This window comes from Bradyrhizobium sp. HKCCYLRH3073, assembly GCF_051167995.1.
Lineage (GTDB): Bacteria > Pseudomonadota > Alphaproteobacteria > Rhizobiales > Xanthobacteraceae > Bradyrhizobium.
Genome location: NZ_JBNPUD010000003.1, coordinates 55,310 through 279,904 on the forward strand (window position 1 = coordinate 55,310; position 224,595 = coordinate 279,904).

Below are 224,595 nucleotides of genomic sequence, written 5' to 3' on the forward strand. Positions count from 1 at the left end.
ATGTGCTCGGGAAAGCTAACGCGGTTGATGGCGCCGCTCCCGACGCTGATGCTCTGCACCTCCGCGGCGAAGCCGATGCCGCGCGCCGGCTCCGGCGTCAAATTCATGAAGGCCTGGCAGATCGCCTCGCGGTAATACGAGAACTGCTCCTCCGGCCGCACCGCTGCCGTATTCCAGCTCCGCTGCCGTTCCGGCTCGGCGCCCATCGGTTCACTCCGAGACCAATCGGGTTCAGTTGCAGCCAAGCGCCGCGGGCGCGGTCCGGCCCATAGTCCTTGCACCGCCTTCCATCGTGCAAAGGAACGTGATCATGTCAACCTACGTCCTGGTCCATGGCGCCTGGCATACCGGCGCCGAGCTCGAGCCGGTCGCCGCGCCTATCCGCTCCGCCGGCCACACGGTCCATCTGCCGACCATCCGCGGCAACCGCCCCGGCGACGCAAAGACCATCGGACTCGACGAGGCGATCGCCTCGATCTGCGACTACTTCACCCAGCACGACATCACCGACGCCGTGCTGATGGGGCACTCCTATGGCGGCATGGTCATCACCGGCGTCGCCGACCGCATCGCTCAGCGCATCCGCCGCCTGGTCTACTGGAACGCGTTCGTGCCCAACGACGGCGAGTGCCTCAACGACATGGTGCCACCGCACTATGTTGCGCTGTTCGACGCGGTCGCGGCGGAGCGCGGCGACGGCTCGGTGGTGCTGCCGTTCCCGGTCTGGCGCGAGGCCTTCATCAACGACGCCGATCTCGCCACCGCGACGCGCACCTATGAGATGCTCAATCCGCATCCCAACAAGACCTTCACCGACAAGATCACGCTGCGCACCAATCCCGCCGAGATGGCCATCGCGAAATCCTACATCAACTGCACCGAGGACACGGCGCTGCCGCACAGCCTGCCATGGCATCCGCGCCTGTCCGGCAAGCTCGGCCTGTTCCGGCTGGTCCAGGTGCCCGGCAGCCATGAGCTGTGCTTCTCCGATCCCGGCCGGCTCGCGCAAGCGATCATGGATGCGGGCCGGGACTGACGGCGCGCCGTCACGCTCTCGGTGTGACGCCACACGGTGATGATTCCAGGTTGTGATCGGCGTCACATTCGCCGGGAGCGCGATCGGCCAGACTGATCTCCGATGATTGCAGCTCGGCGGGGCATCCATCCTCGCCGCACCATCGGAGAACGCGTCATGGCCCAGCTCCATCTGACGTCCCCTCGGGGTCTTGCATCCAAGACATCAGCCGCGAAAGCGCCCGCGCGGCCGGCCGCGACCCGGGCCGGCTGGCTCGCGATGGCCGCCGGCGTGATCACGACCGTGTTCGCCGCGATCGGCGCGGTGAACAGCGTCATTCCCGCGGCGTCGAACGTCGGCGCGGCCGTGCTCGACGCGTTGAACCTACCGGCCTGCCTGTCCTATGCCGATCGCTATGACGGCACGCAGAGCAGCTTCCGCAAGGAAGGCCAGCTCTGGCGCGAATATCCGCGCGGCTCGGAGACCTTCAGCTACGAGTTCAGGGAGATCCGGCGCACGCGCCAGGAGATCATGCTGTGGAACGTGACGCCGCGCCCGAACGTGCCCGACGCCGCGAGCCTCGTCGTGCACCTGCCGGTGTGCGGCGGCATGGCGGTGCTGACCGAGGGCCTGCCGGAGCGCGCGACCAACCTGCAGCAGACCTGGCCGGACCGCGGCTGAGGCTCCGGCGCGCGCGACCTTCGGACTATCTCAGCACGATCCAGGCCGGCGCGTGATCGCTGGCGCCGTCCTCGCCGCGGATGGCGCGGTCGACGCCGGCCTTGGCAAGGCGCGGCGCGAGTTGCGGGCTCAGCAGCAGATGATCGAGCCGCAGTCCGGCATCGCGCGGCCAGCGGTTGCGCTTGTAGTCCCAGAACGTGAACATCGGCGCATTCGGATGCAGCGTGCGGATCGCGTCGCACCAGCCTTGATCGACCAGCGCGTGAAAGGCGGCGCGGCTCTTCGGCTGGATCAGCGCGTCCTTGTCCCAGGATTTTGTCGGGTAGATGTCGAGCGTATCAGGCGCCACATTGTAGTCGCCGGCGAGCACGACCGGCAGGTCGTCCTTGATGAACTTGGCCGCGTGCCTGTGCAGCCGCTTGAACCAGGCGAGCTTGTGGTCGAATTTCGGCCCCGGCTGCGGATTGCCGTTCGGCAGATACAGACAGCCGACGACGATGCCACGCACCGCGGCCTCGATGTAGCGGGCGTCGCGATCCCTGGGATCGCCGGGCAGGGTGGTGCGCGTCAGCACTGGCTCGGCCTTCCGCGCCAGGATCGCGACCCCGTTCCAGGTCTTCTGCCCCTGCCACACCGCGCCATAGCCGGCCTTGGCGATCGCATCGACGGGGAAATCGACCTCGGTGCATTTCAGCTCCTGCAGGCAGACGATGTCGGGCCTGGCGGCGCGCAGCCAGCGCAGCAGATTGGGGAGCCGCCGCCGGACATTGTTGATGTTGAAGGTCGCGATCTTCATGATGCCCGTTGCGGTGGGGATGGTCCGGATGACCAAGCTCGCAATCGCCTTTTGGTTCACGCTGCAGCATCGATGCAGCCAAGGCTGCCTATGAAAGCCCGGCCCATCAGGCAGCCACGCGCTTCTCGGCGGCGCGAGTCGAGAGGGCGCACGTGTCTATTTAGGTCGCGACGTCACCAGCGCGCGGATCTTGTCCGCATCCTCCGGCGTCGCGGGATTGTAGATCACCATGGTGAGGTCGGGCCGGCCATCGACGGCGAAGCCCGAGAATTCCAGCGAGAGCGGCCCGGCGAAGGGATGGTGCAGGACCTTCACGCCATCGCCATGCCGCCCTTGCACATCATTGTCGCGCCACATCGCCGCGAAGTCCGGGCTGGTCGCGCAGAGCTCGTCGACCAGCGATTGGACATTGCGGGCCGCGCCGGCGCGCGCCACGTCGGCGCGGAAGGACGCGACCACATAGCGCGCCACGGCCTGCCAGTTGGACTGTGCGGCGCGGACGCGGCTGTCGTGGAACATCATGCGCAGAACGTTGCGCTGGCCCTCGGGCAGGGTGCTGTAGTCGGTGAGAACGACCGTGGCGGCCCTGTTCCAGGCGACGATGTCCCATGTCGCCGTGCGAACGAAGGCGGGGCTGTAGTCCAGCGTGTCGAGCACGCGTTGCAGGCGGGGTGAGATGCCGTCGATGGCGTGATAGCGGGCTTCGGGCGGCCGGCCGAGACCGAGCAGGAACAGATGCTCGCGCTCGACGTCGGTCAGCATCATGGCGCGCGCGATGCGGTCCAGCACGTCGGCGGAGGGCGCGCCGCCGCGCCCTTGCTCCAGCCAGGTGTACCAGGTGGCGCTCACATTGGCGCGTTGCGCCACCTCTTCGCGCCGCAGCCCCGGCGTTCGCCGCCGCTGCAGCGGCAGGCCGAACGCGGTCGGATCGAGCTTGGCGCGGCGATCCCGGAGATAAGTCCCGAGCGAGTTGCTGTCCGTCATCCTGTTAGCGATTATACCCGTATAATGTCACGACTTTACCCGCATGAGCAGCGTAGCAATATCCCGGCGATCTGAACAGGGAGTGTGTCTCATGCGTGTCTTCGTCACCGGCGCCGCCGGCTTCATCGGCTCCGAAACCACCAAAGAGCTGATCGCTGCCGGGCATCAGGTCATCGGCCTCGCGCGCTCCGAAGAGAACGTCCGCACGCTCGAGCAACTGGGCGCGCAGGTTCATCGCGGATCGCTGCAGGACCTCGACAGCCTCAAGCGCGGCGCGAAGGACGCCGACGGCGTGATCCATCTGGCCTTCATCCATGACTTCGCGAAGTTCGCGGAGAACGGTGCGATCGACAAGGCTGCCATCGAAGCCATGGGCGAGGTGCTGGTGGGCTCGAACAAGCCGTTCATCGTCACCTCCGGAACGGGGCTCGTGGCGGCCAATGTGGTGGTCACCGAAGACATGCGGCGCGAGTCCAGCGCGCATGTCCCGCGCGTGTCCGAGCAGACGGGTCTCGCCTATGCGTCGCGTGGCGTGCGCGCGATGGTGATCCGCCTGCCGCAGGTGCACGGCGCACCAGGAAAAGCCGGGCTGATTTCCTATCTGGTCGAGCTCGCACGGCAGAAGGGCCGCGCCGCCTATGTCGGCGCGGGCGCCGAGCGCTGGGCCGCGGCGCATCGATCGGATGTCGTCCGCCTCTACCGGCTCGCCCTGGAGAAAGGTACGGCCGACGCGATCTACCACGCCGTCGGCGAGGAGGGCGTCCCCATGCGCGAGGTCATCGAGGCGGTCGGCCGCGCGCTGAACGTGCCGGTCGTCTCGATCAGAAAGGAGGAGGCTGGTGACTACTACGGGCCGCTGGCGATGTTCGCGGGCCTGGACATGCCGGCCTCCAGCACCCTGACACAGCAGCGCCTGGGCTGGACGCCCGAGGGCATCGGCCTGATCGCCGACATCGGCCAGCCGGACTACTTCAAGCCGAGCTCTCGGAGTTGAAGGATTGCCTGGAGCGGATCGTCTCAAATTTCATGCTTGTCACCGGAGTTGCGCAGTCGAGTTCAATCCGTTGCAAGCGCCGCCGTCGCGGCCGCGATGACTTCGTCCTGTAGCGGCGAGGCGCCGAGGGCGCGGGCCATGACGACAGTACCGATCAGCATCGTCAGTGTGCGGATCGCTTCCGCGCGCGCGTCATGCTCTGCAACGCCGCGCGCAATCAGGCCGGCTGCAACGCGCGTGATCAACTGCTCGGCGCCGACGGTGAATTCCGTGCCGAGCACGTCCGGCATCCGCCCGGCGTCGGCACCGAAGCCCGCCGCGGGACAGCCCATCCCGGGATGGGCGATGTGCTCGCGCGACAGGTAGCGCGCCACGTAGGCGGCGAGCGCCGCTTCGGCGCCGCCTGTGTCCATGTCGCGGTCGATGCCGCCGGCCATCGCGGCGAAGGCGTGCCGCGTGGCGGCAGCGAGCATGTCGTTCTTCGACGCGAAGTGCCGGTAGAAGCCGCCCTGCGTCATGCCGGCGGCGGCCATCACGTCAGCGATGCTGGCCCCCGCGACTCCGCGCTCGCGCAGCAGGCGCGCCGCCGTATCGACGATTTTCGCTTTGCTCTCAGCGGTTTGTTCCCTGGTCTTGCGCATGTGATCGAACCTGTCTCGTGTCGCTTGACAATTTAGCGGTCGTTCGACATCTTTGCAATTAGAGTTCGATCGAAATCTAAATAGGAGCTGACCATGACCAGCCCATCCCTGCGTCCGCTGACCGAGGCCGAGCGCCTCCGCCGGGCCTATGGCACCTATGCGGTCGTGACCGGCGCCTCCGATGGGATCGGCCGCGCGGTGGCTATGCGGCTGGCGGAGGCCGGCTTCGGCCTCGTACTGGTCGCGCGGCGCCGCGCCGTGCTGGAGGCGCTCGCCGCCGAGCTCGAACCGCGCACGCCCATCCGCCCGGTCGTGATCACAGCCGATCTCTCGGTGCCGGACGATGTCGACCGGATCGCGCAAGAGACCGCTGATATCGATGTCGGCCTGCTGGTCGCGGCCGCCGGCTTCGGCACTTCGGGGCCGTTCGTCGACGGCGATCTCGCAGCCGAGCTGAACATGATCGACGTCAATTGCCGCGCGCTGGCGCAGCTCACGCATCTGTTCGGGCGCCGCTTCGCCGCGCGCCGCCGCGGCGGCATCGTGCTGATGAGCTCGCTCGTCGCCTTCCAGGGCGTCCCGCGGGCCGCCAACTACGCCGCAACCAAGGCCTTCGTGCAGAGTCTCGCCGAAGGTCTCGCGCCGGAGCTCAAGCCGTTCGGCGTCGACGTGCTGGCCTCGGCGCCGGGGCCGGTGATGAGCGGCTTCGGGCAGCGCGCCCACATGACGATCCGCAGCGGCCAGACACCGGACGAGGTCGCCGTCGGCACGCTCAACATGCTCGGACGGCGCACCACGGTGCGGCCCGGCTTCCTCGCCAAGGCCCTGGAGGCGAGCCTGATGCTGCTGCCGCGCTCGGCCCGTGCCGCGATGCTGGCACGCGTGATGGCCGGCATGACGCAGGCGGCGTGAGCCGATCCTTCCCGAAGCCCGGAGTGCGCTGCCATGATGACCGACACGCCGTCCCCCGTCGCCGTCCCATCGCCTCCGCCGTCGCGGCTTTCGGCATCGGAACTGCTCGATCTTGCGCGCACCTGCGGCGCCGATGATTGCGGCCTTGCCTCGATCGACGATCCCAGCCTTGCCGAGGATCGGCCGCATATTCTCGCAGCCTTTCCCAAGACGCGCACGCTCTTGGTGCTGGTCGGACGGATGCATCGCGAGCCGGTCCGCTCGCCGGCGCGCTCGGTCGCCAATCTCGAATTTCACCGTTCGGGCGACCACATCGACGAGGTCGCGCGCGGCATCGTCCGCGTGCTGGAGGATCGCGGCATCCGCGCGCTCAATCCGGCGATGGCGTTTCCGATGGAGATGGACCGTTTTCCGGAGCGCGGCTGGATCGTGTCGCACAAGCGCGCCGCCGAGGCCGCCGGGCTCGGCCGCATGGGTATCCATCGCAGCGTCATCCATCCGCGCTTCGGCAGCTTCATCCTGCTCGGCACGGTGTTGATCGCTGCCGAGGTCGATGCGGTCGCTGCTCCGCTCGACCACAATCCATGCCTCGAATGCAAGCTGTGCGTCGCCGCCTGTCCGGTCGGGGCGATCAAGCCCGACGGAGCCTTCGACTTCTCCGCCTGCCTCACCCACAATTATCAGCAATTCATGGGCGGCTTCGTCAACTTCGTCGAGGACATCGCCGAGTCGCGCTCGGCCAACGATCTCCGCAGCCGCGTGAGCTACGCCGAGACGGTGACGCGCTGGCAGAGCCTGTCCTACGGGCCGAACTACAACGCCGCCTATTGCCTCGCCGTCTGCCCCGCCGGCCACGACGTCATCGGCCCCTATCTCGCCGACCGCAAGCAGCACGTCGCAGACGTGCTGGAGCCGCTGACGCGCAGGACCGAGCCGGTCTATGTCGTGCCCGGCAGCGACGCCGCCGACTACGTCGCGCGGCGCTTTCAGCACAAGACGATCCGCTTCGTGCGGGCGAGCGTCCGTGCGACCTCGATCCGCGGCTTCCTAGACGGCATGCGCCTTACCTTCCAGCCGGGCAAGTCCAAGGGCCTGGATGCGATCTATCACTTCACCTTCACGGGCGCAGAGCCGGCCGAGGCCACCGTCACCATCCGCGACCGCCGCCTGACCGTACAGCCCGGCCATATCGGCAAGGCCGATCTCCGTATCATCGCCGATAGCAAGGCCTGGCTGCGCTTCCTCGCCAGGGAGATCTCGGTGGCGCGACTGATCCTCACCCGCTCGCTGAAGCTGAAGGGGCCGGTCCGCCTGATGGCGGCGTTCGGGAAATGCTTTCCGTCGTAGCGTGAGCCGGGACTCAGGCCGTTTTGGCGCAGGGGGAGTTTTACGCGCTGTCACTAAACTCTCGAGTCAAACCCTCGTCGGCTCGACCTTGCCTGCGAAGGGCGGACTATGAAGCGGCTATTAACCAATAGGTCGGCTCTGTATACATTCGATAAACTCGTCGAGATTCATAAGGCAGAGTTGAAGCGTCCGCACATTGTTTTCCCAGATCGGAACGCCCGCCTCGGCTTTACTTTGAATGGGCACTCCCTCGATGGTGGCAGCTTTCTGATATCTCCGAGTTTGAGCAGCGACAGCGTTGATCATTCCAATCGCTTGAAGGAGAATAGCTCCCGCGTCTTCCAACAGATACAGCTGATCTGTCTTACTCATAAGTGTGGCGGACACCTCAACTGCAACGTCATAGATCGAGCCGTGCTCGATAATTGTCTCGATTTCACCCTTAAGAACAAGAACGTCTGCAAACAGCAGAAGTGCGAGTCCATCGCCGCGCAACTTCTTCTCCGCGGCACGTTCAGCTGCTTCGGTGCGCGCCGGTATCGTTGCCGAGTAGTAGACCACCAAGAGGGCGATACCCGCAACCAAAGCTTGGGCCCAACCCGCGAGACCCGTGCTGTCATTCCAGCTATCAATCTTGATGCTGAAGAGCGGGCCCCACAGGCCTAGCCAAACAGTTATCATGGCGCTCAAAACGAGCGCCGCCACCGTTGGCAATCCCGGGAGACGAGGTGCCATAAGTGTAGATTGCAAACAGAACACTTTTTTTGTCCAGGACATTGTTACAAGAAATTTTAGCAAGAAATGGCGAAAACCACAGGTTGCCGACGATCCTGAGCCGTTAGGCGGCGATCTTCATCGTGATCCTAAGGCAGACAATCGAGCCGCCTGCGCCGAAGCACGAAATATTCCTGCGATCTCAACGCGACTCATCCTGTCCAGTCCTCCCGCGAAAAATATTCGACTTCCGTTTATCAGAAAATCATGATTGTATGTTGTCGTCCCGCCTCGACACGAGGGGCGTATCGCGATCGTCATGACACGCGGGGTGGGATGTGGTGGGCGCTTCGGGTCGCAGCATGGCTTGGCCGTGCGGACGAACGGCACGAGGCGCACGTCGAAAACGTATGGTCCTGGCATCTCGACGCTGATGCTACGCTGGCGGTGATGATCCGCCGGTCACGGGGGCAAGACAGCCGATCCCCGGGGAGAGTACGCATAAGGCGTAAAGCCATCGCGCAGGGAATGCCGGTTGACCGGCTGGACCTGTGGTTCCTGCCGCCTGCATTTTTTTCGCAGGCGGGCCATGGGTTGCGGCCAGCACCCGGCATTCCCTGCGCCCTCGTTGTTGAAGAGGGTGAAATCGAGATGCAAGCCTCGGGCGTTATAGGCCGCGAGAACGAAAGCTCATGTCAGGACGCCGCTGCAAGTGCCCCGAGCTGGATCAGCGCGCGCGATCGCAATTTTGCGTGCGTTATCCATCAGCCCGTCATTGCGAGCGCAGCGACGCAATCCAGAGTCCCGCACACCACCCTGGATTGCTTCGCTGCGCTCGCAATGACGGCGTGGAGGCAGCAGTGCGTCCTACTACTGTATCCGGTGGCTGCTGCGTCCGACGATCAGCTTTCCGCGGCCGCCGCACCGCCCTTGTAGATCCGATGATAGCGCCGGCCGAGATTGGTCAGGACCTCGTAGCCAATGGTGCCGAAATGATGCGCCAGCTCGTCGACGGTGATGCCTTCGCCGAGCAAAGTGGCGAAGTGGCCGCGGCGGGCGGCCTTCGGCGGCAGGTCGGTCACGTCGACCGCGATCAGGTCCATCGAGATACGCCCCGCGATCGGGCAGCGCTGGCCGGCGATGATGACGTCGGCGCCGCGGGTGCCGTCATTCGAAGAGGCAGCGCGGAAGTAGCCGTCGGCATAGCCGGCCGAGAGGATCGCAAGCTTGGTCGGCCGGCGCGCGCTCCAGGTGCCGCCATAGCCGACCGTGTCGCCGCGCGCGAGGTCGCGCAGCTGCACAATGCGGGCCTTGATCTCGGCGACCGGCTGCATCGGGTTGTCGGCCTCCGGCGTCGGGTTGACGCCATAGAGTGCCGCGCCGGGGCGCACCATGTCGAACTGGAAAGAGGCGCCGAGGAAGATGCCGGAGGAGGCGGCAAGCGCGGCGGGTACGCCGGTGAAGACGCCGGCGACCTCGCGGAACGCCGCGAGCTGGCGCGCGTTCGACGGGCTGTTGATCTGCTCGGCGGAGGCGAGATGGCTCATCACCAAGGTGATGCCATGGTCGCCGCTCTGGATGCGCGGGATCATGCTCTGCGCATCGATCAGGCTGAGGCCGAGCCGGTTCATGCCGGTGTCGACATGGATGGCCGCGCCGCCCTTCCAGCCGGTGCGGCGGCAGAACATGTCCCATTCGGCGAGCTCGTTGAGATCGCCGATGACAGGCCGGCAGTTGATCGCGGCGTAGTCGTCGCCGGTGTTCTGGAAGAAGCCGTCGAGCACGTAGAGCGCGGCCGAGTCGGGCAGGGCGGCGCGGGCGACCCTGGCCTCGGCGAGCGTGGCGACGAAGAAGGTCTTGCAGCCGGCGGCGGCGAGCGTGCGCGCCACCTGGGGAATGCCGCAGCCATAGGCGTCGGCCTTGATCACGCCGGCGCATTCGGCCGGCACCGCGGTCTTTTCCAGCTTGCGCCAATTGGCGGCGAGCGCGTCGAGATCGATGGTCAGCACGCCGGTGGCGCTGGCCGGGACAGCGTCATCGACCGCCGAGACAGGCTGTTCGGCGGGTTTCTGTTCGGGAACACTCATGGGGCGCTTTTACGCGCCACGGCGTCACGGTTCAACCGCGTCAGGTCAATAGTCGTGATGCTGCGGCGGCAGACCGTCATGCGCGAGATCGCCGAACCGGGTGACCGAGGCGTCGAAGTGCAGCTCGACCGTGCCGGTCGGGCCGTGACGCTGCTTGCCGATGATCACCTCGGCCTTGCCGAGCGCCAGATCCATTTCCATCTGCCACTTCTGGTGCTCCTCGGTGCCGGGGCGCGGCTCCTTGGCGGCGAGGTAGTACTCGCCGCGATACACAAACAGCACCACGTCGGCGTCCTGCTCGATCGAGCCGGATTCACGCAGGTCCGACAGTTGCGGCCGCTTGTCCTCGCGGTTCTCGACCTGGCGCGACAGCTGCGACAGCGCGATGATGGGAACGCTGAGCTCCTTGGCCAGCGCCTTCAGGCTGGTGGTGATCTCGGTGATTTCCTGGACGCGGTTGTCGTTGCCGCGCTTGCCCGAGCCCGACAGCAGCTGGATGTAGTCGATCACCAGGAGGTCGAGGCCCTTCTGGCGCTTGAGGCGGCGGGCGCGCGCCATCACCTGCGCGATCGAGATGCCGCCGGTTTCGTCGACATAGAACGGCAGCGACTGCAGCTCGATCGAGCACTCGCGCAGCTTCTCGAAATCGGCCTCGGTAATGCCGCCGCGGCGGATGTGGCTCGAGGGAATGCCGGAGCGCTCGGCGATGATACGGGTGGCGAGCTGCTCGCCGCTCATTTCGCACGAGAAGAACCCGACGACGCCGCCCTGGGCGGCGCGATAGGTGCCGTCGGGCTGCAATTCGGGAACATAGGCCTGGGCGACGTTATAGGCGATGTTGGTCGCGAGCGAGGTCTTGCCCATGCCGGGACGGCCGGCGAGGATGATCAAGTCCGAATGCTGCAGGCCGCCCATCTTGGCGTCGAGATCGCGCAGGCCGGTGGAGATGCCGGACAGCTTGCCGTCGCGCTGAAACGCCTTGGCGGCCATGTCGAGCGCGGTCGTCAGCGCCTGCGAGAATTTCTGGAAGCCACCGTCATAGCGGCCGGACTCGGCGAGCTCGTACAGCCTTCGCTCGGCGTCCTCGATCTGGTTGCGCGGCGCGAAGTCGACCGGCGCGTCATAGGCGACGTTGACCATGTCCTCGCCGATGCCGATCAGGTCGCGGCGCAACGACAGGTCGTAGATGGTGCGGCCATAGTCCTGGGCGTTGATGATCGTGGTCGCCTCGGCCGCGAGCCGCGCCAGATATTGCCCGACCGTCATGCCGCCGATGTCAACGTCGGCCGGCAGGAATGTCTTCAAGGTCACGGGCGTCGCGATCTTGCCCATGCGGATCAGGCTCGACGCGGTCTCGAAGATCGTCTGATGCAGCGGCTCGAAGAAATGCTTCGGCTCCAGGAAGTCAGACACGCGATAGAACGCGTCGTTGTTGACCAGGATCGCGCCGAGCAGACCCTGTTCCGCCTCGATGTTGTGAGGAGCGCTGCGATAGGCCGGCGTCGCTGCGTCAGCCGGCGCCAGCTTGTGAACGTTCGAATCGGTGAGTGCCATGACCGCGTGTTTAGCAGCTTTGAAGGGGAGGGGATAAAGCGCCAGTCGCGCGCGAAGCGGAAGCGAAAGCTGAGCGCAATTCACCGTCTGGTAAATCTGGTGGATGAATCCGGACTCGCCAGATGCCGTGCTTGACGGAACCGACAGGACTCAAGGCCGCGCGAGCGCGAGCGACATGCCGGTGCACTCAACCGGCGCGATCGTTCGACATGTCCGCGAGGCGGGAACGAGAGTCGGTACGGCAGGGCGTGCGAGGGCCGCGCGTGGATCCGCGCCCGGCGTCAGACCAGCAGCAGATAGAGGAGGGCGATCAGGGATGCCCCTACGCCCGCGGCGATCAGCGCGTAGTCGGTGCTGAAGTCGGTCTGGGGTTCCAACATGGCTCTGGCGGGGCTCTGGGACACGCCGGGACAATACGGCCGGGCTTACCCGGGGTCTGTGAGCCAGTTCACAGACCGCACGATTTGTTTGAAAATTTGAGTCGGATGGGCATGATCTCACGCTTGGGACGCGATCCGTTATCTACGCATCTCAAGATTGAAGTCGGGCCCGCGGCGCGGCCGCGCGAATCCGGGCGTCCGTCTCTGCAGGACCATTGCACTGACGCCGCCTTCCGCCTTCGTCACGGGCCGCGCGCGCTACTCACCCGCCATCTGCAGCGCCGGGCGGCTGCCGCGCTCGCGCGCCCGCAGCCGCGTCTCCTCGCGGTGGACGTAGTCACGCGTCATCGGCACGACGCCCTGGCGCTTCGTCAGCTGGATCTGGACATTCATCAGGTTCTGCTTGCGGAACCCCATTTCCGCGGCCGCCAGGTAGAACTCCCACATCCGCGCGAAGCGCTCGTCATAGAGCTGCACGGCCTCGTCGCGCCGGGCCATGAAGCGTTCGCGCCACGCCTTCAGGGTCTCCGCGTAGTGCAGGCGCAGGATCTCGATGTCGCAGACGAGGAGCCCGGCGCGCTCGATCGCCGGCAGAACCTCCGAGAGGGCTGGGACGTAGCCGCCGGGGAAGATGTATTTGGCGATCCAGGGGTTGGTCGCATCAGGGCCCTCGGAGCGTCCGATCGAATGCAGCAGCATGACGCCGTCGTCCGCGAGCAGCTCGGCGCAGCGGCGAAAGAAGGTGTCGTAGAAGGCGACCCCGACATGCTCGAACATGCCGACCGAGACGATGCGCTCGAACGTACCTGGCACGTCGCGGTAATCCTGCAGCAGGAAGCGGGCGGCATGGGACAGGTGCCGTTCGGCCGCGCGGGCCTCGGCGACCTGCAACTGCTCGGCCGACAAGGTCACGCCGGTGACGTCGGCATCACACATCTCAGCCAGGTAGAGTCCGAGCCCGCCCCAGCCGCAGCCGATGTCGAGGATGCGATGGCGGCGGCGGATCAGCAGCTTGGCCGCCAGATGACGTTTCTTGGCGAGCTGGGCATCGTCCAGCGTCGCATCCGGCGTCTCGAAATAGGCGCAGGAATATTGCCGGTCGGCATCGAGGAACAGCGAATACAGCCGCCCGTCGAGATCGTAATGATGGGCGACGTTGCGGCGCGCGCGTGCCCGGATGTTGAGCTGGTGCAGGTGCCGGACGAGGTAGCGCAGCCACCATTGCGTCTTGGCCCAGTCGGGCACCGCGGCCGGCTGGCTCATCACGATCGACAGCAGATCCGCGATCGATCCTCGTTCGACGACGAACGAGCCGTCCATATAGACCTCGCCGAGCGCGAGCTCGGGATTGGCCAGAATCCGGCGCTCGGCTTCACGAGTCAGAAATCGTGCCGCCACGGGGACACCGGTTCCATCCCCGCAGCTGAACGACGTGCCGCTGGCCGTCGTAAAGCTGATCGACCCACGGCAAATGAAGCCACTCAACAGACTTCGCAGCAAACGGTCCATCCACACCACCCAACGAGCTATTCCCGTGAGTTGCTGACTTTCCCGGCCGTCGCACTCGACGCGTTGAGAACCGATTGGTTCCCAATCATCACGTTGTTATGTTACCCAGCGGGCACACGCCGATGCCACTGCCATGAACACAAAGCCGATATTCAGAACTGTCATTGTCATTGATCGATGGACATCTCGGCGCAGGAACATCTGTGCGCTTTCATTCGCTCCGCAATCCGTTAAAAAGGCCGCGGCCGCCGGCCTTTTGGCCGGTGTCCGGCATCTGACCGCCGGACGAGGTCTGAAGGGATCGCCGTCGACGGCGTGGAGCGACCGCAATGTCCGCTGTCACGTTCGGCTGATAGCGAGAGGAAACACGGCAGCGGATGTCGCGCGGGGCGGCGCCGTGTGGGCGAAACCATAGCTGGAGAATGAGAATGGTGGGCCGAGCGCTCAATTTGGCGGCGGTGGTGGCGGTGTTCTGCATGGGCTTTGCGGGGGCCGCCGTTGCGCAGGAAAATCTCGATGCGGGCAAGAGTCCTGCGCAGATCTTCAACGGGACCTGCGTGGTCTGCCACAAGTCGCCGCGCGGTCTGGCCAAGAACACCTCGGCCGGCTCGCTGCCCGGGTTTCTGCGCCAGCATTACACGACGAGCCCCGAGATGGCCGGCGTGCTCGCCAATTACCTGATTGCGAACGGCGCCGCTGATGCGCGATCCACGGGCCATTCCGGCAAGGAGACGCGGTCCGAGCGTCGCGCCCGGTCGGCCACCACCGAGCCGTCCGAGGCGAAGCCGGCCACCGCTGACGATGCGGCCGAGCCGCGCCGTCGGGGTCATCATTCCAGGCGCTCCGCGCCGGCCGAGGCCAAGCCCGATGCGGCAGCGGAGCCCGCGGCTGCACCGGCCGACGGCGAGGGCAGTGCGCCCGCAAAGAAGGGCCGGCTCGGCAAGCGCAAGAAGCCGGCCCAGGAGGGCGCGGCCGCGGATGAGACGCGCAGCGAGCCGACCGGTGCGACCCAGCCGTCACCGTCGCGCGAGGACAGCGCCGCCGGCTCCGAGCCGCCGCGGGTTGAGCCGGCAAGATCGAGCGACGCCGCCCCGGCGCTGCGCGCCGATCCGGTCCCGCCGGTGACGCCGGCGCCGGCCACGACCCAGTCGGTGCCGTCGGATCCCTCGGTTCCGTCCTCGCCCTCGCGGTGAGACGGCAATGAAAAAGCCCGGCTCGTTGAGCCGGGCTTTTCCGCAGATGGGCTGGCGCGCTTACTGCTGCGCAGGCTCGCCGGCAGCGCCCTCGTCCTGGGCCTCCGGATCGAAGAACTCGCCGGCGGCGGCGATCGCTTCGGCGGCGGCGTCGCGGTCCTCCTGGCGGGTCGAGATGTCCTCGCCGCGCTTGATGCGCTCGGCCTCGTCGGCGCTGCGGGCGACCGTCACGGTCACCGAGGTCTCGACCTCCGGATGGATCGCGATGGTGATCGTCTGCTTGCCGATCGTCTTGATCGGGGCGTCGAGCCAGACCTGCGGCCGGCTGACGGTGATGCCGTCGGCGGCGAGGGCGGCGACGATGTCGCGCACCGAGACCGAGCCGAACAGCTGGCCGGATTCGGAGGCCTGGCGGATGATGACGATGTCGCGGCCGTCGATCTTCTCGGCGACCTTGGACGCCTCGCCCTTGGCCTTGATGTTGTTGGCCTCGAGCTCGGCCTTCATGCCCTCATACTTGGCCTTGTTCTCGGCGGTGGCCCGCAGCGCCTTCTTGCGCTTGAGCAGGAAGTTGCGGGCGAACCCGTCCTTGACCTTCACGATCTCGCCCATCTGGCCGAGCTTGGCGACACGTTCCAGCAGAATGACTTCCATCGATGTTCTCCTTTAAGATGTTCGAAGCGGTTGGTTGAGGTGAAGCTTCTACGGCACCGGCAACGGCGGCGGCTGCCGCGGGCCGAAGCGGTGGCGGAGGTCGAAGGCGGCGTCGGCGAGGCCGAGGACGATCATCGCCAGCATCGGGATCGGCCAGATGAAGGTCAGCATCAGCGCGTAGGCGAGGCCGAGCCAGAGCGGCCGGGTGCGCAGCGGCAGGGTCAGCGTATGCAGGACCGCGAAGCCGGTGAGCGCATAGGCGGTCAGCAGCGCTGCGGCGGCGATTCGCGCGAGCATGCCGATCAGCCCGCCCGGGAAGCAGAAGGCGATGATCGCAAACAGCGCCGGCAGCGTCATCAGCGGCAGCTTGGTGTCGCGCAGGCGTGGCCATGGGCGCATCAGCCGGCCGGAGATCGCCGTGATCTTTGCAGCCGCCAGGACGTTGAGCGACAGGATCGTGGTCATGATCACCGCGGCCATGGGCGGCGCCATGAAGACCAGGAGCTCGACCAGCTGGGGAATGTCGACCGCGTCGGTCGACGCGACGGTATTGCCGAGCACGCGCGACAGCAGCCGCCTGAGACCCTGATTGGTGGCCGTCATGTCGGTGCCGAAGGAGAATGCGGCAATCAGCGCGGCGATCACCGCGATCCACAGCAGGATGTTGCCGGGCGGATACCATTCGATGCCATCCTGGCCGGATGGGCTGGTCGTCGGCCGGCCGAGCAGGACGAGGTGGCCGAGCCACCAGGCCGGCAGCGTCACAGAGACTGCAAAGGCGAGCGCGCGATCGAAGCCGAAGATGGCCAGCACGCAAGCGGTTGCCACAAGACCGCCGATGACAGCGCAAAGCCGGCCCCAGGCGATTGCGGCGACCAGCAGCGGCACGGGCGCGAGCAGCGCAAGCACGAGCGCCGTCATTACGCCCGCCGCCGTCGAGGCGAACATGACGGCGGAGGCAGCGCCTGCTGCGAGCGCGATGAGAAGCGTTCCGATCATCAGCTGTCCCGCTCCCTTCGAGCGGTTAGAGGCGCCTTCGCCCCAACCATCGGCGACCGGACGACCCGGAAGCCTTATGAGAATTCAACGGAAGGAGCCGGCGGCGCGGGGCCGCCGGTCCGAGGTCCGCAATCAGCGGATGACGTAGGGCAGCAGGCCGAGGAAGCGGGCGCGCTTGATGGCGCGCGCGAGCTCGCGCTGCTTCTTGGCGGACACGGCGGTGATGCGGCTAGGCACGATCTTGCCGCGCTCGGACACGTAGCGCATCAGCAGCTTGGAGTCCTTGTAATCGATCTTCGGCGCGTTCGGCCCGGAGAACGGGCAGGTCTTGCGGCGGCGGAAGAACGGGCGACGTGCGGGGGCTTCAGCCATTGATCTTACTCCTCGTCCGTCGTTTCTTCGTCACGGGGCCGGCGCGGGCCACGATCGCCACGGTCTCCGCGATCGCCACGGAAGCCGCCGCCATCGCGCTCACCACGGAAGCCGCCGCCGCGGTCGTCGCGCTCACGGTCGCGATCGGCCTTGCGCATCATCGCCGACGGGCCTTCCTCGAGCTCCTCGACGCGGACGCTGAGGTAGCGGATCACGTCCTCGCTGATCCGCTCCTGGCGCTCGATCTCGGCGATCGCCGCGGACGGCGCGTCGATGTTGAGCAGCACGAAGTGCGCCTTGCGATTCTTGTTCATGCGGTAGGTGAGGGAGCGAACGCCCCAATTCTCGGTCTTCGTGACCTTACCGCCGAGACCCTCGACGATACCGGTCATCTGAGCCGTCAGTTCTTCCACCTGCTGGGTGCTCGCGTCCTGACGCGCGAGGAATACATGCTCGTAAAGCGGCATGGCTGTCCTTTCCAAGTTGGCGCAAATCCCGGCGTCAAGCCCTTCGAGACCTTGTGGAAAGGACTCGCAGACGTCAGCTCAGAAGGCGGGAACACGGGACGACGGGCCGACTGGCCCTGCCACATCAAAGTCGCCTGGACAGCTTGGAGAGGGTACATCCCCAAGGTTGAGCAAGGTGAATTTGCTGGGACCGTCCGTTCAGCTCCCGGCTCGGGATCCACGGATGGCGGGCCTTATACCGATTTTCGGCGCCAAGGCAAGGGAAAGTGGTCGAATTGAGCCGGTCATGCGCTTGACATCCCGGCCTTTGCCAGTGTCTTTCCGGCCAAAGTTACTCAATTCCAGGGATTTTGGAACGTTCAGGGGGCGGCCATGACGGCAGCATTCACTTTTCCGGGGCAGGGGTCCCAGGCCGTCGGCATGGGCAAGGCGCTCGCGGACGCCTTCCCGGTAGCCCGCGCCGTGTTCGATGAGGTCGACGCCGCCCTCGGCGAGAAGCTGACCGCCATTATCTGGGAAGGCCCGGCCGAAACCCTGCAACTGACCGAGAACGCCCAGCCCGCCCTGATGGCGGTATCGATGGCGACCTTGCGGGTTCTGGAGGCCGAGGCAGGGGTCTCGGTCGCGCGCGACGCGGCCTTCGTCGCGGGGCACTCGCTGGGCGAGTATTCGGCGCTGGCGGCCGCCGGCAGCCTGACCATCGCCGACACCGCCCGCCTGCTGCGGACGCGCGGGCTCGCCATGCAGAAGGCCGTTCCGGTGGGCGTCGGCGCCATGGCCGCGCTGCTCGGGATGGATTACGAGGCGGCCGTGGCGGTCGCCGAAGAGGCGGCTCAGGGCGAGGTCTGCCAGGCCGCCAACGACAATGGCGGCGGCCAAGTGGTGGTGTCCGGCAACAAGACTGCCGTCGATCGCGCCGTCGAGATCGCACGCGCCAAGGGCGCCAAGCGCGCCATGCTGCTGCCGGTCTCCGCGCCGTTCCACTGCAAGCTGATGCAGCCGGCGGCCGACGTCATGGCGGAGGCGCTGTCCAAGGTCACCATCAAGGCGCCGGCCTCGCCGCTGGTCTCGAACGTGCTCGCGGCCCCGATCAGTGATCCCGACGAGATTCGCCGTCGCCTGGTCGAGCAGGTCACGGGTACGGTGCGCTGGCGCGAATCGATCGCCTACATGGCGAGCCAGGGCGTGACGCGCTTCCTGGAGATCGGCGCGGGCAAGGTGCTCAGCGGCCTGGTCAAGCGGATCGCGGATGGTGCAGTCGGTGTCGCCGTCGGCGGACCGGCGGACATTGCGGCCGCCAAGGATGCGCTGGCCGCGGTCAAAACGTCGTAGAGCGTCGCGTATAGCGGCATTGAGGAGAGTTTGATGTTCGATCTGAGTGGCAGGACCGCGCTGGTCACCGGCGCGACCGGCGGCATCGGCAATGCGATCGCCAAGGCCTTGCATTCCCAGGGAGCGACCGTGGCCGTTTCCGGCACCCGGCGCGAGGTGCTCGAGACCCTCGCGGGCGAGCTGGGCAGCCGTGTGCATGTGCTGCCTTGCAATCTGTCTGACGCGGCCGAGGTCGAGGCGCTGGTGCCGGCCGCCGAGCAGGCGATGGGGCAGGTCGACATTCTCGTCGCCAACGCCGGCATCACCCGCGACAACCTGTTCGTGCAGCTCCGCGACGAGGATTGGGACGAGGTAATCAAGGTCAACCTGACCGCGACATTCCGCCTCTCGCGTGCCGCCACCAAGCTGATGATGCGCAAGCGCTTCGGCCGCATCATCGCGATCACCTCGATCGTCGGCGTCACCGGCAATCCGGGGCAGGGCAATTACACGGCGTCCAAGGCCGGCATCATCGGCATGATCAAGACGCTCGGCGCCGAGTACGCCAAGCGCGGCGTGACCGCCAACTGCATCGCACCGGGCTTCATCAAGACACCGATGACCGACGCTCTGAACGAGAAGCAGCGCGAGTCGATCCTCGCCAAGGTGCCGGCGGCGCGGCTGGGCACGCCAGAGGACATTGCTGCAGCTGCGGTGTACCTCGCCTCCAACGAGGCGGCGTATGTCACGGGCCAGACCATCCACGTCAACGGCGGCATGGCGATGATCTAGGCCCTGCCGCGGCTCGGAATGCGGCGAAAAGACGTCGCGACCAGCATACCGGGCCGTGTGGTCAACGATTCGCGTGTATGGTAACCGGGCAGCTGATGGGGGCACGAAGAACGCCATTGCAGGATTTCCAAACCCTGTATATTGGCGGGGCGAGCTGCCATCGTTCGCCGGGCCTCCGTCGGCTGGCGCTGCTGATCCGGGTTCCTGTTTGAGCGCTCTGGATCGGAGGCGTACCGGCCTCATGGAGAGTGTGGATTGGAGTTTGTGAGTGGCCCCGTTTCCGAAGTTTTCGGACCGCAAGTCGTCCGCCAAATTTCGGTAAAGGGGCGCTGCGGGGCAAATCTGGTTTTGCGCGATCGCGAAGGAAGTTTAGCGGCCGGGGTGATGCGGATCATCCGGGGGTCGGGTCTTAAAGGAACAAGCACGAGGTTGAACGATGAGTGAGATTGGCGAGCGGGTTAAGAAGATCGTGGTCGAACACCTTGGTGTCGAGCCCGAGAAAGTGGTCGACAACGCGAGCTTCATTGACGACCTCGGTGCTGACAGCCTCGACACGGTCGAGCTCGTCATGGCCTTCGAGGAAGAGTTTGGTTGCGAGATTCCGGACGACGCCGCCGAGACGATCCTGACCGTCGGCGACGCCACCAAGTTCCTCGAGAAGAACGCCAAGAGCTGACGCTCCGGCGAAGTTGCGCGAAACCGGCCGATCCGTCTTGTGCGGTCGACCGGTTTCTTGCTGTTGGCGGCGTCGTGATGAGCCGTCATCTGGCGGCCGGCGACAGACGATTCGGTCGCGCTGCCTGGCCAGACCGTGTTACTCGAACAATTGACCCGAGATGCGGCGACGGCCGTCAGCCGATCCACAAGCGCTCAAAATCGGGTCTGGAGAAACGAACATGAGGCGGGTTGTCGTCACTGGCCTTGGCATGGTTTCGCCGCTTGGCTGTGGTGTGGAAACGACCTGGCAGCGCATCCTTCAGGGCAAGAGCGGTGCGCGCTTGATCGAGTCGTTCGAGGTCTCCGATCTTCCCGCCAAGGTGGCCTGTCAGGTGCCGCGCGGCGATGGCTCCGACGGCACCTTCAATGCCGACCAGTGGATGGAGCCCAAGGACCAGCGCAAGGTCGACGATTTCATCATTTTCGCGATGGCTGCGGCGCGTCAGGCGCTCGATGACGCCAACTGGCATCCCGCGACGGAAGAGGACCGCTGCGCCACCGGCACGCTGATCGGGTCCGGCATCGGTGGCCTCTCGGGCATTGCCGACACGGCGATCCTGCTGAAGGAGCGCGGTCCGCGCAAAGTGTCGCCCTTCTTCATTCCCGGACGTCTGATCAATCTCGCCTCGGGCTATGTCTCGATCGAGCACGGGCTCAAGGGCCCCAATCATTCGGTCGTCACCGCCTGCTCGACCGGCGCGCATGCGATCGGCGACGCCAGCCGCCTGATCGCGCTCGGCGATGCCGATGTCATGGTCGCCGGCGGCACCGAATCGCCGATTTGCCGAATCGGCATGGCCGGGTTCTGCGCGGCCCGCGCACTGTCGACCGGATTCAACGAGACGCCCGAGCGCGCGTCGCGTCCTTACGACAAGGACCGCGATGGCTTCGTGATGGGCGAGGGCGCCGGCGTGGTCGTGCTCGAGGAGTATGAGCACGCCAAGGCACGCGGCGCGCGGATCTACGCCGAGGTCTGCGGCTACGGACTGTCCGGCGACGCCTATCACATCACATCGCCATCGCCGGATGGCGACGGCGGCTTTCGCAGCATGAGTGCGGCGCTGAAGCGCGCCGGCATCACGGCCGCCGACCTCGACTACATCAACGCGCACGGCACCTCGACTCAAGTCGGCGACGAGATCGAACTCGGCGCGGTCGAGCGCCTGCTTGGCAATGCCGCTTCGAAGATCTCGATGTCGTCGACCAAATCGTCGATCGGCCATTTGCTCGGCGCGGCCGGCGCCGTCGAAGCCATCTTCAGCATTCTCGCGATTCGGGATAACATCGCGCCGCCGACGATCAATCTGGAGAATCCGTCGGTGGAAACCGCGATCGATCTCGTGCCGCATGCACCTCGCAAACGCGAGATCAACGTGGCGCTGTCGAACTCCTTTGGTTTCGGCGGCACCAACGCGTCGGTGGTTTTGCGGCGCGTGGTGACCTAGTGCGGAAGGACGGAATGCCGCTCGGGCCGATTGTCGCTTGGTCACGCGGATATCCGACTGCAGCCACACTAGAACCCAAGACTTCGCGTGTCTTTAACTTCGCGTGTCTTTCGCAGGTCGGCCTTCGGCGCCGATGCGGTAAGTGGATGCGCATGGCGGTGAGGCCCGGCGAAAACACCTTTTCGCCGTATTCGATGACGAGATGACGAATCGTTAAATTGGGCGTGGACTTCAGGTCGCTTGCGTTGGGGAGCGCACGGCCACGACGAGAGCGACAGGACTGAAGGTTGCATCGATGAGTGAACGGCCGCCCATCTCGCCCCGCAGCCCGCGCGCAGCGCTGGAGCCGGAACGCGTGCCGCCGCCGCCGCGCCGCTCCGACCGCGCCCGTAATCCGTTCGTGGTGGTCGGCAATGCGATCATCACCTTGCTCATCCTGGCCATGCTCGGCGTGGGCGCGGCCTACTATTATGGACGGCAGATCCTCGAAGCGGCAGGACCGCTGCAGGAGGACAAGGTCGTCAACATCCCGCAGCGCGCGGGCAAACGCGATATTGCCGACGTGCTCGCGCGTGAAGGTGTGATCGACGTCAATCCGTGGATCTTCATCGGTGGGGTCTATGCGCTGAAGGCCAGTTCCGACCTCAAGCCGGGCGAGTATGCGTTCCAGAAGAATGCATCGTTGCGCGACGTGATCGGCGTCATCGTCGAAGGCAAGGTCGTGCAGCATTCGGTGACCGTGCCCGAAGGCCTGACGTCAGAGCAGATCGTGGCGCGCCTGTCCGAGAACGAGATCTTCACCGGCAGCGTCCGCGAGATTCCGCGCGAAGGCACGTTGTTGCCGGAGACCTACAAGTTCCCGCGCGGGACCAGCCGCGATCAGGTCGTGCAGCGCATGCAGCAGGCGCAGAAGCGCGTGTTGGCCGAGATCTGGGAACGGCGCAGTCCGGATCTGCCGGTCAGGACGCCGGAGCAGCTGGTGACGCTGGCTTCGATCGTCGAGAAGGAGACCGGCAAGCCCGACGAGCGCAGCCGGGTGGCCGCGGTGTTCGTCAACCGGCTGAAGCAGAGGATCAAGCTGCAGTCCGATCCGACCATCATCTATGGTCTGGTCGGCGGCAAGGGCACGCTGGGCCGTCCGATCAAGCGCAGCGAGATCACCCAACCGTCGCCCTACAACACCTATGTGATCGAGGGCCTGCCGCCGGGACCGATCTCCAACCCCGGCCGCGCCTCGCTGGAGGCGACGGCCAATCCGGCGCGCACGCGCGATCTCTATTTCGTCGCCGACGGCACCGGCGGCCACGCGTTCACCGAAACCTACGACCTTCACCAGAAGAACGTCGCCAAGCTCAGGGCGATGGAGCGCCAGACCCAGAACGACACCGTCGAGCCCGACGAGGCGCCGCCCGCCGTTGCCGGCGGAGCGGCGGATCCGGCGGCCGGGGCAGCAGCCGCGCCACGGGCGCCGGCCGGTGCGAAGAGGCCGCCCGCCAACCGCGCCAACGGCGGTGTTGCACCCGGCAACGGGGCGCGGCAGGGCGCTGCGCAGCCGACCCCGCCGGTCGTTCAGCAATAATTTCCCACGCATGTCGGCCGCGCAGAACCGGGCTTAACATTTGCCCAAAAGGCCGTAAGGTTCGCGCACTTTTGGCGGAGCGAGTCTGTCCCGCCATTCCCGATATGCCGGAGACATGGACGAAATGGCGCTGTCGAGCATGACCGGCTTTGCCCGTAGCCACGGGGCAAGCGGTCCCTACTCGTTCGAGTGGGAGTTGAAATCGGTCAATGCCAAGGGATTGGACGTCCGGGTGCGGCTGCCGCAGGGCTGGGACGAGGTCGAGGCCTTCGCCAAGAAGCGCGCCACCGAGGTGCTGTCGCGCGGCACCGTCTACGCCAATCTCACCGTCAAGCGCACCGAGACCGGGTCGACGGTACGAATCAACGAGGATGTGCTGGCGGCCGTCGTGAAGGTGGCGAGCCAGCTCGCGGGCCGGATCGACGCGGTCGCGCCCAGCATCGATGGGCTGCTGTCGATCAAGGGCGTGATCGAGGTGGCGGAGCCGGAGACCGACGAGGCCGAGGACAAGGCCGCCAAGGAGGCGGCGATCGCGGCGTTCGAGACCGCGCTGAAACATCTCGTGGAGATGCGTCGGCGTGAGGGCGACACGCTCGGACAGATCCTCAACCAGCGCGTCGACGAGATCGAGGCACTGGCGAAGAGGGCCGAAACATCGCCGGGCCGCAAGCCAGAGGCCATCAAGGCGCGACTCGCCGAGCAGGTCGCGGCCCTGCTCGACACGTCGGACCGCTTCGATCCTGACCGCCTGGCGCAGGAGGCGCTGCTGATCGCGGCCAAGGCCGACGTGCGCGAGGAACTCGATCGCATCGCCTCCCACATCGCGCAGGCGCGCGAAATGCTCGGCAAGGGCGGGCCCGTCGGCCGCCGGCTCGACTTCCTCGCCCAGGAATTCCATCGCGAGGTCAACACCACCTGCTCGAAGTCGAACGACATCGAGCTGACGAACATCGGCCTGGAGCTGAAGACCGTGGTCGAGCAGTTCCGCGAACAGGTTCAGAATCTGGAGTGATCCATGGCGGCTCACGACGGAAGCTTCGATGGGGTCGAGCGGCGCGGCCTGATGTTCGTGCTGTCATCCCCTTCGGGGGCGGGCAAGACGACGCTGTCGCGCCTGCTGATCGAGCGCATGTCGGGCCTGCGGATGTCGGTCTCGGCGACGACGCGCTCGATGCGGCCAGGTGAGGTCGACGGCCGCGACTATCACTTCGTCGACCGCGCGCGCTTCGAGGACATGGCCAAGCGCAACGAGCTGCTCGAATGGGCGACCGTGTTCGACAACCGCTATGGCACGCCGCGCGCGCCGGTCGAAGCGGCGTTGTCGGCGGGCCAGGACGTGCTGTTCGACATCGACTGGCAGGGCACGCAGCAACTGCGCGAGAAGGCGCGGCAGGACGTCGTCAGCGTGTTCATCCTGCCGCCGTCCGCCGCCGATCTGGAGAAGCGTCTCCACACCCGCGCGCAGGACTCCGATGAGGTCATCCGCGGGCGCATGAGCCGCGCCAGCCACGAGATGAGCCACTGGGCGGAGTACGACTACATCGTCATCAACCGCAACGTCGACGACGCGTTTGCCGAGGTGCAGTCGATCCTCAAGGCCGAGCGCCTGAAGCGCGAGCGCCGCACCGGCCTGACGACCTTCGTGCGCGAGTTGCAGCGCCAGCTCGAGGGCTGAAACGCCTTCCGTCTACGCCCGCCGGCCGAGGCGCGCCAGGATGTCCTGGATGCCGTCGAGCTCATCATCGTGCTGAATGTTGCGCGGCCGCGGGCGCAGCGCCGGAGGCCGCGGAATAAAGTCGAGCGGCGGGGTCGCCGGGTCCTCGAACTGGCTCGGCACGAACAGGGGTCGCTGCTGCGGCGGCCGCTGCGGTTGCTGCGGCGCCTGCGGCCTGTCGATGATCGGTGGCGCGGCGGGGATCGACGACCGCGATTCCAAGAGACTCATCAGTCGGGCCGCGGGATCATCATGCATATGCGCGACGTCCTGCGGAGCCTCGACGGAGAACTCCTCCTGCTGCGGCTCCGCCTCCAGCTCGTCTTCGGGCAATGAAAAGCGCGACTGCAGAAGGTTGATCAGCGCCGCCGCAGGATCGTCGAGCTCGTCGTCTTCGGCGGCAGGGGCCTCCGACATCATCCCGGGTCCGGCCCTCGCGATGTCATCGTCAGGCTGAGGGGCCGGCTGTCGTGCCGCATGCGCGCGAAGCGTCTCGATCAGCGCGGCCGCTGGATCGGCTGGTGCCGTTGACGGCGCGCGCGGGGGCGCGGGCTGATCGGGCATCGCGGGAACGGGCTGAGCGGCCGGCTGGCCGCCACGCAATTGGTTCGTCAGGGGTTGCGACGCCTGCGTGGTCCGGTGTGCAGCGTCCGCCTGCGCTGGCGGAGCCGTCTCAGCGAGGGCCGCTGCAGCCGGACCGTCGCCAGCCTCGCCGGGTTGCGGGGTACGCCGCTTGGCCGCGCGCGACACCAGCAGCGCGGCAATCACCTTGGCGGCGTCGATCGGCGCGCCGGCAGCGGGGGACGTGGCATCGCTGTTGCGGGCCCTGCGCAGCGCCGACACGATTTCGCTGACGTCGACAGGGGCGGGTGGGGCGGCGGTCGCGGCAGCCTGCGTCGGTGGCGGGGCCGATGGCGGCATTGGTGCGCCCACCTGGATACGGGCGGGATTCGCTGGTTCAACCCGCTGCGCCGCCGGCCAGGGCTCGGCGGGTGCCGTCGGTGCCGCATAGGTCGGCGAGCGCGGCGAGGCGTCTGCAGCAGCAGCGCTCGCCTGGGCTGCTGCAATCTTGGCGGCAGCGGCCTGCGCCGCGGCCATCTGGGCAGCCGTCAGTTGTGCCTGCGCCGGAGCAGTAGGCGATGGGGCAGTTGCGGCAACCGGCATTGGCTGCGCGTTGGTCGCAGCGGTCTGTGCCCCGGAAGGCTCGGCCCGGCGTACTGCTGCGCGATCGACCAGCTCATCGACCGCCTGCCATACCGCGTCGGTGGACTGCGATCGTTGCATCGCCGCAGCCGCGTCCCGGTCGCGTCGGCGTGCGGCTACGGCCGGGTGATCCTGCTGCTGGGGAGACGGCGCCGGCCGCTGCGGACGGGGCTCGACCTGGTCCGGCGAAGCCGCCAGCCGCGCGCTCGCGAGGTCGAGCGCCGAAGCCGGCTGAGAGCCGCGGCTGCCGCCTGAATGGGAGGGTGCTGCCGGCATGCTGCCGCGGCCCGCACGCATCCCGCCCTGCGGCGCCTTGGACCGTGGTTTGATGCGACTACGGCGCATCCGGACTGCGTCCGCGTGCCAGCTGCCGTTGCGCCGTTGCCGCCGTCCCATCCGGCTGAGCCGATAGAGCGCGCTCGCCAGCAGTCCTGAAATCGCGAGGGCGCCGATGACCACGAGCATGAGCACGTGGATGGGCGCTTCGGGCTTGCTTGGCTTCGGTGCGATGATCGGCCCGTCGGCAGCCGGCGCCGCATTCGTGTCCGGCTCCGCATTGCCGTCGTCGGCCATTGCCGGCGGTGGCGCATCGGCAGCGATCGGCTCCGCCTGTTGTGGCGGGGCAGAGGGCCAGGGCGAGGTATCGAGGCTGCGGGGCAGGCTGGTGTCGGATGCGGTCAGCGTCGTCGGTGTGGCAAGAGTCTGCGGCTTCGGGGTGCCCCGCACGGCGAGATCGGCACGCAGCCGCGGCTGCGGCGCTTCTGCGAGGGCGTCGCTGGTGCGAGCGACCGGGCCATCGGTGCGTCTTGGCGTCAGTTTGGGTGGAGCGGGCTGGGCGAAGTCCCACGGAGCCGGCTGCTGCGTCGCCCGTATCGGTGCCGCGGCGTCACGGGTGTTGCCGTTGGCGTCTTTCAGATACCAGCAACGCCGATTGGTGCCACGATCGAAACGATAGTACCAGCGTTGCGCGTCGGACTTCTCTCCCGTCGGCTCGGTCAGACATTCCTCCGCCGCCAACACGACGCGCGGCAGCACGAGCACGACGGTGCCAAGGATTCCGGCTGCAATGGCAAACGCAACTCCTGCCGTTCGGCTTGCCATTGAAGACTCCGGATACGCTTACGCAACGGCGCGTTCTCGGAGAGAAGTTGGGTGGCAATGAGCCGCAATTCCGGATTAATTCTGTCGCGATCCTTTCGTGCCCGAGTGCGGCTTTTTTCCCACAAGAAGCTCCCCATCACGCCGCGATTTTGGCCGCGCTATCGCGCCAAATCGGTCACATCGGTGACGATGGACCTGGCTTTTCACCCTCAGGGGGCAGAGGCGTCGCGCCGACAACCTCTACGTTTGTGGACAAATGATTGGCCGCAGTGGCGGCGAGCGGCGGCGGTGCAGCACCGCCGCCGCGTGCGATGTCGCAACGGCGAGGGATCAGTTCGTCAGCACCACGCGTCCGACCACATGGCCGGCGCGCAGCGCATCGATCCACTTCTGTACGTCAGCCATCGGCTCCTCGCGCATCGGCGGCGGCTTGATCTTGCCGGCGCGCGCGAGCGCCATCAGTTCGTGCGCCTCGGCCAGCGTGCCGACCATGAAACCCTCGATGGTCATGCGCTTGTACACCCATTGAACCATCGGCAGGGTGAACTGGCCGCCCATCAGTCCGGACACGACGATCTTGCCGCCGCGCGCTGCGACGGAAACCGCAAAGGCCATCGACTTCTCGTTGCCGGCGAAATCGACGATTTCGTCGAAGCCGCCCTCGGTCTCCTTGAGGATGCGCTTGATCACATCCGGCTCGGCCGGATCGTAGGCCGTCGCGGCGCCATTCTGCAGCGCGGTTTCGCGCGCGGCCGCCGAGAGGTCGGCCACCGAGATCGGCTGCTTGAACATAGCCTGCGCGAACGACAGGCCCATCATGCCGACGCCGCCGAGTCCGATCAGCAGCAGATTGCGCTGGCGAGGCCGATCCACGAGGCGCTTGAGCGCGCCATAGGCCGTTACGCCGGAGCACATCAGCGTCGCGGCCTGGTTGACCGGCAGCGGATCGTATTCCAGCAGATACTTCGCATCTGGCACCAGCACGTGGGTGGCGAAGCCGCCGTCGATCGAGACGCCGAGGAAGCGCTGCTTGGCGCACAAATTCTCGTCGCCATTGGCGCAGTCGCGGCACTGGCCGCAGCCGATCCACGGAAACACCGCGCGCCGGGCGCCGATCAGCTCCTTCGGCACGTCGGGGCCGACCTCGTCGACGACGCCGGCGATCTCATGGCCGAGCGTGAAGGGCAGGGTCATGCCGCGCGTGGTGTCCAGGCGCTTGCCGCCGCCGAGATCGGCATAGCCGTCCTGGATATGCAGGTCGGAGTGGCACAGGCCGCAGCGCTCGATGCGAACCAGAACTTCCCGGCCTTGCGGCTTCGGCGTCTCGACGATGGTTTCGCACAGCGGTGCGTCGAACTTGACGAGCGACTGACGGCGCATCAACGCCATGATGAAACTCCCTGAAATGCTTGTTGATTACGACTTGTTCTCGTCGCGACTATTGGTCAATTCGCGGGCCATGGCAACAAAGCCCGACACCGGAATGGTCTCGGCGCGGCGGGTGGGATCGACGCCTGCGGCGGCTGCAAGCCGCGCGGGATCCGCCGGCAGCGACTTCAGGCTCTGCCGCAGCATCTTGCGGCGCTGGCCGAAGGCGGCGGCGGCGACCTGCTCGAGCGCGCGGCGGTCGCAGGGTTCGGGCGACGGGCGCGGCACCAGCCGCACCACGGACGACGTGACCTTCGGCGGCGGCACGAAGGCGGATGGCGAGATGTCGAACAGGATCTTGGTCTCGCAGCGCCAGTTGGCGAGCACGCCGAGCCGCCCATAGGCGTCCTCGTTCTCGCGCGCGACGATGCGCTCGGCGACCTCGCGCTGAAACATCAGCACCATCATGTCGTACCAGGGCGGCCACGGCTCTGTAGAGAGCCAGCCGATCAGGAGATGCGTCGCGATGTTGTAGGGCAGGTTGGCGACGATCTTCGCCTTGGTGGTCCCGAGATAGGGCGCGACGTCGAAGGTCCGCGCATCGCCGCAGACGATTTCGAGGCGGCCGGGATAATGCTCGGCGATCGCCTGCAGCGCCGGGATTGCGCGCTCGTCGTGCTCGACCGCGATCACGTGGCGTGCGCCGAGCGCGAGCAGCGCCCGCGTCAGGCCGCCCGGGCCGGGGCCGATCTCCACCACGGTGGCGTCTTCGAGCGGCCCCGCGGCGCGCGCGATCCGGGCGGTGAGATTGAGATCGAGCAGGAAGTTCTGGCCGAGCGCCTTGCGCGCCGACAACTGATGATCGCGGATGACCTCGCGCAGCGGCGGGAGGTCGTCGATCGCGCTCATGATGATTGCTGGACCATGCGTGCGGCGAGTCGCAACGCTGCAATCAGGCTTGCCGGATTGGCGGTGCCTTTGCCGGCGATGCCGAACGCCGTGCCGTGGTCCGGCGAGGTGCGGATGAACGGCAGGCCGAGCGTCACGTTGACGCCGTCGTCGAACGCCAGCGTCTTGATCGGGATCAGCGCCTGGTCGTGATACATGCAGATGGCGCAGTCGTAGGTCTTGCGCGCGGCGTCATGAAACATCGTGTCGGCGGGCAGCGGTCCCTGCACGTCGAGGCCGGCATTGCGCAAGGTTGCGATCGCGGGCGCGATGATCGTGTCCTCTTCGGTGCCGAGCGTACCGTCCTCGCCCGCATGCGGATTGAGTCCCGACATCGCAATGCGCGGCCGCGACACGCCGAAATAGCGGCGCAGGCTCGCCGCGACGATGCGCGTCGTCGAGGTGATCAGCGGGCTCGTGAGCTGCTCGATCGCGTCGCGCAGCGCGACGTGGATCGTCACCGGCACGACGGCGAGCATCGGTGACCACAGCATCATGACAGGCTGCGGGACCGCGCCGCTATCGGCGGCGAGCTCGGCGAGAAATTCGGTATGGCCGGGATGCGAGAAGCCGGCACGGTAGAGCACGGCCTTGGCGATCGGGTTGGTCACGACGGCGCTGGCGCGTCCGGCCCTCACGTCGGCCACGGCCTCACGGATCGAGCCGATGGCCGCCGCGGCACTCGTCGTGTCGGGCCGGCCCGGCAGGGCCGTCACGGCGTGTCCGGTGGAGACCACGGGCAGCACGGTCCCAAACGCCTGTGCCGCCTGTTCGGGACGAACTTCGTCCACGGTGACGGGAAGGTCGAGCAGCCTGGCGCGCTGCGCGAGAAAGGCAGGATCGCCGCGCACGTAGAAGGGGGGAAGCCCGAACTCGGTACGGCGCAGCCACGCCTGCAGGGTGATGTCGGGTCCGATGCCTGCCGGTTCCCCCAGGGTCAGCGCGAGCGGCTTCGTCATCAGCGATATTCGATCATCGCCGCCTTGCGGACTTCCTGCAGATAGGCCTTGGAGGTGGCCTCGTATTTCTTGGTGTACATCTGCTCCTTGATCTCCCGCTTCTTCGGCGTGTCGATCGTGGTCGGAGTCCGCGAGCAGAGGGCCACCATCTGGATGCCCTGCCGCGTCGCTTCCGGCGGAGTCAGGTGGCCGATCGGCGTGTCATCGAGCAGCTTGCGCAGATTCGGCGGGATGTCGGCGGACGTCTTGACGACGATCTCCTTGATGACCGCATTCGCCGTCGTCTTGAAGATGTTATTGGCTTCGGCGCAGGTCTGCACCCGTGCGCGCAAGGCCTCGGCCTCCTTGTGCCGCGCTTCCATCAGACCCTGGTTCGAGGAGTTCGACACGATCAGCACGATCGGCTGCATCTTGTACTCGAACGCCTGGCCCTGCTGATCGCCATCGCCGCCCGCGGCGGCGACAGCCGCGGCCACGTCCTTGTCGGAGACGATCAGGCGTTCCTTGTAGCGGCCGCGCACCAGGCTGCTCCAGACGATCTCGGCCTTGATGCGCGCCTTCAGCGTCTCCGGCCGCACACCCTGGCTCTCCAGCGATTTGGTCAACTGTTCCGGGTTGAGCCGCATGCGAGAGCCCATGCCGGCAAACGACTGGTCGACGTCGGAGGCGGTCGGCTCGACGCCAAACTTCTTGCCTTCCTTGATCTTCACCTTGTCGTCGATCAGCTCGTTGATGATCTCCTGACGAGTCTGATGCTTGCGAGTGCTCAGGAAGTTCAGCTTGGTGCGCTGCTCGATGTCATAGTCGGTGATGGGATCGCCATTGACCATGACGACGATGCTCTGGGCGCGAGCCGACATCGTTCCGATGCCGCAGACGAGTGCGGCAAGAGTGCAGATGGCCAGGGCCCGAAGGCGAGGAGAGAACGCGATCGTCATGACCAAGCTTCGTTGTCGCTATTGATCCAACTGGAAGCGGCGCCACGGCTCCCAACGAGGGACTTTCGACCCCCACGGAGCGGCCCGTCGGAGACTGGCGCGCGCTACTGCAGGCCCCCAGCCCCGGTTCCCGTGGACGAGGAATTGGCCAGCGTCCGGAGTCCGATCTGGAGCATATAGGCATGGCTCAGAACGGGGGGAGTGGTGCCCGCCGTATAATTATACGACGTTACATAGTTGGCGGCCAGCACGAAACAATCGTCCACATAGCCGGCGCCGATCACATACTGGTTGATCTTGTTGGCTGCCAGATCCCAGCGCGCCGCACCCGTGACGACCCAGTTCGGCGCCACCTTGACCGAGCCGCTGCCGAGGATGCCCTCGCGACGGTCGAGGTAGCCGAGCGCCGGATCGGCGGCATAGTTGCCGTAGGTCAGGGCCACCGACCAACGATCGAAGTTCGCCTTGGCTTCCGCCTCGAAGCGCTGGATGTTCAGGGTCTGCTGGTCGAACCGGCTGCGCATGCTGAACGTGTAGGTGCGGTTCGGCGAATAGTCGACGCGCGCCACGTAGTCCGAGGCGTTCTTGTCCAGGCCGGAACCGATGGCGGTGTTGTTGGCGTCCTGCACCGCGAACGAATTCAGCCCGAACAGGTGGTAGGACTGGCCGAACAGCACGTTGATGGTGCCGCCGCGGTCGAACTGCGTCGTCGCCTGGACGCCGACATTGGCGCGGCCGCCGCCCTCGACCCGGCCGTACCCGGAGAACTTGTCGACGCTGAACAGGTTGCTGGCGTCGAACACCATGCTCTGTGCGTCCTCGTTCGGCAGCCGCCCGGCATAGGTCTCGTTCGGCCGGATGATCACTTGCGCGATCGGCTCGATCGTCGTCGTGCCCCACGGCTGAACGTTGATGAACGGATAGCGATATTCCAGGCCGACCGTCGGCATCAGGCGCAGTGCCTGGGTGTCGCCGGTTTGCAGGAAGTTGCCCACGCCCGGCTGGTTCGAGACGTTGGCGTTGATCGCGTCTGCGCGCAGGATCGCGAACGGCGTCCAGATCTGGCCGTAGGGATCCGTGAACGACCGCCGCCACTCCGCCTGCGCGGTCAGGCGGGTGTAGGTGCCGGGCGTGGCGCGCAGCAGGCACTGGGTGGGCAGGCGCGCCCGCGGATCGGCAGACACCGTCGTGCACAGCCCGGCGGTGTTGGCCGTGGTCGTGATCGGGTCGAACACGGCCGTCTGGCGGCTCAGATTAACGAAGTTGGTCTTGTAGCTGAACTCGCCGCCGAACACGGGATAGTTCAGCACGTTCGAGTAATCCAGCACCGGATAGACCACCGGCACAGTCTGCTGGTTGCCCGAGAAGCTCAGATAGTGGATCGCCCGGACGTCGAAGAAGCTGCGGCTGCCGACGCCGGTCAAGTAAAGCTGCGAGATCGCCTCGGTCGGGAGGCTCATGAACGAGTTGAACGGATCGCGATACTGCGCCAGCCGGTAATCCGACAGGAACATGTAGTCGGACAGCAGGATGCCGTCCCAGCCCCAGACCCATTTGTCGTTGAGCGCGAACTGGCCCTTGGTGTCGACGCCGCCGCGGAACTGGCGGTCGCCCGGCTGGCCGGCGAAGGCGTTGCGGTCGAGCTGATCGATACCGTACAGGCGCACCTGATAGCCGCCATTGCTGAGGCGCTGGCGGAACTCGGTCTGCAGCAGCACGCCCTGCTTGGAGGTGATACGCGGCGTGAACGTCGCGTCGTAATCCGGCGCGATCGCCCAGTAATAGGGGATGTCGACGCCGAAGCCGTAGCCGCCGGTCTGGGTGACGCCCGGCATCAGGAAGCCGCTCTTGCGCTTCACCGTCGGATCGGGCGTCGAGAAATAGGGGATGTAGGCCAGGGGAACGCCGAAGAATTCGAGCTGGGCGTTCTCGAAATACAGCATCTTCTCGGTCTGGTCGTGGATGATGCGCGCACCCTTGACCTGCCACAGCGGCGGCTTCTTCGGATCGTCCTTGCACGGCGCGCAGGCGGTGTATACGCCGTTCTCGAAGACGGTGTAATTGCCCTTGGAGCGGTCGGCGCGGGTCGCCGCCATCCGCGTCTGGTCCTCGGTCTCGACGCGCAGCGAATCGACGAAGCCGTCGCGATAGTCGTCCGACAGATCGAGGCTGTTGGCGTAGGTGATCTTGCCGTCGGCGTCGGTCATGCGGATGTTGCCTTCCGCATGCAGGCGCTTGGTCTTCTGGTCGTAGATCACCCGGTCGGCCTCGACCGAGGTGCCGTTGTAGAACAGCTGCACGTTGCCGACCGCCGACACGCGCGAGTTGTTGTAGTCGTAATCGACCTCGGTCGCCTGCACCAGCATCTGGTTGTCGTTGGCGACGCGCGGCGGCGGCGCCTTGGGCGGGCGCGGATTGTAGGTGAAGCCCTGCGCGACGGCAGGGGTCGGCGCCACGACCGCGGTCGCAGCAGCAACCATCAGGCCGAGCCCGCAGGCCAGAACGAATCCAAGTACGCCAGACCCGGCGCGACGCACGCGCGCGCAACCGGCGCGCGCAACGGCATGCTGCCGGAGCGCGGCGAGCGCTGTCTGACGGACGGCAACGAACGACACTAGCCGTCCTCCTGGTAGAGCAAAGCCATGAAACCGGTGAGGCCGCCGACGAACACCGGCAGCCACGCCGCAGCGATCGGATTCATCAACTCAGCCTTGCTCAAATCTTCAGTTACTTTCGACAGAACGTAGAGCAGAAACCCGGCGCCCACGCCACTCAAAACCATTTTCTGTACGCCACCCATTCGGAAGAACCTGAGCGACACGGACGCAGCCAGCATGACCATCGCAGCCAGCAAAAACGGCTGCGCGATCAGCTTATGATACTGCAGTCGGTACCCCGCGGTCGCGAAGCCTGAGCTCTCCGACGAACGGATGTATGTCGGCAGTTGCCAAAACGACACAGTTTCGGGGGTGGAGAAGCTGTTTCGGACCTGCGCCGGCGTCAGGCTGGTCGGAAGAATGTACGTCGGTTCGTCGACCGGTGGGGCATCGAGGGAGAATCGGCGCACGGACCGGAAGACCCACCGGCCTTCTTCCAGGGTCGCCTCGCGCGCTTCGATTCGCTCCTTGAAGTGCTTGTCCGTATCAAAACGGAACAGGGTCAGTCCGGTCAGGCGGACGCCCTGCTGCTCGCTGCGCGCGGCATTGATGATGACCGAGCCGTCGGGGTTGATCTGGTTGAGCCAGAAGCCGGCCGCATCCTGCACGCCGCCGCCGGGCGCTGCGCCGAACAGCTCGGCCTCCATCCGCTTGGAGAGCTCGCGCAGATTGGCCGACATCGGATTGTAGAGGGTCGTGGCCATCAGCCCGAGCACGATGGCGCTTGCCAGCGCCGGCGCGATGAACTGCCAGGCGGAGACCCCGGCTGCGCGCGCCACCACCAGCTCGAGCCGCCGCGACAGCGCGAGATAGCAGGTCATGGCGCCGATCAGGACGCAGAACGGCATCATCTTCTCGAGCAGCTGCGGCACCCGGAACAGCGACGTCTCCGCCACCATCAGCGCCGAAGCGGAGGCAAGTCCGGAGGTCTTGCGCACCATCTCGATGTAGTCGACGAGCACGAGCAGGATGAAGATGCTCGCGAACACGCCGACCGCCGAGACCAGGAAGCGGCCGGCGAAATAGCGCCCGAGCGTGTTGGTGACCATGCTCATGCGGTGGCCGGCCTCCCGAACAGCCGTGCGATCCGCGCGTTCGAGCGGTTGATGGCTTCCATCAGCCGCGCCGGCGGCTCGACCACCACGCCGCCGATGATGATCCAGATGCTGAGGCCGAGCACGCCGAACAGCATGAGGTACTGCACCAGCGCCGCCATCGGCGTCTTCACGGTCATGACCGAGCAGGCGAAGCCCGCCATGCGCACGCCGAACACGGCGAGAATGGCGCTGCCGAACGAGAAGTTGCGGCTCTGGCGTGTCGTCCGCGGCGCGCCCAGGAATGCGAAGGTGAGGGCCGCGAAGGCGAACGGATAGATCGGCGCCAGGAAGCGGTCGTGCAATTCCTGGCGGAACTGTCCGGGGATCTGCTTGTAGATCGGATCGTTCTCGGCGGGCGCCATCAGCTCCCACAGATAGCGCTCGCGGATGCCGAGCGTGACATCGCGGCCCTGGTTCGAAAACTTCGACATGTCGAAGGCGTAGCGGGCGAACGCGACCATCGCCGGCTCGCGCTTGCCGAGCTCGAAGCGTTCCAGATTGCCGTCCTCGAGCACCAGGAACGAGCCGTCGGCATTCTTCACGACGGTGCCCTTCTCGGCGATGATCGTGATTCGCTCCTTGGGGTCGCGGCGGTCGTCGATCAGGATGCCGGACAGCTCGCCGCCGGGTTGGCGCTCGCGGATCCGGATGGTCAGGTTCTGGTCGAGCTGCGCGAACCGCCCGGGCTGCAGGATGTTGGCGAGCACGTCGGCGGTGATCTCGGCATCCCACTGCTTGATCCGGCGCAGGCCGTCGGGGGCGAAGAAGGCGGCGATCAGCGTCACCAGCACGGCCACCGCGCAGGTGGCATAGGCGAACGGCACGAACAGCCGGATCGGCGACATGCCGGCCGCGTTCATGACGATGATCTCCGAATCGGTCGCAAGCTTGTTCAGCGTGTGCGAGACCGCGATCATCAGCGCGATCGGCGCGATGACGCCGAGCAGGGAGGGAATCACGAGGCCGGTGATGCCAAGGAAGGTCAGGATCGTCTGGCCCTGGCTGGTCATCAGGTCGATGCCGCGCAGCGCCTGCGTAATCCAGATCACGCCGGTGAGGCTGACCAGCACCAGCGCGAACGACGCCAGCGTCGTGCGAAAGATGTACCTGTCGATGGACCCCATCGTCTGCGCTCGATCCCCAGTCATCTGTGCCGGAACGCGCGCTGCAGCCAACCCTCGCAACGGGCCCCCCAAGGCTGCAGTCGCCGTCACGTTCCGAAGGCGGTGAATATCTGTACCATCCCTTTGATCCGTCGACAAAATGGCTGTGGCATGGCGCCACGAAAATACGGTTAAAATTTCATCATTGTGACCGGTCCGCAACGCGGCGCTTGGCAGCCCCGGTCCGGGCAGGCCATACTGCTGCCAAGTTGGGTTCCGAACTGCCGCCATCCTGGTCTGGCCCTTGAGGTTTTCGGTCGGACGTGGCGGCTCATCACGTCGAAATTTGGAGGATTGCTTGATGTCCGACGCCGTCAAGGTCGGCTTCGTCCCGCTGTCGACCGCCCCGCGTGGCATCGTGGTGGCGTTCTGCGATGACACCCTGCGACTTGGAGTCGCGACCGAGAAGGCGCTCGGGGGAGCCTCGGACCTGATCAAGCGCGCGGCCGGGGCAGCCCGGTTCAAGGGCAAGGATGGTGCGGTGTTGGATCTGCTGGCTCCTGAGGGAATCAAGATTCAGCGCTTGATCGTCATCGGCATCGGCAAGGGCTCGGACCTCAAGGACAAGGATTTCCTCAAATACGGCGGGACTTTAGCCGGAAAGCTGAACGCCGGAACTGAAGCGGTGACGGTGCTCGCCGAGCTGCCTTCGGGACCGCTGTTGCCAGATCAGGTCAGCTCGCTGGCCGCCGGCATTCGGCTGCGGGCCTATCGGTTCGACCGTTACAAGACCAAGAAGAAGGACGAGGAAGGCGCCGTCAGCGCCAATGTCTCGATCGCCGTGGCCGACGTCGCGGCGGCCAAGAAGGCCTTCGCGCCACGGTCCCATGTCACCGACGGCGTGATCCTGGCGCGCGATCTGGTCAACGAGCCGCCGAACGTCCTTTACCCGGAGGAGTTCGCCAAGCGCGCTGCCGCCTTGCGCAAGCTCGGCGTCACCGTCGAGATCCTCGACGTGCCCGCGATGAAGAAGCTCGGCATGGGCGCGCTGCTCGGCGTCGGCCAGGGCTCGGCACGGCCGAGCCGCACCGTCGTGATGCACTACAATGGCGGCAAGCGCGGCGAGCAGCCGGTCGCGTTCATCGGCAAGGGCGTGTGCTTCGACACCGGCGGCATCTCGATCAAGCCGGCCGGCTCGATGGAGGACATGAAGGGCGACATGGGCGGCGCGGCCTGCGTGGTCGGCCTGATGCATGCGCTCGCCGCCCGCAAGGCCAAGGCCAACGTGATCGGCGCGATCGGCCTCGTCGAGAACATGCCGGACGGCAACGCCCAGCGTCCGGGCGACATCGTGACCTCGATGTCGGGTCAGACCATCGAGATCATCAACACCGATGCGGAGGGCCGCCTCGTGCTCGCGGACGTGCTCTGGTACGTCGCGACCAAGTTCAAGCCGAAATTCATGATCGACCTGGCGACCCTGACCGGCGCGATCATGGTCGCGCTGGGCACCGAGCATGCCGGTCTCTTCACCAACAATGATGATCTCGCCGACAAGCTGCTCAAGGCGGGGCAGGAGACGGGTGAGAAGGTGTGGCGGATGCCGCTCGGCCACGAATACGACAAGCTGATCGATTCGCAGTTCGCCGACATGAAGAATACCGGCGGACGCCATGGCGGCTCGATCACCGCCGCGCAATTCCTGCAGCGCTTCGTCAACGACACGCCGTGGGCGCATCTCGATATCGCCGGCACCGCGATGGGCGCGCCGAAATCGGAGATCAACCAGAGCTGGGGATCGGGCTACGGCGTCCGGCTGCTCGATCGGCTGGTGTGGGATTCCTACGAATCCAAATCCGACTCCAAGGCTGAAAAGGCTGAAGCCAAATCCGGCGCCAAGGCGTGACGTCGGGCGATGACTGAAGTCCTGTTCTACCATCTGCAGAACATGACCCTGGAAGGCGTGCTGCCGCCGCTGCTCGAGAAGTCGCTCGAGCGCGGTTGGCGCGTCGTGGTGCAGTCGACGTCCGAAGAGCGTGCGGATGCGCTCGATGCGCATCTGTGGACCTATCGCGACGATTCGTTTCTGCCGCACGCCACCTGGCGGGTGGCCGATGTGGCCGACCAGCCGATCGTGCTCGCGGTGGAAGAAGGCAATCCCAACCGCGCGAACGTACGATTCCTGGTGGATAACGCGCCGCTGCCAGCGGACTCGCACAGCTACGAGCGCATGGTGCTCGTGTTCAACGGCGATGATGCGGACGCGCTCGCGGCTGCGAGATCGGCGTGGACCGATTGCAAATCGCGGGGATTCGAGGTCACCTACTGGCAGGCGGATGAACGGGGACGCTGGCAGCGCCGACAATGATACGGAAGCCCGTGAAGCGCCGATGATGGCAGCGCCGCGTGATTAATGATAATCTGCCGATTTGCCGGCAGAGCGTTGGCAAAGCCACGAACGTGCCGCAAAGTGATGTTGGGACAACACGTTAGAGTGTCCACAGGTTGCAATTCAGCAAGGTTCATCGTGCGAGACCACACCAAACAGCTGACGCGCGCTCTGGCGTTCCTTGTGCTTGCCCCGGTCGTCGCCGGATGCTCGAGCACGCCCGATTTCCTGTCCAAGGACGCCGAGTGGTTCAACCGGCCGCAGCGCCTGTTCATCAAAAACATCTCGATCGACGCGCCGCCGCTGACGCCGGACAAGCCGGTCTCCGCTGAGGATCTTGTGAGCGCCGAAGGCGCATGCCCGGGCATGGCGCCTGCGGCCGGTGCTGCGGGCGCGAACGCGCTGGCGAATGATCCCGCCACGGCCGCGCCGGCTGTCGGCGGCACCGTTGCGCTCGGTCATACCGAATGCGACGTGGTGCGCGGCATCGGTGCACCCGACAACGTCAACATCTCGAGCAATGGCGGCGAGCGCGTGGCCACCGTGACCTGGCTGCGCGGCGCGCGCGCCGGCGTCTACACGTTCAGCTCCGGCCGCCTGACCTCGGTCGAGCGGGCGCCCGATCCGGGACCGGCGCCGAAGGTGGCGAAGCCCAAGGCGAAGAAGCGGGCGACCTGACGGAGGAGGCGGCCATGCAAATCACCGGCCTCCGTCGCGAGTTGGAGGAGGCCGGGTATGCGGTGCGCCGTGGTTTTCTTCCTCGCGAGTTGCTCGAGGCCGGCGATCGAATCAAGTCGCGAGCCGGTCGTGAGGCGATCGCGGAGCCTCATCTCGGATCCGTTGTCTCAGTCGGCTCGTCGGCCGATTTCGCGCCGATCATTCTGTTCGATGCACAGTATGAACTGTTGGAGCGCGCCGGATACCGGGATGCACGCTTTTTTGCCGGCTTCCTGATCTCCAAGCCGGCCGGATGTCCGAGGCTGCACTGGCACCAGGATTGGTGGGGCTGGTCGAGCGCTGCGAGCTACGCCGCCACGCCTCCAATTCTCTACTTCATGTACTACTTGACCGATACGAGCGCCGCGAACGGATGCTTGCGCGTGCTTCCTGGCAGCCATCGGCGCAAGAACGATCTCCATGCCTTGATCAAGGACCGGCCGACGCATCCCGATCGGATTCTGCCTGTCGACGACGTGCTGGTTTCCACACGACGCGACGAAGTCGATGTGACCGTTCGGAGGGGGGATCTGATCGTTCGCGACGGCAGGCTTCTGCATGCATCCCATGCCAACAATTCGAGCGAAGACCGCGCCTTGATCGTGTTGTCCTTCGTGCCCTTCTGGTCCGACCTGCCGGGGGAGCTGCAATGCGCCTTCGACAGGAAACGACCCAAGATCGAAAAATCCTGGCCGTCCCTAGAGGCCGAGCGCGTGCTGGCTCGAGCGACGGTCTACAACGGAGCGTCCTCGCCGATCCGTCTGCAGCGAACCCCGGACTTGAGCGACTGATCAGGCCGCTGCGTCCTCCGCATCCAACTCCATGACGACATCGGTCGCGCTCAACGTCTCGCCCGCACCGCGCCGGACCTGACTGATTGTCCCGGAATAGGGAGCTTTCACCGACAGCTGTGATTTGGCCGCCTCGATGACGTAGAGGACCTCACCGGTCTGCACCTTCTGACCCGCCTTGACGCAGACGTCGTAGAGCAGGCCGTCAAGTCGAGCGTAGAGCTGCTTGTTCATGTTTCGTCCTCCTGAAATCGCTTCAATCGAACCTCAAACATCAACGTTGTGTACCGAAAGTAGAGCAATTTTGAACCTGCCACAATGGCGCTTTCCAGCTTATGGATGTATGTAGTCATGATTGCTACCTCCAGCTCCGGGCATAGCGAGGCGCGCCATGAAGTGGTTCTTCAGCAAGTATCTTTTTGCAGCGATGATTGTCGTAGTTTCGTCGATTGCTGCGCGTGCCGACGTTCTGCCGGCGCCGTCGAGATGGACAAATCAACGAGGCTCGGTGCTCGAGATCTGGTCAGTCACCGATGGACAGGTGCGAGGACAATTCACCAACAACGCGCCAGGATTTGCGTGCCAGGGCATTCCCTATCCGGTATCCGGCAGATCGGCCGGCAGCGCCGTCATGCTGGTCGTGACGTTTGCTCAGTGCAATTCGATCACGCGGTGGAGAGGCCAGGTCGGCGGCAATCTACTCCGGACGAATTGGAATCTCTTCTACATTCAGCCCAACGGCGATCTCGGCAACCTGCCGGGTGCGGACCTGTTTCAGCGGACCAACTGATCCGGCCGCTCGCGCCGACCACGCATTCATCCGCGCGGGCCGCTGAGCGCGAGGGCATTCCGCGAAAGCCGAGTTGTCTGCGACTTTCCGCCGAATGCCCGATCCGAGGCTCGGGGCGCTTCAGCTCCCCGCCTCGTCATACAGCGTGCTGGCCTCCAGCCATTGCTCCTCGGCGCGCGCCAGCGCGTCGGCGGCATTGGCGCGCGCCTTCGACAGTTGCGCCGCCTGCTTCGGGTCGCGCGTGAAGATGTCGGGCAGCGACAGCGCGCCGTCGATCTTGGCGATGATCTCGGTGATCCGCGCGATCTCGGCCTCGGCCGCGGTGATCCTCTGCTTCAGCCCGCTCCGCCGGTTGTCGCTGCGGGGCCGCTCGGTCTTCTCGGCGGTCCCCTGCGGACGTTCGGTGTCTCGCGTGCCGGCACCGCTGCGCGACGACAGCACCATGCGCCTGTAGTCATCGAGGTCGCCATCATAGGTCTTCACGGTGCGGTCGGCGACGACCCAGAGACGGTCGGCGCAGGCCTCGATCAGATAGCGGTCGTGCGACACCATGATCACGGCGCCGGGAAAGTCGTTGATGGCCTCGGCGAGCGCGGCGCGGCTGTCGATGTCGAGATGGTTGGTCGGCTCGTCCAGGATGATCATGTTCGGGCCGAAGAAGGTCGCGAGCCCGAGCAGCAGCCGCGCCTTCTCGCCGCCCGACAGGCTCTTCACCAGCGTGTCCGCCGCCTTGCCGGAAAACCCGATCGCGCCGGCGCGCGCGCGCACTTTCGATTCCGGCGCATCGCCCATCAGCTTGCGCACGTGACTATACGGCGATCCGGTCTCGTCCAGCTCATCGAGCTGGTGCTGGGCGAAATAGGCGATCGACAGCTTGTCGGCGCGCGTGACCTTGCCGGAGAATGGCGCGAGCCGGCCGGCGAGCAGCTTCACCAGCGTGGACTTGCCGTTGCCGTTGGCGCCGAGCAATGCGACGCGGTCGTCATTGTCGATGCGTAGGGTGACGCGGTTGAGCACCGGTTGCGCGGGGTCGTAGCCGACGGAAGCGTTGTCGACCGCGATGATCGGCGGCGACAGCAGTCGCTCCGGTGCGGGGAATGTGATCTCGTGCACGTCCTGGGTGACGAGCGCGGTGATCGGCTTCATCCGCTCCAGCATCTTGACGCGGGACTGCGCCTGGCGCGCCTTCGAGGCCTTGGCCTTGAAGCGCTCGACAAAGGCCTGCAGCCGCGCACGCTCCGCTTCCTGGCGCTTGACCGCCTTGGCATCGAGCATCTCGCGCGTGGCGCGCTGTTCTTCGTAGGAGGAGTAGCTGCCGCGATATAGCGTCAGCTTGCAACGGTCGAGATGCAGGATCTGGTCGACGGAGGTCTCCAGGAGATCGCGGTCATGGCTGATCACGATCACCGTGCGCGGATAGTGCGCCAGGTGATCCTCGAGCCACAGCGTGCCCTCGAGGTCGAGATAGTTGGTCGGCTCGTCCAGCAGGAGCAGGTCTGGCGCGGCGAACAGCGTGGCCGCCAGCGCAACCCGCATGCGCCAGCCGCCGGAGAATTCGGCGCAGGCCCGCGCCTGGTCCGTGGCGGAAAATCCGAGGCCGCTGAGAATCGCGGCCGCGCGCGCTGGCGCCGAATGCGCGTCGATGTCGACGAGGCGGGTCTGGATCTCGGCGATACGGTCTGCGTCATGGGCCGTCTCGGCCTCGTGCAGCAGCGCGTGCCGCTCGAGGTCGGCCCGGAGAACCACCTCGATCAGGCTTTCGGGCCCGCTCGGGGCTTCCTGGGCCAGGCTGCCGATGCGCCACCGCGGTGGCACGCTGATGCTGCCGGTCTCCAGCGACAGTTCGCCGCGGATCGCCTTGAACAGGGTCGACTTGCCGGTGCCGTTGCGGCCGACCAGTCCGACGCGGGCGCCGGGCGGAATCTGCACCGAGCTCTGGTCGATGAGAAGCCGTCCGGCGAGGCGGATGGAGATGTCGGTGATGGAAAGCATGCGCGCCTTGTCACCGCGCGCGCGGCCAAAGGCAACCGCTTTGTCGCGTCTCAGCGGCCGGATCGGCTCGTCCCGGCCTCGTCGCGCTTGCGCAATTCGTTCATCAGCTCCGCGAGGGGAGCTGGCAGGTGAGAGCCGTCCGGCGGCAGGCTGCGTTGCAGGCGCTCGCCGACCGCCTCGCAGATCGACCGGCTGGTCTTGCGATCGAGCGCGTCGCTGAAATCGGCGGTGCGGCCAGACATGACGGTATTCCACGGGCAGTTGCAGGACGATGCTGTAACAAGTCGTGGCCGCTCGATTTGTTTCCGGCTCCCGACCGGAATACCCCGAAATGAGGTTGAAAGTGCACAAAAAAAGCCCCGGCGTGGGGGAGACGCCGGGGCAATGCGAGTTCGGTGCGGCGGGGGGCGGGTGCCGCGCCGAGGCTCGTATCAATAGCAGCGGTTGATCAACCGCCAGCGCGGTCCCCACGGGGTCGGAACCACGCGGCGCACGTAGCAGCCGCCATAGCCGTAGCTGTAGACCGGGCCGCCGACGAAGAAGCGCGGGCCGTAGAACGGACGGTGCCATCCGCCATAGCCGCCGTGCCAACCGCCCCCATGCCAGCCGCCGTGCCAATGAGCCGAGGCGGCGGTCGGGGCGAGGGCGGCTGCGCCGAGGGCAATTGCGGCCGCCGCGATGAGGGAGAGTTTGCGCAACATGATCGTCTCCTGGATGACAGCGCTGGTGGCGCCGAAATTGTCCGACGGATGAGGCTGGGAGAGGGCGGCCACCGGTCGTGCTGCTGGCTCGTCCCCGCCCGATAGCCACGACCTTAAGGCCCCTGAGCTGAACACGGGTGGCACGGACCCTTCAGACTATGTTCAGAATCGTGAAATTGTCGTAAGGCGTCCCGCCTCCGGCAGGGTCCCGGTCGCTTGCCGTCGGCCGATCGCGTCGATATAAGCCCGCAACTCACCCAAATCCCGCACCTCCAAGGACGACATCATGGCGATTGAGCGCACCTTTTCGATCATCAAGCCCGACGCGACCGAGCGTAATCTCACCGGCGCGATCAACGCGCTGATCGAGAAGGCCGGCCTGCGCATCGTGGCCCAGAAGCGCATCCGCATGACGCGCGATCAGGCCGAGACCTTCTATGCCGTGCACAAGGCGCGGCCGTTCTTCGGCGAACTGGTCGATTTCATGATCTCCGGGCCGGTCGTGGTCCAGGTGCTCGAGGGCGAGGGCGCCATCCTGAAGTACCGCGACGTGATGGGCGCCACCGATCCGTCGAAGGCGGCCGACGGCACCATCCGCAAGCTGCATGCGAAGTCGATCGGCGAGAACTCGGTGCACGGTTCCGACGCGGCGGAAACGGCTGCGATCGAGATCGCGCAGTTCTTCTCCGGCAACGAGATCGTCGGTTGATCGATCCTCGTGCGGCGGAGGGCGCCCTCCGCCGCACGACCTTCGTGTTCTACGCTGAACTTGTCTGAAAGGCCCGGCCGTGAACTGGCTATCGCAACTCGCCGATTCCGCCAGCTTCGGCCACATGCTCGCTCAATTCGAGGCCGACCTGCAGAGCCCGGGCTTCTGGCTCGCGCTCGGCAAGATCGTCTGGATCAACGTGCTGTTGTCGGGCGACAATGCGCTGGTCATCGCGCTCGCCTGCCGCGGCCTGCACGGCAAGCATCGCTTCTGGGGCATGGTCGCCGGCTCCGGCATTGCCGTCGCGCTGCGCATCGCCTTTACCGGCATCGTCGCCACCCTGATGGCGTTGCCGTACCTGAAGCTGGTCGGTGGGCTGGCGCTGCTCGTGATCGCTGCCAAGCTGCTGGTGCCCGAAGACGAGAACGACGAGATCGCCGCCGGCACGACGCTGTGGCATGCGGTCCGCATCGTCGCGCTCGCCGACCTCGTGATGAGCCTCGACAACGTGATCGCGGTGGCTGCGGCCGCGAACGGCCAGGCGTCGCTGCTGATCATCGGCCTCGCCATGAGCATCCCGCTGATCATCGCGGGTGCCGCGCTGATCATGCTGGTGCTCGATCGCTTCCCGCTGCTGGTCTGGCTCGGCGCGATGCTGCTCGGCTGGGTGGCCGGCGAGGTGATCGCGACCGATCCCGCGATCGAGCCGATGCTGCACCATCTGCTCGACGGCACCGTCGTCATCAACATCGAGGCGACCTCGGCGCTGCTCGCCGGCAAGACCACTCTCGCGAGCCATGTCGATGTCATGGAGACGCTGATGTCGCTGATCGGCGCCGGCGTGGTGCTGCTCGCCGGCTCGATCTGGCGTGGCCGCGCGCTGCAGCGTCAGGGCCAGCTGGAGCCGGTGCCGGCGCGGGGCGTCGATCTGCCGTAGCGGTCGTCTGCGCCAGCGGATCCGACCGCACGCGCCGTCAGGCTTCGGCGTCGAGCCGATCGAGGAACTCGCGCACGGTGTGAACCGAGCCCGTGTCGGCCGGCTGATAGCCGGGCAGGGCGGCGATGGCGCAATGGAAGTCGTCGCCCTTCATCACATCGAGGATGCGCCGCATCGGATCGCTCTCGAGAAACGACTGATGGCAGGCGAAGAAGTAGTCCTCGGTCAGGATACGGATGAAGTCCAGCCCGAACTGCCGCGCAGCCGCCTCGACGCCGAAGCAGGCGTCGGCCATGTCGCTCGCGACATAGGCCGCGACGGCAGCGTGGGTGAACTCGATCTGCTGCGCGCCATTGATGCGCGCCTCGTCCAATCCGTGCGAAGCGAGCAATTGATCGAACAGCAGGCGGGTGCCTGAATCATGATCGCGGTTGACGAAGCGAATCTTGCCATCCGCGATGTCCGCCAATGATCGGATCGACAGCGGATTGCCGCGCTTGACCATCAATCCCATCTCGCGGGTCACGAAGCTGATGACGCAGTCCTGCCGGGGATCGAGCCAATCCCGGCAAGCCTGGATGCTCTGTGCGCGCAGTTCGCCGCGCGGCAGATGCAGACCGGACAGGTCGCAGGCGCCTTGCGCGAGCGACACCAGCGAATGCTGGCTGCTGACATAGCGCAGATCGACGCCGACGCCCGGCTCGCGATCGAGCAGCTCGCGCAACTTGGCGACGGCGAAGCCGTGGCTTGCATGCACGCGGACTACGGTGGGATGCGGCTGCAGGAACGGCTTGATCTCGGTCACCAGCTCCTGCGCCAGATTGTCGAGCTGCGGGCCGAGACGGGCCTGCATGCGCTCGCCGGCCCAGACCAGCTTGTCGCCGAACGCCGTGAGCTTCGATCCTTTGCCGCGCTGGGTCTCCACCAGCGGCACGCCGAAGAATGCGGACCATTGCTCGATCAGATTCCAGACATGACGATAGGAGAGGTGCGCGTCATGGGCCGCGCTGGTGATCTTGCCGGTTTTCCTGATTTCGCTGAGCACGCTGAGCATCACGACGATGCTCTGCGGTCCGTCATCCCAGTGGAAGCGCCAGACGGGTTCGATCGCGATGCGCAGCATCGGACCTGCTTGTGAAGTCGGCTTCATATGATGGCCCGCCATAGGCAACAGATATCATATTTACGAACTCATATTTGCTCCTACGCTGGCATACAAGAAGCGGAGGAAATATGATGTCCATTGCATATGACTACGAACGCGGCTCCAGCGCGTCGCGCTATCTGGCGAAGCCGCTGCAGCTCCTGGTCGACGGCCGGCACGTTCCCTCCGTCTCGGGGCGCTCGTTCGTGTCGTTCAATCCTGCCACCGAGCAGCCGATCGCGACGATCGCCGAGGGCAACGCCGAGGATGTCGACCGTGCCGTCGCAGCGGCGCGGCGTGCTTTCGAAGGGCCGTGGCGCACGATGCGCGCAGCGGAGCGTGGCGCGATCCTGCTGAGATGGGCGCAGCTGCTGCGTGATCATGCCGACGAGATCGTCGAGCTAGAAAGCCTCGATGCCGGCAAGCCGGTTGCGGCCGTGCTGCGCCAGGATCTGCCCGCAGCGATCGATACACTCACATATTACGCCGGCTGGGCCGACAAGATCAGCGGTGAGGTCGTGTCCACGCGCGACGATGCCCTGACCTACACGGTGCTCGAGCCCGTCGGCGTCGTCGCTGCGATCGTGCCGTGGAACTTCCCGCTGATGATCGGGATGTGGAAGCTCGCGCCGGCGCTGGCCTGCGGCTGCACCGTCGTGATGAAGCCCGCCGAGCTGACCTCGCTGTCGGCGCTGCGGATCGGCGATCTCGCGCTCGAAGCCGGTCTGCCGCCCGGCGTTCTCAACATCGTGACCGGTCCCGGGCGCACGGTCGGCGAGGCGCTGGTCAATCATCCCGATGTCGACAAGGTTACGTTCACCGGCTCGCCCGGCGTCGGCCGCGGCATCATGAAGGGCGCGGCCGGCAACTTCAAACGGGTGTCGCTTGAGCTCGGCGGCAAGTCTGCCAACGTCATCTTCGATGATGCGAACATCGAGGCGGCTGCGAAGGCCGCGGCCAGCGGCATCTTCTTCAACACGGGGCAGGTGTGCTCGGCCGGCTCGCGCGTGCTGGTGCAGGAGCGTGTCTATGACGAGGTTGTCGAGCGCCTGACCGAGCGGGCGAGGGGCTTACGGATCGGCGATCCGCTCGATCGTGCCACCTCGCTCGGACCCGTCATCTCCGAGCGGCAGATGAAGACGATCCTCGATTATGTCGAGATCGGCCGCAACGAGGGCGCTTCGCTGGTGACCGGCGGGGCGCGTGCCGCACCGCGTGGCTACTTCGTCAGCCCCGCCGTATTCGCCGGCGTCACGCACGAGATGCGGATCTCCCAGGAGGAGATTTTCGGACCGGTCGTCAGCGTGATCAAGTTCAGGGACGAGGCCGACGCGCTGCGCATGGCCAACGGCACCGCCTACAGCCTGGCCGCCGGCGTCTGGAGCCGCGACATCGGCCGCGTCCAGCGCCTCGCCAAGCGGCTGCGCGCGGGCACGGTGTGGATCAACACCTATGGCTACACCGATGTGCGGTTGCCGTGGGGTGGCGATCGCGACTCGGGACTGGGCCGCGAGCATGGCACGGCCGCTCTGGACAATTTCACAGAGCCGAAGGCCGTCTGGATGAATCTTGCGGTGTGAGCCAGGCGTCGGTTGACGCGGACGGCCGCCATTCGCATCGGCGGTCGTCTGCGCGATCCAACGGATCAGTCGGCCTTGGCGCCGGTCGTGATGATCGAGCCGACGTGGTGGCCACGCAGCGCCGCCGTCAGCCGTCCCGGCACTAGGCCGTTGACGACCTGGACCTGCGAGATGTGGCGTGCGTTGGCCATCACCTCGAGCAGCGTGCGGTCGAACGGCAGCGTGCCGTCCTGCCTGGCCAACGCATCGAAGCTGGTCTGACCCAGCAGTCTTGCTTTTGCCGCGTCCGGCCCGTTCGGGTCGACCGTGTAGACGCCATCGACGTCCTCGACGATCGTCAGTCCCGCGGCGCCGAGCGCATCGGCGATCAGGAAGGCGCCGGTGTCGGCCCGATGCGTCGGAATGCGCGAGGTCGGGAATTCGTGGTGGTGATAGGGCGGGAAGGCACTGCCGACCACTGCGCGTGCCGCGGTGAGATGAATCGCGAGCTGGTTGGCGATCGTCGGATGCTCGATGTAGGACACGCCTTCGCAGGCCAGCAGCGCCGCCAGGATGTGGCCGTTCTGGCCGGCCTCGCTGGCGGCGAGCGGTGCGAGCGAGCCGACCGGCAGGCCGAGATCGAGGCCGACGCCGTAGAGATGTCGGGCGCGGATACCTGCGCCGGTGAGGATCAGCAGGCGGTGCTCCGGCAGCAGCTTCCTGATCTCCGCGACCAGCGGCAGGATTGCCTCGGCGCCGCGGTCCATGATCGCGCGGCCGCCGATCTTGACGACCTGCAGCCAGGGCAGCAGCGCGATCGGGCGTTTGCCGGCGACAGGACGGGTGAGCTTGTCGTCGAGCAGCGTCTGGCGCGCGAGCGGCGAGGCGACGTGCTTGATGGTGTTGGTGTCAGCCATGGCGGTGGGGCCCTCAGCTCGCGGTGATGATGGTGCCGACATGCTCGCCGGCGAGCGCACGGGTCAGATTGCCGGGCACGAGTCCGTTGACGATCTGGACCTCGCGGACGTGTCGCGAGGCTTCGAGCAGGTCGAGCATCGGGAACTCCAGGATGGAGTCCGCCAGACCCTTGGCCTTCATCTCGGGCACCGAGATCTTGGGAATGAAGGTGGCATTCTTTTCGGTCTTCGGATTGGCGGTGTAGAGGCCGTTCTCGTCCTTCACGTAGATCATCGCCTTGCAGCCGAACTGCTCGGCGACCAGGAAGCAGCCGGCGTCGGTGCGGTAGGGCGGGATGACACCATCGGCCGAAGGGCGCATCCACAGGCCGTAGGGCGGCATGCCGCTGAAGACGACCGCGGCGACCTCGGCGAGATAGAGCGGCACGGCGGAAAGACCCGCGCCTTCCACCGCCGAGATGCCGTGCTTGGCGAGCAACTGGCCCAGCATTGCCGCGTTCTGGTCGGCAACGGAGGCGCCGAGCTGCGACAGCACGCCGGCCGGCAGATTCAGTCCGGCGGCGATCGAATAGAGGTGGCGCGCGCGGGTGCCGGCACCGGTCCCGATCAGCATCTTGTGCGCCTTGCGGGCGGCGACGATCTCCTCGACCAGCGGATAGACGGCGGCACGGCCGCGATCGATCATGCTCTGGCCGCCGATCTTGATCACGGTGGCGTCGGGAAGGATGCGGAAGTCAGCCGCCGTTTCCGCCGCCGCAATCAACTGGGCGTCGGTGAGCGAGCGCTGCATCAGAAGCTGCTCGAGCCCGGCCGTCGTGGTTGCCATTGAAAAACGTTCCTTTCCTCGTGGATGTCCGGCCGGCGTGCCGGATTGGCTGCGCCGTCCACCCGCTCCTGACCGTTTCCCTGAGATGTCCTGGCAGCCGGCTCAATGGCCGGCTATCGATCGCATATTGCCCGTGGAATACACGACCGTTCGTGGCCCCGACAATCGTCTGCGGAGCAGGTTGGCCCACGCTGTCATGCGCGAATATCGATCGCGCCGATCCCGCGGGTCCATCCAGTCAGAGAAAATCCCTTGGTATTTCAATTAGCTATATCGAGAATCATATAGCTTCACCCGAGCGGTTTGCAGGGTTTCCGACAATGCACAAAGTTTCGGCATAATCGCGCCGACTGCGGCCTGGCCCGATTGATCGCAGCGCCAGGTTGCCGGTGAACGGCAGCCGCGATCATTTGAGAAGCTCGCAGATCGTGGGTCGATTCTTGTCGAATACGGCGCAGCGCCGCGACACGCTCCACCACCACTGGTCCAGCGCGCGACGCGTGCAGGGCAGCCTCACGCTCATGCCCTGCGCGAAATTGATCCACTCGGCGAACCTGAAGCAGGGGACGGCGATCAGGACAGGGACATCCGCGGCCAGTGCCTGCTCGATCAGATAGGTCAGGCCTCCGCCTTCGCTTTCCTGGCGGCCGAAGCGGTTGATGATGAGAAGATCGGCGCCCTCGCTCAGCGCCCCCGCCACTGCTGAGCCCGCCTGCAGCAATTGGCCGACGTCGAGGCGGCAGCCGCCGGCTTGGCGCCCAAGCCGCTGCAGCAGAGAAATCTCGACACCGCTGTGCACCAGCGTCGCCGCGATCTCGTGCGCGTCGAGAGAGCGCTGGACACGCTGCACCAGTCCGACGGCACGAACGCCGCGAGCCCGAAGACGGTCTGCGAACTCTCGTAACAGCTGATCCGGCTCGTCGCCCTGATCATACACCAGGGCAGCGAGGTCGCATTCGGCGTCGAACATCACGCGCTCCGGAGTGAAAATGACGGTGGACCCGTTTGCGGGAAGGCCGCGGACAACTGTCCGCGGCCTTCATGTGGCTCAGGCCGTGAGGCCCGGTCCGTTGATGATCTGCAGCTGGGTGAACTCGGCGAGGCCTTCCTCAGCGAACTCGGTGCCGATGCCCGACTGCTTGGCGCCGCCGAACGGGATGTGCGGCGCCATGTCCAGGTGCTTGTTGATCCACACCGTGCCGGCCTCGATCTGGGTGGCGATCTCATGCGCGCGTTTCGGATCGGACGACCAGACCGATGCGCCCAGGCCGTAGCTGGTGCCGTTGGCGCGGCGGATGACGTCGCTCGGGTCGGAGTATTTGATCACCGGCAGCACCGGTCCGAACTGCTCCTCGTCGACCAGCTTCGAGCCTTCCTTGATGTCGCGCACGATCGTCGGCTCGATGAAGTAGCCGGGACGATCCATCGCAGCACCTCCGGCGATGACCTTGCCGTTCTTGTGCGCGTCGTCGAGGAACGCCTTCACTTTCTCGTATTGCATCCTGTTCTGCAGCGGCCCGAGCTTGGTGCCCTGTTTGGAGCCGTCGTCGACCACGGTGTTCTTGGCGATCGCGACCAGCTCGTTGCAGATGTCATCATAGACGCTCTCGTGCACGTAGAGCCGCTTGATCGCTAGGCAGACCTGCCCGGAGTTCTGGAAGGCGCCCTCGAAGATACCGGGCGCGACGGTCTTCGGATCGACGTCGTCGAGCACGATGCCGGCGTCGTTGCCGCCGAGTTCGAGCGTGATCCGCTTCAAGGTCTGCGCGGCGCTGGCCATCACCTTCTGTCCCGTCGCGGTCGAGCCGGTGAACGAGATCTTGCGGATGTCCGGATGCCCGGTCATGCGGTCGCCGAGATCGTTGGCGTCGGTGATCACGTTGAGCACGCCGGCCGGCAGCACGTCCTTGACCAGCTCGGCGAATTTCAGGGTCGAGAGCGGCGTGGTCGGGGCCGGCTTGACCACCAGCGTGTTGCCGGCGAGCAGGGCAGGCGGCAGCTTGAAGCCCAGGATCAGCAGGGGATAGTTCCAGGGAATGATGGCGCCGACCACCCCGAGTGGACGGCGATAGGCTTCGACCTGGCGGTCGCCCGAACTCTCGATCACGCGCATCGGCAGCTCGAGCGTCGCGAGATAGCGGAAGAACGCGGCCATGCCGAGCACCTCGCCGCTGGCGTCGGTGAGCGGCTTGCCCTGTTCGCTGGTCAGGATCCGGGCCAACTCGCCCGAATTGGCTTCGATGATGTCGGCCATCTTGCCAATGAGCCGGCGACGCTCCTCGATCGCAGTCGCGGCCCAGGCGGGGAAGGCCGCCTTGGCGGCGGCGACCGCCTGGTCGAGCTGGGTTTCGGAGGCCCGCGGACACTGCGCGAGCACCTCCTCGGTCGCCGGATTGATCACCGGCATGGTCGCGGCGCCCGGCACCAGCGTGCCGCCGATCAAAAGATGATAGTCGCTCATCGGCATGACTCTCCCTGCAAGATGTGGCACTTCGGCCACGTTATATCTGAAGCTATATCACGATGAATACAGCAACGCCACCGCGGCATTTCCGCTGCCGCGCTGGACGCGATGGCATTTTTCGCTATAGTCATACGGAAATAACGGTGAATTGATGTGGAGCCATCATGGAGCTGCGGGCCAAGGCGCTGACGGTCTGTGAGGTCGTCGACGACGGTGAGACGATCTCGCTCGGGTTCGAGGACGCGGCCGGCAATGCGGCGGCGCTCAGCCTCTCGGTCAGCCAGGCCGGCGCGTTGGTCATGACGCTGCCCGGCCTCCTCGAGCTGGCGCTGCGTACGCGTTATGGCGACCAGGCACTGCGCTACGCCTATCCGCTGGCGTCCTGGACCATCGAGCAGTCGACGGATTCGACGAAGCGCATCATCACGCTCGCAACGCCCGACGGCTTCAGCGTCCGGTTCGCGATTCCCGACGATCAGCAGAACGTGCTCGGCGAGGCGCTGCTGATGCGATACCCGTCGGCACCGGCGATCCGGCCGAACTGATCGCGCGGGGACCGATCCGAACGTTGGTCAGGCCAGGGATTTCCTGCCTGTTTCGAGGGCGGCGGCCGGCGCGTCGGCGTCCTCCGATGCCCTGCGAGAAGCACGATGGCCGTCATATGTGTTGCCGTTACCGTCTCCGATCACTGGGTCGGTCAGCAACCGTCGCGGCCGGATCACAAGCCGCTCCACAATGCTGCGGCACGGTGCCGCGCCTTTGACAAGTAACTCAGGGCGCGATCGTCTGTTTCTTATAATCTTGAACCCGTTCGCGCCGCCGCGACACCACCACGTCGAGCTCCACTGGTCGGGCCCTGATTGGAATTGTTTCGAATTGGACTTGCGCATGTTGACTGCTGATGAGATCGTGCACGTCAGGTCGTCGTTCGACTTGGTATTTGCCAATGCTACACAGATGACGACGACGTTCTATGACCGCATCTTCGAGCTTGCGCCGGAATGTCGGACGATGTTTCCCGCCGACATGGACGTGCTGAAACGGGACTTCATCGCGACCCTGGCGGTCCTCGTCGGCAGCCTCGATCAGACGACTGGTCTGTTGTCCAGCACCGACATCCTCGGCCGCAATCATGCGCGCTATGGGGTCAGGCCGGAGCACTATCCGGTGGTCGGCGAAGCGCTGCTGTGGACCCTCGCCAAGGGACTTGGTCCGCAATGGAATGATGAGGTCGAGCAGGCCTGGCGCAAGGTCTACGGCATCATCGCCCAGCGCATGATCGCCATCTCGGCCCGCGCGCGGCGGCCCTGATCATGATCTAGCTGCGCACGATCGAGCCGGAGCGGCCGACGAGACGCGCGAGCTGCTTGAAGCGTCCGCCGACGCGGTCGGCGACGAGGTCGACCATCTGGTGCTCGAACACCAGCATCAGCTTGCGGTCCTGGGTGCGGAAATGCGTCGCAGGCAGCACGCCGGGCCGCGCCGCCGAGATCAGATGCGCGACGCGAAACGCGGTGCCGAGCAGGCGCGCACGATCGATCTGAGCCGGGCTCAGCTGCTCGGTGAGAGCAGGCGGCTTCGCCTCGTTGCCCAATCCCTCGTAGCGGAAGAACACCGACAGCGCGGCGAAGATGCGGCCCTCATGGCTGATCGAGCCGAAATTGCCGTTGAGAATGATGCCGTAGGTCTGCTCGCCGCGATGGTCCGGATGCATGCGCCAGCCGATGTCGGACAACAGGCAGGCCGCGTGCCGCAGCCTGCGATCGTCCTCGGTCTCGCGGATGTGCATCACGCGGAACAGGCGGTCGGTCCAGTCGATCAGCTCGCGGGCATGCTGGGCCGAGCGCGACAACAGCTCGTTGAGGCCCTGCGCCGCGCAGAGCAGCCCGTCCTTGGCGCGCTCGGCGTCGGGAAGCTTGGAGTAGAGCAGGCCCTCGCGCACGCCGAAGGTCGAGAACACGACGGTCGTCGGCCTGGCGACGCGGATGATGTGCTCGAGCACCAGCGCGGCATAGGCAAGCAGCGGGCGCCGCGCCTCGGCGATCGCTTCGATGTCGGCCAGCATGTCGGCGGCGACGAGACGGCGCAGCCGGCGCACGAAGGCCAGCCCGTCGGCCGCCGGGATCGCATAGCCGTGCATCACCCCGAGCGGATAACCGCTCTGGATGATGTGGATGCGCGCCAGCGCGCGCCAGGTGCCGCCGACCGCGTAGAAGGTGCGGCCCTCGCCGGCCAGCAGCTGCGGCAGGTCGGTCAGCGCCTCGCTCGCGATACGCTGCGCCTTCTTCAGCGATTTCTCGGCAAGATCCTGCAGCGCAAGGCTGCCGAGCGGCAGGGTGACGCCGCTGCGGACCTGGTGCCCGCGCACGTCGATCAGCTCGAGTGAGCCGCCGCCGAGATCACCGACGATGCCGTCGGGCTTGTGAATGCCGGAGATGACGCCGAGCGCCGAATAGCGCGCCTCTTCGGCGCCGGTGAGGATCTGGATCGGGGCGCCGCAGATCTTCTCGGCCTTGGCGATGAAATCGGGGCCGTTCGAAGCATCCCGGCAGGCGGCGGTCGCGATGGCATGAACCTGCCCCACCCGCTGCACCTTGCACAGCGCACGGAAGCGCTTCAGCGCGGTCAGCGCCTTGTCGACGGCATCAGATGCGAGAAGGCCGGTGGTCTGGACCTCGCGACCGAGCCCACACAGCGCCTTCTCGTTGAACACGGTGACGAGACTGCGTTCCATCGCCTGGTAGACGACGAGACGGACCGAATTCGAGCCGATGTCGATGACACCGACGCTCGTGGCCCTCGTGCGGGGCGGCTTCACCACGGCATATCCCGGCGCAGAAGGCCCCGGTGCAGACAGCCCCTATGAAGGAGAGCGTTCATTCCGGCGCGTGAGCCGGCGCGGCGATGATTCCTTGAGCGACTTTCCACGGCCGGACAGACTCGGATTCGTCATGAAGTAATTGTGCAGGTTGAACGGCTCCTCGCCCTTCGCGGCCTTCATACGCGTTGACGACCCATCCGGCAACAATTGCCAGCTCTGCTCGGTATCCTTCAGGTTCGCGACCATGATCTGTTCCAGGACCTGCTGATGCACGGTGGGGTTCTGAAGCGGGCACAGCACCTCGACGCGGCGGTCGAGATTGCGCGGCATCATGTCGGCCGAGGAGATGTAGACGGCGGCCTTGGCGCTCGGCAGGCCCTGACCCATACCAAAGCAGTAGATGCGGCCATGCTCGAGGAAGCGGCCGATCACCGATTTGACGCGAATGTTCTCCGACAGTCCGGGGAGGCCGGGACGCAGGCAGCAGATGCCGCGCACGATCAGCTCGATCGACACGCCGGCCTGCGAGGCCTCGTACAGCGCGTCGATGATGTCGGGATCGACCAGCGAGTTCATCTTCATCCAGATCACGGCCGGCTTGCCCTGGCGGGCGAAGCTGGTCTCGCCGTGGATGTGCTCGATGATGCGCTTGCGAAGCGTGAGCGGCGACACCGCCATCTTCTCGATGTCGATCGGCTCGGCATAGCCGGTGATGTAGTTGAACACCCGCGTGACGTCGCGGCCGATCACCGGGTCCGACGTGAAGTAGGACAGGTCGGTGTAGATGCGCGCCGTCACCGGATGATAGTTGCCGGTGCCGGTGTGGACATAGGTGGTGAGGCTGCCGCCCTCGCGGCGCACGACCATCGACAGCTTGGCATGCGTCTTCAGCTCCAGGAAGCCGTACACCACCTGTACGCCCGCGCGCTCCAGGTCGCGGGCCCAGCGGATGTTGGCCTCCTCGTCGAAACGCGCCTTGAGCTCGACCAGGGCCGTCACCGACTTGCCGGCCTCGGCGGCCTCCACCAGCGTGCGCACGATCGGCGAATTGTTGGAGGTCCGGTACAGCGTCTGCTTGATCGCAACGACGTCGGGATCGCGCGCCGCCTGCTGCAGGAACTGCACGACGACGTCGAACGACTCGTAAGGGTGATGGACGATCAGGTCCTTCTGCCGGATGGCGGCGAAGATGTCGCCGCCATGGTCGCGGACACGCTCGGGATGGCGCGGCACGTAGGGCGCGAATTCGAGGTCGGGCCGGTCGACCCGCGTCAGTTGCGACAGCTCGTTCATCGCCAGCACGCCGTCGACGACGAACACCTCGTCATCCGTCGTGGACAGCGCATTCTGCACGAAGCGGCGCAGCTCCTCCGGCATGTTGGCCTCGATCTCGAGCCGGATCACCGAGCCGCGGCGCCGCCGCTTCAGCGCCGTCTCGAACAGCCGCACCAGGTCTTCGGCCTCTTCCTCGATCTCGATCTCGCTGTCGCGGATGATCCGGAAGGCGCCCTGGCCCTTCACGGTGTAGCCCGGAAACAGCCGGCCGATGAACAGTCCGGTCGCCTGCTCGAGGGTGATCAGGCGGATCACGCCATCCTTGGAGCCGGGGAAGCGGATGAAGCGATCGATCTTGCCGGGCATGCGAATGAGGGCGTTCATCGGACGCCCGTCGGCGGAGCGGATCAGCTGCAGCGCCACGGTGAAGCCGAGGCTCGGGATGAACGGGAATGGATGCGCCGGATCGATCGCGAGTGGCGTCAGCAGCGGGAAGATGTTGGCGAGGAAATGGTCCTCGATCCAGGCGCGCTCGCTCCTGGTGACGTCCTGACCGTCGACCAGCACGATGCCGAGCTCGCCGAGAAACTTGCGCAGGTCGCGCCAGATCGCCTGCTGGTCGATGGCGAGCTGCGACACCGTCTCGTTGATCAGCTTCAGCTGCTCGGTCGGCGTCAGCCCGTCGGGGCTGCGCTCGGCGATGCCCTCGCGGACCTGGGCGCGGATGCCGGCGACGCGCACCATGAAGAATTCATCAAGGTTGTTGGCGGAAATCGACAGGAAGCGCACCCGCTCCAGGGCGGGATGGCGCGGATTGACCGATTCCTCCAGAACGCGGCGGTTGAAGTGAAGCCAGGACAGCTCCCGATTGATGAATCGCTCGGGGCTCGAGGCAATCTCGATGGACGGCGCCGAGACCGGTGCTTTCTCTGAAATTTCAGTAACTTGCTCGGTATCCATAGGGAATTCGATCCATATCCGTCCAGTCGCGAATGGTCGACCGTAGCCCAATCTGGGTGACCAGGGGATGACGTTGCCGGCACCATTGAGGTTCCGTCATCAACCGCCGTCAAGATGGCCGTCGGTCACGCCGGGCGGAGCAGCTCCGCCGCCAGCGCCCGGGTGACGGGGCGTCCGAGCCGCAGCGACTCGTTGTCCAGCAGCGCGATGGTCTGGCGTGCCGCCGCATAGGACCGCTCGATGTGGCTGGCGAGATAGCTGACCACGGTTTCGTCGATCGCCATTTGCCGGTCGGCGGCCAGCTTGACGATCAGGGCCCGGAACAGCTGGTCGTCGGGCGGCAGCAGCGTGACCACCGGGACGGCACGCAGCCGCGACCTCAGATCGGCCAGGGCGATCGGCAGGGCCGCCGGGGCCTCGCGCGCCGTGATCAGCACGAAGGCCTCGTCCTGGCGGGCCAGGTTCAGCAGGTGAAACAGCGCCCGCTCGTCGAGACCGGTTGCGGTCAGATCCTCCAGCACCAGCGCGCCGGTGGCGAGCGCCCCGGGGACCACGCCTGCCTCAAGGGCATGCGCGGACAGCGATCGGGCGCCTGCCTGCTCGGCCCAGATCGCGGCGAGGTGGCTCTTGCCGGAGCCGTCGGGGCCGACCAGGAACATGGTCCGCGCCGGCCATTCCGGCCAAGCGTCGACCAGAGCGAGCCCGGCCGCGTTGCCTGGACCTTCGAAGAAATTGTCCCGCGTCAGGCTCTCCGCATGCGGCAGCGCGAAGGCCAGCTGACGAGGGGGGATATGGCCGGCCAAGATCGAATTGCTCCGTATCGTGTGGTGCGTGAGGTCAGGACGGGCCCTCCGCGGAGGATCACCGGACCTCGATGGTGCTCATGTGGCGCACCCAGTCGACGAGATACAGCCCGACCGACACGAGGGTAAAGACGGTGACCAGCACCATCAGCACCACATCGTAGGGCCTGGGCTCGAAGCCGAAGCTGAGCGAGGCCAGCACAAGCGCCGCGAATCCCACCTGGGCGACCGTGTTCAGCTTGGAGACCATCAATGGCTTCATCGCGACCGGCCTGTCGAACAGCCAGGACACGATCACCGCCGAGACGATCATGATGTCGCGCGAGACCACCAGGATGACGATCCAGCGCGGGATCGCGCCCCAGATGCCAAGCGTGACGAAGATCGAGACCAGCAGCGCCTTGTCGGCGAGAGGATCGAGCAGCGCTCCCAGCTCGGACCGCAGGTTGAAGCGCTTGGCCAGGAAGCCGTCCACGGCGTCGCTCACCCCCGCGACCACGAAGACCAGAAACGCGATCTCCATCTGGCCGGCCGCAATGGCCCAGACGACGATCGGAACCAGCAGGATTCGACCCAGCGTGATCAGATTGGGGATACTGTGGGGAATGGTCACGCAGCGGGTCCCGACGACGACTCGATCAAAAGACAACCCGATTCCGAAACAGGGCGAACCGGTACGGTTCCTAGATAGTGTGGGGACGAGCCCCTTGCGAGCCATTGCGCGCGGCCGGATTCCGACGTAACCAGCGGCCAGATTAGGGGTTTTTACCATGACCGAGCGCAAGAACGGGCTCACTTATGCAGATTCGGGCGTCGATATCGATGCCGGAAATCGTCTGGTCGATCTGATCAAGCCCATGGTGCGCGCAACCGCCCGCGCCGGCGCGGATGCCGAGATCGGCGGCTTTGGCGGCCTGTTCGACCTCAAGGCCGCTGGATTCAAGGATCCGGTGCTGGTCGCGGCGACCGACGGCGTCGGCACCAAGGTGAAGATCGCGATCGAGACCGGGCTGCATGGCGGCATCGGCATCGACCTGGTCGCCATGTCGGTCAACGATCTCGTCGTGCAGGGCGCCGAGCCGCTGTTTTTCCTCGACTACTTTGCGTGCGGCAAGCTCGACCCGGAGGCGACGGCGTCGATCGTGGCCGGTATCGCCGAAGGCTGCCGGGAATCCGGCTGCGCGCTGATCGGCGGTGAGACCGCGGAAATGCCGGGCCTCTACAAGGACGGCGACTACGATCTTGCCGGTTTCGCGGTCGGCGCGGCGGAGCGTGGCACGCTGCTGCCGTCTCCCGACATCGCGGCCGGTGACGTGGTGCTGGGGCTCGCATCCTCCGGCGTCCACTCCAACGGCTATTCGCTGGTGCGCAAGATCGTCGCCCAGTCCGGCCTCGGCTTCGATGCGCCGGCGCCGTTCGCGCCGGTCCTGACTCTCGGCGCGGCGCTGCTGACGCCGACCCGCCTCTATGTGAAATCATGCCTTCGCGCCATCCGCGAGACCGGTGCGGTGAAGGGGCTCGCACACATCACGGGCGGCGGCTTCACCGACAACATTCCACGCGTGCTGCCGAAGCATCTCGGCGTCTCGATCGACCTGACGGGCCTGCCGGTGCTGCCGGTCTTCAAATGGCTGGCGGAGCAGGGCGGCATTGCCGAGCGCGAGCTCTTGCGCACCTTCAATTGCGGGATCGGCATGATCGCGATCGTCAAGGCCGAGGCCGTCGATGCCGTCATCGAGGTGTTCACCGCGAATGGCGAGCACGTCGCGCGGCTCGGCGAGGTCGTTGCTGCGACAGGCGACGAGCGGGTGATCTACACCGGCGCCCTCGATCTGGCTCTGTGAGACGAGTGTGCCGATGAAGCGCCGCGTCGCCATCCTGATCTCGGGCCGTGGGTCGAACATGGCCGCGCTGATCCACGCGGCGGCGCAGCCGGAATTTCCGGCCGAGATCGCCGTCGTGATCTCCAACCGGGCCGATGCGGCCGGGCTGCAGAAAGCGCAGGAGAGCGGCGTCGCGATCGAAATCATCGAGAGCAAGCCGTTCGGCAAGGACCGCGCAGGGTTCGAGGCCAGACTGCAGCAGGCGCTCGATGCACGCGGCATCGAGATCATCTGCCTGGCCGGTTTCATGCGCCTGTTCACGGCGGAGTTCGTGCAGCGCTGGTACGGCAGGATGCTGAACATTCACCCGTCGCTGCTGCCATCATTCCCCGGCCTCGATCCGCATGGCCAGGCGCTGCGCGCCGGCGTCAAGCTGTCAGGCGCCACCGTGCATTTCGTCATCCCGGAGACGGATGCAGGTCCGATCGTGATGCAGGGCGCGGTCGTGGTCAGGGACGACGACACGCCGGACACGCTGTCGACGCGCATTCTCGGCGTCGAGCATCGGATCTATCCGGAAGCGCTGAAGCTGTTGGCCAAGGGCTTGGTGCGGCTCGAAGGCGATCTCTGCCGGACGTCGTCCGTGGAGCAAGGCGATCATACGCTGATCTGGCCGGTCGTCCGCTAGCTGTCGCGGACAAAAAAATCCCCGGCGGGGCCGGGGGCACATCAAGGCTGACGAAGTCTGATCATCGGCGGCGAGCGAACCTGACGCGGAGCTCGTGAGTTGGTTTACGAACCCGCGCTGTGGCGCTCTCCGCAGGGACGATGCTCACGAGAGCTTCAGGTTCTCTGCCGACGTCTTGCCGCGGCTCTCCACCAGATCATATTCGATCGTCTGGTTCTCGTTGAGCGTGGTCAGTCCAGCACGCTCCACGGCTGAGATGTGGACGAACACGTCCTTGTCTCCGCCAGTCGGTTTGATGAAGCCATATCCCTTGGTCGGGTTGAACCACTTCACGCTGCCCTTGTAGGTCGGCATCGCTGTCTCCTCGTCTAGACGAAAAAAAGACGCGGCCACGCTCACGCGTGCCACGCCACAAACGGGCTTCCCGGGATCTGCTCAATTTCCAAAGTCGCGAAACGCACAGTCGAACGGCCAATCCGATTGTACGGGAGATTGCAACACGATTTTCCGCCGATATCAAGGTTGGCGGACTGATGAGAACGCGTCGCGACGTCGCGTCGCCGGCTGTTGCTGCAATTGCGAGGCTTGTGGTGCTGGAACCACAAATCCCTGCAGGGAAGCCGCGGCACGGGCAATCCTCATTGACCGCGATCGGGAACTGCGGGCAAATCATCGCGGCAATATTGAAGCGAATTTGAGCGGCGGTGAAACGGGGCATCGATGCGCGGGGCATCTCAAGCCAGGCCGGATCGGCGAATGCGTAGTGGTGCGTCGGGCGCGATGCTGCTCATCGTCGCGCTCGGCACGGCCGCCGCGTCTTCGCCGTGCGTCGCGCAGGCCAGCCTGCCGAGCATCGCCGCCAGCCCGACGCCGACACCAACGCCGAGCCCACTGCCCAGCCCTGCGCCAGGCGCGATCAGTTCCGAACGTTCGGCCGGCCGAGCCGTGCTCGATCTCGGCTCGAGCTTCCTCGAACGGCTCGGGACTCAGGCCACGCAGGGCGTCACCCGGCTGCAGCGGAGCAATCCCGGGGGCGGCGGCGCGCCGGAGGCTTCGGAACAGCCTCGGTTCCGGACCTGGGGCGAGATGTATGGCGTCACCGTCCGTAGCGATGCGCAACGCGACTTCGTCGGCGACAAGAGGACGACTGGGGGCGGCGTCGCCGGTATCGGCATGCGCCTCGTGCCGGGCGTGAATGTCGGACTATCCGTCGACCAGAGCCGGACCTGGGTCGATGTGCCGCTGGCGCTGCAAGCGGCGACGCTCGATCTCACGCAGTTTGGCTTCAACGCCTCGGTCGACCAGGGACCCTGGACCTGGGCGATCGCGGTCGTCCATGGCGTCGGCGGGATCAGTGCGCGGCGCGACACCAGCCTCGGTGCGGCGACGTCGGTCTACGGCGCCCACATCACGGGCGTGCTGAGCGAGCTCGACTACTACTGGAGCATCGGGGAGAGCCGGATCGTTCCGAAGCTCGCCTTCGAATACACGCGCGCCACGACGGCGGCATTCCAGGAAGCGGGCGGGCTCGACCCGCTGTCGGTCAGCGGCACCTCGCTGGAGCGCGCCCGCGTTCTCGTCGGCGCCGAGTTCGGCCGCTACTTCATCGTCGACGGCAAGATCCTCGACGTCTCGGCCTATGGCAAGCTGTTCGACAATTTCAGTCAGAATCTCGGCGCGCTGACCGTCAGCCTCGGTCCGCAAAGCATCACGCTGCAGGGCCTTGGCGAGGGCCGCTACGGCGCCGACGCCGGCGCGGCACTGTCGCTATCCCTGAACCGAACGGCACGCCTCTATCTCAACTACGATGCAAAGCTTCGCTCGGTGCTGCAATCGCATCAGGGCACGCTCGGCGTCGAGCTCAAATGGTAGCCCGTCATACGGGTTTCGGCGCGACGTAGCCGTTGAAGCCGACGACATCCCGCGCGGGCGCCATCAGAGGCACGAGATTCAGCGGATGGATGAACTCGTCCCGGAAGCAGGCATGGACCTTCGGATCGAAGATGCGCTTCAACCAGTCGATGACGACCTTGTGCCGGTCGGAGTTGCGAAACTCCTTGTGATAGGTCAGCCACAGATCCATGTGGTAGTTGATGCCGAGATCGACAGGAACGAGCGGCGCCCCGAGCGCGACCGCCGATGTCGGCAGAAAGCCGATGCCGGCGCCGCGCTCGACCGCGTAGAGCACGGCAACGCTCGAATTGGTTGAGATGCCGACGATGCCTTCGAGGGACTCCAGGCCGAGGATGCGCGCATAGCCGGTCTCGTCGAGTTGCACGCCGTGCTGCTTGATGATGCGGTGGTTCTTGAGATCCGCCAGCGAAGTCGGCAGTCCATGCGCGTCGCGATAGGCCTCCGACACGAAGCCGTAGATGTGCAGACGGCCGAGCTTTGCAACGATCACGTCGGGGTTGGTCGGCCGTTCGAACTGGATCGAGATGTCGGCCTCCAGCCGCGACACGTCGGCCTGCTGCATCGCGCAGCTCAGATCGACGGTGATCCTGCGATAGGTCTTCTGGAAATCGATCAGTCGCGGCAGGATCCAGAAATTGCCAGGGCCTTCGGTCACGGCGACGCGCACCGACCCCTGAGTGTCGGTCGACAGCGAGGCACGCCGGAAGATGTTGAAGCTCAGCCGCTCCATCTGCTCGACGTCGAACAGCAACGATCGTCCCTCGTCGCTGAGCGACAGGCCGGATTGATCACGGATGAAGAGCTTGCATCCGAGCTCGTCCTCGAGCCGGTCGATCTTGCGCATCAGGGTTGTGCCGGTCAGTCCGAGCACATCCGCCGCGTTGCGGAAGCTGCGGTGACGCGTACAGAGCAGAAATGCTCTCAAATCCTCCCACGAAGGGTTAAGCGTTTCGTCAGACTTCCTGCGCTGCGTAGATGCAGCACCCCGATGCAAATGTTGCCGCATACACTCCAGCCCCGACAAGTATGATGACGTCATCAAAGCCAAGCTGGAAACATAGATGCAGAACCCCTACCGCGGAAGCACAGAATTCACGCCGCGACATCAGCTCGACGCGCTGCCGCGGACGGATCGGGTCGCGGCGCGGGCGGTCACGCTCGATCGGCTCGGTGAGCTCGCGGCGCTCGCACGCCGGGAAATACCGGGCGTTCGTGCCTCAGAACACGAGCTTGCGGAGTTCTTGCGGCACGATCCGGACTCGATCTTCGCGCTCTACCGCGGCAGGAACCTGCTCGGCGGCATCGCCTTCCTCTATCTCAACTGCTCAGGCCTCGATGCTTTGCTCCTGGATGAGTTCAATTTGAATGATCCGCCGCGCAGATTTCTGGCGCGGCCGGACGAAGACGTAGCCGCCATCTATGTCTGGGCGCTCGTCGCGCAAGGGCGGGGAGCGATCGGTCTCGGCAACGTCGCGCAGGCGCTGCAAGGCGCCAGATTTCGCGCCGCCGATTACTACGCGCAACCATCGAGTCCGGAAGGGCGCGCCTTTCTCGGCGCGCTCGGCTTCACGCCGGTGCCGAGCTTTCAGCCCGATCTCTGGTGGTATCAGCGGCCGTGGAACCGGATGCCCGAGATGATCGCGCCTTCGATCCAGTCGATGAAGGGTTTCGAACAAGGGAGCATTGCGGATGCACAGCATTAGTTCGGCCAGGACAGCAAAGACGAATCCCCGCGCGATCACCGTGCGCATCGCGCGCGATCCGAATGACCTCATGCTCGTCACCGCGATCCGCTCGGCGGTCTACCTGACCGAGCAGGATTGTCCCATGGAGGAGGAGTTCGACGGCAACGATCTGGTTGCAGCCCACTTCCTCGGTTTCGTCGGCAAGGAGCCGGCTGGATGCGTTCGTGTGCGCTTCTTCGGCGACTTCGCCAAGGTCGAGCGGCTCGCGGTGCGCCATCAGTACCGGCGCTCGCGGCTGTCGTTCAAGCTGGTTCGCGAGGCGCTCGACTATTGCAGGCGCAAGGGCTTCAAGAAGGCCTATGGCCACGCGCAGGATCGTCTCGTCGATTTCTGGGCGCATTTCGGCGCCAAGCCGCTCGGCCATAATCGCAAGCTCACATTCTCCGATTTCTCCTACACGGAGATGGTGCTGGACCTCGAGCCGTGCGACGATGCGATCACGCTCGACAGCGATCCCTACATGATCATTCGTCCGGAAGGCGACTGGGATCGGCCGGGCGTGCTCGATCTCTCGGCTGGCCGGCCGGCATCCTCGCCCTTGCACGACTTCTCCGCAGCGAGACCATGATGCCGGGCCGAGATCTGTTCGGTGCCACCGAGGCGGATCCGCCTGTTCTCGTCTGCGCCGATCTGCAGTGCGAATATCTCGCCGAGGGACGCAGGCATCTGATCGCCGATGGCGACGTCGTCATGGCGCGCTGCCGGCAGTTGATCGCGCTCTGGCGTGACAACCTGTGGCCGGTCGTCCATCTCAAGCGGATCGCACAGGCAGCCTGGTTCAACCCGGCTTCCAACCTGACGAACTGGCTTCCGGACTTCAAGCCGACCCCGGGGGAGCTCGCGTTCGAGCATCCGCTGCCGTCCGCCTACAGTTCGGCCCGGTTCGCCGAGTACATGGCGAACATGCGCAGCATGCGCTGCGTGCTGCTCGGCTTCTCGCTGGACGAGACGATCCTCTCGACGGTGGTGGACGGCTTTCACCGCAGTCACCGCTATCAGGTGATCGGAGACGCCGTCGCCTGCCGGCAGGCCTGCGCCGGCGACGCCGCCTTGTACAAGTTGGTTGTAACCAAGGTGATCGGCAATTTTGCCGGTGTCCTCGACGGCGCCGAGCTTATCGGCGCTGGCGGCCGGCTCGCGGTGTGACCGCGGCGGCTATTGGCGGTATCATCCTGAGGCGAGTCGTTCGGCCAGATCGATAATCATACGACGATCGGCCGGATCACTGATCTTGTTGAACGCGACGACGAGGCGAAGGGCCTCGACGACGTGCAGGTCGACCGGATTCTCGCTGAGCAGCCGCAGCAGCTTCTGTTCCGGCGGTTCGCAATTGTCTTTGCTCACGCGGCAGCTCCAGGACCGAGACCACGACATGACCCGAGAGGAAGAGCTCAAAGAGCTGGCGAGCAGCCTCCGGGCAGCCATCGCGAAGGCGCGCCAGCTCAATCTGCCGACCAGCGTCTACATTCTCTCGATGGCTCTGGTTGAGGTGTCCCAGACAATCGAGGCGGAGTTGAGGGGGCAGACCAGCGCCGAATGATTGGCGAGATCATGGACACCCGTGCCGCCTGCTGCAATCAACTCGGCAGACTCGGGGAAGACGCGGCCGGCCATAGCCGCTGCGACGCCCATCAGGCCCGGTCGACCCGGACGACGCGGCCCTTCTCGATGGCGAGCGCGAGCTTGCCGTGCTTCAGCGCCAGCGCGGCCTCGCCGAACAGTTCGCGGCGCCATCCCTGCAGCGCAGCGACGTCGGCATTGTCATCGCCGGCGATCTGCTCGAGATCATCGACGGTGGCGATGACCTTGCTCGCCACGGCGTGCCGTTCCGAGGTCATGCGCAGGAGGACCTTGAGCAGCTCGACGATCGCAGCGCCATTGGAGTTGTTGCGCGGCTTTTCCAGCTTGGGCAGGGCGGCGAGATCGCGCGCCAGTCCGCGCTGCACGGCGGCAACGATGTCGGAGCCCCATTTGGAGCGCTCGAAGCCCTTGGGCAGCGAGCGCAGATTGCCGAGCTTCTCGATCGTTGTCGGGGCATGGGTGGCGATGTCGCCGACGGCGTCGTCCTTCATCACGCGGCTGCGCGGCACGTCGCGGCTCTGCGCCTCCTGCTCGCGCCAGGCCGCGACCTCGATCAACACGGCCAATTCCTTCGGCTTGCGGACGCGGGTCTTCAGCCGCTCCCAGGCGCGCTCGGGGTGGAAGTCGTAGGTCTTCGGCGAGGTCAGGACCTCCATCTCCTCGCTGACCCAGTCGCTGCGTCCGCGCTTCTTCAGGTCGGCATCGAGCGCGGCGAACACGTCGCGGAGATGGGTGACGTCGGCCTCGGCGTAATGCGCCTGCTCCTTGGTCAGCGGCCGGCGCGACCAGTCGGTGAAGCGGTGGGTCTTGTCGGGGCGGTGGCCGGTGATGCGCTCGACCAGTTGGTCGTAGGCGATGCTGTCACCGTATCCCAGCACCATCGCAGCGACCTGGGTGTCGAAGATCGGGTGCGGCACGATGCCGGCGCGGTGCCAGATGATCTCGATGTCCTGGCGGGCGGCATGAAAGACCTTCAGGACCTTCTCGTTCGCCATCAGCTCGAAGAAGGCTTTGAGATCGATGCCCTCGGCCAGCGCATCGATCACCACGGCCTCGTCCGGGCTCGCCATCTGCACGACGCAGAGCAGGGGATAGTAGGTGGTTTCCCGGAGGAACTCGGTATCGACGGTGACGACCGGGTGGCGGGCGAGGCGGGCGCAGGCGGCTGCGAGGTCCGCGGTGGTGGTGATCAAGTCCATGAACGATCCATGACGAGGCTCTTACGCCGTCGTCCGAAAACGCTGACAAGTCAAGGGTGTCGGCAAAGGGTAAGGGACGAAATTCGTCTCCGCTTGTCGGCCCAATCCGCCCCGAACGCAAGCGCCAGTGTCTCGGCCGATCGCTCTATGGTTGATGATGGGCGGGCAGGGGGCCGGTCAGTGATGCCGGACGCGGCCCGCGGGCCGGCGCGCCGAGGGCACAGCGAGCACGATCAGGCACAAGGCGATCATCGCCAAACCCATGAATTCGAACACCAGCGCGTCCACGTCTCAGACCTCCCCGACTTGTTGGTTCAACTTGTCGGGGCTGCGTTGATCGTTTCTTAAGGACCCGGGGCGCTGTCAGGGCGATGGTGGACGCGAGGTTAAGACTGCGTGTCAGGTGCCGCAGAACGTCTGCAACACCTGCTCCTCCGGCTGCGGCGGATCGGCATAATCAGCCCGGTCCGGCTGGTCGTCATAGGGCCGGGCCAGCACCGCATGCAGCTCCTCGAACGGCGCGTAGTCGTCGTTCTCGACCGCCGCCGTGATCACCGCCTCGATGCGGTGGTTGCGCGGGATGAAGGCCGGATTGACCTTGCGCATGGCCGCGCGCCGCTCGGCCGGGCTCTGCGGTTCCTCGGTCAGGCGCTGCTGCCAGCGCGCCGCCCATTCGTCGAACCCGGCGGGATCCTCGAACAGCGAACGGACCTCGCCGAGATCGCCGTTGCCGGCGGCGTCGCTGAGACGGCGGAACGTCAGCGTGAAGTCGGCCTTGGCCGCGGCCATCGCGTCGAACAGCGCCTGCGCCAGCGGCTGGTCGCCCTCGGCTCGCGTGAACAGGCCGAGCTTGCGCCGCAGTCCCGCCTGGTGGGCGTCGGTGAACTCCGCGGCGAAGCCGTCGAGTGCAGCCTCGGCTTCCTTGATCGCCTGGTCCTTGTCGTCCCCGAACAGCGGCAGCAGGCATTCGGCCAGCCGGGTCAGGTTCCACAGCGCGATGCGCGGCTGGTTGGCGAAGGCGTAGCGGCCGAACTCGTCGATCGAGGAAAACACCTGCTTGGGGTCGTAGGCGTCCATGAAGGCGCAGGGGCCGTAATCGATGGTCTCGCCGGACACCGAGGTGTTGTCGGTGTTCATGACGCCATGGATGAAGCCGATCAGGAGCCAGTCGGCGATCAGCTTGGCCTGCCGCGCGATCACGGCGTCGAGCAGGGCGTGGTAGGGCCGCTCGGTGCCGGCGAGATCCGGATAGTGCCGGTGGATGACGTGGTCGGCGAGCCGGCGCACGGCGTCCACGTCCTGGCGGGCTGCGAAGTACTGGAACGTGCCGACCCGGATGTGGCTGGTGGCGACCCGGGTCAGCACCGCGCCGGGCAGGGCCGTGCCGCGATAGACCTGCTCGCCGGTGACGACCGCCGCCAGCGACCGGGTGGTCGGGATTCCCAGCGCCGCCATCGCCTCGCTGACGATGTATTCGCGCAAGACCGGCCCCAGCGCCGCACGGCCGTCGCCGCGGCGCGAAAATGGCGTCGGGCCGGAGCCCTTGAGCTGGATGTCGCGGCGGACGCCGTTGCGGTCGACGACCTCGCCGAGCAGGACTGCCCGGCCATCGCCGAGCTGCGGCACGAAGTGCCCGAACTGGTGGCCGGCATAGGCCATCGCAATCGGCTCGGCGCCCTCGGGCACGGTCTTGCCGGCCAGGATCGCGGCGCCCTCCGGCGTCTCCAGCTCCGTCGGGTTGAGGCCGAGCTCCTCGGCCAGCGGCCGGCTCAGCTTGATCAGGCGGGGCGCCGCGACGGGGGTCGGCGCCACCCGGGCAAAGAAATTGTCCGGCAGCGCGGCGTAGGAATTCTGGAAGGGGAAATGCACGGTCATGGCTCCAAGATAGGCCCGCTGAGGCCGCTTTTCGAGCCCAAACGGCTGCCAGATGAGCGTTTCAGCGCCAGCTCAATTCGGCGGCAGCGCGGCCGGTTGCTCCGGTGCGCCGTGGAGGCGGCCTTTTCCGCAACGAGGCGGAAAAGGGGCCGCGCATGCGGTTGCCGCGCCGGGGCGGCTCGGCTAAACCCTGCGCGCATTCGGCAACGCGCCCTTGCGGCTGCGCCGATTCCCTTTTCCTCACGACGACCATTCAGGACGACCATGCATCGCTACCGGACCCACACCTGCGGCGCGCTCCGCGAGAGCAACATCGGAGAGACGGTCCGGCTGTCCGGCTGGTGCCATCGCATCCGCGACCATGGCGGCGTGCTGTTCGTCGATCTGCGCGACCATTACGGCATCACCCAATGCGTCGTCGATCCGGACTCGCCGGCGTTCAGCCTCGCCGAGAAGCTGCGCTCGGAGTGGGTCGTGCGCATGGAGGGCAAGGTGCGCCGCCGCCCGGCCGGCGCCGACAACAAGAGCACCGACAATGACGATCTGCCGACCGGCAAGATCGAGCTCTACGTCTCCGACATCGAGGTGCTCGGCCCCGCGGACGAGCTGCCGCTGCCGGTGTTCGGCGAGCAGGACTACCCCGAGGACATCCGGCTGAAGTACCGTTTCCTCGATCTGCGCCGCGAGAAGCTGCACCAGAACATCATGACGCGCGGCGCGATCATCGACTCGATGCGCCGGCGCATGAAGGAGCAGGGCTTCTTCGAATTCCAGACCCCGATCCTGACCGCGTCGTCGCCGGAGGGCGCGCGCGACTTCCTGGTGCCGTCGCGCATCCATCCCGGCAAGTTCTACGCGCTGCCGCAGGCGCCGCAGCAGTACAAGCAGCTGCTGATGATGTCGGGCTTCGACCGCTACTTCCAGATCGCGCCGTGCTTCCGCGACGAGGACCCGCGCGCCGACCGTCTGCCGGGCGAGTTCTATCAGCTCGACGTCGAGATGAGCTTCGTCGAGCAGGAGGACGTGTTCGCGGCGATGGAGCCGGTGATCACGGGCGTGTTCGAGGATTTCGCCAAGGGCAAGCCGGTGACCAAAGGCTGGCCGCGCATCCCATTCGCGGAAGCGATCCGCAAATACGGCTCCGACAAGCCCGACCTGCGCAACCCGATCGAGATGGCCGACGTCTCCGAGCACTTCCGCGGCTCAGGCTTCAAGGTGTTCGCGCGCATGCTCGAGGACCCCAAGAACCAGGTGTGGGCGATTCCCGCACCGGGTGGCGGCAGCCGCGCGTTCTGCGACCGGATGAACTCGTGGGCGCAGGGCGAAGGCCAGCCAGGCCTCGGCTACATCATGTGGCGGGAGGGCGGCGAGGGCGCGGGTCCCTTGGCGAACAACATCGGTCCGGAGCGCACCGCTGCGATCCGCAGCCAGATCGGCACCAAGGAAGGCGACGCCGCCTTCTTCGTCGCCGGCGATCCCGACAAGTTCTGGAAGTTCGCAGGCCTCGCCCGCAACAAGGTCTCCGACGAGCTGAACCTCGCCGACAAGGATCAGTTCAAGCTGGCCTGGATCGTCGACTTCCCGATGTACGAGTACAACGAGGACGACAAGAAGGTCGACTTCTCGCACAATCCGTTCTCGATGCCGCAGGGCGGCCTGGAGGCGCTGCAGACCCAGGATCCGCTGACGATCAAGGCGTTCCAGTACGACATCACCTGCAACGGCTACGAGATCGCCTCCGGCGGCATCCGCAACCACAAGCCGGCGGCGATGGTGAAGGCGTTCGAGATCGCAGGTTACGGCGAGCAGGAGGTGGTCGACCGCTTCGGCGGCATGTACCGCGCCTTCCAGTACGGCGCCCCGCCGCATGGCGGCATGGCCGCCGGCGTCGACCGCATCGTGATGCTGCTGTGTGGCACTACGAACCTGCGCGAGATCTCGCTGTTCCCGATGAACCAGCAGGCCATGGACCTGCTGATGGGTGCCCCGTCCGAGGCTTCGACGAAGCAGCTCCGCGAGCTGCACATCAGGACCAACCTGCCGAACAAATAGGTCGGCAGGGCTCGATGTAGGGTGGGCAAAGCGGCCGCCACCAGGCGGCAGCGTGCCCACCATCCATCGGCGCATCCGCCGCGAGATGGAGGGCACGGCGCTCCAGCAGATTGCCGTGAGGAGAGAGCAGGGCAGCGCCTTTGCCCACCCGACGGCAGTGTTCTCCCTTATGCCACCGAACGGCCCGGCGGCATCCGCGTCAGGACGTCGTCGCGGCGTACGGCGTGATGAAACAGTGCGGCGGCGACGTGCAGGGCTACCACGACCCACGCGATCCATTTGCCGACAAAATGGTGGATCGCGTCGACCGGCGGCTCGAACGCCTCTCAGGCGATCCCCGAGCGCGTCTCGATCCAGCTGAACAGCGCAATCCGTCTCGGCTCGTCGCTATCGGCCCCGAGCTGCGGCATGTCGTCGCCGGTTAGGACGTCACGCCGGTGCAAGATGACCCAGCCTTGAAGGCGTCGCTCCGTATTTGATGTTCTCGCGTTAATGCTGGTTAACACTGCGAACAACTTCGTCCGGGCCTTCGATTGCGTCGAGGCGGCTCCGGATGCGCTCTCGCGCATCGCGCCGAGCTCTTCGAACGGCCACAGGATCGGGCCGTCGTGCCCCGCGGCAAAGTGTTGATTCTGAGAACTAATCGATGGCGCCGGCTGTTAGTTCGGCGCGTTGCGAGACCCAACGCAGAACGCGATCGAGCAGTGCGGCTCGCTATGAGTTCCAGGCGACAGCGATCAGTCGAATGGCGGTTGCGGTGTTATGCAACCTGTCCTTAATAGAAGCCTGTCTGACTCATGTAGTGAACATAGCCAACCAATCACAAGAAGACGGATAGTTCAAAATGACCGTTCGCTGGTGTGCGCTCCTTCTCGGAACCTGCTTCTTCGTCCCTGCCGCCTCTGCTGTTCCCATTTCCCCCGATGTCGTTCGTGATCTCGCCGCCCGCGTCGGTCCGGTCGTCGGTCAGGCCGCGACGTGCCGCGAGATCGCCCAGGGACGCGTCCAGACCATCATCGATCAATTCAGCGAAGTGATCCGCCAGGGCTCTTCGAACGGCGGCGAGCGCGATGGGCTCATCCGCACCTTCAACAGCTACATCGCCGAGGGCCGCGGCCGGGTCGCGTCCTCGCAGGTGAACTGTCAGACCGCAGAGCGCCAATTGGCAGAGCTGGAGCGGTCGCTCAGCCAGCAGCAGTCGGCGGCTCCCTCGCTGTCCTTCGCGCTGGCTCCCTCGACCGCGGCCGCTTCGACGCAGCCCACGGCCAACCTGCCGCCTCCGCTTCCGCACGGCGTCAGCGATACTGAGATCCGGTTCGGCACCGTCATCCCGTTCTCTGGAGTCCGCAAGGAGTCCGCGCGCCAGATGAAGCTCGGCATCGAGACCGCGTTCGCGCGCGCCAACGATGCCGGCGGCATCAACGGCCGCAAGCTGCGGCTGATCGCTGCCGACGACGGCTATGATCCGACGCGGACGCTCGGCGCCATGACGCAATTGTACGAGAAGGACCAGGTGTTCGGCTATATCGGCAACATGGGCACTGCGAACAACGCGGTGGCGATTCCCTACGCGCTGGAGCGCCGCGCGCTGTTCTTCGCGCCCTATAGCGGCTCCGCCGTCGTCCGCCGCGATCCGCCGGACCGCTACGTCTTCAACTATCGTGCGAGCTACGCCGAAGAGACCGCGGCGATCGTGCGCTACCTGATGAAGGTCAAACGCATCCCGGCGAAGCAGATCGCCGTGTTCGCGCAGAACGACGCCTATGGCGACGACGGTGCCAACGGTGTCGCCAAGGCGTTCCGCGCGAACGGCATCAACGATCCGATCATCCGCTACGGCTTTCCGCGCGGCACGCTGGACGTCGACGAGGCCGTCGGCAAGCTGAAGGCGCAGACCAAGCCGCCGATCAAGGCCGTGATCATGATCGCGACCGACCGCGCGGCGGCGAAATTCATCGAGAAGACCCACGAGGCGGTTCCAGGGCTGATCTACGCCAATATCTCGGCGGTCGGATCGTCATCGCTCGCGGCCGAGCTGAAGCTGCTCGGCTCGAAATACACCAACGGCGTCATCGTCACGCAGGGCGTTCCCTCGGTCGCAGGCTATTCGAGCCTGGTGCTCGACTACAAGACCGCGCTGGAGAAGTACTTCCCGGGCGAAGCGCCGGACTACACCTCGCTCGAGGGCTTCATCTCGGCGAGCATCCTGATCCAGGCGCTGAAGCAGACCACGCCGCTCGAGACCGAGCGGCTGGTCGATACGCTGGAGTCGATGCAGAGCATCGACCTCGGGCTCGGCAGCAAGCTCTCCTTCGGACGCGCCGAGCATCAGGCCTCTCACAAGATCTGGGGCACCGCGCTCGACGAGACCGGCACCTATCAGGCGATCGAGCTCGAATGAGGCGCGGAGCGGGGCGCGGCAAGACGGCCATCGCCGGGCCTTGCCGCGTCGCCCACGCTTCCCGCTGACTTCCGGTGCCGCTGCGATGAGTTCGGGCGGACACGGCTGCGGCCTGCCGTCCTGGGCTCATGGTGAGGCGGAACAGTTGGCCGGATTTCGGGTTGGATTGCATGCGCAACAACTGTGGGCGACTGCAATGTCCGTGCGAACACAGATTTCGGCGATGATCTTCATGATGGTTCAGGCTGTGCTGTTCGGCGCGGGAGTCCTGACCATTCTCCTCACACCGCTGAGCGACCACGCGATGATCGCGATGCCGGTCATGATCGCATCGAGCGTGGCGCTGGCCGCCATTCTCTCCTGGCAGATCGCACCGCGGCTACGTGCGAGATACTGGCGGCGGCGTGGAACCACCCACGACCTGATCTCGGGTTGACGCGGGACGCCGGGCTCCGGACGGCAGCTACAACGCTGCTTTCGGACTGCTGTGCCTGGCCTTCGCCGCGGCCACGGCAACAAAGAACGGCTGCGGAATACTCAAACCGGCGTCGTTCCATCTCCCCGCCCACGATTTCACTCCGCCGCATAGGGCGACACAGCGGCGCCGCGACGGTCGTTGCGGCGCAATATCGAAAGCCGGCAATCCGTTAGAACCAACCCTGAGCCGCACGGTTAGAGAGCATTCTCATGGAGGATGAACCATGCGCGTTTCAGCAGCAGCGACCGTTCTGTTCCTGTCCTCTTGTTTCGTGTCCGCCGCAGCTCTGGCTGAGCAGGCCGACACCACGCCTCGAACGGGCCAGTCCCAAGCCGTTCCTGTGCAGCCCGAACGCACGCCCCAGCAGGCGGACCAGGCCCGGGAGCGCGAGCGGCAGAGCGCCGAAGATACCAAGGTGAACCGCGATTGGACCACGCAACAGCGCGACGACGATCGGATGGGCATGGATCGCATGCGCCAGCACCGCATGGGCCGCATGATGGACCAGGACATGGACCATCGCACCACGGGAAGGAGTTCGCGCATGCAGCGCGACGACGACATGGATCGCCGTTCAAGCAGCTTCGACGAGGACCGGCCGTATCGCCGTATCAAGATCTGCTACGAGTACGAAAATGGCGACGAGTTCTGTCGCTACCGTGACTAGGTGAGGGCGGTTGCGACAGCATCGGCTGATGAGGCACCGACCGCACCGCTGCCCGCGGGCTCGCTTCCTGACAGCGAACGAGCTGCTGGTTTGCGTCAGCTTGCGCGGCGTGCAAACAGCAGCGCGCCGCCGAGGCCGCACATGACGGCGCCCGACGCCTGCCGCATCCGCGTCACGAGGCTCGGGCGCGTGACGAGACCGTGCCGTGCTCTGGCGGCCCAGAACGTCACGACCAGGTCGACGCTGGTGTTGAATGCGACCGAGATCAGCCCGAGCACGATGAACTGCGCGGCGACGTGGCCCGTGGGATCGACGAACTGCGGAATGAAGGCGAGGAAGAACGCCGCCGTCTTCGGGTTGAGCGCCTCGACGACGATGCCCTCGCGGAAGGCGCGCCGGCTGCCGGTCGTCGTCACCTCGGCCGGCACTGCGACCCGCGCCTCACGCCAGGTCTTGATGCCCAGCCAGATCAGGTAGAACGCGCCCGCGATCTTCAACACCGCAAAGGCCTCAGCGCTCGCCATCACCAGCGCCGACAGCCCGACGGCGCCGGCGGTCACGTGCACGAGCCCTCCGAGCCCAAGCCCGACGCTGGACGCCAGCCCCTCGCTCCGCCCGCCGGCCAGCGTCCGCGCCACGATATAGAAGATGCCGGGGCCGGGCGTCAGCGCGACGATGAGTGCGGCGGAGAGGAACAGGAGGAAGGTGGGGAGGTCGGGCATGACGTTCGTATTATCACCGCAGGCGGCCCTTTTCAGCAGAAGGCCGATGCGATCGATCATCCTTCGGTGCGAGTGGCGCGCGTAGCCGGCAATCAAGGCCGCGGTCGAGCGCCAAACACAACTGTCGTCCCGGCGAACGCCGGGACCCATACCGCGTGATCTGTCGAGGAACCTGACTGATAGTTGCCGACAGGGCCGAGACCAGCCCGACGGGCAATCCCCGCAATCCCGCCATGCGCAATCTGCCCGTCGTGTTAGTTTGACGCAATCATTCCGCTTGCGCCGTCGGGCAAATCACCTTCACATTTCCGGCCATCCCGCCTCGATGAAGAGGGACGGTTCGCGGTCGTCACGAGGCGTGAGGCGGGGAGGCGGTGGCTGCATCGTGCTCGCAACGTGCCGATAGCGCGCGTGGACGAACGGCACGGTGCAGACGGTCAAGTCGTGTGGTCCTGACACCCCGATGCTGGTGTCAAGTTCGCGGAAGATGCCTTGCGGCATCTCGCGGATGACGGGGGCAAACAAGCCGGTCCCCGAGGAGAGCGCGAAGCAGCCGAAAAGCCCACCGCGCAGGGAATGCCGGATGTTCGGCTGAACCTGTGGTACCTGCCGCCTGCATTTTTTTCGCAGGCGGGCCATGGGTTGCGGCCAGCACCCGGCATTCCCTGCGCCCTCTTCATCTGAGAGAGGGCCGAACGACCGGACAACTCGGGCGCTCGCGCCGCGGGATCGGGGACGCGCGTGGCTCGCGAGTTGACTTGAATGAGGGATGCGAAGAACGCGGACGTTCATGGGACAAAGGCCGTCCTCGCCATCGTACCGGTGTCAGCCCCGTGCACAAATCCCATCGTTGTCATTCCGGGCTCGCGCTGCGCGCGCCCCGGAATGCGTAATGACGGAGGAGAGAGGCTGGGACTCACTCTCCCCTCACATCGCGGCTCAAGTCACGGCGCGGTCTGGGCCTCGATCTTGAACTGCGCCAGCGCGCTCGGCGGGTCGATGGCGATGAGCTGGGCGAGCTGCAGGGCTGGGACCTTGGCGCGCGGCGAGAGCTTCAAGGTGAAGGTCTGGCGCGGGATCTGGACGAAACGGCTGATGGCCTCGACGGCGCTGGCGACATCGATGTTGTCGGCGGCGACCTGGGCACCGATCGCCTTGATGCTGTCGACCAGCGCCTTGCGCGCGGCATCGCGCGTGATCGCATGACCGCGCGCGTAGTTGGCGACGAGCACGTCCACCGCGCCGAGATCGCGCAGGGTCAATTCCAGCCCGCTGGCTTCGATCTGCGCCGCCGCCGTGGTCGCCTGCTGCAGGTCGATGGTGAAGACGTCGCGCGGCACCTGCGACAGCGACACGTTGGCGGAGGCCGCGATGAGGTTGCTGACCTCGAGCTTGAACGGCTGGAGCGCGAACGCACCCGAGCTCTCGGTCCAGCCGAGGCCGAGATCGGCGTCGAACGCGGCGGTGTCGATGCCGGCGACGAGGAGCGGCAGCAGCGCCGGATTGGACGCATCCAGAGGTCCGGCCATCTTGGCCACCAGGTGCGCCTGGGTCGGGATGGGGCCGACGAACTGGCCCCAGTCGAGGCTGAAATTGTCGATCTGCACCGGCTTGGTGCTCGCCTTGTAGGAGGTCGTCAGCCCCTTCAGCTCGATGCCGCCGATCAGCTTGAACAGCGCCAGGGCTTCGGCCGCACCGGGCTTGGCGCCGGGCACGGCGAATTTGGCGGTCTGGCGCAGCATACCGCCCATGTCGAAGCGCTTGACCGCGAAGCGGCCGAGCTTGACCGGTCCGTTCGGGGTCCGTCCGTCGAAGCCCTCGAACGCGACGTCGCCCTTGCCGTCGTCGAGGTCGAACCGCGTCAGCGCGACCTTGACCGGGCCGTCGGGAGTCTCGACCGCCAGACCTCGGACCTCGACGTTCTTGAACAGGACGCCGTCATAGATGCTGGCCACCTTGTCGATGAGGTCGGGCGTCATGGCGCTCGTTCGCGGCGAGGTCGGCGTCAGGGCAGCGACCAGCGCGGGCAGTTGGATGCGCGACGGCCGCACGCCGAACTCGTCCATCGTCAGGGCGTCGATGTGCATGCGCATGCCGAGATCGGACGTGATCTCGTAGAGGCCCATCCCGGCGGAGCCGCTCAGGCGGATGGCACGATCGTCCTTGGCGGACTCGGTCGCGAACAGGGCGACGATGGCGTTGACGTCGATGTCCTTGGTCACGATGTCGAGCATGCGGCCGCGCACCGTCTCGACCTTGCCGTTCGGCGGCTGCGCCGCCGTGCTGAAGGTGACTTCCTGGATCTTGTAGTTGTCGATGCGGCCGCCCTTGATGCCGTCCACCACCAGCCCGGAATAGCCGAATTCGGTCGGCCCGACCGCGGCGCCGCCTTCCATCGTGCCGGTGACCCGCGGCACCGTGGCCGAGGTGGCGCTGACGGTGGCGAGCTGTTGGGCGAGGGCGCGGGTGGTCTCGAGCGCACCCGCCCCGGCCGGGATCGCCGCGAACCGCGCCGGGCCGGCGTAATCCTTCACCACCAGTTGCGGCAGCTTGTAGCTCAGGCGCAGCGGCGAGGGGCCGGGGATCTGGCCGGCCATGGCGATGTCGCCGATCTCGATGCTGGCGGCCGTGACATGCTCGGAATCAGGCTGGCTCAGGCCGGTCGCGGTGACGGTGCCAAGCGTGACGCTGGCCGGCGGCTGGGTCGCCGATTCCAGCTTGACGTCGGCGATTGTCAATTTGCGGCTCCACAGGTCGAAGGCGACCTTGCCATGGGTTGCCGTGGCGCCACTCTGCCGGATCTGGGCAAAGCTCGCCTCGACCTCGCGCTCGGCGCGGCTCTGGGCGTACCAGGGCACGCCGACGAGGCCAGCGACGGCCAGCGCGACAGCCGTGAGAATTCCGATCACGATACGGGTCATTTGATGTGCTCCGCCCAAGGCTTAGGCAGCAAGTGGTGATGGTCTCAATGAAATCGATGGAGTAGGGATGTGCTTCTGCGAATTGGGGAATCGCTGGCCCGGGATGCCGGCGAGCATGGTTTCGGATGTTGCATGAAAGCCGCCCAGCGTGCATCACATGCGCTTCCACCGGCCGGAAAAACCGACGTCTGACCGAGACTCAAGAGACCAAAAATCCGGGTCGGAAACGCTGGAGCACGTATGTCGTCGTCCTATTCTGAAGATCTTCGTTCCGCAGCCCTGGCCTATCACCGCCTGCCGCGGCCCGGCAAGCTGGAGATCCAGGCCTCCAAGCCGCTCGCCAATCAGCGCGACCTGGCGCTGGCCTATTCGCCGGGCGTCGCCGCTGCGTGCACCGAGATCGCCAACAACCCGGCCGAGGCGGCATCGCTGACCGCGCGGGCCAACCTGGTGGCCGTCGTCTCCAACGGGACCGCTGTGCTCGGCCTCGGCAATATTGGCCCCCTGGCCTCCAAGCCGGTGATGGAGGGCAAGGCGGTCCTGTTCAAGAAATTCGCCGGCATCGACGTATTCGACATCGAGATCGCGGCCGATACCATCGACCGGGTGGTCGAGACGGTCGCGGCGCTGGAGCCGACCTTCGGCGGCATCAACCTCGAGGACATCAAGGGACCGGAGTGCTTCGAGATCGAGGCGCGGCTCAAGGAGCGGATGAAGATCCCGGTCTTCCATGACGACCAGCACGGCACCGCAATCATCGTCGGCGCCGCGATCAAGAACGCGCTGTCGCTGTCCGGCAAGCAGCTCTCCGACGTCAAGATCGTGACGTCGGGCGCAGGCGCCGCCGCGATCGCCTGCCTCAATCTGCTGGTGTCGATGGGCGCGCAGCGCAAGAACATCTGGGTCTGCGACATCGACGGCGTCGTCCATGAGGGCCGCAACACGCTGATGGACCCGTGGAAGGCGGTCTATGCGCAGAAGACCGACAAGCGGACGCTCGCCGATGTGATCGGTGGCGCGGACATCTTCCTCGGGCTGTCCGCCGGCGGCGTGCTGAAGCCGGAGCTGCTCAAGCAGATGGCCGAGAAGCCGCTGATCATGGCGCTCGCCAATCCAAATCCGGAGATCATGCCGGAGGAGGCGCGCGCCGCACGGCCCGACGCGATGATCTGCACCGGGCGTTCGGACTTCCCGAACCAAGTCAACAACGTGCTGTGCTTCCCGTTCATCTTCCGCGGCGCGCTCGACGTCGGCGCTACCGCGATCAACGAGGCGATGAAGCAGGCCGCGGTCGATGCGATCGCGCAGCTCGCCCAGGATCCGCCCTCGGACGCGGTGAGCCGCGGCTTCGATAGCGGCGAGACGCAGGGCTTCGGCCCGGGGTCGCTGATCCCGTCGCCGTTCGATCCGCGCCTGATCCTGCGCATCGCGCCGGCGGTGGCGAAGGCGGCGATGGAGTCCGGCGTAGCGATGCGGCCGATCACCAATTTCGACGAGTACACCGCGCTGCTGGAGCGTTTCGCGTTCCGCTCCGGCCTGGTGATGAAGCCTGTGTTCGCCAAGGCAAAGACGCAGCCGGTCCGCGTGATCTATGCCGAGGGCGAGGACGAGCGCGTGCTGCGCGCCACCCAGGTGGTGCTGGAGGAGAAGCTGGCGCGGCCGATCCTGGTCGGTCGCCCCAGCGTTGTCGAGGCCCGCATCAAGCGCTTCGGCCTGTCGATCAAGGCCGGGCGTGATTTCGACCTCGTCAATCCCGAGGACGATCCGCGCTACCGTTCTTACGTGCAGAGCTACATCGAGATCGCCGGCCGCCGTGGTGTCACGCCGGATGCGGCGCGCACGGTGGTGCGGACCAACGCCACGGTCATCGCGGCGCTCGCCGTCGTCAGAGGCGAGGCGGACGCCATGATCTGCGGCGTCGAGGGCCGCTACATGAGCCATCTGCGTCATGTCCGCGAGATCATCGGCTTCATGCCGGGGGTCAGCGACTACGCGGCGCTGGCGCTCACCATCACCAGCAAGGGCGCCTATTTCATCGGCGACACCCAGGTGCGGCCGGATCCGACCGCTGAGGAGCTCGCCGAGATGGCCTCGCTCGCGGCCAACCACGTCACGCGCTTCAACATCAAGCCGAAGATCGCGTTCGTGTCGCACTCCGATTTCGGCGGCTATGACACGGAGTCCTCGCGCAAGATGCGGCAGGCGACGGCATTGCTGAAACAGCATCGTCCCGACCTCGAGGCCGACGGCGAGATGCAGGGTGACACCGCGCTGTCGGCGACCGCGCGCAAGGCGATCCTGCCGCATTCCAATCTCGAGGGCTCGGCCAACGTGCTGATCATGCCGAATCTCGATGCCGCCAACGTCGCCTATCAGATGATCAAGGTGCTGGCGGATGCGGTCCCGGTGGGGCCGATCCTGATCGGCCCTGCCAGGCCGGCGCATATCCTCACGCCATCGGTGACGGCGCGCGGCATTCTCAACATGACGGCGGTGGCTGCCGTCGAGGCCCAGGAGCGGGCGGGGAGGGCGCAGCCGACGCTGTTCGCGTAAAGCGGGTTGGCGTGATCGAAGTGTGGCGGAATTCGTCCGGTTTCGGTCGTATTCCGCCCGCCTTTATTGTTGAAAAGCGTTCGCGACGTCACATATCCGGCCCTGTAGGCCGGCGACACATCGTTTGAAGTTGATCCGTGAGGGCGAGAATGCCGGGTTTCATTACGTTCGGGCGCGTTCTGTTCGCCGTGATCTTCATCTACACGGGCGCGACCAAGCTGTTCGGCATTGCCGCCACCGCCGATCTGATCGCCGCCAAGGTCACGATTCCCACGATGCTCGCGCCCTATGCGGCGCAGCTCGAGGCCGCCGCCAAGATGCCGATGCCGCAGATCCTGGCGATCGCGGCCGGCGCGTTCGAGGTGCTCGCCGGTGTGATGATCGCGCTCAACTTTCTCGGGCGTTTCTTCGCGGCTCTGATGATCCTGTTCGTCGGCGCGACCATCTTCTACTTCCATGACTTCTGGAACCAGACCCCGCCCGACAACGCCAAGACCCTGATCGACGCGCTGAAGAACCTGTCGATCATCGGCGCGCTGTTCATGATCTTCGGCTACGGCAAGGGCCCGAAGGCACCGGAGCAGAGCGCCTACGGAGATATCTAGGAGGGAGCCTTAAGCGGATCGCTTCCAGGCGGTCACGCTGACGTCGTCGGCGGGATCGAGCATCAGCTGATTGGACGGCGTGTAGCCGTGGGCCGTCAGCACCTGCTGCGGCGATCGGTCGGGACCGACGCCTGGAAAGCACGGCGCGCCGCCGGGCAGGGAGACGTGGGGCGCCAGCGACAGGAAGAAGCTGTCGTAGCTGTCCATGAACATCTCGAACACGACCGGACCGCCGATCACGGCCACCGTGCCAGAGCTGACGCCCGCGGCTTCACAGGCGGCTTCGAAGGAGGCGCCCGCCGGATTCCAAAGGGTAGAGAGCGGCTTCTCCGGATCCGGCGCCAGCCCCGCGACCTTGCGGGTCACGACGATGCGCCGGCGCTTCGGCGAGTTCGGCTGGTCCTCATAGGAGTTGCGGCCATGGACGATCAGATCGGCGCCATCGAGGGCCTGGGAAAAGAATGCGGCGTCGCCGGGGAATTTCAGGGCGGGCGGCATCGCATTGTGCGCGTCGGCCAACATCCCGTCGGCCGACACGATCACGTAACCTTCGATACGAAGCTTGGTCACTGACGAAAGGAATCCTGTCTCATTCGGACACTGTCGTCACAACGCTCGAGACCGGCCTTTGGCTCACCGTCGGCAGCTTCGCGACCTTGGCGAGCTGCTCGTCATATTGCGGCAGCGACTGCACCGGCGCCTTGGCGCGCATCGCGACCACCTTGTAGCCGCCGGCCTTCAGGCGGCGCAGCATCTCGGGCAGGGCCTCGGCGGTATGCTTGTGGAAGTCGTGCATCAGGATGATGCCCTTGCCGAGCTTGTCGAGCTTCTTGAAGGTGACGTCGAGCACCGCCTGCGCATTGCGCGCCTTGAAGTCGAACGAGTCGAGATCGCAGGAGAAGATTCCGATGTTGCGGGTGCCGAGATAGGTCACCATCTCCGGCGGGTGCTGCAGGGCCGGGAAGCGGAAGAACGGCGCCGGCGAGTTGCCGCCGAGCGCCCACTTCACGGCGCTGATGCCGAGCTCGATCTCTTCCTTGCGCTGATCCTCGGTCAGCTTCTTGTTGGTCAGCGCCGCATGCGACCAGGTGTGCGTGCCGACCGTATGGCCGGCATTGTAGACCTGCTTCAGGATCTCCGGATAATAGGTCGCATGCTTGCCGATGATGAAGAAGATGCCGGTGGTGCACTGGTCGGCGAGCGCCTTGAGCACGCTGGGCGTGTTCTCCGGCCACGGGCCGTCGTCGAAGGTCAGCACGACCTCGTGATCCTTCAGGAAGTCAAGGTCCTTGAAGTGCTCGAAGCCGAAGCCTGGACCGCCGGTCGTGTCGATTTCGACGGTGCGGCCGACGCCGAGCGCCTCGGGGTTCATGCAGGGCGCGCGCGGCGGCTGGGTCTGCACCGCAGCGGCCGGAGCGGGTACGGGTGCGGCAGCAGCCGGGGTCGGTGCCGCCGCCGTGCGCTGCGCCTGCGACCACGCCACGCCAGACGTCAACAGCGAAGCCGCCAAAGAGCTCGCGAACACCAATCCTGCTGCAATCCGCATCGTGTTTCCTCGGGGTTGTTGCAACGGGAGCGCCAGTGCCGACAGTCGCTCCGTCATCCGGCCGGGATATTAGCCCAGCAGCCGGAGTGGCGCCAAAAGGAAACAAGGCAAAAACACGGGGAAGTTGCCGGCTTCCGCCGCATTCCTGCCGAGTGTTGCTCAGCCGTTCGCCAGCAGCCGGGCGACCGCGGTCTTGACCCGCGTCTCCGTCGGCTCGACCGAGGAGGCGAACACGTCGGCGATATAGCCGTCACGGCCGATCAGATATTTGTGAAAGTTCCAGCGCGGCGTCTCCTTGGGCCGCGCCTCGGCGGCCCAGCGGTAGAACGGGTGGGCGTTGGAACCGGTGACCACCGCCTTGGCGGTCATCGGGAAGGTCACGCCATAGTCCTTGTTGGCCAGCTCGGCGATGTCGCCGGCGATTCCGGGCTCCTGGTTGAAGTCGTTGGACGGCACGGCAATGATCGTCAGCCCGCGCTCATGGAACTCGCTCCACAGCTTCTGGAGGCCGGTGTATTGCGGGGTGTAGCCGCACTGCGAGGCCGTGTTGACGACCAGCACCGGCTTGCCGGCGAAATCGGCGAGCCGAATCGGCTCACCGGCCAGCGCCGGGAAGGAGAAGCGGTAGGCGGTCATCTTGCTCACCGCATTGTCGGCATGAGCCGCCTGCGACGTGAGCGCCGCGCCCGACAACGAGGCGCCGATACCGAGAACAACCATCCTGCGATTGATCATGTGAATCTCCCTGAGCAGAGCCAGCCCCGTCAGCATGAATGTGCCCGCGCTCGACCTGCCGATGCGTGAACGGCTTCGGCGTTGCGCTGGATCAGACTGCGTTGCGGCACGGGATACCCTTGCCGTAGGGCGGAAAGAGGGACGGCGTCGGTCTTCAGCGCAGCGAAAGGATGAAGTCCGTGCCCTCGCCGGTTTCGCCCTGGTTGATGCCTTGATCGGAGACGATCAGCGAACTTCCGGTCGACAGGGCTTCGCCGAGCCACGCCATCACGTCGGCGGGAATGGTGATGCGATCGAGCGCCTCGGCTGCGCTGCTCAGCTGAACGACCTGTTTCAGCTCGGCATCGGCGCCCGCGGACTTCTTGCCGCGCCGGACCGCCTTGGCGGCGCCATCGTTCGCCGCGGTGCTCCGCGCCGAGGAGGGCAGCGAGACGACCGACCAGCGCATCGTCGCCGGATCGGCCTTGTCAGCCGTCGCGGTGAACACGTGGGTGCCGAGCGGCTTGTCGCCCGGTGCGATGGTGACCGGGATGTTGAACACCGGAGCGAAGTTCTGCCGCACGTACAGCTTCGAATCCTTGCGGCTGATGAAGATCGCGATCTGGCTGTTGCGCTTCAATTCGGGCTTGGGCGCAATCGGCTTGTCCGGCGCGGCAACACGCGACTGATCCTTGGCGAGATCGTTGGGATCGACCGCCTTCGCCGGTGCCTCTGCCGCCGGTGTGGACGGCGACGCAGGCTGGTCCGCGATCGGGGCGTCGGCGGGCTTGGACTCTACCGACTTGGACTCAGCCGGCTTGGACTCGGCAGGCTTGAGTTCGGTCGAACCGGTGGCTTCGGCATTCGATGCCTCAGCCGGCTTCTCGACAGCCGGAGCGGCCACCTGCGCAGCATTCGTTGGCTCGTTCGCCGGAGCGACGTCGCCGGGGGCAGACTTGGCCTCTGCGTCGGCGGTCGCAGGCTCAATCTTGGTCTCGGCGACACTGGGCTTCAGATCGGCAGTGTTGCTTTGAACCTCCACCGGTGGCGAGCGCGATGGTTCGACGCTTGGGGAAGCATCCGAGACCATCGGTGGGAGTCCGTTGGCGTTGGCGGCGTCGGCGGTCTGCACCTGGCGCGACGCGGCGGGCGATCCTTCGCCGGAGCGCGGGCTCTCGGCATGGCCGATCGTGGCGCGCAGATCCGTCGTCGCGACTGTGATCGCGGTGGTGACGGCGGCGCCCTTGTCCGACTTGATCGCCGCCGGCGCAGTCGCATCGGGTTGCACCGATGCGCTCGGCTGCGGCGCCTTCAGTACAGCGAGCATCGGATGCGAGAAACTCGCAGGAGCCACCTCGTTCGGCGTGACCAGGACCCGGGATCCCATCCGCGTCCAGCCATAGAATCGGGTTGCAAAGCTTGGCGGCATGCGGATGCAGCCATGCGAGGCCGGGTAGCCGGGCAGTACGCCCGCATGGAGCGCGACGCCCGACCAGGTGATGCGCTGCATGAACGGCATCGGGGCGCCGCTATAGATGTTGGAGCGATGGAATTTCTGCTTCTGAATGACGCTGAACACGCCCATCGGGGTGGAATGTCCCTTCATGCCGGTCGAGACCGGCGCTTCCGCGAACAGACCGTTTGCGTCGTAGACCTTGAGCTGCTGCTTGTTGATCGACACCGCGATCGTGACCGGCCCTTGCGGCTTGGCAGCCTCCTTCTCGGTCTTCAGCTTGTCGAGGTGGCGCGCCTTGGCCTTGCGCGGCGCGGCCGGGCGTAAGGTCGGAGCAATGGTGACGGGCTGAGAGTCGTTCCAGTAGTAATAAGACGCTGCGTCAGCCTGTGAAGTCGCTGCGAGGGCAAGCGGAACTGAAACGATTGCTGCACAATAGAACCGCCCCCTGGCGGCCGCACGAACGCAGAGCATTCCGGCAAATCCTCAAGAACCATCTGGTCTTTAGTGTCGCAGACGGAGTCTGCGTTCACCAGCTTGGGGCTTCTGCCCTGCGTGATTTCGTTCCAATCGTAGCAGAAAAGCCTCACATCCCGTTAAACGGGTAGTGGAAGGTCACGGGCTGGAGCGCCTTCCTTGCAGGCATTTGTGTCCCTACATGGGCGGTATGCCGAGCATCGGCGGTATAACGGAGACCGACATGTCGTTCAGAGCCACCAAACGGTTTGATCTGTGGCTGAAAACCCTCGCTTGCCTACTGCTTATCGGATTGTCCTCGCCTGTCATCTCAGCATACGCCGCAGACGAGCCGGATCTGATCTTCCGTCGGTCGACCGTGTTCAAATTGCTCAGCCCGAATGACAAGCTCGCGACCTATGGCGTTGATGATCCAGAGGTCGAGGGCGTCGCCTGCCACTTCACGGTGCCGCAAAAGGGCGGATATGCCGGCTGGCTGGGCCTGGCCGAGGAGGTCTCCGACATCTCGCTCGCATGCCGGCAGATCGGCCCGATCAGGTTCAAGCGCAAGCTCGAACAGGCCGACGACATGTTCCGGCAGCGGCGGTCGCTGTTCTTCAAGAAGATGCAGATCGTTCGCGGCTGCGACGCCAAGCGCAACGTGCTGGTCTACATGGTCTACTCGGACAGGCTGATCGAGGGCTCGCCGAAGAACTCGACCTCCTCCGTCCCGATCATGCCTTGGGGCAAAGCCGATGACGGCGCAGTCCAGAAGTGCGGCGATTTCATTCAATAAGGGATGTGCCAAGAGACGATCGGCTGCCGAAAGCCTCGCTGGGCAATTTGTGCTTGGCGGGATCGTGGCAGCCGATCAGCCGCACCAAGCTCTGTGGGGCCGAGGCGGCGTAGCTCTCGGTCCGCTGCTGCGCCATCGGCGTAGCCAGGGAGCTGCGGCGAGATACCTTCGGCTTGGGTGTGTGCAAGCGCTTGTCCATGGTGACCCTGAGGGAGCAACGTCGTCTCCCAACGCGCCGCGCTGCTAGGTTGCCGTGGTGAGCTGGGAGGTTCGCCCTGCCGGCCACGATTAACGCAAGGTCGTTAAGAAGCTCTCCGTCGGCAGATTGACGGTTGCCTTGGATGGCGCTGGCGCGGTCAAAGCGGGTGGTGCTTTAGGTCACTCTCGTTTTGATTGTATTCTGTGTCGTCGGGTGGTCGCGATGAAACGAAGCGGAGGGGCCATGAAACCATTTTGTGCCCGTGCCGCAGACCGCTTGAAACGTGAAGCGGGTATGAAAGCATGAGCGAGATGCGAATCGTGTCGTCCCGGCCCGCGTGGATGACATGACAAAAAACAAGAACCAGCGGTCCACCATGTGTTTTCGACTGGATGCTGCGGCGCTTGCCGCGCTGTCGTGCCTCTTCTGGTCCTCCGTCGAGGCGCGGACGACGACCCGATTGCCAGATCTGCGCGGCGAGTTCGTACGGCTGTGTGCGCCTCATATGCTCGACCGGTGGACGCATCCCGAAGCTGTCTGCTCCTGCCTGCATGATCATGCGGCCGCGATGGTGGAGGATGCCGACTTGCGTGAGGCGCTGCTGCGCGGGATCAGTGAGACCGGCGTGCCGACCATAGAGACCGATTGGGTGCCCGCACCGAAGCGAGCGGAGATCGGTCCCACGTTCACCAAGATCGCGAAACCCGCGCTGCAGTGCATGTTCGATCCGGCCAACTGATCAGCCGCTGGGCCTGATCTCGATCAGCGTCCATCGTCTGGCGGTGCTCGTTGTCAGTCCAGGCCATATTGCGACATCAAGGACTGCACGTCCGGCCGGCGCATGATGCGCGAGATCCGGGTACTGATGGCAACCTCGTCGCTGTGTCTCGACGATCTCGCAGCAGGCTTGGGCGCAGGGCGGGCCGCTGCCGCGCTGGCGCGGGTTGGCTGATGCCGCGCAGGAGCAGGCTTTTCGGCGGACGACGAGGCGGCCGGTTGCGTCCCCGTGGCCTGTGTGGCCGCCGCGGCCGGCAGGCCGGACTGGGGCGGCGCGGCGACAGGAGCGGCCGCGTGGACGAGGGCCGGTGAAGCCGCGGCCGTGACCGGCGGCGTCGCGGCTGGTGCCATCGGGCGTGTTTCGGTGGTGGCGGCCGCGGGCGGTGTCGCGAGCGCTGCATTCGACGTCTTGGTAGCTTCAGCAACGGGCGCGGCGGCCGTGAGCGAGTTGGTACGCGTCTGCGACGAAGCTGCCTCAGGCGCCGGGACGGGCGCAGCCAGTGCGGTGAGCGCCGGGGCTGGCGGCGAGATCGCCGCCGGCGGCTCGATGACCGGAAGCGGGGCGGCGATGGCGGCATTGCCTGCGGAGGCGGCCTCGCTGGTGATCTTTTCGCTGCGGTCCAACTCGGGCTTCCTGATATCGCTGGGGACATTGAGGGCCTGGGTTTGCGCGTGAGCCAGCATCTGCCGCGCGGTCATTGGTGTCTCCGCCGAAGCCGAGATCGGCAGCAGGACGGCGGTCGCGAAGGCCAGCTGCAGGGTCCTCGTTGACGATGTGAACTTGATCATGACCGGCTCCTTGCGATGTGCGATCTGCACTGGGTTCGTTCAGGCCGCTGCGCTGGCGGTCGCCCGGTCGTGGGCGATGACGACACGCTGGCCGCGCATCTTGGCGATCACCTCGTCGCGCGGGCCGAATGCCAGCGTCTTGCCGAAGGCCATCACCATGATGCGGTCAACATGCGCCAACAGCTGCGGACGGTGAGTGACGACGATCACGGTGCGACCGGCGGTCTTCGCCTGGGCCAGGGCGTGCGCCAGCGCCCGCTCGCCGTCCTCGTCGAGGTTCGAGTTCGGCTCGTCGAGGATCAAGAGCCGCGGGTTGCCGTAGAGCGCGCGGGCGAGGCCGACGCGCTGCCGCATGCCGCCGGACAATGCCACGCCGCCTTCGCCGATCGGCGTGTCGTAGCCGTTGGGCAGGCGCAGGATGACCTCATGCGCGCCGGCGGCCTTGGCGGCAGCGACAACGGCCGCTTCGTCGACCTTCGCAAGCCGGGCGATGTTGTCGGCGACGGTGCCTGAGAACAGCTCGATGTCCTGCGGCAGGTAGCCGATGTGCTTGCCAAGCCGGTTTGGGTCCCATTGGCTGTAGGCGGCGCCGTCGATGCGGATCACGCCTTCGCGTAGCGGCCAGACCCCAGCCATGGCGCGCGCCATGCTCGACTTGCCGCTGGCGGAGGCGCCGACGATAGCGAGGCTCTCGCCGGCCTTGAGCGAAAAGCTGACGCCCTTGACCGAGGGGCGGCCGGCCGCCGGCGGCCACACCACGGCGTTCTCGACGTCGATGTCGCCGCGCGGCGTCGGCAGCGCCGTCGGCGCAGCCGTGACTGGCAGGGCCTGGAACAGCTCCTCCAGCCGGCGATAGGCGGAGCGGAATGCGATGATGCGCTTCCACTGCCCGACGACCTGCTCGACCGGCGCCAGCGCGCGGCCCATGATGATCGACGTAGCCATCATCGCGCCGGGCGAGATCTGCTGCTCGATCGCGAGCCAGGCGCCGATGCACAGCAGCGAGGTCTGCACCGCCATGCGCGCGAACTTGGTCACGGAATGCATCGCCGCGCCCCGCTCGACGAGGGTGCTGTGGGCATCGACCATCGCCGACTGACGGCAACTCCAGCGGTCCATGACGATGTCGCCCATGCCGAGGCCGCGCACGACCTCGCCATTGCGCAGCGCCGCCGCGACGAAGCGCGAGGCCTCGTTGGCCAGCGCGTTGGTGCGCTCGACGCTGGCGCGGGTGTAGAATTCGGTGAGCAGCGCCAGCGAGAACAGCACCGTCGCGCCGAGCAAAGAGAGGATTCCGAGATAGGCGTGCTGCAGAAAGCACAGCGCGACGAACACCGGCGTCCACGGCAGATCGCAGGCGATGGCGGCGGTGCCGCTGGAGATGCAGTCGCGGATGGTCTCGGCGTCACGGATGATCTGCTGGCCGAAGCGATGCCGCGGCGACAGCTCCGCCTTCATCATCGTCTCGAACAGCGGGTGGCGCAGCGTGCCTTCGAACTGCACGCCGGCACGGGCCAGAACGCCGGAACGGGCGAATTCGAGGACGCCATACAGCACGAGGAAAACACCGACGATGAGCGTCAGCATGACCAGCGTGCCGAGATTGCGGCTGGTGAGCACGCGGTCATAGACCTGCATGGAGTAGAGTGGCGAGGCGAGCATGCTCGCATTGATGAAGAGGCTGAGCACGAAGGTCGCGGTGAGCGCGGGAAAGCAGGCGCGGAGCGCGGTTCCCAGCGGGCTTCGGGTGGTGCTCGTCATGTCGGATCCCCTTGCGATGGTGCTGGGGAGCTTGGCCTGGGCAGCCGTCGTCGACCGTGACTGACCTCACATAGCTCGAGGCGGATCTGCCGGCGCTTGAGTTGGCCGGTTGCAGCCGCTACCGGATGGATCAGCCGTGCCCAGATTTCGCACTTGCCTGAATCACAGTGACCTCATGCCTGCCGTAACCTCCCAGAACATCCGGCTCGTGTCGGGCCTCGTCCTGTTTGCCTTCGCTGCGACGCATTTTCTCAACCATGCGGTTGGTCTGTTCAGCCTCGAGGCGATGGACGAGGTGCAGGAATGGCGATTGGTCGTCACCCGATCGTGGCCGGGAATGATCGTGCTGGCGGCGGCGCTGCTCGCCCATGCCGTGCTTGCGTTCACCAAGACGGTTCAGCGCGGCACGTGGCGGCTGTCCTCGTGGGAGCTTGTTCAGATCGCCACCGGATTTGCGATCCCAGTGTTGTTGCTGCCGCACGTCATCGAGACCCACATGGCTCATGCTCTGTTCGGCGTTCAGGACGGCTACCTCTATGCGCTGGCGCTGCTGTGGCCCAAGGCGGCGTGGATTCAGACTGCGCTGCTGCTGCTGGTCTGGATCCACGGCTGCGTCGGCCTGCATCATTGGCTGAAATTCCGGGGCTGGTATCGCGTGATGCAGCCGCTGCTGTTCGTCCTCGCCGTCGCGCTGCCGTTGGCGGCGCTGATGGGCTTCGTGGTGTCCGGACGCGCCGTCGCCGCGCTGCTCGGCAATCCCGGCATGGCCGAGCAGATGCGCGAGGTCACCCATTGGCCGAGCGAACTCGACGCCAAGTGGATTGCCCTGCTGCAGGTTTCGGCGCAGATCGCGGCCGTCGCGCTGCTCGTTGCAGGCGTGACGATCATCGTGTTCCGCCACGTCGCATCGCTCGCAGCGCCGAAGATTGCCGTTGCCGTCACGGGCGGCGCTACGGTGCAGGCCGCGGTCGGTCCGACGCTGCTGGAGATCGTCGGCAGTCATGGGCTGTCGCTCCAGGCCGAATGCGGCGGCCGCGCCCGCTGCGGTCTCTGCCGCGTCCGGGTCGATGAAGGAGCGGAGACGTTGGCGCCGCCCGGCCACGCGGAGCGTGTCATGCTCGCCGAATTGGCGGCACCGGCGAATGTGCGCCTGGCCTGTCAGGTCCGACCGGTGGCGCCGCTGACGATCACGCGTCTCGTCGGCGGCCAACGAGAGGAGAGGGTGCCCGCCGTCGACGGCCTCCAGGCTGAGCGCCGCGCGGTGTGTCTGGTTCATGTTCGGGTCCGCGCGGTGGCGACCATCGCGCGCGACCGGTTGCCCTCCGACCTCGGCTTCATGATGAACGAGATCTTCGGCGCCATTGGCGGAGCCATCGAAGCCCGGTCCGGGCGCATCGATCGTTTCCTCGGCGACGGCGTGCTCGCCGTCTTCGGCGAGGAGCAGGGAGCAGAACAAGGCTGCCGCGATGCGCTGCAGGCGATCGGCGCCATGGACGTGGTTATGGACCGCGTCAACGAAAAGATCGCCGCGGAGATCGGTCGGCCCGTGGAGCTGGCGATTGGTGCTCACCTTGGCGACATCGTTGTCGGGCAACTGACCCTTGGACGCACCTCGCAGGTGGCTGTACTCGGACTTGGGACGGAGTGGCCGGCGCTTCTGGCTGAATTGGCGGAGACCAGAGGCTGGCAGCTCGCAATGTCCGGGGGCGTGGCGACAGCTGCCGGCCTTGCTGATCTGGATGGAGCGATGCGTGAGAGGCTTGCCGATCCCGAACAGGGTCGCGAACTGGACGCCATCGGCGTGCGGCGTGCCCGCGACCTTGCAGTCGTTGCGGGCACGCCACCGGCGCGGTCGGCATAGGTGCTCTCGGCTCATTTCTCACGGAACGTCTTGGCGAGCGTGTTGAGCAGCGGGCCGACCAGATATTCGAGCACGGTGCGCTCTCCCGTGGAGATGATGACGTCGGCCTGCATGCCCGGCAGGATTTTCTCGGCGATCTCGGGCGGGATGGTCGAATAGTCGATCACCACGCGCGCCGAATAGTAGCTCTGTTTGCTCGCCTCGTCGGACATCGCGTCCGCCGAGACGCTCGTGACCTTGCCGAAGATCGTCGGCGTGGTGCGCGAGGAGAAATTGGAGAAGCGCACCTCGGCCCTCTGGCCGATCGCGACGCTCTCGATGTCGCGCGGCGAGACGTGCGCCATCACGTCGACGCCTTCGCCGACCGGAACGATCTCGGCGAGCGTATCGCCGGGCTTCACGACGGCGCCGACGGTGTGGACTTTCATGTTCATGACGATGCCGTCGCGCTCGGCGCGGATGTCGACCCGGCGCAGCACGTCCTCGGCGATGACCAGCTTCTCGCGCAGGTCCGACAGCTTGGCCCGGGTGCCGTCGAGCTGCTGGCCGACCTCGGTCAGATATTTCTGCAGCGTCTGATCGATCTGCAGGCGCGTCTGCGCGGCCGTCTGCGTCAGCCGCGCGACGTCGGCCTGCGCCTGGCCGAGATCGCCTTCGACGCGGGCGCGCTCGCGTTCCAGCTCAAGGAACTTGTTGCGTGGATAATAGCCTGCGGCGACGGCCGGGCGCACATTGTTCATCTGCGTCTCGAAGCTCGCGAGCTGCGCGGAGAGCGCTGCGCGCTGGCGGTCGCGGCCGGCGAGCTCCTGCTGCTGCTGGGCGATCTGCGAGTTGAGGATGTTGATCTGGCTGATCAGGCCATTGCGACGCTCGACGAACAACCGCTGCTGGTCGGCGATGGCAAGCGCCGCCTCCGGCACGTTCTGGCGGTTGAGCAGCGCGTCGGGAAACGTGATCATCCGCGCATTGCCGCGCTCGGCGAGGAGGCGCGCCTCCTCGGCCAGCGCCGCGTCCATCTGCTTGCGCAGGAGGTCGGTGTTGGCCTGGGCCTCCGTCGGCTGCAGCCGAAACAGCAGGTCGCCGCGATGCACGGCGTGAGTTTCCTTGGCCAGAATCTCCCTGATGATTCCGCCCTCACGGTGCTGAACCACCTTGTGATCGCCGGAGACGGACACGGTGCCCGGTGCGATCGCCGCACGATCGAGCGGCGCATAGGCCGCCCACACGCCGAAGCCGCCGAACACCAGCGCAATCGACAGATAGCCGAGCAGGGCGTAGCGGCTGAAATCGGCCTTGACCGGCTGCGGCCGGTCGGCCGCTTCGAAGAAGCCGTGATCCTGCACCGCTGACATCGACATGCTGCGTCCCCGAGATTGTCCGTGGGGCAGGAGCATCGTCGATGCACAGATTCAGGACTGTGCGGAAGGTCACGTGCCGGAGGCCGGCTATGTATGACGGCCCAATCGAACGAGATCAGCTACTTCCTTTTCGGCCCGAACCGCGGCACGCATTTCGTGGTGCGGACAATGCCGGTTTCGGCCATCTTGGAGCCCAAGACCTCCTTCACCTGGCCGGCGGGGCAGGTGCCGTCATCGACCAGCACCCGCTGGCCGAGCCGGAGATCCGTGATGTCCTGCTCGCGCCCGACATATTGCGCCTGTGCAGGTGCGGCGACCAAGAGCAAGATACCGAGGACGCCGAGAGGGCGGGCTGCGACGTCCGCGAACGCGAAGATTTGAGAACGCATCACTTCCCTTCGATCTTCAGGCCTTTGGGCCCGAGATTGATCTGGACACCCTCGGGCTGCTTCTTGGCCTGATATAAATTGTAGCCGAGCACGATGATCGCCGCGCTGAGAATGCCGAGGAGGAAATAGAGGATATTGCGGTGGTCCGACATGCCAAAATCCAAAGTATGTTACCGTCGTTCGTATGCGCGAATGTACGAGCGGCCTTGCGATTCTGAAAGCAGCGGCGAATCCGGTGCAACTATGCATCAGATTGTGATTTGGTGCGGTCATCGGCAATTGGAACCGCGACAGGCATGATCACCCAGGACACTACGCAGCGCATCGTCGACGCCGTCGATGCCCACTTCGACCGGCAGCTTGCGACCACGAGCGACTTCGTCGCCATCCCCTCGACCCGCGGCGCCGAAGGGCCGTGCCAGGACATGTTCGGCGATCTCCTGCGTGTGCGCGGCTACGAGGTCGACGACTGGCACATCGATCTCGACGATCTGAAGGACATGCGCGGCTACGGCCCGATCGAGCACGACTTCTCGAAGGCGCGCAGCGTGGTTGGAACCTACCGGCCGGCCACGTCGGCCGGGCGATCGCTGATCTTGCAGGGGCATTGCGACGTGGTACCCGCCGGCCCGCTCGAGATGTGGGAGACGCCGCCGTTCTCGCCGGTGATCCGCGACGGACGAATGTATGGCCGCGGCGCCTGCGACATGAAGTCCGGGACGATCGGCGCACTCTATGCGCTCGATGCCATCAAGGCGGCCGGCTTCAAGCCGACGGCGCGCATTCATGTCCAGTCCGTGATCGAGGAGGAGAGCACCGGCGTCGGCGCACTGTCGACCTTGCAGCGCGGCTACCGCGCGGATGCCTGCTTCATCCCCGAGCCGACCAGCGGCAAGATGGTGCGCTCTCAGGTTGGCGTGATCTGGTTCCGCCTCAAGGTGCGCGGCTTTCCCGCGCATGTGTTCGAAGCCGGCGTCGGCGCCAATGCGATCCAGGCGAGCTATCATCTGATCCATGCGCTGGAGAAGCTCGAAGCGGACTGGAACGAGCGCGCCAAGAGCGACCATCATTTCAAGACGCTCAATCATCCGATCAACTTCAATCCGGGCATCATCAAAGGCGGCGACTGGGCCTCGAGCGTGCCGGCCTGGTGCGACGTCGATTGCCGCATCGCCATCCTGCCGGGCTGGTCGGTCAAGGACTGCCAGAACGAGATTCTCGCCTGCGTCGCCGCGGCTTCGCGCGATCACCGCTTCCTCTCCAACAATCCGCCGGTGGTCGAGTGGTCCGGCTTCCTGTCCGAGGGCTACGAATTGACCAATTCGGCCGAGCCGGAGGCGGCGTTCGGCAAGGCCTTCACCGCCGTCTACGGCGGCGAGGTGCAGGACCTCGTCTTCACGGCGCTCACGGATACCCGCTTCTACGGGCTCAACTACAACATCCCCAGCCTCTGCTTCGGCGCGACCGGCGCGGCGATGCACGGCTTCAACGAATATGTCGATCTCGACTCGCTACGCCAGGCGACCAAGACCATGGCCTTGTTCATCGCCGAGTGGTGCGGAGTCGAGAAGGCGTGAGCGCAAGGCCGTCGCGGCAATGACCTCGGAGGTCATTGCCGCGCGGTCTGGGCTTGGCGCATCCAGGGTGCGGTGAAGGCACGGGGAGACGTGTCGTCCGTGCGCAAGGAGAGGAACGGTATGACGCCGCTGGACAAGATCAATGCGCTGAAGATGCCGTTCGCGGACTTGAAGGGCGTCACCTTCACCGAGGCCAGCGCCGATCGCGTTGTGGCGCAGATGCAGGTTCGGCCGGATCTCTGCACCCTGCATCACACCATCCATGGCGGCGCCATCATGGCGCTGGCGGACTCGGTCGGCGCAGCCGCAACCGTGATCAACCTTCCCAAGGAAGCCAAGGGCACCACGACGATCGAGAGCAAGACCAACTTCATCGGCGGCGCCAAGGAGGGGACCGTGGTGACCGCAACCGCCACGCCCGTGCACCGCGGCCGCCGCACTCAGGTATGGCAGACGCGGGTGGAGACCGAGGACGGGCGCCTAGTCGCGATCGTGACCCAGACTCAGCTCGTGCTGTGATGATTCGTACACAAACGAATTGTTAACGCACGCGATCCTTGCATGGCCGCATGCTCTCTCCGTAGAGCGCGGGGCTTGCAATGAATGTTGCGATGCACAATATAGATTCTGTCTAGGGAAAGACGTCTGTGTGCGAGGGCTCTCGAGAGGAGTCTCAGGCAGTGTCACAGGTAGATACTTTTCGTCCCCGGCCGGGCTTCGGCTATGTGCGGACGCTCAGCCAGCACGAAGAACTGCCGTTGCTGCGCGATCATCTGTTGCGGCTCGATGCGGAAAGCCGGCACGATCGATTCAACGGCTTCCTCGATGACAGTTTCATCGAACGCTATGCGGCCCGCTGTGCGGCCGATGGCACGATCGTCGTCGCCTACATGGAAAACGGCATGGTGCGCGGCGCCGCCGAGTTGCATCCGCCGGAGCAGTCCGAGGACGGGCTTCCGGAGATTGCGTTCAGCGTGGAGGCTTGCGTGCGCCGCCGCGGGGTCGGCAGCCTGCTGTTCCAGCGCGTGATCTCGGAGGCGCGGTGGAAGGGCTATCGCAAGCTTCGCGTCACGACCGGATCGCAGAACCATGCGATGCGGGCGCTCGCGGCCAAATTCGGCGCGCATCTGGCGTTCCGTCACGGCGAATCGACCGGCACGATCGATCTGAGCGAGCGGCCTCAGGATGAACTGGCGAAGCTCGTGATCGATGCGCCGATCGCGGCCGCGCGTGCGTTCTTCACCCTCAACCGAGCCTGCTGGAAGCTCGTGACCCGGATGTACGGCGACAAGCGCGCGGCCTGAGCGGAGCCGTTGCTGCGATGACAAAGGCGCGACAGCGATCACCGCTGCCGCGCCTTTTCGTTTGATTGCATTGGCCGATGCGCCCCGGAAGGCGTTCAGGTGCCGGTGCGCTTGTCGAAATTGAAGCGGCGCACGGTGCGGCGCTCGACCACGACGGCGCGCTGCTGCGTGCCCTGGTCGGCCGTGATGACGCGCGTGTTGGTGCGCGCGGCAACGCGGACTGCCTTCTTCACCTCGGGCAGCACCTGCTCGAGCGGCAGACCCATCAGCGCCGACGCGATCTCGGCCTGGGCCTGCACGTCGTCGGTGATGCCTGACGCGGCGAAGATCGCTTCCTCCAGAGTCGGGGGATCACGCCTGACGCGACGCGGACCGTACTTGGTGTTCCAATCTTCGCTCATGGGGGCCTCGTGAATCGTCCGGGATACCTAGAAGCAGGATTGTTGCATTGCAATATATATTCCGCGGGGCAGCCCAGCTATGCGTTCACCATGTCGCGATTGGGCAACGGTACCTGCGTCATGTGGATATCCTGGGGCCAGCGGCGCAAGGCCGCGAGGCCGGCTTTTGTGAGGACATAGACACCGCGCTCGGCGCGGTCGAACCAGCCGTAGACGTTACGCTGCAGAATCTTCGGCGCATCCGGAATCTCCGCGCGGAGGTCGCGGACGCGCTTCGGCCCGCCCGAGAGCGCCGAGGCGCAGGCCAGCGCCTGCTGCCGATAGGCCGTCATGATGGGAGCCCGGGTCGAGCCGCCAGCGACGGGGTCGCCCTTGCGCCGCTGATGCTCGATCACGAGACGCGAACGCTTCTTGGGGTTCTTGCGCGGCGCGGTGGTAGGCGGCCGCACCAGCACTTCGATGTCTCCGGCTGAGGTCACGGCCAGCATGCCGAAGCCGAGCCGGCGGCACAGATTGCGGTAGCGGGAGTCGCTTTCACGACCCTTGCCACGTGCTGACAGATTTGCTGCGACCCAGACCTCATCGCAGGCCCCAGCCCGATCGACCGCCTGCAGCAGCAGTTCCAGGTTGAAGACCTGCTTCAGCTCGCAGACGACGACCACCGGCGGGTCGTCGCCCTTGAGCGCCACCACGTCGCAACCGCCGATTTCCCCCTTGACCGAGAAGCCAAGGTTTTCGAGGAAGCGTTTGACGGGAAGGTAGAGCGCGGTTTCCAAGGGGCCGTCCGATGTGTGCGACTCAGAGCGCGCGCGAGTCTAGCCCGCCGAGTCCGGTGATGTCAGCGCCAAGTCGGGGTGACCGGCTGGCTTCGCTACACCCGGCCGACAACCGGTATCAGTGCGCCGGTCACGCCGCTCGCGGCGTCGCTGGCGAGAAACAGAATGACCTCCGCGAGTTCCTGCGGCGTCACCCATTTGTCGAAATCGGCCTTGGGCATGCTGGCGCGGTTGGCCGGCGTATCGATCGTCGACGGCAAAACGGCGTTGACGGTGATCTTGCCCTTCCATTCTGCCGCGAGCGCTTCCGTCAGGCGATGCACGCCCGATTTGGACGCAGCATAGGGGCCCATGCCGGCACCGGCCTGGAGCGCGCCCATGGCGCCGATGTTGACGATGCGGCCCGTGCTGGAGCGGACGAGATGCGGGATCGCCGCGCGCGAGGCGTGCAGCGCGGTCATCAGGTTTCGCGCATGCATCGTCTCCCAGACGGAATCGTCGCCGTCGGCCGTGGTCTCGAACGCGAACGCGCCGGCGATGTTGATCAGCGCATCCAGAGTGCCGAAGTGGGCGGCGACGGAGTCGATCGCGACCTTTGCCTGCCCGGGGTCGGAGAGGTCGACGCCTCCGAGCTCAATGCGGTCGTCACTCGCCGGGATCTCGGCCTGGGCATGATCGATCCCGGCCACATGCGCGCCCCGTGCGAGCGCGAGATCGGCCACGCTGCGTCCGAGCGCCCCTTGCGCACCCGTAATGACAATCACTGCTCCGTTCATTCCGTCCCTGGTCTCCGTTGACGCGCCCCACAGCGCCGCTTGTTATACTATGGCCCTGCCGATGAGTTGCAATGGCCGGACGGCCGGGGCATGCAATTGCAATCAGAAAGCGTGGTTCGTCAGAGGTGACCATGACGGCGACAGACTCTCTCGAATTTCCCGACGTCGCCACCGGTTTTGTCCGTCCGATCAGACAGTTCAGGCAGAGTCTGGATGCGCAGCGCAAGACCCGGATCGTGGCGCTTGGCTCATCTTCCACCGCCGGCACCAACGGAATTGTCGCTTTCCCGGCCCGGATCGAGCAGGCGCTGCGCAAGACCAATTTCGGCTGCCTGATCGACGTCCTCAATCGGGGTGTGGGCGGACAGGAATCCCCGGAGGAGCTCTCGCGCTTCGAATGCGACGTGATTGCGGAGCAGCCCTCGCTGGTCATCTGGCAGGTCGGCACCAACGCCGCCTACAGGCCTGAGGTCTATAGTCCCGATGAGGTCGAGGCTGCGCTGCGCGTCGGCCTTCGATGGCTGGCGGGGCTGGCCATCGACGCCATCGTGATGGACCTGCAATATACGGCGGCGATCGTGACGGTGCCAAACAGGCTGGCGCGTGCCGAGGACATTCAGCGACGGATCGAGAAGGTCACGTCTGCGGCCAACGTCAATCTCTTCAGGCGCTGGAATTTGATGAAGAGCTGGCATGAGGCTGGCCAGATTCCGTTGTCGGCGCTCGACGACGGGCACGGTGACCGCTTGCATGTGAGCGAGGCCGCCACCGCGAAGATCAGCGACGTTTTGGCCAGCGCCATCATGACGGCGCCTGCCGCGCTGGCCTGATCGATAAAATTAGCCGGACTTTCGTAAGTGGATTGCCAGCGCGGGCCGCTAGCCTGTCGCTATGCCGCTTGAGGGGCGTTGGAGCTTTGACATGATGAGACATCTGCCGGACCACGGTTTGCCGCTGGTGCAACTGAAGGAGCAGCGGCGGGATCTGGTGGTCGCCTTGCAGAACCGTGCAGGTCCGGTGACGGGCTGGGAATTGATGCAGATCGCGGCGGTTCAACAGGCGATTTCCGCATTCGAGGAGGTGATTGCCGATCTCGACGCGATGGAAGCCGCCGAGACAGCCGATATCGAAGCGGCCTGATCGGGCTCAAGCGTATTCGTGCCGCCCTGGCTTACAGTGTGAGATAGCGCGCCTGTAACGTCTTTCGTGCAGCGCCGTCGATGCCGAGACCGTCGCGCAGGTAGGTGTCGACGTCGCCGAAATCATCACGCATGGCGTCGAACGCAGCGGCGAGGAACGAGGCCTGGACCGTCCCGATCGCCTGGACGACATCAGCGGGAAGATCCGCGTGAGCTGCAGTCTCGCGACGATGGAGCTGGTTCGTGAGCAGGTAGTCTTCCAGGATCACGTCATCCGGAACGTCGAGCGCGTGCAGGACCAGTGCACAGGCGACACCGGTGCGATCCTTGCCGGCCGTACAATGGATCACCAACGGCGCATTCCCGTTGAGAACATGTTCGAACAGCGCGCGGAAGCGCGGCGTGTAGCTGCGGATGTAGTTGCGGTAGGACTCGCGCATCAGCTCCAAGGCATGGTCGGTCGTGAGCTGCCCTCGCGCCGCCAGGGCCCGCAGCGCCGGCACGACGCTCGGCTCGATCGGCACGGAATGCACGGTGATCTCGGCGATCGTGCAGAGGCCGGCCGCGCGCTCGTCGCGACCGCGGAAATCGAACGCTGCGCGAATGCCGAGCTCCCGCACGGCCGCGACATCGGGCTCCGTCAACTGACCAAGATGGTTCGACCGAAACAGCTGCCGCCATCGCACGTGCCGGCCATCCCTGCTGGGATATCCGCCGAGATCTCTGAAGTTGCTGGCACCGTGAAGTCCGAGATGGCGGAGCGGATGGGCGGGCATGAACGCATTCTAGGGAATGCGGGCTTGATGTGAAGCATCGTTTCGCCTGCGCGACGGCAAGGCAGGGGAGAGCATGAAGCGGCTCAGGACGGCGGAACGTATGCACCCGCCACGTCGAGCCCGTCGGTGACCGCCAGCAGTAGACATGGTTGACAGCGGGCAAGAAAAAGGGCCGGAACCTTGTCGGTCCGACCCTTCTAGCAAAGGCGCGTGAGCGGCACGGTACAGTCGGACATCAGCGGTCCCACGCCGGCTTGGCTTCCTGGATCGCCTCGTCGTGATACCAGCTGCCGCTGTAGATCGTCGGCTGGATCGAGGGCGCGATCGGCCGCGCCGGCGATGCCGCGGATTGGCGAGGCGCAAGACCTGCCCGCCCTCCGCGCGGAAATTGATAGATCCTTGCGGACCCCTCGTGCACGTTAGTGTCCATTCCTCAGTCTCCTTCCATCGGGCCACACGTCATGCTGCGCCCGACTCGTTCTCTTGTGGTTAGCGGTCTCGATATCGGCTCTGCCCGGAGGGAATGCAACGTGACCAAAATCAAATCACATGTTGCGCGTTTTGCGGGCATTTCTGTCTTTGCTTCCTCCGCAGCAACGTGCAGCTGACCAACACTTGGGCTGGACCAAAGGTTGCGGAAAGAGGCTCAGGTCTTTTCAAAAATGTCCCGGACTTGCTGAGAGCTTGTTCGGACGTTTTTGCGCATCGCCGCAAATGCCACGGAATCAAGCGGGTTTTGACCAGCTTCTGATTTCCGCCATGCGTTCCGTGCAATCCCGGTCGCGCTGCTTTGCCGCACCCCTGACGTGCAAAAACCAGCGCCAGCTCCGCCCTGATTGGCCTTCGTCCATGCGACGGGACGTCGCGGGACTTGGCACGTTCCATGCTTAAGAGTGCGCTGGCCGATCGTGGCCGGGTAAGCGGGGAGCCTTCGATTGCTGGGCTCCCACCTTTCGATAAGACAGAGAGGCTCAATGACGAAGTACAAGCTCGAGTACATCTGGCTCGACGGCTACAAGCCGGTGCCGAATTTGCGCGGCAAGACACAGATCAAGGAATTTTCCTCGTTTCCGACCCTGGAACAGCTGCCCCTTTGGGGCTTCGACGGCTCGTCGACGATGCAGGCCGAAGGCCATAGCTCCGACTGCGTGTTGAAGCCGGTCGCCGTGTATCCCGATGCCGCCCGCACCAATGGTGTGCTGGTGATGTGCGAAGTGATGATGCCGGACGGCAAGACCCCGCATCCGTCGAACGCCCGCGCCACCATCCTGGACGATCCGGACGCGTGGTTCGGTTTCGAGCAGGAGTACTTCTTCTACAAGGATGGCCGTCCGCTCGGCTTCCCGGAATACGGCTATCCGGCTCCGCAGGGTCCGTATTACACCGGCGTCGGCTTCAAGAACGTCGGCGACGTCGCCCGCAAGATCGTCGAAGAGCATCTCGACCTCTGCCTCGCGGCCGGCATCAACCACGAAGGCATCAACGCCGAGGTGGCGAAGGGCCAGTGGGAATTCCAGGTGTTCGGCAAGGGCTCGCGCACGGCGGCTGACCAGATGTGGATGGCCCGCTACCTCATGCTGCGTCTGACCGAGAAGTACGGCATCGACATCGAGTTCCACTGCAAGCCGCTCGGCGACACCGATTGGAACGGTTCGGGCATGCACTGCAACTTCTCGACCAAGTATATGCGCGAGGTCGGCGGCAAGGAGTACTTCGAGAAGCTGATGGACGCCTTCAAGGAGGCGCGCGCCGACCACATCGCCGTGTATGGTCCGGACAACCACATGCGCCTGACCGGCAAGCACGAGACCGCTTCGATCGACACCTTCAGCTGGGGTGTGGCCGACCGTGGCGCCTCGATCCGCGTGCCGCACTCGTTCGTGAACAACGCCTATAAGGGCTATCTGGAAGACCGCCGTCCGAACTCGCAGGGCGACCCCTACCAGATCGCGTCTCAGGTCCTGAAGACGATCGCGATGGTTCCGACCGGCGCGAAAGCCGCAGCCTAAGACGCCGAACACATTACCCCGGGGCCGGGGCTGACATGATGATCCGCCGGAGCAGCCGCTTCGGCGGATCATTCGTTTGGCGGGCTGGCGTGATCGCGGAGGCGCCGCCTTGATCAATCGCAAGTCCGTCTCCGATCGCAGCGGTATGTCTTTCTGGAAGCGGTTTATGGAAGCGGGGCGTCGAATGAATTATCGCAAGTGGGTTTCAGGCGTTCTGATCGCCTGTTCGGCCATCTCCCTGGCGGCGGCACAGTCGCAGTCCAATGCAGAACAATATCTGCCGCGGCTCGGCGACATCATGAATCTGATCCAAGTCAGGCATGCGAAACTGTGGTTCGCGGGACAGGCCAAGAACTGGGATCTCGCGTCCTATGAGCTCGCGCAACTGAGGCAGAGCCTGACCGACGCCGCGGTGTTCTATTCGGGACTGCCGGTGGACAACGTCACCACGCTGGGCCAGCCGATTCAGTCGATCTCGGACGCCATCGCCGCCAAGGATGGCAAGCGCTTCGCCTCCGCCGTGACCGAGCTGACGTCGGGATGCAACGCCTGCCACGCGACCATGGATCGCGGCTACGTCGCGATCCGCATTCCGACCGACAAGCCGTTCGGCAACCAGGATTTTCGGCCTCAGGGCCGCTGACCGCGGCGGGGCGGACAGAGCAGCGGAGGGCGCCTAAATTGCGCCTTCCACCGGCGGCGCGCATCGACTAAGAGCGGCGGCAACCTGTCCATGTCCTGAGACCTCATGATCCGCCTCGATAACGTCAGCAAGCAAGTCGGCCACCAGATTCTCTTCATCGAAGCCTCCGCCGCCCTCCAGCGTGGCGAGAAGATCGGCCTGGTCGGTCCGAACGGGGCCGGCAAGACGACGCTGTTCCGGATGATCTCGGGCCGCGAGCAGCCCGACGAGGGGCAGGTCTCGATCGATCGCGGCGTCTCGATCGGCTATTTCAACCAGGATGTCGGTGAGATGTCCGGCCGCAGTGCCGTGGCTGAGGTCATGGATGGGGCTGGGCCGGTGTCGTCGGTCGCCGCCGAGCTCAAGGAGCTCGAGGCCGCGATGGCCGATCCGGACCGCGCCGACGAGATGGACGACATCATCGTGCGCTATGGCGAGGTGCTGGCGCGGTTCGAGGAGCTGGACGGCTATGCGCTCGACAGCCGGGCCCGCGAGGCACTGGCCGGCCTCGGCTTCTCCGAGGAGATGATGGACAAGGATGTCGGCCTGTTGTCCGGCGGCTGGAAGATGCGCGTCGCTCTGGCGCGCATCCTCCTGATGCGTCCCGACGTGATGCTGCTCGACGAGCCGTCCAACCACCTCGATCTCGAGAGCCTGATCTGGCTGGAGCATTTCCTGAAAGGTTACGAGGGCGCGCTGCTGATGACCTCGCACGACCGCGAATTCATCAACCGCATCATCAACAAGGTGATCGAGATCGACGCCGGCCAGCTCACGACCTATTCCGGCGACTACGATTTCTACGAGCAGCAGCGGGCGCTGAACGAGAAGCAGCAGCAGGCGCAATATGAGCGCCAGCAGGCGATGCTCGCCAAGGAGATCAAGTTCATCGAGCGTTTCAAGGCGCGGGCCTCGCATGCGGCGCAGGTGCAGAGCCGGGTCAAGAAGCTCGACAAGATCGAGCGGGTCGAGCCGCCGAAGCGGCGCCAGACCGTCGCGTTCGACTTCCTGCCGGCGCCGCGCTCGGGCGAGGACGTGGTGGCGCTAAAGAAGGTGTCGAAGAGCTATGGCAGCCGCCGCATCTACGACGGGCTGGACTTCATGATCCGGCGCCGCGAGCGCTGGTGCGTGATGGGCGTCAATGGCGCCGGCAAGTCGACCCTGTTGAAGCTCGTCGCCGGTAGCGCGGAGCCCGATGACGGCTCGGTGACGATCGGCGGCAGCGTCAAGATGGGCTACTTCGCGCAGCATGCGATGGACCTGCTCGACGGCGACGAGACGGTGTTCGAGTCGCTCGAGCATTCGTTTCCGCAAGCCGGTCAAGGCTCGTTGCGGGCACTGGCGGGCTGCTTCGGCTTCTCCGGCGACGACGTCGAGAAAAGATGTCGGGTGCTGTCGGGGGGCGAGAAGGCACGGCTCGTGATGGCCAAGATGCTCTACGATCCGCCGAACTTCCTGGTGCTGGACGAGCCGACCAACCATCTGGACATGGCGACCAAGGAAATGCTGATCGCGGCCCTGTCGAACTTCGAGGGGACCATGCTGTTCGTCTCGCACGATCGTCATTTCCTCGCCGCGCTCTCCAACCGCGTGCTGGAGCTGACACCCGACGGCCTGCACCAGTATGGCGGCGGCTACACCGAGTATGTCGCGCGCAGCGGCCACGAAGCGCCGGGCCTGCGCGGCTGATCGAGGGCAAGACGGCGGCGATCACGCGCTCAGCTCTCCACCATCTCGCCGACGCGGGCGGCGAGCGCCTCGACGTCGAACGGCTTGGTCAGCACCTGCATCCCCGGCGCGAGCTGGCCGCTGCTCAGGATCGCGTTCTCGGCGTAGCCGGTGATGAACAGCACCTTGAGATCCGGCCGCGTCGCGCGCGCCGCATCGGCCAGCTGGCGGCCATTCATGCCGCCGGGCAGACCGACATCGGTGATCAGGAGATCGATGCGCGCGTCTGATTGCAGCGCCGCAAGGCCGGTCGGTCCGTCCTTGGCTTCGACCACCGCGTAGCCGCACTCGTCGAGCACCTCCATTACCACCATGCGCACCGTCGGCTCGTCGTCGACAACGAGGATGGTCTGGCCGGTGCGGGAAGACGGCGCCGCGCCGGCGCGCGCGGGATCGGCGGCCTCAACGGCGCCGGCATAATGCCGCGGGAAATAGAGACACATCGTGGTGCCCTGACCGAGCTCGGAATAGATCCGCACCTGTCCGCCGGACTGCCGGACGAAGCCGTAGACCATCGATAGGCCGAGGCCGGTGCCCTGGCCGATCGGCTTGGTGGTGAAGAACGGATCGAAGGCGTGCTCGATCACGTCGGGTGTCATGCCGGTGCCGGTATCGGTCACGCACAGCGAGATATATTGGCCGGGCGGCAGGTCGCGCTCGCGCGCGGCGCGGTCGTCCAGCCATTTGTTGGCGGTCTCGATCGTGATCCGGCCGCCCTCGGGCATCGCGTCGCGGGCATTGATGCAGAGGTTGAGCAGTGCGCTTTCGAGCTGCGACGAATCGATCAGTGCCGGCCAGAGCCCTCCGGCCGTCACGACCTCGAGCGCGATCTGCGGGCCGACGGTGCGGCGAACCAGCTCCTCCATGCCCATGACGAGCCGGTTGACATCGGTCGGCTTGGGATCGAGCGTCTGCCGGCGCGAGAAGGCGAGCAGGCGATGGGTCAGCGCGGCGGCGCGCTTCGAGGCGCCCTGGGCGGCCGCGACGTAACGGTCCACATCGGCAAAGCGGCCCTGGCGCAGGCGGGTCTGCAGCATCTCGAGCGAGCCCAGGATGCCGGTCAGCAGATTGTTGAAATCATGGGCGATGCCGCCGGTGAGCTGTCCGACGGCTTCCATCTTCTGCGACTGCCGCAACGCCTCCTCGGCCTCGTGCAGCCGGGTCTGTTCGCGCAGCCGGTCGGTGACGTCATAGGCGAACTGATAGGCGCCGATCTGTCGGCCCGCGGCGTCGCGCAGCACCGAGAAGCGCATTTCGTAGAAGCGGCGGTCGCGGCCGGGATCGCCGAATTCCTCGACCGCGACGAACTCCTCGCCAGCCAGCGCGCGGGACCATACCGCGCGAACCGCCGCCCGATGCTCCGGTAGATCCTTGAACAGCTCCAGCATGTCGTCGCCGATCTTGGGCTGGAGGCCGAAGACACGTCCAAACTCCTGCACGGCTGCGCCGTTGATCGCGATCAGGCGGTATTGCGTATCGACCACCTGCACGAAGGCGTTGGTGCCTTCGACGATGTCGGCGAGCAGCTTGCGCTCGGCGAGCGCGGCGACCACGCGGGCCTCCAGCGTGTCGTTGATCTCCTGTAGTGCGGCCTCGGCGCGCTTGCGCGCGGTGATGTCCTGGAACAGCACCGCGACCTGTCGACGTTCGGCCGGCTCCACCCGGAACGCCGCGAGCTCGAGATAACGTCCGGTGGCGACCAGCTCGCGCTCGAACCGGATCGGCTCGCCGGTGCGCAGCACGCCGCCATAGAGCTCGACCCAGCCGTCGGCCTCGCCCGGCACCATCTCCCGCACCTTCTGTCCGACCACGTTCGGAATGCCCGCATGCAGCGCGTAGGCCGGGTTGGCCTCGACATGGACGTAGTCGCTCAGCGGGCCGTGCGGGCCGTCGAAGAACTCGATGATGCAGAAGCCTTCATCGATCGAGTTGAACAGCGTCCGGTACCGCTCCTCGCTCTCCGCCAGGGCTGTCTCGGCGCGCGCGCGCTTGCCGGCATCGGCGGCGAACAGGGCCTGAAGACGGGCATTTTCGCTTTCGAGCTCCCGCAGCCGCTGCCGGAGCGCATCGATCTCTGAGAGACTCACGCCGCCTCGCGCAGATGAGGAGGCGGGGCAGGCAAAGCGGAGAACATTGAAGGGCCTATGCAGCTCGATGTGGAGATCGCTTGACGTCATAACATGTCAACGATCGTCCGTCAGGCCGCTGCCGATGGAACCCGACGATCATCGAGCGGCCCCGCCTACCCATGGCGGGGCCCAGATGTCGTCCAGCCCGGCGTCCGGTCAGCCGCCGGCCTCGCATTTCTTCATGAAGCTGGTCTTGGCGGCGCCGGCGAGCTTCTTGCCGTCGGAGCCGACCGCCTTGGTCTCGCACGTCTCGGCCATGCACTTCTTCATGAACGAGGTCTTGGCGGCACCGGCCAGTGCCTTGCCGTCCTTGCCGACGGCCTTGGTCTCGCAGCTATCCTCGGCGAAGGCGGAGCCGGCGGCGAAGGTCGCGAGCGCGGCAATCAGGAACAACTTCTTCATGAGTGTGTCTCCTTGGGACAAACAATGCGGCGGATGGGAGCCGCAAATCTTGGCGTGATCAAGTTTCCTGTTCGGCCTATCACCCGAAATCCGGCCGGGTCGGCCGGCGAACTCATCAGCATGCTACCGATGACGCGGACGCGACGCGCTTTGCAGCGAGTGGTCATCCCATGCCGCGCTGCAGAAACGCCAACGTCTGGCGATCCCGCACCCCGTCGCAATAGCGATCGAGCGCCTGCGCGAAGATCCCATTCGGGCTGATCGAATCGAACAGCGTCATGCATGAGCGGAATTTGGCATCGTCCGGCACTCCCAGAATGTCGCGCAGCGACTTGCCTTGCACCGCGAGCACCAGTCGGGTGCATTCGACGAGTCGCGGGCCGAGCAGGGGATGCGCCAGATAGGCCTCGGCCTCGGCGCGGGAGCGGATCGCGTAGCGCTGCGCCATGGCGGAGCTGCCGAGCCCCTCGACCTGGGGAAAGATGAACCACATCCAGTGGCTTTGCTTGGCGCCGGCCGCAAGTTCGGCGGTCACCCGTGAATAAATCGAACTTTGTGCGTCGGCAAATCGGCCGAGATCATCCCATTCGGCGTTCATCCATTCCTCCAACCGGCTGATTCATCGATGTAATCGGCTTTCTGGGACGGTCGCGGCGCGGCCCTGCGAGGCTTGGACCCCGGTCCATTCCCCATCACTCCGGGCTGGCGTTTGTCTAGATTATGCCGCACTCTTGCCATCCTATGTCATGACGGGTCGAATCGTACCCCTTGGGGTCGGGCACCTTTCCCGGGTGGTCCGAAAAGGGGGGTATATCGGGGACGTGATGGCTTCCAGTGAAGCAAGCGTAGACGTTCTGTTGTCGCAAGGCCGCTTCGGGCGCTCCGAAGCGATCGCACTCGTGCTTGCAGCACTTGCGGTCGCAGCGGGCGCGGCCGCATGGGTCGGAGCCAACAGCGATGAGACGCCCCTTGCGAGCGCGGCGATTCCGGCCGCCGCGCCGTCCATGACCTTCGAAACACGTTTCGCGCCGGCCTCCGCCTCGGCCACGGCGTATTCGGAAAAAGACGCGGTTCGCGCGCTCGACCGTTTCGCCCTTCGCGGCGCGATCGACCGCCAACTGCTCGATGCCCGGGCCGCGCTGGTGAAGGGCATGGAAGCGCGCGATTCGGGCGCACGCGACCCCAGCAACAGCGATTGGCGGCCGATGTTGACGGAGGGCAATACCGTCACGATGCCCGCACCGGGCGTGCCGCTGCCGCGACCGCGGCCGTCCGTCGCCAACCTGCCGACCAGTCTGGTTTCGGCCAGTGCGCCTGAAGCCGTCGGACGCGTCGACGATCGCTCCATCCTGCAGAAGCTGTCCGACCTGTTGCCGAGCCCGACCAAGTTCGCCTCGCTTGGTCCGGATAGCGGCATCGTGCGCTCCGGGATCGATCTCGGCGCGCTCGGCTACGACAAGACCGCCGTCTACGACATCAAGGCCAAGATGGTGTATCTGCCGTCGGGCATCGGGCTCGAGGCCCATTCCGGCATGGGCAGCCTGCGCGACGACCCCGAGCACGTCAATCAGCGCATGGTCGGCGCGACCCCGCCCGCCACCTATGACCTGAAGCCGCGCGAAAAGCCGTTTCACGGCGTGCGCGCCCTGCGCATGAACGTGGTGGAGGGATCGACCCTCGGCCGGAGCGGATTGCTGACCCACCCCTATATGCTGGGGCCGGAGGGTGATTCGAACGGCTGCGTCTCGATCAAGAATTACGATCGCTTCCTGAAGGCGTATGATGATGGCGAGTTCAACCGACTCGTTGTCGTCGTCGGGCTCGAGGCTGGCACCCCGACGCGGACCGCGCAAAAGACCGAGTGACGTTTTGTTGCCGGGCCTCGGCGCGACCTCGGCGGTGACGCCCGTCGCATCTTCCGGAAGGTCCCCATGATTGATCCCGCAAACTCGGAAACGCGTCTGCGTACCACCTTCAACATCAAGGTGAACGGCAAGCCGGTCGTGATTTCGACGGTCGGGCAGGCCCATCAGTTCCTCACCAGCCTCAACGCCGTCGAGTGGATGGAGTTCAAGTCGCTGCACGACCAGGCCATGGCCGCGCTGCAGGCCGCGGCCGACAACGCGATCATGACGGTCCAGGCCACCACGGCGGTGCGCACGCTGTTCGTGAGCGCGAAGCTGTTGTGAGAAACCTGGTCCGAGACGGCTGCCGTGTCGGGCCATGCCGCGCGTGTTGCTCGCGTCACTGTCCGCCCCTTCACACTTGGTGTCATCGCCCGGCTTGCCGCCTCCGTTAAAGCTGCGGCGCGCCCTGGCGCTCGTTGCCGCGTCGAAGCCGACAGGCGAAGACGGGACCGGGCGATCCAGCACGCCGAGGCCGTCGCGATTGCGCGAGCGGCCGCGGCGCACCGGATGCCCCGCCGGAGCCTGTCCTCGGGCTCGCCGAAGGCGAGACGCGGGGGCGGGGCATGACAGCGGTGGGAGGAGCACCATCTCGCCTCATCGTCATGCAGGGGCGCGTGCAGCGCGAGCCCGGCATCCATAACCACGAGCGGCCGTGTGAGGCATGTTGGCCGCTCCATCTCGCTCAATCATTCCTGCCTGTGAGTATGGATTCCAGGCTCGCGCTGCGCGCGCCCAGGAATGACGGTGAGTCTGTGGAAGCGCTGCTCCGCTCATGACCTCACCTTTTCGCAGACTTCGAGATGTTCACGCATGCGCTCGCGCTCTCGCGACGCTCCGCGCCCGAGGGATCCGTCCGTCTTGCCCTCTCCATAAAAAGAGGGCGCGGGGAATGCCGGGATGCTGGCCGCAACCCATGGCCCGCCTGCAGAAAAAAAGCAGGCGGCAGTCACCACAGGTTCAGCCGGGCAACCGGCATTCCCCGCGCGATGATCTTAACGGCTGCTTCGCGCGCTCCCCGGTGCGCCGGGCGTTCTGGTCACCGTGCACGATGACGCGCTTTGGGCGCGCCACCGCGGAGGCATCAGCGTCGGGATGCCAGGACCACGCGACTTGACCGTACGCGACACCAGCGTTCGTCGGCGCAAAGATGCGCTGCGCTGCCATCGCGTTCACCGCTCCTCCCGCTCCACGTCCGTGACGACCGCGAACCGCCCCTCCTGCGAGCGGGAGATGGCGCGACAAAAGCACTGAATCCGATTTAGGAAAAGCAGAATATTTTCGACGGAGGGACTGGACAGGCCAAATCAGCTTGATGGGCCTGCGGAAAATCGTTTCCGCGTGCACCGCCGTTGTTGCCGATTCAAGCCCCGGAGGTGACGCCACCAGATGGACATGCGCCTTGATTTGCCCGGCGGGCAGGCGTTCGCGTCGTTCCGATGATCGTTGTTCGGCCGAGAGCCGCGGCGTGAACATGTTTGTTAGTTGCCCGGCGCACGCTGATCGCGCGAGGAAGCGAAGGCAGGCTGAAGCACGCTCGATGCGCGCCACGCGAAGCGACCGGGGATGGCCTTCGCGTGCATGCCGCGATGCACGCGTGGGGCCGTCCAACGCCATTGCGCGGGAGTGCATCGGCAGGGCCAAGGCCCAGATCGAGCTGCCGCTGGAGGGGTTCTACGACGGCGGCGACTGAAGCCCGCCGATGTTGCGGCGCGGCGGCCGTATCAGTTGGCCATCTCGGCGGCGTCGAGCGCGATCTCCTCGCGCTCGGCCTTCTCGGCCGCCGGAGCGTTGGCGGTCTCGGCCGTTTCGAAATCGTCCTCGGCGATCTCCTGGACCGCAGTATCCTGGGCCTCGGCCGTCTCGACCTCGGCGGTCTCGACCTGCTCGGCGGCGAGCGCGGCCGCCACGACGGCCTCCGGCTCGGCGTCATCATTGGCCGGCGTCGCGAACAGGTTGGGGGCGGGGATGGTGGTGGGCACCACCGGCCGCTGCTTGGCCTTGTACCAGGACGAAAATTTCTGCGACAGGCCGGCTTCGAACTCGGCGAGCGGCAGGCTGTTGCCGTCCTCGTCGGTGATGACGACCTGCCAGCCTTCAGCCTCCATCACCTGTGCGTTGGCGAGAACGATGAGGGCGCTTTCGCGCTGCTTGCGGATCGTCTGCTGCTCCCGCTCAGCCACCATCGTGTACGCCATGAACCTGACTCCCACACCTGAACTCGGGACACGTGATGGTCCGAAGCACCATCAGGACGCCGCCACTACGCCGTGAGAGTGTGAGCGCGGCTGGGCCGGATTGCGTTCGCCTAATGACAATTTGGCGGCGTCTCACAGGTTCCGGCCGGCCAAGGGGAGTCGAAGATGCAACAGGCCGCAAAATTGTGGTGCAGGACCGAGAGCGCTTGTTGAAGGCGCGCCGCGACGTGTCATCATTTGATTCTGCGGCGGCAACTGCTTCGCGACATCAGCGAAGGCAGCGGGTGAACCGGACAAACAGCGGGCGAATTGGGGACGGCGATGCGAACTCATCTGTTCAGGATGCGGAATTGGAATGTGGCAATGGCGGGGCTTGCGCTGGCGATGGTCGCCAGCCCGCGCGCGGGCCATGCCTTCACGGAGGACGACCAGCGGCGGCTGTGCACGGGCGACGTCTTCCGGCTGTGCTCGTCGGAGATTCCCGATCGCGACCGCATCATTGCCTGCATGATGAAGCAGCGCGCCAGCCTCAGCGACGGTTGCCGCAGCGTGTTCGGCCGGCCATCGGAACGCTCCGCTTCGGCCACCGTGACGCGCTGAGCGTGCCACGCCTCGTTTCCGCCAGCCACGCGCCGCCGGTCCTTCGATCTGCGGCGTGACCAGAACTACCTCGATGACATGACGGCGTGTTAGCTTGGCGCGGATTGTACGGCCAGGAGTTGACCCGCCATGAGCTTCCGCATCCTCGTCCTCTACGGCTCCTATCGCTCCGACCGGATGGGCATCCGGCTCGCGCAATTCGTCGTGGACGGGTTGCGCGCCAGGGATCAGGTCGTCGAGCTGATCGACGCCAAGGCGGTCGGCCTGCCGATGCTCGACCGCATGTACAAGGAATATCCGCCCGGCCAGGCGCCAGCAGCCATGGCCGAGCTTGCGGCCAAGATCCGTGCCGCCGACGGCTTCGTGTTCGTCACTGGCGAATACAACTGGGGCATGCAGCCGGGACTGAAGAACCTCACCGACCACTTTCTCGAGGAATGGTTCTGGCGTCCGGCGGCGATCGCGAGCTATTCCGCCGGCCGCCTCTCCGGGGCACGGGCCGCCACGGCGTGGCACGGCACGTTGTCGGAGATGGGCATGGTGGTGGTGTCGAGCACGCTTGCCGTCGGCCCGATCGGTCAGGCGCTGTCCGCCGACGGCAAGCCGACCGGCGATTCCGGCCAATCGCTCGAGCACGCGTTTCCGCGCTTTGCCGACGATCTCTTGTGGTGGGTCGAGGCGGGCAGGGAGCAGCGGGCGCGCAGGGCGCCACCTTACTGAGTGCGGGCATCAGCGCAGGCCGGAGCGCAAGCGCTCCAGCTCTTGCGCCAAGTCCGCTCCAAGTCCGCTAACGTTGTTCCGCGCTGCCGGTCCCGTTGGTGACCGCGCGCTGACGCGCCGGGGCGCTTGCGCTCTGCCCCTGACAGGGCCGCTCCATCCAGCTCCCGTCCGGGGCCTGCTGGTAGGCGCGGCACGGCAGGGACGACGTGGCCTGATCATCCGGCTTGGATGCCTGGGAGCTTTTCGCCAGTGCGGGGGCGGCCGTCGCGACGAGGGCTGCCAGCGAACCGACGTAGATCATTTGGCTGATCCGCATCTTGGGGGTTCTCCTGCTCGAAGCACCCCCGATTCAAAGTCGAATTGTGGAAACTTTGAGGCAAATCCCGCCTGTCGTCGCAGGACGCTTAAGGATCGCTTGCGACGTCGCCTGCGGCGTTAAGGCAAATGCGCGGTCCGGCGAGCGTGGCTTTCTCAAGGCTGGCGTTGCGCCCATGCTGACGGTAAGAGCGGCATGACGCGCGAAAGCGCCCTCGTGATCCGCGATGCGGGTGCTCCGCCCGGAGCGTCCTGTGCGGTCAACGGACGCCGGCATGGCCGCCGGCGCTCCCGACATCAGCCGCGCGACCGACGGATCGTGGCGGTTCCGCTTCAGGGCGGGGAGGGAGACCGCGCAGGCTGAGAACTGTGCGAGCATGACGAGACCCCGGTTGCCCTCCCTGATCGCGCTGCGTGCCTTCGAGGCCGTCGGCCGCAAGGGCAGCGTGCGCGCCGCCGGCGACGAGCTCGCGGTCAGCCACACCGTGGTCTCGCGCCATCTGCAGAATCTGCAGCGCAGCCTGGGCGTGGCGCTGGTGCGCGCCGAGGGACGGGGCCTCGCGCTGACCGATGCCGGACGTCAGTTCCATGCCGAGGTCAGCCAGGCCTTCGACATCATCGCCCGCGCGACGATGTCGGTGCGGCCCGTGGCGCGTCCGACCCTGAACATCTGGTGCATTCCGGGCCTCGCCAATCGCCGCCTGCTGGCGCGGCTGCCCGAGCTGAGCGGCCCGCCACGCAACTGGGACATCAACCTGCAGCCGACGCTGGCGCACCCCGACCTGCAGCGCGGCGAAGCGGATGCGGAGATCGTCTATGCCGAAGCGATCGACCGGAGCGGCGGCGTGGTCGCCGAGGAGCTGGTGTGCCCACGCGTATTCCCGGTCGCAAGCCCGGCCTATCTGGCAAGGTTTCCGGCGATCGCGACACTCCCGGGCCTCGCCAGGGCCTCGCTGATCCACGAGGAGTCCACCGCGCAATGGGAGCAATGGTTCGAGCTGGCGGGGTATCGCGAGCCGGTCACGTTGCGCGGGCAGCGGCTGTGGCACGCGCATCTCGCCATTGAAGCCGCCCGCTTCGGCCAGGGCGTCGCGCTCGCCAACGAGGTGCTGGTCGCCGATGATCTGCGCAGCGGTGCGCTGGTCGAGGTGATCCCATCGGCACTCCACATGGGAGCCTATCAGCTCGTCGCGCTCCGGGAGCGCTGGGACGAGCCCGCGATCGTGGCGCTGCGGGCGTGGCTGAAGAATGTGCTCGCCGCGTAGCTGCGCGCTCATCCTGCTGGGTCTGGTGCATTGCAGGCACCTGTCGTCAGGAACAAGCTGATTGATCGCGACGGCTCGCGGCTTAGCCTTCTGCTCGATTTTCCGACGAGGAGTTGAGCCATGGTTGCGAATTTGGCTGCGAACGAAGAACTGCTGGCGCGACGTCATGAGGCCGTCGTCCGGGGCGTGAGCTATGCGACGCCGCTGTTTGCCGACCGCGCCCTCAACAGCGAGGTGTGGGACGTCGAGGGCAAGCGCTACGTCGACTTCGCCGGCGGCATCGCGGTGCTCAACACCGGCCACTGCCATCCGCATGTCGTTGCCGCGATCCGGGCACAGCTCGACCGCTTCACCCACACCTGCTTCCAGGTGCTGCAATACGAGCCCTATGTGCGGCTGAGCGAGCGGCTCAACGCGCTGGCGCCGATTTCGGGGCCGGCCAAGTCGATCCTGCTGACGACCGGCGCGGAGGCGACCGAGAACGCCATCAAGATCGCACGCGCCGCCACCGGCCGCAGCGGCATCATCGCCTTCACCGGCGCCTTCCACGGCCGTACCGCGCTCGCCAATGCGATGACCGGCAAGGTGATGCCGTACAAGAAGCATTTCGGGCCGCCGCTGCCCGGCGTCTGGCACGCGCCGTTTCCGATCGCCGGCAGCAACGTGACGGTCGAGGACACGCTGTCCTACATCAACTTCATCTTCAAGGCCGACATCGACGCCTCGCAGGTCGCGGCCATCATCATCGAGCCCGTGCAGGGCGAGGGCGGTTTCCACCAGGCGCCGCCGGAGCTGATGCGGGGCCTGCGCCGGATCTGCGACAGCCATGGCATCGTGCTGATCGCCGACGAGGTGCAGACCGGCTTCGGCCGCACCGGCAAGATGTTCGCGATGGAGCACTACGACGTGCAGCCGGACCTGATCTGCGTCGCCAAGAGTCTCGCCGGCGGCATGCCGCTGTCCGGCGTGATCGGCCGCGCTGCGATCATGGACGCCGCCGAGCCGGGCGGTCTCGGCGGCACCTATGGCGGCAATCCGCTGGCCTGCGCCGCGGCGCTTGCCGTGCTCGATGTGTTCGAGCAGGAGAAGCTGCTCGACCGCGCCAATGCGATCGGCGAGCGGCTGCGTGCGGCGATCGCGCGCTTCTCGCGCGCCAACGCGCTGGTTCCGGTTTCCGGTCCGCGCGGTCCTGGCGCAATGGTTGCATTCGATATCCTGAAGCAGCGCGGCAGCGACGAGCCGGATGCGGAAATGACCAAGCGCGTGACGCGCGTGGCGCACGAGAACGGCCTGATCCTGTTGTCGTGCGGCGTCACCGCGAGCACCATTCGCATCCTGGTGCCGCTGACGGCATCGGACGAGATCGTGGACGAAGGGCTCGCGATCCTGGAGAAGTGCCTGGCCGCCTGACGTGCGGCCGAGGTGAACGGGAAGGCTGGAGGTTTGCAACGTGACTGAAGCTGCGGCGGCTGTGCCGAATGACGTGATGGAGCGGCTCGCCGCCGCCGTCGATGCCAACTTCGCCAAGCAGGTCGCCTTCCTGCAGCAGCTCGTGCAGTTCCGCAGCCTGCGCGGCGAGGAAGCGCCGGTGCAGGACTGGCTGGCGCGCGAGCTCGCGAGCCGCGGCTATCAGGTCGACCGCTTCAGCCTGGGCGATGTCGACCTGATGCGCCATCCCAAGGCGGCGCCGATGGACGGCATCGCGCTCGACGGCTCGCGGCAGGTGGTGGCGACGCTCGACGGAGCGGGCAAGGGCCGCAGCCTGATCCTGCAGGGCCACGTCGACGTCGTGCCGGAAGGGCCGACCGATCTCTGGAACGACCCGCCCTATGAGGCGATCGTGCGCGACGGCTGGATGATCGGGCGCGGCGCCCAGGACATGAAGGCCGGCGTCTCCGCGATGATCTTCGCGCTCGATGCGATCAAGGCGGCCGGCTTCGTGCCGGACGGACGCATTCACCTGGAGACGGTGACCGAGGAGGAGAGCACCGGCAACGGCGCGCTCTCGACTCTGTTGCGCGGCTACACGGCTGATGCTTGCCTGATCCCGGAGCCGACCGGCCACACGCTGACCCGCGCCCAGGTCGGCGCGATCTGGTTTCGCTTGCGCGTGCGCGGCACGCCGGTGCACGTCGCCTACGCCGAGACCGGCACCAATGCGATCCTGTCGGCGATGCACCTGATCCGCGCGTTTCAGGAGCACACCCGGGAGATCAACGCGCGCGCCAAGTCGAACGCGTGGTTCGCCGCGGTCAAGGATCCGATCAAGTTCAACGTCGGCATCATCAAGGGCGGCGACTGGGCCAGCTCGACGCCGGCGTGGTGCGACCTCGATTGCCGGCTCGGCGTGCTGCCCGGCGAGACGCCGGCGCAGGCCATGGCCGGCATCGAGCAATGTCTCGCCATAGCGCAGGCCGCAGACAGCTTCCTGTCGGAGAATCCGGTCGAGCTGGTGTGGAGCGGCTTCCAGGCCGATCCCGCCGTGTGCGAGCCCGGCAGCGCCGCGGAGGCCGCGCTCGCCGACGTGCATGCGCGCGTGTTCGAGCAGCCGCTGGACGTGCGGCTGTCCACGGCGGTCAACGACACCCGCTACTATCAGGTCGACTACGGCATCCCGGCGCTGTGCTACGGGCCCTACGGCATCGGTCCGCACGCGTTCGACGAGCGCGTCGATCTCGACAGCGTGCGCAAGACCACGCTGTCGATCGCGATGTTCGTCGCGCAATGGTGCGGACTGCGGCCGGCATGATCACGGTCGCGCTTCTCAGCCGTCCCGGGCTGATGGATCCGATGCGGGCGCTGCTCGCGCGCGAGCTGCCGGGCGTGGCCGTCGCGTCATGGCCGGAAGCCGCGGCGCGCGACGCCGAGCTAGCGGTATGCTGGAAGCCGGAGCCCGGTGCGCTGGCGGCGATGCCGAAGCTGAAGCTGATCCATTCGATCGCGGCCGGCGTCGACAACATCCTGTCCGATTCCACCGTGCCGGATGTGCCGCTGTGCCGGATCGTCGATCCCGACATCTCGGCGGCCATGACCGAGTTCGTGCTGTGGGGGACGCTGTATTTCCACCGCGATTTCGATCGCGCCGTCGGCAACGCGCGGAACGGCGTGTGGCGGCGCTACGAGCAGCGTGCCGCCAGGGACCGTCGGGTCGGCATTCTCGGGCTCGGCGAGCTCGGCTCCGCGGCCGCGATCCGTCTGGTCGAGCTGGGCTTCGCGGTGAGCGCGTGGTCGCGCTCGCCCAAGGCGCTCGCCGGCGTGCGGACCCATTGCGGCGCCGCTGCGCTCGACGACTTCCTGGGCGAGACGGAGATCCTGGTCTCGCTGCTGCCGCTGACGGCCTCGACCGTGGGGCTGCTCGATGCCGAGCGTCTGGGCCGGCTGCCCAAGGGCGCCGCGCTGATCCTGTGCAGCCGCGGCGAGCACCTGGTGACGGAGGATCTGGTCGCGCTGCTGCGCAGCGGCCATCTGCGCGGCGCCGTGCTCGATGTCTTCGCGCATGAGCCGTTGCCCGCGGACCATGCGCTGTGGCGCGAGCCGGGCGTGCTGGTGACGCCGCACATGGCGGCGATCGCATCCTGGGAGGTGATCGCGCAGCAGGTCGCGGAGAATGCCCGGCGGCTGCTGCGCGGCGAGCCGTTGCTGAACGTCGTCGATCGCGCCCGCGGCTACTGATTAGTCAGCTACTCAAGCGTCTGCACCGGCGGCGCCACCGGACCGCGCGGCGCCGGCGGAGCGACAGCGATGGTCCGTGCAGGCGGTGGTGCGCTGCGCGGCGCGGCCTGCGGTTGCTGCTGAGACTCGGTCATCGCAGCCTGGCTGTCCCTGACCGGACGCCGGACCTGCTGTGACCGCGCCGCGCGCGAGCGGCGGAAGCCCCAGGAGCGCGCGATCGAGGGACCTGCCGTGTAGCCGACGACCGCGCCGGCAACCGCTCCAACCGGTCCGAACACGACGGCGCCCGACAAGGCGCCCAGCGCAGCATCGCCGCCGCGGTGCTCGTCGGCCATCGCCGCCGATGCCGTCAATGTCAGCGCCAAGGCCGCGGTCGCCAGCAGTCTGGTCATGAGATGTCCCCTCCGTCGCAACAGCGCCGAAATGGCGGACAAATGTGGCGAGAAGAATGCGGGGAGTGGAACCTGTCAGGGAACCGGTAACCCTAATGCGGACACAATGTCTCAGCGCCGCGGCATGGCGCCCAGCGTCGTTCAATGCATCGCGCCGAGCACCGACGTGAACGGCATGGCGATGATTTCCTCGCCGAGATCATCGGAAATGTGGAGTACCCAGTCGCGCCAATCCTCGTCGCTTTCGGAGGAAATCAGCGAATGCATGACGCGCTCGGCGTGATCGCAGGCCTCGGCGAGATCGACGACCGCGGTTCCACGCCGATCGACGAGAAACTCCTCGGGATTGGAGCAGTGGAAGAAGACCTGCGTCATGTCCGTCTCCTCAATCGCCATCCGGCGAATCTCAGCCAGGAGTAACAGCGTGGCGGCGCACGCGAAATCGGATTGATCACGTAAGGTAAATTACGGGGAGAAGTCTAAGCCTGGGGAACCGGGCCCGCAGTGATCCATCTCACGGAACGCATCGGTGTGGAGAAAGTTGACTTGGGTTATTCGATCCGGCGACAGGAGCTCGACATGATGTCTGAAGTCCAGATCCACGCGATCGCCCGGCAGATGCTCGAGATGCACGGCGCCTCGGCCGTCGCGCAGGCTGCGCAGAAGGCGCAGCAATGCGAAGCCAGCGGCGAGGCCGAGGAGGCCCGCGAATGGCGTCACATCTCGGACGCCATGAGGATGATGCGCGGTCCGCACCAGAGCTGACACGGATTCCATTTTACCGAATATTGCCGCGCGTTCCGCCGGATCGACCAAACTGCTCCGCAGCAGCCGGCGGTGGATACGTTCCGCCAAGGGAAACGTGTGCCGCATCTCATCCTGGTTTCCGACCCATTTTCCCCGCAAGAATCGGGCAACATGATTCGGCGGTGGATTCGCCGACCAACGTTTGCCGGCGCGCCCGCCGTCCAGGGATTATTGCCATGGTCTTCTTCAAGCGTGAGCTGAGCCCCGTCGAGATCTTCGAGCGTGCGCTGAAGGACAAGCAGGCCGCGCGGCAACGGCTGACGGATCGCCTCCGCGTGGCCGAGGCGGCGCTGGACGAAAAGAAGGTTGCCGCGGAGCGGCTCGCCAAGGCCGGCGCCAGCAACGGGCAGCTCGATCGCGCCGAATCCAAGATGCAGGCCGTCGAGCAGAAGGCCAAGGCGCTGCGCGCAGCAGTCGCCGAATGCGATGAGCAGATCATCCTGGCCGAACGCGCCTTCGCCGACGCGGTGGCGCAGCGCGACCGCGACCGCGCCGCCAACGACATCGAGGCCGTCGCCACCGCGATCGAGCAGGCGGTTCCGCGCTTCGAGATCGGTGCGGCGGCGCTCGTCGATGCGGTGACGCGCGGCCGCGCGGCGCTGAGCGAGGCCAGCCGCTTCGCGTCCGATGTTGACGACATCCGGCGCGAGGTGATGTCCGCCGCGGAGCTGATCTGCTGGGAGCTGCGCGCGGCCGCGAGCCGCACGCGGGCCGGCAACATCAACGTGGCCCTGCTGGCGCCGCCCGAGATGCGGCAACTGCCGGCGCCCGAGACCGACCGCCAGATGATCTATACGCTGAGCCCGCTGACCTGGCGTGAGGGCGAGGAGGTGAAGCGCGTCGCCGCCTTTACCATGACCGCGCTGCCCAAGGCCCTGCTGCCGCTGGCGCTGGCGCATCAGCACGTCGACTATCTCAACGCGCGCCGGGTGCAGACGCTGATGCACGTCCATGGCGGCGGACAGCAGCAGAGCGAGCCGATGCCCGACGATCCGGCGCTGGTCGATCTCGATGCGCTGGGTGCGCAGGCCGAGGAAAGCCCGCAGGCTGATGTCGCCTGAGCGCGTCCCTGCGCGCAGGCGCGCCGGAGCGCAGCTGGGGCTTGTTGGATCGGCCGTGCTGCTGCTGATTGTCATCAGCGGTGCACGGGCGGAAAATCTCGATGCCGGTAAATCCGGCGCGCGGCTGTTTGCGGACAGCTGCGCCACCTGTCATCGCTCGGCACGTGGGCTCGCCAAGGGACGCTTCCGCCTGACGCTCTATTTGTTCCTGCAGAAGCACTACACCAGCAGCGACGACGCCGCGTCGGCCTTGAGCACCTATCTGCAGTCGGTCGATGCGCCGGCAGCCGCGCCGGCCCGTCGTCCTGCTGCGCGGCGACGGGATTATCGCGGTGAGACGCGACCGCCGCGGCCGCCGCTGCCGGTCCGGGGACGCTAGTCCGGCGGGCCGCACGACGATCTCCGCTCGCTTCGTCCTGCGAGGGGAACGGGCCGCGGCGAGTGAACGTGAGCTGCTCAGGTTCAGCCGCTCGGCCCGCAGTTTTCCGGTGTGCGCTCGTCCGGGTGTGGCTGATATCCGCAACCTGGGCTATGCTCGTCGGCCAAGGTGCTCGACGCCCCGGGGGTGCCGATCTCGTGCGTGTCCGTGCGAAGCTGGCCGCCCCGAGCCGTATCGTGACGTCTCAGTCGTTCCACGAGCCGCGTTATCGTGATTGTGTTTTCGGGCGTTATGTCTTTTGACGTTGTGTTAGGGCTGTCTGAGGCAGGGCAGCGGCGATGATGACCTTACCGGAGCTCGCGGCAGCGGCGTTGGAGCGTTTCCTCAGCTCCTATATGCGACGCCGTTTCGGATCGTCTCATACCCAGTTGACGGAGATGCTTCCGGCGGCTGCGCGCATTGCGCTGGAATGCATCGGCAACAGCGATGCGCTGTATCACAACGTCGAGCACACCTTGCTGGTGACGCTGGCCGGCCACGAGATCCTGCGCGGCCGTGCGCTGCACAGCCACATGACGGCGGACGACTACGTCCACGTCATCCTGGCCTGCCTGCTTCACGACATCGGCTATGTCCGCGGCCTGTTCAGGGAAGACGATGTCAACGGCTTCGTCGTCGATCGCGGCGGCCGCAAGATCTGCCTGCCGCGCGGCTCCTCCGATGCCAGCCTGATGCCGTATCACGTCGACCGCTCGAAGCTGTACGTGATCAACCGCATCGAAGGCATGGCGCCGCTGGACAAGGACCGCATCGCCCGCGCCATCGAAGGCACGCGCTTTCCGCCGCTCGCCGGCCAGCACTTCGACGAAGAGCAGTCGATCGTGCGCGCCGCCGACCTGATCGGACAGCTCGGCGACCCCAACTACATCCGCAAGGCCAACGCGCTGTATCACGAGTTCGAGGAGGTCGGCATCAACCGGCAGCTCGGCTATGAGTCGCCGGCCGACATCGTCAACCGCTATCCGCAGTTCTATTGGAACAGCGTCGCGCCGCACATCCAGACCGAGATCCGCTATCTCAACATGACCTCGACCGGGCGCCAGTGGATCGCAAACCTCTACGCCAACGTGTTCCGCGCCGAACGCGACATCTCGCTGTCGGGCCCGCAGAGTTGACTGGCGGGAGTTAGCGCCGGCCGCCGACCTCGTCGATGTGGTCGAGCAGGTCGGCCGGGTCCTCGTAGACTCGGATGGCGCCGGACTGGCGCAATTCCTCCGAGCCATAGCCGCCGCTCAACAGGCCGACGCCGAGCGCCCGGCAGCGGGTTGCGGCGAGCATATCCCAGATGCTGTCGCCGACCACGACCGCGCGCTCGATCGGCATGTCGAGGCGGGCGGCTGCGGCGAGAAACAGATCGGGATCCGGCTTGGCGTAGCGGACCTCGTCACGGGTCACGACGGCGCTGGTCTTGGGATCGACGCCGAGCGCGGCGAGATTGACGGCCGCCGTTTCCATTCTGCCGCTGGTCGCGATCGCCCAGGGGATGCCGGCATCGGTCAGGAAGCCGAGCAGCTCGCGGGCGCCGGGCAGGGGGCGGACCTGGCCTCCGAGCTTCTGATAGGCCGCCGCATGCGCCTTCCGCAGCCGCTCGATCCGCTCGGGCTCGATGGCATAGCCGGTCTCACGCAGCAGCTGGTTGGTGAACAGGCCGCCGCTCATCCCGATCTTGCGGTGGATGCGCCAGACCGAGAGCTCGATGCTCTCGGCATCCAGCGCCGTCTTCCAGGCCAGCACATGCTGGTAGACGCTGTCGACCAGCGTGCCGTCGAGGTCGAACAGGAAGGCGGTTTCGATGCGCATGGCTCGCTCCGGGCTGGACATCTGCTACGCAGCAGCCGCTACGGCCAAGCGGCAGCGGCCATTCTGGTTCCCGGCCGCTGCGAGAGCTGTGCTGTGCCTGCGCCGCGAGCCCGGCTCAGCCCTTGGGACGGATGAAGCCGGCCAGCGTCTTCTTCTGCTCCTCGCACCAGTTCGTCATGCCGAGGCGGCGCTGATCCATGTCGATGGCCTGCGTGGCGACGGCGACCTCCGCCATCAGATCGTCGTCCTGCTTCTCGCCCATCTTGCCGCCGGTGTGCATATAGGCGATCGCCTTGCGCACCTTCTCGGTCGTTCCGTCAGGCATCTTCATGTCCTGCGCCTTCTGGACCAGATCCTGATAGACGACATCGACGCCGGGACATTCGACCTTGGTGGCGAACGCCTCCAGCACCATGGTCGTATACATGTGGCGTGGCTCGGCGCTGCCCGGTGTCAGGGCCGCCAGCAATGCCGCAATGGTCAATGTCGCAAGGGTTGACGTGTAGAGCAGACCGTTTCGCATCCTCTGGCTACCTCCCGCTTGTTTTCGGCGAGGCTAGCCTGTGGCCAAAGCCCGGGCAACAACGAGCGCAGTGCAGCACGCGCGAATTGATCGAAGGGGCCGCCGGCTACTTGTTCAGCCGCCGCTCCTGCTCCTTGAGCAGAACGTCGAGCTCCTCGCTCTGCTGCGCGAGGCGGTCGGCGTTGCGCTCCTCGTCGGCGGCACCCGACTGCGAGGCGGCCTGCTCGGTGATCTGGCGGATGTTGTCGCGCAGGATCGCGATGCGGTCTGCGAGCTCGGAGGCGGACAGGATGGTCGGATCGGTCAGGCTCATGAACCCCTCGGGATGCGCATTGTCAGGCGCAGCTCCTTAGCTCGGAAAGCCGCGTCGCGACAAGTGGATCGACGGCATCGATCACCCCCGCGCCAATCGGCGCGGACCGGCGCGGGCGCCTGTGCGGATCCCTCAGCGCACCGGCATTGGCGGACGCACCACGGGCTGGTCCGGATCGACCGGCGCCGACGGCAGCGGCATCGGAGCAGGCGGCGGGGGTACCATGTTGGCTGCAGCCGGCGGCGGCATGCGCGGCCGGTGCGGCACCGCTGCTCCGGGCTGTGCCGGGGTCACGGCCGCCGTCGCAGGGCGCGGGGCCGGGCGCGGCCGGATCGTCTGCTCGATGGCGCGCGGATCGAACGACCGTGCTTCCGCGGTCCGCTCGCTCGGCCGCTCGGCGGGCCTGTCGCTGGACTTGGCCTCGGCGACCCGCGCCATGTCGCGGACCATCTGCTCCTGCCCGGCCTTCAACTGTGCGAGGCTCGTCTTCAGCTCGCCGATCTGCTGGTTCAAGGCAGCCAGGTCGTGGGCCATCGATTGCAGCAACTGCGCCTGCTCCTGCGACGCGGTCGCGCCAGCCGCGCTCGTTGCGTGCTCCTGCGCCTCAGCCGGCGCTTCTGCGGCCGTCTGCTGGGGCGCGGTCGCGGCCGGCTGTGCCGCGGCATCCTTGTCGGTGTTCGATGCCAGCGAGATCCGCGGCATCCAATGCGCGATCATCTCCTGGGCCTGGTCTCCATAGCTCTGCCAAGCGGCTGCGGCGACCGCGCTGCCGACCGCGAACAGCACCGCCAGAATGGTGCGCACGGCCCAGGTGGCGAACGTGCTGCGCTCTCCGGTGACCGCGAAGTCGCTCGTCGCCTGCGTCCTGTAGTCAGGGTCGATCTTTGGCGAGGGCACATCCGGTGGCCGTTGCGAGCTGCGCCTGTCCGCTTCGGCGGCGGTGCGATCGGCGCGGGCCGCCAGCACGATCTCGGGATCGATCACGGCATGAGGCTGCTGATCGCCGTCTTTGGTCGTCGTTGCAAGCATTGACGCTCCGTCCTCCGTTGTCGTCCGCCTCGCAGGCGGCGCTCGGCTCTGTTCCGATGCGTCGTCCTACCAACGCCTCGTGCACCAACGCTTCGCGTACTCACGCTGCATCGTACTGACGCCTCGTGACGCCAACGTCGGATGACGACTGCGCCACAAGACGCTCGGCCTCTCCAGCCGCATCAGCACAGAACCTGGATACCGGTTGTCCCTCGTGCCCACGCGTCTGCATGTTCACGGTGATCCATCTTGGCCAGAGCCGCATGCTCAGGAACGTCCCATCATCGTTCCGTCGCGTCGACGCTCGGCTGATTCCCAATCTCATCGACCCTTGGTCATATCCGCCTAAACCAAGGCGAAGGCATGGCGGTTGCGCGACCCCTGCGACCTCCACCTCAGGCCGCACGCGGAGCATATCCCGAATGCACCGCGAAGGCTATGCCGACGGCGGTTCGCCGTGCCGGCGAGATCCTCGGCCATCGTGACCGACCGGTGCTGCGGAACGACGCTTCGATCGGCCCGTCAACGCTTGAGAATGTCGCCGGTGGGCAGCCGGATTTCGCAGCAGAGGCCGCTCGGCTCGAAGCGCCGGACGACGCGGGCACCGACCTCGTACGGCAGCATCTGTTCCAGCAGCACGGTTCCAAAGCCCTGGCGCTGCGCAGCCAGCGGACGGCCGGACATGCCGGTCTCGGTCCAGTCGATGACCAGCCAGTCGGCCGCGTCGCGCTCATCGAGCCGCCATTCGATCCTGATGAAGCCCCGCGGCACGGTCAGCGCGCCGTATTTCAGCGCATTGGTCGCGAGCTCGTGCATGGCAAGCCCGATGCTCTCGGCCGCCTTCGGCCTCAACCGCACCTGGGGGCCCGACAGCGAGAATTGCCTGTCCTCGCGCGCGGCTCCGGCGCGCAGCTCATCGGCGATCAGCTCCGCCAGATCGAAACCGGCGAGGGGATCGCGCGTGACGACCGCCTGGATGCGCGACAGCGCCGTGATGCGGCCTTCGAGGTGACTGGCGAAATCCTCGACGCTGTCGCTCGAGTCGCCCGTGCGGCGGATGATCGAGCGGATCACGGCGAGCATGTTGCGGACGCGGTGCTGCAGCTCGGCGAGCAGCAGCTTCTGGTGCTCGGAGGCCGAGACCAGCGCCGTGATGTCTTGGGTGATGCCGCCGATGCGCTGCACCCGTCCCAGCTCGTCGACCATGGGAAAACTACGGATGCGCAGCCAGCGCGCGACGTCGTCCGGCTGCGTGACGATACGGACATCCAGGCTGTCGCGCTGGCCGCGCCGGGCGCGCTCGAGGCTCTCGACGGCGCGGGGCCGGTCCTCCGGCAGCATGAGCTCGGTCCACGATGCGAGATGGTCGCCGCGGAGCACAGCGGTGCGCGGCACGCCATAGATGGTCTCGAATGCGGGGCTGAGATATTCCCAGTGCAGGGTCTCGGCATCGCGGATCCACACCACGTCGGAGGATGCTTCGCCGAACTGGCGGAAACGCGCCTCGCTGTCGCGTAGCGCGGCCTCGGTGCGCTTGCGGTCGTCGATGTTCATCGCGAGCTCGACCAGGGTGCCGTCGCCGAGGTCCCGGCCGGCGAACATCATCCAGGCGCGTTCGCCGTCCTTGCGAAAATACTGCTTCTCATAGGGACCGATCCGGCCGGTCTGCCGCAGCAGCTCGATCTGGTCGCTCGATGTACCCATCCATTCCGGGGGGGTCAGGCTCTTCCAGGTCAGCTGGCCGCTGTCGATGTCCTGACGCGAATAGCCTGTCATCGCCAAGAAGGCCTCGTTGGCGTCGACCAGGGTGCCGGCTGCATGATCGAAGAACAGCACGCCGACCGAATCGATCTCGAGGAGGCGGCGCAGCCGATGATCGCTGGCATCGCTGCCGTTCGAATGCGGCTGCGGTGCGGACGGCCCGGCCTCCGGCAGCTCGCTGCAGCCGAGGCAGACGGCGAGCTCGGGATCGGTCCGTGCGAGGGCAAGCACGTCCGAATCGATCGCGAGCAGGTGTGCATCGGCCCAGAAGTGGGCTGTGCGCAGATAGGCGAGGAAGGCCGCCAGCAGATCGAACCTGGTGTCGCCGAAGGCATGTCGGATTGCGCGCCGCGAGCGGTCGAAATCAGCACGCTGCATGAACAGCACCGACGCCGCCTCGAACAGGTCCGCCTCACCGTCGCTGCCCGGCTCCGGGATGTCGAGCGGGGGCTGGATGAGTTCGAGCCGGTCGAGCGCCGCCGCGGTGCGCGCGGGATCCGCGAGCGGCCGCGCGAGCAGGTGACGCGCCCGATCGATCGGCTCCGGGCGGGACGTCGAGTCACCCGCGGGCTTGCCAGATCCAACCAGAAATCCGAAATGCCGGGTCAGACAATAAGGCGAACGGTTGAGGCGCGACAGATGGACGGCGAGCCGCTCCTTGAAAAGGGCCGGAAGCGGGGTGTCGAGATAGGCGCATTTGGCGAACTGCCAGAGCTGTCGGGTCGCCTCAGGCGCAGACGGCGCCGACCTGAACAGGTTGGGCATCAGCCCGAGGCGCTGCACGATCTCCTGCTCGAAGGGTCCGTCCACCATGCGCTGTTCGACCATCGCCGTTTCCCCGGCAGAGTGCCGAGACAGTCAGCATAGCGCAAGCGCCAGCGCTCCGAACCTCTCACTCATTCGCATCGAGCTGACGGCCTTCGCGGTCCAAATGCAAGTAATTCGCGTTGAACAGGCCGGCGCTCATCAAGCGCTCGAGGTCCGGAAGTACCAGCATCTTGCCCTTGAGCACGATCAGGTTGCTGGCGCGCAGTTCCTGCAGCGTGCGGTTGACGTGGACCTTCGACAGGCCTGTCGCCTCGGCGAGATCGGCCTGAGTGAGCGGGAAGCTGCAGCTGCTGTCGTCGGCCAGGCCCGCCAGGCGTAGCCGGAAGAACAGTTCGCACAACAGGTGAGCCATGCGTTCGGACGCCGTGCGTTGCCCGAGATTCATGGTCCATTCGCGCTGGATTGCGGCGTTGACCAGTGTCTCCCACCAGAACGCCGTTGCAATGCGCGGATAGCCGGCGCTGATCTCGTCGAAGAACTCGCGCGGCAGATCGGCGATCGACACCGGCGTGATGGTGCCGATCGAATGGTCCATCTCGCGCAGGATGAAGATGTTGAGATCACAGATATCGCCGGGCAGGAAGAACGAGACGATCTGGCGGCGGCCGTCCTCGAGCTGCTTGTAGCGGCAGGCCCAGCCGTTCAGGATCAGATGCACGTCCTTGGGCTTCTCGCCTTCGCGCGCGATGTCGGTGCGTGGCGCGAAGGTCCTTACCCGTTGAGCCGCAGCGCGGTTGAGCATCAGGCGGTCGGCCGCAGAAAGGCGGACGAAATTCTCAAGCTTGCGGACCAGATGACTCAAAGAGTGGTTCCCCCGAATTAGTTTATTGGGGTTCCAAGCGGCGCGACTTCAATAACTTATGTTAGCATGATACCGCGTTGACCGCTGATCTTTCTGCACCTGCGCAAGGAACCAACGCGTTGTCGATGTGCGTGGGTCTGCTGCCGCAATCTCGGTGATGATTTCGCCATCGCGCGATGGTCGGAGCATGAGCGACATCGCGCGAGTCAGACCTGCACTGCGCGCTTCTGTCGTCGAACTCTCATGAAAGTCGATGATGAATCACTGTCGAGGCCCGTGAAAATACGGGAATCGACGTGCGGCCGCGACGATTTGCCCTCGGCAGCGTGCCTGCGCAAGTTAATAGCCTCTTAGACTGCGCTTCCTAAGTTGACCGAAACAATCAACTGGAAATGCACGATGCGAGTCGGTCAGCTCTTTGCGGTATCGATGCTCTCGGTCACGGCGCTTGCCTGTGTTCTCGGGGGCGAGGTGCTGGTATCTCACTATCGCGCCTACGCGAGCAGAACCGAAGCGATCAAGTCAGTCGACGCGTTCGCTGCCGTGCTCCTTGCAGGCCAGGCCGTCGCGGGATTGCGGGCGCCGTTCGTCACGCCGATGTTCCAGGACGTTCCGGCCACTCCTGTGCAGCTGGACGCCGTCGACAAGGCCGGGCAGCAGGCCGACGCCGCCTTCGCCAAGGCGAAAGCGGCCGTTGAGACGCTCTCCGACAGCCAAGCCATCTTCGACGGACTGAACGCCGCCAAGGCAAAGCTCACCGCGACGTGCGCACGATGGTCGACCGCGCCGTGAGATTGCCGCTGAATGCGCGCGACCCGGCTGCGATGAAGGGATTCCTGCCCGGCTTGACCGACGTGCTGAAATCGGTCGAGCCGCTGCTCAACCGCCTCGAGAACCGCGTCGCGACCGCCGATGCATCGCTGACGCCGCTGCTGTCGATTGCGCGCATCACGCAGGATCTGCGGATCACGGCCGGCGGCCGCGCCGCGATGCTGGCCCCGGCGCTCGGCGCCAAGCGTCCGCTGGCTCCGGCCGAGTACTCCAACATCGATCGTGCGCAAGGCCGGATCGAGGTCGATCGCGAACGGATCGAGTCGAGCATCGATCAACTCGGCAATCCTCCGAAGGTCGCGCAGGCGATGTCGGAGGCGGTCGAAGCATATTTCAACAACGCTGCGGGACTGATCGAAAAGGAGATCGCGGCGTCGCGCAGCAATGCCGGCTACACGCTGTCACCGGAGCAGTTGGGCGGCACCGTCGTGCCGCCGATCGGAAAATTCCTGACCGTTCGCGACAATGCGCTGGCCGAGGCACGGACGCGCGCCGAGACGGCGCGGGACGATGCACTGGTGATGTTCGGGATCGGCAGCGGCGCGGTGCTCGCGCTGCTCGGCATGCTCGGCGTCGTGACCTTCATGCTGCGCCGTCGCGTGATCGCGCCGCTGGCTGCGCTGACCGGCGTGGTCGGCGACCTCGCGGCTGGCCGTGACGACGTCGTCGTTCCGGCCAGCGATCGGCAGGACGAGATCGGCACGCTCGCCGCCTCGCTGCAGGTCTTCAAGGATGCGCTGCTGGCGAAGAAGGCGGCTGACCGGGCCGCAGCGAGCGAGGCGGAGGCCAAGATCCAGCGTGGACAGCGGGTGGATACGATCACCCGCGAGTTCGAGGCCGTCATCAGCGAGATCGTCGATGTCGTGTCCTCGGCGTCGACGGCGCTCGAGAGTTCGGCAGGAACGCTCACGACCACGGCCGAGCAGTCCGAGCGGCTCGCCACCACCGTCGCTTCGGCGTCCGAGGAGGCCTCGACCAACGTGCAGTCGGTGGCATCAGCGACGGAGGAAATGTCATCGTCGGTGACGGAGATCGGCCGCCAGGTTCAGGATTCGGCGCGCGTCGCCAACGAGGCCGTGCAGCAGGCGCAGCGCACCAACGATCGTGTCGGCGAGCTTGCCAAGGCCGCGGCCCGCATCGGCGACGTTGTGGAGCTCATCAACTCGATCGCCGGCCAGACCAACCTGCTGGCGCTCAACGCCACCATCGAGGCGGCACGCGCTGGCGAGGCGGGGCGCGGCTTCGCCGTCGTGGCCTCCGAGGTGAAGGCGCTGGCCGAGCAGACCGCGAAGGCGACCGACGAGATCAGCCAGCAGATCAACGGCATCCAGGCGGCCACGCAGGAGTCGGCGAACGCGATCCGCGATATCGGCGAAACCATCGAGAAGATGTCGGAGATCGCCTCGACGATCGCATCCGCGGTGGAAGAGCAGGGCGCGGCGACGCAGGAGATCTCGCGCAGCATCCAGCAGGCGGCCCGTGGCACGCAGGAGGTCTCGGCCAACATCACGGATGTGCAGCGCGGCTCCAGCGCCACCGGTCAGGCGTCGGCACAGGTGCTGAATGCGGCGCAATCGCTGGCCGGTGAAAGCACACGCCTGAAGCGCGAGGTCGCGCGCTTCCTGGGCTCCGTGCGCGCCGCGTGACGACGGGACTGCACGGCACTGCATTCCAACATCATGAGCGCCGGCTCGGACCGGCGCTCATATCATTCGCTCACTTGCTCCTGTCGAGGGTCTGCGCCATGTCGAGATGATGCTGCAGGGCCGGCAGGGTCTTGCCGCCCAGTCCTCGGTGGCGGATCGTCGCCGCCCTTCGCATAGCGCTCGAACAGCGACACCGGGTCGCAAACCTAAACCGAGAGATGTGCACGATGTCCCGACGAACTGGCGCGCGCGGCGCGGCGTGCCTGGTGAGAAGATGCCGCGAGCAGCCGGCGTAGCCGCAGAGCGTCGGCGGGCGCCGCGCTCTTCTGGTCGTTGTCGAAATAGACGTAGACGTCGATGCCGTGCGACGCCCAGGCGCGAATGCGCTTGGCCCAGGCTTCGAGTGTCGCGTCCGGATAGTTGTCCTTGTAGCGGCCGCCCGGGCCATGGCCGCGCACATAGACGAAATCGGCCGTCCGCCTCCACGGCGCCGGCGCGTCGTGATGGTCCGACAGGCATAGCGAGATGTTCGCGTCCCTCAGCAGGCGCATGATCGCCGGTGTGTACCAGCTCGGGTGACGGAATTCGAAGCTGTAGCGCCGGTGCGTCGGCAGCAGCGGGAGAAACGACTCGAGCCGTTCTCGATTCGCTTCGAATTGCGGCGGCAGCTGGAACAGCACGGGGCCAGCCTTGTCGCCGAGCAGCGACAGCCGGCTCTCCATCAGCGCGATGCTGTTGACCGAGCGCGCAGAGAGGCGCTTCCAATGCGTGATGAACTTGGAGGCCTTCCAGGCGAAAACGAAATCGGGCCCGGTCTGATCGCGCCAGCCACGGACGGCAGCTTCCGTCGGCGTCCTGTAGAACACGCCATTCAGCTCCGTGGTCTCGAACTGGCTGGCGTAGTAGGGCAGCTGATGTCTGATCAGCAGTCCCGGCGGAAAGAACGCGCCGCGCCAGGACCCGTAGTGCCATCCCGATGTGCCGATCACGACCCGGGCCATCATCGTCCTCTCGCCGAGACCAGACCTCGAAAGCAAAGCGTCGTGAGGGCGTTCGGGTTCCTTTCAAAGCCGCAGCAGACGATACGGCGCGCGCTCTAGCGCTCGGCGGCGTGCAGCACCGGGGCGCTCAACAGCTCGTTGATATGCGCCGCCGTCTCCGCCTGCATCGCCTTCTTCAGCATGATGTCGCGCTCGGGGCCTACGGGAAGACGTGCTGCCGCTTCGCGGGCAGCTGTTGCAGCCTGCTGCAGCCGCTGGCCGAACGACACTGTCTGCTTACGCCGGTTCCGGGTGACGCTCATGGCGAACTCCTGTTGCTTCAAACAGGAGTCTGCGAGCCTGCCGGCCTTGTGTCGCTAACACACGTTAGCGTGCAGTTCACTATCCCTGGAGGTCCTGTTGGAACAAGACGACAGCGTCGCGGTGCTGATTAGTTGTTCGATCGATCTGGGTCATTGCCCGGAACGCTGAGATGCACCTCGTGGCCTTGCTTGATGGCCAGCGTCGCGGCTGATGCAGCGGATTCGAACGCAGCCTCCTTGGTCGCGTAGTCGCCATGGGCGTTGCCGTCATGCAGAACGCTCCAATGATCGTCGACCGCGACGATGGCGTATTGAGCCAGTCCCATGTCCTCCTCCATTCTTCGCGTCATTGGGTCGAAACGCTCGGGGACGCCCGATGCCGTGCCGCGGGCGCGGCTCGTCTCGGCGGGCACGAGACCAACCAGAGCAGGTTGCATCCGTTCCTGCGCATGCGGACCAACCCGGCCGGATGCGCCCGCTTCCCGATGCCGGCGAACCGCGGGGCAGCCGGCCCGTTCTCAGCCCTTGCGTTGGGTCTACCCCGCGGGCCGATAGCCTGTTAAGCAACGGCGCAGGACGGGGCGGTCCCCGCGGAAGAGACTGAGAGGAAACGGCAATGATTCAGACGGTCGGCATCATCGGAGCAGGCACCATGGGCAACGGCATCGCGCAGGTTTGCGCGGCCGCGGGCGTGCCGGTCGTCATGGTCGACATCTCCGAGCAGGCGGTGGCGCGCGGGCTCGCCACGGTGGGCTCCAGCCTCGATCGCCTGGTCAAGAAGGAGAAAATGACGGCCGCCGACAAGGACAAGGCGCTGTCGCTGATCACCGGCACTGCCGACAAGGCGAAGCTGTCGAGCTGCGACCTCGTCATCGAGGCCGCCACGGAGAACGAGGAGCTGAAGCTCAAGATCCTCAAGGACCTCTGTGCCGGCCTGAAGCCCGAGGCGCTGATCGCGACCAACACCTCCTCGATCTCGATCACCAAGCTGGCCACCGCCACCGATCGGCCCGACCGGTTCATCGGCATGCACTTCTTCAATCCGGTGCCGATGATGGCGCTGCTCGAGCTGATCCGCGGCCTGCAGACCTCGGATGCGACCCATGCGGCCGCCGCCGATTTCGCCAAGCGGATCGGCAAGGTCGCGATCACCGCGAAGAACAGCCCGGGCTTTGCCGTCAACCGCATCCTGTGCCCGATGATCAACGAGGCGATCTTCGCGTATTCGGAAGGCATTGCGACCGCTGAAGACATCGACGAGGGCATGAAGCTCGGCTGCAATCACCCCATCGGTCCGCTGGCGCTGGCCGATCTGATCGGCCTCGACACGATGCTGTCGGTGATGGAGGTGTTCTACAATGGCTTCAACGATCCGAAGTATCGGCCGGCGCCGTTGCTGAAGGAAATGGTGGCCGCAGGCCAGCTCGGCCGCAAGACCGGCAAGGGCTTCTACGACTACGGCAAGTAGCTGCGGCCAAGTAGCTACAGCCAAGTAGCTACGGCCAAGTAGCTACGGCATTGTGCGACGCGAGCGGCGGGTGGCCCATGCGCCCGCCGTGCCTCGGTTGACGATCGACTACGCGGACGACGGATTGGCTGACGACGGATTGCGTTGACGATGGATTGCGTTTCGAGGCGCGTGGGAGGACTACAGAACCACAGCTCCCCAAATGAGAGCTGCCGAGTTCGCACTGATCCGATGATCCAGATTCACGGCACAGCGCCGGGTGGGCAAGGGGCCATGCCTCGCTGATGCAGCCCACAAAGCCGCGACCCGGCGTGCCGTTCGTGATTTGCCGCTATGCGATGGTCCGAGCGATTACCGTCGCACTCAGCGGGCCCGGTACGGAGGTGGAGTCATTGAACCTCCCTGCAATCAGATGGATCGTCGTCGTTCCAACATCATCGGCACCATGAACGGCTACCGCAATGGACGACGGCAACGATCGTCCTCCCGGCGGCCGGCGCTGTCAAGGCGCAACATGACGCATTGATGAATTCGGCGTGACGGGTCCGGTCGATCCTGCGCGCGCGGAGAGACTGTGGTTCGCCTTGGAGTGATGACAAACCCGTGCAAATCATTACATGAGGGCAGCCGGTCGATGAGGCTATGCGGTTACGCCTTGCTTGAGCTCGTGTAGGCCGCATCGGCCGACATAAGGATCTGCAGCGGCGATTCACAGAGTGTGGCTCGGGTTGCGGCCTTTCGGGGAACCAAAGAATTCGTGGTGTTTTGTTTGCCGCGAAAAGCAAGGCAGGAGAACAGCGATGAGAGCAGTTGGCATCATTCTGACGACGGTCGCCATGTTTGTGGGAACTCTGCCCGCCCTGGCAGCGGAGCAGGGGACGGCGGGCATGGTCACGGGGATCAACCGTCTCAACGGCACGATCGCGATCAAGCGCATTCCCGATGGAACCGTCGGCGCCAACACGGCCGGAGCAGCCCAGGAGTTCAAGATCAAGGACAACGCCATGATCGAGAACATCCACGCCGGCGATCGCGTGACGTTCTCGACGTCTGATGCCGCCACACCCACGATCGTCAAGCTCGATCGGCAGAAATAGCCGTCATAGCCGGACCGAGGGGCGCGATGAGACAGTGCGGTGCTCTCCGCGGACGGGGCGTATGGCGTCTCGGGCTCTGGATGATGATGGTCGTCGGGAACTGCACTATTGCGACTGCGGCCCCGACCGACCTGTACCAGGCGCAGACGGTCGTGACCGGTCAGGGCGAGGACAATCGTCGGGCGGCCTTTGCAGCATGTCTGGAAGACGTGCTGATCAAGGTGTCCGGTGCATTTCAGCTCAGAAACGATGCAAGGCTCGCACCACTCGAGGCGCGGGCCGCGGAGTTCGTCACCGGCTTCGATTATCACGATCAGATGTCGGGCAAGCCGAAGCATGACGAGCAGGGCACGCGCGACCGTCCATATGACCTGACCGTGTCATTCGATCGCGCGCGGATCGATCAGTTGCTTGCGAGCTTGAACATCAAGCCGTGGCTGGGGCCGCGCCCGTCGATTGGCGTGATTGTGACGATGACGTCGGGCGGTCGTACTTTCTTCGTTGCATCCGACGACCGGAGGTCCGATCTGCAGCGCGACGCGCTGCGCGCGGCGGCCGTCAAGCGTGGGCTCGAGATCGCTCTGCCAAGCGCCTCCGAGGTCTCGAAGGCCGCTATTGAGCGCACCAAGTTGAACGATGTCCAGCCCGCGGCGGTCGCGTCGTGGTTTCCCGGAGCTGATGTCATGCTCTTTGGCGATCTCACCTGGGACGATGCCGAACTGGGCTGGGTCACGCAATGGCGCCTCGATCGCGCTGGCAAGCAGGACCGGTGGCAATTCCGTGGCGTGACGTTCGACGAAGCATTTCGCCGCGGTCTCGGTGGAGCAGCGCAACTCCTCTCCGACAACGGAGCGCCGTGAGGTTGCCGCGATAGTCTGCGACCATCCCTGTAAAGTGGATGCCTGAGCCGCGCATGCGGGCACGAGAGTCTCGCGCCCGAGCTCGCTCCGGCAAACAGACAGGAGGGTGCCCGTGGTGAAACTCAGAACGTTTCTCGTTGCTGCGCTGTTGATTGCCACGTCCGCCTCGCTGGCCGTGGCTGCGCCGGGCCTGGTGCGCACCGCGGCCACCATGCGCGCAGGGCCGGGCCCAGGTTTTCCCGTCGTCGAGCGCATTCCGGCCGGTGCCAGGATCACCATCCATGGCTGCATTCAAGGCGGCGCGTGGTGCGATGTCAGCTTCGGAGGCGAACGTGGCTGGGTCGCGGCGCGGACGCTCGCCTATCTGTATCGTGAGCAGTACGTTGAGCTGCCCGAATATGTCGAGTACGTGCCGACTGTCGGCTTCACGCTGACCACCTATTGGAGCAGCTTCTATTTCGGCCGGCCTTGGTATCATCGGCATGCGTTCTGGAACCGCTACTGGCATCGCCATCCGCCGGTCATGGCGCAAAATCCGCCTCAGCCTGGCATGACCCCGGGGATGCCGGGGCGCGGTCCCGGCGGGGTGATCCAGCCGGGCGCGGTCGCCGGCACAGGCCAACGATCCGGACCGCCTTCGGGCATGCAAGGTCGTGTGCCGCCTGCGACGGCCGCCGGCCCCGCCGCACCTCCGGTCGTGGCTGGTGGTCCCGCGCGAGTTGCAACGCCACCCATGGTGCAGCCGTTGATGAGCCGAAGCAGCGGTGCGCCGCAGAGCGCCCGCGCGCAGATGGGCGGCATGCGCATGATCGGGACTTCGCCGCAAATCGGTTTGGCGCATATTGGGGGCGGCCCCGCCATGGGTGCTGCGCGTGTGGGCGTCAGCGGCCCTCGCGGTGGCGGGCGTTCCGGCCCGGGCGGTGGTTTCCGCCGGCACTGAGTCTTCAGCACTGGCGTGGTGTCCGGATTGTGAAGGCGGCGTGCAGGCCGGCGCTGGCGACGGCGGGTGCGATGACTACATGGATGTGATTCCTCGATGCCTCCCCATTGTTCTCGCCTATCGTGAAAAAGCCCGTGCTCGCTTTCCTGCTGCTCATCTTCGTGCCCATCTCGCTGTCGGCCGCGAACTATCTGCGCGGCGATCGCCGCGGCAGCTGGCAGACCGCGGACCGTTCGAGCGCGGGCCTGCTGCCATCGCCAGCTCAGCATGCCGACGCGGTGGTCCGCGTATTCGCTGCGCGCACGGTGCGTTGGCGTGGCATCTTCGCGGTCCACACTTGGATCGTCGTGAAGGAGAAGGGCGGCCCGCGCTATACCCGCTACGACTACACCGCGTGGGGTGAGCCGATCCGGGTCGATGGCTTCGCGCCCGATGGTCGCTGGTTCGGTGCGTTGCCGGAGACAGTGCTGGCCGTCGACGGCGAAGAAGCCGAGCGGGTGATTCCGAGGATCCGCAGCGTGATCGAGAACTACCGCTTCCGCGCCTATGGCGACTACAATGCCTGGCCGGGACCGAATTCGAACACCTTCGTGCAGGCGGCGCTGCACGCGGTTCCTGAGCTGAACGCCGTGCTGCCGCCGACCGCAATCGGCAAGGACTTCCCTTTTGACGGCTGGTGGGGGCGCACGGCCTCCGGGACCGGTCTGTTCGTATCGCTCGGTGGCTATCTCGGTGTCACCGTCGGCTGGATCGAGGGCGTCGAGCTGAACTTCTTCGGGGGAGTTCTCGGCGTCGATCTGCGCCGGCCGGCGCTGAAATTTCCCGGGATCGGCCGCCTCGGCATGCCACCGGCCTGAGGCCCACGATCTGCCTGTCAGGCACTGGCTGGCATGCTGCTTGCTGCGAGCCTCTTCAGCGCGCCTGCGATGTCGCGGATGCGCCAAAACGCCAAGCGAGGCGAGAAGAGGCGGACGATGAGCACGCTGTTTGCGATCTGCGCGACCTATGAGGTGGACGATGGCGCGGCGCGTGGCTTTGTTCTCCAGCGCCGCGAGCCCGACGGCAGCGCCAAGCCTTGGCCGATCCTGGTCACGCGCAAGGGCAACAACTTCTACGGCTTCGAGAATGCCTGCCCGCATCAGGGCGCCCGCCTCGACAAGCATCCGGGCGAGTTCATGGACGAGGAAGGTAATTTCCTCGTTTGTGGCGAGCATGGTGCCCAGTTCGACCTCGATACCGGACAATGCTTCATTGGGCCCTGTCAGGGCCGGACGTTGTCTGTGGTCGAGCTTGTGATCGACGACGGTGACATCTGCCTCTCCGGGATCGATCTGGACGAGGAGGACGGCCTCGACATCGACGATCCCGAGGATGACGTGCCGGAGGTGCAGATCACATCGGATTGAGGCTGAGCGCCGGCCCCCCGACCGGGTCAGCGTTTCTTCCGTTCAGCGCGGCTGTAGTTGCTGAAGTGCCCCTCGCGTGCTGCCTGGCTGCGAGCGGCCTTGATCAGGCCGGGGCTGCGCGCCGGCGGCGCCGGCAGCGAGGGAAGGCGGGTCAGCTTGCGACTGCCGCAGGTCGGACAGACAGGCTTTTCAGACATCCCGATCAGCAACTCGACATCCTCTGCGCAGGCAGCGCAATGGAAGCTGTAGAATGGCATGACGTCATCCCTCATTGTCGCGAGGGTGCATTGCACGAAGCGGGCCAGCGCAATTGCGCATCGAATTCGCCGCTTCGGGGCTCGTTTGCATGCGAGCGGCAGCAGTTTTTTGCTGCGGTGTCCCGAATGCGACGCGGCTGGGGTCGAACATTCGACAGCCGTGCAGAGCTCCTCCGTCCGGCCGGCCCCGGATATCCGGTCGCCGGCCGGACGGACAAAGCGGATCAGGCGCTGGTTTTCGGCACGTACTTGCCGGCGACACACTTGTAACTCTGCAGATGCCACTCGTGATAGGGACCCTTGGACATCCAGTCTGCGATTCCGATCTGCGCGCTGACGGCGCAGGATGTCATCGTGATGCCGGACATCTCGCTGTTGGTGACGACCTTCTCCATGCAGAGCTGGCCGTTGCATAGCATTGCGACGAGAGTGACGAGCACGTTGATTCTGCCTCCAAAGAGTGGGACCCGGTCAGGATCGAGAAAGCAGAGTTCATGCCAAGTTATGAATCCAGGTCGTGCTGCTACGGGACGGATTGCTACGGGTGTCACTTCATGGCGACAGAAGCGTGATGGATTCACTGCTTGGATCACGCAGCGTTCGGCAACTGGCCCGTGTTTGCTGCTCGATCATTTGGCGATTTGCTCGTGTTGCGTGGTTCGGCCTGAGTGCCGAGGCTGAGCGGGGCCTATTGCGTCAAATAACAGGCAGCGCCTGCGCAGTCCTGCGGCGCTCGCGGACATTGGCTTCGGGGGCTTCGGGCGGAGTATCGCCGTTCATTGGCTGAATTAGAGTTCGGTTCGCACGGGCGTCCGCAGACGAACCGTCGATCCCCAGGATGATATCCGGCCTGATGCCAGACTTCCGGTGGCGCTGATATAGACGCCCCGACGCCCGGTGCTGGGAGCCTCCGCGTCGTCAGGCCTCGTTCAATCCGGCACCTCGATCGGTCAGGATCTTCTGCCCCTTCGCCGTCAGCTCGTAGATGTCGCCGTCCTTGGCGACATAACCCTCGCGGATCAGTCCATCGAGTTCGTCCTGCCGGTCGGGTGAGAAGGCGATTGCCTGGCCGATATCCGAAAGCGTCGCGATCTGGTCGTCCGTCAGCATGGCCATCCTCCCGTTGTTGATCCGAACGCCATGGCGTCGCGAATGTTCCGGGAGCACGAGGCCCTACGCCTTGCGCACGAACTCCGACTTCAGGTTCATCTGGCCGATGCCGTCGATCTTGCAGGCGATGTTGTGGCCGTCGCTCGCCTCCTGCAGGCGGATGTTGCGCACCTTGGTGCCGCCCTTCACGACGGACGACGATCCCTTCACTTTCAGGTCCTTGATGACGATGACGCTGTCACCGTCGGCCAGAACGTTGCCGTTGGCGTCGCGGATGCTGGCGTCGTCGCCGGCCGCCGCCGCAAGGGCGGCGTCGCCGCTCCATTCATGGCCGCATTCGGGACAGACCCACAGCGCGCCGTCCTGATAGGCGTGCTCGGAGCGGCATTGCGGGCAGGTCATTGCGTCGGTCATCTCATCCTCGGGCGCGGCAGAAGCGTAGCGCAGCGTTAGAGGCTCGGATGGAACCGGGCAAGAAAAATCCCGGGGGAGGGCAGCGCGCGGCGCAGATCGGCTGCGCGCCGCCTTCGTCGGTCGGCAGCGTCACGCCGCCTTGCGCTCGGGGGTCTTGCTGGCCGGCCCGGTCTCGGCCGCTTCCATCGCCCGGAGATAGGTGTCGAGCAGCGTCTCGTGCTCGTCGCGCTCGTCCTGGTCCTGCTTCCTGAGCTTGATGATCTCCTTCAGGATCTTGACGTCGAAGCCTTCGCCCTTGGCCTCGGCGAACACTTCCTTCTTCTGCTCGTTCAGCTCCGCCAATTCGCCGTCGAGGTGCTCGATCCGCTCGATGAAGGACCGGATGCGCGCGCCGGGAATGCCGATCTCTGACATGGTGACTCCTGTACTAATGGGACGGAGAAAATGCGCGGCAGTTCGTTGCCAATGTCTTAACGGGCGCGCTTTGCCCACATCAGTGAATCCGACGTGCTTAACGCGGAACCGGGCGGGCTCTCGATGTCGCCGAGCGGGCGCCATGCGCTAGCTCCGCTCCGCCGCCGAGAGCTTCTGAAACTGCTTCTTCATCGCATTGACGCGGCCGAGATAGCCCGCGACCGAATGGTCGCCGCAGCGCTCGCCATCGGCCGGCTTGAAGCCGCGCCGCGCGAATCCGGCCGCCGGCCCGGCGCCGCACAGATGAATGACGGCTGCGAGATCCTGCCGCTGCTGCGCGCTCGGCTTGGCGCCAGGCTGCCGTGCGAGCACGGCGGCGACCTGGCGGTCGAGCGAGATCACCGTCAGCGCCACCGCATGCGCCGGCCATGCGCGGACGTACAGGCTCGGCGACCCGCAGCCGTCGCTGACCACCTCGTGATCCCGGATGCAGAACCGTGCGGCGTCGGCAAAGGCGCCGTCGGTCATCTGGAACAAGCCGACGGCGCTGGAAGCCGGCTGATACAGCGCGAACGGATTCCACGCGAGGCGCCAGCGCCAATAGGTGCGCGCCACCGGATTGCCCGAGCTCTCGGTCTGCGCCAGGGCGGCGAGCAACTCCGGCGTGATCGATCCTGTCGAGCTCTCACGGAACAGCGCGCCATATTGGCGCCACGTCTCCTCCGGCTCCTTGTCGAGCGAATGACCGGTCACCACGAACAGCTCGGTCGGCTTGCGCAGGACGTGATAGGCCAGATTGACCAGCGCGAAGGTCAGGAGCAGCACCAAGGCGCCGCAGGTGATCTTGATCCACCGCGGCGCCGCGCCCACCGTCCGGCCCAGCCGCTGCGCACCGCGCCCTGCGATTCGCTTCGCATCGCGCCGCAGCGCGCGCCAACGTCTGCCGCGTTGCGGCTTGCGCATTTTTTGTTGGCGTGGAGCAGGGGATTTCGGCAACTGATTACCTCGGGCGCCGGTGTGCCGGTCCATGGTTAAGGAAGAATTTGTGCAATCGCGTCATCCTGCCACTTTCTGGTGTGGGGCGGCGCGTGATGAAGAAATCGGTCAGTACTCTGCTGATGGTGCTGTTGTCGGTGCTGGCGGCGGGCATCCTGGTGTCCACGGCGATCCTGATGAGCGGCGCCGCGGGCCGCTATCGCGAGAGCGTCGCGACGGAGCATTTGACCGCGGCCGACAAGGCGATCTTCCAGAACGTCCTGGTCATGCGCGCCCACCGCGGCGACATCCAGAGCGTGCTGCTGAGCGAGGACGATCCGCGCGCCAAGCTCACCGAATATCAGGGCATCGAGGCCAAGGGCTATGACGGCATCGTCGCCGCGCTCGCCGGCGTCGACATGCCCGAGCGCGACGACCTCCTGGCCGGGTTGAAATCGAGCTGGGACGCCACGGTTCCGCAGTTCAAGCTGCTGTTCGACGAAGCCGCGAAGCCGCGCGCCGAACGCGTGCTGGCGCGTACGCAGGCCTGGTACCAGGCAATGACCAAGACGCTGGACGTCGCCAACGCCGCCTCGCTCGCCGTCTCGAACCGCGCCTGGATGACCGATCCGGTGATCGCCAAGATGGTGCAGGCGCGGCGGCTGGCCTGGCAGGTCCGCGACCGCTACGGCCTGCAATGCTCGGCGCTGCGTCCCAACATCAACGCCTCCAAGCCGCTCGACGACACCCAGAAGGGCGCGGTCGCGCAATGGCGCGGCACCGTCGCGGCCGGCTGGTCCGGGCTTGACGACCTCCTGGCGGGGGGCGGCAGCACCGCGCTCGCCGGGGCCGTGAAGACCTCGCACGCCGAGGTCGAGGCCGCCCATCAGCGCATGGACCAGCTCACCAAGGGGTTTGACGGCAGCGGCAAGCCGGCGATGCCGGCGCCGGAATGGAACGCGTTCTGCCAGGGCCCGTTCGCCGGCATCATCGCCGTCGGCATGACCGCGCTCGACGGCTCGATCGCGCGCGCCGAGGAGATCAGGACCGCCGCGTTGAGCAGCCTGGTCGTCCAGTCGCTCGCCTTCCTGGCCGCGCTCGTGGTGGCCGGCCTGGCGCTGCGCGCGGTGCGCGTCCGCCTGATGCGCCCGGTCGGCGGCCTGATGCAGGCGATCCAGCGCATCGGCCAGCGCGACTACCAGACCCCGGTGCCGCAATTCGCTCATGCCGACGAGTTCGGCGCCATGGCTGCCGCCCTCGAGGGCCTGCGCGAGAGCGCCGCCACCGCCGACCGGCTGTCGCGCGAGCGCGAGCTCGACCAGGGCCGGCGGCTGGAGCGCTCGCAGGCGATCGACAGCGCCTGCAAGAGCTTCGACGACACCGTGCAGGCGGTCATCGTCAGCATGGGCAACTCGACCGGCCAGCTCGATTCCAGCGCCGGCGAGGTCCGCAAGCTGGTCGACGAGTCCACCGAGCAGACCGCCGCGGTCGCCAGCGCCGCGGAGACCGCGACCAGCAATCTCGAGACCATCGCCGCCGCCACCGAGGAGCTGACCGCGTCGGTCTCCGAGATCGCCGCGCAAGTGCAGGCCTCCGCGGCCGATGCGCGCCAGGCGGTGGAGAAGGCGGCGCAGACCAACGCCACCGTCGAGATGCTCGACCGCGCCGCCAACCGCATCGGCGAGGTGGTCAAGATGATCACCGCGATCGCCGCGCAGACCAACCTGCTGGCGCTCAACGCCACCATCGAAGCGGCGCGCGCCGGCGAAGCCGGCCGCGGCTTCGCCGTGGTCGCCGGCGAGGTCAAGAACCTCGCGGCGCAGACCGCGACCGCGACCGACGACATCACCCGCCAGATCGCCGAGATCCAGGCCGCCACCGGCGAGTCGGTCGAGGCGATCCGCGCCATCAGCCACAACATCTCCAGCATCGACGAGAAGATGACGGCGATCGCCGCGGCGGTCGAAGAGCAACGCGCCGCCACGACCGAGATCTCGCGCAACTTCCAGCATGCCGCCCAGGGCACCCGCGCCGTGACCGACACGATCGGCTCGGTCGCAGCGCTCAACCGCCAGACCGGCAATGCGGGCGCGGCAATGGTCGACTCCGTCCGCCGCATGTCGACCGATGCCGATCGTTTCCGCGTCGCGGTGGAGGGCTTCCTCGGCACCGTGCGCAAGGCCTAGCATCGCCAAGCGGGCGCGATCCCGCGGCGCAGATGGCGCCCGGGCCTTGCCGGTCGTCGGCCCTCTGAAGGGAGAGGGCGCGGGGAATGCCGGGCGCTGGCCGCACCCATGGCCCGCCTGCGAAAGAAGTGCAGGCGGCAGTCACCACAGGTTCAGCCGAGGCATCCCGGCATTCCCCGCGCGATGGTTTTCACGCTTATAACGCGATCTCCCCGGTGTCCGGCTTGTAGCCACCGTCGCACGGCGGGATCATCATCACCGCCGCATTTGGCGCCAGCTTCGGGGCGCCAGGACCACGCGTCTTCACGTCCGCAAGCGTGCCGTTCGTCGGCGGGCCTCGAGCCCGCTGCGGCACGCCTGCGGCCACCGCATCTCCGGCCCACGTCTCGTGACGATCGCGATACGCCCCTCTCGGCGGGCCGGGATGGGCGTAGACAATCATGATTTTTGAAAAAACGAAAGTGATTTATTTTTCGCGGAAGGTCTGGACACGGTCGATCAGCCTGATGGCGTTGGCGAAATCAGCCGCGAGGCGCAGCAGGATTTCGCCGCGCATGACGCTGTCGGAGGGTGGGCTGGCGGGGCGTGCCGACGAGATCGAGCCGGGCGGGCCTTTGCCCACCCTGCGGCTGCGTCTGCGGGAAGGCGCGTCGCGGAACACATCTCCCATCCGCCGGTTGAAGCTGCTTCCACATCAGCCACGGAGCACTCCCCCAATGCAGGACATCAGGGAACACATGGAAGTCATCGGCGCCGACGGCGCGCATGTCGGCACCGTCGACCGCGTCGACGGCAACCGCATCAAGCTGACCAAAAAGGACAGCGGCGAGGGCAGCCACAAGGGGCATCATCACTTCATCGACAAGGGCCTCGTCGCCGGCGTCGAAGGCGACAAGGTGCGGCTGTCGGCCATCGGCGCCGTCGCGGTGACGATGGAGGAGGAGAAGTAGGGGCGGGGATACTCCTGTCTCCGTCCTCCGCTCGCAGTGATGCGCCCTTGCTCTCCTACGCGACCGGCCCGTGACGTGTAGGGTGGGCAAAGCGGCGCCGTCAGGCGGCGCGTGCCCACCATCGACGGCAGGCACGGTGGCGTGCGCATTTGCTCCAAAGCTTGTCATTGCGCGGTGGCGTCGAACCAATCATCGGATGCCGACGACACATGAAGATGTGATCGACGCGTGACCACGCGGAACTTGTGATGGCCAGGCGAGACAGCTACTCCCTGCGGAGCACATCAGCGCGAACGCACAGAATGGACGAACGTCGACGTCATGGACGGTGCAGACCTTATCGGCTTGCTGATTGCGTTCCTGCTGCCGCAACCGATGTCCCACGCCGAGCTGGCGCCCACCGGCATCTTCAAGTCGCCCTTGTACTACACCTATAACGGCCTTCTGCTGGCGCTGTTCGCGCTGATCTTCACGCCCATGTTCGTCCGCTTTCCGTCCGCTGCGCTCAAGGCCGATTTGATCGCTTTGGCCATCGTCGCGGTGGCCGCCTTCTTCGCCCGTCGCGCGCTGAAATGGCGCTATCCAATCTGACCTAACGGCTGCGCTCGCATGACAGTGAACCGTAAGGTGGGCAAAGCGGCGCCGTCAGGCGGCGCGTGCCCACCATCGACGCTGGCGGGTGCGAGCGGTGGGCACGGCGCGTGCAAAATGGTGCCCGACAAAACCGACGCTGGCGCGCCTTTGCCCGCCCTACGTTTCGGCTACTCCGCGTAGCCCAGAATCGTCTTCAACAATTTCGGGAACCGGGCATTGAGGTCGGCCTCGCGCACGACGTTGCGATGCTCGACGCCCTGCTTGGTGGTGTGGATCAGGCCAGCCTCGCGCAACACCCGGAAATGGTTCGACAGCGTCGATTTGGCGATGCCGGGGCAGGGCGCGGCCTCGGTGCAGGACATGCAGTCCTTCCGTTCCATCAGGCTCTTGACGATGCGCAGCCGCAAGGGATCGGCGAGTGCGGCCAGCACTCCCGCTAATGTGATGTCCTCGCGCGACGGGTGAAACAGCTGCGCCATGAAAAACATATAGCGACGGCCTTGCGCGCGTTCAATAGTTCACTAGTTCTGAACGATTGAACCGAACGCCGCAGGCGGCGCAATGTGGAGAGCAAGATGAGCAAGCGACTTGAGGGCAAGGTGGCGCTGGTGACCGGCGCGTCCAAGGGGATCGGCGCCGCGATCGCGGCCCGGCTGGCCGAGGAAGGCGCCGCGGTCGCCGTCAACTACAGCTCCAGCCGGGAGGGCGCCGACCGCGTCGTGGCGGGGATCACCGGCAAGGGCGGCAAGGCGGTGGCCGTGCGCGGCAACCTCGCCAATCCCGGCGACGTCAAGACCATCGTCGCCGAGACGGTGAAGGCGCTCGGCCCGATCGACATCCTCGTCAACAACGCCGGCGTCTACGCCTTCGCGCCGCTCGACGGCATCACGCCGGAGCACTTCCACAGCCAGTTCGACGTCAACGTGCTCGGCCTGCTGCTGGTGTCGCAGGAGGCCGCGCGGCATTTCAATCCGGCCGGCGGCAGCATCGTCAACATCTCCTCCGGCGTGTCCACCCTGACGCCGCCGAACACCGCCGTCTACACCGCGACCAAGGCCGCCGTCGACGCCATCTCCTCGGTGCTGTCGAAGGAGCTGGCGCCGCGCAAGATCCGCGTCAACACCATCAATCCCGGCATGATCGTCACCGAGGGCGTCGTCGCCGCCGGCCTGCACGAGGGCGACATGCGCAACTGGATCGAGACGGCCACGCCGCTCGCGCGCGTCGGCAAGGCCGAGGAGATCGCCGCCGCGGTGGCATTCTTCGCCTCGGACGATGCGTCCTACGTGACCGGCGAGACGCTGCACGTGACCGGCGGGCTGCGCTGAGCGATCACGTCACTTCGGTCGCAGTCGCGAGCGGTGAACCGTAGGGTGGGCAAAGCGCCGCCGCAAGGCGGCGCGTGCCCACCGTTCCGGTGTTTGGACGAAGCCAAATTCCCGTCTCGCCCCCCGGCGCCTATCGCGCTATGATGACAGCCGCGGGAAAGGAAGGCAGCCATGACCATCAAGGTCGCCGTCAGGTCAGAGGTCGTTCGTGATCCGACGGTCATGAGCGGCGATCCGGTGGTTCGCGGGACACGGGTGCCCGCCGAAACCATCCTGGCCTACCTGCGCGCCGGCTATCCGGCGCAGGAGATCTTCGCCGACTATCCGAGCCTGCCGATCGATGGCATCGACGCGGTGATCCGCTGGGCCGAGGTCACCTATGGTGCCGATTGGCGATCGGCGGAGAACGCGGCAGCCACCCGTTGAGCGAACGATTCCTGATCGACGAGTGCCTGAGCGGCGCCTTGGTGGGAGTGGCAAGCGCGGCTATCAGGCGGACTACGTCACCCATCTGGGCAAGAGCGGCTCGCAGGACTGGAATCTGGTGCGGTTCGCAAGCGCGAACGACTACATCATCGTCACCGACAATCGCAGAGATTTCCTGAAGGAATATGCCAAGCTCGACGTACATGCCGGGCTGGTGATCCTGATCCCGAAGGGCACGCGGGATGAGCAGATGAGTCTGTTTCAGAAGGCGCTCGATCTCTATTCCGTCCGCAACGCCGATCTCGTGAACAAGCTCATCGAAGTCGCGCGCGACGGCTCGGTCCATATCCGCGAGTGGACCGCCGACGATCACGACATCAACCATATCAACGATCCGAAGTGGCGGTGACCGTAGCCCGGATGAGCGAAGCGATATCCGGGGTCTGCCGCAGCGCCAGCGATGAACCCGGATGTCGCTTCGCTCATTCGGGCTACGCGGCAACGGTGATTTTTGGCAACTATAGGTTGATGAATCGTCCGATATAGGATCAAATCGGGCTTGCCGAATCCGTGATGCGCGCATCGCGGACGAGCTGCGTTTCAACCCACCGGTCGGGCGCATGGCGTTTTGCCATGGCGCAGTCCTGGCCGGCTGAATTTCAAATCACCAAAGGAGTTTCTCATGCGCATCGGTTTTGCATTGTCGACCATGTCTGTCGTCGCCGCATCGGTGGCCCTCGGTTGGGGCCTGACCGCGCCGCGCCCCGCGCACGCGTTCCTGGAGGACATTTGCATCCCGCGCGTGAAGGACGGGCTGAAGAATTGTCTCGCGCCGGCGAGCGCCTGCAAGGATCCGGCGGAGGCGCTGAACCGCGGCTGCCTGCTCGAGGCGGTGCAGTTCGCCGTCATTCCGCCCGGCCGCAGCATGATCCATGCGGACTCGACCTATTTCATCGCCCAGGCGCTCGGCTACCGCGCCGACGTCGCCTATTGGATCGCCGCCTACAACGAGAACTCCGACTACGCGCAATATGCGCCGATCGACCAGTGCGGCGGGCAGGCGACCTCGACCAATTCCGGCGCCAGCTACATCACCGCCAAGTTCAACGGCTTCCAGCGCACCAACAACACCACCGACGGGCCGCTGTATCACTATCTGCTGAACTTCTCGCCGAACGGGCAGGGCACCGATGTGCACGGCGCCAGCGGCGTGCAGGCGGTGTATCCGTTCCATTATCCGCCGCCCGGCTATCCCATCACCATCGACAGCGTCTATCAGGGCACGCTGTACGACCTCAGGCAATGGGCGATGAAGGGCGACGAGGCGCCGGGCCTGCTGTGCACCGCCGGATACACCGTGCCGAACGGCTCGTCGAACTTCAGCGGCCCGAAATGTCTGTCGAACGTCCCGATCAGCGGCAACGTGCCGCTGCTGGAGAACTACGCGATCGGGCCGGCGATCAACGTGACCTCCGGGCCAAAGATTCTCGACAACAGCAACGGCAATGTCGACTACACCCAGCTGAAGTCCTGGCTGGACGACAAGAGCCGGACCACCGGGGTGCTGTTCGATGATCCCCGGAAGCCGCCGGTGCCGGTGCAGATCGCCCGGATCGGGCTCTATCTGCACTCCCTGCAGGATGCCTCCTCGCACGGCACCTTCTGCGGCGACGACGCGCCGTCGCCCCCGGGCGGCTCGGATGTCGGCAGCTACATGTTCATGAGCTCGGGCAGCATCAAGCTCAGCTTCGGCACCTATTGCGCGACGGGGCCGCATCTGGCGAGTCACGTCCAGGAGACCGGCACCGGCGACACCAGCCTGCCGCTGCGCGACTATGTGGCGCTGAACAACACGGTGGACGAGCTGATCCTGTTCGGTAACAACGTCGCCAAACAGCGCGGCTGGATCGTCAACCCCAGCCTGCTGCCGCCTGATGTCGTCGGGCGCAAGAGCGCGGCCGGCGACAGCGCCGCCGATTTGAAGTCGCGTCTCGTCGGCCGCATCGTCTCGGGCCAGCAATGGTCCCGCGCCGAGGTCTACAACTCCGGCGTCATCACCTTTCCGCTGCAACGCACCGATGCGCAGGACCGGCTGAACACGATGAACGCCGCGCTCGGCGCGTACTCGAAGCGGCTGCTGAACGCCAACCCCAAGCTGACTCCGTTGAAGCCGATGCCGGGGAATTCGTTCGACCCGACCGACAAGTCGGTGTGTTTCAAGTAGCTGCTGAAGCAGCTTGGTCGCTCGTTACTGCAGTGTTTGGATGTGGCGAACTGAGCGACGTACGACGAATGCGCCCCCCTCCCATCATGGCGAAGCTTCGTCTCGCCTTGCGGGAGGGGACGCGGTCCGGTTAGCACCACCCCTTCTTCCAGTGACCGGGCGGGCAGTGATGGCCGCGCCAGCCCACCTTGCGGCCGCGGCTCCAGCCGAAGGCCCGATGACCACCGCCGCGGCCCCAGCCGTGACCATGGCCGCCGTGGCCATGACCGCCTCTGACCGCGATGACATCAGACGCGCCGCGATCGGCGTGATCGACCTGGATGGGCGCGAGCGGCATGGCGCTGACAGGTGTGATCAGTGCGGTCGAGATCGATGCAGCCAGGATGAAGAGCGCTTTGCGCATGGGCCTCCTCGGATGTTGCGACAATGAAATGATGGATGGAGCGGCTTTGCGGCTTGTCTGTGTCGTCAAGCGAAGGGGGGCCGAGCTCGTCGATCTCGCACCCCCCGCGCGCGAACTACTTCCTGGTCGTGCTGGAGCCGGTCGTCGTCATGCGCTGGCCGGGAGCGCTCTCGGAATGCCCCGGGCCGGCGGCCGTGTTGCGCTGATGACCAGGCGCATACTCGGACGCGCCGGGCGCCGTCGAGGTCCTGCTGGTCTGCATGCGATGGCCGGGCGCCGTCTTCGACACGCCGTGCAAACTCCCTGCGGTCTCTGCGGCGAACGCTGGTGAAGCCGCGAACAGCGCCGCGGCCAGAACGACTGCCATCCTCATGAACGAACCTCCTCCTTGTTGAGACCGGAGCAACATGGAGTTCCTGGCGATCGTTCCGGCTCCCGTACTATCCCGGTGTTCCCGGCGGGGACGCCGCTGGCGTCAATGTCGGCGTCGCACACTCCGGCACCCGCGCCGCAGCGGGGCACGGTGCGACGCGGCATTGCCGCGGGCCTCCTGATGTGTCCTGCGCCGTTTCAGGGGGATGGCGTCGCCGAAAGCGTCTTCCAGAGCAGATATCCGCCCAGCACGATCAGGATCATCGGCATGAGCGGCAACGGCAAGGCAAGAAGATCCCACAGGCCGGCCGCAAGAATGATGACCCCGATGACTACGCCGAACCGGTCGACCTTGAGGCTCCGTTGCGTCCGCACCATCTGTGCACCCAGGATGAGGACGCCGACGCCCACCAGGAACCAGCCCCAGGGAAGCCCGGCGAGCATGACCACGCCGAGCCAGATGAAGAAGACGGCCCAAGCGCCTGCATCGATTTGACGGTGCGGATCGGGCGTGTCGTGGGATGGGACGAGAGACGCTTGCGTATCGGCCATGATGCTGCCTCCGCTTCTCTGACGACGACAGCTTGGTGCGGATTCACGTCGGCGCTGTTGATGCAAGTCAACCAAAGCGCGGGGGAAGCGCTAGGTCGTGGCGGACGCAACGACCTTCGATCCAGCACAAGCGAGCCAGTTGAATGCGCCGGCAGGCAGCGTCGGCCAATTCGGATAGCGCGCGTAGCCCGGATGAGCGATAGCGACATCCGGGGCCTCACACGTCACCTGTGATGAACCCGGATGTCGCTTCGCTCATCCGGGCTACGCGACCTCGACCACCAGCGCCGGATCGAAATCCGGGTTCTCGCGGCCATAGCCGTGCGGGTTGCAGATCACGCGGGTGGCGCCGACCATGTAGTCCGAGGGCGTGTGGATGTGGCCGTGGACCCAGAGTGCGGGTTGCGTCGCGAGGATCAGCGCTGACAGGTCGGAGGCGTAGGCGGCGGTGACGCGGTCATTCCGATATTTGTCGGCGACCGAGCCCCAGCCGGGGGCGTGGTGGGTGACGACGACGGTCGGGGCCTTCGAACGGCGTCTCCAGCAGGCCCGTGAGCCAGGTGCGGGATTTCAGGTGCAGGCCGAGCGCCTCCTGCGGCCGGAAGCGCAGCCAGGGCTGTTTGCGCCAGGTGATGCGGCGATGGTCGTTCATGCGGTCGCGGCAGACCGCCATGGTGTGGACCTCGGAGCCGGGGCCAAAGATCGCATAGTCGGTCCACAGCGTGGCGCCGGCAAAGCGCACGCCCGCGAGCACGACCGCCTCGTTCTCCAGGAGATGCACCCCGAACCGCGCCGCCTCGGCGCGCGCCTGCGTCAGCTCCTCGGGATAGGTGCGGTGATAGAACTCATGGTTGCCCATCACCATGACGATCGGCGCGTCGTTCGCGACGATCTCGCGCAGCCGCGCAAACCCGTTCACCGCCCCCTCACAGACATCGCCGGCGACCACGACCACATCGACCCCGGGCAGCGCCGCGATCGGCTTGATGTCGGCCATGTCGGCGTGGAGATCGGAGAAGATGTGCAGGTGCATGGGGGGAGAGAGGTGGAGCCCCGAGCTCATTTCGTAAGACGCGTTAACGAAGCGTAACGCGCTGAACAGGTCAAGCGGCGGATTACGCTCAATCTGCTGTCGGCCGCCTATATGTGAACTAAGTCGTAAATCCCTTCAACGATACCATTTGTGAAATCTATGGTTGAATTCAAATCAGCGATAGTGATGGGCCAGCGAGCATTCGGATAGGTCGGGTCAACGTCAGCCTCGTGAGCTATCTTGTTGCGGCGATCAACGACGAGCCTCAGTGCATCTTTCAAGTCCTTGGCCGGCCGGCCAAGTTTGTCCCCGAGAGCATCCCAGAGCTTGATTTCAGTAACGAGGCGAAATGCATCAGCCAAGCGGTCTGGATGTTGAAAGGACTGGAATGAATGTTGACTCCGAATTTCGTCTTCAAAGTTCGCACGAGTGATTGCGGCGTTGGCTGAAAGTGCATCTAAAGGCACACGAAAGCGAGCATAGGCAGGAGTCATTGCCCGCTTCCCGTCGAAAACTTCTAACATTCCGATGCGAACAGCCTCGTGAACAAAGTGGTCCAGAGCGCTAACCGCGAGGACGTGTCCTGCCCGCAATATGTCCGACAAATCAATTGCGTCAGTCACCATCGTGCCTAGAGCTGCGTTCAATCCACCGAGCGACTGAACTCTTGCTATGTTTGCTCGATAAGATGAAATAGCATCAAGCATTGTCGATGAGCTTAATTACACGGTCTGCTGCAGCCGAGAATAATTTGGCGAACTGCTTCATTGATTTTTTGGTTCGTTCCAAGACGATTCCGGTTTGCTCCAATTGTGTGTCAGTTAGTGCGAACACTGGAGCGCTGTGTTTTTGAGATTGAGCGATCAAGCCATTAAAATCCGACATTTGTAAAACGGGTTGTCCAGCCTTGAACCCGGCAGCTTTGTATGTTGCGTCTGGAAGGAGCATGTCGCAAGACGACAATGCCGGAAGCAACCTCTCGTCAACTTTCTTTTGGATTTCGTTGATCCATTTCTGGAATGCCGTCGAGGGGGTGTTGCCATGCCGGAGTCGATATTTTTGGATTATTGTGCCCATGAACTTTGGGTGGCAAGGCGGAAGCGGGTAAGTCGCTTCCTGCAGAATTTTGATTGATGAAGCTTTATCTGCCCACGCCTTCCACTTTGGAAGCACAGAGGCTAGTGACTCAACTGCCATCATGGAAAAATAGTCGGGTGCCATCGGGACAAGGAAAAAGTCGCTCGTCGCGACAAGGTTTTGATTAATCGGGCCAAGACTGGGGCTCATATCGATCAGAACAATATCGATCTCGTATTCTTTCGCAGTGAGATCCAGCAGGTGCGGAATGGCGCCGGGCAGGTTCTGGAGAGTGACCAATGAGCCGGACAGCTCTTGGGCAATTCCAAGAGTTGTTTCGTATTCGGCTATACCGATATGACCTGGCAGCAGCAGTAGATTCTTTTGTTGCTTCATGACCTCGCAGGTCACAGCTGAAAGAGGTGTCGGCTTAGATTCGAATGCTGGGGCGAGTCCGTCCCGAAGGTTCCTCACGCCGCCTTTGTTGTAAATTTCTTCGAGATCGTCGATGCCCTCAAAGCCGAGGAACATGCCCGTGAGATTGCATTGGGGGTCGCAGTCGACAAGCAGTACCCGTTTTCCCTTCTTAGCCAGCATCCAGCCCAGATTGAATGAGGTTGTTGTTTTGCTGACGCCGCCCTTGTGGTTGAAAAGTGCGATACGCTTAGCCATTACATTGGTCTCCCGGCAATATCTAATTAGTTAGCTTGAAATCGCGAGCATGCCCGGGGAAGCCCGGGCATGCCAATAAATGCTTGCTGCCTACACTCGAAATTACGAACACCCCGTCGTGCTGCCGCACGTATCGCACTTCATGCAGGTGCCGTTCCGGACCAGGGTGAAGTTGCCGCACTCCGAGCACATCTCGCCTTCGTAGCCCTTGGCCTTGGCTTCGGCGCGGCGTTCGGCCTTGGAGGCGACTTGCGCGTTGGCGGTGCCGGCCTTGCTCCATTGCAGGGCCTCGAGCTTCTCGGTGGGCGAGAGGTCGTGCTGCGGCTCCTGCTTCAGCGCGACGGCGCCTTCGATGGCGTCGCCGGTGCGGGAGCCGGAGAGGGCGGTGACGCGGCCCGACGGGCCGGCGTCATGCGGGGCGGAGACGGCGGTCGTGGCCGTGCCGCCGCGCATCACCACCAGGTTGTCGGTGCGGGAGCGGGTCAGGCCGCGAGAGACGTACTTTGCGGCCTGCTGGCTCGGGCCGTCCTCCGCCATCTTGCCTTCGTCGACGCCGCGGCCGAGCGCGTCGAAATTGCTCTCGGAGGGATCGACATGGGCGAGGTCGAAGCGCGACATGTAGCTGACGGCGAGCTCGCGGAAGACGTAGTCGAGGATCGACGTCGCGTATTTGATCGAGTCGTTGCCCTGGACGGGGCCGGCCGGCTCGAAGCGGGTGAAGGTGAAGGCGTCGACATACTCCTCCAGCGGCACGCCGTACTGGAGGCCCAGCGACACCGCGATGGCGAAGTTGTTGATGAAGGAGCGCAGCGCCGCGCCCTCCTTGTGCATGTCGATGAAGATCTCGCCGAGACGGCCGTCGTCATACTCGCCGGTGCGCAAGTACACCTTGTGGCCGCCGACGACCGCTTTCTGGGTGTAGCCCTTGCGGCGATCCGGCATCTTCTCGCGCTCGCGCATCACCACGATGCGCTCGACCAGCTTCTCGACGATCTTCTCCGAGACCTGGGTGGCACGCGCGGCCATCGGCTTCTCGTAGAAGGACTCGACCGCATCGTCCTCGTCCTCATCGTCGGAGATGAGCTGCGAGTTGAGCGGCTGCGACAGCTTCGAGCCGTCGCGATACAGCGCGTTGGCCTTCAGCGCGAGCTTCCAGGACAGCAGATACGCCGCCTTGCAGTCCTCGACCGTGGCGTCGTTCGGCATGTTGATGGTCTTGGAGATCGCGCCCGAGATGAACGGCTGCGCCGCCGCCATCATGCGGATGTGGCTCTCGACCGAGAGATAGCGCTTGCCGATCTTGCCGCAGGGATTGGCGCAATCGAACACCGCATAGTGCTCCGCCTTCAGATGCGGGGCACCCTCGACCGTCATCGCGCCGCAGATGTGGACGTTGGCGGCCTCGATCTCGCGCTTGGTGAAGCCGATCGCGGCGAGCAGCTCGAAGGTCGGCTGCGCCAGCGCTTCCGCCGAGACGCCGAGCTGCTTGGTGATGAACTCCTCGCCGAGCGTCCACTTGTTGAACACGAACTTGATGTCGAACGCGGTCGGCAGCGCCTTCTCGACCTTGGCGATGGCCTCATCGGTGAAGCCCTTGGCCTTCAGGGTCGAGGCGTTGATGCCGGGCGCGTTGGACAGCGAGCCGTGACCGACAGCATAGGCCTCGATCTCGGCGATCTCGCTCTCGCGATAGCCGAGCGCGCGCAGCGCCTCGGGCACGGCGCGGTTGATGATCTTGAAGTAGCCGCCGCCGGCCAGCTTCTTGAACTTCACCAACGCGAAATCGGGCTCGATGCCGGTGGTGTCGCAATCCATCACGAGGCCGATGGTGCCGGTCGGGGCAACCACGGTGACCTGGGCATTGCGATAGCCGTGGGTCTCGCCGAGCGCGAGCGCGTCGTCCCAGGCCTGGATGGCGTGGCTGACGAGCGAGACCTGCGGGCAGTGGGCGTGGTCGAGCGGCACCGGGGCGACCGATAGCGCCTCATAGCCGGTCGCTTCGCCCCTCGCGGCGCGGCGATGATTGCGGATGACGCGCAGCATGTGCGCGGCGTTCTTCTTGTAGCCGGGGAAGGAGCCGAGCTCGCCGGCCATCTCGGCCGAGGTCTTGTAGGCGATGCCGGTCATGATCGCCGACAGCGCGCCGCACAGCGCGCGGCCTTCCTTGGAGTCGTAGGACAGGCCCATGGTCATCAAGAGACCGCCGATATTGGCGTAGCCGAGGCCGAGCGTGCGGAACTCGTAGGACAGCTCGGCGATCGCCTTCGACGGGAACTGCGCCATCAGCACGGAGATCTCGAGCACGACCGTCCAGAGCCGGCACAGATGCTCGTAGGCGCCGACGTCGAAGTGCTTGGTCTGCGTGTTGTAGAACGTCAGCAGGTTGGCGGAAGCCAGGTTGCACGCCGTGTCGTCCAGGAACATGTATTCCGAGCACGGATTGGACGCGCGGATGTCGCCGGACGCCTTGCAGGTGTGCCAATCGTTCATCGTGGTGTTGAAGTGCAGGCCGGGATCGGCCGAGGCCCAGGCGGCGTGGCCAATCTTTTCCCAGAGGTCGCGCGCCTTCAGCGTCTTGACGACCTTCTTGTTGGTGCGGCCGATCAGATTCCAGTCGCTGTCGGTCTCGACGGCGCGCAGGAAGTCATCCTTCAGCGACACCGAGTTGTTGGAATTCTGGCCGGAGACGGTGAGGTAGGCCTCCGAATCCCAATCGGTGTCGTAGATCGGGAAGTCGATGTCCTTGTAGCCCTGCCTGGCGAACTGGATGACCCGCTTGATGTAGTTGTCGGGCACCAGCGCGCGGCGCGCGAGCTTGATCTCGCGGCGCAGGGCAGGGTTCTTCTCGGGGTCGAAGCAGTCGTCGCCGGAGCCCTCGCAATTGACGCAGGCCTTCATCACGGCCTTGAGGTGCTTCTGGTTGATCTTGGAGCCGGTGACGAGAGCGGCGACCTTCTGCTCCTCCTTCACCTTCCAGTCGATATAGGCCTCGATGTCCGGATGGTCGGCGTCGACCACCACCATCTTGGCGGCGCGGCGGGTGGTGCCGCCCGACTTGATGGCGCCCGCAGCGCGGTCACCGATCTTGAGGAAGCTCATCAGGCCGGACGAGCGGCCGCCGCCCGACAGCCGCTCGCCTTCGCCGCGCAGCCGCGAGAAGTTGGAGCCGGTGCCGGAGCCGTATTTGAACAGGCGCGCCTCGCGCACCCACAGGTCCATGATGCCGCCGTCGTTGACGAGGTCGTCCTCGACGCCCTGGATGAAGCAGGCGTGCGGCTGCGGATGCTCGTAGGACGATTTCGACTTGGTCAGCTTGCCGGTCTTGTAGTCGACGTAATAATGGCCCTGGCCGGGGCCGTCGATGCCATAGGCCCAGTGCAGACCGGTGTTGAACCATTGCGGCGAATTCGGCGCGACCATCTGCTTGGCGAGCATGAAGCGCAGCTCGTCGTAGAACGCGACCGCGTCCTCTTCGCTCGAGAAGTAGTTGCCCTTCCAGCCCCAATAGGTCCAGCAGCCGGCGAGGCGGTCGAACACCTGCTTGGCGGAGCGCTCGCTGCCATAGCGCTCATTCTCGGGCAGCGCGGCCAGCGCCTCGGTGTCCGGCACCGAGCGCCACAGCCAGGACGGCACGGTCTCTTCCTCGACCTTCTTCAGCCTGATGGCGACGCCCGCCTTGCGGAAATACTTCTGCGCCAGCACGTCGGAGGCGACCTGCGACCAGAACTCGGGCACCTCGACATTCTCGAGCCGGAACACCACGGAGCCGTCCGGATTCTTGATCTCGGACGTGGTCAGGCGGAAGTCGATCCCCTGATAGGGTGACTGTCCTTCGGTGGTGTTGCGCCGTTCAATCCGCATCGCGAGCCCCAATAGTTCTTGCCGGACCGCGTCGTTGGCGGCCGGGATCATTGCATCCAAGGGCGGCGGCTGGAAGTCCCCGGACGCTGCCGGGAAACTCGTCTGCCGCCGCAGTTCAACCGGTTGCCCGGTCCGCATCTGTTCAGCCTCGAAGGCGAAGGCCTTGCGCCGTTGTCCGGCGTCTCGCCCCGTCTTCCTGCGCGGCGCGTGCAGCCCGTCCGCTGCCCGCACCGTCCGTTCTCAACGCGTCACTTCCGCCGCTCTGCTCCGTCGTGCCTGCAGGGGAGACCCCACATCTAGTGGGTTCCCCGCCGGGGCGCGGCGGCGCAGCGATTGGTACACAGGGCAGACGGCGACCCTCGCCCGCAGCCGTACGGACGGCGGCGTGGTCGTCTTCGAACCCTCTCGAGGGAAGCGGCCGGCCAGACCCGAAACATGACTGTGCGCCGAACCGGGCCGGAAGCTAGGACGACTCCGCTTCCCCCGTCAAGGACTAGTGGGGGTTCCCTAACCAAACACTAAATATGGGGGAAAGTACGGGATAACCAGGGCGTGTGCCGGTATCGTGATGGCCGTAACTATCGGCGAGTCCTCGCGGATTCGAAACCGGAAAAATTTGTTCGGAGCGCTGTCCACAGGGCTTCGTCCCGCTGTTCACAGGGGCAGATTTATTCGCGTGCAAACGGCGTGTTTTGCTTGCATCAGCGGGACTCACGGGCGCCTACGGAGCGTTCGCGGGGCAGGCATGCCCCACAATCCCTGGTGTGGCCGGGAAAACGCCGGCAAGGTCGTCGTCCCACGGACGGCGCCGGTGATTCCATGACAGACAAGCCAGTGGCCAGCGGGCGGATCACGCCCGCCGGGCTGATGTTCCTCGCCATCACCTCGCTCGGCTGGGGCTTCAACTGGCCCGTCACCAAGCACCTGGTGGGCGTGCTGCCGCCCTTGACCCTGCGCGGCACCACCGGGGTGGTCGGCGCGCTTCTCCTGGCTCTGCTGGCCGTCATCCGCAGCCAGAGTCTTTACGTGCCGCGCGAGGTCTGGCCGCGGCTGATCCTGGCCGGGATGCTCAACGTCACCGCCTGGATGGTGCTGATGGGACTGGCGCTGCTGTGGCTGCCGGCGGGCGAGGCGGCGCTGATCGCCTACACCATGCCGGTGTGGGCCTCGCTGCTGGCCTGGCCGATCCTCGGCGAGCGGCCGACGCTCCTGCGCGTGCTGGCGCTGGTGCTGGCGTTCGCGGGGCTGGCCGCGATCATGGGCAGCAACGGACTCAACGCCAGTCGCGACAAGCTGCCGGGCATCCTGATGGTGCTCGGCGGCGCGTTCGGCTTCGCGCTCGGCACGGTGATGGCCAAGAAGCTCCCGATCAGGCTGCCGCCTTTGTCGGCCGCGGCCTGGCAGATCGGCATCGGCTGCGTGCCGATCGTGATCGTGGGCTTCGCGGTCGAGCATTCCGACTGGACGAAGCTCGACCGACTCGACTGGGCGCTGATGTTCTATTCCACCGTGATCCAGTTCTGCGTCGCCTATGTCGCCTGGTTCGCGGCGCTGTCGCGGCTGCCGGCCTCGGTGGCGGCGATCGGCACCATGGCGGTGCCGGTGATCGGCGTCGTGGCCTCCGCGATCGCGCTGCGCGAGCCGCTCGGGGCAGGGCAGGTGGCCGCGTTGGCCTTCACGCTGGCCGCGGTGGCGATGGCGACCCGCGGCTAGCGCCAGCCGGCTTGCCGTCCAGCGCGCGTCGCACCATCTGCGCAAGCTCGGCGCGGCGATAGGGCTTGGTCAGCAGCAGCGCGTCCGGCACGAGCTGCTGGTTCTCGACCATCTCATCGCCGGTATAGCCGGAGGTGTAGAGCACGGGGAGCGCCGGGCGCGTCGTCATGATGGTTTCGGCCAACTGCGGGCCGCTGATGCCGCCGGGCATGATGACGTCGGTGAACAAGAGGTCGAAGGGCTGGTTCTGCGCGGCGATGGCCAGCGCCTCCGAGGCCTGCGAGGCGACGAGGGTGGCGTAGCCGAGGCCTTGCAGCTGGGCGAGCACGAAGTCGCGCACCAGCGGATCGTCCTCGACCACCAGGATCGTCTCACGGCCATGCGGCAGCGCCTGCTCGTGCTCTGGCTCGGTCTGTTGCGCCGCCTGCGCCGCCGGCAGATAGAGCCGGATCGTCGTGCCGCGGTTCTGCTCGCTCTGAAGCTTGACGTGGCCGCCGGACTGCCTGACGAAGCCATAGACCATGCTGAGGCCGAGTCCGGAGCCCTTGCCGGCGTCCTTCGTGGTGAAGAACGGCTCGAAGGCGCGGTCCGTCACCTCCCGCGGCATGCCGCTGCCGGTGTCGCTGACCGCGACCATGACGTAGGAGCCCGGGACGATGCCGGGATTGGCCGCCGCATAGGCCGCGTCGAGCGTGGTCTTCGCCGTCTCCAGCAGCAGCCTGCCGCCATCGGGCATCGCATCGCGCGCGTTGATCGCCATATTGACCAGCGCGTTGGCAAGCTGCGCGGAATCGACATGGGCGATGAGATCCCCCTCGGCGAGAACGGTCCTGATCTCGACCTGCTCGCCCAGCGTCGGCCGCAGCAGCTTGGCGATGTCCTCCACCGTGGCGTTGACGTCGATGTCGCGCGGACGCAGCGGCTGCTTGCGGGCGAAGGCGAGCAGATGCCGGATCAGCTCGGTGCAGCGATCGGTGGCCCTGCCGATCAGGGCCGCGAACTCGGCCGCCGCCGGCCGGTCCCGGACCGCGTCGATCAGGACCTCGATCGACCCGGTGATGATCGTCAGCATGTTGTTGAAGTCGTGCGCGACGCCGCCGGTGAGCTTGCCGATGGCATCGAGCTTCTGCGCCTGCTGCAGCAGGCGCTCGGTCTCGTGCACGTCGGTGACGTCGTGATACACAAGCGCGGCGCCGCTGATCGCGCCTGCGGAATTGCGCAGCGGCCGGCCGCTGACCATCAGGCGAAACTGCGGCCGGCCGTCGGTCGGCTTGACCACGACCTCGCGGCGGTCGAACGACAGCCCGCGCAGGGCGCGCGCGATCGGGAGCTCCTCGTCGACGATGCGGGTGACGGCGTCGCTCTCGTAGAACTGGTTGGCGGCCAGCATCTCGGCGAAGGTCTTGCCCACATTCGTTCCCAGGAAACGTCCCATCGCCTGGTTCGACAGCATGATGGTCCCTTCGGGATCGACGACGAGGACGCCCTCGGCCATGCTGTTGAAGGTGTTCGTGAGAATGGCGGAGAAGCGGCGCAGCTCGTCATAGGCGGCGGCGAGATCGCTGCGCTGCTGCACGGCCTGGGCTTCCAGCGAGGTCGCAGTCTCCCGTGACAGGGTGAGGGACGAGCGCAGCGCCCGGTCGGAAAGACGAGCGCGCCGGACGAGATAGCCCGACATCAGGAGCAGCAGGCCGACGCCGGCGAGGTCGACCGCCAGCAGCCAGGACCCGGTTCGTCGCGAGATCGTGGCGCGGTCCGCCAGCAGCCGGCGCTCGTCGTCGGTAAAGGCGTCGAGCGCCTGGTTGATCGTCGTCATCGCCGCCGGACCGGCCGCGCTCGCCGCCAGCGCCTGCAGGCCGTCGCGATCGTTCGCCGCGTGGCGACGGATCAGCTCGCCGGCAAGCTGGATGCGCCGCTGCACGATGCCATAAATTGCTCGCAGCCGCTCGCTCTGCGAGGAATTGTCCCGGACGAGCCCTCGCAGGTCGGCCCAGGCCGCAGGGATGAGTCCGCTTGTCTCCTGAAACTCTGCGATGAACCGGTCGGCTCCGGACAAGGCGAAGCCGCGCGAGGCCGCTTCTGACTGACGCAGCAGGACGCGGAGCTCGGAGGATTTCTCCAGCACCTCCATCGTGTGCTCGACGAGGGCGGTATCGTTGCGCGCCTTGATGTCCAGTGCCGTCGACGCGGCGCCGATCGCGAGCAGAGTTCCAAGGCCGAGCCCCAGCACCACGCGCCGGCGGATCATCGGTGGCCTCCAATGGCGCGGGATGCCGTCGTGTCCTGCCAACTGCATGGGGAGGTTTCCATCGGAATTTTTTGGCGCCGAACTCCGGGACGATCGCAGTTCCGATCCGCGCGATGGTCGAGTCAGGAGGAGTGAGCGCGCGTCGGCACGTCCTCGGAAAAGGCATTCTCGGCCAACGCATCATCGGCCAGGGCGTCATCGGCGGGGTCTGCCAGCGCGAGCCGCACCATCTTGGCGAGTTCCGACTTGCGATAGGGCTTGGTGAGCAGGAGCGCCGCCTGGTCGAGGCGGCCGTGCTCGACCATCGCGTTGTCGGTATAGCCGGACGTGTACAGCACCTTGGTGCCGGGCCGCTGCCGCAGCGCCTCCTCGGCGAGCTCCTTGCCGTTGACGCCGCCGGGCATGATGACGTCGGTGAACAGGAGATCGAAGCTTTGGCCGGAGTCGATCTTGGCCAGCGCCTCGACCCCGGTCGATGCGGTGATGGTCTTGTAGCCGAGGCTCTGCAACTGTGACACGACGAAATCCTGCACCAGGGGATCGTCCTCGACGATAAAGATCGTCTCCTCGCCGCGCGGCGGCGGCGGCTCGGGCGGCGCAGGGCTCGTCGCCTGTCCCTTGGGCACGGGGATGTAGAGCCGGATCGTGGTGCCCCGTCCTTCCTCGCTGTAGATCTTGATGTGGCCGCCGGATTGCTTGACGAAGCCGTAGACCATGCTGAGGCCGAGGCCGGAGCCCTTGCCGGCTTCCTTGGTCGTGAAGAACGGCTCGAAGGCGCGGTCGCGGACCTCCGGCAACATGCCAGTGCCCGTGTCGCTGACGGCGACCATGACATAGGGCCCGGGCGTCACGCCGGCGTTGGCCGAGGCATAGGCCTCATCGAGGTCCACCCGGCGCGATTCCAGCAGCAGCTTGCCGCCATTGGGCATCGCGTCGCGGGCGTTGATCGCCATGTTGACCAGCGAGTTGGCGAGCTGCGCCGAATCGATGTGCGTGATCAGCGTCTCCTCTTCGAGGATCGAGTTGATCTCGATCTGCTCGCCGAGCGTCGGACGCAGCAGCTTTGCGATGTCGAGAATCGTGCTGTTGACGTCGCTGTCGCGCGGATGCAGCGGCTGCTTGCGGGCAAAGGCGAGCAGATGCCGGATCAGCTCGGTGCAGCGGTCTGCCGCCTGTCCGATCAGCGCTGCGGTCGCCGCGGCGGCGGGGCGGTCCTTCACCTCGTCGGCCAGCGTCTCGATGGTGCCGGTAATGATCGTCAGCATGTTGTTGAAGTCGTGTGCGACGCCGCCGGTGAGCTTGCCGATCGCATCCAGCTTCTGCGCCTGCTGCAGCAGCCGCTCGGTCTCGTGCGCCGTGGTGATGTCGTGATAGACCATCGCCGCGCCGGTAATGCCGCCCGCGGCGTCGCGCAGCGGGCGGCCGGAGATCATCAGTCGCAGCGTCTCGTCCCGGTCGGGCCGGTAGACGATCAGCTCGCGGCGGTCGAAGCTCTCGCCCCGCAAGGCTCGCGGCGTCGGCAGGTCGTGGGCTGCGACAGGCGTCACGCCGTCGCTTTCGTAGACGCGGAGGCGCGCGCGGACGTCGGCCAGATTCTTTTCCGGGCTGTAGCCAAGCAGATGTTCGACCGCGGGGTTCGAGAATACCACGGTGTCCGCGGCATCGATGACGAGCACGCCCTCTGCCATGCTGTTGAACGTGTTCTGCAGGATCTCGGCGGAATGGCGCAGCTTCTCATGGGCGGCGATCAGGTCGAGATGCTGCTGCTCGGCCTTTTCCGCCAGCGAGATGGCCTCGGCTTCGGACCGGACCAGCGACGCGCGCAGCGCACGATCGTGGAGATAGGTCCGCCGGATGAGGTAGAAGGCGATGATCAGCAGCAGCGCGAGGCCGCACAGGTCGATCGTGAGCAGCAGCGATCCGGTGGCCTTCGACGTCATCGAACGCTGCGTCAGCAGCTCGCGCTGATCGGCAACGAAACGGTCGAGATGGGCCGTGATCTCGCTCATGGTCGCCGGGCCTTCGGCGCGGCTTCTGAGCGCTTCGAGCCCCGCACGATCGGAGGCGGCGCGCAACCGGATCAGCTCCGCGGCGAGCTCGACCCTGCGGGCAACCAGGGCTTCGGTCTCGGTCAGAAGCTTCAGCGGTTCGGGATTGTCGGCCACGGCGCGCCGCAGCTCGGCCATGGCGACCGGAATTTTCGTGCTGACATCGGCAAACTCCGTCCTGAATTGATCTTCACCGACGAGTGCGTAGCCGCGAGAGGCCGCTTCCGCTTCGCGTAGCAGCAGGCGCAGATCGGAGGTCTTCTGCAGGATGTCGAGCGATGAATTCACCCAGGCCGCGTCGTGGCGCGACTTGATGTCGAGCGCCGTGGACGCGGCGCCGATCGCCAGCAGCGTTCCAAGACCGAGCCCCAATGCGAGGCGCTGATAGGTCATCTGCGTTTCTCAATCATCGACATGTCCGCCAGCCGGGCCGGGGACAATCGCGGCCAGCCACATGCTCCGAGCTTCGATGCAGCTGCGTCCAAGCAGTGAAGATATGTCGGCAAGGCGCGCCTCCTTGTTCGAAGTTCTTGGCGCGTTCGCGGGCGGCAGGCCCAAGCCGCTCACCCGCGGCGTTTGCACTGCGCGAGTCCCGCGAAAATCCATGTGTCCATCGACTGATATCAACCAAGCCTGCGAAGCGCCCAAACGGGCAGAATCACGAGCTCAAACGATATTGGACCGGAACGGGCCGATCATCTGCACGTCGCGAGGCACATTTTGAAATATGGGCGAAAATCAGCCTGCAACGTGGCGCATTAGACACAGAACAAACAACAATACGGCACGAAAAAGGCGGCGAGCGTAGCCCTCGCCGCCTGCTGTTGTCGCAGCTACGATGTCAGACTCTTACGGGCATGGATGGCGAATGCCATCATAGCCGAGATAAGTTCCCGAAGCCGGATCATACGAGCGGTACCTGCGTGCGCAGTAGCTCGGGTCGACGCCTTCGGTTCCGACGACGGCAACAGGCGCGGAGTCGTCATAGTACGAGTAGTCGGAGTAATAGTCGGGCCCGTAATAATACGGATCATTGTAGTAGGCATAGCTGCTGCCCAACCCGATTCCGACGCCAACGCCGACACCCGGCCAGAAGCCGCCGCCGCGGTGATGCCAGCCGCCACGGTGGCCGCCCTGCCAGCCGCCGCCACCCCAATTGCCGCCGCTCCAGTTGCCGCGGCCGCCACCGGTGTTGACGGCGACGTTGGCGCCGGCCGCCGGACCGCGACCCGCGAGCGCTGCGCCGCCAACGGCTGCGCGTCCGGCAAAGCTGCCGCCGCTCATGCCGCCGCCACCCGGGCCGGCCGCAAAGCCGCCGCGTCCGCCGCCGCCGATCGCTCCGCCGCCGCCGATAGCCGCGCCACCGCCCCCGCCGATGGCGGCACCACCACCGCCGCCCGGACCACGACCGCCGCCGCCGGGACCCTGGGCAAAGCTCGTCGTCGCTGCCGCCAGCGGCAGAATCAGCGCCACTGCCGCCGCAGTGCTCCATGTCTTCAGTCTGGTCATCGCTATCGCTCCATCAGGGGGAAAATGACCTAACCGCAGGCCGCGGATGTCGTTCCCCGCCGTGAACCGATACATCGTCGCGGGCGGAGGCGGTGCAACACTGGACAAGATGCGGGCGGGGTGGCATCAGAACCGGGACCTTCACAGAACCGGCCCCAAGCCCATGAAACAGTTCTTTCTCAAGCTCTTCACGTGGTGGAACGGCCAGACTTTCGGCACCCAATTGTGGACCTGGCGCTTCGGCGAGCTCGTGGGGCAGGATGCACAGGGCAACCGCTATTATCGGACCGCCGGCGGCAAGATCGATCCGGTGCTGCATTTCGAGCGGCGCTGGGTGATCTATAACGGCCTGGCCGAAGCGAGCCGTATTCCGCCCGAATGGCACGGCTGGATGCATCACATGGTCGACGTGCCGCCGACTCAGGACGGCTACAAGCCGCGCGAGTGGGAAAAGCCGCATCAGCCGAATCTGACGGGGACTGCGCTGGCGTATCGCCCGGCCGGCTCGACCTTGGGCAGCGGTCGCAGGCCAAAGGCCACCGGTGATTATCAGCCCTGGACTCCTGGCGGCTGATTCGATTTCGCGCGAGATGACCCGATCGGAAGAGGCCGCCCGAACTCCGGGCGGCCGCTTTGCTTTCGGGAGCCTGGCAAGCCTGCGCTACGACGGGTTGGTCCGGAGGGCGGCCGCCGCATGCTCCGCCGCCTCGATTCGCCGCTTCCGGAACGGCGCGATCCGCTCCAGCATGCGTGACACCACCTCCGGCGGCGCCGTGTCAGGGGAACCAGCGTTGAAAGGGGGCGCCGGATTGTATTCGAGCCTGAGCTGGATGGCCTCCGCCGTCTGACGATCGACCAACTGCGCCACCAGGGTCAGCGCGAAGTCGATGCCGGCCGTGACACCGCCGCCGGTGATCCGGTTACGGTCGATGCAGACGCGCTCGGTGCTGACGGTGGCGCCGAACAGCGGCAGGCATTCGCGCGCGCTCCAATGAGTCGCTGCGCGATAGCCGTTCAGCAGGCCGGCGGCGCCGAGCGCCAGCGAGCCCGTGCACACCGACGTGATGTACTTCGCGCCTTCCGCCTGGCGGCGGATGAGGCCGATCACCTCGGCGTCGCCGAGGATGGCATCGACGCCGAAGCCGCCGGGAATGCAGATCACGTCCGCCTGCGGACAGTCGGCAAAGGTCGTCGTCGGCAGGAGTGTGAGAACTGAGTCGGTCGGGATCGGCTCGATCTTCTTCCAGACCAGGTGCAGCGTCGCACCGGGCACGCTCGAGAACACCTGTACCGGTCCGGTGAGATCGAGCTGGGTCACCTGGGGAAACAGAACGAGAGCGATCGAAATCGGTTGGTGCATGGCGGTGCTCGCAGGTCTGGTGCTTGACGGCGGTCATTCTGCATGGTCCGTTGGATGGCTCATATGTCAAAGTTCCCTCGTTTCCGGACATACTTGGGATTCCATGCTTGGGGTCTCAAACTTAGGATCACGGACTTGGGATCACCGACTTGGGATCACGGAGCCATCCACCATGATCGGCGTGCTCATCTATCCCGATTTTCAGTTGCTCGACGCTGCCGGGCCGATCTCGGTGTTCGAGATCGCTTCGCGCTATGCGCGCGCCGCGCCATCGATCAGGGTCGTCGCCGCCACGCCCGGAGCCGTGCGGTCGTCATCGGGGGCTGAGATGCTGGCGCGCAAATTCGGTCCGGTGTCGGCGCTGACCACGCTGCTGATCGCCGGCGGCGAGGGTGTGGAAGCCGCGAGCCGCAACACATGCACGCTGAACTTCGTTCGCAAGGTCGCGCAGCGCGGCACCCGGCTTGCCAGCATCTGTTCCGGCGCCTTCGTGCTGGCCGAAGCGGGCCTGCTGGACGGGCGGCGCGCGACCACACATTGGCAGCGCACGCGGCAGTTCCTGCGCGCCTACCCCCATGTGAAGCTCGAGCCTGACAGCATCTATGTCCGCGACGGCAACGTCTGGAGCTCGGCTGGGATCACTGCCGGCATCGATCTCGCACTCGCCATGGTCGCCGACGATCACGGCGAGGAGATCGCGCAGAAGACCGCACGTCAGCTCGTGCTGTACCATCGCCGCAGCGGCGGGCAGTCGCAGTTCTCCTCGCTGCTGGAGCTGAAGGCGCCGAGCGGCCGCTTCGCCGAACTCCTGATCTGGGCGCGCGAGCATCTCGATGCGCCGCTGACGGTCGACGACCTTGCCGAGCGTGCCGGCATGAGCACGCGGCATTTCACCCGCGCCTTCGTGGCCGAGACCGGCACGACGCCGTCAAAGGCGATCGAGCGTCTCAGGCTGGAGGTTGCGCGCGATCGCGTGCAGGCTTCGCATCAGCCGATCGAGCTGGTGGCCGAGGCGACCGGCTTTCGCGATCCTGAGCGGATGCGTCGCGCCTTCATTCGCGCCTTCGGCCAGCCGCCGCAGGCCCTGCGGCGCGCGGCACGTCTCACCGCCTGACCTGCATCAGTGGATTGGAGGCGCGAGCCTCGATCGTCGATGGCAATTGAAACAATTTAAAGTTGTATCTCGTGCGCAGAGCGCGCATACTGAATGTATTGCCATTGTTCATGGAGGATACGATGCGCGTATTTCTGTCCCTGATTTTGTTTGCTGCTGCCGCGCTCGGCAGTGTCGACAGCGCTTTTGCCGCAAAAGCCGAAGTCACCGGAATGTGCGTCTGCAAGAAAGGCGGCAGCACGATCGAGACCTATAGCGAGACGATCTGCGTGAAGAACGATCATGCGGGCTGCACATCCGCGAAGGTCGCCTGCGTGAATGCCTATGCCGCCACCTGCCAGGGCAAGGGCGGCACGATTTCACAGTCGACCAACAAGTGCAGTGTCGGCGCCAAATGCTGAACAGCTGATCAGCTAGACGTTTCCGAACATCTGTGACACGCAGACCCGCGCGGCGGACATCGGTGCATGTCCGCCCGCGTGTTGGCATCGGCAGGTGTGAGACCTATAGTCCGCCCCGCGAAACCGAGGGGTAGACGAGGCACGATGCGTGTCACCATCATCACCGGCAGCGGAGCCGGCATCGGCGCGGCCGTGGCGCGCCGCCTCTCCGCGCCGGGACAGGCCGTGATGCTGCACGGGCAGGGGGCCGACGAAGCGGGTCTGGCGCGTCTGCGGGAGGTCGCCGCGGCGTGCCGCGAGGCCGGCGCCGAAGCCGCGTTTCATTGCGGTGACCTGGCAAGGCCGGGTGTGGGCGCCGAACTGGTGGCGGCGGCCCGCACGCGGTTCGGCCGGATCGACGCGGTGGTGCATGCCGCCGGCTTTGCCGACCGCCGCAGCTTTCGCGATCTGCCGCGCGACGGGCTCGACCGCTCGCTCGCCGTGATGCCGGCGGCCTTTCATGAGCTCGCCAGCGCCGCACTCCCCGACCTCATGCGAAGCGCGGATGCGCGCGTCGTCGCGATCTCCAGCTTCGTCGCGCATCGCTTCGTGCCGGGCGGCACCTTTCCCGCCTCGGCCGCCGCCAAGGCGGCGCTGGAGGCGCTGGTGAAATGCCTCGCCATCGAGCTGGCTGCGTGCGGCGGCACGGCGAATGTCGTCGTGCCCGGCTACACGCGCAAGGATGCGGGGCGGCTCGGCTCGCTCGACCCGGCCGCGTGGCAGACGGCGGCGGCGGCCAATCCGCAACAGCGCCTCGCCGAGCCCGATGACATCGCCGCGGCCGTGACCTTCCTGCTGGCGAAGGACGCCGGCCACGTCACCGGCGCGGTGCTGCCGGTCGATGGCGGCCTGACCCTGATGTAAGCAGCAGATGGATCGAGTGACGATGGAGAGCGTGCAGCAGACAGCCGACGTGGTCGTGCTGGGAGCGGGGATCGTCGGCGTCTCCTCCGCCTACGCCATTCGGGAGCGCGGGCTCTCGGTGGTGCTGGTCGACCGCAAGGCGCCGGGCGAGGAGACATCGTACGGCAATGCCGGCATTCTGTCCTCCGGCTCGATCCTGCCGCTCAATAAACCCTCGCTGTTCTCAGCGCTGCCGTCCTATCTCGGCAACCGGAGTGCAGCCCTGCGCTGGGATCCGGCATGGACTCTACGTAACGTCGAATGGGTGCTGCGCTTCCTCGCCAATGCCGTGGAGTCCCGCGTCAGGCCGCGTGCCACCGCCCTGCATGGCCTGATTGGCGCGTCGCTGAAGCTGCATCGCGACTGGATCGTCAGGTCGGGCGAGCCGCAGCGCATCCGCGAGACCGGCTGGCTCAAGGCCTGGCGCAGCGACGCCGTCGGAGCGGCCAAGGCGGAGCAGGCTTTCCTGGCCGAATACGGCATCGAGAGCGAGCTGCTCGACCGCCAGGGCATTTCCGCGCTCGAGCCGAACATGCTGCCGGTCTACAAGGTCGGCCTGCTGCACAGCCAGACGGCGTCGGTCGACTCGCCCGGCAACGTGACCAAGGCCTATGCGCGGATGTTCGAGGGCGCGGGCGGTGTGCTGCGGCAGTCCGAGATCAGGGCCCTGCTGTCGGACGGCGACGGCTGGCGAATCGTGCTCGGCGACGGCGAGATCCGCGCCCGCCATGTCGTGGTTGCGCTCGGCCCGTGGTCGCCGGACATTCTCAGGTCGCTGGGCTACCGGGTGCCGATGGCGTTCGAGCGCGGCTATCACCAGGAGTTCACGCCCAATCCAGCGCGCATGCTGCACCGTCCGATCCACGACGCCGAGGGCAGCTTCCTGATGACGCCGATGGAGAACGGCGTGCGGGTCACGAGCGGCGTCGAGCTGACCGACCGCGATGCACGCTCGAATTTCGCCCAGCTCGAGCAGGTGGTGCCGCTGGCGCGCGGCGTGGTCGAGTTCGGCGAGGCCGTGGCCCAGCCCTGGCGCGGCGCGCGGCCGACCTTGCCGGATTCGCTGCCGATGATCGGGCCGGCGCCGCGACATTCCGGCCTGTGGCTTGCATTCGGCAACCAGCATATCGGCTTCACCACGGGGCCGGCCACGGGCGCGGCGATCGCCGCGATGATCGCGGGCGAGGCGCCGTCGTTCGACGCCTCCGCCTTTGCTCCGAGCCGGTATCTGTGAGGGGCCGCGACCGCGTCACGCCGGAGCTGCGATGAACTACACCTGGGATTTCGCCATCCTCGCCAAGTACAGCCATCTGTTCTGGGTGGGGCTCGGCTGGACCATGGCCTACACGCTCGGCACCATCCTGCTCGGCTCGGTGATCGGGCTCGTCGTCGGCATCGTCAGGCTGCGCCGCCCGGTCGTCATCGACTGGCTGCTGATCGGCTATATCGAGCTGTTCCGCTGCACCCCGCTGCTGGTGCAGATCATCTGGTTCTACTACGCGTTCCCGGTCGTGATCGGCGTCAACATTCCGGCGCATGTCGCCGCGGTCACCGTGCTGTCGCTCTATGCCGGGGCGTTCTATGCCGAGATCGTGCGCGGCAGCATCGAGAGCGTGCCGCGCGGGCAGTGGGATGCGGCGCGCGCGCTCGGTCTGCGTCCGTGGCGGATGATGCGGCTCGTGATCCTGCCGCAGGCCTTGAAGCCGATGCTGGCGCCCTACGTCAACCAGTCGGTGACGCAGTTGAAGAACACCTCGCTGGTGTCGGTGATCGCGGTGCCGGATCTCGTCTACAACGCGACCTTGATCAATGCCGACACCTACCGGCCGCTCGAGGTCTACACCATCATCGCGCTGATCTATTTCGCGATCCTGTTTCCGGCCACGCTCTTGGGCCGCCGTTTCGAGCGCGGCATGACGTACGACAAGGCGTGAGAGACTCGGCGTAGCAACATCCTCGCCGTCATTGCGAGCGCAGCGGCTTGTCCGCCATAGCCTGAAAGGCGACGGCGGAAGCAATCCAGGGCGGCACGCGTAGGCCTGGATTGCTTCGTCGCTGCGCTCCTCGCAATGACGGCGGAGAGAGCGCAGCTGCGCTTAGATATTCACCTCGACCGGCACGTCCTCGGCCTTGACGCCGGCCAGCCCGAGGCCCTTGACGAACCATTCGCGCATCTGGCCGATGCTGCGGTTGTAGTCGATCCACACCGCGAGGAAGTCGCGCCAGCGCTTGTCGGCCTCGCGGCGCACGCCCATGCTGGAGGGGATCGCGACCGACGGCGACTGCAGGATCTTGTAGGTGCCGAGGTTGGGGTTCTTGGCGATCGCGGTGAGGCCGAGGATCAGTGCGTTGACGACGACGTCGACGCGGCCCGATGCCATCTCCAGCATCACCTCGTCGCGCGACTTCAGCGACTTGATGGTCGCGTTCGGCGCAAAGCGCCGGGCCACCGCCTCGTTGGCCGAGCCGACGTCGACGGCGATCTTCACTTCCGGCTTGTTGATGTCGGCCCAGGTCTTGGCCTCCATGCCCTTCTTCAGCATCGCGCCGAACGGATGCGGAAACACCGTGCCGCAGAAGTCGATGACCAGCGCGCGCTGCGGCGTCGGGTTGAGCGCGAAGCCGAGATCGATCTTGCCGGCCTGCAAATCGAGCACCGAATTGCCGTAGGTCGACTCGACATATTCGAGCTTCACGTCGAGCAGCTTGGCGATGTCGTTGGCCATCTCGATCGAGAAGCCCGACCACGTGCCGGAGGCGAGATCCTTGTTGAAATAGGGCAGCTCGCCCGGCAGCACGGCGATGCGCAGCACCTTGTTGGCGCGGACGCGGTCGAGCGTGTTGTCGGCCGCTTGTGCCGAGGCGGGCGTCGTCGTCATGGCGGACGCGAGCGCGGCACCGGAGCCGATCGCGAGCGCGTAGCGCAGCGCCTCGCGGCGGTCTTCGGAAATTGTCTGATCGTCTGATGGGGTCACATAATCCTCCTGCACCAACAGGCGCGGAGCGTAGCGCCGGCCTTGCACGCCAGCAACAACCATGTCGGCCTTGATAGTAAGCGGCCGGCCGTCGTCATGCCGGAACGGCCGCACGCCGCTTCCGCGCTGCCTCATTCCGATGCAGGACTGATCAAGCCGTGATCGGTCCCGCCAGATGGAAGCGGCCTCGGGCGCAGGCGCTCGGCGACCGGCCGCAGCAGTTGCGGAGCGAGGTGAATCGGGAACTGGCTCATCGCGAAATACAGCCAGGTCGTGCCGGGGATCGCGCCCTCGGTCGCCGCGAGCATCAGCCCCATGTTGCGCAGCGACACCATCATGCCGAGCGCCATCGCGCGTTCGCGCCCCGCACCGCGAAACAGCAGCATCGTGGTACCAAGCAGCAGGAAGAACACCGCGAAGGCGAGCAGCGCCAGTCCCAGCATGCGGAACGGGCTCGCCGCCAGGTCGGCCAGGAAATGCGCCATGATGGCGGAAGCGAACACGAACAGGATGAGGATGTTGAAGCCGTCGATCGGCGCGCGGTGGCGGCGGATCGCGTCGCTGCCGAAGGCAAGGCGGATCGCGGCCGCCGTAGCCAGCGCGCCCGCAAGGATGGCGGCGAGCTTCAGCCCGAGCGCGGCCGGAGACAGTGACAATGTCTCGCCCAAAAACACATAGGCGAACAGCGGCGCCGTCAGCGGCACCAGCGCGGTCGAGGTCACCAAGGTGATGAGTACGAGCGTCGCATCCAGCCCCATCAGCGCGGCGAGCGCGGGCGAGGCCATCATCGGCGAAGCCGTCGCCTGCAGCATCAGCGCGAGATGGAGGTCGGGCGCGGCGGCATCGACGCCCGTGGCGCGCGCGATCGTGCCGACCAGTGCCGGCACGGCGACCGTGGTCCAGGCCGTCGCGGCCACCACCAGCAGAGGCCGGCGCAGATGCGCGCGCAGCATCGCGACGTCGACGCGCATGAACGAGATGCAGAGCAGCAGGAAGATCGCATGCGTGACGTAGGGGCGCGTGAGCTCGCCGAGCGGCGGCACTGCGATTGCCACGATCAGCACCGCGACGATGGCGCGGGTGCCCTGATTGCCGAGCCAGCTCAGGGCCTGCAGAGGAAAAGCGAGAGGCCCGAGGGACGGCATCTTCATTCCGAACGATGGGAATCAATGAACGCGCGAACCATGCGTTGGCCGCGCGTTCATGCAAAGTCACATCTGGTTACGGACGATGTCGGCGCCCGCGCGTCATTGCGCGCTGGAGCCGCCGACCACGATCTTCTCGTTGAGCTTGAAGTCGACCGTCTGCACTGTCTGATCGATCTCGGGGTTGGGCATGCCGAGCTGCTGCGAGATCAGCTTCACCAGAAGGTCGACGCGCTCGATGAAGGGCGCGCCGGCGGCGACGGCGCGCGCGGCCGACGACGGCTTGAGCAGGCTCTCGGCCGCCTTGGCGTATTTCTCGAACGGCACCTGGTCGCTTGGATCGGCGCCGAGCTTGCGCGCGATGGCGTCGACGTGCTCGTAGATCGATTTCGACTGGGCGAGGTTGCCGTGCACGGCGTCGCGGATCGCCTGCGGCTCGCCGCGGGTGATGCAGCGGTAGTTGCCGGTCAGCAGCATCGACCACTTCGCCAGCGGCACGAACAGCGAGTCGAACACCTTCAGCTTCACGGGCACGTCCTGGCCGTCGAGCCTGACCGCGTCGATGTCGCGCTCGAGCTCGCGCAGCAGCGCGTTGTGCGTTTCGTCCTCGAACGCAGCGGCCTTGAAGTTGGTCGGCAGGCCGACATGCAGCACGTTCGCGCCTTCCTCCGGCGGACGGAAGGCCTGCGGATCCGGCGAGCACAGCGTCACCAGCCCGGGCGTGAAGCGTTCCCACACCGCGGGATTGGTGTAGGCCTCGTCGAGGTCGACATTGGCGAGCGCCGGGATGCGCTTGAGATAGGGCAGCGGCGGCATGTTCATGATCGAGAGGCACGGCAGTCTGGCCTCGGCGATCTTCACCATCAGCACGCGAATGGTGTGGTTGGTGTATTGCGGCTCCTGCATCGCCAGGCCGACCAGGTCGTAGCGCGACAGGTCGACACTATCCGGCGTGGCGGCGTCGAGCTTGCCCGGCAGGTCGCGCGAGAAGATCGAGCGGTGCGTCGGCTCGTCGCGCAGCTTGATGCGGACTTCGGTGCCGTCGCGGTTGATCAGCTCCGCCGTTTTCTTGCGGCAGACCAGCGTCACGTTGTGACCGGCCATCAGCAGCTTGGTGCCGAGGAGGGAGCCGTAGGAGGCCCCGAGAATCAGGATGTTGCGTGCCATGCCTTGGTCGTCCCCAGAGATCGGTTCGAGATTTCGCGTTCGCGTTTCTTATTGGTGATCCAGCCGGACCGAAGAGTCCGTCAGGCGCCCCGCAGGGGCGGACGGAGGCGGTAACCCATTGCCTCGGTTGCTGGCATACCAGAGCTTTCATCCCATGGAATGCGCCGTCTGGCAAGGTGCAGCGCACCCAGGCGGCACCCGGCGCGTGTCGCGGCCGAGCCGGCCAGGCGCGATCGACCTTGCGCTTGGAAATCCGGCGGCTCAGCTCAGCGCCATATAGCGCCCGGGCTTGTGGTTGATCGCGATGATGACGTTGACGATCACGATGCCCAGGATCGACAGCGCCAGACGGTTGACCGGGATGACGAAGAACGCGGCGATCATGATGAGGAAGTCGACGGCGAGCTGGAAATAGCCGGCGCGGATCTTCCAGTGCTCCTGCAGATAGAGCGCCAGGATGTTGATCCCGCCGAGCCCGGTGCGATGCCGGAACAGCATCAGCAGACCGGTCCCGGTCAGGCCGGCGCCGATCACCGTGGCATAGATCGGATCGATATGGCTGATGTCGATCCATGACGCCGTCAGCCGTGAGAACAGCGCGACGAGCCCGACCGCGACGAAGGTGCGGATCGTGAATGGCCAGCCCATGCGCCGGACGGCCAACGCATAGAACGGCAGATTGATCAGGAAGAAGCTGACGCCGAAGCCATAGCCGCTGACGTAGCTCAACAGCAGCGACAGGCCGGCGGTGCTGCCGACCAGCAGCACCGTCTTGCTGTAGATGAGCATGCCGAGCGACACGAACAGCGTGCCCAGCGTCAGCGCCATCGCGTCCTCGTAGAGCTTGTGCCGCTCCTGAGCGACGATCTCGGTCACGGCCTTGGTCCTTGCAGGCGATGGCTCAAAGCGACTTGAACAGGCCGGCGACGCGCGAGACGTCGGCGAGCTTCACGCCTGCGATGTTGATGCGGCCCGAGGTCGGCATGTACACGCCGTGCTTTTCGCGCAAGGCCATGACCTCGGCCGGCGTCACCGGCAGCAGCGAGAACATGCCTTCCTGGACGCCGATCGCGATCGTGTTGGACCAGCGCCCGCCGAGCGCCTCGGCAAAGCCGCGCCGCAGGCTCGCCAGGCGGAGCCGCATCGACTCGAGCTCCTCGCTCCAGTCGCGTCGCAGATCGGAGCTGTCGAGAATGGTCTTCACGATCGCCGAACCATGGTCCGGCGGCATCGAGTAGCTGGTGCGCGCGATCGCGACGAGATTGGAGCGCGCGGTGTCGGCGGCTGCCTGCGACGTCGCGACGGCATAGAGCGCGCCGGTGCGCTCACGATAGAGCCCGAAGGACTTCGAGCACGACACGGCCACGAGCGCCTCGGGGACGGCCGCGATCATCGTCCGCAGGCCGGCGGCGTCACCTTCGAGCCCGGCGCCGAATCCCTGGTAGGCGGAATCGATCAGCGGCACGAGCCCGCGCGCGGCGATCACGGCGGTGATGCGCGCCCAATCCTCCGCGCGCAGCGGGGCACCGGTGGGATTGTGGCAGGAGGCGTGGATCAGGACGGCGTCGCCGGGCGCGGCGCGCTGCAGTGCCTCCAGCATGTGGTCGAGCTGCAGCGTCTGCGAGGGCACGTCGAAGTAGGGATAGGTCTCGATCTCGAGCCCGGCCGCGGCGAAGATGCCGGCATGGTTGGGCCAGCTCGGCAGGCCGAGCCAGATCTTGCCGGTGCCGGCCTGGCGAACCAGATCGGCTGCGAGGCGCAAGGCGCCGGAGCCGCCCGGCGTCTGCACGCCGGCGGCGTGGACCGGCAAGGCCGTGCCGCCGACCATCGACCACAGCAGGTCGAGGAATGCCTGGTCGCCTTCCGGCGCCACATAGCTCTTGCTGTCCTGGCTCTCCCAGATGATGCGCTCGGCAGCTTTCACAGCGCGGAAGATCGGCGAATGGCCGGCCTCGTCACGATACACGCCGACGCCCAGATCGACCTTGTCCGCTCTCGGATCAGCCTTGAAGATGCCGATCAGAGCGAGCAGGGGGTCATCGGGTTGGTGGGTCAAGCGGTCGAACATCGGGGCGATCCTATTGGAGGATGGTCTCGCCAGACGGCCATGGGCCGTCCTTGCGGGCGACGGGACACTATCTTGGTTGCAGCGCAAAAACAGCGGACATTTCGGCGATGCTCCGCTTCGTCAGCTGCATGGGCGGCCGTTGCGCCCTCAGAACTGGCCCTGGCCTGCCTGAGCGTACTGAGCGACAAGCGTCAGCGACTGCCGTCTGAGCCAGAACGAGGCTCGGGAGACGGCTGTGGGGACTCGTTGCGGATCCTGCTCGCGCGCTTGGCGGCAAGCTGGGAGCGAACCCTGCCATCGACTTTGCGTCCGGTCGCACGCTGCCATGTCCGAAGCTCGGCGGCGGTCAGGATCACCTTCACGACACGCTGGTCTGGACGATCGCCGATCGTGTCGATGACCTCCTGAACGCTGGTCAGCCATTCTTCGTAGGTATCGTGCAGATCTGGGCAGATACGCCTGATATCATCCCACTCCTCGGGCTTGAACCAAGCCAGCGCAATCTCCAGAGTTGGCTCCATGTTCATCCTGCTCACCTGTCCGCTCCGAATGATATCTCAAACTCGCGGAGTCCCGAAGCTCTGACGTCTTTCGGCGAGTCAGATGCGCGGTTTGGGCGCGGGCACCCGGTCGGAGTCGCCTGAGTTCGGTTCGCCCTTGGGTTCGATCAGGAGCACCTTGACCTCTTTGGCCGCGCGCGGCCGATGGACGACGCCTCTGGGAACAACGAACAACTCGCCGGCCTTCACCGTTCGCGAGGGCTGACCTTCGATATCCATTTCCATCTCGCCTTCCAGGACGAGGAAGAAGTCATCCGTCGTGTCATGCTTGTGGAACGGGAATTCTCCCATGAACTTCACGACCATCACGTCATTGTCGTTGTAGTCCGCGACCACGTGCGGGTCCCAATGGCCTGAGAATTGGCTCAGCTTGTCGGCGAGGTTCACGGTCTTCATGCGCGAGTCTCCTGCTGCGAGGAATGAGATGTGGCTGTCCAGTCGTCCCGGCTGGTTTGCACGGGATGTAGCTGTTGCTCGAGCGCGAGCAAGCCGATCTCACACGAGACGACTTCGACCGCATGTGAGCGCGACCCGCGAACTCGCGGGTCGTTGTGTTCTGAGCTCAGCGCGGTAACGGCTCAGATGCCGCCGGGCCGATCGAGCTGTTTCAGCCAGACGCCGATGTCGCGCGCCGCGACATTGGCCTGGTCGAGCAGCTTGCCCATGGTGAAGAAGCCGTGGAACTGGCCGGGATGCGTCCGATAGGTCACCGGCACGCCGGCCTCGCGCAAGCGCCGCGCGTAATCGTCGCCTTCGTCGCGCAGCGGATCGGCGCCTGCGGTGAGCACATAAGCCGGCGGGAGCCCGACCAGGGTTTCCGCCTTTGCCGGCGAGGCCCGCCAATCATGGATGTCGGCGGCACTGTTGAGATAATGGTCGCGAAACCAGCGGATCACCGAATGCGTCAGCAGCACGCTGGTCTCGGGCTCGCTGTGCGAGGGATGGCTCATCGAAAAGTCGGTGGCCGGATAGATCAGCACCTGGCCTGAGAGCTTCGGGCCCTTGCCGTCGCGCGCCGAGAGCGCGACGACGGCGGCGAGATTGCCGCCGGCGGAATCGCCGCCGACGCTGAGCCTGGCTGCATCGATGCCGAGCGCGGCGGCATTGTCGGCGATCCATCGTATGGCCGCGGCGGCGTCGTCGACCGCGGCCGGAAACCTGTGCTCGGGCGCGAGGCGGTAATCGACAGAGATCACGATCAGTTCGCCTTCGTGCGCCAGCGCGCGGCAGACCACGTCGTGCGAGTCCAGATTGCCGATCACCCAGCCGCCGCCGTGATAGAACACCAATCCCGGCGCAAGACCGTTGGTCTGCCGCACCGTTTTTGGCCGATAGAGCCGGGCCGGGATTGCGCCATGCGGGGCAGGGATGGCGAGGTCCTTGACCTCCGCAAGCTCGGGCGGCTCGGGATTGCTGACGACGCGCGCGGCCAGGTAGTAGTCCCGCGCCTCCTGCGGTGTCAGCGTCTCATAGGCCGGCCGACCGGCCTCCTGAAATGCCTTGTAGACGGCAGCGGCATCGGCATCGAGTTGCACGGGCATTGCAAAAACCTGTCGGGTTGAAAAGACGGTCGAGTGGAAGGGACGTCAGGCGGCGGTGCGGCCGCCATCGACGGTGTAGGCTGCGCCGGAGACGTAGCTCGCATCATCGGAGGCGAGGAAGGCGACGATCGCGGCGACCTCCGCGCCCTGGCCGAGCCGGCGCGCGGGGACGCGGTCGACGACCTTGTCGGCCGGCACGGGAGCGCCGCTGCGCCCTTCGATGATCGCGCTCAGCATGCGGCTCTCGATCAGCCCGGGGCAGATGCAGTTCACGCGCACATTGGTGCCGGTGCATTCCCACGATGCGCTCTTGGTCAGGCCGATCACCGCGTGCTTGCTGGCGCTGTAGACCGCGATCTGTGGCGAGCCGATCAGGCCGGCGATCGAGGCGGTGTTGATGATCGAGCCGCGGTTCTGCTTCAGCATCACCGGCAGCACGTGCTTGAGGCCGAGAAAGACCCCGACCACGTTGACGTCGAGCACGCGGCGGAACGCCTCCAGCGGATACGCCGTGATCGGCTTGATCTCGCCTTCGATGCCGGCATTGTTGAAGAACACGTCGATGGTGCCGAACCGATTGCAGGCCTGTCGGACATAGGCTGCGACCTGGTCCTCGTCGGTGACGTCGGCGGCCACGGCGAAGGTCTCGGCGCTTGCGGGCAGGCCGGCCGTCGCGGCGGCGAGATCGGCCTCGCGCCGGTCGACGGCGACGATGCGGGCGCCCCGCGCGGCCAGCAGCCGCATGGTCGCGGCGCCGATGACGCCGGCCGCGCCGGTAACGACGGCCACCCGGCCGTCGAGACGGATCGAATCAGACATCGGTTTCCTTCCCTTTGACGCCGGTTCCGTCCGGCTCTTGATCACGACTATCTCATTGGATGAACCGGCTGACCAGCACGCGGCGTGCTGGCAGCTCGCCCTTTCCCCGCCGTATTCGGCATGTTAACGGGAGGGCTGATCGAGAGCGGCGGATGGGTCATGACGCGATTTGATTGTCCCGAACCCCGATTCGCCTGATAAAGCCGCGCGAGATGCACCGAACAATCGTCCTGACCGGTATCGCGGCATTGCTGGCCGCCACATCCCTCACGCTGTCCGTGCCGGCGCGCGCGCAGATCGGTACCATTTTCTCCGATCCGGTTCCGCGCCCGCCGGGCAACATTCCGCGCCGTGGCGAGCCGATTCCGCCTCCCGAGGAAGAGGAGGAGATCCCCGAGCTGCCGCAGGGCCGGGTGCTGCCGGCGCCGACCCGGCCGCCGCCAGGGCAGGGCGCCGCCCTGCCGGGTCCGGTCCAATCCCAGCCGCTGGCGCCGCCGCCGGGAACGACGATCCTGCCACAGAACAATCCTCCGGTCGCGGCCGTGCCGCCGCCCGGCCAGCCGGGGGCTGCGCCCGGTCAGCGGCAGGCGCCGCCACGCGGCGCACCCCAGAATGCGGCGATCCCGCCGAACGGCGCGGTACCGCAAACCCCGGCCACCATCCAGCCGGGCGACGAGGTCGTGACCGAGCCGCCGGCGCAGAAGATCGTCAACAAGAAGGCGAGCTTCTCCGGGCTCGACAAGATCACCGGCCGCATCATCAATTTCGACGAGGAAATCGGCGAGACCGTACAGTTCGGCGCCCTGCGGGTGAAAACCGATGCCTGCTACACGCGGCCGGCCACCGAGGCCGCCAACACCGACGCATTCGTGGAGGTCGACGAGATCACCTTGCAGGGCGAGGTGAAGCGCATCTTCTCGGGCTGGATGTTCGCGGCCAGCCCCGGCCTGCACGGCGTCGAGCACCCGATCTACGACATCTGGCTGGTCGACTGCAAAGAGCCGCAGACCACGGTCGTCAGCGCCGCGCCGGATCAGAAGCCGGCCGCGGCGCCGCAGCCTGCGCAAAAGCGTCCGCCGCAGCAGCGGCAGGCGGCGCCCAGGTCGCCACCGCCGCCGCAGCAGTATCAGACCCAGCAGGTGCCGCCACCACCGCCGCCGCCCCAGGCGGGCGGACCGTTCGGCGGAGTGTTCAGATAACCGGCGCTCAGCCGCGCGCGGCGATGATCGCGAGTGCCTCGGCGCCTGAGATCGGCCGATCAACCGCCAGCCTGGCGAAATTGGCGGCCGGCCCCCTCAGGGCCTTTTCGAGCAGCACGGTGTAGCGCCGGCGCGGGATCTCGAGGGCGCCGAAGGTCTTGAGGTGCTCGGTGACGTATTGGGTGTCGAGCAGCTCGAAGCCGCCGGCGATCAGCCGCGCGACGAGATGCACCAGCGCGACCTTCGAGGCGTCGCGGGTGCGGTGAAACATGCTCTCGCCGAAGAAGGCGCGGCCCAGGCTGACGCCGTAGAGGCCGCCGACCAGCTCGCCATCCTGCCAGCATTCGACGCTGTGGCAATGGCCGAGCGCGTGGAGGCCGCTATAGAGCTCGCGGATGCGCTTGTTGATCCAGGTGTCCTCGCGGCCGGGCTGCGGCGCGGCGCAGCCATCCATCACCGCCTTGAAGGCCTGGTTCACCGTCACGGTGAAGGCATCCGACCGGACCGTGCGCGCCAGGCGCGAGGCGACGCGAAAGCCGTCGAGCGGAATGACGCCGCGCAGCTCCGGCTCGACCCAGAACAAGGTCGGGTCGTCGGCGCTTTCGGCCATCGGGAAGATGCCGCAGGCATAGGCACGCAGCAGGACCTCGGGCGTGATCTCTGACGCTGCGGAGTCGCGCGTATTCATGAGATCAGCATAGCAGGCCGACGTCGGCCGCGCGATGGTCGCGTTCCGTCCGCGCCAGCTCAACCGACCGCGGCAGAAGCGGGCTTGGGAGCATGCTTTTCGAAGCGGAATCGGACGACGATCTTGGTGCCGGCATGGTTCGGGTCCGGGCCGACGCTGGCATCGAGCTTGGTCGCCATGGCGCTGACGATGCGCTGGCCCATGCCGGTCGAGCGCGGGTCGCTGGTCGCGTTGAGGCCGACCCCGTTGTCGGCGATCGACAGCATGATGTCCTCACCCGCGAGCTTCAGCTCGACATGGATCGGGCCAGGGCCGTCGGGATAGGCGTATTTGACCGCGTTCATGACCAGCTCGTTGACGACGATGCCGATCGCGACCGCGCGATCCGGGTCGATCTCGACCGGCTCCGCCTTCAGGGTCAGCCGCGACATCCGGTTGCCCTCGGCCGAGCGGCGGAGGTCGTCGAGCAGCGAATCCAGGTACTGGTTGAGCAGCACGCTCTTGAGGTCCTGGGACGTGTAGAGGCGGCGATGCACCTGTGCCACGGCGGCGACGCGGCCCATGGCGTTGGTCAGCGCCGCCTTGACGTCGTCCTGATTGCTGGAGTTGGCCTGAAGATGCAGCAGCGAGGCGATGATCTGGAGCGAATTGCCGACGCGGTGATTGACCTCGCGCAGCAGGACCTCGCGCTCGGCGGCCAGCGCCGCGTAGCGGTCGCGTGACGCCCGCACCTCGGCCTCGGCCTCGTCGCGCGCCTTCTGCAGCCGGGCCTGCCGCACCGCGCCTTCGGCTGCGACCTGCAGCAGCGGGATGAACTCGCCCTGCACGTCCTTGACGAGGTAGTCGGCCGCGCCCGCCTTCAGGGCCGTGACCGCGATCTTGGAATCCTGTGAGGCGGTGACGAACACCACCGGCGGTGGTTCGGGCAGCGCCATGATGCGCTCCAGCGTCTCGAGCCCGTCGAAGCCTGGCATGTACTGGTCGAGCGCCACGACGTCGATGCCGCCGCGCTCCAACCGCTGCAAGCCGGCGCTGCCGTCGCTCGCGTGTTCGACCGTGAAGCCCAGGCGCTTGAGCCCGCGCTCGACCAGCCGCGCCAGCGCTGCGTCGTCATCGATATAGAGCAGCGTGGGGGCGGCGGAGCTCATGCGGCGGGCGGAACCTGGATGACGGAGAAGAACAGGCCGAGTTGGCGAATGGCGTTGGCGAAGCTCTCGTAGTTGACCGGCTTGGTGATGTAGACGTTGCAGCCGAGTTCGTAGCAGCGCTTGATCTCCTGCGAGTCGTCGGTCGTGGTGAGGATGACCACGGGCGCGCTCTTCAGGAAGCTGTTCTGCTTGACCATCTTGAGGATGTCGATGCCGGTCATGTCCGGCAGGTTCAGGTCGAGCAGGATCAGCAATGCGTGCCCCTTGTGATCGAGGCCGGTGCCGTCAGCACCCAGCAGATACTTCACGGCATCTGTACCGTTGGTGAACGGCTTGATTTCGTTGTTGACGCCGGAGCGGCGGATGTTGCGCTCGATCAGGCGGGCGTGGCCTTCGTCGTCCTCGATCATGATGATCGTCACGGGCATGGTCATCGGTCTGAATTCCGGTTTGAGGCGTTCCAGTTGATCGGGAGCGTGATGGTGAACGTGCTGCCCTGGTCGAGCTCCGATGCGACCGACATGGTTCCGCCGAGCCGGCGCACCAGGGCGCGGACATGCGCCAATCCGATCCCCTGACCCGGACGGTCCTGGGTCCCGGCGCGGCGGAACAGGTCAAAGATACGTTGGTGATCCCGGGGATCAATCCCCCGGCCGTTGTCCGTGATCTCGAAAATGGCGAAACCGAGCTTGGTGCGGGCGCGAATGGCGATGTCGCCGGGAACGCCCGGCTTGAGATATTTGATGGCGTTGTCGATCAGGTTGGAGAAGATCTGCTCCAGCGCCAGGCGGTCGCTGACGATGGCCGGCAGCGGTTCCAGGCGAATGGTGGTGTCGGTTTCCGCCGCCTGATGCGCCAACGTCGAGACGATGCCTTCGATCAGTTCGCGGGTATCGATCCGTACCGGCACGAACTCGCGGCGTCCCTCGCGGGTCAGGTTGAGGATCGCCGAGATCAGCCGGTCCATCTTGGCGATCGAGGACTTGATAAAGCCGAGGGCTTCGGTGAAGTCCTCCGAAAGCTGCTTGTCGGCGCCTTCGAGCTCGGGCTCGGTGCCTTCCGCCGGCGGCGGCGCGTCGGAGGCCGCCCGCGCCAGCGTCGCAATCCGCCGGAAGATATCGTTGCGCAGTTCGTCGAGCTCGCTGGTGAAGCCCATGATGTTGACCAGCGGCGAGCGCAGGTCGTGGCTCACGATATAGGCGAAGCGCTGGATCTCCTCATTGGCCTCGCGCAGATCGGCGGTGCGCTCGTCGACGGTGGCTTCCAGATTGAGATTGCTCTCGCGCAGCTGTGCCTCGGCATCGTCGCGCGCGCGGGTCGAGCGGCGCACCAGCAGCACCGAGATGATGGCGAGCACGACGACCAGCGCCGAGCCGGTGATGGTGACGATGGCGGCGAGCTGCTGGCTGGCATCGGCATTGGCGGTCCGCAGCGCCAGCAGCCGCTCCTCCTCGAGACGCATCGCCTCGGCGGTGTCGCGCATGGTCTTGCTGCTGCTGGTCGAGCCCGCGTCGCGGACCAGGGCGATCGCGGCGGCGAGGTCGCCGCGCGCGACCAGCAGCTTTTCGCGGTCGAATTGCGACAGCCGGGTCTCGATCACGCTGCGCAGCGTGGCGAGATTTTCAACCTGGGCGGGGTTGTCCGCGACCAGCCCATGGAGCTTCTCGAGCACCGGCCCGATCGCCGCGACGGCCGCCTCGTGGTCGTTGAGGAACTCCTGTCCCTGGGTGAGAAGGTAGGCCCGCGCCGCGCTCTCGGCGCGCCGCACCTCGAGCAGCAGGGCGTTGATCTGGTTCTCGGCCTCGACGGTGTGCACCACCCAGGCGCTGTCGCTGCGGGCCTTGTTGACCAGCAGAACCGACGCCGTGCTGACCGCGACAAGCACGAGGAAGCCCGCTGACAGCAGCAGGACCTGTCCCAGCGTGCGCCTTCGTCTCACCTCAGGCGCCACCGCATACTCGCACGTCGTTGAAAATCACTGCCCCCTGGCGGAACTGATCCGACCCACCAGAACGCGGCTGCGGCCGGATGGTTCCGCTTCGGATGACAGTTTTCTGAATGCGGCCGCTCAGTCGGTCTTCTGGCCGGCCAGATACTGCTCGAGCCAGTGGATGTGATAGTCGCCGTCGATGATCGCGGGCTCGCGGACCAGGGCGCGGAACAGCGGCAGCGTGGTCTCGATGCCGTCGACCACCATCTCGTCCAGCGCGCGCCGCAGCCGCATCAGGCACTCGACCCGGCTCTTGCCGTGGACGATGAGCTTGCCGACCAGCGAGTCGTAATAGGGCGGGATCACATAGCCCTGGTAGACGGCGGAATCGATGCGGACCCCGAGGCCGCCGGGCGGATGGTACTGCTGGATCTTGCCGGGCGAGGGCCGGAAGCTGACCGGGTTCTCTGCGTTGACGCGGCACTCGATCGAGTGGCCGTTGATGACGACCTGGTCCTGGCTCATCGGCAGGTCGCCGCCGGCGGCGATGCGGATCTGTTCCAGCACGAGGTCGATCCCGGTGATCATCTCGGTGACGGGATGCTCGACCTGGATGCGCGTGTTCATTTCGATGAAATAGAACTCGCCGTCCTCGTAGAGGAATTCGATGGTGCCGACGCCGATATATTTCAGCTCCTGCATCGCCTTGGCGACGGTATTGCCGATCTTGGCGCGCGCGGCCGCATCGAGCACCGGGGAGGGGCCTTCCTCCCAGACCTTCTGGTGGCGGCGCTGCAGCGAGCAGTCGCGCTCGCCGAGATGGATGGCGCCGCCGCGGCCGTCGCCGAGCACCTGGATCTCGATGTGGCGCGGCTTCTGCAGATACTTCTCCAGATAGACCGAGGCGTCGCCGAACGCCGATCTCGCCTCGTTGGCCGCTGTGGTCAGCGCCAGCTGCAGATCGGCCTCGGTGTGGGCGACCTTCATGCCGCGGCCGCCGCCGCCGGCGGCGGCCTTGACCAGCACCGGGAAGCCGATCTCCTTGGCGATCGCCATCGCGTCCTGGTCGGGCGTCACCGCACCGTCGGAGCCGGGCACCACCGGAATACCCAACCGTTTGGCCGTCTTCTTGGCCTCGATCTTGTCGCCCATCAGGCGGATGTGCTCCGCCTTCGGCCCGATGAAATGCAGATTGTGGTCCGCAAGAATCTCGGCGAAGCGCGCGTTCTCCGACAGGAAGCCGTAGCCGGGATGCACGGCGTCGGCGCCGGTGATTTCACAGGCGGCGAGCAGGGCGGGGATGTTGAGATAGCTGTCCTTCGACGGCGGCGGCCCGATGCAGACGCTTTCATCGGCGAGGCGGACATGCATCGCATCGGCGTCGGCGGTGGAATGCACCGCGACGGTGGAGATGCCGAGCTCCTTGCAGGCCCGGAGGATGCGAAGGGCGATTTCGCCGCGATTGGCGATGAGGATCTTGTCGAACATTGTGCCTCGGGCGCGAGTGGCGAGTAGTGAGCGGCGGACGTGGAATGGCGGACCATTCGCTCGTCGCCGTCCGCTAGTCGCGCTTATTCGATGATGACGAGCGGCTCGCCGAACTCCACGGGCTGGCCGTCCTCGACCAGGATCTGCGTCACCGTGCCGGCGCGCGGCGACGGGATCTGGTTCATCGTCTTCATGGCCTCGATGATCATCAGGGTCTGGCCGACCGAGACCTTGGAGCCGACCTCGACGAACGGCTTGGCGCCGGGCTCGGGCGCCCAGTAGGCGGTGCCGACCATGGGCGAGGGCACCACGCCGGGATGTTTTGACAAGTCCGCGCCGGCGGCTGCCGCGGTGGCGGCCGCGACCACGGGAACGCCAGCGGTGGCGGCTCCGATGGCCGAATGGACGGCCGCCGCAACGGTCACGTTGCGGGCAACGCGGATGCGAAGGCCGGCACGCTCCAGCTCGATCTCGGTCAGGCTGGTCTCATCCAGCAGCGCTGCGAGCTCGCGAATGAGCTGGCTGTCTTCGGATTTCGCGATGGTCTTGTCGTCGGGCTGGGGCGCCATGATCTGATCCGGAACGTTGGGAGGCGTGAGGACTGTGACGTCAGGCTTGCGCTAGATGTCGGTCTGCGTGACGGCTTTGGCGCCGATCTTGGCGGCGAGGCCGGTAATCGCCAGCCGGTAGCCGTCGATGCCGAAGCCGCAGATCGAGGCAAACGCGGCCTTCGCGGTGAAAGAATGGTGCCGGAAGCTCTCGCGGGCGTGGATGTTGCTGATGTGCACTTCGACGGTGGGAATCTTCACCCCCATCAGCGCGTCGTGCAGGGCAATGGAGGTATGAGAGTAGGCGCCGGCATTGAGGATGATTCCGACCACACCGCGGCTGCGGGCCTCATGGATGTGATCGACGAGCACACCCTCATGGTTCGACTGCCGGCACTCCGCCGTCAGGCCGAAGCGGGCGGCCGTCTCGACGCACAGCCGTTCCACGTCTGCCAGGGTGGCATGGCCGTAGGTCTCCGGCTCGCGGGTGCCCAACAGGTTGAGGTTGGGTCCGTTGAGGACATAGATCGTGTTGTGCGCGGCGTCGGCCATTCCCATCCCGGCGGTGTGGCGGCAGTGGGCGGCGTTATAGGTAACAAAGCCGCCAAGGGGAAGCCTTTCGGCAGCCGGGCAGGCTGACCGAGGCTTGGTCCGTCACACGAAAAAACCGTCTTAAGAGTACGAAATTGCTGAACAACCGGCTTTGTCCACGGGACTGCACGCGTTGCGTGTGATGGCTCCCGCGCGCGCTTTTCGCAATGGGTTGGGGCGGGCATTGCTGCCCGCCCCTCGTTCTCGTCGCCTGCCTGGTCGGGATCAGACGTTGAGAACCGCGACGATCTCGTAGGTGTGAGGATCGATCACGACGATCTGCTCGCGAACCAGGATGAAGTCATATCCGCGCCACTCCGGATAGATCGTCACGACTTCGGTCGGGAGCGGGTGGAAGTGAACCTCGCGCGGCACCCTTGTGCCGACGGAAATGTTGAAGTTGACGTTGGTCACCGGCTCGACGCGCTGGCTGCGGATCACCGTGGTGATCTTGGTGCGCTGCTCGGTGGTGAGCTTGGCAGCGGCGCCGGCCTGTCCGGTGGTGGTCTGCGAACGCTCGGTGCCGGTCTTGGTTTCGGCATTGGTGCTGGTGCCGGTCTTGCTGTCGCGACCCTCGGCCTTCATGTTGTTGTCGCGACCCTCGCGACCTTCGGCCTTCATGTTCTTGGCGCCGCCCTTGCTGTCGCTCTCGGTGCTCGCGCCCTTGGTGGCCGGGCCCTTCATGCCGTCCTCGGCGTGCTGGCTCTTGGTCGCACCGGGCTTCTGTTCCGATTGACTGGAGCGCATGTCGGACGCGCCGCCGGCCGCAGGCGAGGCGCTGTCGCGATGCATCGCGCCGCCGGGCGCGTTCATGCCGCCGCTCGATGCTCCGCCGGCAGCACCACCGGTCGCACCGCCCTGCATGGCTGCGCCGCCGGACTGTCCAGCTGCGCCGCCCGCACCGCCGGCACCTTGCGCATGAGCAAAACCTGCACCCGCCAGGAGCGCGATTGCAGCAACTGATACCATCAAGCGATTGGTCATCCTCTATCCTCCTCGTATTGGCACTGCCCGCGCCGACAACGGCAGGAAGTAGGAGTCGTTCCGCGCGTCTCCGATCGTTCCGGAAAAATGTCGCAGATCGCAACCTTATGAACGGATGCTCAGGGTCATGAACGCCGCATGACCATCGTGGCGATCAGTCGCGCTCGCATGAGCTACGCGCCGTGACGTTCGCGCGCGTAGCGGACGAGAGCCAAGAATCGATAGAGGCCGTGCACGAACTTGCCGTAGGGCATCGTGATGAAGAGCGCGAATACCGCACCGAGATGGAGCGCGAGCAGCAGGCCCATCGTGCTGGTCTCGCGTAGCAAGAGGAGGGCGAGACCGGTTGCGCCGGTGAGCACGAGCATCGCCAGGAACGCGACGTCCATGGCGCGGCTGCCCGCATCCATCATCGCAGGCTCACGCCTGCGCTTGGCGGTGTAGAGTCCGAGCGGGCCGACCACGATGCCCAATCCGCCGAGCGTGCCGAGCACGACCGGCAGATCCCACAATGGATACGGCGCCTCACGGTTCAGAAGATAGTGGTAGAGCGTCGCAACGCTGGTCGATGCGACGCAGAGCATGAAGCCCCAGAACGTCAGCTGGTGATAGAACCGCCTGGTGTCGCGCGGCCGCTCGTCCTCGTTGTAGCAGCCGACGCCGCCGCCATCGAGATAGCGCAGGCTGGCTGCGTCGCGGACGGCGCGTAGCAGTGGACGTGGCCGCGTCAGGGTCGAGCTCGGCTCGCCGATGTCGTTCCAGAAGGCCCGGGCGCCCATGATGAAGGCGATGATGGCCCACAGGAAGGCTGCGCCGAACAACAGTGCCATCGCGTTGTGGGGCATGAGCGCGTAGAACGAGCCGGGGCCGTGCCGGCCTGCAAACACCGCGGCCGGATCGTTGAAGGCCACGATGCCGAGGATGAACGCGGCCATGCTGATCACCGCGATGAGCGACACCGCGAGGCCGTTGCGCCTGAACAGCGGCGCCAGCGCGCGCGGCCAGGCATAGTCGGCATAGCTCTCGTGCCGCACCCGGGCCAAGACGGAGGGGACGCGAACATCGAACTCGTGCGGCGGCGCGAACTGGCAGTCGACGTAGCAGGCGCCGCAGGCATGGCAGAGATTGGCGAGATAGTTGAGGTCGCCGCCCGTGAAGGCGCGGCGCATCTCCATCGCCGGAAACACGGCGCAGAGTCCCTCGCAATAGCGGCAGGAATTGCAGATCGTCATCAGGCGATCCGCCTCGGTCAACGCCTCACTGCGCTGCATGTGTCGCTGCTCCCCGGCCGGCGATGCGCCCGAACACGCTGCCGATCGTCATGCCGATTCCTGCGGCATAGCCGCGGCCGAGTACGTTGCCGGCCATGATCTCGCCTGCGGCATACATGTTGTCGGCGGGACCGCCGGACTTCATCATCATCTTTGCGGCGTGATCGACCCGCACGCCGAGATAGGTGAAGGTAATGCCGGGCCGAACCGGATAGGCATAGTAGGGGCCGCTATCGATGCGGCGCGCCCAATGCGATTTCGGGGGCATCAGGTTCTCGGTGCGGCAATCGTCGAGGATGTCGGGATTGAATTGTCCGTCGCGCACCGATGCGTTGAAATGCGCGACGGTGGCGGTCAGCTTGTCCGGATCGAGGCCGAGCTTGCCAGCGAGCTCGGCGATGCTGGCCGCCTCGATCGCGGGGTAGAGCGACGGCATGAACAGGTTCGCCGATTTCGCGTCGAAGATGATGTAGGCGATCTGGTCCGGCTGAGCAGCAACGAGGCGTCCCCAGATCGCGTAGCGCTTCGGCCAGACGTCCTCGCCTTCGTCGTAGAAGCGCTCGGCGTTGTTGTTGACGACGATGCCGAACACGACGCAGTCGAGCCGCGTGATGATGCCGCCGTCATATTTGGGGGCCCGCGCATCGATCGCCACCGCGTGGCACTGGGTCGGATCGCCGATGCTGTCGACGCCGGCGCCGAGCAGCATGTCGAGCACCGTGCCGCGATTGTTGGGCGTGCCGCGGATCAGGAAGTTGCGCGCGATCTCGCCCCAGCCCTCGACCAGCTTGTCGATATTGGCTTCGAAGCCGCCCGCAGCCGCCACCAGCGCTCTGCCGGCGATGCGCATCCGGCCATCGCCGTGCCGCACGATCGCCGCGCGGAAGCGGTTGCCGTCGATCTCCAGCCCCACCACCTCGGCCTCGTAACGCACCTCGACGCCGAGCCGCTCGGCGGTCAGATACAGCGCATTGAGCATGGCCCGGCCGCCGCCCAGGAAGAACGAGTTGGTCCGTCCTAAGCTCAGCGTGCCGCCGAGCGAGGGCTGGAAACGCACGCCCTGTTCGACGATCCAGTCGAGCATGTCCTTGGACTCGCGGATCATCAGGCGCGCCAGTTGCTCGTTGGTCTGGCCCTCGGTGACCCGCAGGAGATCGTCCCAGAACTCGTCCTCGGTGTAGGGGCCGCTCAACGTCGTGGTTGCCGCGTCATGGGCGCAGCGCATGTTGCGGGTGTGGCGCGTATTGCCGCCGCGATAGAACTTCGAGGCGGCCTCCAGCACGATGACCGAGGCCCCGCCGCGCCGTGCCGCAATGGCGGCGCAGAGGGCCGCGTTGCCGCCGCCGACCACGACGACGTCGTAGGTCTGGGGATGGTCGGCGATATCGCTCTGATCAGTCATCGCAGGCCCTCGCGGACGCAAGGCGGCAGGCCCTGGATCGACTTTGGTCGCACAGCCACGCCATCGGCCGACCGGCAATAGAGGGTACGGAAGTGCGGGCTACAGTGGGCATGGAAATCGTATACTATTGTATACAAAAATATGCAAGATATGCTGTTGTTCGGAGCGAGGTTGTGAGATCGTGACCCCCATGTCCCCGGAAGCGCCATCGCTCACCATCGATCGTGACAACGTCTCTCTCGGCGAAGCGGTATTTCGTGCGCTGTGCCATGCGCTGGAGAACGGTTTCTATCGCTCCGGCGATCGGCTGCGGGAGGACGAGGTCGCCCAGAAGTTGAACGTCAGCCGGACGCCGGTCCGTGAGGCCTTCGGCAAGCTGGTAGCCAAGGGGTGGGTGCAGCCGGCCGGTGGACGCGGCCTGATCGTGCGCAGTCTCGACGAGAACGAAGTCCTCGAGCTGTACGCGATGCGGGAAATTCTCGAAGGCGCCGCGGCCCGGCTCGCCGCGCAATATGCCGTGCCGGCCGAGGTCGCGGCGCTCCGCGACATTCATGCGAGCTTTGTCAGCGCGGGGGACGACGCCGCCGAGCTGGCGCGGCTGAACCGGCTGATGCACGGTGCGATCCAGCGCGCCGCGCGCAACCGCTATCTCGACGCCGCCCTCGAGGACATGCATGTCGCGACGGCGCTGCTGGGAACCACGACGTTTGCGGCCGAAGGACGTGCGGCAACAGCCGCGGCCGAGCATGGTGAGCTGATCGAGGCGATCGCGATCCGCGATCCCGATCGGGCCGAGGCGATTGCACGCGGGCACATCCGCGAGGCACTTCGAACCCGGCTCGGCATGAGGCTGAAGGGATAGGCGAGGGGGCTGCCGCCACCGGTCTGTCGCTTCTTCACCGGCTCACGGCAAAGAAGAAGGCCGGCTGAGACAGCCGGCCTTCGATTGATCCCATGATGGCGAGACGCTTTGGCAGATATGCTCAGCAGCTCGCCTTGCCGCAGCGGGCCGTGCTGATCTTCTCGCGCAGGCCCTCGACGCCGACGGCGCCGATCACGACCTGCTTGCCGATCACGTAGCTCGGCGTCCCGTTCATGCCCATCTCCTCGGCGAGCTTGAAGTTTTCCTCGATCGTCGCCTTGGCCTCGGGGCTCGCCATGTCCTTCTCGACGCGCGCCATGTCGAGCCCGAGATCCTTGGCGACGGCGAGCGCATGGGCCTTGTCGGCTTGGCCGCGGCCGCCCAGCAGCTTCTGGTGGAAGTCGAGATATTTCTGCGGGGCCTGCATGCGAACGGCAACCGCGACCTGTGCGGCCTCGACGGAGCCCTGGCTCAGCACGGGAAATTCCTTGAGCACGACCTTCAGCTTCGGGTCGCTCTTCATCAGCTCCATCATGTCGGCCATCGCGCGCTTGCAGTAGCCGCAATTGTAATCGAAGAACTCGACGAAGGTGACGTCGCCATCCTTGTTGCCGAGCACGACGCCGCGCGGCGAGTTGAAGATGGTCTCGGCATTCTTGCTGACGCTGGCCTCGTGCTTGGCCGCCTCGGCCGCCGTCTGGCGCTTCTGCAGCTCGGCCATCGCCTCTTCGAGCACCTCGGGATGCGCGATCAAATAGTTTCGGACGATGGTCTCGATCTCGCCCCTCTGGCTGTCGGAGAAGCTCTCCGCCGACGCGAGCTGAGGCACGCCGCAGAGCGAAAGCGCGAGCAACATCGCGGGAATGAGCGTGCGGACTGACGGCATGAAGGAGGTCCTCTGGGTCAAATGATCGGGTCCTTGTCGATGGTCGTGACGGTATTCTGATATTCTGGATCGGATGATAGCAGTAGTTCAAAACTTCAGCGGGCGCCAACCCCCGCTGTCCGACACCCTACTGGCCGGAAAGCGGCTTTGCCGTGACGATGTCGTCGGCCCTGACCCAGCCCGGCGAGCCGACCGCGAAGCGGGTTTTTGCACGCGAGGCAAGCTCGCGCGCCGTCTTGTTGTCGCCACGCAGGAAGGCGGCCTGCGCCGAGGCCAGATCCGCCTCCGCATAATCGCCCTTGCGACCGTAGGCCATCGCGAGCTGGGAATAGCCGAGCGGCGCCTCGGATTCGCGCGCGACCGCCGCGCGCAAGATCGAGATCGCCTCGTCAGTGTAGGCTTTGTTCTCGGATGCCACCAAGGCCTGACCAAGTAACATCTCGATGAGCGGGGCGTTATTGGACAGGTGCACCGCCTTGCGCAGCGGGGCGATCGCTTCGGCCGGGCGGCCGCCCTCCAGCAGGGCCTGGCCGCGGACCTCGTAGAAATAGGGGTTGTTGGGCTGCACCTGGATCAGGCCATCGATCTGGCTCAGGGCGCTGCGCAGGTCGCCATGCAGGTAGGTGGAGATTGCCCTGGCGTAGCGGGCGGGCAGGCCGGTGTCCGACAATGGATAGCGCCGTGCCACCGTGTCCGGCCGTTCCATGAAGGCCGAGATCTTGGCACGGACCATGTCGTGGCGCAGCTGCAGTGCGGGGTCGTCCTTCTTGTCCCAATAGGGGCTTTGGCGCGCGAGGCCCTCGAGCGCCTCGACGCGATCGGCCGGCATCGGATGTGATTGCAGATAGGGGTCGGCGCCGCGCGCGGCGAACAGGCTCTCATTGGTGAAGCGCTTGAACGTCTCGTACATGCCCTTCGGCGATTGCGCTGTCGCGGTGAGGAATTTCACCCCCGCACGGTCGGCGTTCTCCTCCTGCTGGCGCTGATACGACAACAGCGATCGGCGGATGACCTCGCCCGGGGCCGACAGCGTCGCGGCGCCGGCATTGGCCAGGCCGCTGCCGCCGCCGCGCGCGCCGACGGCGAGGGCGCCGGCCCCGAGAATGGTGGCGATGATCATCTGGGTCTGCGCGGTGGCGAGCTGCTGGCGCAGCTTGGCGAGATGACCGCCGGCGAGATGGCCCGTCTCGTGCGCGAGCACGCCGATCAGCTGATTCGGATTTTCCGACTGCAGGATCGCGCCGTAATTGACGAAGATGCGGCGGCCGTCGGCAACGAACGCGTTGAAGGACGCATCGTTGATGATGACCATCTGGATGTTCTGCTTTTCGAGCCCGGCGACGCGCAGGATCGGCCGCGTATATTCGCGCAGCAGCACCTCGGTCTCGGTGTCGCGCAGGATCGGCGGTCCCTTGCCCTGCTGCGCCGACGCAGGCGCGAGCGGCGCCAGCGTCACGGCCGCCGCGACGACCGCGGCAAGCCCGCCGGACAGTTTCTTGCGAAGAACGATACGGAGCGACATCAGGCGATCTTTGCAATTGGCGCGAGGCGCGAGACGGGCTATTGCCCACCAAACGGCGGAATGCGGCTCATCTGCGGCGAACGAGGCCCATGGGCTGACCTCGACCGGTTCACGGAGCGGGTCCGGACAGCCGGGGTCAATAGCAGATATCGATGGTGGATGCGACAGTGATACCGACATTGGAACAGCGGATCGCCAACCTGACGGCGCCGTCCGCGCGCAGCAATGTTCCACCGTTCATGGTGATGGACGTGATGGCTGCGGCCGAGCGGATCGAGTCGGGCGGCGGACATGTCATCCACATGGAGGTCGGCCAACCGGCGGCGGCTGCGCCACGAGCGGCCATCGCGGCCGCGCATGCCGCGCTCGATCAGGCCCGCATCGACTACACCTCGGCGCTGGGTTTGCTGTCGCTGCGGCAGCGAATCGCACGGCACTATCGCGAGACGCATGCTTGCGAGATCGATCCGGCGCGGATCGTGATCACGACGGGATCCTCCGCCGGATTCATCCTGGCGTTCCTGGCGATGTTCGAGCCCGGTGACCGCGTGGCCGTAACCGTGCCGGGCTATCCGCCCTATCGCCACATCCTGACGGCGCTGGGCTGCGAGCCGGTGCTGATCGAGACCACGGCGGAGAACCGTCACGCTTTGACCGGCGAGGCGCTGCTCGCCGCGCACCGCAAGACGCCGCTGAAGGGCGTGCTGGTGGCAAGCCCTGCCAATCCGACCGGCACCATGATGTCGCGCGAGGCGCTGGGCGGCGTCATTGCAGCCGCACGCGATGCCGGCATCCGCTTCATCTCCGACGAGATCTATCACGGTCTGGACTACGCGTTTCCGGCGGTGACGGCGGCGGAGCTGTCGAGCGAGGCCCTGATCATCAACTCGTTCTCGAAGTACTTCTGCATGACGGGCTGGCGCATCGGCTGGATGGTGGTGCCGGATGCGCTGGTGCGGCCGATCGAGCGTCTGCAGCAGAACCTCGCGATCTCGGTTCCGACCCTGTCGCAGATCGCGGCGGAAGCGGCGTTCGACGGCCGGGCCGAGATGGAGGCCATCAAGCACGGTTACCAGGAGAACCGCCGCATCCTGATCGAGGGTTTCCCGAAGGCCGGCCTGACCCGGTTCCTGCCGGCCGACGGCGCCTTCTACCTCTATGCCGACGTGTCCGACTTCACCTCCGACAGTTTCGACTTCGCCAAGCGGATGCTGGAGGAGACCCATGTGGCCGCCACGCCGGGCGTCGACTTCGATCCGATCCACGGCCGCAGCTTCGTGCGCTTTTCCTATGCGCGTTCGGCCGAGGACATGCGTGAGGCGGTGGCCCGGATCGCGCGCTGGCTAGGCTAGGGCGCGGGTGAGGTCGGTTGTGCACCCTTCGTGATTGAAGGGCACGAGCGGCGTTGTCGGTGCCGGCTTCATCACCTTGGCCAGCAACGCTGGCGGTCGTGAAGCCGCCCTGGTTCCGGGCATGGCGATCGTGTTCTCGATCGACGAGTTCATGCGCGAGCCGCGCGCGCTGGCCAGCATCACCGGCAACGGCACGGCCGCCGTGTTCGTCTCGTGGAGGGAAGACGAACGCGCCCATGATCTCCTGCTGAGACGGCTCAATCAGCAGATCGATCCGTCGGATGTCGAGACGGCCGTGACGAGGCTTGAGCGGCCTCCGGTCGTCACGGCCAGGAACGATCGCCATACGCCATATGAAAAACGCCCGGCCATCTGGCCGGGCGTTTTGCATTGAAGCGTCGGAGAGCGGGGGCTACTGCCCGCCACCGAAACGGCGGGACCACCAGCCGGCCCGGCGCGGGGCCGCAGGGGACGAGGAATCGGTGGCCGCCGGCTCGGTGGCAACCGGTTCGGACGCCGCGACATCGGCAGCCGGAGCGGGCGAGCTGCTCTCGGCGACGTTGACGGCCGAAACCGCGCTCTCCGGCCTGGGCTCGGTGAGGAAGCTGACCTTCTCGCGAACCGTCGAACGCCGCGGGGTCTTCTCGGATTCCGTCTTCGGAGCCTCGGTCTGCTGCACTTCGGGTTGACCGGGAGCAGCCTGGGGCATTGGCGCGGAGGCGCCAGCGAGGGGCTCATCGGCCTCGGTTGCGGCCGGCGCACGGACCGGCGCCGCGGGTTCTGCCGGCTCTTCCTCGTCGTGGTGGGAAGCGCCGTTGCCGTCGAAATCGGCCACGGCGGTTTCTGCCTCCGATGCCGAAGCCGGCGCGAGCTCGTCGCCGATCGATGCGGCGAGACCTTCTTCCGCGCCACCGCGCCGCCGACGACCACCGCGACGTCCACGCCGGCGCGGACGCCGCTCGCCGCCGGGCTGATCCGTCTGCTCGCCTTGGGCGAACGCAGGCTGTTCCTCCGACTCGTCGTCTTCGCCGTCGGAGTCCTCGGCTGACTGGTCGGCGGCAGGGCCCGGCTCCGCGGGCTGCAGTCCGGCCGTTCCTTCAGGCAGCGCGCCCTCGCGGGTCTCGCCGCCGCGGCCGCGACGACGCCGGCGCCGCTTGCGACGCGCGCCATCCCGCTCGCCTTCGGCACCGCTGCCGTCGGCCGTGTCTTCGGACAGGCCTTCGGTCTCCTCGGTCTCGACCTCGGATTCCGTCTCGATGTCGAAGGGTTCTTCCTCGTCGTAGATGTCCTCGGCCACCAGCGGCGGGGCGGAGGCCTGCGCCGCGAGCAGCGCCTTGGCGGCCTCGAGCGTATGCACCTGCTCGCCGCGATCGATGATGAAGGATTGCTGGCCGCTCACGCTCGGGTCGGCGATGACGGCGAGCGAGACCTTGAAGCTGTTCTCGAGGTCGCGCAGATGGCCGCGCTTGTGGTTCAGCACGTAGAGCGCCACCTCGGTGCGGGTGCGGACCACGAGGTTGTGGGTCGCGCCCTTCATCAGCGTTTCTTCGAGGCTGCGCAGCAGTTGCAGCGCCACCGAGGATACCGAGCGCACATGGCCGGTGCCGCCGCAATGCGCGCACGGCTCGGTCGAGCTTTCCAGCACGCTGGCACGGATGCGCTGGCGCGACATCTCCAACAGGCCGAAGTGCGAGATCCGGCCGACCTGGATGCGCGCGCGATCCTGCCGCAGGCAGTCCGACAGCTTGCGCTCGACGGAGCGGTTGTTGCGCTTCTCGTCCATGTCGATGAAGTCGATGACGATCAGCCCGGCGAGGTCGCGCAAACGGAGCTGCCGCGCCACTTCCTCGGCCGCCTCCATATTGGTCTTGAGCGCGGTGTCCTCGATGTGATGTTCGCGCGTGGCGCGGCCGGAGTTCACGTCGATCGAGACCAGCGCCTCGGTCTGGTTGAGCACGATATAGCCGCCGGAGCGCAGCTGCACGGTCGGAGAGAACATCGCGTCGAGCTGGCTCTCGACGCCCATCCGCGAGAACAGCGGCTGGCCGTCGCGATACTGTTTCACCGCCCGGACGTTGGTCGGCATCAGCATCTTCATGAAGTCGTGCGCCTCGCGGTAGCCGTCTTCACCGGCCACCAGGATCTCGTCGATCTCCTTGTTGTAGAGGTCGCGCAGCGAGCGCTTGATCAGCGAGCCTTCCTCGTAGACCAGCGTCGGCGCCTGCGACTTCAAGGTCATGTCGCGGACCGTTTCCCACAGCCGCAGCAGATATTCGAAGTCGCGCTTGATCTCGGGCTTGGTGCGGTTGGCGCCGGCGGTGCGCAGGATCACGCCCATGCCCTCGGGCACGTCGAGGTCCTGCACCACTTCCTTCAAGCGCGAGCGGTCCTGCGCGGAGGTGATCTTGCGGCTTATGCCGCCGCCGCGGGCGGTGTTGGGCATCAGCACGGCGTAGCGGCCGGCGAGCGACAGATAGGTCGTCAGCGCGGCGCCCTTGTTGCCGCGCTCCTCCTTCACGACCTGCACCAGCATCACCTGGCGGCGCTTGATGACCTCCTGGATCTTGTACTGCCGGCGCGGACGGAAGGTGCGCTCCGGCACTTCTTCCAGCACGTCGTCGCCGCCGACGGATTCGACGAGCTCTTCCTCGATCTCCTCGCCGTCGTCCTCGTCGTCCTCGTGGTCGCCGGACACGGCCTCAGAGCCGTTCTCGTCGCCGGGCACGATGGTGACGCCGTGATCCGCGTGCTCGGCCATGGGAGCGACGTCATCGTCGTGATCGTGCTCATCGTGATCATGCTCGTGATGGTCGTGCTCGTGATGATCGAGCTCATCATGCTCGTGCTCGCCATCATGATGCTCGTCATGACCGTGGCTCTCATGGTCATGCTCGTCGGCGTGCTCGTCCGCTCCGAGGACGGGGCTGGCTGCCTCGGTGGCGGGCGCGTCGCCGGTCTGCGCGACTTCGCCAGTGGGCTGCTCGGCGGCGGCGTCGTGGGCCTGCGCGGCGACGGCATCATGCGGTTCTTCGGCATGGCCGTGCGATTCGTCGGCTGCGCCTTGTTGAGCTTCGCCCGGCGCGTCCTGGTCGTGGGTCTCGACCGGGCCCTCGGAGAAGCCTTGCGCCTCGGTCGCGTCGGCGTGCGGCTGATCGTCCTGCGAATAGGCGTGGTGCTCAGGCGCCTCGTGGTCGGCCTCATGCCCCTCGGTCTGGGCAGGGAGGCCCGCCTCGGCGGCCTCGACGATCTCGCTCTGGACGCGTTCGCCGCTGCCGCGGCGCCGTGAACTGCGGTGCCGGTTGCGGCGGCGATTGGAGCGGTTCTCGCTTTCCTCTTCGGCTTCGCGGTGCGCGCGCTCCTCGGCTTCGATCAGAGCCTGCCGGTCGGCGACTGGGATCTGATAGTAGTCCGGATGGATTTCGCTGAAGGCGAGGAAGCCGTGGCGGTTGCCGCCATACTCGACGAAGGCGGCCTGCAGCGAGGGCTCAACGCGGGTAACCTTGGCGAGGTAGATGTTGCCGCGGAGCTGCTTGCGTTGGGCCGTTTCGAAATCAAATTCCTCGACGCGGTTGCCGCGGACGACAACGACCCGGGTCTCTTCCGGGTGGGTAGCATCGATCAACATCTTGTTGGGCATATTGGAACTCTTGGAGGCGACGGGCGCGATTGGCCGCGAGCGCGTGGCGCGCTGTCGGATGACGCGACGGTCCACCTGATTCGGGGGTGAGGGGAAGGCCTAAACGCAGCTGGTCGCGCCGCGCCAACCCTGATGCCGGCGGGGCGATTGGCCGGGCGGGGGTCTGGCCCCGCATCGGCGCGGATCGTCCGCTGGTCATGGTTGGCAACTCAGTCTGGCGCATCAAGCGTCGGCCCGTCTGGAATATGTGGGCGGCAGCGGGTGCCGCCTTCTCTGTTGCCGAAGGCCAGATTGCGCCGAAACGCTTGCCTGGATCGAATACCCACCCTGTCACGGGCGCGGTATCAGGCTATACCGTGTCTGACCTGGTGCCCGGGCGGTCTCTGCGAGGAGGCGCCCTGACAGGCGCCACTCGGCTCGTGACCGGCTCTCCGTTGCGGCCGCGCGGGATCGCGCAGGCTTTGGTGGAGCGTCGGAAAGGCGCTGGAATCTCCGCCACGATCAAGGACTCGATACCGAGCACCCCGATCACGAAGCTTCCGGCGTTTCACCGGAGGTTGAACGCGACACAACCGGCAGTAAGGATTAGCCTTCAGCCCTTCGTACATACGAGGAATGGTCAGGTCGCGCAAGCGAAGCGTCGCGGAACCGCAACAATCGGTGGCCTTTAACGAAAATGACAAAATTTGGCGATTAACCCCTGGGATTGGTTGCGGTAAGACGATCCCGCGGAGGCATCGATTTGGCAGTTGGCCGGGCGAATTACCTTTCCTTGCTGGGATGCGCGTCACTGTGCGTCACGCAAATGTTATGCGCGGCCGCCATTCCGGCCCGCGCCCAGAGCGGGCCGGTCGGCCAGGTTCCGCCTGCCGTAGTCGGGCCCGGGTTCCCGATCGCCACCGATGCACGGGTCGCCGGCGATTCCCGACAGACCCGATTCGTGCTCGATCTCGACCGGACGGTGCCGTTTCGAGCCTTCCTGCTCAGCGAACCCTATCGCGTCGTCGTCGACCTGCCCCAGGTCAGCTTTCATCTGCCCACGGGAGCCGGGACCAGCGGCCGTGGTCTGGTGAAGGCGTTCCGCTATGGGATGGTGATGCCTGGTGGGTCCCGCATCGTCTTCGATCTCACCGGCCCGGCCCGAATCGCCAACTCCACGGTGCTGGATGCCGCCAACGGCCAGCCGCCGCGGCTGGTGCTCGAACTGGAGGAGGTCGACGAGGCGACTTTCGCCCGCGCCATCGGCAGCGACAGCCGGGCCAGGCCGGCCGATTCGGTGTCCGCGACGGCGTCCGGGATCCCCGCGCCGGCAGTCCGGCCGCCGACGACGGTCGCCATCGCCACCCCTCCGACGGATGGCCCGCCGGACACCCGGCCCGTGGTCGTGATCGACCCCGGTCATGGAGGGATCGACTACGGCACCCAGGGCGGCGAGGTGCCGGAGAAGAATCTGGTGCTCGCCTTCGGCCAGGCGCTGCGCGACCGGCTGGAACGGTCGGGCAAGTTCCGCGTGGTCATGACCCGCGACGACGACACCTTCATCCCGCTTGGAGACCGGGTCCGCATCGCCCAGAAGCAATCGGCGGCTCTGTTCGTCTCCATCCACGCCGACGCGCTGCCGAAGGGTGAGGGCACCGCGCAGGGCGCGACCATCTACACGCTGTCGGACAAGGCGTCTGACGTCGAGGCGGAACGGCTGGCCGAGACCGAGAACCGCGCCGACCAGATCGGCGGGGTCAATCTGACCGAGGAGCCGGCCGATGTCGCCGACATCCTGATCGATCTGGCCCGCCGGGAAACGCGCACGTTTTCCAACAGGTTCGCCCGTGTGCTGATGAACGACATGAAGACGGCGGTGCATATGCATAAGCGCCCGCTGAAATCGGCCGGTTTCCGCGTCCTCAAGGCGCCCGACGTGCCATCCGTGCTGGTCGAACTCGGCTATGTCTCCAATAAGGGCGATATGGGGAACCTGGTCTCCGACGCATGGCGGTCGCGCACGGCGGACGCAATGGCGCGGGCGATCGATGCCTTTCTGGCCAAGCGCATTGCCAATGCGGGCCCCGAGAGGCCGGACAAGCCGATGGCGGTACGCGCAAAGCCCTAGTTTGGCCACAGCAACATCCGTATAAACGTGCTGCGAGGCACCCGGAATCAGTGAGGATTCCTTCTCGGCAGACTTGTGATAGGCTTGACCGCTGATAGGCTTGACCGTGCGTTTCTCTGGCATGGGTCACGCGGCATTGCAGCCGACCGTGTGATTTTTGGCGGTAGCGCCTGTGGGTGCGCCGCGTCCGAGCCGAGAGACGAAACAAGAGTTGGAACGGATATTCGCCGATGCGCTTTCTGGTGCGGTTTTTGGGCTTCCTGTTCGCGGCCGGTACCGTCTTGTTCCTGGTCGGTGTGGCAGCAGCGGCCGGCCTGATCTGGCATTTTTCCAAGGATCTGCCTGACTACTCCCAGCTGCAGGATTATGAGCCGCCGGTGATGACGCGCGTGCACGCGGTCGACGGCTCGCTGGTCGGTGAATATGCCCGGGAGCGCCGGCTGTACCTGCCGATCCAGGCGGTTCCCAAGCTCGTGATCAACGCCTTCCTCGCCGCCGAGGACAAGAACTTCTACGAGCATGGCGGCATCGATTTCACCGGCATGGCGCGCGCTGCCGTGGTCTACGCCCAGAACTTCGGCTCGAATCGCCGTCCGCAGGGCGCCTCCACCATCACCCAGCAGGTCGCCAAGAACTTCCTGTTGACCAACGAAGTGTCGTTCGCCCGCAAGATCAAGGAAGCGCTGCTGGCGATGCGCATCGAGCGCACCTACTCGAAGGACAAGATTCTCGAGCTCTATCTCAACGAGATCTATCTCGGCTCCGGCGCCTACGGCATCGCCGCGGCGTCGCTGGTCTATTTCGACAAGTCGGTCAACGAACTGACGGTGGCCGAGGCCGCCTATCTGGCGGCTCTGCCGAAGATGCCGGGCAGCCTGCATCCGATCCGGAACCGCGACCGTGCCATCGAGCGCCGCAACTACGTCGTCGATCGTCTGCTCGAGAACGGCTGGATCAAGCAGGCCGACGCCGACAAGGCGCGCAAGGATCCGCTGACGATCGCGAGCCGCAACACCGGCGCCCACATCTTCGCGGGTGAATATTTCGCCGAGGAAGTGCGCCGTGACATCTTCGAGCGCTATGGCGAGAAGAAGCTCTACGAGGGCGGCCTGTCGGTCCGGACGACGCTCGATCCGAAGATCCAGGTCATGGCGCGCAAGGCCATGGTCGCCGGACTCGTGAGGTACGACCAGGAGCAGGGCTATCGCGGAGCCGTCTCCAAGCTCGACACGTCGGGTGATTGGGGTGTGAAGCTCGCCGATATCAAGTCGCTCTCCGACATCTCGCCCTGGCGGATGGCCGTAGTGCTCGAGACCAGTGACCAGTCCGCCCGCATCGGCTTCCAGCCGCCGCGCGAACTCGGCGGCGCCGTCAGCAAGGAACGCCAGACCGGCCTGATCACGCTTGACGGCGTGAAATGGGCGCGGGCTGCGACGGCCAACGGCCGCGGCAAGGTGCCGACGTCGGTCGCCCAGGTGCTGCAGCCGGGCGACGTGATCTATGCCGATCCGCTGTACAAGGAAGGCAATCCGGTCGAAGGCCAGTATCGCCTCGAGCAACTGCCCGAAGTGTCCGGCGCGATGGTTGCCATGGACCCGAACACCGGCCGTGTGCTCGCGATGGTCGGCGGCTTCTCCTTCGACCAGAGCCAGTTCAACCGCGCAACGCAGGCCTACCGGCAGCCCGGATCGTCATTCAAGCCGATCGTCTATTCTTCGGCGCTCGACAACGGCTATACGCCGTCGACCCAGGTCGTCGACGCACCGATCGAGATCGACCAGGGGCAGGGCGGGCAGGTCTGGCGCCCCGACAACTTCTCCAACGGGAAATATCTCGGGCCCACGACCTTGCGCAACGCGCTGCGTCTGTCGCTGAACACGGTGACCGTGCGTCTCGCGCAGGACGTCGGCATGCCGCTGATTTCCGAATACGCCAAGCGGTTCGGAGTCTATGACGAGCTGCCGAATTACTTGTCCTACGCCCTCGGCGCCGGCGAAACCACGGCCATGCGCATGGTCACCGCCTATTCGATGATCGCCAATGGCGGCCGTCGGGTGAAGCCGACCTTGATCGACCGCATCCAGGACCGCTACGGCCACACCATCTTCAAGCATGATGCCCGGGAGTGCCGCGGCTGCGACGCCCCGGACGGCTGGAAGAACCAGAGCGAGCCGCAGCTGGTCGACCGCCGGGAGCAGGTTCTGGATACGATGACGGCCTACCAGATCACCTCGATGCTCGAGGGCGTGGTGCAGGCGGGCACGGCGACCGTGCTGAAGGAGGTCGGCAAGCCGATCGCCGGCAAGACCGGCACCACCAACGAGGCCAAGGACGCATGGTTCGTCGGCTTCTCGCCCGACCTCGCCGTCGCGATCTACATGGGTTACGACAAGCCGCGGCCGCTCGGTCGGGGTAACGCTGCAACCGGCGGTCATCTGGCCGCACCGATCGCAAAAGACTTCATGAAGCTCGCGCTGGCCGACAAGCCGGCCACGCCCTTCAAGATCCCGGCCGGCATCAAGCTGGTCCGTGTCGATGCCAAGACGGGCATGCGCGCAAGCCCTGGCGACGGCGGCCGCACGATCATGGAAGCATTCAAGCCGGGTACGGCGCCGCCGGACAACTACTCCGTCATCGGTGTCGCCGACGCCGATGGACGCGTGATGCCGTCGCAGAGCGGCGGCCAGCCTGATGCTGGCAGCTTCATCATCCGTCCAGGCACGGGAAGCCTCTATTAGGCTATTGGGCCGGCTGAAACTGATGCCGTTGCGGCGCGGAGCGATTGCGCTTTGCGCCGAGCGCCGTTACATCCCCCTGTGAGAGACGATGCTGCGGCGCTTGGAGCCGCGGCCTGAAGAGAGCGACATGCGCGCGGAAATCGAGAAAATCGTAGAAGAGATCAAGCAGTCGGTCGGGCTGCTGAGGAGGCATCTTTGACGTCGAGACATCGACGGCAAGGCTGGCCGAGCTGAACAAGCTCGCCGAAGACCCCAATCTCTGGAACGACCCCCAAAAAGCTCAGCGGCTGATGCAGGAGCGGACCTCGCTGGAGGACTCGCTGACCGGCATCGGCAAGGTCGAGCGTGAGCTCAGCGACAACATCGAGATGATCGAGCTTGGCGAGGCCGAGAACGATCCCGGCGTCGTCACTGAAGCCGAGAATGCGCTGAAGGAGCTGAAGAAGGAGGTCGCGCGGCGCGAGCTCGAGGCGCTCCTGTCCGGCGAGGCCGACAAGTTCGACACCTATCTCGAGGTCCATGCCGGCGCCGGCGGCACCGAGAGCCAGGACTGGGCGCAGATGCTGCTGCGCATGTACACACGCTGGGCCGAGACCCACGGCTTCAAGGTCGAGTATCTCGAGGAATCGCTGGGCGAAGAGGCGGGCATCAAGTCCGCGACCATCCAGATCTCCGGGCACAACGCTTATGGCTGGCTGAAGACGGAAGCCGGCGTGCATCGCCTGGTCCGGATCTCGCCGTTCGATTCGAATGCGCGGCGCCACACCTCGTTCTCTTCGGTGCAGATCTTCCCGGTCATCGATGACAGCATCAAGATCGACATCAAGGAGTCCGACGTCCGTGTCGACACGATGCGGTCGGGCGGCGCCGGCGGCCAGCACGTCAACAAGACCGAATCGGCGGTGCGGCTGACGCACATCCCGACCGGTGTCGCGGTGGTCTGCCAGGCCGGCCGCTCGCAGCACAAGAACCGGGCCCAGGCCTGGGACATGCTGCGCGCGCGGCTCTACGAGATCGAGTTGAAGAAGCGCGAGGAGAAGGCGGCGGCGGATCAGGCGGCCAAGACCGAGATCGGCTGGGGCCACCAGATCCGCTCCTACGTGCTGCAGCCCTATCAGATGGTGAAGGATCTGCGCACCGGCGTGCAGACGTCGGACACCGCGGGCGTGCTCGACGGCGATCTCGACGAGTTCATGGCCGCGACGCTGGCACAGCGCGCGTTCGGCACGACGCCGGGCGCCGCAATCGAGGACGTGGATTGAGCGCGGCGCGCGTTGCCTTCATCGGGCTCGGGCGGATGGGCCACGGCATGGCCGGTCGCTATCTCGATGCCGGCTATTCCGTGGCGGTCTGGAATCGCAACAAGGCAAAGGCCGAGGATCTGATCGCGCGCGGCGCGCGCTGGTCGACCTCGCCGGCCGATGCGGCGATCGATGCCGTCGCCGTCGTCACCATGGTTGCGGATGACGACGCCTCGCGCGCGGTGTGGCTCGGGCCGGATGGCGCCGCCGCCACCATGCGGGTCGGCACGATTGCGATCGAATGCTCGACCGTATCGCGTGATCATACGCTGCGCCTGTCGCGCGAGCTGAATGCGCGCGGCGTGACATATCTCGACTGTCCGGTGACCGGGCTGCCCGACGCGGCCGCAAGCGGCAAGCTGACCCTGCTGATCGGCGCCGACGCCGCCGATCTCGACCGCGCGCGGCCCTATCTGGCGCCGATCGGCTCGACCATTCGCCATTTCGGACCGGTGGGCACCGGGACCGTCTACAAGCTGATCAACAACCTGCTTGGCGCGATGCAGATCGCGGGTCTCGCCGAAGGGCTCGCGATCGCCGAGCAGGCCGGGCTCGACATGAATCTCGTGCTCGAGGCGATCCAGGGCGGCGTCGCGGCGAGCCCGCAGGTGCTGCGCCACGCCCCGCGCATGGTCGCGCGCAACTTCGCCGACGCGAGCTTCACCGCAGCACTCCGTCACAAGGATGCAGCCTATGCGCTGCAGCTCGCCGAGGAACTGCTCGGTGAGCGCCCAGTCATGGCCCAGGCGGCCGTCGACGCCTATGCGCGGGCGAAGGCGGCGATGCCGGATGAGGACGAAGGCCGCATGATCGAGCTGATCTCGCGGCCGAAAGACCCGCCGTAGAGCGCGACGCTGACGGAAAGCGGGTGGATCACGCTCGGCCCTATTTGCAACGTTCACGCCGACATTGAACCACGGTTGCCGTGATGACATCCCAGAACGAGAGCATGGACGCGCGGGACTGGTCGCTGCTCGGCCTGCTCTCGCTGCTGTGGAGCGGGTCGTTCATCTTCAACGGCCTCGCCTTGAAGGAATTGCCGCCGCTGACGCTGGTGCTGCTGCGCATCGTGCTGGCGGCTGCGATTCTGCTGCCGGTGGCGCGCCTGCGCGGGCTCGGTTTTCCCAGGGGGATTGTCGGTTGGCTGCCGTTCCTCGCCGTGGCGCTGTTCAACAATGTCGTGCCGTTCTGCTTGATCGTGATCGGCCAGACGTTCATCACCTCCGGTCTTGCCGCGGTGCTCAACGCGACCACGCCGCTGTTCACCATCGTGGTAATGGCTGCCGCGGGGGATGAAAGGCTGTCGGTCCGGCGGGCTGCGGGCCTGATCGTGGGCCTCGTCGGCGTCGTGATCCTGCGAGGCGGATCGGGGCTCGGCGGCTCGGCAGGCGGCTACGGCATTCTGTTCGGTCTTGGCGCATCGCTCAGCTACGGCATCGCCGCACTGCTGGTGCGCCGCCATCTCACCCAATCGCCGCCGCTCGCGACCGCCACCTTCCAGCTCTCGGCTTCGAGCGTGATGATGCTGGTCATCGCCGGCGCGGTCGACCAGCCCTGGCGTCTCCCGCTTCCCGGGCTGCAAACCTGGGTCGCGGTCATCGGCCTTGCGGCGCTGTCGACGGCATTCGCCTATATCGTGTTCTTCCAGATCCTGCGCCGCTCCGGGGCGACCAACGTGATGCTGGTGACCTTGTTGATCCCGTTGACGACGATCCTGCTCGGGTCGCTGGTGCTCGGCGAAAGCATCTCGTTGCGGGAGATCAGCGGTGCGCTGGTGATCGGGAGTGCGCTGCTGGTGATCGATGGTCGCATCCTCAGTGTCATTCGCCTTTCACCGCGACCGTCCTGCTGAACCGTTCACGATCACTTCGTGCCGAACATCCGATCGCCGGCATCGCCGAGACCGGGCACGATGTAGGCGTGGTCATTCAGCTTCTCGTCGATCGCTGCGGTCCAGATCGGGATGTCCGGATGCTCCTTCTCGAACTTGGCGATGCCTTCCGGGGCCGCCAGCAGGCAGACGAAACGGATGTCGCGGGCGCCGCGCGTCTTGAGCAGCTCGGCAGCCGCGCAGGCGGAGTTGCCGGTCGCGAGCATCGGGTCCATCAGGATCACCGTGCGGTCGCTCAGGTCTTGCGGCGCCTTGAAGTAGTACTCGACGGCCTGGAGCGTGTTGGGATCGCGGTAGAGCCCGATATGGGCGATGCGCGCGGACGGCATCAGCGCCAGCATGCCGTCGAGGAAGCCGACGCCGGCGCGCAGGATCGGCGCCAGGGTGAGCTTCTTGCCGGCGATCTTCGGCGCCTTCATCGGGGCGATCGGCGTTTCGATGCCGACGAGCTCGAGCGGCAGGTCGCGCGTGACCTCATAGGCGAGCAGCATGCCGATCTCGTTCAGGAGCTCGCGGAAGCCCTTGGTCGAGCGGTCACGCTCGCGCATCAAGGAGAGCTTGTGCTGGACCAGCGGGTGATCGACGACGTGAACGCTCGTGTTTGCCATGATTCAAGTCCAGCGGGATCAGAGATTGTGTCGGAGATGGATACGCGCCCGGCTCATGGCAGCACCTCGCGGCGGTCGGCGAGCATCGCCTCGGCCTGGCTGCGGCGCTCGGAGAGGAGCCCGGCGCTGGCGTCCTGGATCAGGTTGAGCAGCACCTGCGCATCGCTGAGCCGCGGCACGGTCACATAGTCGGCGCCGGCATCGTAGAGGTCGTTGACGTCGGCGAGCAGGTCGGCGGTCGCGACGATCTTGGCCGTTGCATTGATGCTGCGCACGTGGCGCACCAGCTTCTCGTTGTTGGCGCCCTTGAGCAGCGAGTCCGGGATGCTCAGGATGATCAACTCGGCCTGGCCGACCCCCGCGTGAATCAGCGTGTCGACATTGCTGATGTCGCCATAGGTCACCTGGATGCCACGATCGGACAGGGTGCGGAAGACGACCGGGTTGAAATCGACCACGCCGATCTGTTCCAGCAGCGCCGGCTCGTTGCGCTCGATCTCGCTCAGCAGGGCGCTGGCCGTGCGGAAGAAACCGAGGAGAACGATCGGCCGTCCGGCGCCGTGCCCGCCCTCATGGCCGGCCTCGCCGTCCTTGCTCGAATCGAGGTCGCGCAGGCCGAGCCGCTTGAGCAGCGGGATGCTTCGCCGCGCGATCGGGTCGGAGCGCACGATGACGAAGGTCGAGAGCACCGCGAGCAGCACGAAGGCGAAGGACGCCGCGCTCGACGTGCCGTTCTTGAGGTGGCCGGCGGCGGCGCCGGTCTGGATCACCACCAGCGAGAATTCGCTGATCTGGGCAAGGTTGAGCGCCGGCAGCAGGCTGGCGCGCAGGCCCTGCCGCATCATGTAGAGCGGCGTAAAGGTGGTGAGCAGCCGGCTCGCCACCGTGAACAGTGCGATCACCAGCGCCAGTCCGACCACGGACAGTGTCGGGATCGGGATGGTCATGCCGAGCGCGACGAAGAACAGCGTGATGAAGAAATCGCGCAGGGTCGTGACCTTGGCGGTGACGTCGAGCGCATAGGGGAAGGTCGACAGCGAGACGCCCGCAACCAGCGAGCCCATCTCGCGCGACAGGTGCAGCCTTTCTGCGATCTCGCCGATCAGGAAGCACCAGGCCAGCGCGCCGAGCAGGATCAGCTCCGGGGTGCGCGCGATGCGATGGAATACCGGCGGCAAGACGTAGCGGCTGAGGAGCAGGGCGATCGCGACCAGCGTGCCGGCGCGGGCGAACGACAGCAGGATCACGCTGACATGGAGGTCGTCGAGGCTCGGCTGCACCGCCAGGAACAGGATCGCGAATACGTCCTGCAGCACCAGCACGCCGAGGGTGATGCGGCCGGGCAGGGTGTCGAGCTCGCGCTTCTCGTACAGCACCTTGACGATGATCACGGTCGAGGACAGCGCGCAGGCGACGCAGAGATACAGCGCGTCGTAGCTCTCGGCGCCCATCCGCATGCCGATCGCGACGAAGAACAGGATGCCGAGCGCGGCGCCGCCGAGCAGCTGGACGCCGCCGGCAATCAGAATCACCGGGCCGGCGCGGATGATCTTCTTGAGGTCGATCTCGAGCCCGATCATGAACAGCATGAAGATGAGGCCGAGTTCCGAGATCACGGAAATCGATTCCTGGGACTTGACCCAGCCGGTGCCGAAGGGGCCAATGGCGAAGCCCGCGACCAGATAAGCGAGAATCGAGGGCTGGCGCCATTTATGCGCCGCCAGTCCAAGCACCCACGCAAACAGGATGCAGAGCGTGATGTCGCCGATCAGTTCATGCATGAAGCAACCCCCGGGGCGGCAACTTATGTCGGGCCGCCGCGCAAGGAAACCCGCAATCTGTCACATCCGGGCCGGCGCATTCGCGCTGCTGCTCATCGCAGCTGTTGCGGCCGGCGCGGCGCAGGCCGCCGACGACGTGACCACGACTTTCGCGAGCTCGCTGACGCCAGTTCCGGCGCAGCCCGTCACGGTCACGGGCGCCGTCTACGTCCCCGTCTATTCCAGCGTCGCGATGACCCCGGGCCGGGTCCAGGCCGATTTCTCGGTGACGCTGAGCATCCATAACGCCTCCGAGCAGCGGCCGCTGATCGTCCGGCGCATCAACTATTATGATACGGCCGGCACGCTGGTGGAGGCGCATCTGCGCGAGCCCGTCGCCTTGAGGCCGTTCGCGACCGTCGAGATCTTCGTGCCCGTCAAGGACACCCGCGGCGGCACCGGTGCCAATTTCGTCATCGACTGGGCGGCGACCGGTGAGATCGCCGAGCCCGTCGTCGAGGCGCTGATGGTCGGCGGCATCGGCGCCGGCCATTACGCCTTCATCAGTCAGGGCCGCCCGATCCGGCCGACCGGGCGGTGAGCGCGGGGCGGCTTAGGCCGCCCGCACGTTGCCGAGGAATCGGTCGACCTCCTGCCGCAGCCGGTCGCTCTCCTGCGACAGCGACTGCGCCGCCGACAGCACGTTGCCCGAAGCAGATCCGGTCTGCGAGGCGCCGCGCTGGACGTCGACGATGTTGGCATTGACCTCGGTGGTGCCGCGCGACGCCTCCTGGATGTTGCGCGAGATCTCCTGCGTCGCCGCGCCCTGCTGCTCGACGGCAGCGGCGATGGTCGAGGAGATTTCCGACAGCCGCTCGATCGTCGTGCTGATCTCCCGGATCGCCGACACCGATTCCTGCGTGGCCGCCTGGATGCCGGAGATCTGCTGGGCGATCTCGCCGGTGGCCTTCGAGGTCTGCTCGGCGAGCGCCTTGACCTCGGACGCGACCACGGCGAAGCCGCGGCCGGCATCGCCGGCGCGCGCCGCCTCGATGGTTGCGTTCAGCGCCAGCAGGTTGGTCTGGCCGGCGATGGTGTTGATCAGCTCGACCACGTCGCCGATCCGCGCGGCGGCCTTCGAGAGCTCGTTGACGCGGTCGTTGGTGGTGCGCGCCTGATCGACGGCGCCGTTGGCGATGCGCGCCGATTCCTGCACCTGGCGGCTGATCTCGGTCACCGACGAGGTCAGTTCCTCGGTGGCCGAGGCCACCGACTGCACGTTCGTCGCGGCCTGCTCGGACGCGGCCGCCACGGTGGTGGCGAGCTCCTGCGAGCGCGTCGCGTTCGAGGTCAGCGTGCCGGCGGACGTCTCGAGCTGCGATGAGGCCGAGGACACCGTCTGCACGATGCCGCCGATCGCGCTTTCGAATTCGCTGGCGAGCTTGTTCATGCCGGCCTTGCGCTTGACCTCGGCCGAGTGCTGCACAGCCTTCACTTCCTCGCTGTTGAAGCGGACGATCGCCTGCACGGTCTGCAGGTTGCGCAGCGCCTCGCCGAGCTCGTCGTCGCGCTGCACCGGGATGCGGTTGTCGAGCTTGCCCTGGCTGATGTTCTGCATCGCGTCGTTGAGCACCTTGAGCGGCCGCAGCACCGCGCGGATGCTTTGCAGGCTGAACGTGGCGCCGATTCCGATACCCGCCAGGATCATCACCGAAATGATCGCGAGCACCACCAGATATTGACTCTCGGCCTCCTCGTAGAGCGCCTTGCCTTCCTTCACCTGGATCTCGACGAGCTTGTCGAGCTCGTGCTTGGCGGCCTCGAACAGATCATGTCCCTTCGTGGCGATATGCTGGCTCGCCTCGTCGAACTTGCCCTGCTCGAGCAGAGCCAGTCCCGGCCTGATGCCTTCCTCCAGATAGGCCTTGCGCCTGATCGCGTAGGCATCGGCGACGATCTTCTCCTCCGGGGTCAAGTAGCTCGCCATGTAGTCGGCCCAGACCTTGGTGATTCTCGCGCTGTTTCCGTCCACCAGCGCCCTGATGCCGTCGATCGGCTTTCCGGCCTTGCCGTTCGCCGCCGCGGACTGTTGCGACGACATGTTCTGCAAGGTGCGATCGTTGATCTCGAACAACTGCGCCAGTGGAATCGTGCGATCCTCGTAGAGCGACTTCATGGCGACGTTGGTGGAGCGGGTCGAAATCAGGCCGGCCGCGCCGATGATCAGCATGAACACGCCCAGCACCGCGGCCAAGGTCGTCAGCCGCGCTTTGAGCGTACCCGTGAACAGCGACAGGCGGTCGAACACCGAGCGGCGGCGGATGATGCCCGCGCTGATGGTGTAGTCCTGCGCCTTGTTCTGGTTGAGAAGCCCGTACACCTTCTCGGCCTCGGCGCGCTGCTCGGACGGCAGCTTGGTGCGGATCGAGGTGTAGCCGGTGATCTCGCCATTATCGCGGATGGGCGACGCGGTTGCCTGCACCCAGTAGAAGTCACCGTTCTTGCGGCGGTTCTTGACGGCGCCGGCCCACGGCTTGCCTTGCTTCAGCGTGTCCCAGAGGTTGGCGAAGGCCGCCTCCGGCATGTCGGGATGACGGATGATGTTGTGCGGCTGGCCCATCAGCTCGTCGGGGGTGAAGCCGGCGGCATCGACGAACTGCTCGTTGAAATAGGTCAGCTTGCCCTTCAGATCGGTGCGGGAGACGATGAGCGTCTCGTCGGTGATCGGGTATTCATGGGTCGTGACCGGTAGATTCTTGCGCACGGATATGAACTCCACCTGCCCATTGAATCGGATTCGGAATTTGAACTTCGGACGAACGCGAGAAGGCGGTCCGATCGTTAAATGTTGCGTAAAAGATGGGCACCGTAGGACTACGCGTTGTGCATTGCGGTTCGAGAGCCGGATACCGTCTCAGACAATCAGCAATAGAGCATGGGAATTTCCTCGTGACGCACGGGCGTCCGAGTTTTTGGCGGCGAGCCCTCGAGACGAGGGCGCAGGGAATGCCGGGTGAAGGCCTCACCCATGGCCCGCCTGCGAAAAAAATGCAGGCGGCAGGTACCACAGGCAAAGCCGTAACCGGCATTCCCTGCGCGATGGTTTTAACGACTTATACGCGATCTCCCCGGGGACCGGGCTTTCTTGCCCCCGTCATCCGCGCCAGCGCATCTGCGCCGGCGCGAACTTGGCCTCAGCATCGGGAGGTCAGGACCACGCGACTTCATCGTCCGCGGCCGCCATGCCCGTCGTGCATCGCAGCCCACGTCCACCGCATCCCGCCCCAACGTCCGTGACGACGCGTACGCCCCTCGCAACGAGGCGGGATGAGCGGATCATACACGGTTTCTGGAAAAAAGAAATAGGAAAGTTTGTGATTGTCGGGCTCTGCCGCATTCTCGGACATGCTCTGCAACGGGGTCCTGGTTCGACACTGCGGGCTTGCCGCTGATTGGCGCTTTGCCGATGCGCGGGGAAGTCACACTTGGCAAGTTGGGCGGCTCGATCGCTGCCCCCAGCCGCGCGGGCAATGGCATTCCGCCCTGTATGATGCTATGTGCAAAGCAAGATTCCCGCTGACGGAGCCGTCGTCTCCGCGCCTCGTTTGCACAGGACGGATCACCGCATGAGCATCGGAAACGGCGGACGATTGATCTGGGGTGGCGGCGCCGTTGCGGCGCTCGCGATCGCGGGCCTGGCCATTGCGTTTGCGCAGGGCTTCGGTCTCGACCTCCCGATCTTCAAGCGTGATGGGACGTCTGCGAGCCGGACTGGCGCGACTGCGCCGAGCGCTCCGGCAGACGGTGCGCCCGCTGCTCCGCAGCGCGCTGCGGCGGCTGAACCGGGTGCGGCAGACAAGGGCGGCGGCGCGAGCCAAGCCGCGGCAGCGCTCGCCAGCGCGCAGCAACAGGCCAGCGGACTGGCTTCGCTGCTGGCGCCGGTGGCGCCGCCGGCGGCCGAGAGCGATGGGCCGTCGTTCGACGTCGTCAGCGTGGAGCCGTCGGGCGACACCGTCGTTGCCGGCCGTGCGGCGCCCGGCGCCACTGTCGAGTTGCTGCGCAACGGCGAGCCGCATGCGCGAGTGGTGGCCGATCGCTCGGGGCAATTTTCCATGGTGCCGCCGCCGCTGCCCGCCGGGACGTTCGAGTTGACGTTGCGGGCCAAGCAGCCGGACGGCCGCGAGATCTCGTCCAAGCAGAGCGTCGCGGTGGTGGTCGAGGCCGGCAAGCGCCCGGCCACCGTCGCGGTGATCGCGCCGGACCAGCCGACACGCGTGCTGTCGAAGCCGGCCGCATCGGTGCCGCTGGCGATCGCGGTCGAGGCCGTCGACTTCGAGCCGAACGGCAATCTGCGCGTCGGCGGCCGCGCACGGCCCGGGGCCACCGTCCGGATCTATCTCAACGACCGGCTGGTCGACACCGCGACGGCCGGTGCAGATGGCTGCGTCGCGACGACCATCAAGGATGCCGCCTGGGCCGGCAAGGACCGGCTGCGGCTCGACGAGGTGGATGCCAAGACCGGCGCCGTGCAGGCGCGGGCCGAGGTGCCGTTGAAGGTGCCGGAGGCGCTGACCACGGCCTCGCTGCCAGCGGCCGCGGGGCAGGGGCAGGGAAGCGGCGGTGCTCCCGGCGCGCGCACGCAGCTTGCGTCCGCGTCGCCGGCCGACCTGAAGGACGTTGCCGCTTCACCCGCGCGCAGTGGCGCGAGGACGATCACCGTGTCGCGCGGCGACAGCCTGTGGCACATCAGCCGCCGTCTCCTCGGCGAAGGTACGCGCTACGCAGTCATCTACCGCGCCAATCGCGAGCAGATCCGCCGGCCGGATCTGATCTATCCGGGCCAGGTGTTCGTGCTGCCGGCGAAGCGCTAGCTGCGCAGCACAAAGGATTTTGACTTCTGTACGTGCTTGCACCTGAGCGCGCTGCTCGCGCCGTTGCGCTAAGATGGCCGTCAGCATTGTCTCACGAGGTTTCCATGCACGATCTCACCCGCTGCGTTCAGCACCCCGCCGTGTCGCACGACGGCTTCAAGTCGCTGGCGGTTCCGACCCATCGCGCCTCGACGATCGTCTATGACGAGCCGCAGGACTTTGCGCGGCGCGCCGAGCGTGGTCTCGACGGTTACACTTATGGCCTGCATGGCACGCCGACGACGCGGACCCTGGAGGCGCAGATCAGCGCGCTGCATGGTGGCGAGCGCACCGTGCTGGTCCCGTCTGGACAGGCCGCGGTCGCGATCACGATGCTCGCCGTGCTCAAGCCCGGCGACAAGGTGCTGATCCCCGATCACGTCTATCCACCGGTGCGTCATCTGTGCGCGAACTATCTCGCCGCGCGCGGGATTTCGCATGAGGTCTACGACCCGCTGATCGGCGGCGGCATCAGCGATCTCATCGATGCCAGCACGAAGCTGATCTGGCTGGAATCGCCGGGCTCGGGAACGATGGAGGTGCAGGACGTTCCGGCCATCGCGCGGGCCGCAAAGGTGCGCGGCGTGCTCACCGGCTGCGACAACACCTGGGCGAGCCCGCTGTTGTTCAAGCCGCTGGCGCATGGCGTCGATTTCGCGGTGGAGGCGCTGACCAAATATGTCGGCGGTCATTCCGACCTGCTGCTCGGCTCGATCACCGTCAAGGACCTGAGCTTGCGCAAGGCGCTCAAGGACGTGCTGGGCGTGCTCGGTATCGGCGTGTCGCCGGATGAGGCGGCGCTGGCGCTGCGCGGCATCGAGACCATGGGAGTCCGCATGGCGCATTCGGGACGCGTCGCGCGTGAGTTTGCCGAGCTGCTGCAACAGTCGCCGGCGGTCGCGCGCGTGCTGCATCCGGCGTTGCCGTCCTGTCCCGGCCACGAAATCTTCGCGCGCGACTTCAAGGCTGCGAGCACGGTGTTCAGCGTCGTCATCAGGCCGGAGTTTACCGCGCGGATCTATCCGGCGCTCGGACATCTCAGTCTGTTCGCCATCGGCGCCTCCTGGGGCGGCACCCACAGCCTGATTGCGCCGATGGATGTCACGGCCGATCGCACGGTGCACGCATGGAATGCCGCGGAGGGATTGGTGCGGCTGAGCATCGGGCTGGAGGAGCCGGGCGATCTGTGGGAGGACCTGTCGCGATTCCTCGACGCGCTCGAAACCTCCTGAGACATGCCGGCCCGCGGTGTTCGCGCCGCGGGCCGGCCCGTCGTCAGAAGTTCACGCTAAGCCGCGCATTCAGCGACCGGCCAGGGCCCTTGACGGCGTAGCCGTAGGCCGCGGATGAGCCCATCATCGACACCACTTGATAGTCGACCAGATCGGCGCCGCCGAGCGGCAGGTCATAGGTCCGGTTCAACAGGTTGTCGACGCCGAGATCGAGCCGCACGTGCTGCCACTGGTAGCCGGTGCGCAGGTTGACCAGCGCGTAGGACGGCGTGGTCAGCTCGTTGCGGACCTGGCTCACGACATTCTTGGAGCCGACGAGCTGCAGCTCGACCGAATTGGTCCAGCCGCCGAGATGATGATCGAGCGCGAGCTTCGCGTTGACCGGCATCATGTGGTAGAGGTCGACGCCGTCGGTGCGGTAGCCCCTGACGTAGCCGATCAGGCCACGGATCTGGCCGTGGCCGTAGGTCAGGTCGTCCCAGACCGTCAGGCGCCCTTCGACATTGACGCCGACCAGCGTGGCGTCGTGGTTGGCGAACTGCAGATAGACGAAGCCGGTATTTGTCGTCAGGTTGGCGGGGTTGCTGGCGAGGCAGCTCGCCGTTTTGCAGCGGTCGACGTCGATGTAGTCCTGCACGTAGCTGGCATAGGGCGTCACCTTGACGTCCCACAGCTTCTGCGCCGGATCGTGCCAGCCGGCGGTGAAGCTCACGGTGTGCGCCTTCTCAGGCTTGAGGTCGAGGTTGCCGACATAGCCGTTGCCGTCGCCGAACCAGCCGATCATCTGCATCGCCATCGCATTGGTCGACCAGGCGTAGCGCTCATACAGGTTCGGCGAGCGCGTCTTGCGCGCGAAGCCGAGCTCGAACTGGCTGATCGCGTCGGGCTCGTAGCGGACGAGCGCGGAGCCGTCGAGATGCACGTCGGTCCGGGCATGGTCGGCGGCGTTGAACGCCGCGGCATCGGCGCCGTACATCATCGCGTTGTAGCCCGAGACGTTGCCGGTGTTCATCCGCACGATGTCGTTGCGCAGGCCGACGATCGACGTCCACTGCCGATCCCAGTGCCGCTCCCATTCGACGAAGGTGCCGATGCGGTCGCGCTGTCCGCCGTTGATGTTGATGAAGCTGTTCGGCCCCATCATCATCGACCCGGCAACCGGGCTCCACCAGTCGTCGAGCCGGTTGAGCGCAAGCTCGTTGCCGACGCGCAGGAGGTCCTGGCCCGACACCGGCAGCGTCGCCTTGATCGCGTAGCCGCCGTCGAGGCCCTTGGTGTCCATCGGCATCGAGGCGACCTTGTCGGGCGCGATGAAGCCCATCGTGTGCCGGATCTGATGCACGAAGGCGGACGCCTCGATCAGGCCCCAGTCGAACGTGCCTTCGTAGCGGCCGTTGGCGAACAGGCCGCGGTTGTAGACCATGTCCATGTACTGGTTCACATAGCCCTGGTAGGGGATGAACTGGCCGCCCACCTGGAACGTGAACAGGTTGCCGAAGCTGCGCTTGGAGATGCTGATGGCGTGGTTCTGCGTCTCGTACAGCGTCGACTTCACGGTGGTGCCGTCGCCGGCCTTGTAGTTGCCGGAACGGACCCAGCCGCCGGTGTAGGTAACGCTGGTGTCGCGGTTGGCGGCCGTGGCCGTCGCATCGACGCCATAGGCGTTGCCGTTGCTGCGGAAGAAGCTGGAGACGCGGGTGCTGGCGATCCAGCCGTCGGTCGCCGCGAAGGCGGGCGGTGCCGTGGTGACATCGATGCGGCTGCCGATGTAGTCGCCGCCGACCGAGACCGGGCCGATGCCGAGATAGGCGCGCATCTTCGCGATCATCGCCGGATTGACGAAGGACAGCGGCGGATTCATCTCGTTCGGGCAGGCCGGCGAGATCAGCATCGAGTTGATCGCGACCTGGAGCCGGTCGGCGCCCATGCCGTTGATCGCGGGCAGGCTGGAGACGCCGCCGGCGCCCCAGGCTGCGCCGCCCGGCAGGTCGGTGACGAGGCCTGCCGAATCGCTCGAGGAGAGACCGCGCTCGAAGCCGGCCTGCGGCGGCAGCGTGCGGCTTGCAGCTGTTGGGCCGGTGTCTTTCTGCTGCGTGGCGGCTTCCGTGGCGTGTGGGGCCGGTGCGTGAGTCTCGCGGCTTGCCGCAGGCCGGGGACGAGGCTTGGCCGTGCGCTGACGCGCGGGGTCGACGGTGACGGTCGGCAGCGACGCCGCGGGGCGCGCGCTGGCGGGTTCAGCGGCGGAGCACAGCAAGGCTGTCGCCGCGAGCAGCGCCGACGACATCGGTCGCGGAGGTAAAGAGGCAGTGGGCGGCTTTGAGCCTGAAAGGACGTTCGACATGGAGAACTCTGGAGGATGCTGCGCAGATATCTGCGGATGAGATCGGGAGCTGGGCACGCGCCAACGGCGCCCGGCTGATGATGCCAAGATGTGCGTGCCATCACGCTGCGGCTCCGTGAGAGCGGAGGCGGCATGTGGCGCAGCGATGTGTCTGAAGATGCGGCGACCGCCGCTCAGGCGAGCCGAGGTGGCGCGCGCGCCCGGTGCCCGGCGTCGACCTCGGCAGTCGCGCGCCACAAGGGCGCGATCGGTTCGAACGCAACGCCAAGGACGCGCCGGAGGCTGACCGTGGGTGCGTCGGGCGGCGGCAGCAGTGCGAAAGCCGGGGTGACGCAGAGCGGACAATGCGCCGCTGACGTCGCAGCCGGCGCTTCCGAGCTGTCGGCGCCCCCTCGAGCGTTGTCGATTCGCTCGTGACAGATCTCACCGAATACGAAGGCGAAGCTCGGCGGCAGCCAGGCGTTCAGGCTCACCGCCAGCGTGACCTGCAGCGCCAGCACATAGGCCATCGCACAGGCGACGGCGCCCGTCAGATGTTTGCTGTGTGATGAAATGCGACGCACGGCCCTGAAATCCCCGCAGCATGCTTAGCATGTCTGCGGAACAGCACCAATTGCGATCGCGCAATGCCGTTGCGCGTTGGTCGCGCGTCGGCTTGCCGGATGAGCGATCTTACCCGGCGCTCAGCCGCACGCCGGCGCGCAGGAATTTCTGCGGGTCGACGGCTTCGCCGTCGATGCGGGTCTCGTAGTGCAGATGCGGGCCGGTCGAACGGCCGGTCGAGCCGACCTCGCCGATGATGTCGCCGATCTTCACCTGCTGGCCGACCTTGACGTTGATTTCGGAGAGATGGCCGTAGCGGGTGGAGAGGCCGTTGCCGTGATCGACCTCGACCATGCGGCCGTAGCCGCCGGCCCAGCCGGCATTCACCACCTTGCCGTTGGCGGTGACGCGGACCGGATCGCCGGTGGCAGCACGGAAGTCGAGGCCGGTGTGCATCGCGGGGCGGCCGAGGAATGGATCGGAGCGCACGCCGAAGCCGGAAGTGAACTCGACCTCGCCGATCACCGGCTTGCGATAGGGCACCAGCGACAGCGTGCGGTTCATCTTCTCGACCTGCGCGCGGGTGATGTTGATGCGGTAGAGCTGGCGTTCGAACGGACCGGATTCGGCGCCGAGCTTGACCGGAACGAACGGGCCGCCCATGCCGCCCTTTGGCGCGGCCGCTTCGAGCTGGCCCATGTCCAGGCCGAGATCGGTGATGACGCCGCGCATCCGGCGCAGCTTCGATTCCAGCGTCTCCTCGGCCGAGGACAGCATCGCGACCTGCCGCGCCTCGACCTGGTCGAGCGAGCGCGTCAGCCGCGTCAGCACGTTGTCGACACCGGCGAGCTTGGTCGATGGGTTGGGCTGCGCATTCGCCATCACGGGGCTGCGCGATTCGAGCCGGGCCTCGCGGTCCGGCGGCGCGGTGAAGATCACGGTGTCGCTGATCGGCGACGGTTTTGGCGCGGCTGTCGCCGATGGCGGCTCGATCGCGACCGGCGCACGCGCCGGGGCGCGGATCGAGCCGGTGATGTCGGGCATGCTGCCGAGCGCGGTGGCACGTCCCTCGAGCGCGGTCTGGCGCTTGAGGATCTGGTCGAGCTTCTGGTCGAACTGCTCCTGGTCGAGCAGTTGCCGGCTGGTGGCGCGGTCGACCTTGGCGCGCAGCTCGGCGATGCGGTCCTCATAGGCGTATTGCATCTCGGCCTGGCGCGCGATCAGCCGCGTCAACACGTCGTCGCGGAACGCGAAATAGGTCGCAGTCGCCGCCGACCACAGCCCGAGCAGGCTGACGGTGCCGACCACGATCCAGAACACCACCGGGCCGATGCGCACCTGCTTGCCGGCATGCACCAGCGTGTAGTCGCTCTGCGATGCGGCCGCGACCGGCGCCGGATGGCTGGCGGGTGCGCGCCGATGATGGTGGGCGTGCCCGCGGTCATGAGGATGGTGCTGGGGATATTCGGCGTGATGGCCGGAACGATACGACATCGGCACTCCCGCGCCGGCTGGAGATCGTCGTTCCAGCGGCGTCATTTACGGGAGCGATTTGACCCCTGCATGGTTAATTTTCCCCCAACGCTCTCCGGCGCATTCTCAGAGCGCGCGCGCCGCCGCCAGCACCGCGTCGGCGTGGCCGTCGACCTTGACGTTGCGCCACACCTTGGCGACGCGGCCGTCGGCGCCGATCAAGACGGTGCTTCGGATGATGCCGAGAAACTTGCGGCCATAGAGCGACTTCTCGCCCCAGGCGCCGTAGGCCTCCAGCATCTCATGCTTCTCGTCCGAGATCAGGGGTACCGCGAGATCGTGCTTGTCGCGGAAATTGTCCTGCGCCTTGACCGAATCGGCGGAGACGCCGAGCACTGCGGCGCCGGCAGCGGCGAAGTCCTTCGACAGGCGGGTGAAGTCGATCGCCTCCTTGGTGCAGCCGGGCGTATTGGCCTTGGGATAGAAGAACAGCACGAGCTTCTGGCCGCTGTAGTCGGCGAGCGAGACGGTTCCGCCGCCATCGCGCGGCAGCTTGAACGCGGGTGCCTTGGCGCCCTCGGCAAGGCCCGTTCCGCTGGCAGCCGGCGTCGCGGGCTTGGCCTTCGCAGCGGCGGCCTTCGTGGTCGGCGTCTTGGCGGAGGTCGTCTTGGCGGCTTTCGTCACGGCCGGTTTGGCCGTCTTCTTGGTGGCCTTCTTGGCCGCGGTGGCGAGCCGGTTCCCGTCAATCGTCCCGTAGGACGCCGGGTTGGAGGATTTCTTTCGTGATTCCTTCGACATACGCCTTCCTTTCGTCGCTTTCGGCGGCTCAAAAATGAAAGTATCTCGGTTCTTGTCCGGTGTCCCGGGATCGATCTGGCATCCGTGCTTCGCGGCGCGCAGGGGATTGCGCCTCTTGCGATGAAGCGAAGATCATGGCTACCAGCAGGCGTGAGCACCAGCGCAGTTGAGCACAGTGCAATGACGACTCTCGTACCGTCTCCGGATCAGACGTCCCCGCCACAAATTTCGTCCGGCGGTGGAGAGGCGCCGGTCCGCTGGCGCGAGCAGGTGGGCAAACCTGACGGCGGCGGGGTATAGTGACGAGGATTCCGCGCGTCGTCCGCGCCGCCGGCGAAGCGCCAGCGGGCGTGTTGACAGCACCCGCCGAAGCGTGACGGGATCATTGGGGCATCGACTCCTGCCGGCAGTGAGCACGCGCGCTGCGTGAACGGGCGGGGCCACACCGGCGACCAACCTGGCCGAGGCCAGATTGGCACGACTATTTCGGACACGAGGGGCCGGCACCGAGAGGCAATGGCAAGACAGACATCACCCCAGCGGCCCCATCTGCAAGCGGACACCCAGGGCCAGCAGTGGGATGAGGCCGACTGGGATGTGGCCGACCAGTATGAGGCTGCCGCCGAGCACGACGAGATGGTCGGGCAGCGCGCCCGGAGCCTGTTGTCGCGGCCCGATTCGGGCGGGAGCACCGGTCGATTCGGCGGGGCGCGCCCGCGTCTGCCGGGCGGCCGCGTGGCCAAGCGGGTCGTCATCACGCTGGCATCGCTCATGCTGCTCGTCGGGCTCGGCTTCGCCGGCCTGTGGCTGCGGCTCGGTGCGGGCCCGATCAGCCTCGACATCGCGACGCCATGGCTCGCGGCGGCGATCGAGGACAATATCGGCCACGGCAACACCGTCGAGGTCGGCGGCACCCAGATCGAACGCGCGGGGCGGATCAGGATCGCGGTCCGGATCCGCGACATCATCGTGCGTGACCAGGATCACGCCATCGTCGCCAGCGCGCCCAAGGCCGAGGTGCGGCTGTCCGGCGCCGCGCTGCTGATGGGCCAGCTGCGCGCCGAAAGCCTCAAGCTGGTCGACGCCGAGCTCGCGATTCGCATCACGCCGGACGGCACCGTCACGGTGTCGACGGGTGAGACCAACAAGCCGCTGGCGACGGGCGTCGCCTCCAAGCGCGACGCCGGCCTGCCGCCGACATTCCCGCGGCCGGGACAGGCCGCGCCATCGCCTGGTGCACCGGGACCGCAGGCCGGCCCGCAGCCGTCGGCGCCGGCCACTTCGACTTTGCCGGCGACCGCCGCGCCGAACGGCCTGCTCGCCGGCCTGGACTGGCTCGACAGCCTCAGCCTGACCGGGCTCGATGGCCAGAACCTGAATGAGATCGGGTTGAAGAACGGCGTGCTGGTCGTCGACGACCAGCAGCGCGGCAACAAATGGACGTTCGAGAACATCAGCCTCAGCCTGCGCCGGCCGTCCGGCGGCGGCGTGGCGCTGAGCCTCGGCGAAGAGGGCGCCAGGCCGTGGTCGCTGCGCATTCTGGTCGGGCCCCAGGCCAACGGCGTGCGCACGGTGGACATCAAGGCTGACAAGGTTTCCACCAGCAACATCCTGCTGGCGATGCGACTCAAGGATCTCACCTACATGGCGGACCTGCCCATGACCGGCGAGATCAAGGGCGAGCTCGCGCGCGACGGGCTGCCGACCTATCTGCGCGGCAAGATCAACATCGGCGCGGGCAAGATCATCGACACCGATACGCCCGACTATCCGATGGCGATCGATTCCGCCGAGATCAGCATGGAATGGGACGCCGGACGCCGCGTGCTGATCGCGCCGTTGAAGGTGATCTCTGGCGCCAACCGCATCACGCTCAACGCCAATCTCGAGCCGCCGAACGACACCGCGAACGACTGGCGGCTGGGTCTCAACGGCGGCACCATTCTGCTCGGCGCCATCGAAAACGAGCCACCGCTGATCTTCAACCGCATCTCGATCAACTTCCGCTTCGACACCGAGGGCAAGCGCGTGCTGCTGACGCAGGCCGAGGTGTCCAACGGTGAAATCGGCGTCGCCGGCACCGGCAGCGTCGAGTATGCCGGAGAGCCGCGGCTGAAGCTCGGCTTCGCCGCGACGCCGATGCCCGCGCTGGCGATGAAACGGATCTGGCCGGCGCTGATCGTGCCGGAGGTGCGGGCCTGGATCATCGAGCGCATCGAGCGCGGCTCGGTGCAGCGGATCGACGTCGCGGTCAATTCGCCGACGCGCAACCTGCCGCGCAAGGGGCCGCCGATTCCCGACGATGGTCTCGACGTCAACATCGTCGCCACCAATGTCACCGTGCATCCGGTCGACGGCCTGCCGTCGGTGCGCGATGCCGACGTGAAGGCGCATGTCACCGGCCGCACCGCGACGGTGACGATCGGGCAGGGCGTCGCGGATACGCCGGCCGGGCGCAAGCTCAACTTCTCCGACGTCGTGTTCGAAGTGCCGGACATGGCGCCGAAGCCGTCGCCGTCGCGGGTGCGCATGCGCGTCGAGGGCCAGGTCGCCGCGGCCGCCGAGATCCTCGCCTCCGACCGGCTCAACGATCTGTCGTCGATGCCGATCGATCCCAACCAGACCAAGGGAACGTTCCAGGCCAGCGTCAATCTCGCGATGCCGGTCAAGGGCGAACTGACCAAGGCCGACACCAGCTACGCGGTCACGGCCGATCTCAACGGCTTTGCCGCCGACAAGCTGGTGATGAACCAGAAGCTGGAGGCCAACACGCTCAAGATCGTGGCCAACACCGCCGGCTATCAGGTGAAGGGCGACGTCAAGATCAACGGCCAGCCGGCCACGCTCGACTATCGCAAGCCGACCGAGGGCGACGCCGACATCAAGATGCAGGCGATCCTCGATGATGCGAGCCGCGCCCGGCTCGGCATGGATCTGGGCACCGCGATCACCGGCAACGTGCCGCTCAAGCTCAACGGCAAGATCGCGGGCTCCGCCGATCGTGACAGCCGGCTCGGTGTCGAGGCCGATCTGACCCAGCTCAAGCTCGACAATCTGCTGCCGGGCTGGGTGAAGAATCCGGGCAAGGCGAGCAAGGCCACCTTCAACGTGGTCGCCAAGCAGCAGTCGACCCGCTTCGAGGATATCAACATCGAAGGCGGTGGCGTCTCCATCAAGGGCTCGCTGGAAGTCGACCAGAACGGCGACCTGATGAACGCCAACTTCCCGACCTATTCGCCGTCGGAAGGCGACAAGACGCAGCTCAAGGCCGAGCGCGGCCAGGACGGCGTGCTGAAGCTGTCGATGCGCGGCGACGTGTTCGACGGCCGCGGCTTCCTGAAGTCCGCCATCTCCGGGACCAACAAGGATGCCGACAAGAACAAGGCGCGCTCGAATCTCGACTTCGACGCCGAGGTCAAGCTCGGCGCCGTCGCCGGCTTCAACGGCGAGGCGCTGCGCAGCGTCGACGTCAAGCTCTCCCGGCGCGGCGGCGCCTTCAAGAGCTTCAACCTGACCGGCAAGGTCGGCCGCGACACGCCGGTCACGGCCGACATCCGCGTCGGCCGCGAGGCGCCCAGCTCCGATCCGCGCGCTCGCCGCCAGGGCCGCGAGGTGATCTATCTCGTGACCAACGATGCAGGCGCGCTGCTGCGCTTCGCCGACACCTATTCCAAGATGGCCGGCGGCGAGCTGGAGCTGGCGATGGAGCCGCCGACGGCCGATTCCAGCCCCAAGGAAGGCCTCGCGATCGTTCGCAACTTCACCGTCAGGGGTGAGCAGGCGCTGGACCGCGCCGCTTCCGGTGCGGCCCAGGGCGCGTCACAGGGCATCGCCTTCACGATGCTGCGCGCAGAGTTCACGCGGCAGAACGGGCTGCTCTCGATCCGCGACGGCGTGGTCAAGGGGCCGACGCTCGGCCTGACCATCGAGGGCAGCATCGACTACAACGTCAACCAGGTCCGCGCCTCCGGCACGATCGTGCCGCTGTACGGGCTGAACAACATGTTCAACCAGATCCCGATCGTCGGCCTGTTCCTCGGCGGCAGCAATGAAGGTCTGTTCGGCGTGACCTACGAGGTCGTCGGCACGCCGAGCCAGCCGGTGGTGCGCATCAATCCGATCTCGGCCATGCTGCCGGGCGTGACGCGCAAGATCATGGATTTCAATACCGGCAAGCAGCAATACCCGCCGGCGGAGCTGCCGCCGAACAATTGATGCTGCCGGCCGTCGCGTCGGCGACGTCAACAGAGCGGATCGATGCGGTCAGGCCGCTCTGACGCCAGCAAGGAAGGTGTCGACCTCGCGGGAGAGCTGCTCGGCCTGCTTGGAGAGGTTGCCGGCGGCGATCAGCACGTGGCTCGCGGCGCCGCCGGTCTCGTTGGCCGCCGTCGAGACGCCGCCGATATTAGCGGTGACCTCGCGGGTGGCCTGCGCGGTCTGGGTGACGTTGCGCGCGATCTCCGCGGTGGCCGTTCCCTGTTCCTCGATCGCCGATCCGATCGTGGCCGCGATCGCGGACACCTCCTCGATGGTCAGGGTGATGCCGTCGAGCGCGCCGACCGCTTCCCGCGTCGCGTTCTGGATCTGGGCGATGCGGTCGCCGATCTCCTGCGTGGCCTGTGCGGTCTGGCTGGCCAGGCTCTTCACCTCCGCTGCGACCACCGCGAAGCCGCGCCCGGCTTCGCCGGCGCGCGCGGCCTCGATCGTGGCGTTGAGCGCCAGCAGGTTGGTCTGGCCCGCGATGCTGGAGATCAGCTCGGCGACGTGCTCGATCTGCTTGGCGCCGTCGGCCAGGGCGCGGACGATCCCGTCGGTATGGCGCGCGCTTTCGACGGCGCGTCCGGTAACCTCGGCCGATTGGGCGACCTGACGGCTGATCTCGGTGATCGACGAGGTCAATTCCTCGGCGGCGGTGGCGACCGTCTGGACGCGCGAGCTCGCTTCATTCGCGGCGGAGCTGACGGCGGTCGCGCGCGCATTGGTGCTCTCGGCGGTGCCGGTCATCGATTTCGCCGTGGCCTCGAGCTCTCCGGCGCCGGACGCCATCAGGGCCACGAGCTGGCCGACGGAGGCATCGAAGCGGTCGGCCATCGCGATCAGCGCGTCGCGCTTGTCCGCTTCGCTGCGCTGCTTGGATGCGGCCTGCTCATGCTCCAGCATGCGGGCGGTGATCGCGGTCTTGCGCAGTACCTCCAGGGTCTCGGCCATGCGGCCGATCTCGTCGCCGCGTTCGGTCTCGGCGACCGGCTGCTCGAGCCGCCCGCCGGCGATATCCTGCATGCGGTCCTTCAGCCGATGCAGCCCGCCGACCACATTGTGCGAGATCAGGAAGGACAGGAGGCCGAGCAGCACGAGCAGCACCGCGCCGATGCCGGCGAGCCGCATCAGCAGGGCATAGACGTCCGCTTCGATGTCGTCGACATAGAGCCCGTAGCTCATGACGATGTTCCACGGCGCGAAGGCGCGGACGAAGACGACCTTCCGCAGCGGCTCGGTCTGGCCGGGCCGCGGATAGAGGTAGGAGGTCGTGCTGCCTTCGGGTTTCTGCTGCGCGGCCTTGATCTGCGCATCGGCGATCATGACGCCGTTGGCGTCCTTGGTGCCGAGGATCTTGCCCTCCAGTTTCTCGTTGGCGGCATTCAGAAGAAGCGCCGAATCGGCCGCGTTGTAGGCGATCGGATATCCCTGGCCGTTGTTGAACGTCATTCGTCGCGCAAGATAGCGGAACTTGTTCTTGGCCTCGTCCACCGACATCTTTCCTGCCGCGACCTCCGTCTGCAGCGTCTCTGCGAGACCGTAGACGAGGTCCACCGCGGTATGCATCTGAGTGATGCGGTCTTCCAGCATCCGCGCGCGGCTGAGCCAGCCGGAGACGGCCACGATCGCGATCACCGTCGCG

The 224,595-nt window shown here is 66.1% G+C and carries 212 protein-coding genes and 2 pseudogenes (2 of these 214 only partly in view); 94 read left to right on the top strand and 120 right to left on the bottom strand.

Features of this window, described 5'->3' with window-relative positions:
- Positions 1–206 carry the beginning of a helix-turn-helix domain-containing protein gene (locus tag ACQR1X_RS07895; protein WP_434898623.1) on the bottom strand. The gene continues 781 nt to the left of window position 1, outside the view, so only the first 206 of its 987 coding nucleotides appear in the window; its start codon is at positions 204–206; the stop codon falls past the left edge of the window.
- Between the two features lie 104 nt (positions 207–310).
- On the opposite strand from ACQR1X_RS07895, the gene ACQR1X_RS07900 reads away from it, so the two are divergent.
- Both ACQR1X_RS07900 and ACQR1X_RS07905 read left to right on the top strand, forming a co-directional pair.
- Positions 311–1,036: an alpha/beta fold hydrolase gene (locus tag ACQR1X_RS07900; protein WP_434898624.1), complete on the top strand. Its 726-nt coding sequence runs from the start codon at positions 311–313 to the stop codon at positions 1,034–1,036.
- 156 nt (positions 1,037–1,192) lie between these two features.
- Positions 1,193–1,696, top strand: coding sequence for a hypothetical protein (locus ACQR1X_RS07905; RefSeq protein WP_434872903.1), 504 nt, complete (start codon positions 1,193–1,195; stop codon positions 1,694–1,696).
- 25 nt (positions 1,697–1,721) lie between these two features.
- Here ACQR1X_RS07905 and xth read toward each other — a convergent pair whose 3' ends face one another.
- The gene (xth, locus tag ACQR1X_RS07910; RefSeq protein ID WP_434898808.1) at positions 1,722–2,492 is read right to left on the bottom strand and encodes an exodeoxyribonuclease III; all 771 of its coding nucleotides are present in this window, start codon (positions 2,490–2,492) and stop codon (positions 1,722–1,724) included.
- A gap of 156 nt (positions 2,493–2,648) precedes the next feature.
- The gene (locus tag ACQR1X_RS07915; protein ID WP_434898625.1) at positions 2,649–3,476 is read right to left on the bottom strand and encodes a helix-turn-helix transcriptional regulator; all 828 of its coding nucleotides are present in this window, start codon (positions 3,474–3,476) and stop codon (positions 2,649–2,651) included.
- A gap of 91 nt (positions 3,477–3,567) precedes the next feature.
- Here ACQR1X_RS07915 and ACQR1X_RS07920 point away from each other — a divergent pair, with 91 nt between their 5' ends.
- Positions 3,568–4,470: an SDR family oxidoreductase gene (locus ACQR1X_RS07920; protein WP_434898626.1), complete on the top strand. Its 903-nt coding sequence runs from the start codon at positions 3,568–3,570 to the stop codon at positions 4,468–4,470.
- Positions 4,471–4,532: 62 nt separating this feature from the next.
- Here ACQR1X_RS07920 and ACQR1X_RS07925 read toward each other — a convergent pair whose 3' ends face one another.
- The gene (locus ACQR1X_RS07925) at positions 4,533–5,111 is read right to left on the bottom strand and encodes a TetR/AcrR family transcriptional regulator (RefSeq protein ID WP_315800311.1); all 579 of its coding nucleotides are present in this window, start codon (positions 5,109–5,111) and stop codon (positions 4,533–4,535) included.
- A gap of 93 nt (positions 5,112–5,204) precedes the next feature.
- Between ACQR1X_RS07925 and ACQR1X_RS07930 the strand changes: the two genes are divergently transcribed.
- Together ACQR1X_RS07930 and ACQR1X_RS07935 are read left to right on the top strand one after the other, a co-directional pair.
- The gene (locus tag ACQR1X_RS07930) at positions 5,205–6,023 is read left to right on the top strand and encodes an SDR family NAD(P)-dependent oxidoreductase (RefSeq protein ID WP_434848305.1); all 819 of its coding nucleotides are present in this window, start codon (positions 5,205–5,207) and stop codon (positions 6,021–6,023) included.
- A gap of 33 nt (positions 6,024–6,056) precedes the next feature.
- The gene (locus tag ACQR1X_RS07935; protein WP_434886008.1) at positions 6,057–7,370 is read left to right on the top strand and encodes an SCP2 sterol-binding domain-containing protein; all 1,314 of its coding nucleotides are present in this window, start codon (positions 6,057–6,059) and stop codon (positions 7,368–7,370) included.
- A gap of 120 nt (positions 7,371–7,490) precedes the next feature.
- Here ACQR1X_RS07935 and ACQR1X_RS07940 read toward each other — a convergent pair whose 3' ends face one another.
- From ACQR1X_RS07940 to ACQR1X_RS07955, 4 genes are all read right to left on the bottom strand, one after another.
- Positions 7,491–8,075: a hypothetical protein gene (locus ACQR1X_RS07940; protein WP_434898627.1), complete on the bottom strand. Its 585-nt coding sequence runs from the start codon at positions 8,073–8,075 to the stop codon at positions 7,491–7,493.
- Between the two features lie 911 nt (positions 8,076–8,986).
- Positions 8,987–10,171, bottom strand: a complete 1,185-nt coding sequence (gene alr / locus ACQR1X_RS07945) for an alanine racemase (RefSeq protein ID WP_434898628.1) — start codon at positions 10,169–10,171, stop codon at positions 8,987–8,989.
- 45 nt (positions 10,172–10,216) lie between these two features.
- On the bottom strand, positions 10,217–11,725 hold the full coding sequence (locus ACQR1X_RS07950) for a replicative DNA helicase (protein WP_434840004.1): 1,509 nt from the start codon (positions 11,723–11,725) through the stop codon (positions 10,217–10,219).
- Between the two features lie 638 nt (positions 11,726–12,363).
- A complete protein-coding gene (locus ACQR1X_RS07955; RefSeq protein ID WP_315800306.1) occupies positions 12,364–13,614 on the bottom strand; it encodes a cyclopropane-fatty-acyl-phospholipid synthase family protein in 1,251 nt (416 codons plus the stop codon).
- A 428-nt stretch (positions 13,615–14,042) separates the two neighbouring features.
- Between ACQR1X_RS07955 and ACQR1X_RS07960 the strand changes: the two genes are divergently transcribed.
- Positions 14,043–14,807, top strand: coding sequence for a hypothetical protein (locus ACQR1X_RS07960; protein ID WP_316180925.1), 765 nt, complete (start codon positions 14,043–14,045; stop codon positions 14,805–14,807).
- A gap of 60 nt (positions 14,808–14,867) precedes the next feature.
- Here ACQR1X_RS07960 and rplI read toward each other — a convergent pair whose 3' ends face one another.
- From rplI to rpsF, 4 genes are all read right to left on the bottom strand, one after another.
- On the bottom strand, positions 14,868–15,461 hold the full coding sequence (gene rplI / locus ACQR1X_RS07965) for a 50S ribosomal protein L9 (protein ID WP_315800304.1): 594 nt from the start codon (positions 15,459–15,461) through the stop codon (positions 14,868–14,870).
- A gap of 48 nt (positions 15,462–15,509) precedes the next feature.
- Positions 15,510–16,460 (bottom strand): hypothetical protein, encoded by a 951-nt coding sequence (locus ACQR1X_RS07970; protein WP_434898629.1) that lies wholly within the window; start codon positions 16,458–16,460, stop codon positions 15,510–15,512.
- Positions 16,461–16,592: 132 nt separating this feature from the next.
- Positions 16,593–16,832 (bottom strand): 30S ribosomal protein S18, encoded by a 240-nt coding sequence (gene rpsR / locus ACQR1X_RS07975; RefSeq protein WP_008963441.1) that lies wholly within the window; start codon positions 16,830–16,832, stop codon positions 16,593–16,595.
- 5 nt (positions 16,833–16,837) lie between these two features.
- On the bottom strand, positions 16,838–17,299 hold the full coding sequence (gene rpsF / locus ACQR1X_RS07980) for a 30S ribosomal protein S6 (RefSeq protein ID WP_315800302.1): 462 nt from the start codon (positions 17,297–17,299) through the stop codon (positions 16,838–16,840).
- Between the two features lie 372 nt (positions 17,300–17,671).
- On the opposite strand from rpsF, the gene fabD reads away from it, so the two are divergent.
- The 7 genes from fabD (at position 17,672) to gmk (ending at position 24,818) form a co-directional block, all read left to right on the top strand.
- On the top strand, positions 17,672–18,631 hold the full coding sequence (fabD, locus tag ACQR1X_RS07985; protein WP_434889235.1) for an ACP S-malonyltransferase: 960 nt from the start codon (positions 17,672–17,674) through the stop codon (positions 18,629–18,631).
- Positions 18,632–18,664: 33 nt separating this feature from the next.
- Positions 18,665–19,402 (top strand): 3-oxoacyl-[acyl-carrier-protein] reductase, encoded by a 738-nt coding sequence (fabG, locus tag ACQR1X_RS07990; protein WP_315800300.1) that lies wholly within the window; start codon positions 18,665–18,667, stop codon positions 19,400–19,402.
- Positions 19,403–19,838: 436 nt separating this feature from the next.
- Entirely contained in the window at positions 19,839–20,078 is a 240-nt protein-coding gene (locus ACQR1X_RS07995) for an acyl carrier protein (RefSeq protein WP_006610957.1), read from the top strand.
- 220 nt (positions 20,079–20,298) lie between these two features.
- Positions 20,299–21,564, top strand: coding sequence for a beta-ketoacyl-ACP synthase II (fabF, locus tag ACQR1X_RS08000; protein WP_315800299.1), 1,266 nt, complete (start codon positions 20,299–20,301; stop codon positions 21,562–21,564).
- Positions 21,565–21,859: 295 nt separating this feature from the next.
- On the top strand, positions 21,860–23,143 hold the full coding sequence (gene mltG / locus ACQR1X_RS08005; RefSeq protein ID WP_315800298.1) for an endolytic transglycosylase MltG: 1,284 nt from the start codon (positions 21,860–21,862) through the stop codon (positions 23,141–23,143).
- Between the two features lie 124 nt (positions 23,144–23,267).
- Positions 23,268–24,155: a YicC/YloC family endoribonuclease gene (locus tag ACQR1X_RS08010; protein WP_315800446.1), complete on the top strand. Its 888-nt coding sequence runs from the start codon at positions 23,268–23,270 to the stop codon at positions 24,153–24,155.
- A gap of 3 nt (positions 24,156–24,158) precedes the next feature.
- Complete coding sequence (gmk, locus tag ACQR1X_RS08015) at positions 24,159–24,818, top strand: guanylate kinase (protein WP_315800297.1); 660 nt, start codon at positions 24,159–24,161, stop codon at positions 24,816–24,818.
- A 12-nt stretch (positions 24,819–24,830) separates the two neighbouring features.
- On the opposite strand, the gene ACQR1X_RS08020 is transcribed toward gmk, so the two are convergent.
- The 8 genes from ACQR1X_RS08020 to lptF all read right to left on the bottom strand — a co-directional run bounded on the left by ACQR1X_RS08020 (position 24,831) and on the right by lptF (position 36,252).
- The gene (locus ACQR1X_RS08020; protein WP_315800296.1) at positions 24,831–27,161 is read right to left on the bottom strand and encodes a hypothetical protein; all 2,331 of its coding nucleotides are present in this window, start codon (positions 27,159–27,161) and stop codon (positions 24,831–24,833) included.
- Between the two features lie 330 nt (positions 27,162–27,491).
- Entirely contained in the window at positions 27,492–28,550 is a 1,059-nt protein-coding gene (locus ACQR1X_RS08025; protein ID WP_434872678.1) for an alcohol dehydrogenase, read from the bottom strand.
- 27 nt (positions 28,551–28,577) lie between these two features.
- Complete coding sequence (gene rsmA, locus ACQR1X_RS08030; RefSeq protein ID WP_434898630.1) at positions 28,578–29,438, bottom strand: 16S rRNA (adenine(1518)-N(6)/adenine(1519)-N(6))-dimethyltransferase RsmA; 861 nt, start codon at positions 29,436–29,438, stop codon at positions 28,578–28,580.
- Positions 29,435–30,445, bottom strand: a complete 1,011-nt coding sequence (gene pdxA, locus ACQR1X_RS08035; protein WP_434898809.1) for a 4-hydroxythreonine-4-phosphate dehydrogenase PdxA — start codon at positions 30,443–30,445, stop codon at positions 29,435–29,437. Before pdxA ends, rsmA begins: the two co-directional genes overlap by 4 nt.
- On the bottom strand, positions 30,436–31,374 hold the full coding sequence (locus ACQR1X_RS08040; RefSeq protein ID WP_315800292.1) for a SurA N-terminal domain-containing protein: 939 nt from the start codon (positions 31,372–31,374) through the stop codon (positions 30,436–30,438). The genes pdxA and ACQR1X_RS08040 overlap by 10 nt, the downstream gene beginning before the upstream one ends.
- A gap of 104 nt (positions 31,375–31,478) precedes the next feature.
- Positions 31,479–33,989: an LPS-assembly protein LptD gene (locus ACQR1X_RS08045; RefSeq protein WP_434883192.1), complete on the bottom strand. Its 2,511-nt coding sequence runs from the start codon at positions 33,987–33,989 to the stop codon at positions 31,479–31,481.
- Entirely contained in the window at positions 33,989–35,086 is a 1,098-nt protein-coding gene (gene lptG / locus ACQR1X_RS08050) for an LPS export ABC transporter permease LptG (protein ID WP_316180909.1), read from the bottom strand. Before lptG ends, ACQR1X_RS08045 begins: the two co-directional genes overlap by 1 nt.
- Positions 35,083–36,252 carry an LPS export ABC transporter permease LptF gene (gene lptF, locus ACQR1X_RS08055; protein ID WP_315800289.1) on the bottom strand — a complete coding sequence of 390 codons (1,170 nt, stop codon included), beginning with the start codon at positions 36,250–36,252 and terminating at the stop codon, positions 35,083–35,085. The genes lptG and lptF overlap by 4 nt, the downstream gene beginning before the upstream one ends.
- Before the next feature lie 340 nt (positions 36,253–36,592).
- On the opposite strand from lptF, the gene ACQR1X_RS08060 reads away from it, so the two are divergent.
- From ACQR1X_RS08060 to ACQR1X_RS08075, 4 genes are all read left to right on the top strand, one after another.
- Positions 36,593–38,137: a leucyl aminopeptidase gene (locus ACQR1X_RS08060; RefSeq protein ID WP_316180907.1), complete on the top strand. Its 1,545-nt coding sequence runs from the start codon at positions 36,593–36,595 to the stop codon at positions 38,135–38,137.
- Between the two features lie 9 nt (positions 38,138–38,146).
- On the top strand, positions 38,147–38,599 hold the full coding sequence (locus ACQR1X_RS08065) for a DNA polymerase III subunit chi (protein WP_434848351.1): 453 nt from the start codon (positions 38,147–38,149) through the stop codon (positions 38,597–38,599).
- A 204-nt stretch (positions 38,600–38,803) separates the two neighbouring features.
- Positions 38,804–39,298, top strand: coding sequence for a hypothetical protein (locus tag ACQR1X_RS08070; protein WP_315800445.1), 495 nt, complete (start codon positions 38,804–38,806; stop codon positions 39,296–39,298).
- Between the two features lie 14 nt (positions 39,299–39,312).
- On the top strand, positions 39,313–40,128 hold the full coding sequence (locus ACQR1X_RS08075; protein ID WP_434898631.1) for a phytanoyl-CoA dioxygenase family protein: 816 nt from the start codon (positions 39,313–39,315) through the stop codon (positions 40,126–40,128).
- On the opposite strand, the gene ACQR1X_RS08080 is transcribed toward ACQR1X_RS08075, so the two are convergent.
- Positions 40,129–40,362: an acetyl-CoA carboxylase biotin carboxyl carrier protein subunit gene (locus ACQR1X_RS08080; protein ID WP_315800285.1), complete on the bottom strand. Its 234-nt coding sequence runs from the start codon at positions 40,360–40,362 to the stop codon at positions 40,129–40,131.
- A gap of 157 nt (positions 40,363–40,519) precedes the next feature.
- Here ACQR1X_RS08080 and ACQR1X_RS08085 point away from each other — a divergent pair, with 157 nt between their 5' ends.
- Positions 40,520–40,918 (top strand): avidin/streptavidin family protein, encoded by a 399-nt coding sequence (locus tag ACQR1X_RS08085; protein ID WP_315800284.1) that lies wholly within the window; start codon positions 40,520–40,522, stop codon positions 40,916–40,918.
- 120 nt (positions 40,919–41,038) lie between these two features.
- On the opposite strand, the gene ACQR1X_RS08090 is transcribed toward ACQR1X_RS08085, so the two are convergent.
- The 3 genes from ACQR1X_RS08090 to ACQR1X_RS08100 form a co-directional block, all read right to left on the bottom strand.
- Positions 41,039–42,910, bottom strand: a complete 1,872-nt coding sequence (locus tag ACQR1X_RS08090) for an ABC-F family ATP-binding cassette domain-containing protein (RefSeq protein WP_434898632.1) — start codon at positions 42,908–42,910, stop codon at positions 41,039–41,041.
- Positions 42,911–42,960: 50 nt separating this feature from the next.
- Positions 42,961–43,152: a hypothetical protein gene (locus tag ACQR1X_RS08095; protein ID WP_315800282.1), complete on the bottom strand. Its 192-nt coding sequence runs from the start codon at positions 43,150–43,152 to the stop codon at positions 42,961–42,963.
- Positions 43,153–43,341: 189 nt separating this feature from the next.
- Positions 43,342–43,611, bottom strand: coding sequence for a sulfur globule protein precursor (locus ACQR1X_RS08100; RefSeq protein ID WP_315800444.1), 270 nt, complete (start codon positions 43,609–43,611; stop codon positions 43,342–43,344).
- A 286-nt stretch (positions 43,612–43,897) separates the two neighbouring features.
- Between ACQR1X_RS08100 and ndk the strand changes: the two genes are divergently transcribed.
- Both ndk and ACQR1X_RS08110 read left to right on the top strand, forming a co-directional pair.
- Positions 43,898–44,320, top strand: coding sequence for a nucleoside-diphosphate kinase (gene ndk / locus ACQR1X_RS08105; protein WP_315712380.1), 423 nt, complete (start codon positions 43,898–43,900; stop codon positions 44,318–44,320).
- A gap of 79 nt (positions 44,321–44,399) precedes the next feature.
- The gene (locus ACQR1X_RS08110) at positions 44,400–45,257 is read left to right on the top strand and encodes a TerC family protein (protein ID WP_315800281.1); all 858 of its coding nucleotides are present in this window, start codon (positions 44,400–44,402) and stop codon (positions 45,255–45,257) included.
- Positions 45,258–45,294: 37 nt separating this feature from the next.
- Here ACQR1X_RS08110 and ACQR1X_RS08115 read toward each other — a convergent pair whose 3' ends face one another.
- Complete coding sequence (locus tag ACQR1X_RS08115; protein ID WP_315800280.1) at positions 45,295–46,380, bottom strand: substrate-binding domain-containing protein; 1,086 nt, start codon at positions 46,378–46,380, stop codon at positions 45,295–45,297.
- A gap of 113 nt (positions 46,381–46,493) precedes the next feature.
- On the opposite strand from ACQR1X_RS08115, the gene ACQR1X_RS08120 reads away from it, so the two are divergent.
- Positions 46,494–47,981 carry an aldehyde dehydrogenase family protein gene (locus ACQR1X_RS08120; protein ID WP_315800443.1) on the top strand — a complete coding sequence of 496 codons (1,488 nt, stop codon included), beginning with the start codon at positions 46,494–46,496 and terminating at the stop codon, positions 47,979–47,981.
- A 65-nt stretch (positions 47,982–48,046) separates the two neighbouring features.
- On the opposite strand, the gene ACQR1X_RS08125 is transcribed toward ACQR1X_RS08120, so the two are convergent.
- From ACQR1X_RS08125 to ACQR1X_RS08140, 4 genes are all read right to left on the bottom strand, one after another.
- Positions 48,047–48,877 carry a molybdenum storage protein subunit alpha gene (locus ACQR1X_RS08125; protein ID WP_315800279.1) on the bottom strand — a complete coding sequence of 277 codons (831 nt, stop codon included), beginning with the start codon at positions 48,875–48,877 and terminating at the stop codon, positions 48,047–48,049.
- A gap of 13 nt (positions 48,878–48,890) precedes the next feature.
- The gene (locus tag ACQR1X_RS08130; protein ID WP_434883187.1) at positions 48,891–49,703 is read right to left on the bottom strand and encodes a uridine kinase; all 813 of its coding nucleotides are present in this window, start codon (positions 49,701–49,703) and stop codon (positions 48,891–48,893) included.
- Between the two features lie 406 nt (positions 49,704–50,109).
- Positions 50,110–50,673, bottom strand: coding sequence for a DUF2478 domain-containing protein (locus ACQR1X_RS08135; protein WP_316180894.1), 564 nt, complete (start codon positions 50,671–50,673; stop codon positions 50,110–50,112).
- A 78-nt stretch (positions 50,674–50,751) separates the two neighbouring features.
- Positions 50,752–52,164 carry an aldehyde dehydrogenase family protein gene (locus tag ACQR1X_RS08140; protein WP_434898633.1) on the bottom strand — a complete coding sequence of 471 codons (1,413 nt, stop codon included), beginning with the start codon at positions 52,162–52,164 and terminating at the stop codon, positions 50,752–50,754.
- A 167-nt stretch (positions 52,165–52,331) separates the two neighbouring features.
- Between ACQR1X_RS08140 and ACQR1X_RS08145 the strand changes: the two genes are divergently transcribed.
- A complete protein-coding gene (locus tag ACQR1X_RS08145) occupies positions 52,332–52,712 on the top strand; it encodes a hypothetical protein (protein WP_315800275.1) in 381 nt (126 codons plus the stop codon).
- Between the two features lie 343 nt (positions 52,713–53,055).
- Entirely contained in the window at positions 53,056–53,478 is a 423-nt protein-coding gene (locus ACQR1X_RS08150) for a globin family protein (protein WP_315800274.1), read from the top strand.
- A gap of 7 nt (positions 53,479–53,485) precedes the next feature.
- Here the strand turns inward: ACQR1X_RS08150 and ppx are convergent, their stop codons facing one another.
- The 4 genes from ppx to ACQR1X_RS08170 form a co-directional block, all read right to left on the bottom strand.
- Positions 53,486–54,985, bottom strand: coding sequence for an exopolyphosphatase (gene ppx / locus ACQR1X_RS08155; RefSeq protein ID WP_316181022.1), 1,500 nt, complete (start codon positions 54,983–54,985; stop codon positions 53,486–53,488).
- A 42-nt stretch (positions 54,986–55,027) separates the two neighbouring features.
- Positions 55,028–57,223, bottom strand: coding sequence for an RNA degradosome polyphosphate kinase (locus ACQR1X_RS08160; protein ID WP_315800272.1), 2,196 nt, complete (start codon positions 57,221–57,223; stop codon positions 55,028–55,030).
- A gap of 125 nt (positions 57,224–57,348) precedes the next feature.
- On the bottom strand, positions 57,349–58,026 hold the full coding sequence (locus ACQR1X_RS08165) for a DnaA ATPase domain-containing protein (RefSeq protein ID WP_315800271.1): 678 nt from the start codon (positions 58,024–58,026) through the stop codon (positions 57,349–57,351).
- A 58-nt stretch (positions 58,027–58,084) separates the two neighbouring features.
- Positions 58,085–58,639 (bottom strand): CDP-alcohol phosphatidyltransferase family protein, encoded by a 555-nt coding sequence (locus ACQR1X_RS08170; protein ID WP_315800270.1) that lies wholly within the window; start codon positions 58,637–58,639, stop codon positions 58,085–58,087.
- Between the two features lie 157 nt (positions 58,640–58,796).
- Here ACQR1X_RS08170 and purM point away from each other — a divergent pair, with 157 nt between their 5' ends.
- Together purM and purN are read left to right on the top strand one after the other, a co-directional pair.
- On the top strand, positions 58,797–59,870 hold the full coding sequence (gene purM / locus ACQR1X_RS08175; RefSeq protein ID WP_315800269.1) for a phosphoribosylformylglycinamidine cyclo-ligase: 1,074 nt from the start codon (positions 58,797–58,799) through the stop codon (positions 59,868–59,870).
- 13 nt (positions 59,871–59,883) lie between these two features.
- Positions 59,884–60,537, top strand: coding sequence for a phosphoribosylglycinamide formyltransferase (purN, locus tag ACQR1X_RS08180; protein ID WP_315800268.1), 654 nt, complete (start codon positions 59,884–59,886; stop codon positions 60,535–60,537).
- A 144-nt stretch (positions 60,538–60,681) separates the two neighbouring features.
- On the opposite strand, the gene ACQR1X_RS08185 is transcribed toward purN, so the two are convergent.
- Positions 60,682–60,891 carry a cold-shock protein gene (locus ACQR1X_RS08185; protein ID WP_284423192.1) on the bottom strand — a complete coding sequence of 70 codons (210 nt, stop codon included), beginning with the start codon at positions 60,889–60,891 and terminating at the stop codon, positions 60,682–60,684.
- A 402-nt stretch (positions 60,892–61,293) separates the two neighbouring features.
- Here ACQR1X_RS08185 and ACQR1X_RS08190 point away from each other — a divergent pair, with 402 nt between their 5' ends.
- Positions 61,294–62,409 (top strand): autotransporter outer membrane beta-barrel domain-containing protein, encoded by a 1,116-nt coding sequence (locus ACQR1X_RS08190; RefSeq protein WP_434898634.1) that lies wholly within the window; start codon positions 61,294–61,296, stop codon positions 62,407–62,409.
- A 4-nt stretch (positions 62,410–62,413) separates the two neighbouring features.
- Here the strand turns inward: ACQR1X_RS08190 and ACQR1X_RS08195 are convergent, their stop codons facing one another.
- Entirely contained in the window at positions 62,414–63,457 is a 1,044-nt protein-coding gene (locus ACQR1X_RS08195) for a LysR family transcriptional regulator (RefSeq protein WP_316180884.1), read from the bottom strand.
- Between the two features lie 55 nt (positions 63,458–63,512).
- Here ACQR1X_RS08195 and ACQR1X_RS08200 point away from each other — a divergent pair, with 55 nt between their 5' ends.
- The 3 genes from ACQR1X_RS08200 to ACQR1X_RS08210 are packed head-to-tail and all read left to right on the top strand — an operon-like array spanning position 63,513 to position 65,342.
- Positions 63,513–64,154 (top strand): hypothetical protein, encoded by a 642-nt coding sequence (locus ACQR1X_RS08200; RefSeq protein ID WP_315800265.1) that lies wholly within the window; start codon positions 63,513–63,515, stop codon positions 64,152–64,154.
- Positions 64,141–64,764 carry a GNAT family N-acetyltransferase gene (locus ACQR1X_RS08205; protein ID WP_316180880.1) on the top strand — a complete coding sequence of 208 codons (624 nt, stop codon included), beginning with the start codon at positions 64,141–64,143 and terminating at the stop codon, positions 64,762–64,764. Before ACQR1X_RS08200 ends, ACQR1X_RS08205 begins: the two co-directional genes overlap by 14 nt.
- Positions 64,761–65,342 carry an isochorismatase family protein gene (locus ACQR1X_RS08210; RefSeq protein WP_315800263.1) on the top strand — a complete coding sequence of 194 codons (582 nt, stop codon included), beginning with the start codon at positions 64,761–64,763 and terminating at the stop codon, positions 65,340–65,342. The genes ACQR1X_RS08205 and ACQR1X_RS08210 overlap by 4 nt, the downstream gene beginning before the upstream one ends.
- Before the next feature lie 21 nt (positions 65,343–65,363).
- On the opposite strand, the gene ACQR1X_RS08215 is transcribed toward ACQR1X_RS08210, so the two are convergent.
- Entirely contained in the window at positions 65,364–65,540 is a 177-nt protein-coding gene (locus ACQR1X_RS08215; protein ID WP_315800262.1) for a hypothetical protein, read from the bottom strand.
- Between the two features lie 28 nt (positions 65,541–65,568).
- On the opposite strand from ACQR1X_RS08215, the gene ACQR1X_RS08220 reads away from it, so the two are divergent.
- Entirely contained in the window at positions 65,569–65,736 is a 168-nt protein-coding gene (locus ACQR1X_RS08220; RefSeq protein ID WP_315800261.1) for a hypothetical protein, read from the top strand.
- Between the two features lie 91 nt (positions 65,737–65,827).
- On the opposite strand, the gene rnd is transcribed toward ACQR1X_RS08220, so the two are convergent.
- Both rnd and ACQR1X_RS08230 read right to left on the bottom strand, forming a co-directional pair.
- On the bottom strand, positions 65,828–66,976 hold the full coding sequence (gene rnd / locus ACQR1X_RS08225; protein ID WP_315800260.1) for a ribonuclease D: 1,149 nt from the start codon (positions 66,974–66,976) through the stop codon (positions 65,828–65,830).
- A gap of 399 nt (positions 66,977–67,375) precedes the next feature.
- Positions 67,376–68,851 carry a protein adenylyltransferase SelO gene (locus ACQR1X_RS08230; protein ID WP_434898635.1) on the bottom strand — a complete coding sequence of 492 codons (1,476 nt, stop codon included), beginning with the start codon at positions 68,849–68,851 and terminating at the stop codon, positions 67,376–67,378.
- 264 nt (positions 68,852–69,115) lie between these two features.
- On the opposite strand from ACQR1X_RS08230, the gene aspS reads away from it, so the two are divergent.
- Positions 69,116–70,903 carry an aspartate--tRNA ligase gene (gene aspS / locus ACQR1X_RS08235; RefSeq protein WP_315800258.1) on the top strand — a complete coding sequence of 596 codons (1,788 nt, stop codon included), beginning with the start codon at positions 69,116–69,118 and terminating at the stop codon, positions 70,901–70,903.
- 167 nt (positions 70,904–71,070) lie between these two features.
- Here aspS and ACQR1X_RS08240 read toward each other — a convergent pair whose 3' ends face one another.
- Positions 71,071–71,166 (bottom strand): hypothetical protein, encoded by a 96-nt coding sequence (locus ACQR1X_RS08240; RefSeq protein ID WP_434840022.1) that lies wholly within the window; start codon positions 71,164–71,166, stop codon positions 71,071–71,073.
- On the opposite strand from ACQR1X_RS08240, the gene ACQR1X_RS08245 reads away from it, so the two are divergent.
- The 4 genes from ACQR1X_RS08245 to ACQR1X_RS08260 all read left to right on the top strand — a co-directional run bounded on the left by ACQR1X_RS08245 (position 71,128) and on the right by ACQR1X_RS08260 (position 74,449).
- Positions 71,128–71,328, top strand: a complete 201-nt coding sequence (locus ACQR1X_RS08245) for a hypothetical protein (protein ID WP_434898819.1) — start codon at positions 71,128–71,130, stop codon at positions 71,326–71,328. The genes ACQR1X_RS08240 and ACQR1X_RS08245 overlap by 39 nt on opposite strands.
- Positions 71,329–71,747: 419 nt before the next feature.
- Entirely contained in the window at positions 71,748–73,304 is a 1,557-nt protein-coding gene (locus ACQR1X_RS08250) for an ABC transporter substrate-binding protein (RefSeq protein WP_316215655.1), read from the top strand.
- Positions 73,305–73,500: 196 nt separating this feature from the next.
- Entirely contained in the window at positions 73,501–73,740 is a 240-nt protein-coding gene (locus ACQR1X_RS08255; protein WP_315800256.1) for a hypothetical protein, read from the top strand.
- A gap of 265 nt (positions 73,741–74,005) precedes the next feature.
- Entirely contained in the window at positions 74,006–74,449 is a 444-nt protein-coding gene (locus ACQR1X_RS08260; RefSeq protein ID WP_315800255.1) for a hypothetical protein, read from the top strand.
- Between the two features lie 95 nt (positions 74,450–74,544).
- On the opposite strand, the gene ACQR1X_RS08265 is transcribed toward ACQR1X_RS08260, so the two are convergent.
- The 3 genes from ACQR1X_RS08265 to ACQR1X_RS08275 form a co-directional block, all read right to left on the bottom strand.
- Positions 74,545–75,171, bottom strand: coding sequence for a LysE family translocator (locus ACQR1X_RS08265; protein ID WP_434898636.1), 627 nt, complete (start codon positions 75,169–75,171; stop codon positions 74,545–74,547).
- 300 nt (positions 75,172–75,471) lie between these two features.
- Positions 75,472–75,810 carry a hypothetical protein gene (locus ACQR1X_RS08270; RefSeq protein WP_434898637.1) on the bottom strand — a complete coding sequence of 113 codons (339 nt, stop codon included), beginning with the start codon at positions 75,808–75,810 and terminating at the stop codon, positions 75,472–75,474.
- Between the two features lie 305 nt (positions 75,811–76,115).
- Complete coding sequence (locus ACQR1X_RS08275; protein WP_434898638.1) at positions 76,116–78,092, bottom strand: hypothetical protein; 1,977 nt, start codon at positions 78,090–78,092, stop codon at positions 76,116–76,118.
- 240 nt (positions 78,093–78,332) lie between these two features.
- Here ACQR1X_RS08275 and ACQR1X_RS08280 point away from each other — a divergent pair, with 240 nt between their 5' ends.
- Positions 78,333–80,645, top strand: a complete 2,313-nt coding sequence (locus ACQR1X_RS08280; protein ID WP_434898639.1) for an NADP-dependent malic enzyme — start codon at positions 78,333–78,335, stop codon at positions 80,643–80,645.
- Between the two features lie 149 nt (positions 80,646–80,794).
- Positions 80,795–81,250: a DoxX family protein gene (locus ACQR1X_RS08285; protein WP_315800251.1), complete on the top strand. Its 456-nt coding sequence runs from the start codon at positions 80,795–80,797 to the stop codon at positions 81,248–81,250.
- Positions 81,251–81,259: 9 nt separating this feature from the next.
- Here ACQR1X_RS08285 and ACQR1X_RS08290 read toward each other — a convergent pair whose 3' ends face one another.
- From ACQR1X_RS08290 to ACQR1X_RS08305, 4 genes are all read right to left on the bottom strand, one after another.
- Complete coding sequence (locus ACQR1X_RS08290) at positions 81,260–81,820, bottom strand: dihydrofolate reductase family protein (RefSeq protein ID WP_316180866.1); 561 nt, start codon at positions 81,818–81,820, stop codon at positions 81,260–81,262.
- A gap of 19 nt (positions 81,821–81,839) precedes the next feature.
- Positions 81,840–82,796 carry a polysaccharide deacetylase family protein gene (locus ACQR1X_RS08295; protein ID WP_315800249.1) on the bottom strand — a complete coding sequence of 319 codons (957 nt, stop codon included), beginning with the start codon at positions 82,794–82,796 and terminating at the stop codon, positions 81,840–81,842.
- Positions 82,797–82,955: 159 nt separating this feature from the next.
- Positions 82,956–83,531 carry a glutathione peroxidase gene (locus tag ACQR1X_RS08300; protein WP_315800248.1) on the bottom strand — a complete coding sequence of 192 codons (576 nt, stop codon included), beginning with the start codon at positions 83,529–83,531 and terminating at the stop codon, positions 82,956–82,958.
- Between the two features lie 154 nt (positions 83,532–83,685).
- Entirely contained in the window at positions 83,686–85,437 is a 1,752-nt protein-coding gene (locus ACQR1X_RS08305) for a L,D-transpeptidase family protein (RefSeq protein ID WP_434898640.1), read from the bottom strand.
- 226 nt (positions 85,438–85,663) lie between these two features.
- Between ACQR1X_RS08305 and ACQR1X_RS08310 the strand changes: the two genes are divergently transcribed.
- Both ACQR1X_RS08310 and ACQR1X_RS08315 read left to right on the top strand, forming a co-directional pair.
- On the top strand, positions 85,664–86,215 hold the full coding sequence (locus ACQR1X_RS08310) for a CreA family protein (RefSeq protein WP_315800246.1): 552 nt from the start codon (positions 85,664–85,666) through the stop codon (positions 86,213–86,215).
- A gap of 575 nt (positions 86,216–86,790) precedes the next feature.
- Positions 86,791–87,153 carry a hypothetical protein gene (locus ACQR1X_RS08315; RefSeq protein ID WP_316181020.1) on the top strand — a complete coding sequence of 121 codons (363 nt, stop codon included), beginning with the start codon at positions 86,791–86,793 and terminating at the stop codon, positions 87,151–87,153.
- A gap of 53 nt (positions 87,154–87,206) precedes the next feature.
- On the opposite strand, the gene ACQR1X_RS08320 is transcribed toward ACQR1X_RS08315, so the two are convergent.
- Complete coding sequence (locus tag ACQR1X_RS08320) at positions 87,207–87,980, bottom strand: hypothetical protein (protein WP_434885645.1); 774 nt, start codon at positions 87,978–87,980, stop codon at positions 87,207–87,209.
- A gap of 39 nt (positions 87,981–88,019) precedes the next feature.
- Positions 88,020–89,741 (bottom strand): type I secretion system permease/ATPase, encoded by a 1,722-nt coding sequence (locus ACQR1X_RS08325; RefSeq protein WP_316180858.1) that lies wholly within the window; start codon positions 89,739–89,741, stop codon positions 88,020–88,022.
- Between the two features lie 109 nt (positions 89,742–89,850).
- On the opposite strand from ACQR1X_RS08325, the gene ACQR1X_RS08330 reads away from it, so the two are divergent.
- On the top strand, positions 89,851–91,602 hold the full coding sequence (locus ACQR1X_RS08330) for an adenylate/guanylate cyclase domain-containing protein (RefSeq protein WP_434898641.1): 1,752 nt from the start codon (positions 89,851–89,853) through the stop codon (positions 91,600–91,602).
- Between the two features lie 11 nt (positions 91,603–91,613).
- Here the strand turns inward: ACQR1X_RS08330 and ACQR1X_RS08335 are convergent, their stop codons facing one another.
- The 3 genes from ACQR1X_RS08335 to ACQR1X_RS08345 form a co-directional block, all read right to left on the bottom strand.
- Positions 91,614–92,960, bottom strand: a complete 1,347-nt coding sequence (locus ACQR1X_RS08335; protein ID WP_434892204.1) for an HlyD family type I secretion periplasmic adaptor subunit — start codon at positions 92,958–92,960, stop codon at positions 91,614–91,616.
- A 119-nt stretch (positions 92,961–93,079) separates the two neighbouring features.
- The gene (locus ACQR1X_RS08340; RefSeq protein ID WP_434845888.1) at positions 93,080–93,349 is read right to left on the bottom strand and encodes a DUF6719 family protein; all 270 of its coding nucleotides are present in this window, start codon (positions 93,347–93,349) and stop codon (positions 93,080–93,082) included.
- Entirely contained in the window at positions 93,349–93,501 is a 153-nt protein-coding gene (locus ACQR1X_RS08345) for a hypothetical protein (RefSeq protein WP_315800239.1), read from the bottom strand. The genes ACQR1X_RS08340 and ACQR1X_RS08345 overlap by 1 nt, the downstream gene beginning before the upstream one ends.
- A gap of 144 nt (positions 93,502–93,645) precedes the next feature.
- Here ACQR1X_RS08345 and ACQR1X_RS08350 point away from each other — a divergent pair, with 144 nt between their 5' ends.
- The 3 genes from ACQR1X_RS08350 (at position 93,646) to ACQR1X_RS08360 (ending at position 96,230) form a co-directional block, all read left to right on the top strand.
- Positions 93,646–94,926 (top strand): ArgE/DapE family deacylase, encoded by a 1,281-nt coding sequence (locus ACQR1X_RS08350; protein ID WP_434840032.1) that lies wholly within the window; start codon positions 93,646–93,648, stop codon positions 94,924–94,926.
- 120 nt (positions 94,927–95,046) lie between these two features.
- A complete protein-coding gene (locus ACQR1X_RS08355) occupies positions 95,047–95,445 on the top strand; it encodes a PaaI family thioesterase (protein WP_316215667.1) in 399 nt (132 codons plus the stop codon).
- A 128-nt stretch (positions 95,446–95,573) separates the two neighbouring features.
- Complete coding sequence (locus ACQR1X_RS08360; protein ID WP_434898642.1) at positions 95,574–96,230, top strand: GNAT family N-acetyltransferase; 657 nt, start codon at positions 95,574–95,576, stop codon at positions 96,228–96,230.
- 95 nt (positions 96,231–96,325) lie between these two features.
- Here ACQR1X_RS08360 and ACQR1X_RS08365 read toward each other — a convergent pair whose 3' ends face one another.
- The 3 genes from ACQR1X_RS08365 to ACQR1X_RS08375 all read right to left on the bottom strand — a co-directional run bounded on the left by ACQR1X_RS08365 (position 96,326) and on the right by ACQR1X_RS08375 (position 98,183).
- Positions 96,326–96,631 (bottom strand): hypothetical protein, encoded by a 306-nt coding sequence (locus ACQR1X_RS08365; RefSeq protein WP_172109527.1) that lies wholly within the window; start codon positions 96,629–96,631, stop codon positions 96,326–96,328.
- Positions 96,632–96,708: 77 nt separating this feature from the next.
- Positions 96,709–97,407, bottom strand: coding sequence for a DUF2161 domain-containing phosphodiesterase (locus ACQR1X_RS08370; protein ID WP_315800235.1), 699 nt, complete (start codon positions 97,405–97,407; stop codon positions 96,709–96,711).
- Between the two features lie 95 nt (positions 97,408–97,502).
- Complete coding sequence (locus ACQR1X_RS08375) at positions 97,503–98,183, bottom strand: SDR family oxidoreductase (RefSeq protein ID WP_316236615.1); 681 nt, start codon at positions 98,181–98,183, stop codon at positions 97,503–97,505.
- 131 nt (positions 98,184–98,314) lie between these two features.
- On the opposite strand from ACQR1X_RS08375, the gene ACQR1X_RS08380 reads away from it, so the two are divergent.
- A complete protein-coding gene (locus ACQR1X_RS08380) occupies positions 98,315–99,013 on the top strand; it encodes an SGNH/GDSL hydrolase family protein (protein ID WP_315800233.1) in 699 nt (232 codons plus the stop codon).
- Positions 99,014–99,104: 91 nt separating this feature from the next.
- Entirely contained in the window at positions 99,105–99,323 is a 219-nt protein-coding gene (locus ACQR1X_RS08385; protein WP_012044361.1) for a hypothetical protein, read from the top strand.
- Positions 99,324–99,354: 31 nt separating this feature from the next.
- On the opposite strand, the gene ACQR1X_RS08390 is transcribed toward ACQR1X_RS08385, so the two are convergent.
- Complete coding sequence (locus tag ACQR1X_RS08390) at positions 99,355–100,098, bottom strand: tyrosine-protein phosphatase (RefSeq protein WP_434898643.1); 744 nt, start codon at positions 100,096–100,098, stop codon at positions 99,355–99,357.
- A gap of 235 nt (positions 100,099–100,333) precedes the next feature.
- The gene (locus tag ACQR1X_RS08395) at positions 100,334–100,528 is read right to left on the bottom strand and encodes a DUF2735 domain-containing protein (protein WP_315800231.1); all 195 of its coding nucleotides are present in this window, start codon (positions 100,526–100,528) and stop codon (positions 100,334–100,336) included.
- Positions 100,529–101,072: 544 nt separating this feature from the next.
- Here ACQR1X_RS08395 and ACQR1X_RS08400 point away from each other — a divergent pair.
- The 3 genes from ACQR1X_RS08400 (at position 101,073) to ACQR1X_RS08410 (ending at position 104,478) form a co-directional block, all read left to right on the top strand.
- A complete protein-coding gene (locus ACQR1X_RS08400; RefSeq protein ID WP_315712320.1) occupies positions 101,073–102,107 on the top strand; it encodes a glutamine synthetase beta-grasp domain-containing protein in 1,035 nt (344 codons plus the stop codon).
- Between the two features lie 184 nt (positions 102,108–102,291).
- On the top strand, positions 102,292–102,750 hold the full coding sequence (locus ACQR1X_RS08405; protein ID WP_315800230.1) for a hypothetical protein: 459 nt from the start codon (positions 102,292–102,294) through the stop codon (positions 102,748–102,750).
- Between the two features lie 105 nt (positions 102,751–102,855).
- The gene (locus tag ACQR1X_RS08410; protein WP_434898644.1) at positions 102,856–104,478 is read left to right on the top strand and encodes an ABC-F family ATP-binding cassette domain-containing protein; all 1,623 of its coding nucleotides are present in this window, start codon (positions 102,856–102,858) and stop codon (positions 104,476–104,478) included.
- Positions 104,479–104,507: 29 nt separating this feature from the next.
- On the opposite strand, the gene ACQR1X_RS08415 is transcribed toward ACQR1X_RS08410, so the two are convergent.
- The 3 genes from ACQR1X_RS08415 to ACQR1X_RS08425 all read right to left on the bottom strand — a co-directional run bounded on the left by ACQR1X_RS08415 (position 104,508) and on the right by ACQR1X_RS08425 (position 107,646).
- On the bottom strand, positions 104,508–106,604 hold the full coding sequence (locus tag ACQR1X_RS08415; protein WP_434898645.1) for a PAS domain-containing protein: 2,097 nt from the start codon (positions 106,602–106,604) through the stop codon (positions 104,508–104,510).
- 198 nt (positions 106,605–106,802) lie between these two features.
- A complete protein-coding gene (locus tag ACQR1X_RS08420) occupies positions 106,803–107,048 on the bottom strand; it encodes a hypothetical protein (RefSeq protein WP_008961253.1) in 246 nt (81 codons plus the stop codon).
- Positions 107,049–107,211: 163 nt separating this feature from the next.
- The gene (locus ACQR1X_RS08425) at positions 107,212–107,646 is read right to left on the bottom strand and encodes a DUF1810 domain-containing protein (RefSeq protein WP_315800227.1); all 435 of its coding nucleotides are present in this window, start codon (positions 107,644–107,646) and stop codon (positions 107,212–107,214) included.
- 226 nt (positions 107,647–107,872) lie between these two features.
- On the opposite strand from ACQR1X_RS08425, the gene ACQR1X_RS08430 reads away from it, so the two are divergent.
- Both ACQR1X_RS08430 and ACQR1X_RS08435 read left to right on the top strand, forming a co-directional pair.
- Positions 107,873–108,913: a DUF2778 domain-containing protein gene (locus ACQR1X_RS08430; RefSeq protein ID WP_315800442.1), complete on the top strand. Its 1,041-nt coding sequence runs from the start codon at positions 107,873–107,875 to the stop codon at positions 108,911–108,913.
- Positions 108,914–108,979: 66 nt separating this feature from the next.
- On the top strand, positions 108,980–109,237 hold the full coding sequence (locus tag ACQR1X_RS08435) for a hypothetical protein (protein ID WP_315800226.1): 258 nt from the start codon (positions 108,980–108,982) through the stop codon (positions 109,235–109,237).
- A gap of 1,439 nt (positions 109,238–110,676) precedes the next feature.
- Here ACQR1X_RS08435 and ACQR1X_RS08440 read toward each other — a convergent pair.
- On the bottom strand, positions 110,677–111,150 hold the full coding sequence (locus ACQR1X_RS08440) for a hypothetical protein (RefSeq protein ID WP_434898646.1): 474 nt from the start codon (positions 111,148–111,150) through the stop codon (positions 110,677–110,679).
- Between the two features lie 363 nt (positions 111,151–111,513).
- On the opposite strand from ACQR1X_RS08440, the gene ACQR1X_RS08445 reads away from it, so the two are divergent.
- Together ACQR1X_RS08445 and ACQR1X_RS08450 are read left to right on the top strand one after the other, a co-directional pair.
- Entirely contained in the window at positions 111,514–111,750 is a 237-nt protein-coding gene (locus tag ACQR1X_RS08445) for a hypothetical protein (RefSeq protein WP_315712310.1), read from the top strand.
- A gap of 129 nt (positions 111,751–111,879) precedes the next feature.
- Positions 111,880–112,470 carry an NADPH-dependent FMN reductase gene (locus ACQR1X_RS08450; protein WP_315800224.1) on the top strand — a complete coding sequence of 197 codons (591 nt, stop codon included), beginning with the start codon at positions 111,880–111,882 and terminating at the stop codon, positions 112,468–112,470.
- A 67-nt stretch (positions 112,471–112,537) separates the two neighbouring features.
- Here the strand turns inward: ACQR1X_RS08450 and ACQR1X_RS08455 are convergent, their stop codons facing one another.
- Positions 112,538–112,786: a hypothetical protein gene (locus ACQR1X_RS08455; protein ID WP_315800223.1), complete on the bottom strand. Its 249-nt coding sequence runs from the start codon at positions 112,784–112,786 to the stop codon at positions 112,538–112,540.
- Positions 112,787–113,162: 376 nt separating this feature from the next.
- On the opposite strand from ACQR1X_RS08455, the gene ACQR1X_RS08460 reads away from it, so the two are divergent.
- The 4 genes from ACQR1X_RS08460 (at position 113,163) to ACQR1X_RS08475 (ending at position 117,722) form a co-directional block, all read left to right on the top strand.
- On the top strand, positions 113,163–114,050 hold the full coding sequence (locus ACQR1X_RS08460; RefSeq protein ID WP_315800222.1) for a LysR substrate-binding domain-containing protein: 888 nt from the start codon (positions 113,163–113,165) through the stop codon (positions 114,048–114,050).
- Positions 114,051–114,170: 120 nt separating this feature from the next.
- Entirely contained in the window at positions 114,171–115,460 is a 1,290-nt protein-coding gene (gabT, locus tag ACQR1X_RS08465) for a 4-aminobutyrate--2-oxoglutarate transaminase (protein ID WP_434898647.1), read from the top strand.
- Between the two features lie 40 nt (positions 115,461–115,500).
- Positions 115,501–116,799, top strand: coding sequence for an ArgE/DapE family deacylase (locus tag ACQR1X_RS08470; RefSeq protein WP_316236610.1), 1,299 nt, complete (start codon positions 115,501–115,503; stop codon positions 116,797–116,799).
- Positions 116,796–117,722, top strand: coding sequence for a 2-hydroxyacid dehydrogenase (locus tag ACQR1X_RS08475; RefSeq protein WP_434895227.1), 927 nt, complete (start codon positions 116,796–116,798; stop codon positions 117,720–117,722). Before ACQR1X_RS08470 ends, ACQR1X_RS08475 begins: the two co-directional genes overlap by 4 nt.
- Positions 117,723–117,730: 8 nt before the next feature.
- Here ACQR1X_RS08475 and ACQR1X_RS08480 read toward each other — a convergent pair whose 3' ends face one another.
- Positions 117,731–118,114 (bottom strand): hypothetical protein, encoded by a 384-nt coding sequence (locus ACQR1X_RS08480; RefSeq protein ID WP_316180838.1) that lies wholly within the window; start codon positions 118,112–118,114, stop codon positions 117,731–117,733.
- A 141-nt stretch (positions 118,115–118,255) separates the two neighbouring features.
- Positions 118,256–118,489 carry a DUF6894 family protein gene (locus ACQR1X_RS08485; RefSeq protein ID WP_315800218.1) on the bottom strand — a complete coding sequence of 78 codons (234 nt, stop codon included), beginning with the start codon at positions 118,487–118,489 and terminating at the stop codon, positions 118,256–118,258.
- 207 nt (positions 118,490–118,696) lie between these two features.
- On the opposite strand from ACQR1X_RS08485, the gene ACQR1X_RS08490 reads away from it, so the two are divergent.
- The 4 genes from ACQR1X_RS08490 to ACQR1X_RS08505 all read left to right on the top strand — a co-directional run bounded on the left by ACQR1X_RS08490 (position 118,697) and on the right by ACQR1X_RS08505 (position 121,536).
- Positions 118,697–118,879: a hypothetical protein gene (locus tag ACQR1X_RS08490; RefSeq protein ID WP_315741166.1), complete on the top strand. Its 183-nt coding sequence runs from the start codon at positions 118,697–118,699 to the stop codon at positions 118,877–118,879.
- Between the two features lie 218 nt (positions 118,880–119,097).
- Positions 119,098–119,982 carry a hypothetical protein gene (locus ACQR1X_RS08495; RefSeq protein WP_316215675.1) on the top strand — a complete coding sequence of 295 codons (885 nt, stop codon included), beginning with the start codon at positions 119,098–119,100 and terminating at the stop codon, positions 119,980–119,982.
- Complete coding sequence (locus ACQR1X_RS08500) at positions 119,972–120,361, top strand: cytochrome C (protein WP_316180835.1); 390 nt, start codon at positions 119,972–119,974, stop codon at positions 120,359–120,361. Before ACQR1X_RS08495 ends, ACQR1X_RS08500 begins: the two co-directional genes overlap by 11 nt.
- A 338-nt stretch (positions 120,362–120,699) precedes the next feature.
- Positions 120,700–121,536, top strand: a complete 837-nt coding sequence (locus ACQR1X_RS08505) for an HD domain-containing protein (protein WP_315800215.1) — start codon at positions 120,700–120,702, stop codon at positions 121,534–121,536.
- Between the two features lie 10 nt (positions 121,537–121,546).
- Here the strand turns inward: ACQR1X_RS08505 and ACQR1X_RS08510 are convergent, their stop codons facing one another.
- The 6 genes from ACQR1X_RS08510 to ACQR1X_RS08535 form a co-directional block, all read right to left on the bottom strand.
- A complete protein-coding gene (locus tag ACQR1X_RS08510; protein ID WP_316215676.1) occupies positions 121,547–122,221 on the bottom strand; it encodes an HAD family hydrolase in 675 nt (224 codons plus the stop codon).
- 115 nt (positions 122,222–122,336) lie between these two features.
- On the bottom strand, positions 122,337–122,744 hold the full coding sequence (locus ACQR1X_RS08515; RefSeq protein ID WP_315800213.1) for a hypothetical protein: 408 nt from the start codon (positions 122,742–122,744) through the stop codon (positions 122,337–122,339).
- A gap of 106 nt (positions 122,745–122,850) precedes the next feature.
- Positions 122,851–123,057 (bottom strand): hypothetical protein, encoded by a 207-nt coding sequence (locus tag ACQR1X_RS08520; protein WP_434898648.1) that lies wholly within the window; start codon positions 123,055–123,057, stop codon positions 122,851–122,853.
- A gap of 132 nt (positions 123,058–123,189) precedes the next feature.
- On the bottom strand, positions 123,190–124,086 hold the full coding sequence (locus ACQR1X_RS08525; RefSeq protein ID WP_434895200.1) for a hypothetical protein: 897 nt from the start codon (positions 124,084–124,086) through the stop codon (positions 123,190–123,192).
- A gap of 522 nt (positions 124,087–124,608) precedes the next feature.
- Positions 124,609–126,675: a PAS domain S-box protein gene (locus ACQR1X_RS08530; protein WP_434892196.1), complete on the bottom strand. Its 2,067-nt coding sequence runs from the start codon at positions 126,673–126,675 to the stop codon at positions 124,609–124,611.
- Positions 126,676–126,739: 64 nt separating this feature from the next.
- Positions 126,740–127,477, bottom strand: coding sequence for a Crp/Fnr family transcriptional regulator (locus tag ACQR1X_RS08535; protein WP_315712288.1), 738 nt, complete (start codon positions 127,475–127,477; stop codon positions 126,740–126,742).
- A gap of 399 nt (positions 127,478–127,876) precedes the next feature.
- Here ACQR1X_RS08535 and ACQR1X_RS08540 point away from each other — a divergent pair.
- Positions 127,877–129,954 (top strand): annotated as a pseudogene (locus ACQR1X_RS08540) (methyl-accepting chemotaxis protein).
- 206 nt (positions 129,955–130,160) lie between these two features.
- Here the strand turns inward: ACQR1X_RS08540 and ACQR1X_RS08545 are convergent.
- The 3 genes from ACQR1X_RS08545 to ACQR1X_RS08555 form a co-directional block, all read right to left on the bottom strand.
- Complete coding sequence (locus ACQR1X_RS08545) at positions 130,161–130,955, bottom strand: DUF72 domain-containing protein (RefSeq protein ID WP_316215902.1); 795 nt, start codon at positions 130,953–130,955, stop codon at positions 130,161–130,163.
- 95 nt (positions 130,956–131,050) lie between these two features.
- Positions 131,051–131,257 carry a hypothetical protein gene (locus ACQR1X_RS08550; RefSeq protein ID WP_315800208.1) on the bottom strand — a complete coding sequence of 69 codons (207 nt, stop codon included), beginning with the start codon at positions 131,255–131,257 and terminating at the stop codon, positions 131,051–131,053.
- 128 nt (positions 131,258–131,385) lie between these two features.
- On the bottom strand, positions 131,386–131,583 hold the full coding sequence (locus ACQR1X_RS08555; protein WP_315755672.1) for a hypothetical protein: 198 nt from the start codon (positions 131,581–131,583) through the stop codon (positions 131,386–131,388).
- 290 nt (positions 131,584–131,873) lie between these two features.
- On the opposite strand from ACQR1X_RS08555, the gene ACQR1X_RS08560 reads away from it, so the two are divergent.
- The 6 genes from ACQR1X_RS08560 to ACQR1X_RS08585 all read left to right on the top strand — a co-directional run bounded on the left by ACQR1X_RS08560 (position 131,874) and on the right by ACQR1X_RS08585 (position 137,028).
- The gene (locus ACQR1X_RS08560) at positions 131,874–132,725 is read left to right on the top strand and encodes a 3-hydroxybutyryl-CoA dehydrogenase (protein ID WP_434886044.1); all 852 of its coding nucleotides are present in this window, start codon (positions 131,874–131,876) and stop codon (positions 132,723–132,725) included.
- Between the two features lie 800 nt (positions 132,726–133,525).
- Positions 133,526–133,822: a copper-binding protein gene (locus ACQR1X_RS08565; RefSeq protein WP_315800206.1), complete on the top strand. Its 297-nt coding sequence runs from the start codon at positions 133,526–133,528 to the stop codon at positions 133,820–133,822.
- An 80-nt stretch (positions 133,823–133,902) separates the two neighbouring features.
- The gene (locus ACQR1X_RS08570) at positions 133,903–134,682 is read left to right on the top strand and encodes a DUF2066 domain-containing protein (protein WP_434892195.1); all 780 of its coding nucleotides are present in this window, start codon (positions 133,903–133,905) and stop codon (positions 134,680–134,682) included.
- A gap of 112 nt (positions 134,683–134,794) precedes the next feature.
- Positions 134,795–135,622: an SH3 domain-containing protein gene (locus tag ACQR1X_RS08575; RefSeq protein ID WP_434892194.1), complete on the top strand. Its 828-nt coding sequence runs from the start codon at positions 134,795–134,797 to the stop codon at positions 135,620–135,622.
- Positions 135,623–135,756: 134 nt separating this feature from the next.
- On the top strand, positions 135,757–136,479 hold the full coding sequence (locus tag ACQR1X_RS08580) for a DUF3750 domain-containing protein (RefSeq protein ID WP_315800438.1): 723 nt from the start codon (positions 135,757–135,759) through the stop codon (positions 136,477–136,479).
- A 117-nt stretch (positions 136,480–136,596) separates the two neighbouring features.
- Complete coding sequence (locus ACQR1X_RS08585; protein ID WP_315800204.1) at positions 136,597–137,028, top strand: Rieske (2Fe-2S) protein; 432 nt, start codon at positions 136,597–136,599, stop codon at positions 137,026–137,028.
- Between the two features lie 26 nt (positions 137,029–137,054).
- Here ACQR1X_RS08585 and ACQR1X_RS08590 read toward each other — a convergent pair whose 3' ends face one another.
- The 6 genes from ACQR1X_RS08590 to ACQR1X_RS08615 all read right to left on the bottom strand — a co-directional run bounded on the left by ACQR1X_RS08590 (position 137,055) and on the right by ACQR1X_RS08615 (position 140,186).
- Positions 137,055–137,285, bottom strand: coding sequence for an FmdB family zinc ribbon protein (locus tag ACQR1X_RS08590; RefSeq protein WP_316180817.1), 231 nt, complete (start codon positions 137,283–137,285; stop codon positions 137,055–137,057).
- Positions 137,286–137,509: 224 nt separating this feature from the next.
- A complete protein-coding gene (locus ACQR1X_RS08595) occupies positions 137,510–137,725 on the bottom strand; it encodes a hypothetical protein (RefSeq protein WP_316215681.1) in 216 nt (71 codons plus the stop codon).
- 478 nt (positions 137,726–138,203) lie between these two features.
- On the bottom strand, positions 138,204–138,395 hold the full coding sequence (locus ACQR1X_RS08600) for a hypothetical protein (RefSeq protein ID WP_315712266.1): 192 nt from the start codon (positions 138,393–138,395) through the stop codon (positions 138,204–138,206).
- 63 nt (positions 138,396–138,458) lie between these two features.
- Positions 138,459–138,809 (bottom strand): zinc ribbon domain-containing protein YjdM, encoded by a 351-nt coding sequence (locus ACQR1X_RS08605; protein ID WP_315755663.1) that lies wholly within the window; start codon positions 138,807–138,809, stop codon positions 138,459–138,461.
- Positions 138,810–138,938: 129 nt separating this feature from the next.
- Positions 138,939–139,223, bottom strand: a complete 285-nt coding sequence (locus ACQR1X_RS08610; RefSeq protein WP_315712263.1) for a DUF2312 domain-containing protein — start codon at positions 139,221–139,223, stop codon at positions 138,939–138,941.
- 147 nt (positions 139,224–139,370) lie between these two features.
- Positions 139,371–140,186 (bottom strand): transglycosylase SLT domain-containing protein, encoded by an 816-nt coding sequence (locus ACQR1X_RS08615; protein WP_434845905.1) that lies wholly within the window; start codon positions 140,184–140,186, stop codon positions 139,371–139,373.
- A 128-nt stretch (positions 140,187–140,314) separates the two neighbouring features.
- Here ACQR1X_RS08615 and ACQR1X_RS08620 point away from each other — a divergent pair, with 128 nt between their 5' ends.
- The 3 genes from ACQR1X_RS08620 to ACQR1X_RS08630 all read left to right on the top strand — a co-directional run bounded on the left by ACQR1X_RS08620 (position 140,315) and on the right by ACQR1X_RS08630 (position 143,925).
- A complete protein-coding gene (locus ACQR1X_RS08620) occupies positions 140,315–142,384 on the top strand; it encodes a methyl-accepting chemotaxis protein (RefSeq protein ID WP_434898649.1) in 2,070 nt (689 codons plus the stop codon).
- A gap of 716 nt (positions 142,385–143,100) precedes the next feature.
- The gene (locus ACQR1X_RS08625; protein ID WP_315800199.1) at positions 143,101–143,334 is read left to right on the top strand and encodes a DUF2171 domain-containing protein; all 234 of its coding nucleotides are present in this window, start codon (positions 143,101–143,103) and stop codon (positions 143,332–143,334) included.
- 321 nt (positions 143,335–143,655) lie between these two features.
- Positions 143,656–143,925 (top strand): hypothetical protein, encoded by a 270-nt coding sequence (locus tag ACQR1X_RS08630; RefSeq protein ID WP_315800198.1) that lies wholly within the window; start codon positions 143,656–143,658, stop codon positions 143,923–143,925.
- Positions 143,926–144,095: 170 nt separating this feature from the next.
- Here ACQR1X_RS08630 and ACQR1X_RS08635 read toward each other — a convergent pair whose 3' ends face one another.
- Positions 144,096–144,407 (bottom strand): ArsR/SmtB family transcription factor, encoded by a 312-nt coding sequence (locus ACQR1X_RS08635; protein ID WP_316180812.1) that lies wholly within the window; start codon positions 144,405–144,407, stop codon positions 144,096–144,098.
- A gap of 96 nt (positions 144,408–144,503) precedes the next feature.
- Here ACQR1X_RS08635 and ACQR1X_RS08640 point away from each other — a divergent pair, with 96 nt between their 5' ends.
- From ACQR1X_RS08640 to ACQR1X_RS08655, 4 genes are all read left to right on the top strand, one after another.
- Positions 144,504–145,256, top strand: coding sequence for an SDR family NAD(P)-dependent oxidoreductase (locus ACQR1X_RS08640; protein ID WP_434889265.1), 753 nt, complete (start codon positions 144,504–144,506; stop codon positions 145,254–145,256).
- Positions 145,257–145,427: 171 nt separating this feature from the next.
- On the top strand, positions 145,428–145,682 hold the full coding sequence (locus tag ACQR1X_RS08645) for a DUF433 domain-containing protein (protein WP_315800195.1): 255 nt from the start codon (positions 145,428–145,430) through the stop codon (positions 145,680–145,682).
- Positions 145,683–145,704: 22 nt separating this feature from the next.
- Complete coding sequence (locus ACQR1X_RS08650; RefSeq protein WP_434898650.1) at positions 145,705–146,091, top strand: DUF5615 family PIN-like protein; 387 nt, start codon at positions 145,705–145,707, stop codon at positions 146,089–146,091.
- Between the two features lie 273 nt (positions 146,092–146,364).
- Positions 146,365–147,906, top strand: coding sequence for a hypothetical protein (locus ACQR1X_RS08655; protein ID WP_434898651.1), 1,542 nt, complete (start codon positions 146,365–146,367; stop codon positions 147,904–147,906).
- Positions 147,907–148,036: 130 nt separating this feature from the next.
- Here ACQR1X_RS08655 and ACQR1X_RS08660 read toward each other — a convergent pair whose 3' ends face one another.
- The 7 genes from ACQR1X_RS08660 to ACQR1X_RS08690 form a co-directional block, all read right to left on the bottom strand.
- Complete coding sequence (locus tag ACQR1X_RS08660) at positions 148,037–148,309, bottom strand: hypothetical protein (protein ID WP_434898652.1); 273 nt, start codon at positions 148,307–148,309, stop codon at positions 148,037–148,039.
- A 115-nt stretch (positions 148,310–148,424) separates the two neighbouring features.
- On the bottom strand, positions 148,425–148,682 hold the full coding sequence (locus ACQR1X_RS08665) for a hypothetical protein (protein WP_434898653.1): 258 nt from the start codon (positions 148,680–148,682) through the stop codon (positions 148,425–148,427).
- 197 nt (positions 148,683–148,879) lie between these two features.
- Entirely contained in the window at positions 148,880–149,233 is a 354-nt protein-coding gene (locus tag ACQR1X_RS08670; protein WP_434898654.1) for a hypothetical protein, read from the bottom strand.
- Positions 149,234–149,690: 457 nt separating this feature from the next.
- Positions 149,691–150,230, bottom strand: coding sequence for a metallophosphoesterase (locus tag ACQR1X_RS08675; protein WP_434898655.1), 540 nt, complete (start codon positions 150,228–150,230; stop codon positions 149,691–149,693).
- 143 nt (positions 150,231–150,373) lie between these two features.
- Positions 150,374–150,973, bottom strand: coding sequence for a HEPN domain-containing protein (locus ACQR1X_RS08680; protein WP_434898656.1), 600 nt, complete (start codon positions 150,971–150,973; stop codon positions 150,374–150,376).
- A complete protein-coding gene (locus ACQR1X_RS08685; RefSeq protein WP_434898657.1) occupies positions 150,966–152,015 on the bottom strand; it encodes a ParA family protein in 1,050 nt (349 codons plus the stop codon). The genes ACQR1X_RS08680 and ACQR1X_RS08685 overlap by 8 nt, the downstream gene beginning before the upstream one ends.
- A gap of 102 nt (positions 152,016–152,117) precedes the next feature.
- Positions 152,118–155,876 carry a vitamin B12-dependent ribonucleotide reductase gene (locus ACQR1X_RS08690; protein ID WP_434898658.1) on the bottom strand — a complete coding sequence of 1,253 codons (3,759 nt, stop codon included), beginning with the start codon at positions 155,874–155,876 and terminating at the stop codon, positions 152,118–152,120.
- Between the two features lie 819 nt (positions 155,877–156,695).
- Here ACQR1X_RS08690 and ACQR1X_RS08695 point away from each other — a divergent pair.
- Positions 156,696–157,589, top strand: coding sequence for a DMT family transporter (locus ACQR1X_RS08695; RefSeq protein WP_315800187.1), 894 nt, complete (start codon positions 156,696–156,698; stop codon positions 157,587–157,589).
- Here ACQR1X_RS08695 and ACQR1X_RS08700 read toward each other — a convergent pair.
- The 3 genes from ACQR1X_RS08700 to ACQR1X_RS08710 all read right to left on the bottom strand — a co-directional run bounded on the left by ACQR1X_RS08700 (position 157,552) and on the right by ACQR1X_RS08710 (position 163,394).
- The gene (locus tag ACQR1X_RS08700; RefSeq protein WP_434898659.1) at positions 157,552–159,837 is read right to left on the bottom strand and encodes a CHASE3 domain-containing protein; all 2,286 of its coding nucleotides are present in this window, start codon (positions 159,835–159,837) and stop codon (positions 157,552–157,554) included. The two genes, ACQR1X_RS08695 and ACQR1X_RS08700, sit on opposite strands and share 38 nt — an antisense overlap.
- Positions 159,838–159,959: 122 nt before the next feature.
- Positions 159,960–162,278 carry a CHASE3 domain-containing protein gene (locus tag ACQR1X_RS08705; RefSeq protein ID WP_434898660.1) on the bottom strand — a complete coding sequence of 773 codons (2,319 nt, stop codon included), beginning with the start codon at positions 162,276–162,278 and terminating at the stop codon, positions 159,960–159,962.
- 456 nt (positions 162,279–162,734) lie between these two features.
- The gene (locus ACQR1X_RS08710) at positions 162,735–163,394 is read right to left on the bottom strand and encodes a BA14K family protein (RefSeq protein WP_434898661.1); all 660 of its coding nucleotides are present in this window, start codon (positions 163,392–163,394) and stop codon (positions 162,735–162,737) included.
- A 163-nt stretch (positions 163,395–163,557) separates the two neighbouring features.
- Between ACQR1X_RS08710 and ACQR1X_RS08715 the strand changes: the two genes are divergently transcribed.
- The gene (locus tag ACQR1X_RS08715) at positions 163,558–163,968 is read left to right on the top strand and encodes an NADH:ubiquinone oxidoreductase subunit NDUFA12 (RefSeq protein WP_315800436.1); all 411 of its coding nucleotides are present in this window, start codon (positions 163,558–163,560) and stop codon (positions 163,966–163,968) included.
- Between the two features lie 87 nt (positions 163,969–164,055).
- Here ACQR1X_RS08715 and ACQR1X_RS08720 read toward each other — a convergent pair whose 3' ends face one another.
- Positions 164,056–164,754, bottom strand: a complete 699-nt coding sequence (locus tag ACQR1X_RS08720; RefSeq protein WP_434898662.1) for a DJ-1/PfpI family protein — start codon at positions 164,752–164,754, stop codon at positions 164,056–164,058.
- A 172-nt stretch (positions 164,755–164,926) separates the two neighbouring features.
- Between ACQR1X_RS08720 and ACQR1X_RS08725 the strand changes: the two genes are divergently transcribed.
- From ACQR1X_RS08725 to ACQR1X_RS08745, 5 genes are all read left to right on the top strand, one after another.
- Complete coding sequence (locus ACQR1X_RS08725) at positions 164,927–165,868, top strand: GlxA family transcriptional regulator (protein WP_434898663.1); 942 nt, start codon at positions 164,927–164,929, stop codon at positions 165,866–165,868.
- A gap of 110 nt (positions 165,869–165,978) precedes the next feature.
- The gene (locus ACQR1X_RS08730) at positions 165,979–166,269 is read left to right on the top strand and encodes a hypothetical protein (RefSeq protein WP_316180788.1); all 291 of its coding nucleotides are present in this window, start codon (positions 165,979–165,981) and stop codon (positions 166,267–166,269) included.
- 144 nt (positions 166,270–166,413) lie between these two features.
- Positions 166,414–167,172 (top strand): SDR family NAD(P)-dependent oxidoreductase, encoded by a 759-nt coding sequence (locus ACQR1X_RS08735; protein ID WP_316180786.1) that lies wholly within the window; start codon positions 166,414–166,416, stop codon positions 167,170–167,172.
- A 22-nt stretch (positions 167,173–167,194) separates the two neighbouring features.
- Positions 167,195–168,445: an NAD(P)/FAD-dependent oxidoreductase gene (locus ACQR1X_RS08740; RefSeq protein WP_434886194.1), complete on the top strand. Its 1,251-nt coding sequence runs from the start codon at positions 167,195–167,197 to the stop codon at positions 168,443–168,445.
- 31 nt (positions 168,446–168,476) lie between these two features.
- Positions 168,477–169,145, top strand: a complete 669-nt coding sequence (locus tag ACQR1X_RS08745) for an amino acid ABC transporter permease (RefSeq protein WP_315780581.1) — start codon at positions 168,477–168,479, stop codon at positions 169,143–169,145.
- Positions 169,146–169,307: 162 nt separating this feature from the next.
- On the opposite strand, the gene ACQR1X_RS08750 is transcribed toward ACQR1X_RS08745, so the two are convergent.
- The 9 genes from ACQR1X_RS08750 to ACQR1X_RS08790 form a co-directional block, all read right to left on the bottom strand.
- Complete coding sequence (locus ACQR1X_RS08750) at positions 169,308–170,186, bottom strand: transporter substrate-binding domain-containing protein (protein ID WP_434898664.1); 879 nt, start codon at positions 170,184–170,186, stop codon at positions 169,308–169,310.
- Positions 170,187–170,317: 131 nt separating this feature from the next.
- Positions 170,318–171,331, bottom strand: a complete 1,014-nt coding sequence (locus ACQR1X_RS08755) for a Na+-dependent transporter (RefSeq protein WP_434898810.1) — start codon at positions 171,329–171,331, stop codon at positions 170,318–170,320.
- A gap of 102 nt (positions 171,332–171,433) precedes the next feature.
- Positions 171,434–172,498, bottom strand: coding sequence for a ketopantoate reductase family protein (locus ACQR1X_RS08760; RefSeq protein ID WP_315800176.1), 1,065 nt, complete (start codon positions 172,496–172,498; stop codon positions 171,434–171,436).
- Between the two features lie 261 nt (positions 172,499–172,759).
- Positions 172,760–173,374, bottom strand: a complete 615-nt coding sequence (locus ACQR1X_RS08765) for a YitT family protein (RefSeq protein ID WP_316215707.1) — start codon at positions 173,372–173,374, stop codon at positions 172,760–172,762.
- 25 nt (positions 173,375–173,399) lie between these two features.
- The gene (locus tag ACQR1X_RS08770) at positions 173,400–174,566 is read right to left on the bottom strand and encodes an amino acid aminotransferase (protein WP_434898665.1); all 1,167 of its coding nucleotides are present in this window, start codon (positions 174,564–174,566) and stop codon (positions 173,400–173,402) included.
- A gap of 191 nt (positions 174,567–174,757) precedes the next feature.
- Complete coding sequence (locus ACQR1X_RS08775; RefSeq protein WP_315800173.1) at positions 174,758–175,093, bottom strand: hypothetical protein; 336 nt, start codon at positions 175,091–175,093, stop codon at positions 174,758–174,760.
- Between the two features lie 72 nt (positions 175,094–175,165).
- On the bottom strand, positions 175,166–175,522 hold the full coding sequence (locus ACQR1X_RS08780; protein ID WP_315800172.1) for a cupin domain-containing protein: 357 nt from the start codon (positions 175,520–175,522) through the stop codon (positions 175,166–175,168).
- Between the two features lie 182 nt (positions 175,523–175,704).
- Positions 175,705–176,667 carry an alpha/beta hydrolase gene (locus ACQR1X_RS08785; RefSeq protein WP_434898666.1) on the bottom strand — a complete coding sequence of 321 codons (963 nt, stop codon included), beginning with the start codon at positions 176,665–176,667 and terminating at the stop codon, positions 175,705–175,707.
- 45 nt (positions 176,668–176,712) lie between these two features.
- Positions 176,713–177,486, bottom strand: a complete 774-nt coding sequence (locus ACQR1X_RS08790; protein ID WP_316180775.1) for an SDR family NAD(P)-dependent oxidoreductase — start codon at positions 177,484–177,486, stop codon at positions 176,713–176,715.
- A 212-nt stretch (positions 177,487–177,698) separates the two neighbouring features.
- Here ACQR1X_RS08790 and ACQR1X_RS08795 point away from each other — a divergent pair, with 212 nt between their 5' ends.
- Complete coding sequence (locus tag ACQR1X_RS08795; protein ID WP_315800169.1) at positions 177,699–178,685, top strand: DUF2155 domain-containing protein; 987 nt, start codon at positions 177,699–177,701, stop codon at positions 178,683–178,685.
- A 7-nt stretch (positions 178,686–178,692) separates the two neighbouring features.
- On the opposite strand, the gene aat is transcribed toward ACQR1X_RS08795, so the two are convergent.
- The 10 genes from aat to tcuA form a co-directional block, all read right to left on the bottom strand.
- A complete protein-coding gene (gene aat / locus ACQR1X_RS08800; RefSeq protein WP_315800168.1) occupies positions 178,693–179,373 on the bottom strand; it encodes a leucyl/phenylalanyl-tRNA--protein transferase in 681 nt (226 codons plus the stop codon).
- A gap of 59 nt (positions 179,374–179,432) precedes the next feature.
- Positions 179,433–180,521, bottom strand: coding sequence for a sensor histidine kinase (locus ACQR1X_RS08805; RefSeq protein ID WP_315800167.1), 1,089 nt, complete (start codon positions 180,519–180,521; stop codon positions 179,433–179,435).
- A complete protein-coding gene (locus ACQR1X_RS08810; RefSeq protein WP_172109443.1) occupies positions 180,518–180,955 on the bottom strand; it encodes a response regulator in 438 nt (145 codons plus the stop codon). Before ACQR1X_RS08810 ends, ACQR1X_RS08805 begins: the two co-directional genes overlap by 4 nt.
- On the bottom strand, positions 180,952–182,472 hold the full coding sequence (locus tag ACQR1X_RS08815) for a sensor histidine kinase (RefSeq protein ID WP_434845926.1): 1,521 nt from the start codon (positions 182,470–182,472) through the stop codon (positions 180,952–180,954). The genes ACQR1X_RS08810 and ACQR1X_RS08815 overlap by 4 nt, the downstream gene beginning before the upstream one ends.
- A 117-nt stretch (positions 182,473–182,589) precedes the next feature.
- Positions 182,590–183,939 carry an acetyl-CoA carboxylase biotin carboxylase subunit gene (accC, locus tag ACQR1X_RS08820; RefSeq protein WP_315800165.1) on the bottom strand — a complete coding sequence of 450 codons (1,350 nt, stop codon included), beginning with the start codon at positions 183,937–183,939 and terminating at the stop codon, positions 182,590–182,592.
- A gap of 83 nt (positions 183,940–184,022) precedes the next feature.
- On the bottom strand, positions 184,023–184,508 hold the full coding sequence (gene accB / locus ACQR1X_RS08825; RefSeq protein ID WP_315800164.1) for an acetyl-CoA carboxylase biotin carboxyl carrier protein: 486 nt from the start codon (positions 184,506–184,508) through the stop codon (positions 184,023–184,025).
- 51 nt (positions 184,509–184,559) lie between these two features.
- Positions 184,560–185,039 (bottom strand): type II 3-dehydroquinate dehydratase, encoded by a 480-nt coding sequence (gene aroQ / locus ACQR1X_RS08830; protein ID WP_315800163.1) that lies wholly within the window; start codon positions 185,037–185,039, stop codon positions 184,560–184,562.
- 264 nt (positions 185,040–185,303) lie between these two features.
- Positions 185,304–186,062 (bottom strand): DUF1236 domain-containing protein, encoded by a 759-nt coding sequence (locus ACQR1X_RS08835; RefSeq protein ID WP_315800162.1) that lies wholly within the window; start codon positions 186,060–186,062, stop codon positions 185,304–185,306.
- Positions 186,063–186,235: 173 nt separating this feature from the next.
- Entirely contained in the window at positions 186,236–187,333 is a 1,098-nt protein-coding gene (tcuB, locus tag ACQR1X_RS08840; RefSeq protein ID WP_434898667.1) for a tricarballylate utilization 4Fe-4S protein TcuB, read from the bottom strand.
- Positions 187,320–188,735: an FAD-dependent tricarballylate dehydrogenase TcuA gene (tcuA, locus tag ACQR1X_RS08845; RefSeq protein ID WP_316215713.1), complete on the bottom strand. Its 1,416-nt coding sequence runs from the start codon at positions 188,733–188,735 to the stop codon at positions 187,320–187,322. Before tcuA ends, tcuB begins: the two co-directional genes overlap by 14 nt.
- Before the next feature lie 190 nt (positions 188,736–188,925).
- On the opposite strand from tcuA, the gene ACQR1X_RS08850 reads away from it, so the two are divergent.
- Positions 188,926–189,597 carry a GntR family transcriptional regulator gene (locus ACQR1X_RS08850; RefSeq protein ID WP_316215905.1) on the top strand — a complete coding sequence of 224 codons (672 nt, stop codon included), beginning with the start codon at positions 188,926–188,928 and terminating at the stop codon, positions 189,595–189,597.
- Positions 189,598–189,718: 121 nt separating this feature from the next.
- Here ACQR1X_RS08850 and ACQR1X_RS08855 read toward each other — a convergent pair whose 3' ends face one another.
- Both ACQR1X_RS08855 and ACQR1X_RS08860 read right to left on the bottom strand, forming a co-directional pair.
- Positions 189,719–190,483: a DsbA family protein gene (locus ACQR1X_RS08855; protein ID WP_316180758.1), complete on the bottom strand. Its 765-nt coding sequence runs from the start codon at positions 190,481–190,483 to the stop codon at positions 189,719–189,721.
- Positions 190,484–190,610: 127 nt separating this feature from the next.
- Positions 190,611–192,005, bottom strand: coding sequence for a M48 family metalloprotease (locus ACQR1X_RS08860; RefSeq protein WP_316180756.1), 1,395 nt, complete (start codon positions 192,003–192,005; stop codon positions 190,611–190,613).
- Between the two features lie 152 nt (positions 192,006–192,157).
- Here ACQR1X_RS08860 and ACQR1X_RS08865 point away from each other — a divergent pair, with 152 nt between their 5' ends.
- Positions 192,158–193,357 carry a pyridoxal phosphate-dependent aminotransferase gene (locus ACQR1X_RS08865; protein ID WP_315800157.1) on the top strand — a complete coding sequence of 400 codons (1,200 nt, stop codon included), beginning with the start codon at positions 192,158–192,160 and terminating at the stop codon, positions 193,355–193,357.
- A gap of 37 nt (positions 193,358–193,394) precedes the next feature.
- Positions 193,395–193,658, top strand: a pseudogene (locus ACQR1X_RS08870) (dicarboxylate/amino acid:cation symporter); the annotation flags it as partial.
- 111 nt (positions 193,659–193,769) lie between these two features.
- On the opposite strand, the gene ACQR1X_RS08875 reads toward ACQR1X_RS08870, so the two are convergent.
- On the bottom strand, positions 193,770–196,994 hold the full coding sequence (locus ACQR1X_RS08875) for an Rne/Rng family ribonuclease (RefSeq protein ID WP_434898668.1): 3,225 nt from the start codon (positions 196,992–196,994) through the stop codon (positions 193,770–193,772).
- An 805-nt stretch (positions 196,995–197,799) separates the two neighbouring features.
- Here ACQR1X_RS08875 and ACQR1X_RS08880 point away from each other — a divergent pair.
- The 5 genes from ACQR1X_RS08880 to ACQR1X_RS08900 all read left to right on the top strand — a co-directional run bounded on the left by ACQR1X_RS08880 (position 197,800) and on the right by ACQR1X_RS08900 (position 204,992).
- Positions 197,800–199,101: an N-acetylmuramoyl-L-alanine amidase gene (locus tag ACQR1X_RS08880; RefSeq protein WP_434898811.1), complete on the top strand. Its 1,302-nt coding sequence runs from the start codon at positions 197,800–197,802 to the stop codon at positions 199,099–199,101.
- A 230-nt stretch (positions 199,102–199,331) separates the two neighbouring features.
- Positions 199,332–201,839, top strand: a complete 2,508-nt coding sequence (locus ACQR1X_RS08885; RefSeq protein WP_315800153.1) for a penicillin-binding protein 1A — start codon at positions 199,332–199,334, stop codon at positions 201,837–201,839.
- 127 nt (positions 201,840–201,966) lie between these two features.
- Positions 201,967–203,101 (top strand): peptide chain release factor 2 gene (gene prfB, locus ACQR1X_RS08890; protein ID WP_315737783.1). Its coding sequence is split into 2 segments (ribosomal slippage): positions 201,967–202,035 and positions 202,037–203,101, totalling 1,134 coding nucleotides; the frame shifts between segments, so codons are not numbered across the junction.
- On the top strand, positions 203,098–203,985 hold the full coding sequence (locus ACQR1X_RS08895) for an NAD(P)-dependent oxidoreductase (protein WP_316215716.1): 888 nt from the start codon (positions 203,098–203,100) through the stop codon (positions 203,983–203,985). The genes prfB and ACQR1X_RS08895 overlap by 4 nt, the downstream gene beginning before the upstream one ends.
- Before the next feature lie 83 nt (positions 203,986–204,068).
- Positions 204,069–204,992, top strand: a complete 924-nt coding sequence (locus tag ACQR1X_RS08900) for a DMT family transporter (protein WP_434898669.1) — start codon at positions 204,069–204,071, stop codon at positions 204,990–204,992.
- 11 nt (positions 204,993–205,003) lie between these two features.
- Here the strand turns inward: ACQR1X_RS08900 and upp are convergent, their stop codons facing one another.
- Together upp and ACQR1X_RS08910 are read right to left on the bottom strand one after the other, a co-directional pair.
- Positions 205,004–205,639 (bottom strand): uracil phosphoribosyltransferase, encoded by a 636-nt coding sequence (gene upp, locus ACQR1X_RS08905; RefSeq protein ID WP_434898670.1) that lies wholly within the window; start codon positions 205,637–205,639, stop codon positions 205,004–205,006.
- Positions 205,640–205,692: 53 nt separating this feature from the next.
- Positions 205,693–207,420 (bottom strand): cation:proton antiporter, encoded by a 1,728-nt coding sequence (locus ACQR1X_RS08910; RefSeq protein ID WP_434883140.1) that lies wholly within the window; start codon positions 207,418–207,420, stop codon positions 205,693–205,695.
- 25 nt (positions 207,421–207,445) lie between these two features.
- Here ACQR1X_RS08910 and ACQR1X_RS08915 point away from each other — a divergent pair, with 25 nt between their 5' ends.
- A complete protein-coding gene (locus ACQR1X_RS08915; RefSeq protein WP_434898671.1) occupies positions 207,446–208,000 on the top strand; it encodes a DUF3124 domain-containing protein in 555 nt (184 codons plus the stop codon).
- Between the two features lie 12 nt (positions 208,001–208,012).
- On the opposite strand, the gene ACQR1X_RS08920 is transcribed toward ACQR1X_RS08915, so the two are convergent.
- Positions 208,013–210,163 (bottom strand): methyl-accepting chemotaxis protein, encoded by a 2,151-nt coding sequence (locus ACQR1X_RS08920; protein WP_434898672.1) that lies wholly within the window; start codon positions 210,161–210,163, stop codon positions 208,013–208,015.
- An 862-nt stretch (positions 210,164–211,025) separates the two neighbouring features.
- On the opposite strand from ACQR1X_RS08920, the gene ACQR1X_RS08925 reads away from it, so the two are divergent.
- The gene (locus tag ACQR1X_RS08925) at positions 211,026–212,270 is read left to right on the top strand and encodes a LysM peptidoglycan-binding domain-containing protein (protein WP_434898673.1); all 1,245 of its coding nucleotides are present in this window, start codon (positions 211,026–211,028) and stop codon (positions 212,268–212,270) included.
- A gap of 104 nt (positions 212,271–212,374) precedes the next feature.
- Positions 212,375–213,541 carry a trans-sulfuration enzyme family protein gene (locus ACQR1X_RS08930; protein ID WP_316215719.1) on the top strand — a complete coding sequence of 389 codons (1,167 nt, stop codon included), beginning with the start codon at positions 212,375–212,377 and terminating at the stop codon, positions 213,539–213,541.
- Between the two features lie 43 nt (positions 213,542–213,584).
- On the opposite strand, the gene ACQR1X_RS08935 is transcribed toward ACQR1X_RS08930, so the two are convergent.
- The 4 genes from ACQR1X_RS08935 to ACQR1X_RS08950 all read right to left on the bottom strand — a co-directional run bounded on the left by ACQR1X_RS08935 (position 213,585) and on the right by ACQR1X_RS08950 (position 218,696).
- On the bottom strand, positions 213,585–215,825 hold the full coding sequence (locus tag ACQR1X_RS08935) for a TonB-dependent receptor domain-containing protein (protein WP_434898674.1): 2,241 nt from the start codon (positions 215,823–215,825) through the stop codon (positions 213,585–213,587).
- Positions 215,826–216,055: 230 nt separating this feature from the next.
- Positions 216,056–216,445: a hypothetical protein gene (locus ACQR1X_RS08940; RefSeq protein WP_434898675.1), complete on the bottom strand. Its 390-nt coding sequence runs from the start codon at positions 216,443–216,445 to the stop codon at positions 216,056–216,058.
- A gap of 109 nt (positions 216,446–216,554) precedes the next feature.
- Positions 216,555–217,919: a M23 family metallopeptidase gene (locus tag ACQR1X_RS08945; RefSeq protein ID WP_316178936.1), complete on the bottom strand. Its 1,365-nt coding sequence runs from the start codon at positions 217,917–217,919 to the stop codon at positions 216,555–216,557.
- 105 nt (positions 217,920–218,024) lie between these two features.
- Entirely contained in the window at positions 218,025–218,696 is a 672-nt protein-coding gene (locus tag ACQR1X_RS08950; RefSeq protein WP_434898676.1) for a peroxiredoxin, read from the bottom strand.
- Between the two features lie 516 nt (positions 218,697–219,212).
- On the opposite strand from ACQR1X_RS08950, the gene ACQR1X_RS08955 reads away from it, so the two are divergent.
- Positions 219,213–222,911 (top strand): YhdP family protein, encoded by a 3,699-nt coding sequence (locus tag ACQR1X_RS08955; RefSeq protein WP_434883135.1) that lies wholly within the window; start codon positions 219,213–219,215, stop codon positions 222,909–222,911.
- Positions 222,912–222,959: 48 nt separating this feature from the next.
- Here the strand turns inward: ACQR1X_RS08955 and ACQR1X_RS08960 are convergent, their stop codons facing one another.
- Positions 222,960–224,595, bottom strand: the 3' portion of a protein-coding gene (locus ACQR1X_RS08960) for a methyl-accepting chemotaxis protein (protein WP_434883134.1). 62 nt of this gene lie beyond the right edge of the window; 1,636 of the gene's 1,698 nt are visible here — the last part of the coding sequence; its start codon lies beyond the right edge, outside the window; it ends in the stop codon at positions 222,960–222,962.

Excerpts from the sequence above, each read along its gene's own strand:
- ACQR1X_RS07900 (WP_434898624.1), top strand. The coding sequence starts at position 311 with ATGTCAACCTACGTCCTGGTCCATGGCGCCTGGCATACCGGCGCCGAG.
- ACQR1X_RS07905 (WP_434872903.1), top strand. The coding sequence starts at position 1,193 with ATGGCCCAGCTCCATCTGACGTCCCCTCGGGGTCTTGCATCCAAGACA.
- xth (WP_434898808.1), bottom strand. The coding sequence starts at position 2,492 with ATGAAGATCGCGACCTTCAACATCAACAATGTCCGGCGGCGGCTCCCC.
- ACQR1X_RS07915 (WP_434898625.1), bottom strand. The coding sequence starts at position 3,476 with ATGACGGACAGCAACTCGCTCGGGACTTATCTCCGGGATCGCCGCGCC.
- ACQR1X_RS07920 (WP_434898626.1), top strand. The coding sequence starts at position 3,568 with ATGCGTGTCTTCGTCACCGGCGCCGCCGGCTTCATCGGCTCCGAAACC.
- ACQR1X_RS07925 (WP_315800311.1), bottom strand. The coding sequence starts at position 5,111 with ATGCGCAAGACCAGGGAACAAACCGCTGAGAGCAAAGCGAAAATCGTC.
- ACQR1X_RS07930 (WP_434848305.1), top strand. The coding sequence starts at position 5,205 with ATGACCAGCCCATCCCTGCGTCCGCTGACCGAGGCCGAGCGCCTCCGC.
- ACQR1X_RS07935 (WP_434886008.1), top strand. The coding sequence starts at position 6,057 with ATGATGACCGACACGCCGTCCCCCGTCGCCGTCCCATCGCCTCCGCCG.
- alr (WP_434898628.1), bottom strand. The coding sequence starts at position 10,171 with ATGAGTGTTCCCGAACAGAAACCCGCCGAACAGCCTGTCTCGGCGGTC.
- ACQR1X_RS07950 (WP_434840004.1), bottom strand. The coding sequence starts at position 11,725 with ATGGCACTCACCGATTCGAACGTTCACAAGCTGGCGCCGGCTGACGCA.
- ACQR1X_RS07955 (WP_315800306.1), bottom strand. The coding sequence starts at position 13,614 with ATGGACCGTTTGCTGCGAAGTCTGTTGAGTGGCTTCATTTGCCGTGGG.
- ACQR1X_RS07960 (WP_316180925.1), top strand. The coding sequence starts at position 14,043 with ATGGTGGGCCGAGCGCTCAATTTGGCGGCGGTGGTGGCGGTGTTCTGC.
- rplI (WP_315800304.1), bottom strand. The coding sequence starts at position 15,461 with ATGGAAGTCATTCTGCTGGAACGTGTCGCCAAGCTCGGCCAGATGGGC.
- ACQR1X_RS07970 (WP_434898629.1), bottom strand. The coding sequence starts at position 16,460 with ATGATCGGAACGCTTCTCATCGCGCTCGCAGCAGGCGCTGCCTCCGCC.
- rpsR (WP_008963441.1), bottom strand. The coding sequence starts at position 16,832 with ATGGCTGAAGCCCCCGCACGTCGCCCGTTCTTCCGCCGCCGCAAGACC.
- rpsF (WP_315800302.1), bottom strand. The coding sequence starts at position 17,299 with ATGCCGCTTTACGAGCATGTATTCCTCGCGCGTCAGGACGCGAGCACC.
- fabD (WP_434889235.1), top strand. The coding sequence starts at position 17,672 with ATGACGGCAGCATTCACTTTTCCGGGGCAGGGGTCCCAGGCCGTCGGC.
- fabG (WP_315800300.1), top strand. The coding sequence starts at position 18,665 with ATGTTCGATCTGAGTGGCAGGACCGCGCTGGTCACCGGCGCGACCGGC.
- ACQR1X_RS07995 (WP_006610957.1), top strand. The coding sequence starts at position 19,839 with ATGAGTGAGATTGGCGAGCGGGTTAAGAAGATCGTGGTCGAACACCTT.
- fabF (WP_315800299.1), top strand. The coding sequence starts at position 20,299 with ATGAGGCGGGTTGTCGTCACTGGCCTTGGCATGGTTTCGCCGCTTGGC.
- mltG (WP_315800298.1), top strand. The coding sequence starts at position 21,860 with ATGAGTGAACGGCCGCCCATCTCGCCCCGCAGCCCGCGCGCAGCGCTG.
- ACQR1X_RS08010 (WP_315800446.1), top strand. The coding sequence starts at position 23,268 with ATGGCGCTGTCGAGCATGACCGGCTTTGCCCGTAGCCACGGGGCAAGC.
- gmk (WP_315800297.1), top strand. The coding sequence starts at position 24,159 with ATGGCGGCTCACGACGGAAGCTTCGATGGGGTCGAGCGGCGCGGCCTG.
- ACQR1X_RS08020 (WP_315800296.1), bottom strand. The coding sequence starts at position 27,161 with ATGGCAAGCCGAACGGCAGGAGTTGCGTTTGCCATTGCAGCCGGAATC.
- ACQR1X_RS08025 (WP_434872678.1), bottom strand. The coding sequence starts at position 28,550 with ATGGCGTTGATGCGCCGTCAGTCGCTCGTCAAGTTCGACGCACCGCTG.
- rsmA (WP_434898630.1), bottom strand. The coding sequence starts at position 29,438 with ATGAGCGCGATCGACGACCTCCCGCCGCTGCGCGAGGTCATCCGCGAT.
- ACQR1X_RS08040 (WP_315800292.1), bottom strand. The coding sequence starts at position 31,374 with ATGACGATCGCGTTCTCTCCTCGCCTTCGGGCCCTGGCCATCTGCACT.
- lptG (WP_316180909.1), bottom strand. The coding sequence starts at position 35,086 with ATGAGCATGGTCACCAACACGCTCGGGCGCTATTTCGCCGGCCGCTTC.
- lptF (WP_315800289.1), bottom strand. The coding sequence starts at position 36,252 with ATGGGGTCCATCGACAGGTACATCTTTCGCACGACGCTGGCGTCGTTC.
- ACQR1X_RS08060 (WP_316180907.1), top strand. The coding sequence starts at position 36,593 with ATGTCCGACGCCGTCAAGGTCGGCTTCGTCCCGCTGTCGACCGCCCCG.
- ACQR1X_RS08065 (WP_434848351.1), top strand. The coding sequence starts at position 38,147 with ATGACTGAAGTCCTGTTCTACCATCTGCAGAACATGACCCTGGAAGGC.
- ACQR1X_RS08075 (WP_434898631.1), top strand. The coding sequence starts at position 39,313 with ATGCAAATCACCGGCCTCCGTCGCGAGTTGGAGGAGGCCGGGTATGCG.
- ACQR1X_RS08080 (WP_315800285.1), bottom strand. The coding sequence starts at position 40,362 with ATGAACAAGCAGCTCTACGCTCGACTTGACGGCCTGCTCTACGACGTC.
- ACQR1X_RS08085 (WP_315800284.1), top strand. The coding sequence starts at position 40,520 with ATGAAGTGGTTCTTCAGCAAGTATCTTTTTGCAGCGATGATTGTCGTA.
- ACQR1X_RS08090 (WP_434898632.1), bottom strand. The coding sequence starts at position 42,910 with ATGCTTTCCATCACCGACATCTCCATCCGCCTCGCCGGACGGCTTCTC.
- ACQR1X_RS08095 (WP_315800282.1), bottom strand. The coding sequence starts at position 43,152 with ATGTCTGGCCGCACCGCCGATTTCAGCGACGCGCTCGATCGCAAGACC.
- ACQR1X_RS08100 (WP_315800444.1), bottom strand. The coding sequence starts at position 43,611 with ATGTTGCGCAAACTCTCCCTCATCGCGGCGGCCGCAATTGCCCTCGGC.
- ndk (WP_315712380.1), top strand. The coding sequence starts at position 43,898 with ATGGCGATTGAGCGCACCTTTTCGATCATCAAGCCCGACGCGACCGAG.
- ACQR1X_RS08115 (WP_315800280.1), bottom strand. The coding sequence starts at position 46,380 with ATGCTGCGCATCGCGATCGAACCCGTCTGGCGCTTCCACTGGGATGAC.
- ACQR1X_RS08120 (WP_315800443.1), top strand. The coding sequence starts at position 46,494 with ATGTCCATTGCATATGACTACGAACGCGGCTCCAGCGCGTCGCGCTAT.
- ACQR1X_RS08125 (WP_315800279.1), bottom strand. The coding sequence starts at position 48,877 with ATGGCTGACACCAACACCATCAAGCACGTCGCCTCGCCGCTCGCGCGC.
- ACQR1X_RS08130 (WP_434883187.1), bottom strand. The coding sequence starts at position 49,703 with ATGGCAACCACGACGGCCGGGCTCGAGCAGCTTCTGATGCAGCGCTCG.
- ACQR1X_RS08135 (WP_316180894.1), bottom strand. The coding sequence starts at position 50,673 with ATGTTCGACGCCGAATGCGACCTCGCTGCCCTGGTGTATGATCAGGGC.
- ACQR1X_RS08140 (WP_434898633.1), bottom strand. The coding sequence starts at position 52,164 with ATGAGCGACTATCATCTTTTGATCGGCGGCACGCTGGTGCCGGGCGCC.
- ACQR1X_RS08145 (WP_315800275.1), top strand. The coding sequence starts at position 52,332 with ATGGAGCTGCGGGCCAAGGCGCTGACGGTCTGTGAGGTCGTCGACGAC.
- ACQR1X_RS08150 (WP_315800274.1), top strand. The coding sequence starts at position 53,056 with ATGTTGACTGCTGATGAGATCGTGCACGTCAGGTCGTCGTTCGACTTG.
- ACQR1X_RS08160 (WP_315800272.1), bottom strand. The coding sequence starts at position 57,223 with ATGGATACCGAGCAAGTTACTGAAATTTCAGAGAAAGCACCGGTCTCG.
- purM (WP_315800269.1), top strand. The coding sequence starts at position 58,797 with ATGACCGAGCGCAAGAACGGGCTCACTTATGCAGATTCGGGCGTCGAT.
- purN (WP_315800268.1), top strand. The coding sequence starts at position 59,884 with ATGAAGCGCCGCGTCGCCATCCTGATCTCGGGCCGTGGGTCGAACATG.
- ACQR1X_RS08185 (WP_284423192.1), bottom strand. The coding sequence starts at position 60,891 with ATGCCGACCTACAAGGGCAGCGTGAAGTGGTTCAACCCGACCAAGGGA.
- ACQR1X_RS08190 (WP_434898634.1), top strand. The coding sequence starts at position 61,294 with ATGCGTAGTGGTGCGTCGGGCGCGATGCTGCTCATCGTCGCGCTCGGC.
- ACQR1X_RS08195 (WP_316180884.1), bottom strand. The coding sequence starts at position 63,457 with ATGCGGCAACATTTGCATCGGGGTGCTGCATCTACGCAGCGCAGGAAG.
- ACQR1X_RS08200 (WP_315800265.1), top strand. The coding sequence starts at position 63,513 with ATGCAGAACCCCTACCGCGGAAGCACAGAATTCACGCCGCGACATCAG.
- ACQR1X_RS08205 (WP_316180880.1), top strand. The coding sequence starts at position 64,141 with ATGCACAGCATTAGTTCGGCCAGGACAGCAAAGACGAATCCCCGCGCG.
- ACQR1X_RS08210 (WP_315800263.1), top strand. The coding sequence starts at position 64,761 with ATGATGCCGGGCCGAGATCTGTTCGGTGCCACCGAGGCGGATCCGCCT.
- ACQR1X_RS08220 (WP_315800261.1), top strand. The coding sequence starts at position 65,569 with ATGACCCGAGAGGAAGAGCTCAAAGAGCTGGCGAGCAGCCTCCGGGCA.
- rnd (WP_315800260.1), bottom strand. The coding sequence starts at position 66,976 with ATGGACTTGATCACCACCACCGCGGACCTCGCAGCCGCCTGCGCCCGC.
- ACQR1X_RS08230 (WP_434898635.1), bottom strand. The coding sequence starts at position 68,851 with ATGACCGTGCATTTCCCCTTCCAGAATTCCTACGCCGCGCTGCCGGAC.
- aspS (WP_315800258.1), top strand. The coding sequence starts at position 69,116 with ATGCATCGCTACCGGACCCACACCTGCGGCGCGCTCCGCGAGAGCAAC.
- ACQR1X_RS08250 (WP_316215655.1), top strand. The coding sequence starts at position 71,748 with ATGACCGTTCGCTGGTGTGCGCTCCTTCTCGGAACCTGCTTCTTCGTC.
- ACQR1X_RS08255 (WP_315800256.1), top strand. The coding sequence starts at position 73,501 with ATGTCCGTGCGAACACAGATTTCGGCGATGATCTTCATGATGGTTCAG.
- ACQR1X_RS08260 (WP_315800255.1), top strand. The coding sequence starts at position 74,006 with ATGCGCGTTTCAGCAGCAGCGACCGTTCTGTTCCTGTCCTCTTGTTTC.
- ACQR1X_RS08265 (WP_434898636.1), bottom strand. The coding sequence starts at position 75,171 with ATGCCCGACCTCCCCACCTTCCTCCTGTTCCTCTCCGCCGCACTCATC.
- ACQR1X_RS08270 (WP_434898637.1), bottom strand. The coding sequence starts at position 75,810 with ATGGCCCGCCTGCGAAAAAAATGCAGGCGGCAGGTACCACAGGTTCAG.
- ACQR1X_RS08275 (WP_434898638.1), bottom strand. The coding sequence starts at position 78,092 with ATGACCCGTATCGTGATCGGAATTCTCACGGCTGTCGCGCTGGCCGTC.
- ACQR1X_RS08280 (WP_434898639.1), top strand. The coding sequence starts at position 78,333 with ATGTCGTCGTCCTATTCTGAAGATCTTCGTTCCGCAGCCCTGGCCTAT.
- ACQR1X_RS08285 (WP_315800251.1), top strand. The coding sequence starts at position 80,795 with ATGCCGGGTTTCATTACGTTCGGGCGCGTTCTGTTCGCCGTGATCTTC.
- ACQR1X_RS08295 (WP_315800249.1), bottom strand. The coding sequence starts at position 82,796 with ATGCGGATTGCAGCAGGATTGGTGTTCGCGAGCTCTTTGGCGGCTTCG.
- ACQR1X_RS08300 (WP_315800248.1), bottom strand. The coding sequence starts at position 83,531 with ATGATCAATCGCAGGATGGTTGTTCTCGGTATCGGCGCCTCGTTGTCG.
- ACQR1X_RS08305 (WP_434898640.1), bottom strand. The coding sequence starts at position 85,437 with ATGCTCTGCGTTCGTGCGGCCGCCAGGGGGCGGTTCTATTGTGCAGCA.
- ACQR1X_RS08310 (WP_315800246.1), top strand. The coding sequence starts at position 85,664 with ATGTCGTTCAGAGCCACCAAACGGTTTGATCTGTGGCTGAAAACCCTC.
- ACQR1X_RS08315 (WP_316181020.1), top strand. The coding sequence starts at position 86,791 with ATGTGTTTTCGACTGGATGCTGCGGCGCTTGCCGCGCTGTCGTGCCTC.
- ACQR1X_RS08320 (WP_434885645.1), bottom strand. The coding sequence starts at position 87,980 with ATGATCAAGTTCACATCGTCAACGAGGACCCTGCAGCTGGCCTTCGCG.
- ACQR1X_RS08325 (WP_316180858.1), bottom strand. The coding sequence starts at position 89,741 with ATGACGAGCACCACCCGAAGCCCGCTGGGAACCGCGCTCCGCGCCTGC.
- ACQR1X_RS08335 (WP_434892204.1), bottom strand. The coding sequence starts at position 92,960 with ATGTCGATGTCAGCGGTGCAGGATCACGGCTTCTTCGAAGCGGCCGAC.
- ACQR1X_RS08340 (WP_434845888.1), bottom strand. The coding sequence starts at position 93,349 with ATGCGTTCTCAAATCTTCGCGTTCGCGGACGTCGCAGCCCGCCCTCTC.
- ACQR1X_RS08345 (WP_315800239.1), bottom strand. The coding sequence starts at position 93,501 with ATGTCGGACCACCGCAATATCCTCTATTTCCTCCTCGGCATTCTCAGC.
- ACQR1X_RS08350 (WP_434840032.1), top strand. The coding sequence starts at position 93,646 with ATGATCACCCAGGACACTACGCAGCGCATCGTCGACGCCGTCGATGCC.
- ACQR1X_RS08355 (WP_316215667.1), top strand. The coding sequence starts at position 95,047 with ATGACGCCGCTGGACAAGATCAATGCGCTGAAGATGCCGTTCGCGGAC.
- ACQR1X_RS08365 (WP_172109527.1), bottom strand. The coding sequence starts at position 96,631 with ATGAGCGAAGATTGGAACACCAAGTACGGTCCGCGTCGCGTCAGGCGT.
- ACQR1X_RS08375 (WP_316236615.1), bottom strand. The coding sequence starts at position 98,183 with ATGAACGGAGCAGTGATTGTCATTACGGGTGCGCAAGGGGCGCTCGGA.
- ACQR1X_RS08380 (WP_315800233.1), top strand. The coding sequence starts at position 98,315 with ATGACGGCGACAGACTCTCTCGAATTTCCCGACGTCGCCACCGGTTTT.
- ACQR1X_RS08385 (WP_012044361.1), top strand. The coding sequence starts at position 99,105 with ATGATGAGACATCTGCCGGACCACGGTTTGCCGCTGGTGCAACTGAAG.
- ACQR1X_RS08390 (WP_434898643.1), bottom strand. The coding sequence starts at position 100,098 with ATGCCCGCCCATCCGCTCCGCCATCTCGGACTTCACGGTGCCAGCAAC.
- ACQR1X_RS08395 (WP_315800231.1), bottom strand. The coding sequence starts at position 100,528 with ATGGACACTAACGTGCACGAGGGGTCCGCAAGGATCTATCAATTTCCG.
- ACQR1X_RS08400 (WP_315712320.1), top strand. The coding sequence starts at position 101,073 with ATGACGAAGTACAAGCTCGAGTACATCTGGCTCGACGGCTACAAGCCG.
- ACQR1X_RS08405 (WP_315800230.1), top strand. The coding sequence starts at position 102,292 with ATGAATTATCGCAAGTGGGTTTCAGGCGTTCTGATCGCCTGTTCGGCC.
- ACQR1X_RS08410 (WP_434898644.1), top strand. The coding sequence starts at position 102,856 with ATGATCCGCCTCGATAACGTCAGCAAGCAAGTCGGCCACCAGATTCTC.
- ACQR1X_RS08420 (WP_008961253.1), bottom strand. The coding sequence starts at position 107,048 with ATGAAGAAGTTGTTCCTGATTGCCGCGCTCGCGACCTTCGCCGCCGGC.
- ACQR1X_RS08425 (WP_315800227.1), bottom strand. The coding sequence starts at position 107,646 with ATGAACGCCGAATGGGATGATCTCGGCCGATTTGCCGACGCACAAAGT.
- ACQR1X_RS08430 (WP_315800442.1), top strand. The coding sequence starts at position 107,873 with ATGGCTTCCAGTGAAGCAAGCGTAGACGTTCTGTTGTCGCAAGGCCGC.
- ACQR1X_RS08435 (WP_315800226.1), top strand. The coding sequence starts at position 108,980 with ATGATTGATCCCGCAAACTCGGAAACGCGTCTGCGTACCACCTTCAAC.
- ACQR1X_RS08440 (WP_434898646.1), bottom strand. The coding sequence starts at position 111,150 with ATGGCGTACACGATGGTGGCTGAGCGGGAGCAGCAGACGATCCGCAAG.
- ACQR1X_RS08445 (WP_315712310.1), top strand. The coding sequence starts at position 111,514 with ATGGCGGGGCTTGCGCTGGCGATGGTCGCCAGCCCGCGCGCGGGCCAT.
- ACQR1X_RS08450 (WP_315800224.1), top strand. The coding sequence starts at position 111,880 with ATGAGCTTCCGCATCCTCGTCCTCTACGGCTCCTATCGCTCCGACCGG.
- ACQR1X_RS08455 (WP_315800223.1), bottom strand. The coding sequence starts at position 112,786 with ATGCGGATCAGCCAAATGATCTACGTCGGTTCGCTGGCAGCCCTCGTC.
- ACQR1X_RS08460 (WP_315800222.1), top strand. The coding sequence starts at position 113,163 with ATGACGAGACCCCGGTTGCCCTCCCTGATCGCGCTGCGTGCCTTCGAG.
- gabT (WP_434898647.1), top strand. The coding sequence starts at position 114,171 with ATGGTTGCGAATTTGGCTGCGAACGAAGAACTGCTGGCGCGACGTCAT.
- ACQR1X_RS08475 (WP_434895227.1), top strand. The coding sequence starts at position 116,796 with ATGATCACGGTCGCGCTTCTCAGCCGTCCCGGGCTGATGGATCCGATG.
- ACQR1X_RS08480 (WP_316180838.1), bottom strand. The coding sequence starts at position 118,114 with ATGACCAGACTGCTGGCGACCGCGGCCTTGGCGCTGACATTGACGGCA.
- ACQR1X_RS08485 (WP_315800218.1), bottom strand. The coding sequence starts at position 118,489 with ATGACGCAGGTCTTCTTCCACTGCTCCAATCCCGAGGAGTTTCTCGTC.
- ACQR1X_RS08490 (WP_315741166.1), top strand. The coding sequence starts at position 118,697 with ATGTCTGAAGTCCAGATCCACGCGATCGCCCGGCAGATGCTCGAGATG.
- ACQR1X_RS08495 (WP_316215675.1), top strand. The coding sequence starts at position 119,098 with ATGGTCTTCTTCAAGCGTGAGCTGAGCCCCGTCGAGATCTTCGAGCGT.
- ACQR1X_RS08500 (WP_316180835.1), top strand. The coding sequence starts at position 119,972 with ATGTCGCCTGAGCGCGTCCCTGCGCGCAGGCGCGCCGGAGCGCAGCTG.
- ACQR1X_RS08505 (WP_315800215.1), top strand. The coding sequence starts at position 120,700 with ATGATGACCTTACCGGAGCTCGCGGCAGCGGCGTTGGAGCGTTTCCTC.
- ACQR1X_RS08510 (WP_316215676.1), bottom strand. The coding sequence starts at position 122,221 with ATGCGCATCGAAACCGCCTTCCTGTTCGACCTCGACGGCACGCTGGTC.
- ACQR1X_RS08515 (WP_315800213.1), bottom strand. The coding sequence starts at position 122,744 with ATGCGAAACGGTCTGCTCTACACGTCAACCCTTGCGACATTGACCATT.
- ACQR1X_RS08520 (WP_434898648.1), bottom strand. The coding sequence starts at position 123,057 with ATGAGCCTGACCGATCCGACCATCCTGTCCGCCTCCGAGCTCGCAGAC.
- ACQR1X_RS08525 (WP_434895200.1), bottom strand. The coding sequence starts at position 124,086 with ATGCTTGCAACGACGACCAAAGACGGCGATCAGCAGCCTCATGCCGTG.
- ACQR1X_RS08530 (WP_434892196.1), bottom strand. The coding sequence starts at position 126,675 with ATGGTCGAACAGCGCATGGTGGACGGACCCTTCGAGCAGGAGATCGTG.
- ACQR1X_RS08545 (WP_316215902.1), bottom strand. The coding sequence starts at position 130,955 with ATGGCCCGGGTCGTGATCGGCACATCGGGATGGCACTACGGGTCCTGG.
- ACQR1X_RS08550 (WP_315800208.1), bottom strand. The coding sequence starts at position 131,257 with ATGAGCGTCACCCGGAACCGGCGTAAGCAGACAGTGTCGTTCGGCCAG.
- ACQR1X_RS08555 (WP_315755672.1), bottom strand. The coding sequence starts at position 131,583 with ATGGGACTGGCTCAATACGCCATCGTCGCGGTCGACGATCATTGGAGC.
- ACQR1X_RS08560 (WP_434886044.1), top strand. The coding sequence starts at position 131,874 with ATGATTCAGACGGTCGGCATCATCGGAGCAGGCACCATGGGCAACGGC.
- ACQR1X_RS08565 (WP_315800206.1), top strand. The coding sequence starts at position 133,526 with ATGAGAGCAGTTGGCATCATTCTGACGACGGTCGCCATGTTTGTGGGA.
- ACQR1X_RS08570 (WP_434892195.1), top strand. The coding sequence starts at position 133,903 with ATGATGATGGTCGTCGGGAACTGCACTATTGCGACTGCGGCCCCGACC.
- ACQR1X_RS08585 (WP_315800204.1), top strand. The coding sequence starts at position 136,597 with ATGAGCACGCTGTTTGCGATCTGCGCGACCTATGAGGTGGACGATGGC.
- ACQR1X_RS08590 (WP_316180817.1), bottom strand. The coding sequence starts at position 137,285 with ATGCCATTCTACAGCTTCCATTGCGCTGCCTGCGCAGAGGATGTCGAG.
- ACQR1X_RS08600 (WP_315712266.1), bottom strand. The coding sequence starts at position 138,395 with ATGCTGACGGACGACCAGATCGCGACGCTTTCGGATATCGGCCAGGCA.
- ACQR1X_RS08605 (WP_315755663.1), bottom strand. The coding sequence starts at position 138,809 with ATGACCGACGCAATGACCTGCCCGCAATGCCGCTCCGAGCACGCCTAT.
- ACQR1X_RS08610 (WP_315712263.1), bottom strand. The coding sequence starts at position 139,223 with ATGTCAGAGATCGGCATTCCCGGCGCGCGCATCCGGTCCTTCATCGAG.
- ACQR1X_RS08615 (WP_434845905.1), bottom strand. The coding sequence starts at position 140,186 with ATGCGCAAGCCGCAACGCGGCAGACGTTGGCGCGCGCTGCGGCGCGAT.
- ACQR1X_RS08620 (WP_434898649.1), top strand. The coding sequence starts at position 140,315 with ATGAAGAAATCGGTCAGTACTCTGCTGATGGTGCTGTTGTCGGTGCTG.
- ACQR1X_RS08625 (WP_315800199.1), top strand. The coding sequence starts at position 143,101 with ATGCAGGACATCAGGGAACACATGGAAGTCATCGGCGCCGACGGCGCG.
- ACQR1X_RS08630 (WP_315800198.1), top strand. The coding sequence starts at position 143,656 with ATGGACGGTGCAGACCTTATCGGCTTGCTGATTGCGTTCCTGCTGCCG.
- ACQR1X_RS08635 (WP_316180812.1), bottom strand. The coding sequence starts at position 144,407 with ATGGCGCAGCTGTTTCACCCGTCGCGCGAGGACATCACATTAGCGGGA.
- ACQR1X_RS08640 (WP_434889265.1), top strand. The coding sequence starts at position 144,504 with ATGAGCAAGCGACTTGAGGGCAAGGTGGCGCTGGTGACCGGCGCGTCC.
- ACQR1X_RS08645 (WP_315800195.1), top strand. The coding sequence starts at position 145,428 with ATGACCATCAAGGTCGCCGTCAGGTCAGAGGTCGTTCGTGATCCGACG.
- ACQR1X_RS08655 (WP_434898651.1), top strand. The coding sequence starts at position 146,365 with ATGCGCATCGGTTTTGCATTGTCGACCATGTCTGTCGTCGCCGCATCG.
- ACQR1X_RS08660 (WP_434898652.1), bottom strand. The coding sequence starts at position 148,309 with ATGCGCAAAGCGCTCTTCATCCTGGCTGCATCGATCTCGACCGCACTG.
- ACQR1X_RS08665 (WP_434898653.1), bottom strand. The coding sequence starts at position 148,682 with ATGAGGATGGCAGTCGTTCTGGCCGCGGCGCTGTTCGCGGCTTCACCA.
- ACQR1X_RS08670 (WP_434898654.1), bottom strand. The coding sequence starts at position 149,233 with ATGGCCGATACGCAAGCGTCTCTCGTCCCATCCCACGACACGCCCGAT.
- ACQR1X_RS08675 (WP_434898655.1), bottom strand. The coding sequence starts at position 150,230 with ATGGCCGACATCAAGCCGATCGCGGCGCTGCCCGGGGTCGATGTGGTC.
- ACQR1X_RS08680 (WP_434898656.1), bottom strand. The coding sequence starts at position 150,973 with ATGCTTGATGCTATTTCATCTTATCGAGCAAACATAGCAAGAGTTCAG.
- ACQR1X_RS08685 (WP_434898657.1), bottom strand. The coding sequence starts at position 152,015 with ATGGCTAAGCGTATCGCACTTTTCAACCACAAGGGCGGCGTCAGCAAA.
- ACQR1X_RS08690 (WP_434898658.1), bottom strand. The coding sequence starts at position 155,876 with ATGCGGATTGAACGGCGCAACACCACCGAAGGACAGTCACCCTATCAG.
- ACQR1X_RS08695 (WP_315800187.1), top strand. The coding sequence starts at position 156,696 with ATGACAGACAAGCCAGTGGCCAGCGGGCGGATCACGCCCGCCGGGCTG.
- ACQR1X_RS08700 (WP_434898659.1), bottom strand. The coding sequence starts at position 159,837 with ATGATCCGCCGGCGCGTGGTGCTGGGGCTCGGCCTTGGAACTCTGCTC.
- ACQR1X_RS08705 (WP_434898660.1), bottom strand. The coding sequence starts at position 162,278 with ATGACCTATCAGCGCCTCGCATTGGGGCTCGGTCTTGGAACGCTGCTG.
- ACQR1X_RS08710 (WP_434898661.1), bottom strand. The coding sequence starts at position 163,394 with ATGACCAGACTGAAGACATGGAGCACTGCGGCGGCAGTGGCGCTGATT.
- ACQR1X_RS08715 (WP_315800436.1), top strand. The coding sequence starts at position 163,558 with ATGAAACAGTTCTTTCTCAAGCTCTTCACGTGGTGGAACGGCCAGACT.
- ACQR1X_RS08720 (WP_434898662.1), bottom strand. The coding sequence starts at position 164,754 with ATGCACCAACCGATTTCGATCGCTCTCGTTCTGTTTCCCCAGGTGACC.
- ACQR1X_RS08725 (WP_434898663.1), top strand. The coding sequence starts at position 164,927 with ATGATCGGCGTGCTCATCTATCCCGATTTTCAGTTGCTCGACGCTGCC.
- ACQR1X_RS08730 (WP_316180788.1), top strand. The coding sequence starts at position 165,979 with ATGGAGGATACGATGCGCGTATTTCTGTCCCTGATTTTGTTTGCTGCT.
- ACQR1X_RS08735 (WP_316180786.1), top strand. The coding sequence starts at position 166,414 with ATGCGTGTCACCATCATCACCGGCAGCGGAGCCGGCATCGGCGCGGCC.
- ACQR1X_RS08740 (WP_434886194.1), top strand. The coding sequence starts at position 167,195 with ATGGAGAGCGTGCAGCAGACAGCCGACGTGGTCGTGCTGGGAGCGGGG.
- ACQR1X_RS08745 (WP_315780581.1), top strand. The coding sequence starts at position 168,477 with ATGAACTACACCTGGGATTTCGCCATCCTCGCCAAGTACAGCCATCTG.
- ACQR1X_RS08755 (WP_434898810.1), bottom strand. The coding sequence starts at position 171,331 with ATGCCGTCCCTCGGGCCTCTCGCTTTTCCTCTGCAGGCCCTGAGCTGG.
- ACQR1X_RS08760 (WP_315800176.1), bottom strand. The coding sequence starts at position 172,498 with ATGGCACGCAACATCCTGATTCTCGGGGCCTCCTACGGCTCCCTCCTC.
- ACQR1X_RS08770 (WP_434898665.1), bottom strand. The coding sequence starts at position 174,566 with ATGTTCGACCGCTTGACCCACCAACCCGATGACCCCCTGCTCGCTCTG.
- ACQR1X_RS08775 (WP_315800173.1), bottom strand. The coding sequence starts at position 175,093 with ATGAACATGGAGCCAACTCTGGAGATTGCGCTGGCTTGGTTCAAGCCC.
- ACQR1X_RS08780 (WP_315800172.1), bottom strand. The coding sequence starts at position 175,522 with ATGAAGACCGTGAACCTCGCCGACAAGCTGAGCCAATTCTCAGGCCAT.
- ACQR1X_RS08785 (WP_434898666.1), bottom strand. The coding sequence starts at position 176,667 with ATGCCCGTGCAACTCGATGCCGATGCCGCTGCCGTCTACAAGGCATTT.
- ACQR1X_RS08790 (WP_316180775.1), bottom strand. The coding sequence starts at position 177,486 with ATGTCTGATTCGATCCGTCTCGACGGCCGGGTGGCCGTCGTTACCGGC.
- ACQR1X_RS08795 (WP_315800169.1), top strand. The coding sequence starts at position 177,699 with ATGCACCGAACAATCGTCCTGACCGGTATCGCGGCATTGCTGGCCGCC.
- aat (WP_315800168.1), bottom strand. The coding sequence starts at position 179,373 with ATGAATACGCGCGACTCCGCAGCGTCAGAGATCACGCCCGAGGTCCTG.
- ACQR1X_RS08805 (WP_315800167.1), bottom strand. The coding sequence starts at position 180,521 with ATGAGCTCCGCCGCCCCCACGCTGCTCTATATCGATGACGACGCAGCG.
- ACQR1X_RS08810 (WP_172109443.1), bottom strand. The coding sequence starts at position 180,955 with ATGACCATGCCCGTGACGATCATCATGATCGAGGACGACGAAGGCCAC.
- accC (WP_315800165.1), bottom strand. The coding sequence starts at position 183,939 with ATGTTCGACAAGATCCTCATCGCCAATCGCGGCGAAATCGCCCTTCGC.
- accB (WP_315800164.1), bottom strand. The coding sequence starts at position 184,508 with ATGGCGCCCCAGCCCGACGACAAGACCATCGCGAAATCCGAAGACAGC.
- aroQ (WP_315800163.1), bottom strand. The coding sequence starts at position 185,039 with ATGGCCGACGCCGCGCACAACACGATCTATGTCCTCAACGGACCCAAC.
- ACQR1X_RS08835 (WP_315800162.1), bottom strand. The coding sequence starts at position 186,062 with ATGACCAATCGCTTGATGGTATCAGTTGCTGCAATCGCGCTCCTGGCG.
- tcuB (WP_434898667.1), bottom strand. The coding sequence starts at position 187,333 with ATGCAGCGCAGTGAGGCGTTGACCGAGGCGGATCGCCTGATGACGATC.
- tcuA (WP_316215713.1), bottom strand. The coding sequence starts at position 188,735 with ATGACTGATCAGAGCGATATCGCCGACCATCCCCAGACCTACGACGTC.
- ACQR1X_RS08850 (WP_316215905.1), top strand. The coding sequence starts at position 188,926 with ATGTCCCCGGAAGCGCCATCGCTCACCATCGATCGTGACAACGTCTCT.
- ACQR1X_RS08855 (WP_316180758.1), bottom strand. The coding sequence starts at position 190,483 with ATGCCGTCAGTCCGCACGCTCATTCCCGCGATGTTGCTCGCGCTTTCG.
- ACQR1X_RS08860 (WP_316180756.1), bottom strand. The coding sequence starts at position 192,005 with ATGTCGCTCCGTATCGTTCTTCGCAAGAAACTGTCCGGCGGGCTTGCC.
- ACQR1X_RS08865 (WP_315800157.1), top strand. The coding sequence starts at position 192,158 with ATGGTGGATGCGACAGTGATACCGACATTGGAACAGCGGATCGCCAAC.
- ACQR1X_RS08875 (WP_434898668.1), bottom strand. The coding sequence starts at position 196,994 with ATGCCCAACAAGATGTTGATCGATGCTACCCACCCGGAAGAGACCCGG.
- ACQR1X_RS08880 (WP_434898811.1), top strand. The coding sequence starts at position 197,800 with ATGTTATGCGCGGCCGCCATTCCGGCCCGCGCCCAGAGCGGGCCGGTC.
- ACQR1X_RS08885 (WP_315800153.1), top strand. The coding sequence starts at position 199,332 with ATGCGCTTTCTGGTGCGGTTTTTGGGCTTCCTGTTCGCGGCCGGTACC.
- ACQR1X_RS08900 (WP_434898669.1), top strand. The coding sequence starts at position 204,069 with ATGACATCCCAGAACGAGAGCATGGACGCGCGGGACTGGTCGCTGCTC.
- upp (WP_434898670.1), bottom strand. The coding sequence starts at position 205,639 with ATGGCAAACACGAGCGTTCACGTCGTCGATCACCCGCTGGTCCAGCAC.
- ACQR1X_RS08910 (WP_434883140.1), bottom strand. The coding sequence starts at position 207,420 with ATGCATGAACTGATCGGCGACATCACGCTCTGCATCCTGTTTGCGTGG.
- ACQR1X_RS08915 (WP_434898671.1), top strand. The coding sequence starts at position 207,446 with ATGTCGGGCCGCCGCGCAAGGAAACCCGCAATCTGTCACATCCGGGCC.
- ACQR1X_RS08925 (WP_434898673.1), top strand. The coding sequence starts at position 211,026 with ATGAGCATCGGAAACGGCGGACGATTGATCTGGGGTGGCGGCGCCGTT.
- ACQR1X_RS08930 (WP_316215719.1), top strand. The coding sequence starts at position 212,375 with ATGCACGATCTCACCCGCTGCGTTCAGCACCCCGCCGTGTCGCACGAC.
- ACQR1X_RS08935 (WP_434898674.1), bottom strand. The coding sequence starts at position 215,825 with ATGTCGTCGGCGCTGCTCGCGGCGACAGCCTTGCTGTGCTCCGCCGCT.
- ACQR1X_RS08945 (WP_316178936.1), bottom strand. The coding sequence starts at position 217,919 with ATGTCGTATCGTTCCGGCCATCACGCCGAATATCCCCAGCACCATCCT.
- ACQR1X_RS08950 (WP_434898676.1), bottom strand. The coding sequence starts at position 218,696 with ATGTCGAAGGAATCACGAAAGAAATCCTCCAACCCGGCGTCCTACGGG.
- ACQR1X_RS08955 (WP_434883135.1), top strand. The coding sequence starts at position 219,213 with ATGGCAAGACAGACATCACCCCAGCGGCCCCATCTGCAAGCGGACACC.